Source organism: Micromonospora zamorensis (assembly GCF_900090275.1).
Lineage (GTDB): Bacteria > Actinomycetota > Actinomycetes > Mycobacteriales > Micromonosporaceae > Micromonospora > Micromonospora zamorensis.
The window spans coordinates 6,143,992-6,371,612 of record NZ_LT607755.1 but is presented as its reverse complement, the minus strand read 5'-3'; the positions used below and the strand labels follow the sequence as shown (position 1 = coordinate 6,371,612).

The following is a 227,621-nucleotide window of genomic DNA, read 5'->3' as shown; positions in this document are numbered from 1 at the left end:
CCGGTCGGGCCGAGCCTGTTGCAGTCGTCTTCCGGGGTGATCGGCGCGCGAAGGCGGGAATCGACCGGAACGAATGGGTCGCCGCCTGGGGTCACTTGACGGCCGTGGGAGTCTCGCCGCGTGCTGATCAGAGCAATCCTCGGGGCCGTCATCACCGCCATCGGGTGCGCGGGGGCGTTTGTCTTCGCCTATGCCGTGATCCTGGTCGGGGTGAAAGGCCAACGCGCCAGCGAACGGGCATGGGGGCGGGCGGCCAACCTGCCTCGAGCTGTCTTCGCTGGCTACTTCGGGGCTGCCGGTCTTGCTCTGCTGTCGACGGCGCACCTGGCCCTGTTCTACCGCGACGAAGAGTGGTTCTGGCTGATCGCGCCCCAACAGGGAGCGGTGGTGCTGTCGCTTGCGGCGGGATGGCTCGCGATGCACAGGATGGGCAGGTCGCGTCGATGATCGGAGACACCTTCACCGTGCGAAACGACCTCGACCAGATCGAAGCGGCGTTCGTCGGCACGCCCCTGGCCGGCCTGCCGATCGGGCACGGCCCGTCGGGCACTGTCCTCGTCGCCGACATCGACCCCAATCGCATGCAAGAGGCTTGGCAGGTTGCCGACGCACTGGTGTCGGTCACCGGACGCCTGCCCGTCATGGTCACCGACGACTTCGGCGACACGCTGAGGATCCGGCCCGAGCCCGAGCCCGGTCCGTCGGAGTCGGAGCTGCGCGCGTTCGCCGAGGCGGCCGAATCTTCCGACCCCTGGCTGGTCTACCGCCACTACCGCGCGGACGACGACGTCGACGAGGGCGAGGTCGAGTACTACACGCGTGGCAGGGTTGGCGCAGACCTGGACCTGACGGCCCTGGTGTCGGATGTGGCGCTGCCGACTCCGCTCCAGGAGCTGGAGCGGGCGCTGTACGATCGGCTGCTCGCCGACGCCGACCTGTACGCCCGGGTGCTTGGCAGGGTGCGGTTCGTGACGCAGACCGATTACTGGTTCACGCCTAACAGCGTCCTGCTCATGTTGCTGCCCACCAGCGATGTCCGCAGCTCGGGGTACTGGGTCGACTTCTTCGGTGCGCCCACCCGGGAGTACCGGTGGATGCTGGCCGAGGCGTTGACGCAGTGGCGTCACCGGTGGGACGCCCGCCTGGTCGCGTCTTGGGGTGGCACCATGCTGCAGTTCCAGGTGGCTCGTCGCCCGGCACCGGGTGACGAGGCGTGGACCGCGGCCGGCCAGCTCAAGGCGCTGGCACCGAACCTCGACCTGAGCCGGTGGGAGGTCGCCGTTGCCTTGCCCGCCGGTGACGCGTGGTTCGTGCACAACCGACCCTGACGACTCGACCGGGCCGTGATCCGCCGAGCTCGGCCGTCGCCTGCGGACTGAGCCGCTCCTTGAAGTCGTGGTCCCAAGGGACGTCCTCGTCGATCCCCAATAGCGTCAGGCGTCCCTTAGTCGGCCGCGGGCTGTCGCCAGCGTCCGCCCGGATCCGGTCGGCTGGGTACAGCTCACGGCCGGTTCAGGGCCGGTAGTCTGCGCGACCGGCTACCGAAGCAGGCGGCCGAACCAGCGAGCTGGTTCGGCGGCATCCGAAGGCGGAAACGACGCCGCCCGCCCGGTGACCCGGACGGGCGGCGATCACGACCGCGTCAGCAGGTGCAGTCGGGCGGGACGACGTAGAAGGCGATGTTGGTGTTGCTGCCCTCGTACCCGGCGTTGCCGGACCAGGAGAACTCGTACAGGAACTGCGGGTAGGTGTTGGCGTCCACGGTCGGCAGCGAGTCCCGCAGCGAGAAGGTGCCGTCCGCCGCGGTGGTGACGTTCGGGAGCGGGACCGAGGTGCCGTCCGGGCCGACCCGGTTGACGGTCAGCGTCACGCTTGCGCCGATCGACCCGGTACGGGTGCCGGTGACCTTGCCGTCGATGACCGCCTGCTGGCCGTTGACCAGGGTGCGGTCCGGGGACGTGACCTCGATGGACGACGGCTGCTTCTGCACGGTCACGTCGACGGTGCCGGACGACCGCCGGTGGGTCGAGTTGCCGTCCCAGGCCAGCTTGTAGGTGACCTGCCCCGTGGCCGTGATGCTGTCGTCGAAGCCGAAGGCGCACGACGCGTCGGTGGTCAGGTCCGGCAGCTTCTTCTCGTTACCGCCGTTGACGCTCCGGCTCACGTGGACCGTGGCCGGGCCCTGGCAGGCCCCAACGTCCTGGGAGATCGCTCCGGTGACCCGGAACTTCTCCCCGACGTACGCCGGGTCCGCCACCGTGCCGCTGATCTGGGAGTCCTTGGACGAGACGGTGACCTCCCGGGTGGCCGACGCCGGCGCGTACACCGGCGAGCCGGCGTCCCAGCTGACCGTGTAGACGTACCGGCCGCCCTGCGCCGGCGTGTCGAGGATCGCGAAGCCGCCAGCGCTGTCGGTGGTGACGGTCGGAAGCTGCTCGGTCACCCCGTCCACGCGGTTGTTCCAGATGGTCCTGGTAACTCCGATCTGCTGGGGATCTGTGGGCACCTTGCCGTCGAAGCCCAGCGTGCCGGAGAGCTGCAGGCGCTTGCCGTCCTCGCCGGCCGCCGCGCCGGTGAGGGTGAGCGTCGGGGCGCGCCCGGCCACCGGCACTGTCAGCGAGGCGTCGCTGCCCTGGTAGTTCGGGGTCCGGGCCCAGGAGACCTCGTAGCGGATCTCCCCGCTGACCGGCGGGGTGTCGGTGATCGTGAAGGTGCCGTCCGCCGCGGTGGTGGCCGAGAGCGCGGTGCGGCTGTCGTCCGGCAGGATCCGGGTGACGTCGAGCCGCTGCACGCCCGGGGCCGCTCCGTCGGCCAGGGTGAGCCGGCCGGTGACGGTCATCGGGTCGAGGGCGGTGGCGGACTCCGGCCCGGTCAGCGAGATCGCCGACTTGGGCAGGGTCACGTCGACCGCCCGCCAGAGGTGGTAGCGCTCGCTGTCCCGGTCGTACACCAGGCCGAAGACGTCGGTGCCGAGGAATGCCAGGCTGCCCTCCACCACCGCACCGTCCAGGCTGTCGACCTGGTTGACCGGTGCGCCACTGGCGAGGGTGTGCACGATCAGCTCCGGACTGCCGTCGCGCCCGCCGGCGAGGTAGCGGCCGTCGGGGCTGATCGTGACTGCGTCCGGCCGGCCGGGGCCGGCGCCGTAGTGGCGTACCTCGGCCAGGGTGGTGGTGTCGTAGCCGATGTGGGTGGCCGAGCTGCCGTAGGCCCCGATCACCTGGCTGCCGTCCGGGGTGACGACCAGCTCGCGAAGGTTGGCCACGATGCTGTTCATGATCGTGCCGCGCCGCGTCGCCTGCGCGCCGTCCACGGAGTAGACCTCGACCATCGCGGGGCTGAGGCCGGGAGAGCCGGTGGCCAGCACGTTGCCGGCCACCGCGACCCGTGGCGCCTGGTACATGTTGTTGGTGATGCCGACGACCGTGGGATCGGCCGCCGCGACGTCGAGCGTCAGCACGCCGCCGGTCGACTCGAACCCGCAGCCGTAGCCGACCCAGACCCGGCTTCCGGACAGGGCGAGGTTCGTCGGGCAGCGGTACCCCTCCAAGGAAATCTTCCGGACGACCTGCAGGGTGGCGGTGTCGACCTCGGCCAGTTCACCGCTGTCGCTCAGCGCGACGTAGAGGCGGTCGCGATCGGTGTCGATGGCGAGGCCGACCGCGCCGGCCATCCCCTCCAGGGTGTCGGTCACCGCGCCGGTGGCGTCGGCGACGACGACCCGGTCGACCGCGGCGACGAAGACCCGGCCGTCGCCCGCGGCGACGTCGCGGGCGCTGGTGACGCCCTCCAGGAGGGTGCTGGTGTCCGCGGCGGCGGCCGGTGCCGCGACGCCGACCGCAGCGGCGGCGGCCAGGGCCGCCGTGGCGGTCGCGCCGGCGATCCGGCGCGGCAGTGCGGCTCGGGTACGGGCGGATGGTGAGCTGCGAAGCATGGGTACTCCCCGTCTGGCGCGACACCTCGCCGCGCCGGGAGGGAGCATGGCCGCCCCCTCCGACGGGATTCCACCCCGCTCCGCCGATCGACCGGGCATCCTCAGATGGCGACAAGGGCGACATGATCATGTGACCTTTTGGGACGGCGGGGCGCTGGTTTTGGTGGTGTAGCAGCGTTTTCGCCGAGGCGGCGCGGCGAACGCGGCGCCGGCGGGCGGTGGTGGGCATCCGGGCCGTTACTTCCACGACCTCCGGCACAGCGGGAACACCCTCGCCGCTCAGACCGGGGCGAGCACCCGTGACCTGATGGCCCGGATGGGGCATGACTCATCGCAGGCCGCGTTGATCTATCAGCACGCCACGGCCGAAGCGGACCGTGCCATTGCCCAGGCGCTGCACCAGGCGTTGCGGGTGGACCGGAATGGGCCCGGTAAGTCGGTAGGCAGCGCGAGCAAGACCAAAGGCGAGCCGGGCAAGAAGTCCGGCAGCAAGAAGGGTAAGAAGGGGTCAGCGGACCGGGACGGGGCCGGGGATGACCGTGGCTAATGGCACGCTAATGGCACACGGCATGACGGCTGACCCCGGAACATCGAAGACCCCGGCGGGGACTCACGTCCTGACCAGGGCCTTCGCAGTGGAGCGGGTGACGGGAATCGAACCCGCACTGTCAGCTTGGGAAGCTGATGTTCTGCCATTGAACTACACCCGCAGGCGGCACCACTGTACCCGAGTGGTCGATCCGGTGCACCCAGGCACCCCCGCGAGCCCGCCACCCCAGGCACCCAGGAAGAAGTTTCCGGACGGCAACATATCGCCGTTCTCAAATGCTTCGATGGGTTGTAACGTCTGCCACACGTTGCCAGCCACGGCGTGACACACCCCCTGCCGCGCCGCCAGAAAGAGGTGGGCCCATGGGACCCCGTCCCAACCTGCTGACCCGGCGTGCCGCCGGTGTCGCGTCGACGACCCTCGCGCTGCTGCTCAGCACCGCTGCGGTGGGCGTCGTTCCGGCCGCTTCGGCCTTCTCCGCGGCGCCCGGCGGCGCCTGCGTGGAGCCAGCCGACAGCCACTCCAACGCCCGACTCAAGCCCGGTGCAGCGGCCAAGCACGACCCGAACGAGTTGACCGCGCAGCAGGTCCGCGAGCGGGACGCGGACCTGGCCGCCGCGTTGCGCGAGCGCGCCAACTTCCGCACCGGCGCCGGCGCGACGGCACTGGCCACGGTCACCATCCCGGTGGTGGTGCACGTGATCCAGGAGAACAGCACCCGGGCCGGCGGCAACATCCCCGACTCGTTGATCACCTCGCAGATCACCGTGCTCAACCAGGCCTACGCCGGCGCGACCGGCGGAGCGGTCACCGCGTTCGCCTTCCGACTCGACAAGATCAACCGGGTGACGAACCCGTCGTGGTACCCGATCGTGCAGGGCTCGTCGGCGGAGCGGTCGATGAAGTCCTCGTTGCGGGTGGGCGGCAAGAACACCCTCAACATCTACCTCGGTGAGCTCAGCAACGACCTGCTGGGCTGGGCGACCTTCCCGCAGCGCAACCTGAGCAGCATGGACGGCGTGGTCGCGCTGAGCGAGTCGCTGCCGGGCGGCACCGCCACCAACTACAACCAGGGCGACACCGGCACCCACGAGGTGGGCCACTGGCTGAACCTCTACCACACCTTCCAGGGCGGGTGCGGCGGCTCGGGTGACAGCGTCAGCGACACCCCGGCCGAGGCGTCGCCGGCCTACCAGTGCCCGACCGGGCGCAACACCTGCTCGGCGACCGGGCTGGACCCGATCACCAACTTCATGGACTACACCTACGACTCGTGCATGTACCAGTTCACCCCCGGGCAGGCCAGCCGGATGCTGACCGCGTGGAACGCGTACCGGGCGGCATAACTTCCCCGCGTACGACCGGTGCCGGCCCCGTCACGACGGGGCCGGCACCGGTCGTCTTTCTCCCCAGGACCAGGTCAGGCGGCCGAACACTGGACGTTGCGGCTGCGGCGGGCCGGGCGAGCCTGCGGTACGGCTGAAGGTGCGGCCGGGGCCAGCGGGTCGAGCCACACCTGCACCTCCGGCCCGCCGACGGCGACACCGAGGCCGTGCTGCTCCCGGCGGGCCAACATCGCCACGTCGACGGTGAACTCGAACAACCGCCAGTCAACCTGCGGCTCCGCCCGGGCGCCCTGCGCCAACCGTGCGACCCGGAGCGGATCCGTCACCGGACGGGCGCGACCCGCCACGTACGCCTCGTCGTCGCTCTCCTCCGGCGGGAACGAGTGCAGCGCGTAACGGCCGTCGCGTTCGAGATCGCGGCGCTTCGGAGAGTCGACGATGAAGCAGAACAAGCCCTCGTCGGTGATGACCGGGGAGACCGGATGGACCCGGGGCCCGCCGTCGGCGCGGACCGTGGCCAGGTAGCCGAAGCCTGGCCCGTACTGCTGGAGGAGAACGCGGATCCCGTCGGCGAGTCGGGGCTCGTCGGCGGCGAATTCGGACCAGGAAGCCATGTGGGCATTCTATCGAACAAATGTACGAGCAGCGACCTCGACTCGCTGGTCATCGGCACCGAATCCTGGCACTTTCGGCAACGCGGCTATGGTGGTCCGATGCTGCTCTCCGACCGCGACCTGGTCTCCGAGATCAAGGCCGGCACGCTGGGCCTGGAGCCGTTCGAGCCCACCCTGGTCCAACCCTCCAGCATCGACGTCCGACTCGACCGGCTGTTCCGGGTCTTCAACAACCACCTCTACACGCACATCGATCCGGCGATGCAGCAGGACGACCTGACCTCGGCGGTCGAGGTGCCCGACGGTGAGCCGTTCGTGCTGCACCCGGGCGAGTTCGTGCTGGCCTCGACGCTGGAGGTCATCTCGCTCGGCGACCAGCTCGCCGGCCGGCTGGAGGGCAAGAGCTCCCTGGGCCGGCTCGGGCTGCTCACGCACTCCACCGCCGGCTTCATCGATCCGGGGTTCTCCGGTCACGTGACGCTGGAGCTCTCCAACGTGGCGAACCTGCCGATCACCCTCTGGCCGGGCATGAAGATCGGGCAGCTCTGCATCTTCCGGCTCTCCTCGCCGGCCGAGCACCCGTACGGCTCGACGGTCTACGGCTCGCGCTACCAGGGCCAGCGGGGTCCGACGCCCAGCCGCGCCTGGCAGCACTGGCGCACCTGGCCCACCCGCTGACGGGCTGAGGCACCACGGTCAGACGACGAGGGCCCGCCGCGACCGATCGCGACGGGCCCTCCTGGTCACCCAGGATCAGCCTGGGCGGCCGTAGCTGTGGATCGGGCCGTCGTCGACCTTCTTCATCTTGACCGGTTGGCCGGCCTGCGAGGCGTGCACGACCCAGCCGTTGCCGACGTACATGCCGACGTGGTGGATGTCGCTGTAGTAGAAGACCAGGTCGCCGGGGCGCAGGTCAGCCTTGCTGACGTTCTTGGTGACGCGGCTCTGCTGAGCGGCGTTGTGCGGCAACGACACCCCGGCCTTCGCCCATGCGGCCAGCATCAGCCCCGAGCAGTCGTACGAGTTCGGGCCCTCGGCACCCCAGACGTAGGGCTTGCCGATCTGCGCGCAGGCGAACTTGACCGCCGTGCCCGCAGCGCCTCCGGGATAGCTGCCGGGGCAGGGCGCCGGACGCAGCGGACCGCCGCCCCCGTTGCCGTACACCTTGAGGCGCAGCTTCTGCAGCCGGTCGATCTCCTCGTTGATCTGCTTCTTCTTGGCCGCCAACTGGGCCTCGGTGCGGGCCAGCTGGGCCACCATCTCGTCCAGCGGCGCCTTCTGCGCGGCCAGCTCGTCGCGCAGGTCGGCGACCTCGCGTACGTCCTGCTGCTGGTTGTGCGCGAACCGGTCGAGCATTTCGAGCTGGCTGACCACCTCGCTGGGTGACCGGCTGCCGAGCATCGCGTTGACGGTCGAGACGGTCTCGCCCTTGTACGCGCGCACGGCCAGCGCGCTGACCTTGTCCATCGCGGCGTCGACCTGCCGCTCGAGCGGGGCGATGCGGGCGGCCAGCGCGTCCGCCTGCTTGCGCTTGACGGCGAGGTCGGCTCGGGTGGCGTTGTGCCGTTCGATGATCGGTTCGAGTGTGTTCCAGTCGGCGTCGATCTGGCGCTCGATCTCGGCGACGGACGGGTCGGCGTGGGCGGCCGTGGCGCTGCCCGTCAGGACGACGGCGACGCCGACCAGTGCGGCGAGAGCGGTGGTGAAGCGGGACCAGCGTGGGCGCGGCACGATCGACGTCGGGACGGCGAATGCCGACCGCTCGGACGACGGCCGCGGGGCATGGAGTGCCACCGGGGTTCCGTACTCCTTCTTCCTGACCGCCTACCGGGTTAGCTGACGGGTTCGGGCGGGAAGTCGGCGCCCTACCGCAGTGGCTGCGGATTCACCCCGAGGGACATGGGTCCCCGGTTCGCTCGGAAACGACTCGGCGGTGTCGGTCCGTTACCGCCCGGGATGGGCGGAGCTGCTGTCGGGCCGACAAATGACCAGAGTAGAGACGCCCGTTACCGATCCGCAACCCGTACGGCCGTGACACTCCGTACCGATCGGGTGGGGGTCACCGACCGTGTGTGAAGAATTCTTTCTCAACATGTCGATAGATGGAAAGGTATTGACGCGGACTCTCCAGCGGCGCGATGGTGACCTGACCTCTACCCGCGAGAATCTAGGGGGTTCGATGCACCATCCAACAGTGTCGGCCGGCTGGCGCGCGCTGCTCGCCACGACCGTCGTTGCCGCCGCGAGCGCGGTGCCACTCTCCACGGCCGCCACCGCCGCACCCACCGCCGATCGCCAGCAGCAGTACGCCGCCGCAGCGACCGAGTACGGCGTGCCGACGGGCGTGCTGCTCGGCGTCTCCTATCTGGAGTCCCGCTGGGACAGCAACGCCGGCACACCGAGCACGAGCGGCGGCTACGGCCCGATGCACCTGACCGACGCCCGCCACGTTGCCGCTCTACCCGGGCGCGGCCACCACGACGCCGGCGCCGAGGACCCACGCGGTGACGACTCCCGGCCCTCCCGGGTGCCCGCACCCCGACCCGTCGAGGCCCCCGCACCGACCGCCGCCGCGTTGCAGACCGTGGACGCGGCGGCCGCACTGACCGGTGCCACCCCCGAGGCGCTGCGCACCGACGCGGCGGTCAACATCCGGGGTGGGGCCGCGTTGCTCAGTGCGTACCAGCGAGAGTTGGGTGCGCCGGTCGGAGCGGACACCGACCCGGCGGCCTGGTACGGCGCGGTGGCCCGCTACGCCGGTGCGGACAGCGCCGACGCCGCCGCGGCCTTCGCCGACGAGGTCTTCACCACCATCGCCGCGGGCGAGTCCCGGATGACCGACGACGGCCAGCGGATCACCCTGCCGGCGCGCGCGGTACAGCCCGAGCGCTCCTGGTTGGACCGGCTGGGCCTGCGCCGGTTGGCCCGCCCGGACGGGCTGGAGTGCCCGCGCACCATCTCCTGCGAGTGGATCCCGGCACCCTACGAGGCGTTCGGCGACGGGGACTACGGCAACCACGACCTCTCCGACCGGCCCGCCCGGCAGAAGATCGAGTACATCGTCATCCACGACACCGAGGCGAGCTGGGCGACGACTCTGAAACTCGTCCAGGACCCGACGTACGTGAGCTGGCACTACTCGCTGCGCTCGGTCGACGGGCACATCGCCCAGCACGTCAAGACCAAGGACGTCGGCTGGCACGCGGGCAACTGGTACGTCAACGCCAAGTCGATCGGTCTCGAACACGAGGGCTTCGCCGCGCAGGGCACCTGGTACACGGAGGCGATGTACCGGACCTCGGCGAAACTGGTGCGGCACCTGGCGCTGCGGTTGGGCATCCCGCTGGACCGCCAGCACATCATCGGCCACGACAACGTGCCCGGCACCGTCGCCTCGACCGTGCGGGGGATGCACTGGGATCCGGGCCCGTACTGGGACTGGACGCACTACTTCGACCTGCTGCACGCACCTCGGCTGGACACCGGCACCCCGGCCACCGGGCTGGTCCGGATCGACCCGGACTACGCCACCAACCAGCCGGCGTTCACCGGTTGCGTCACTGCGGGCGTCCCGTGCGCGCCGCGCGGCTCCTCGTCGGTCGTGCTGCGGAGCGCACCGTCCGCGGACGCGCCGCTGGTCAACGACATCGCGCTCCGACCGGACGGCACCCCGAACACGATGGCCGTTTCGGACCACGGGGCCCGGGCGTCAGCCGGGCAGACGTACGCGCTCGCCGGACGGCAGGGCGACTGGACCGCCATCTGGTACCTCGGGCAGCGGGCCTGGTTCCACAACCCGGCGACCGCGCCGACCGCCAGTTGGACCGTCGGCGTCGTGGCCACGCCGAAGCCCGGTCGGACGACCATCCCCGTGTACGGACGGGCGTACCCGGAGGAGGCGGCGTACCCGGACGGGGTGCCCTACCAGACGATCTCGCCGTTGCAGTACACCCTGGCCGCCGGACAGCGGTACGCAGTCGGCGCGGTGCTGGCCGGCGAGTACTACCGGGCCAGCACGTTCGACGGCTCGTCGCCGGGCGACTGGACGGTGATCCGCGGCAAGAACCGCTACGCGCAGATCCAGTTCGGCCACCGCATCATGTACGTCGATCTCGCTGACGTGCAGTTGCTGCCCTCCCCGGTGGGCGCGCCCCGCTGACGAACAACGACGGCCCCCGGTCGGTGACCGGGGGCCGTCAGTGCGTGATCTGGATCAGCCAGGTCTGCGGAAACCGGCGACCGGCATGGTGTTGATGCTGGACACCTGCACCGGTTTGCCGGCACGTGGCGCGTGCACCATCTGGTTGTTACCCAGATAGAGCCCGACGTGACTCAGCCCGGAGAAGAAGAAGACCAGGTCACCGGGGCGAGCATCAGCTCGCGCAACCGCCTTGCCCTCGTTCCACTGGTCACCGGTGTGGTGGGTCAGGGAGATCCCGGCCGCCTTGTAGGCGTACTGGGTCAGCCCCGAGCAGTCGAACGAGTTCGGGCCGGTGGCACCCCAGACGTACGGCTTGCCGACCTTGCCGCAGGCGGTCTTGATCGCGGTGCGGGCGGCCTCGCTGACCACTCCGTTGATGGTCGGGCAGGCCGCGGTCTTTACCGTGGTCTTGGGCATCGACGCCTCGAGCTGCTTGATCTCGGCGTCGATCTGCTTCTTCTTGGCCGCCAGGTCGTTCTGCTGCTTGGTCTGGGTGACGATCAGCCCGTCCAGCTTCTGCTTCTCGCCGTCGTACTTGGCCCGCACGGCCAGCACGCCCTCGACCTCCTTGCGCTCCTGCGCGGCCAGCCGATCGAGCACGGTGAGCTGCTCGGCGAGCGTGTCCGGCTTGACGCTGACCAGCAGCGAGCCGATGTCGTGCGACGGTCCGGAGATGTAGTAGCGGGAGGCGAGGTCGCCGACCCGGTTGAGCGCCAGCTCGCTCTGGAGCGCCAGCGGTTCGATCTTCTTCTGCAGGTCCGCCGACTTCTGTCGATTGACCTTCAGCTGCGCCCGGACCTTGTTGTACTGCTCGATGGTGGGCTCCAGCTGCTCCCACTTCTTGTCGATCTGCGCCTCGATCTCGTCGACCGTCGGATCGGCGTGAGCCGGTGCGGCGAGCAGACCGGCGCCGACAGCGGCGGCGGCGACCAGGACGAGCAGACGGTGGACGCCGCGGCGCAGGCCACCTGGCCGAGCAGACGTGTTCAGGCCGTGACGATGAGGGGGCATGGTTGCCACCGGCATCGACTCCTTTGCAACCGACCGCCGGGCGCCTCGCGTGAGGGAAGGGCCGAGGCAGACGACCCACAGCGGTCGGTGCCTCACATTAGGGAAGCTCGGAGCGGTTATCAAGGTGAGCGCAGTAACCATCACTGTCGTGCAACCGCTTGCACACCAAGGGTATTCGCCGATTAGCCAACGATTGCGGTCAATACATCGTCGAGTGTGACCACACCGAGAGGGCGCCGGCCGTCGCTGACCAGCACCATGTGCCGCCGCTCGCGGCGCATGGCCAGCAGCAGATCGGCCAGCGTACGCTCCGGCGGCACCACCGCCAGCGGTCGGTAGACCCGGGCGGGCACCGGCGACCGGCGACCCTGCCCGGCGTACCCGAGCACATCCTTGACGTGCACGAAGCCGAGCACCCGACGGGTCGACCGCTGCACCACCGGGAACCGGGACCGTCCGGTCCGGGTCGCCAACACCTCCAGCGACGCCGGTGAGACGTCCTCGGCCACCGTGACCACCGTCGACCACGGCTGTAGCGCGTCCGCCGCCGTGCGGCTGTGCAGGGCCAGGGCGCCGGTGATCCGGGCGTGCTGCTCCTCGTCGAGCAGACCCTCCGTACGCGCCTGGGAGACGAGCCCGGCCAGTTCCTCGGCGGTGAACACCGTCTTCACCGCCTCGGACGCCTCGATGCGCCAGAACGCGAGGACCCGGCGGGCCGCCCACTTCATCGCGAGCAGCAGCGGCTTGGTGGCCACACAGAACGCCAGCATCGCCGGGCCGAGCCACAGTGCCGAGACCTCCGGACCGGCCAGCGTGATGTTCTTCGGCACCATCTCGCCGACGACGGTGTGCAGGAAGACCACCACGCCCAGTGCCAGCACGAACGCCACCGGATGCACCGCCCGCTCGGGCAGGCCGGCCGCGTGGAACGGAGGCTCCAGCAGGTGGGCCAGCGCAGGCTCGGCGATCGCGCCCAGACCCAGCGAACAGACCGTGATGCCGAGCTGCGCGCCCGCGATCATCAGCGGGATCTGGTTCATCGCGGACAACGCCCAGCGGGCCCGTTTCGATCCGGCGGCCAGCGGCTCGATCACCGTCCGGCGGGACGCGATGAGCGCGAACTCACTGCCCACGAAGAACCCGTTGCCGAGCAGCAGCAGCACTGTCACCAACAGCTCAGTCATCGTCGTCCGGCTCCGCCGGGCGCAGCACCCGGACCTGCTCGATCCGGTGCCGCTCGACCTCCACCACTGTGAACTCCCAGCCGTCCGCCTCGACCGTCTCGCCGGCCAGCGGGATGTGCCCGAGCCGAGCCATCAGGAACCCGGCCAACGTCTCGTACGGGCCCTCGGGCAGCCGGAAGCCGGTCTGCTCGGCCACCTCGTCGGAGCGGAGCACCCCGTCGACCAGCACGGTGCGCTCACCGCCGGGCACGGTCAGCTCGCCCGCGTCAGCGTCGTCCACGCTGGCCGGGTCGAACTCGTCGGCGATCTCCCCGACCAACTCCTCGACGAGGTCCTCGATCGTCACCACGCCGTCCGTCCCGCCGTACTCGTCGACCACGATGGCCAGATCGGCGCCGGCCGCCTTCAACGCGGCCAGGACGCCGTCCAGGTCGAGGCTCTCCGGCACGTACACCGGCTCGCGGGCCACCGACCCGACCATGGTCGACGCACGCTCGGCCAGCGGCACGCCCAGCGCGTCGGGCACCCCGGCCACGCCGGTCACCAGGTCCAGCGTCTCCTCGTACACCGGGAAGCGGGTCCGCCCGGTCCGCCGGGACTCCTCAAGCAGCTCGGCCACGGTGGCCGTGACGCGCAGCGCGACCACGTCCACCCGGGGGGTCATCGCCTCGGCGGCCCGCTTGTCGCCGAACCGGATCGTGCGGCGCAGCAGCATGGCGGTGTCCGTCGGCAACGCACCGGCCCGGGCCGAGATGGCCGCCAGCAGGCCCAGCTCCTCCGGTGAGCGGGCGCTGGCCAGCTCCTCCTGCGGCTCGACACCGAGCGCCCGGACCAGTCGGTTCGCCGAGCCGTTCAGCCCCCGGATCAGCCAGCCGAACGTCCGGGAGAAGGTGTGCATCGGCCCGGCCGTGGCCAGCGCCGCCGGCATGGGTCGGGCCAGCGCCGCGTTCTTCGGCACCAACTCACCGAAGAGCATGGAGATCAGCGTCGCCAGGGCCAACGCGAGGAACGGGGTGTAGCGCCCGGTGTTCTCCCCGACCAGCGGGCGCAGCAGCGGGGTGAAGAGCCGGGCCAGGGCCGGTTCGGCCAGGTAGCCGGTGAGCAGCGCGGTGATGGTGATGCCGAGCTGTGCGCCGGAGAGCTGGAAGGAGAGTTCACGCAGCGCAGCGCGTACCGTCAGGGCGGCCTGGTCGCCCGCGGCGGCCCGCCGGTCGATCTCCGCGCGGTCGACCGTGACCAGGGCGAACTCGGCCGCGACGAAGAACGCGTTGCCCGCGGTCAGGGCAACGAACCCGACCAGGGGCAGCAGCGTCGTCAAGAGTAGGCCGTCGATGTCGCCTCACCTCGGCGAGATTCTTGCACGACAACGGCGGCCCCTCGGGGGCCGCCGTCGTCGATGTTCAGATCCCAGATGTACGCGCCTCAGCCGACCGGCGCCGTCTCCTTGCCGCCCTGCGGCTGCTCCGGCTTGACCGAGCGGAGCAGCACGCTCGCCACGTCGATCACCTCGACCTGCTCGCCGGCGCCCTTGCCGTTGACGCCGTCGTTGAGCATCGTCGAGCAGAACGGGCAGCCGACGGCGACCGTCTTCGCGCCGGTGGCCATGGCCTCCTCGACCCGGTCCACGTTGATCCGCTTGCCGATCTTCTCTTCCATCCACATCCGGGCACCGCCGGCGCCGCAGCAGAAGGAACGCTCGCTGTTGCGCGGCATCTCGGTGAGGTCGCCCTCGATGGCGTCCCCGAGCACCTCGCGGGGGGCCGCGAAGACCCGGTTGTGCCGGCCCAGGTAGCAGGGGTCGTGGTAGGTGACCCCACCGTCGACCGGCTGCACCGGGGTGAGCTTGCCGGTGGACACCAGGTGGGCCAGCAACTGGGTGTGGTGGACCACCTCGAACTCGCCGCCGAGCTGGCCGTACTCGTTGCCCAGGGTGTTGAAGCAGTGCGGGCAGGTGGCCACGATCTTGCGCTTGGCCTTCTCCCGACCCTCGAACGCCTCGTTCAGCGTCTCGACGTTCTGCTGGGCGAGCATCTGGAAGACGAACTCGTTGCCGATCCGCCGTGCCGGGTCACCGGAGCAGGTCTCGCCCTCGCCCAGGATCGCGAACTTCACCCCCGCCTCGTTGAGCAGGGTGGCCACGGCCCGGGTGGTCTTCTTGGCCCGGTCCTCGAACGCGCCGGCGCAGCCGACCCAGAACAGGTACTCGAAGTCGTCCACCTCGCCGACCCGGGGCACCTCGAAGTCCAGGCCCTTGGTCCAGTCCTCGCGGGTGTTCTGCGGGGCGCCCCACGGGTTGCCCTTGTTCTCCAGGTTGCGCAGCATCACGCCGGCCTCGGAGGGGAAGCTCGACTCGATCAGCACCTGGTAACGGCGCATGTCGACGATGTGGTCGACGTGCTCGATGTCCACCGGGCACTGCTCGACGCAGGCGCCGCAGGTGGTGCAGGACCAGAGGACGTCCGGATCGATGACACCGCCCTCCTCGGCGGTGCCGATCAACGGCTTGTCGGCCTCGGCCAGGGCCAGCACGTCCAGGTGCGCGAGCTGCGCCTGGGTGGCCTTCTCCTCGCCGGTCAGGTCCTTGCCGCCACCGGCCAGCAGGTAGGGCGCCTTGGCGTAGGCGTGGTCGCGCAGGCTCAGCACGAGCAGCTTGGGCGACAGGGGCTTGCCGGTGTTCCAGGCCGGGCACTGCGACTGGCAGCGACCGCACTCGGTGCAGGTGCTGAAGTCCAGCAGACCCTTCCAGCTGAACTGCTCGACGTGGGCGACGCCGAACTGGTCCTTCTCGGGGTCGGCCTCCTCGAAGTCGAGCGGCTTGCCCTGGCTCGTCATCGGGCGCAGCGCCCCGAGGCCGGAGCCGGCCGGCCGGGCCGGCTCGCGCTTGAAGAAGATGTTGGGGAACGCCAGGAAACGGTGCCAGGCGACACCCATGGTGACGTTCAGCGAGATGACGATCAGCCAGGTCATCGAGATAATGATCTTGATGACAGCGGCGACGCTCGTACCGTCCTGCCAGTCGGGCAGCACCGCGCCGACGGCGTGGCTGACCGGAGTGGCCCAGAACGGGTACTCGAAGTGGTCGGTGGCGACCTTGAAACCGCGGATCAGCAAGCCGAAGATCAGGACCAGCAGCACGATCCACTCGACGAAGTAGCCCTGCCACATCGTCGAGCCGGTGAACCGGGAGCGACCGCCCGGCCGGTTCGGCCGGTTGCGCAGCCGGATCGCCATCAGCACCAGGATGCCGACCAGGCCCAGCACGGTGATGACCTCGGTGGCCAGGCCGAAGATCGTCCAGTGCCCGATGATCGGCAGCCCGCCGGTCGGGGTGACCACCTCGAAGTACGCCTCGAGCACCAGCAGCGACAGCACGATGAAACCGACCATCACGAACCAGTGGGCGGCACCCACCACGCCCCACTTGAGCATCCGCGTGTGGCCGGCGGTCTCCACCAGCATCGTCTTCGTGCGGGCGCCCTTGTCCGTGAACCGCTCCGGCGCGGGCTGCCCGAGCCGGATGACTGCCGTCATCTTCAGGACCGCACGCACCGCAAGCCACACCGCCACAGCGGTGATGGCGGCCGCGAGGATCGTGGTGACGATCTGGACGCTGCCCATCGAGTTGGCCTCCCCGGTCTGCTACCTGATGACCTCGCTGCGCTCGGTCATGCAGTGCAGCCTACGCGAAGGTTACCCAGCAGTAACGTGAGTCATCTCGCAGTAGGCCACGCTGCCTGCGGACACCATAGGGTGCCCCACCCGATCCTGCCGGGCAGGGGCTCGACGAGGTGATGCGAAACCGCCGGTGCGGCGACGCCGAGCCGGCTCAGCGCCAGCGGGAGAGCAGCGCCAGCGAGGCGACCATCGCGCCGAAGCCGACCGCGAGGTTCCAGTAACCCCACGCCATGACCGGGTACTCCTGCTCAGACAGGTAGTAGACGACCAGCCAGCCGATCCCGGCGACGATCAAGGCGACCGCGGTGACCGGCAACCACACCGGGCTAGGCTTGCGCGACGACGCCGTCGTCGTCGGACGGACGTCCGTCGGCGGGGTGTACACCTTCTTCTTACGGACCTGAGACTTGGGCACGGCGCTCTCCAGAGGGGTGACGACCTCGTCCGGCCTGACAACCGGGCGCCGGGGCGACGGTCCATGGCCAATAATGTTCGAGAGCTAGCGTAGTCCCGATTGCCCGCCCGGACCACGAATGGGGTCAGGCCGGTGCACGGAGTGACCGAAAGAGGCGGGACTGTTCGCATCACCGGCCCGGCCGGAGCGGACCGATCCCTGATACGCGGAAGGAACGCTCGGTGGAGTACACATCCGGCGCAACCTCCTGGCAGAAGGTCCTGCGCCGGGCCGCCGCCGGGCTGCTGCCCCGGCGACCGCGTCAACGGCGTCCGGGCTGGTCGATCGGGGTGCCCCTGATCGCCGCCGCGGCGGGGCTGCTCTTCACCACTTCCGCGACCACAGCCGACGGCACCGCCCTGCGCGAGGACCGGCGACCCCAGCTCAACCAGCTCATCGAGGAGCGGCGCGAGCAGGTGGCGGCGAGCGAGCGACGGGCCGCCACGCTGCGCGGCGAGGTCGAGCAACGCACCAACACGCTCGCCGGCTCGGACACCCCGATCAAGAGTCAGCAGAATCGTGCTCAGGGCAGCCTCCAGGCCGCCGGGTTCACCGCCCTCGCCGGCACCGGGGTGACAGTGGAGCTCAACGACGCGCCGCAGCTCGACCAGACCCAGTCGGACGCCAGCAACGACGACCTGGTGGTGCACCAGTCTGACGTGCAGGCGGTGGTCAACGCGCTCTGGGCTGGCGGAGCGGAGGCCATGTCAATCATGAATGTCCGCGTGCTCGCGACCAGCGCGGTACGCTGCGTCGGTAACACCCTGCTGCTCCATGGCCGGGTGTACTCCCCACCGTTCAAGATCGTGGCGATCGGCGATCCCGCTGCCCTCCAGCAGGCCCTCGCCAGCTCTGAGGGAGTCCGGTTGTTCAAGGACGCGGTCGACGACTACCAGCTCGGTTACAAGGAAACGACCTCCACGGTGCGGGTCCCGGCATTTGAGGACTCAACCGCCCTGCGCTCGGCTACGGTGCCCAAATGAGTGGGCCGGACGAGCGTCGCGACGGGCGACACCGGAATCAGACCGACGAGCCGACCGATTTCCTTCCCAAGGTCGACCGTCCCGAGCCGGCACCCCGGCCGACCCCGGCCGGCAACTGGCCCGAGCCGGTGCTGCCGAGCAGACCCGCTGCGCCGCGCCCGCTGACCAACCCCGACGCTCCCCGCGCCACTGAGCCTCCCCGCGTCACCGAACCTCCCCGCGTCACCGAACCTCCCCGCGTCACCGAACCTCCCCGCACCCCGGAGCCGCTGCGCGCCGCCGAGCCTCCTCGGGACGACCGGCCTGCTGTGCCCCCGCCTGGCCGCACCGACAATCCCGGACGTGTCGACCATCCGGGACGACCGGGCGCCAGCCGACCCGGCCCGGCCCCGGGTCGCCCAGGTGTCGAAGCGCCTCCGCCCTGGCCGGGCAACACGGCGCACAGGCCGAGCCCGCACGGTGCAGCCGGCCTGCCCCCTTCGGCGCCCGCCGGCCCACCGCCGACCCCGACCAACCAGGGCCCCGTTCGACCCGCTGCCCCCGGCAACGTCCCGACCCGACCTTCCTGGCCCAGTGCCTCGTCCACGCGACCGGCCGGAGCCGCCTCGACCCCGCCACCGGCGACCGGCGACCGGCCAGGTGCGGCCCCGACCAGCCCGGGCGCTGCCGGCGGGATGCCGACCCACCCGACCTCGGGCACGCCGGGCCGGCCTGCCCCGTCCGGCCCCTCGACCCCGCCGGTTGCCGACTCGCCGACCGCGTTCATACCCCAGGTCCCCGCCCGGCCCGCACGCCCCACCGGCTCGCCGGCCGCGCCGATCTCACCGGCCGCCCCCGACCGCGTGTCGGCAGTCGGGCAGGACAACTTCTTCCCGGCCGGCCCGGGCCGTGTCCCGCCGGCCGCGCCGGGTCGGGTCCCTCCGGCCGGGCCGGGTCGAGTCCCGCCGGCCGCGCCGGATCGCGCCGTCGACCCGGGCGCCACGGCGTTGATTCCGACCGTGCCCGCCACCCCCGCAGCCCGGCCGCCTGCCATGGACTCGACGGCGCTGATGGGTGCCGTGCCCCGCGCCTCGGTCCCCGACGATCAGATCGGTGGCGGCGACAACCCCGCCGAGCCTCCTCGACCCCGGCGCGGCGAACGGGTCATCCAACTCCGGCCACACCAGACCGGCGAGGGCTACAAGAGCGTCTACTCCGAGCTGACCCGGCCGTCGCTCGGCTCCCGGATCCGCACCGGCATCCGCGTCACCGGCGAGGTCCTGATCACCTTCGGGCTGGTCGTGCTGCTCTTCGCCGGCTACGAGGTCTGGGGCAAATCGGCCATCGTCGACGCCCACCAGAACGACCTCAACAGCCAACTCGCGCAGGAGTGGGGCCCGACCGACGACCCGACAGTGGCTCCATCGGTCGGCCCGAGCGTCAAACCGTCGCCACCGGTACGCGGCAAGCCGCTCGCGGGCCTCTACATCCCCAAGCTCGACAAGAACTGGGTCGTCGTCGAGGGCGTCACCCAACAGGACATCCGCTACGCCCCGGGCCACTACCCGGCCAGTGCGCTACCCGGCCAGGTGGGCAACTTCTCCGTCGCCGGCCACCGCAACCGGGCCACCTTCTGGCGACTGGACGAGCTCGACGACGGCGACGCGATCGTCGTCGAGAGCAAGACCGACTGGTACGTCTACCGGGTGTCGCAGTCCCGGATCGTCCGACCGACACAGGTGGAAGTGGTGGCACCGGTGCCCGGCGATCCGGACAAGAAGCCGACCAAGCGGATGCTCACCCTGACCACGTGCAACCCGAAGTTCGACAACTACCAGCGCCTGATCATCCACGCCGAACTGGACCGCACCCAACCCAAGTCAGCGGGTCGCCCGGCGGAGCTGGGAGGCTGATCCGATGTACGCGTTCATCTGGCGCAAGCTGCCCTTCGGCCTGGTCGGAAAGCTGACCGGCTCGGTGCTCCTGGTGGCCGCCACAGTGGCCCTGCTCTGGTATGTCGCCTTCCCGTGGGCTGAGCCCCTGCTGCCCTTCGACGACGTGCAGGTCGAGTCCGGCGTTCCCGCGGAGTCGGGCGACAACGCCCCGGTGACCGGTGACACGCCGGCCGGTGACGAGCACGAGCTGCCGTACGACACCGACCAGAACAACCCCGTGCCGTCCTCCCCGAGCAGGTGACCATGCGGGTTTTGGTGATCGACAACTACGACTCGTTCGTCTTCAACCTCGTGCAATACCTCGGCCAGCTCGGCGTGGACTGCGAGGTCCGCCGCAACGACGAGATCGACGTCGCGGAGGTGGGCAGGGTGGGCGCGGACGGCATCCTGCTCTCACCGGGGCCGGGCAGTCCCGACCGCGCCGGCATCTGCCTGGACGTCATCCGGGAGTACGCGGGCGAGCTGCCGATCTTCGGCGTCTGTCTCGGCCACCAGGCGATCGGCGAGGCGTTCGGGGCGACCGTGACCCGCGCCCCCGAGCTGCTGCACGGCAAGACCTCCGAGGTCCGGCATAACTCGGTGGGCGTCCTCGCCGGCCTGCCCGACCCGTTCACCGCCACCCGGTACCACTCACTCGCTGTGCTCCCCGAGACGCTCCCCGACGAGCTGGAGGTGACCGGCTGGACCGGCTCCGGCGTGGTGATGGCGATGCGGCACCGCACGCTGCCCATCGAGGGCGTTCAGTTCCACCCGGAGTCGGTGCTCACCGAGGGTGGCCACCTGATGCTGGCCAACTGGCTGGCCGGTTGCGGTCACCCGGAGGCGCTGGAGCGGGCACCCGCGCTCGCCGCCGAGGTCGACGCCCGTCGACTGGCCGCATTCGCCACCAGCTGAGGCTTCGCCACCCGGGTCGGGTCAGCTCCGTAGCGCGTTCTGGACCGCCGGGTCAGCGGGCGAGCGGACGGCCGGAGCGCGTCCCCGGAGCGCGTCCCACGCCGCCTTGCCACTGGCGAAGTAGTCACGGACCGACTTCTCGGCCAGCAGGGCAGGGCCGCAACCGTCGCACCGGGCGACCACCCCGTCGACATCGAGGCCAAGATGGCGACACAGCGTCACCGCCCGGGACAGGTGGTAGGACTGGGTCACGATCAGTGCCCGCTCGACGCCGTACACCTCGCGGGCCCGGGCGCAACTGTCGTAGGTGTCCAGACCGAACGGGTCGGCCACGACGCGTCGCGGGTCGACACCTCGCTCGGTGAGGTACGACGTCATCACGGCCGGCTCGTCACCTGATGTGCCGCCGCCGTCGCCCGAGACGAGGACGACAGTTGCCCGTCCGCTGGTCACCAGTGCGGCGGCGGTCTCCAGGCGACCGGCGAGCCGATCACCTGGCCGCTGCCGATCGGCCGACACCGCGGTGCCGAGGACGATCACCACGTCGGCGGACGGCGCATCCGCTTCGTCGTGCACGTGGCCGCGCGCGGCAAAGGTCGTCCACAGCCACGGAAGGCTGATGAGGATCAGCACGGCGATGCCCAGGACGACCACCCGGCGGAGGCGACGAAACCGGCCGCTCACCGGCCCGGAGGCTTCGACGTCCGTCATACCGATGACCGAGCCCGAGGGCGTCGGACTAGTCCTCGGGGAGCCGGGTCGGCGGGGGCGGGAACGGCAGACCTATGCCGCCCCCGTTGCCGGGAGTGGTCGGCGTGGCAGACGGCGTACCGGACGGCGTCACGGTAGGCGTCGGGTCGACGACCTTCTCCGGGATGCCGATCTCGATGGTCACGGTCCTGTCCTTCGCCAGCGACGTGCCGGCGTTGGGGCTCTGCTTCTGCACCCGGCCGGCCTGGCTGGCCGGCACCTCGTCGCCGTCCCGGAACTCGACCTTGTAGCCCGCCTCGCGAAGTTCCTGGGCGGCCTCGTCCCGGGTGGAGTTGACCACGTTGGGCACCTTGTTGACGTTGCCCTTCGAGACCTCGACGGTGACCTTGCTGTCCTGCGGGACGGTGGTGCCCGAGGGTGGGGTCAGCTTGAGGACGATGCCCTCCTGCGCGGGATTGTCGACATTCTTCTCGTCGACCTTCAACCCCAGGCCCTCGAGTTGGGTCTTGACGTTGTCGAACTGCGCGTTGATCAGATTCGGTGGAATCTTCACGTCGGGCTTGCCACCGCAGAGCTGGATGGTCACCGTGCTGGCCTGCTTCAGCCGAGTGCCCTGCGGGGGGTCCTGCTTGGCAACGGTGTTCTTCGTGCAGTCGTTGGTGAAGACCGACTCGCCCACCCGCGGTTGGAGGTCGGCGCCGCTGATCGCGGCGACCGCTGCGGCCTGGTCCTTGCCGACCAGGGCCGGCACCGACTTGTTGGCCTTGTCCTGCTGCTGGCTCCAGAGCAGGGCCGCGACCAAGGCGATCACCGCCAGCACGCCGACTGCGCTGAACGTCGCGATCAGCCAGGAGGACGCCTTGCGTTGGCGCGGATCGCCCACTCGTGCCATCTGCCCGGTCTGGGGCCCACCGGCGGGAGCCGGGTAGCCGCCCCGGCCCGCGGCCGGCGCCATCGCCACCGTCTCCGCCTCGGTCATGACCGGGGTGGCCAGCACGGGCCGGCCGGCGGCGGCACGGAGCAGGTCGGCCCGCATCTCGCCAGCACTCTGGTAGCGGTTGAGCGGGTTCTTCGACAGCGCCTTCAGGACGATCGCGTCGATCGCCGGGGTGACATCCGGGTTGATGTCGCTCGGCGTCGGCGGCGTCTCCCGTACGTGCTGGTAGGCGACGCTGACCGGGCTGTCCCCGACGAACGGCGGGTGCCCGCAGACCAGCTCGAAGAGCACACAGCCGGCCGCGTACACGTCGGAGCGGGCGTCGACGGCCTCGCCGCGCGCCTGCTCCGGGGACAGGTACTGCGCCGTGCCGATCACCGCGCTGGTCTGCGTCATGGTGGTCGCACCGCTGGCGAGCGCGCGGGCGATGCCGAAGTCCATCACCTTGACCTGGCCGGTCTGGGTGAGCATCACGTTGCCCGGCTTGATGTCGCGGTGGATGATGCCGTGCCGGTGGCTGAACTCCAGGGCCGCACACATGTCGGCGCAGATCTCCAACGCCCGGCGCGGCTGCAACCGCCCCTCGGCGCCGAGGACCTCCTTCAAGGTCCGCCCGTTGACGAACTCCATCACGATGAACGGCAGTGTCTCGCCGGTCGGCGCGGTCTCCTCGCCGGTGTCGTAGACCGCCACGATCGCCGGGTGGTTGAGCGAGGCGGCGTTCTGCGCCTCCCGACGGAATCGCATCTGGAACGTCGCGTCCCGGGCCAGGTCGGTACGGAGCATCTTGATCGCGACGTCCCGACCGAGCCGGAGGTCGCGACCGCGGTGCACCTCGGCCATGCCGCCGTAGCCGAGCAGCTCGCCGACCTGGTACCTGCCACCGAGCAGGCGGGCCTGCGCTGTCATCGCGTCTGTCGTCCTTCGCTCGTCGTCGTCCCGCCGTAGCCCGGCTGGAGTCGTACCTCCCGACGGTACGACGTTCGGGTCGGATCGTCGCGCCCGTCGAGTCGTAGCGCGCCGGACGTAACGGCACGTGGAGTCATCCCGGCGTGTTCACCGGCCTGCGACTGCTTCCGCAGGTTGTAGGAAATCACGCCGGAGCAGAGTAGGACCAGCACGGCCAGCAGGATGGCCAGAAGGACCATCCCGGGCCGGGACCGGCGGGGACCGGGCGACGGCACCGACGGGCCGGCCTGCCGGACGTACGCCGGTGAGTGTTCCTGGCGGGGCGGTGCCGACGGCACCGAGGCGGCGCCGCGCGGATACCCGTTCGGTGCCATCGGCGGCCGGGCGGGCTGGACTGCCGGCGCGACGGCGGTGGGGCGCGGCTGCTGCTGGGCTGGCGCGACCGCTGTCGACCTCGGCCCGGCGGCCGGTGGGCGGGCGCCTGGTGGGCGCATCTGGTGTGCCTGCGGCACCTGGGCCCGGCCGGGCGCGGCGGGCGATGCCGGCGCCACGGAGACGGGCCCGGAGTTGCCACCGGCTCTGGCCTGCTGGGAGAGCGTGACCTTGAGCTGGCGGGCGACCCCGGCGAGTGCGGCGGCGCTCGGCCACCGGGCGGCCGGGTCCTTGGCCAGCGCCCGTTCCACCACCTGGCGCACCTGCGGCGGGATGTCGGCGGGCAACGGCCGGGGCTTCTCCCGCACGTGCTGCATCGCGATGTCGAGCGGGTTGTCACCCTCGAACGGGCGCCGACCGGCCAGGCACTGGTAGGCGACAACGCCGAGCGCGTACACATCGGATGCCGGGGTCGCCACGCCGCCGGTGGCCTGCTCAGGCGAGATGTACGAGGCGGTGCCGAGCACCGAACCGGCGGCGGTGAGCTGGCCGACCATGTCGGAGCGGGCGATGCCGAAGTCGGTCAGCACCAGCGTGCCGTTCGGCCGGACCAGCAGGTTGCCCGGCTTCACGTCGCGGTGCACGATGCCCTTCTCGTGCGCCGCGTGCAACGCGTCCGCGGCCTGGGCGACGAGGGCCATCGTCCGGGCCGGGGTGAGCCGGCCGACCCGGCTCAGCGTGGACGACAGGGCGTCGCCCTCGACGTACTCCATGACCAGGAACGCGATCTGCTGGTCGTTGCCGAAGTCGTAGACGTCGACCACGCCCGGATGGTTGATGGTGGCCATGGTGCGAGCCTCACCGCGGAACCGCTCGGCGAAGTCCGGGTCGTCGAGCAGCGCGGGCAGCAGGCTCTTGACCGCGACCGTCCGGCCGAGCACCTGGTCGGTGCCGCGCCAGACGTCGCCCATGCCGCCGCTGGCGATCCGCTCGTCGAGACGGTAGCGGTTGCCGAGCTGAACGCCGGGGCTCAGCATCAGCGACCCCCGGGGTCGGCGATGGCGGCCTTCATGACCTGCCCGGCGATCCGGGCCGCCTCGGCGCTGCCGCCGGAGCCGGCCTGCTCCAACATCACGCAGACCGCGGAGACCGGAGTGCCGTTCTTGTCCAGCGCGAAGCCGATGAACCAACCGTGGTCGGGCCGGTCCGGAGCGGACTGCGCGGTGCCGGTCTTGCCACCGACCGTGTAGCCGTTGATCGCGGCCTTCCGCCCGGTGCCGTTCTCGACCACGCTGACCATCATCTCGCGCAGGTCGGTAGCGACCTGCGCGTCGACCGGCTGGCGCAGCTCACGGGCGCTGGCGGTGTAGTAGCTGGTGGTCCGGTCCGGAGCGAGCAACTGCCGCACCAGGTACGGCCGCATCTGGCTGCCGTTGTTGGCGACCGCACCGGCGATCATGGCGCCTTCGAGCGGGGTCATCCGGACGTTGTTCTGGCCGATCGAGGACTGGGCCAGCGCGGCCGGGTCGGTGCTGCCGTCGGGGTTCTGCATGTCCCCGGTCCGGCTGGCCTCCGTGCGCAGGCCCCCCTCGCCGAGCTGACCGACGGTGAGGTCCTCCTGCTCGAAGCCGAACTGCCGGGCCTTCTCCTTGAGGGTCTCGGCACCGAGCCGCACACCGAGCTGGGCGAAACCGGTGTTGCACGACTCGGTGACCGCCTCCATCAGGGTCACCTTCGGCTCCGGGCAGATCGACGCAGCGGCGTTGCGGATCGGGCTGCCCGAGGTGGGCGGGGTCCAGGTGGATCCGGCCGGGATCTGGGTGGTCTTGCTGATCCCGTTCTCCAGCGCTGCCGCAGCGACCACGATCTTGAAGGTGGAGCCCGGCGGCAGCGTCTCGGAGAGCGCGCGGTTCTTCAGCGGGCCGTCCGGGTCCTTTTCCAGCTTGTTGAACGCCGCAGTTGCCTCGCTGCCGTCGTGGCTGGCCAGCGGGTTCGGGTCGAAGCTGGGCATGGAGACCAGCGCCTGAACGGCGCCGGTACGCGGGTCGATGGCGATCACCGCGCCCTTCTTCGCCCCCACCTGGTTGTTGCGCAGTTGGTCGTACGCCGTGTCCTGAGCCCGCTTGGAGAGCGTGAGCAGCACGTTGCCGCCACCGGTGTCGTCGCCGGTGAACATGTCCTTGAACCGGTCGCCGATCAAATTGTCGCTGGTGCCGGCCAGGAAGTCGTTCTCCACGCGCTCGATGCCGGTCTCGGCGAGGTTGACCGGCTTGTAGCCGAGCACGTGTGCGTACTTCGCGCCGCCCGGGTAGGTGCGCTGGAACTTCAGCTTGCCGGTGGTCTCCTTGCTGGTGGCCAGCGCGGTGCCACCAGCCTCGATGTTGCCGCGCTTGCTCTTGTAGTCGGCGACCTGGACCCGACCGTTGTAGTCGCTGGTGCGGTATTCGTCGGCCTTCTGGAACTGAACCCAGTTGAGGTTCGCGAAGAGCAGGCCGAACAGGACCATGACGACAACGCCGACGCGGCGCAGTGGTGCGTTCACGGCTTGATCACCTCCGTGGGAGCACCGTGCAGCTGCTCGGGCCGGCCACCGGTGGGTCGGGCAGCCTTGCTGGTGCTCCCGCCCACCGGCCGGCGGGCTCCGTCGGAGACCCGCAGCAGCACCGCGATGAGCAACCAGTTGGCCATCAACGACGAGCCACCGGCGGACAGGAACGGGGTGGTCTGACCGGTCAGCGGGATGAGCTTGCTGATCCCACCGACGATCACGAAGACCTGGAGGCCGAGGGTGAACGCCAGACCGCCGGCGAGCAGCTTGCCGAACGAGTCCCGGACCGCGAGCGCGGCACGCAACCCTCGCTCCACGATCAGCAGGTAGACGACCAGCAGCGCGGAGAGGCCGAAGAGGCCGAGCTCCTCACCGAGGCCGGCGAAGATGAAGTCGTTCTGCACCTCGGGCAGGATCTCCGGCTGGCCGCCGCCCGGCCCCGCACCGAAGAGCCCGCCCGTGCCAAGGGCGAGCAGCCCCTGGACGAGTTGGTAGCCCTTGTCGGTCGGGTCGGCGAACGGGTCCAGCCAGATCTCGGCACGCACGTAGAAGTTGGCGAACGGCCCGCCGACCGTCGAACCGAGGACGTAGGCGAGATAGGCGCCGCCGAAGAAGAGGACCAGGCCGATCAGCAGCCAGCTGACCCGTTCGGTGGCGATGTAGAGCGTCACCACGAACATGCCGAAGTAGAGCAGCGAGGTGCCCAGGTCCTTCTCGAAGATCAGGACGAGGAGGCTGACCAACCAGACGCCGACCACCGGGCCGAGGTCCCGGCCACGGGGGAAGTCGATGCCGAGGAAGCGTCGACTGGCCAGCGAGAGCACCTCGCGCTTGCGGACCAGGTAGTAGGCGAAGAACACCAGCAGCGCCAGCTTGGCGAACTCACCCGGCTGGATGGAGAAACCGCCCACCCGGACCCACAGCTTCGCACCGTTGATCTCGGAGATGCTCGACGGCAGCACCGCCGGGAGCATCACCAGCACGATGCCGGCCAACCCCAGGGTGTACGCGTACCGGGAGATCGACCGGTGGTCGCGCATCAGGGCGAGCAGCCCGGCTGCGAGGATCACCGAGGCGAGCGTCCACGCGAGCTGCCGCCCCCCGATCCCGGCGAAGATGGCCAGGCTCTCGCGCTCGGGCACCGGGGCGTCGCCGAGGTCGATCCGACGCAGGAAGCCCACCCCGAGCCCGTTGAGCAGGGCCACCGCCGGCAGCAGGGCCGGGTCGGCGAACGGGGCGAGGAACCGGATGACCAGGTGCAACCCGAGGAAGACCGCACCGAGCGCGGCTGCGGGCATCCAGAAATCCGGGGTGACCGTGTCCAGCAGGTTCGCTTCGACGGTCGCCCCGTACGCGGCCACCAGCACCATCGCGAGCAGCAGCAGGGACAGCTCGGCGTTGCGGCGCGACCGCGCCAGGCGTACGCCGGACTGCTCGCCCGCGGTGGCGGGCGAGGGTGCCGGTGTGGCCGCTACGGTCACGGGTGGAGTCCTCTGGATCTCAGCCGACGCTCACTCAGGAGACCGGCAACCGGCCGGGTCGAGCGCCGGTGTGGCCGAATCGGAGGGCGTGACGTCGGGTGTGGTGGTCGGGCCGGTCGCACCGACGGCGTCGGTGGCACCGACGGTCGGGCTTGCGCTGGCAACCCCGTTGGGGGTCACCGACGCATCGGCGCTCGGGCTGCCGTTCGGGGTCGGCGTCGTGCCAGTCGACGGGGGCGTCGGAGTGCCGCCCACCGTGCCGGTCGGGTCGAGGGGACAGAGCGGCTTCAGGTTGGGGTTGCTCGGGGTGTCGCTGGTCAGCTCGGCGAGCTGACGCTCGGCGTCCGGCTCGTTCTTGGCCCGGATGCCGACCTTGACGGTGTCCTGCGCGGCGACCGTGAGGTCGTCCAGTCGGGTGCCGCTGCGCCGGTGCACGGCGGAGAGGTCCATCCCGGCGATCTGACCCTGGACGCCACGGAAGACGGCGACCTGGCCCTCGTCGGTGGCTCCCACGTAGTACTGCCGCTGGGTGTACGTCCAGCCGCCGAAGGCTGCTCCGCCCACGATGATCAGCAGGGCCAGGGCCATGGCTGCGGTCCGCACCGGGCGGCGCTTCGGCCGGTCCGATTCGTCGTCCGATGCTGCCGGCTCCTCCGGCGCGGGCGGGCGCGGCGCGGAGAGCGCCGATGCCCGTGCGGCCGGGGTCGAGTCGTCCGCGGAGGTCGCCATGCCCCGGTCGCGGGCGGCGGCGCCGCCGACGATGGGGGTCGCCTCCACGATGTCCTGATCCGTCGCGTCGGCGATGATCACCGTGATGTTGTCCGGACCGCCGCCGCGCAGCGCGAGCTGCACCAGCCGCTCGACGCACTTCTGCGGGTCGACGTATTCCCGCAGGGTCTCGCCGATGGTTTCGGCGCTGACCACACCCGAGAGGCCGTCGGAGCAGATCAGGTACCGGTCGCCGGGCAGAACCTGGCGCACCGAGTACTCCGGGTCGATGTCCCGGCCGTCCAGCGCTCGGGTGAGCAACGACCGCTGCGGGTGGCTGCTCGCCTCCTCTGCGCTGATCCGGCCTTCGTCGACGAGCATCTGGACGTAGGTGTCGTCCTTGGTGATCTGCGCGAACTCGCCGTTACGCAGCAGGTAGGCCCGCGAGTCACCGATGTGGACCATTCCCAGCTTGCTGCCGGTGAAGAGGGTCGCCGTCAGTGTGGTGCCCATCCCCTCCAACTGCGGGTTGGCGTCCACCGTGTCGCGGAGTTGTTGGTTGGCGGTGCCGACGGCCGAACGCAACGCATCGACGAGGGCGTCCCCCGGGACGTCCTCGTCGAGCGGCGCCATGGCACCGATGACGATGTTGCTGGCGACGTCACCGGCGGCCATACCGCCCATGCCGTCGGCAACGGCGAGTAGCCGCGGCCCGGCGTAGACGGAGTCTTGATTGCCGTCTCGGATCAGACCGCGGTCGCTGTGGGCCGCATAGCGCAGGGTCAGAGTCATGGCCGTAATTCGAGGGAAGTGCGGCCGATCCGGATCGGCACGCCGAGGGGGACGGGGGTTGGTCCGGTGACCTTAGCGCGATCGAGGTACGTGCCGTTAGTCGAGCCAAGGTCCTCGACGTACCACTGCCCGTCACGTGGCACGAGCCGGGCGTGTCGCGCGGAGGCGTAGTCGTCGGTGATGACCAGGGTGGAGTCCTCGGCCCGACCAATGGTGATCTGCGCTTCACCCAGAGTGATCCTGGTGCCGGCCAGTTGCCCGGCCGTCACCACCATCTGGTGCGCCGCCCTGCCCCGTTTCACCTTCGCCGGCTTCGCCCCCTGCCCGGTCGAGGCTCCCACCGCGCGTGGTGCGGCGACCAGACGACCGGACCGGGCGCCCGCGAAGAGATCCCGCCGGATCACGCCGACCACCGTGAACACGAAGATCCACAGCAGGATCAGGAACCCGAACCGGGCAACCGTGATGACCAGTTCCGGCAAGGCGGGTCAGCCGTCCACGCGGAAGGTCAGCGTCGTGGTGCCGAGCTGGACCATGTCACCGGGGTTCAGAGCGACGGCGGAGACCCGCTGCCCGTTGACCATGGTGCCGTTGGTCGACCCCAGATCGGTCAGCACGACCTGGCCCCCGTCGAAATCCAGCCGGGCGTGTCGCCGGGAGATGCCGACGTCGGGCAGGCGCAGGTTGGCCTGGTCGCCGCGACCGATCACCGTCGACCCCATCTGGAGGGGGTAGGTGCGACCGTCGCCGGAGACCAGCCGCACGTTGCGACCGCCACCGTGCCCAGGCGGGGGGCCGTAGCCACCGCCCTGGTCGTACGCGGGGTAGGCGGGCGGGCCGGCGTCGTAGCCGGGTGCCGACACCGGGGCGACCTCGCCGCCGGTGTAGACCTCGGCCGTGACACGGAACATGCCCGTGTCCAGGCCCTCGCCTCGCTCGATCTCGACGATCACGTCGCCGTAGACAGTCCAGGCCTGCTCGCCGATGAACTCCGCCTGCGACTGGGCCAACTCCTGGGCCAGCGCAGCGGCGTACGGCGCCAGCCGACTGTGGTCGAACGGCGAGAGATCGATCACGTAGCGGTTGGGCACCAACGTGCGCCCACCGGCCAGGATCGCCTTGTGCGCCTCGGCCTCCCGCTGCATGGCGTTGAGGATCTCCACGGGGTGGACCACCCCTTTGAAGACCTTGGCAAAGGCCCCTTCGACCAGGCCTTCCAGACGCTTCTCGAAGCGTTGCAGCACGCTCACCGGCTCCTCCTCGGGTCCCGAGGACATGATGGTATCCGGCCGGCGCGCGCGCAGCTCACACGCCGCTCGGCCGGCTGCTCTCGACCCGCTCGGAAGGGCCGGGACTGTCGTGCTAATCTTTCGTCCGCCACGAACGGTAACCGCTCGTGGCGAGCGCCAGGGACAGCGTAGTATTCCCGAGGCCCGCTGGAGACAGGGGGACCGGGGCGGCTACAGTGTTCCGGGTCGTGCCACGGGGATGTGGCGGAATGGCAGACGCGCACGGTTCAGGTCCGTGTGCCCGAAAGGGCGTGGGGGTTCAACTCCCCCCATCCCCACCACCGACGAGGGCTCCGCTTGATGCGGGGCCCTTCCGTCATATCGGGACGTGCCGGACGTCACGCTATGCTGCGTTGGATTCTGCCTCCGATGGACCAGGAGTGGCGTGTGAGTGTCGCGTTGGTGACAGGGTCGGGTGGCCTGATCGGCTCCGAGGCGGTCCGGCACTTCGCCGGCCTCGGCCTGGACGTCGTCGGCATCGACAACGACATGCGCCGGTATTTCTTCGGCGAGGACGGCTCCACCTCGTGGAGCCTGGAGCGGCTCGGCCGGGACCTGGGCAACTCGTACACCCATTACGCGGTGGACATCCGGGACCGGGACGGCCTGGAGCAGGTCTTCAAGAAGTACGGCTCGGACATCGCCGTGGTGATTCACAGCGCCGCGCAGCCGAGCCACGACTGGGCCGCCAAGGAGCCGTACACGGACTTCGACGTGAACGCCGGCGGCACGCTCAACATCCTGGAGAACACCCGCCAGCACGCGATCGATGCGCCGTTCATCCACTGCTCGACCAACAAGGTCTATGGCGACCGGCCCAACAGCCTGCCGCTGGTCGAGCTGGAGACGCGGTACGAGCTGCCCGAGGACCACCGCTGGCACCAGGGCATCACCGAAGAGATGTCGATCGACCACTCGCTGCACTCGGTCTTCGGCGCCTCCAAGGTCGCCGCGGACGTGATGGTCCAGGAGTACGGGCGCTACTTCGACATGAAGACCGCCTGCTTCCGGGGCGGCACGCTGACCGGCCCGGCCCACTCCGCGGCCGAGCTGCATGGATTCCTGGCCTACCTGATGCGCTGCGTCATGGAGGGCCGCACATACAACCTGTACGGCTACAAGGGCAAGATGGTCCGCGACGCGATCCACTCGCGTGACGTGCTGACCGCGTTCGAGGCGTTCTTCCGGGCTCCGCGCTCCGCCGAGGTCTACAACCTCGGCGGCGGCCGGCACTCCAACACCTCCCACATCGAGGCGTTTCGGATCGCCGAGGAGATCACCGGCCGCGAGGCACGGATCAACTACGTCGAGCAGAACCGCACCGGCGACCACCAGTGGTACGTCAGCAGCATGGCCCGGTTTGAGGAGCAGTACCCGGACTGGAAGATCACATACGACGTGCCGATGATCCTGCGCGAGATCTACGAGGCCAACGTAGGCAAATGGGTGCCCCAGTCATGACCACGCCACGGACCAAGCGCAACGTCCTCGGTGTCCTGGTCGACGCCACCGACTACGCCACGGCGACCGATGCGGTGGTGACCGCGGCGCACGAGCGGCGCCCGCTCGCGCTGACCGCGCTGGCCGTGCACGGCGTGATGACCGGAGTGCTGGACCCGGCGCACAACGCGCGGCTCAACTCCTTTGACGTGGTCACTCCGGACGGGCAGCCGGTGCGCTGGGCGCTCAACCTGCTGCACCACGCTGGGCTCACCGACCGGGTCTACGGGCCGACGCTGACACTGCACGTGCTGTCGCGCTTCGCCGACGAAGGCCTTCCGGTCTACCTGTACGGCTCGACCGAGGAGACCCTCGCCAGGTTGATCCCGGCCCTGGAGCGGATGTTCCCGGCGCTGAAGATCGCCGGGGTGGAGCCGTCGAAGTTCCGTGCCGCCCAGCCCGGTGAGGATGCCGAGATCGCCGACCGGATCCGTTCCAGCGGCGCCCGGCTGGTCCTGGTGGGGCTCGGCTGCCCGCGCCAGGAAGTCTTCGCGTACGCCATGCGACCGCTGCTCGACATGCCGCTGATGGCGGTCGGCGCGGCCTTCGACTACCACGCCGGGCTGCTCCGCCAGCCCCCGTCATGGATGCAGCGCGCCGGCCTGGAGTGGTTCTGGCGTCTGGGTCTGGAGCCGAAGAGGCTCTGGCGCCGCTACGTCATCCTCAACCCGGCCTACCTGAGCCGGCTCGCCGCCCAGAAGACCGGCCTGTGGAAGGCCCGCCCGCCGGCGCCGGCCACCGAAATGCCGGCCACCTTCTCGGTCTGACCCGATCCCGTACGGCACGAGGCCCCACCGGTCTTCCGGTGGGGCCTCGGCCGTGGGAGACCGGTCAGACGGTCAGGGTCCAGGTGTTGATGTAGCCGGTGTCGGCCGAGTAGGTGTCCCGCACCTGGAGCCGCCAGATGCCGTCGGCGGCCTCACCGGACACGTTGACCGTGTACGTGGCGTTCACGTTGTCGGCGCTGTCCGAGGTGCTGCTGTTCTTCAACCGGTACGCGCTGCCGTCCGGCGCGAGCAGGTCGATGACCAGGTCACCGCGGTAGGTGTGCACGATGTTCACCGCGACGGTGGAGGTCGACGAGGCGTTGCGTCCACAGCCGGAGATGGTGATCGAGCTGGTGACCGCGGCGCCGGCGTCCGGGATCGACACGTCGGAGCCGTTGGTGCCGGTGCAGCCGGTGGGCGGCGGCGGGGTGGTGCCGGTGCCCACGTTGAGCAACAGGTTCGGCGAACCCGAGCCGGGGTTGGAGACCACGTTGGGGGTCGCGTTGGCCACCAGTTGGTTGCGGACCTGCGCCGGGGTCCAGCCCGGGTTGGCGCTGGCCACCAGGGCCGCCGCTCCGACCACGTGGGGCGTGGCCATCGAGGTGCCGCTGATCGTGTTGGTGGCGGTATTGCTCGTGTACCAGGCCGAGGTGATCGACGAGCCGGGCGCGAAGATGTCCAGGCAGGTGCCGATGTTGGAGAACGACGACCGGGCGTCCGTGTTGGTCGTCGAGCCGACCGTGATGGCTTCCGTGGTGCGCGCCGGCGAGGTGTTGCAGGCGTTCGCGCCGCTGTCGTTGCCGGCCGCCAGGCCGTACGTCACACCCGAGGCGATCGAGTTGCGGACGGCGTTGTCCAGTGAGGTGTTCGCGCCGCCGCCGAGGCTCATGTTGGCCACGGCCGGCTTGATCGCGTTCGCGGTGACCCAGTCGACACCGCCGATCACGCCGGCGTTGGTGCCGCTGCCGGAGCAGTTCAGCACCCGTACGCCGACGAGCTGGACGGCCTTGGCCACCCCGTACGAGGAACCGCCGACGGTGCCGGCGACGTGCGTGCCGTGCCCGTTGCAGTCGTCGGCCGAGCCGCCGTCCACCGCGTCGTAGCCGGAGGTCGCCCGGCCACCGAAGTCGTTGTGGGAGAACTTGATGCCGGTGTCGATGATGTAGGCGTGCACGTTGCTCGCCGTGTTCGGGTAGGTGTAGGAGCTGTCCAGCGGCAGGTTGCGCTGATCGATCCGGTCCAGGCCCCAGGAGGGCGGGTTGGCCTGCGTTCCGGAGATCGACACGGTGTGGTTCTGCTCGACGTACGCCACCGCCGGGTCGGCCGCGATCCGCGCCGCCGCGCTCGCGCTGACCTTGACCTCGAAGCCGCGCAGCGCCGCGCCGTAGGTGCGGGCCACCGTGCCACCGTGGCGGCCGGAGAGCCGCTTCGCGGTGTCACCGACCCGGTCCCGGGCCACCGCGCTGTCCTTGAGTACGACGATGTAGCTGTCCGGCACGGCGGTGGGACCGCCCGCGGCCCGGACCGCTCCGGTGGGTTCGGCTGCCAGCGCTGGGGCGCCGACGGCCAGCATGGTCGCTGCGGCCACCCCGACCAGCACGGACCTTCGTGGAAGACCCATTTCCTACCTCCCTCCGACCGGCGGCGGAACGCGACCGCCGGTCCCCTGAATCAATCGACCATTGCCGATCCAGCTGAGGGTAGATCAGGGCACAGGCAGTTGGACATGTCGAAACGTCCATAACTCCAGGAGGATGCCCCCTACGGGCACGACGTCCGGGACGAACGGGGGACCGGCCCGGATTCGCCTCGCGTCGATCCGGGAAAGACTCTCGAACATGGAGAGTCAGCTCACCATCCTGCTTCCGGTCGCCGCCCTCTGGTTGGCCGCCGGCGTTGTTGCCGACGGCCTCCCTCGGCTGCACAACACCCGCGTGCTGCGCCGGCGTACCGGATGGTTGCTGGTGTTGACCCTGACCGGGGTGGCGCTCACCGCGGCCGTGCTCGGCGGCGGTCTGCTCAGCGCCGGCACCACGCCGGTCGACCGGGCCGCCGCCGGGCTCGGCCTGGCGGCCGGGCCGGCGCTCGTGGCCGCGGTCTGCTCGGTACGCCGGGTCCGCCGGCTGTGGGCCGGCGCGGGCGCCTTCGCCAGCGCGCCCGCGACACCTGCGCCGCACGGGCTGCGCGCCGCCGCGGCCCACCCGCTGCTCGGGCTGCCACTGCAGGTGACCGCCCTGGCCACGGTGCCTGCGGTGATCGCGGCGACCGGCACCGACCTCGGCGCCGATCCGAGTGTCACCGGGCCGGCGATCACCGTGGGCGCGCTCGCGGTGGCCGCCATCGCGGTCCGGCACGCGCTACGCCACAGCCGTCTCGCCGAGCGGGCCCAGCCCGACGTGCCACGGTCAACGCGGGCGACCAACCCCCTGCACGTATAGCAGCTCCAGGATTGCCCTGGTCGCTTCGAACCAACGGTCCAGCCACTCCTGCGGCGGCGCACTGCCCTTCGGCGGCAACTCCATCAGGAGGCCACGCAGCAACGGATGGTCGGCAAGGGACTCGGTGGACTCCATCGGCCAGCCAGTCGGCGGAAACGACGGCTCGATCAGCGGATTCGGGTCCAGCGAGGGCAGCGAGAGCGGCGGGTCCGTCGACTCGGAGGAGCCCTCCCGCCCGCTCAACTCCTGGTCCGTCGAAACCACCTCGGTCAGAACGGTGTCCCGACGGGCGCCGCGGTACTTGCCACCGAATCGTTCCGGCTTGGCCGGACCGTTGGTGAGATTGTCTGAACCGATCGTCGTCATCCGTCTCGCCTACTCGCTCGGTTGCGGGTCGGTGCGGCAGACCGTTGGCCATCGCCGTACCGACCGGTTCAACGAGACGGGCGCGTTGTGGCGACGGGATCGCCCACGGAACCTCACCCACCACCGTCACGAACCGGCCTCCCACCAGGGCTTTTCCCCGGCCGTGGCAAAGTCCCCGTCCGGAGGACCGGACGGGGACTTCGTTGACCACTCGGTCAGGCCACGCCGAACGCACCGCCCCGGGTGCCGGCGACGAAGGCGTGCCAGTCACCCGGCGCGAAGACCAGGGCTGGGCCCGCCTTGTCCTTCGAGTCCCGCACTCCGACCGCCCCCGTCACGTATGCCACCTCCACGCAGTTGTCACAGTTCGGCCCGCTCTTCGAGCTCTTGAACCATGCTGCCTGCGCCAGGTTCACGGGGAACCCCTTGGTCGCCATTTCCACAACGGCTCCTCTGCCAGTTTTGCGATGTGTGCGACGGACTCCTCCGGACGTATGGCCGCAGCGCGGATGTGATCGAAGATGAAGCTGTACTTCTGTAGTTCGTCGCTCTTCTCGAGGAAAAGCCCACCCGTGGCGTTCTCCGCGTACACAACATCCGGATCACCGGGCTCAGGGAAGCTGAGGATCGTGAAAGTGCCGTCCATGCCGGCATGCGCACCAACCTCGAACGGCAGGATCTGCAGCGTCACGTTCGGCAACTCGGCCACCTCGACCAACCGCTTGAGCTGGCCGCGCATCACCTCGTCCCCGCCCACCGGCCGACTTACCACCGCCTCATCGAGCACCACCCACAGATCGACCGGATCGTCCTGGGTCAATAACGACTGACGGCCCAGACGGACACGCACTCTCTGGTGCACCTGGTCGGGGGTGAAGTCCGGCCGAGCGGCGCGGATCATGGCGCTGGCGTACTCCTCGGTCTCCAGCAGACCCGGCACGACCTGCTGCTCGTATGCCCGGATCGAACTCGCCGCCGCCTCCAGCCCGACGTACGCGCCGACGAGCACCGTGCTGTACGGGTGCCACCAGCCCTTCTGGCGCGCCTCCCGGGCGATCTGCACGAGCTCGTCGCTCTCGGCGCCGACCACGCCGTAGATCCGCAGCATGTCCCGCACGTCGCGAGGGGTGGCTGTGGTGTGGCCGGTCTCGATCCGGGAGACCTTCGAGGCGGAGCACTCCAACTGCTCGGCGACCACCTCGATGGTGATTCCGGCGGACTCCCGCTGGCGGCGTAGCTCGGCACCGAGCCGTCGCCGTCTGATGGTGGGACTGCGCCTCTCACTCATGGCGCAACCCGTGCGCCACTGGTCTCCGCCGCTGGCTGCTCGACCCCACTCGGGCTACCTCCGGTCACGCGCCACTGGGTGACACCCGCCGGGGGCGCGACCGTCGACCGGCGAGCGTTCGCGACGAAGGGGGTGGTGCCGGTCCTCGGCCGGCCGCGACGGGCGATACCGGCCCTCAGTGTGCCGTCCGGACGCGGATGGCTTCAATAGGCCTTTCGCGCGACACGCTCACGTATCGGCAAAAGTCGACGTGCAACTTGCATGAAGCACGTCCCTGATGCAGTCTGTCCGTATGGCACGGATCACTCAGCGTCTCCGTCCGGTCCCTCGGAGTGGTTACCCCACCGAGCCGGGGAAGCCGGACACGACGCGGACCCGGCCGACGATACCCAGACCTGCTCCGGGGTGATGACCCCGCCGCTGCAAGCCGGCAAGCTGCGGCGGCGGGCGCGGTTCCCGGAAGCAGTCGGGTGGTGGTCGGGTGGCGGCACGTCACCAGCGGAGTACGGCCCGACCACCACCATCCGCACCACCGGTTCACGAGGCACGACCCCGTCGCCGGCCGAGACGTCCCCCGTTCAGGCACCGCCGGCACCACGGCCGGCCGATCCTCCCCAGGAGCCCATGTGCTTCCCCGCACCGGTGACGTACTGCACGTGACTCGCGCGGCGAGTGTCCAGTTCCTCAGGCCTATCAAGTTCCGGGTGATCCGGGTGCTCGACTGGCCCACCTATGACGGCTGGCTCTGGCTCGACGGCTACGAGTTGAACGCCGCGGGCGACGCGGTCAACCGACGCTCGATCTTCGTCCAGCGGGCCGGGCTGGAGCAGCTGCAGGCCGCCCCCGAGCCCCGTCCGCACACCGTGCGGGCCCGGCGGCCGGTCGCCCGTACCCCACTCCGGGTGGGCTGACCGACCCGATCCGCCGCCGGTGGGCGTGCCGTCGCCATAGAATCGGTACGCCCACCCCGGCACCGTTCCACCCGTACGTCCAGGACCCTGACCCTGGGATGGTCATGGTCAATCAGCCCGCCCTGCGGCGGCACCACCGCTCCCGTATCGCCTACGCATTCGGACTACTCGCCCTCCTCGGGGCGATGGCCACACTGCTGGTCCTCGTCCGCGACCCAGCGATGTCGTCCACCCGGCTGACCGCGCCGGTGCCCGCACCGGAGATCACCGTGGTCGACGTCGACCCTCCGTACGACGCAGATCCATCGGTGCGCGACGACCCCGGCTGGATCGGCGCCGACGCTCGGAGCAGTCACGCCGGAGTTGCCGACCCGACCACCCCGGCGGCCGGCCACGGTGCCGGCGGCCAGTCCGACGGGCGTCAGGAACTCACCGAAGCAGCCCCGGCCGGACACACCGCGACGGACGTCCGCCGCTCCCTGTTCTGGTCCGGAATCTTCGGCCTCACCATCTCGCTGGCCGGCCTCGGCCTGGTCGGCACCCGCCGTCGGATGTGGTGACCACCGGTCACGGCGTGTTCGTCACCGTGGGGCGCGCCGTGGTCGGGCTCGCCCCGGTCGAGGGTCGGGCCTGGGAGATCACCAACAACACCTCGTCGTCGGTCGACACCGACGTGCCCGCCTCCGGCTCGGTGCCCACCACGGTCCCCGGCGGCAGTTCCGACGGCCGGTACACCACCCGGTGGGCCAGGCCGAGCCGGTCCAGCAACCCCTCGGCGGTGGCCTGCGGCAGGCCGGTGAGTGGCGGCACCGGCACCTCCTCCGGTGCCGTGGTGGTCGCCGAACTGCTCGGCGTCTCGCTGGTCGGCGCCGCCGAGGTCGGGGACGCGCTGGTCGGCGCGGCGCTGGTCGCGCTGGCGGACGGGAGCGACGGGGTGGACCCCGGGTCGTCCCGATCGCTCTCCCGGCTGGAGAGCACCAGCCAGAGGGCGCCCCCGAGCAGGGCGACGAGCAGCAACGCGAGGACACCCCAGAGGATCGGCAGCCACCATCGCCGGCCGCCCTGTTCCTCCACGTACCACTCCCCGGCGGGTTCCGCCGACCGGGGCGGCCGCACCTCGGCCCGTCCAGACCACGACGGCGGGGTCGGCGGCGGGCTCGGCGGCTCGGCGGCAATCCGCCTCGTCTGGTCGCTCGGGGCGCCCGACGGCGTACCGGCGGAACGGTCGATCGGCATGGTCTGGTCCGGCGACAGGGCGGGACCAGCCGGCTCGGTGCGGTCGATCGGCGTGGTCTCATCCGGAGCCGCAGGCCGAGTGACCGGTGCGGTCTCATCCGGCGCGGGGGCAGGTCGAGCCGGTTGCGGTGGTTCCGGCCGGTCGGCCGGTGGCAGAGGGCGGGTCCGGTCGTCGTCGTGCTCGCCGGCGGGAGGCTCCTGGCGGTCGTCGCTCATCGCTCGTCCCTTCCCGGACCGGACGGGCGTCATGGCCCTCGGACCGTCAACCTAGCCGGCCGTAGCGCCCTCGGTGGGGATCAGCGTGTCGAGTCGCGCCGGTCGCGGCCCACCGATCCGCGGCGGGGCCGCGCAAGCCGCCGCCGAGAATCAGCTCCCACCGAGGTCAGGGCGTGGGTTTCGTGGTCGGCTGTTCGGGGGCGTCCGCCCCACACCAGATGCTGACCTCGTCGTTCCAGCGGGCAGGGCCATCCTCGGCCGGCTCCTGCCGGGTGACCTTTCCGCTGCGTCCACTGACGTAACGCGGGTAGAGGCCCTCGTCGATCAACTCGTTGACGGCCTTGTCGCAGTTGTCCCCGATCACGTCCGGCACCTCGGCCGCTGGCGCCGGCCCGGACACCTGAAGTTGCACAGTCGTACCCCGGGTGACCGGGGTGCCCACGGCGGGTGAGGTGCTCTCGACCGTACGGCCGGTGCCGCCTCCGAAGACCAACCGCCAGCCCAGCCGCTGCTTGCGCAACGCGTCCCGGGCCTGCACGAAGTCGGTGCCGATCACCGGTGGCACGGTCAGACCCGCACCCTTGGTCGCGGTGGCGGAGGTCCGGACGGTCGACGGTGTGGCCCGGCCGGTGCTCGGCCGTGAAGCGGTGGCCCGGCTGGTCGGCGAACCGGTCGTCGCGACCGCCAACGGATCCCCCGAGGATGCGCCGTCCTCGCCGGCCAGCAGCCAACCGCCCGTCGCGCCGACCGCGGCGAGCAGCACAGCGGCCAGCCCACCGCCCAGCAGCACGCTGGCCCGGCCGGCGCCGCCGCCGTCCTGACCACCGACGGCATCCTGTCGGCCCGTGTTCGTGTCCGTCATACCGCCCACCGCCTCATCACCGGCGACCGTACCGCCCGTCGCCCAACCTGTTGCGCCGGGCCGTTCATACCGGCGGGTCGTGCGACTCGCCGCGCCGACGACGGGACGTTACGCTGCCCGGCATGGCCAGACAGGGCTGGGGAGTGTCGATCGCCACGGCGATCGGGGTCGCTGCCGGCGCGGGCGCCGCCCAACTGGGCTTCGGCTACGGGTTGGGCGTCATCACCTGGACGCCCACCGATGCCGGAGCCACCGACACCGCCTGGGCGGATGGCCTCGCCTGGGCGACCTGGCTCGCTGCCAGCTCAACGGTCCTCGGCGCGGTCTGCGCGCAGCGACTGCACCAACGCACCACACCGACAACGGCCGAGCCGCAGGTGACCGAGCCCGCCACCGTGCTGGATCAGGCGTCCCAGAGTGGCGGAGTTCCACCTGCCACCGGTGCCGCCGACCCCCAGGCGAGCAAGGTGGCCGCGCCCGACGACCGTGGCGGTCTGCTGCGCCGGGTCGCCCTCGCGCTCGGCGCCGGGATCGGCGGCCTGGTGACGGTGCTGCTGATCGCCGTGCCCGCGCGGGTCGCGACCGGCGCGGACACCGGCGCACCGCAACGGACCGCCGCCGTCCAGGCGACGCTCGGCATCCTGCTGGGCGTACTCGTCGCGATCTGGGCGCTCCGCTCCCGGGCAGCCGCGGTCAACGTGACCGCGACGGCCGCCTGGCTCTGGCTGCTCGCGGTGGTCTCGGTCATTGACGGGGTACGCGTCGGGCGAGGGCTGACCGGTGCTCAACTGGGCACCTGGCAGCTCGACCCGGACCACTCGCGGTACTGGATCGGTGACCAGCTCTACTGGCCCGGCGCGCTGCTGGCACTCGTACCCGCGCTGCTGATCGGTCTGCTGGCCGCCCGGCGGGCCGCCCGCCCGGCCGGGCACCGCGTCGGCGCGGCAGCCTCCGGCGCTGCCGGCCCGGTGCTCGTCGCGCTCGCCTACCTGACCACACTGCCGCACTGGTCGACGCTGGGCCCCGCACAGTTGTCCACCCAACTGATCGCCCCGTACGCGGTGATCGCCGGGGTCGGCGGCTCGGTGCTGGCCGCCGTCCTCGCCGAGCGGGCCGACCGGCGCCGGGCGGCCCACCGCGGCGCGGCCTCGCCGGGTACGACCACCGGCCCGACCTCGACCGTTGAGCCCGAACTGACCCCGGCTACCGCCGGCGGCCCGACTCCGACCGCCCGGGTCACGCCCACTGCGGTCGCCGAAGCCGATCCCGCGCCACCGGCCCCCGACTCGTCGACCCGCACCGCAGGTCGGCGCAGCAGGGCCGACACCGCACCGCAGGCAACTGAGGCGGCCTCCCCGCCGAACGAGGGTCCGACGCCCAGGGTGCCCGCACCACGCGTGAACCCGGACGTCCCGGTTGTCGCCCCATCCCCCACCGAGGATCCGACGTCAAGCGCCCGGCGCACCCGCTCAACCCGCCGCGCCACCCGCCCCACGACGGACTGAGGACTGCCCCGCTCTGTTGACCATGAAGTTGTTGCCATCCCACGCGGCGTGTCGTGGCAACAACTTCATGATCGACGCGGGTGGGGGTGGGGGCGGGGTGCGGGGTTAGGGGACTGGCCAGGTGTGGACGGGGTTGTTGGTGCGTTGGAGTTCCGCGTAGCGCTGGACCATGTGGTGCAGCGCGTCCTTCCGGTCCATGCCGTGCCGCCGCTCCGCCGCCCAGACCGCCTCGGTCTGCCAGACGGCGCCGTTGCGGCCGGTCCGGCAGCGCTGCTCGATGATGCCGAGCAGCCGGTCCCGGTGGGCCGGGGCGACACCGAACCCGTCCAGGCCGACGGCGGCGGTGGGCAGCAACTGCTCCAGCACCAGCTTGGTGACCGGCACTTCACCGAGCCCGGGCCAGTGCAGCACGGCGTCGAGGCCACGCCGGGCGGCGGCGTGGAAGTTCTCCTCGGCGGAGCTGAAGGTGAGCTGACTCCAGATCGGGCGGTCCGACTCGGCCAGACCGCGGGCCAGCCCGAAGTAGAAGGCCGCGTTGGCGAGCATGTCCACCACCGTCGGACCGGCCGGGAGCACCCGGTTCTCCACCCGCAGGTGCGGACGGCCGTTCATGATGTCGTAGACCGGGCGGTTCCACCGGTAGACCGTGCCGTTGTGCAACCTCAACTCCCCGAGCTGCGGCACACCGCCGGCGTGCAGCACCTCCACCGGGTCCTCGTCCTCGCAGATCGGCAGCAGCGGCGGGAAATACCGGACGTTCTCCTCGAAAAGGTCGAAGATCGAGGTGATCCACCGCTCGCCGAACCACACCCGGGGCCGTACGCCCTGAGCCTTCAGTTCATCCGGACGAGTGTCGGTGGCCTGCTGGAAAAGGGCGATCCGGGTCTCGGCCCAGAGTTGGCGGCCGTACAGGAAGGGGCTGTTCGCGCCGACCGCCACCTGCACACCGGCGATGGCCTGGGACGCGTTCCAGTAGTCGGCGAAGCTGTCCGGTGCCACCTGGAGGTGGAACTGGAGGCTGGTGCAGGCGGCCTCGGGGGCGATCGAGTCGGTGTGCGTGCGGAGCTGTTCGACGCCACGGATGTCCAGCTCGATGTCCTCGCCCCGAGCGCCGACGATCTGGTCGTTGAGCACCCGGTAGCGCTCGTTGGTGGAGAGATTGTCCTCGACCAGATGCCCCTCGGTGAGGGTGGGCAGGATGCCGACCAGGACGATCTTGGCATCGGACCTGGCCGCTCGCTCGTCGGCCCGGGAGAGGCTGCCGCGCAGGTCGTGCTCGTATTCGGCGAAACCGGCACCCTCGATCAGCCGGGGCTCGGCGTTGAGTTCGAGGTTGAACTGCCCCAGCTCGGTCTGGAAGAGCGGGTCGGCGATGTCGGCGAGGATCTCCTCGTTGCGCATCGCCGGCTCGGCCGCCGAGTCGACCAGGTTGAGTTCGATCTCCAGGCCGGTCATCGGTCGGTCGGCGTCGAACCCGAAGTCGTCCAGCATCAGGGCGAAGACGTCGAGGCACCGCCGCACCTTCTGCCGGTACCGGACGCGATCATCCCGGGTGAAGGCGCCCTGCGAGACGTCCCTGCCCATGTGGTGTCCTCCCGACAACCGGCGCGGTCGGGATCCTGCCGTCCCGGAAGCGCATTGTGAACCATCACGGTAAGAGCGCCCACCTGACCGGGGCCAGAGGCCAACGGCGGTGATCCGACATCGACCCGAGCGGACGCTGCTCGTGGCGCCATCTGTACCCCGCCGCCAGCCGCCAGGACCCGATGGCGGTGAGAACAACTCGTGACAATTACCACGACCTCGGCATCGGATGTCAGAGACGACGCAGGGCCCGCGCCGACGTGCGGCGCGGGCCCTGCGTGGTTGATCCGGGAGGGATCAGGCCTGACGGACGGCCTCGCCCTCGATCTCAATCTTGATCTTGCGGCTGACCAGCACGCCCCCGGTCTCCAGGGCGACGTTCCAGGTCAGGCCGAACTCCTCGCGGTCGATCTCGGTGCTCGCCGAGAAACCGAAGATGTCCTGGCCGAAGGGGCTGCGGCCGACACCCTCGAACTCCACCTCCAGCTCGACCGGGCGGGTGACGTCCTTGATGCTCAGCTCACCGGTGAGCACGAACTCGTTGCCACGACGGGACTTGACCCCGGTGCTGCGGAACTCGAGCGTCGGGAACTTCTCGGAGTCCAGGAACTCGGGGCTGCGCAGGTGTGCGTCCCGGTCGGCCTGCGTGGTGTCGATGCTGGCCGCCTGAATGGTCGCGACGACCGACGACTGCAGCGGGTCCTCGGCGATGGTGATGGTGGCGGTCGCCTCGTTGAACTCACCGCGAACCTTGCTCACCATCATGTGCCGGGCAACGAAGCCAACCCGCTTGTGCGCCACGTCCAGCGCGTAGGTGCCGGCCGCCGGGATGGTGAGGCCGTCCCAGTCGCGGGTAACCGCATCGATGCTGCTGGTCATGCTGCTGTCCTCCAGGAGATTGTTTAGTAGCCCAACGACTGCCTGAGCAACTATAACCACTGCAATATTCCCCGTGTCAAGTACTGCTACGATGAACCGGTGACCAACGTCTTCGACGATCCCCGGATCACCGCCGTCGGCCTGCTCTTCGAGGCACACGCCGGGCTCTCAGCCCGGTTCAACGCCCAACTCGAAGAGCACGGCCTCTCCGCGGTCGAGTTCGAGGTCATCACCCGTCTGGCCCGCTCACCGGGCAACCAGCTACGCATGACCGACCTCGCCGCGCAGACCTCCCTGTCGACCAGCGGAGTGACCCGTGTGGTGGACCGGATGGAACGTGACGGGTTGCTCACCCGGCGCGCCTGTCCGAGTGACCGGCGCAGCTCGTACGCCGTGGTCACCGCCTCCGGCATGCAGCGACTGAACGAGACGCTGCCCGGGCACCTGCAGATGATCGAGCAGTGGTTCACCGGCCAACTCGACCCCGAGGCACTGGCGGCCCTTCTCGACGGGCTGCGCCGGGTCCGCGACGCCGCGCATCCGTGCGCCACCGCCGGCAGCGACGACACCAGCTTCGAGCAGCAGGCCGACGCCGCCCGGTCCTGAACACACCCGAGGGTGGGCGGGGTGGCAGCACCGGCAGAAAGACCGGCAGAACTGGCTGAGCCAAGCTGGATGATCCGGGCGAAGCCGGCTTTCTGCCGTCGCAGCGGTGGCAGGCTTCGTGCACCGGGGATCACCGGGGGGTGACGGCGCGGGCGATCAGCGAGGGGTAGCACCAAGGGGGCTCTTCGCCCGCGCCACTCTCTCGCCCCCGGTCGTCCTCGGGCGCGCCCGAGGCGGCCGACACGGTCCGGGTTACCGGGCCGCCGGCCCTTCCCAAGCGGTGGTCAACGCGTAGAGCAGTCCGGTCTCCTGCGGCAGCAGCTGGATGCCGCTCTCCTGGCAGGCCCGGGCGAGCCGGTCGAGCACTGCCGGGTCGGCAGTGCTCGCGGCCAGCCCCACCAGCGCTTCCACCACGTCCCGGCGATCCTGGCCCGCCTCGTCGGCGGCGGCGGCGAACCACTCGGCAGCCAACTCCCGGTCACCCCGGTGCAGCGCGAGATTCCCCTCGATCAGCGCGCAGAGCCCGGCGTCCGGTCCACCCCAGGGCAATGCCGCGTCACCGGAGCGCGGTCGCGGCAGGACCCGACCCGACCCGGCCGCCGCAGCCTCGGTCACCCCGGTACGCAGCTCGGTGAGCACCTCGGTCGCCTCGGCAGCACGCCCGTCCTGGGCGAGCGCCAACCCGACCGTTCCCAGCACCCGACGGCGGTGCCCGGGATCGCCCAGCTCGGAGAACCCCGCCATCGCCCGCCGACCATGGTCGACGGCGTCCGCGTACCAGCCCTCCAGGCGGGCGACCTCGGCGCGGTTGGCCCAGGCCAGCACCCGCAGCCGCTGCTCCCCACTCTCGGCGGCGAGCCGGTCCACCGCGGCGAGCCGGCGTCGGGCCGCAGCCAGGTCACCGACCCGGATCTCGTGCCAGGCCAGGCTGTTCTGGGCCACCGCCAGGTCGCGGGTCCGCCCATTGCGGGCGGCCAGCCGCAGCACCACCTCGGCCTGCTCGCGAGACTCGTCGTGCCGGCCGACGGAGATCAACAGGTTGCCGAGCACAGTGCGCGCCTCCAACTCCCCGGTGACGTCGCCGGCCTCCAGGAAGGTGTCCAACGCCGCGCGCGCCGTCGGCAGTTCCTCGGCGCTCGCGCCGTGCTCGGCCGCGAGCCGGGCAACCCCGAGCGCGGCCCAGCCACGCAGGACCGGATCGGCGTCGGCGGTACGCGGGTCGGCCAGCAGCCGGTGCAGCCACTGTCGTCCGACGACGTCTCGCCCACGGAACCGCCACCAGCGGGTCAGACAGGCCGCCAGTCGCAGCGCGGTCAACGGATCGTCGGTGGCCGCGTGGGACAGCGACGAGCTGATGTCACTGCTCATCTCGTCCAGCCGGTGCACCGCGTCGGACATTCGTGGGCCGATCAGGTCGATCGCGGTCCGTGCCACCAACCGCGCGATCACCTCCGCGTGCCGCCGCCGGATGCAGGTCAGCTCACCCTCGCCGGCCGCCTGCTCCACTGCATAGTCACGGACAGCGTCGAGCAGCCGGAACCGGAACGACCCGGTGCCGCGTACGCCCAGCAGCCCCAGCTCGACGAGACGGTCCAACAGCGGAACAGGATCGATTGCCACCGTGCCGTCCCGGTCGGCCTCGTCGGCGAGCATCTCCTCGGCCAACTCCACCGACCAGCGGTTGCCGAAAACGGCGAGCTGCCGCAGCGCCGCCCGCTCGTCCGGCGCCAGCAGTCGGTAGCTCGTCGCCACCGCGTCGCGCAGGGTGACCGTGGCCACCGCCGGGGTAGTCTCCGGGCGGCTCGACCCCGCGGTGAACGCGTCCAACGCGTCCCAACCGGGGTGGACGGGGGGATCGGCGGGAGTGGCGAGGTCGAGCACCCGGTCGCCGTACCGGTCGAGGAGCTCGGTGAGGTCGAGGAGCCGGCCCCGGGCGGCCATCAGCTCGATGGCCAGCGGCAGCCCGCCCAGGCGACGAACCAGTGCGGCAAGGGCTGGCAGCTCGTCGGGTGTGGGTGTCTCCCGGCGGACCTGAGCGAGCCGGGCGGTGAACAACGCGACCGCCGGCCACGATTCGAGCGTGGCCAGCCCGGAGCGTTCGGCGTCCGGTGGCGGCACGTCGAGCGGGGAGACCGGCCAGACCCGCTCGCCGGGTAGGCCAACCGGGTGCCGTCCGGTGACCAGCACCCGCAGCGAGGGCAGGGCCGCGAGCAGCCGGTGCAGCGTCGCGGCCACCGGCCCCGGGGCGCGTTCCACCGCGTCCATCACCAGCAGCGCCGGCTGCCCGGCGAGCCGGGCCACCAGGTCCGGTAGCCGTGCCGCGCCGAGCACCGACATCGAGGCGGCGAGCACGTCCGGCCCGTCCGAGCCCTCGCCGATCAGCACCCCGGTCACGCCGGCCGGGTGGGCCGAGGCCACCACGTGCGCCATCGACGTCGCCAGGGCGGTCTTGCCGACCCCGGCCAACCCGACCAGGCTCACCAGCCGGGGCCCGCGCTCCGCCGTCAGCATTCCGGTCAGCTCGGTGATGTCGCGGTCCCGGCCGATCAGCGTCACCGGTGGTGGGAGGTTGACCGGCCGGTCGGCGGACGTGGCTCTGCCGCTGACCGCGAGCGCCGGCGAGGTGGTGTCCGGGCGGACCAGCTCACCGGCGGAGCCGCGGGCCGCGGCCAGGAACGCCGCCCGGCCGGTGTCGGTCAACGCCAGCGCCGTGGCGAGCAGGTCCACTGTGGTGCGCTGCGGCCGGACCGCCCGACCGCGCTCCAGGTCACGCACCGTCCGCACACCCACCCCGGCCCGGGACGCCAGCTCGGCCTGGGTCAGGCCGGCGGCGCGTCGATGCTCGCGGAGCAGCTCCGACAGGGCGGTACGACCAGCCGGGCTCCGCGACCGATCATGATCCGGAGTCATGGGCACGAAGAGTACGGATCGACTCCGACGCTCGGCAGTCGAACGTCGGGCTACTGACGCCCACCCGCCGAAACCCGACAGCCGTACTGGCGGTCCACCCGGTGCGGGTGTCCGACTGGATCTCTCAGAGGCCCAGATCGCGAGCGATGATCATGCGCTGCACCTCACTGGTGCCCTCGCCGATCTCCAGGATCTTGGAGTCCCGCCAGAACCGGGCCACCGGGTACTCGTTCATGAAGCCGTACCCGCCATGGATCTGGGTGGCCTCCCGGGCGTTGTCCACGGCGATCGTGCTGGCGTGCAGCTTGGCGATGGCGGCCTGCCGCTTGAACGGCTCGCCAGCCAGCATCCGGGCGGCGGCGTCGTAGTAGGCCAGCCGGGCGGTGTGCGCCTTCAGTTCCATGTCGGCGATCTTGAACTGGATCGCCTGGTTGGCGCCGATCGGCCGGCCGAAGGCGTGCCGCTCCTTCGCGTACTTGATCGACTCGTCGACGCAGCCCTGGGCGAGGCCGACGGCCAGCGCGGCGATGGCGATCCGGCCCTCGTCGAGGATGCGCAGGAACTGGGCGAAACCCCGGCCACGCGCACCGAGCAGGTTGGCAGCCGGCACGCGACAGTCGTCGAAGGTCAGCTCGTGGGTGTCCGAGGCGGTCCATCCCACCTTGGAGTAGCCCGGCGCCACTGTGAACCCGGGCGTGCCGGTCGGCACGATGATGGTCGACAGTTCCTTGGAGCCGTCCGGGTTCGTGCCGGTCACCGCGGTGACTGTCACCATGGCCGTGATGTCGGTGCCCGAGTTGGTGATGAACGCCTTCGAACCGTTGATCACCCACTCGTCGCCGTCCAGCACCGCCCGCGTCTGGGTGCCGGCGGCGTCGGAGCCGGTGCCCGGCTCGGTGAGGCCGAAACCGGCCAGCGCCTCGCCGCTGAGCAGCTTGGGCAGCCAGGTCGCCTTCTGCTCCTCGGTGCCGAAGCGGTAGATCGGCATCGCGCCCAACGACACCGCCGCCTCGAGCGTGATGGCCACGCTGGAGTCGACCCGGGCGATCTCCTCCAGGGCCAGGCAGAGGGCGAAGTAGTCGCCGCCCATGCCGCCGTGCTCCTCGCCGAAGGGCAGGCCGAACAGGCCCATCTTGCCCATCTGCCGGATCACCTCGTACGGGAAGGTGTGCTGCTCGTAGTGCTCGGCGATGACCGGGGCGACCACCTCGCGCGCGAAGTCCCGCACGCTGTCCCGCAGCGCCGTTTGTTCGTCGGTGAGCCGGAAGTCCATCTCATCCTCCTGTAAGGACGGTCCCACCCGGCGCTCGTGACGCCGGGGCGGGTCGCTGTGGGGGGCCCGGATCGAGGATCAGACCGGGGTGACGCCGTGCCGACGGCGGGAGAAGTGCCGGTCCTTCGTACGCGCCGCCGCGAACCGACGGACCAGCTCGGTGCGCAGGTCCTGCGGCTCGACGATGGCGTCCACCACCAGCTCACTGGCGAGGCGGACGACGTCGATGTCCTGCTCGTACTCGGCCCGCTTCGCGGCGACGAAGGCGGCCCGCTCGTTCTCGTCCGCGATGGCGGCGATCTTGTTGGCGTAGACCGCGTTCACGGCGGCCTCGGCCCCCATCACCGCGATCTTCGCGGTCGGCAGCGCGATCGTGGCGTCCGGCTCGAACCCGGGACCGGCCATCGCGTAGAGGCCGGCGCCGTACGCCTTGCGGACCACCACGCAGATCTTCGGCACCGTCGCCTCGGAGATCGCGGTGATCATCTTCGCACCGTGCCGGATGATGCCCTGCTTCTCCACCACGCTGCCGACCATGAAGCCTGGTACGTCGCTGAGGAACAGCAGCGGCACGTTGAACGCGTCGCAGAGCTGCACGAACCGGGTCGCCTTGTCGGCCGAGTCGACGAAGAGCACGCCGCCCTTGAACATCGAGTTGTTGCCGATGACACCGACGACCTGGCCGTCGAGGCGGCCGAAGCCGATGGTCAGCTCCTTGGCCCAGAGGGCCTGGATCTCGAAGAAGGAACCCTCGTCGAGCAGACCCTTGACGTAGCGCCGCATGTCGAACGCCTGCCGCTCGCTGGCCGGCACGAGCGCGGCAAGGTCGGCCTTGGCCGGGGCGGCGACGGCCGGGGCGGTCGGCGGCGCCTGCGTCCAGTTCGCCGGGAGGTACGACAGGTAGGTCTTCACCACGTCGAGGGCGTCGGCCTCGGTCTTGCAGAGGAAGTGCCCGACGCCGGATTCGGCGGTGTGCACCTTGGCCCCGCCCATCGCCTCCAGGGTGGTCTTCTCGCCGGTGACCATCTCGACCATCCGGTCCGAGCCCAGATACATGCTCGCGTTGCCGTCGACCAGGGCGACCACGTCGCAGAACGCCGGAATGTAAGCCCCTCCGGCGGCGCTCGGGCCGAACAGCGCGCACACCTGCGGGATCGAGCCGGAGGCGCGCACCTGGTTCCAGAAGATCTTGCCGGCGCCACGGCGGCCGGGGAACAGGTCGACCTGGTCGGTGATCCGGGCGCCGGCCGAGTCGACCAGGTAGACCATCGGCACACCGGCGCCGTACGCCCGCTCGATGATCCGAATGATCTTCTCGACGGTGCGGGCGCCCCAGCTGCCGGCCTTGACGGTGGAGTCGTTGGCCATCAGGCAGACCTGTCGGCCGTCGATCGTGGCGGTGCCGGTGACCACCCCGTCGGCGGGCAGCCCCTCGGCCATCGTGTTGGCATAGAGGCCGTCCTCGACGAAGGAGCCCTCGTCGACCAGGAGCGCGACCCGCTCTCGCGCGAACAGCTTGCCCTTGGCCGCGTTGGCCGCGTGGTACTTGTCCGCGCCGCCGGACCGGGCCCGCTTGCGCAGCTGCTCCAGTGCCTCACCGTCGAGCGTCACGCCGACTCCCTCGCCATAACGACCTGAACGATCGTTAGGCTAGCGCATCGGCACGACCGTCGGCGACCCACGGGCGAATCAGACGGCGAAGCTTGGCGCAAGACATTGAAAAAGATGAATGCTTATCGCTAGGCTCCTGACACCCCCCTCCCAGATCGGAGTCAGCGATGACCTCACGACTCAACCGGCTCGCGGTCGCGTTCCTCGCGACGGCACTCGCCACCCTCGGCGTCACGGTCGCCAACCCGTCGCCCGCGTCCGCCGCCATGACCATCTGCTACAACACCAGCCAGGCGGGCAGCTACGCCAGCGTCGCCAACCAGGCCGCATCGATCTGGAACAACGCCACAGTGAACCTGACCCTCTCGGCGAACTGCGGCTCCAACCTCCGGATCTACCGGATCACCGGCGGCGGCTCGTACGCCCAGCGGACCAGCCTCGGCAACGGCCGGGTCTACATCGACACCCAGCAGGCCGCCCAGTACAGCGTGCTGCGGATCATGACCCACGAGATCGGGCACATCCTCGGCCTGCCGGACAACTACAACGGGAACTGCGCGCTGCTGATGTCCGGCGGCAGCGCCGGCACCAGCTGCACCAACGCCTACCCCAGCTCCGCCGAGGCGAGCAGGGTGAGCAACCTCTTCGCCGGCACGTTCAGCGCCACCGACCGCAGCGCGGACATCTTCCGCGACAGCTGGCCGAGCGCGCTCACCTCCGTGAGCTGATCGACCTGGCACGTGGAAGGGGCCGGCGCACGCGCGCCGGCCCCTTCGTCGCGTCCGAACCGCTCAGCTCGGCATCGGCGTCAGGCGGGTACGCGGGCCCGCCCGCAGCACGCCGGACGGGAGCTTCTTGCCGAGCAACTCCTCGGCCAGCTCCGCCGCCTCGATCAGGGCCGCCAGGTCGATGCCCGTGTCGATGCCCATATCGTGCAGCATGTGCACGGCCTCCTCGGTGGCCAGGTTGCCGCTCGCCCCCGGCGCGTACGGGCAGCCGCCCAGGCCACCGACGCTGGCGTCGAACTCGGTCACCCCCAGCTCCAGCGCGGTCAACAGGTTGGCCAGCGCCGTACCCCGGGTGTTGTGGAAGTGCAGCAGCACCGGCACGTGCGCGTTGCGGTCGCGTACCGCGGTCAGCAGCTCGCGGACCCGGCGTGGGGTGCCCATGCCGGTGGTGTCGCCGAACGCGACCCGGTCCGCGCCGTCGCGGACCACCCGGTCGACGATGCCGGCCACCCGCGCCGGGTCGATGTCACCCTCGTACGGGCAGCCGAAGCTGGTCGCCACGATCACCTCGACCTGCGCGGACGCGCCGTGCAGGAGGTCGATCAGCTCGGCGATGTCGTCCAGCGACTCGTCGGTCGACCGGTTGACGTTGCGCCGGTTGTGCGTGTCGCTGGCGGAGACCACCACTTCGATCTCGGTGAAGCCGGCGGCGAGGGCCCGCTGGGCGCCCCGGGTGTTCGGCACCAGCGCTGAGTACCGCACCCCGTCGGCCTTGACCGCCCGCTGCCACACCTCGTCGGCGTCGGCCATCTGCGGGATCGCCTTGGGGTGCACGAACGACACCGCCTCGATCCGGCGTACGCCGGTGCCGGAGAGGGCGTCGAGCAGCCGCACCTTGGCGTCGGTCGGGATCGGGTCCTCGTTCTGCAACCCGTCCCGCGGCCCGACCTCACGGATGGAGACGGAATCTGGCAGTTGACTCATCGGTCACCTCGCTGTGACGTCGGATCGGGACAGCATGTCGGCCCCTTTGCTCTGCTGCCCTATGTGCGACGGTTACTGTCCGTCATCCGGACAACCGCTGTCGCCTATAGGTAAGCAGAGCAAAGGGCGAACGAACCAGTCCTGCCTCCCCGCAGGGGCGACGGCCTGGCCGGTCAGCGCATTCGGGAGACGATGCCCGTGTCGTAGGCGCCGGAGAGGAACTCTTCGTTGGTCAGGAGCTCGGCGAAGAAGGGGACGTTGTTCTTCGGGCCCTCGATCTGGAAGGCGGCGACCGCGGCCTTCGCCCGCTCCAGCACCTCGTCACGGGTGGCTCCGCTGATGATGAGCTTGGCCAGCAGGCTGTCGTAGAACGGGGTGACCGTGTTGCCCTCGGTGTAACCGGAGTCGACCCGCACACCCTCGCCGGTGGGCTCCACCCAGGTCCTGATCACGCCGGGGCCGGGCAGGAAGCGCTTCGGATCCTCGGCGTTGATCCGCAGCTCGATGGCGTGACCGCTCGGCGCCAACGCGTCCGGGTCGAAGGTCGGCGCCAGCCCGGACGCCACCCGCAACTGCTCCTCGACCAGGTCGACGCCGTAGACGTACTCGGTCACCGGGTGCTCCACCTGAAGGCGCGTGTTCATCTCCAGGAAGAAGAACTCGTTCGTCTCCGGATCGAGCAAACACTCCACGGTGCCCGCGTTGCGGTAGCTGACCGCCTCACCCGCGCGCACCGCCGCCGCCAGGAGGCGAGATCGCAGCTCCGGCGACACCGCCGGGGACGGCGACTCCTCGACCAGCTTCTGGTTGCGTCGCTGCACCGAGCACTCCCGCTCGCCGAGCGCCACCACCCGGCCGTCGGCCAGGCCGAGAATCTGCACCTCGACGTGCCGCACCCGGGGGAAGTACCGCTCGATCAGCACCGAGCCGTCGCCGAACATCCGCTCGGCGAACGCGCGCACCTTGTCGTACTCGGTGCGCAGCGCGGCCTCGTCGACGGCGACGCCCATGCCCATGCCGCCGCCACCGGCCGCGGCCTTGACCATCACCGGGTAGCCGATCCCGGCGGCGGCGGTCACCGCCGCGTCCAGGTCGGCGGCCGGGTCGGTGGTGCCGGGCGCGACGGGAACGCCGGCGGCCGCCATCAGGTTCCGGGCATTGATCTTGTCGCCCATCGCGGTGATCGCGTCCGCGTCGGGCCCGACCCAGATCAGGCCGCTCGACTCGACGGTACGGGCGAACTCGGCGTTCTCCGACAGGAAGCCGTAACCGGGGTGGATGGCCTGCGCACCTGTCGCCTTCGCGGCGGCGAGGATCGCCTCGGCGTTGCGGTAGCTCTGCGCCGGGTTCGGCGGGCCGATGAGAACGGCCTCGTCCGCCTCGGCCACGAACGGGAGGTCGGCATCGGCCTCCGAGTACACAGCGATCGCGCGGATGCCGAGCCGCTTGGCGGTCCGGATGATCCGGCGGGCGATCTCGCCCCGATTGGCGACCAGCAGTGACTCGATCATGTTTCCTCCCGGCGTCCGGATGGTGGGACGGTAGTCAGGGAATCATGACCGACGGGCTTCTGACGAGTCGGGTTCAGGCGAGCGAGTCGGCCTCAGGCGAGCAGTGCGGCCAGGGTCGCGCCGCGCAGCAGCTCGGCACGGCGTCGGCGGTCCACCTCGCCACCAAGGAACGGGGTCGAGTTCATCAGACCGAACGCGGCGTGCGCGAGCACCCGAGCCTCACCGTCGGGCATGCCCGGGTGCAGCGCGGTGAGCACTGTCACCCACTCCTCGACGTAGAGCCGTTGCAGGCGACGGATCTGCCGTCGCGGCTCCTCCGGCAGGCGATCCAACTCGTGCAGGTGCAACGCGATCACCGCCGGGTTGGCCAGCGCGAACTCGACGTGGAAGTCGATCAGCGACTCCAGCACACCGCGCGGGTCGTCCGGGCGGCCGGCGGCACGTTCCCGCCCACCGGCCAGCAACCCGTCGCTGACCGGGATCAGCGCGGCGGCCAGCATGGCCTCCTTGCCGGCGAAGTGGTGGTAGAGCGCCGGACCCGTGACCCCCGCCGCCGCACCGATGTCGTCCATCGACACACCGTGGTAGCCACGGGCGGCGAACAGACCGACCGCGATCTCCAGGATCTCGTCCTTGCGGGACCTGCGCCGGCCCGCGCCCGCCGCACCCCGTGCCTGCTGCTCCACCGTCACCGGGCAAGCGTAGACCGCGACCTGACCACCGGGGGCCGCTGGTTACCCAGCGATTGGACACACCTCGGCGCGCTCAGTCATCGTCCGGATCGAGGTCGTGCTCCGTCCGCAGCGCGGTGGCCTCGGCGGGCCGGTCCAGCAGATCCAGGGCACGGGCCAGCAGCCAGGCTGTCTGGCGGACCGGCCGCGAGTCGGCCGGCAGCCCACCGAGGACACGCCGCAGCAGCGGCTCCGCCTCGGCTGGCCGGTCCAGTCGAAGCAGCAGCTCGCCGGTGAGACCCTCCACCTGGGCGGCCTCACCGAATGCCTCGATCGACCGCAGCTGGTCGGGCACCCCGGTGAGTCGCGCCAGCGCCTCGTCCAGCCGGCCGTCGGCCGTCAGCACCCGCGCCCCGGCCTCGGCCGCCATCGCCAGCTCGTACGTCACCGGTGGCTCGGCCTGTCCGGCCAGCGTCGCCGCCAACTCGTCCACCTGCTCGACGGCACGGATCGCCGCCGGCCGGTCGTCGGCCCAGAACCAGGCGTACGCCTCGCGCCGACGCGCCCGCAGCTCGTCCAGCGGCATGCCGCCGAGCCGGTACGCCGTGGCGGCTGCGGCGAACCGCTCTGCGCCGGCCGCGTCCCGGTCCGCGTCGTAGAGGATGTCGCCGGCCTCCTCCAGCACCTGCGCCCGATACGGGAGGTTGTCGGGACCATTCAGGTTGTCGGCCAACTGCTCCAGCAGGGTCAGCGCCGGATCGATCTCGCCGAGACCGGCGTACACGCCGGCCAGCAGGTGCCGGCAACGGTCCGCCTCGGCCTGGGCGCCAAGCCGGTCGAGACCGAGGACGGCCTCCTCGGCGACCTCGGCCGCCTCGCCGAGCCGACCCACCATCCGGTACGCGTTCGCCAGCTCCCACCGCAGGAACGCGTCTCCCTCGGCACCCCGCTCCACGCAGAGCGTCACGGCCTCGACGAGGTCGTCCACCGCGTCGGCGGCCCGGCCTGCGGCGAGCAACGCGCGGGCGCGGGCGACGCGAACCGGCAACTCCGCGTCCGCAGGTGCAAGCGGCAGTGCCTCGTCGCAGGCGGCCACCGCCTCGGCCGGGTCGTCCACCGTTCGGGCGTACGCCAGGCAGGCCGCCGTGACCAGCTCACCGACGCCCAGTTCACGGCCGATCCGACGGGACTCGTCGGCGGCGGCGCGTGCCTCCTCGACACGGTCCGCCTGCTCCAGCAGGTGCGCCCGGTGCAGTGCGACCCGGGCCGCCAGGTATGGATCGCCACCCGCGTCGGGCGGCACCCGGTCCAGCGCCGCGAGCGCGTCGGCCCAGCGTTCCCGGTGCAGCAGCGCCAACGCCACCCGGTCGTGGGCGGCGGCCCGCTGCCGGGCGTCGCCGTCCCGGTCCAGCACCTCGGCTGCCTTCTGGACCAACGCCAACCCCTCGTCGGCGTCGTCGTCGGACCGGGTCAGCAGCACGCCGAGCCGCCCGGCGATCACCTGGGCGGACAACTCCTCGCCCGCCGTCCGGTACGCCTCCAGTGCCGCTCGGCTCATCTCGATCGCGCCCGGAATGTCGTCCTCGTCGCCGCGCTCGGCCGCCCGCAACGCCAACCGGTGGGCGAGCGTACGCGGGGGCAGGTCGGCCGAACCGAACCGCTCGTCGTAGGCGGCCAGCACCGCTCGGAACATGGCCGGGTCGTGCCGACCCCAGCTCTGCTCGGCGAGGTTCAGCAGCTCATCCGGCCCGGCGTCGGCGGGCACCGGCACGGCGGTCGGCACGGCCATGCCGGAGCGCACCACGTCGCCGGTCGCCGCAGAGGCCTTGCTCGTGGGAGTGGTCGGCTCGCCCTCCGTCGGGCGTGGCGGGCGACGGCGGACGCTCGCGGACAGCGGCAGGTGCTCGCCGCGCGGCCGCACAGCGAGCCGGCGGGCGATCCACTCCGACTGGTGGGTGGTGCCGTTGCGGGCGTCGAAGCGCTCCGCCAGCCCGGTCGCGGTCCGTGTCAGCTCGTCGGCGAGCACCAACGCCGACACCTCGCCGGCCGGTCGGCCCTCGGCAGCCCGGCGGTACAGGGTCGCCTCACCGCTCTGACCGGCCTGGCGCAGCGCTGCGGCGGCCGTCGCAGCGAAGTGCATCGCGGCGGCCGGCGACGGTGCCCGGTCCAGCCAGTCCAGGTGCCGTTCGACCAACTCCACCGCCCGCGCCTCGTTCCCGGTCAACGTGCAGAACTCGACGTGGTCGCCGATGTCCCACAGGTCGGCGAGGTTGCCGCGCAACCGGCGGTACGCCTCCCGGTGCGCGTCCCGCGCCGACTCGGCCCGCCCGGTCCGCAGGTACGGCAGGAGCAGCGCGGTGAGGATCGCCTGCGGCTGCTCGTTGCACGTGAGCCGGCCGGCGAGCACCGGCTCGGACAACGCCACCGCCTCCGCGTCCCGCCCGGTGTCGGCGAGGTAGTTCACCTGGCTCGTCGGGTCACAGCCGGCGCAGTCGGAGAGGGCGTCGCGCGGGGTGGTCTGCCAGAGCCGGTACCAGTGCGCGGCCGCCTCGGTGTCGCCCACGTGGTTGGCGACCCGGAACCGATGCTTGTGGACGGTCTGCAGGCTGTGCCCACCGGCCCGGTAGCGGCGTTCCATGTCGTCCAGCACGGCGTACGTGCGGTCGAGTGGCACCTCTGGGAAGTTCAGCAGGCCGTTGACCATGTACTTGAAGTGCCAGAGCAGGTTGTGCAGGTGCCGCTGGTGGTATGGCTGCGGATCCTGGTCGAACTCGGACAGGCACCAGGAGAAGGTCACGAAGGACTTCGCCGGCTCGCCGCCGTAGATGTAGCCGGTGGTGGCCTGCATCCGGGTGACGAAGGCAAGGTGTCGGTCGTCGGCTGCGTCGACCCGACGCAACAGCTGCTCCAGCGCGGCGATCTGCCCCGCCCCGTACGGCATGTCGGCGATGCCGCGCAGCACCCGCCACAGATCCTCGTCGCTCACGTTCACTCCTGTCCCGGCACGGCCCGGCCGAGCAGGCCGAGGAAGGAATCGTTCAGCAGGGCCACGTCGGCCGCGCGGATCGGATGGTGCCCGAGCAGCAGCGCCTGCCCGTAGAGCGCCTCGACGGCGAGCCCCACCAGCTCCGGGTCGGCCAGCGCGGTGACGCGGCGGACCAGCGGGTTGCGGTGGTTGAGCACCAACTGCGGGCGGTCCGGTGGTGCGGTGGAGGCGAGCGCGTCGAGGACCCCGCCCCACAGTTCGTCGGCTCGGTCCCGGCTGGCCGCGAGCTGGTCGTTGAACGCCGCCGACCTGCTGACCAGGTAGAGCGCGGGCAGCGACACCGGGTCGTACGCCCGGATCACCACCTCGCAGCCGGAACGTTCGACGGCCCGCTGCGCGGCGGTGAGGAACGGCCGCAGCGCCAGCTCCACGTGCGGGTCGAGGCTGTCGAAGCGGGTCGTGAGATCGCTCGGTTCCAGACGCTCGATCAGCACCGAGCGGTCCACCGTCGGCAGCCGCTCGATCAGCTCGGTGTCGTACGTGTAGCCGCCGTTGACCACCGCCAGATCCTGTGCGGCAGCCACCGCGGCGAGCTGGCGGAACTCGTCCAGGCTCGCCGCGTAGCGGAGCACGCCGTAGCGCTCCCGGAACTCGGCGAGGGTGAGCGTGCCGACGTTGGTGTCCATCGGCCACCACCGGTCGACCAGCTGGAGCATCTCGTCGTCGTGCAGCGCCAGCGCCTTCACACCCAGGTGGTGCACCTGGAGGAACTCGGCCAGCCGGTGCGGGTCGTGCCGCGCCAGCCGGACCAGCCAGCCGCGTATCTGGTCGCCGAGCGCCTCCCGGGTCGCGGTCAGCAGGGTGTCCTCGTAGAGGGCTTCCCGGCTGGCGGTCGGGCGCAGCTCGGTGGCGTCCACGACGCAGTGCGCGAAGAACGCCCAGTCCGGCAGCAACCCGTCGGCGTGCTCGGTGAGCAGCATCCGCTTGAGGTAGACCCGGTGCCCCGCACGGGCCGCCGGGTTCACCGGGGTGGGCAGGATGACGGCGACACCGGTCAACCCGGCTTCCGGCACGGTCAACGGCAGCACGTCGAACGGGTCGACGCCGAGCGTCTCCCGGGCGTACGCGATCAGCGCCGCCCGGTCGACCGGCGCGCCCGGCGCGGTCGGCCAGGGCGGCTCACCGGTGGTGGTGACCACGTCGCCGACCCGGACGGTGACCGGCAGCAGCGAACCGAAGAGGCGGGCCAGGTCGGTGACGGTCGGTGTGGTGAACCACTGGTCGGCGTCGCGGCGGGGCACCAGCGTGACGGTGGTGCCTGGTTCGGCGCGGGCGGCCTCCGGTGGTGCCAGGCTCACCGCGTACCGGCCGTCGGCGTAGCCGGTCCAGCGGACCGTGGGGTGTTCGCCGTTGCGGGTGAGCACCTGGATCTCGTCGGCGACCAGGAAGCAGGAGAGCAGGCCGATGCCGAACTGGCCGAGGAACTCGTGCCGGGAGAAGCCGAGATCGTCCCTCTTGGAGCTGCGACCGATGGTGGCCAGCAGCTCATGCACCTGCGCCTCGGTCAGGCCGATCCCGGTGTCGTGCACCCGCAGCGTGCCGTCGCCGGTGATCTCGGGAGTTTCGATGCGGACCAGGGCTGGCGCGTCCGGCTCGGTCGAGCGTCGCGCGGTGATCGCGTCCACCGCGTTCTGCAGCAGCTCTCGGACGTAGACCCGCGGGCTGCCGTAGAGGTGATGGCTGAGCAGGTCGACCACGCCACGAAGGTCGACCTGGAAGGTGTGGTCCACGCGTGTCTTCTCCCCCGGTCCCGAAATGCCGGCGCCCACCGTACCGATGATCACCGACACGCGCGTCCCCCTTTCGCCCGGCGGCTTGACCCTCGACCCGGTCGAACCCGCACGGTCACCGGATGACCTCCTCAGCTCTGGGCCGGGACTTCCGGCTGCTCTGGTCCGCCGCCGTCTCGTCGCGGTTCGGAGACGCGCTGCGTACGCCGGCACTGGCCCTACTGGCGGCGACAGTGACCCGCGACCCGCGGGTCATCGCGGCGGTCACCGTGGCCGGTCAGTTGCCGCCGTTGATCTTCGGTCTGCTCGGCGGTGTGTACGCGGACCGCTGGGACCGTCGTCGGACGATGGCCCTGGTCGACGGCATCCGTGCCGTCGTGGTGGCGGCACTGGCCGTGACGGTCGCACTCGACCGCGTTGGTGTCCTGGTGCTGCTGGTCGCGGCGTTCCTGCTCGCCACACTGGGGACGCTCTTCGACTCGGCCTCGTTCGCGCTGCTCCCCGCGCTGGTGCCACCGGACGCGCTGCCCCGGGCGAACGGTCGACTCCAGGCGGGGTCGGCGGTTGCCGGCGGTTTCCTCGGGGCGCCGGCCGCCGGTGTCCTCTTCGCCGTCGCCCCGGCCCTCCCGTTCGCCCTCGACGCCGTCACCTTCGCCGCGGCGGCGCTGCTCGTGCTGGCCCTCACCCCCACTCCCGTCGCGAGCGTGCAGGCGCGGCCCGGCACTCGGCGCGGCTCCGTGTGGGGCGAGATCGTCGAAGGTTTGCGCTGGCTGCGTGCGCACCGGACCCTGTGGCGGGTCACTCTGCTCACCGCCGCGAGCAACCTGGCGATCAGCGGGATCATGGCGGTGCTGGTGCTCTATGCGCTGGACGTGCTGCGGGTGCCGCCAGCCGGCTACGGGCTGTTCGCCGCCGCCGCGATCGTCGGGGGCCTGGCGGGGGCGCTCGGGTCCGGTCGGCTCGCCGCCCGACTCGGCACGGTGCCGGCGCTGTGCGTGGTGCTCGCCGCGGAGACCGTGGCGCTGACCGGGTTCGCGCTGGCCCGGCATCCGGTGCCGGGCGGCTTCGCGTTGGCCGTCTTCGCCGCGGGCACGGTGGTGTGGAACAGCCTGTGGGCGTCGTACGGGCAGCGGAACGTGCCGGCAAGGCTGCTCGGCCGGGTCGGATCGGCCCAACGGATGGTCGGCCTGCTCACCGCGCCGATCGGTGCGGCGCTCGCCGGGCTGGCAGCCGCCGCGTACGGGACGGCGCCGGTGGCGGGTGCGGCGGCCGGCATCTTCGCGCTGGTCACACTGGCCGCGTGGCGGACACTGCGGCCGGCCGACCCGCGCGCGGGTGCCCAGCCGGTGCCGGTCGCGCGAGACCTGATCTCCTAGCCCGGCGTGCGTTCCCGGTGGGACAGCCCGGACAGTCGCAGCGCGATCCGTCGGCGCCACGGTGGCACGGCACCGAGCAGCCGCAGCAGCACGTCACGGGCCGGCCGGCGGGCCGGGGAGACGGTGGCCAGCCGGGTCAGCCCGGCGGCGAAGCTCAGCACGTCCTCGGCCATCGGCCGCTGCCGGGCGGTGTAGTCGTCGAGCAGCGCGTCCGGACCGCCGTCGAGCACGTCCGCCAGCGCTGTGCCGAGGGCGACCGCGTCGCAGATGCCGAGGTTCATGCCCTGCCCGCCGGCCGGGCTGTGCACGTGTCCGGCGTCTCCGGCCAACAGCACCGGCCCGGCTCGGAACGTGTCGGCGATCCGGTGATGCACCCGGAACCGGGAGCCCCAGAGCACCTCGGTCACCCGGTCGGGTCGTCGCGCCGGACCGCGCTCGTCGAGCAGCGCCTGGAGGTACGCCTCGTCCGGCTCGGCCGGGGCCGTCGCCACGGCGGCGACCAGTCGGACCACCCCGTCCGGGAGCGGGGCCCAGATCAGCGGCCCGGAGCGGGCGAGGAAGAGCGCCGCCTCGTCTCGGGGCAGGACGCTTCGCACCCGTACGTCGGCGAGCACGAAGGACTCCTCGTCGCTGGGGCCGGTGAAGTCGATGCCGACCAACTGCCGGACGGTGCTGTGCAAGCCGTCCGCGCCGACGACGAACCGGGCGCGTAGCGTCTTTCCGTCGACCTGCGCGAGCACCCCGTCACCGGTGGTGGTCAACCCGGTCAGCCGGCAGGGCCGTCGCACCTGGACGCCGAGTTCGGCCAACTGCCCGGCGAGCACCGCCTCGGTGACCGACTGGGAGACCAGCAGCGCGTAGGGGAACCGGGACGGCAGCTCGTGGAACGGCACCGACAGCAGCACGCGGTCCCGGTCGCGCACCGTGAAGCGCGGCGTCCGCACCCCCTGGGCGTCCAGCGGCGCCGCAGCGCCGATCCGGTCCAGGACCTCCAGGGTGTACGCGTGCACGACGGCCGCGCGGGAGGTGATCGGCGGTTCGGCGAGTTGGTCCAGCACTGTCACCTCGATCCCGCGCCGGGCCAGCGTCAGCGCGGTGGCGAGGCCGGTGGGACCTGCGCCCACCACCAGGACGTCGGTGCTCGTGGGCAGCATGGCCACCTCCAGAAGACCGTTGCCAACATCTGTTGGCAAACACTTGTTGGCGACGCTAGAGGCCAGTCGATTGCATGTCAACAGGTGTTGGCCTACGGTCGTTGACATGACAGCGTCTGCCCAACCGGCCTCTCCCCGTCGCTCGGACGCCACCCGGGCGGCGATCCTGCGCGCGGCCCGGGAACGGTTCGCGGCGGACGGCTACGAGCGGGCCACGATCAGGGCCATCGCCGCCGACGCCCAGATCGACCCGTCGATGGTCATGCGCTACTACGGCAGCAAGGAGGGGCTCTTCGCGGCGGCGGCCGAGTTCGACCTCCGACTGCCCGACCTGGCCGCGGTGCCACCCGAGCAGCTCGGTGAGACGCTGGTCCGGCACTTCCTCACCCGCTGGGAAGGCGACGAGACGCTCGTGGCGCTGCTGCGGGCCGCCAGCACCAATCCCGGCGCCGCCGAACGGATGCGCGGCATCTTCGCCGACCAGCTCACCGCGGCCGTGGCCACGTTCGGCACCGACCCGACCACTACCGCCCGGCGCGCCGGCCTGGTGGCCAGTCAGATCCTCGGCCTCGCCTACACCCGGTACGTCGTCCGCCTGCCGCCCATGGTGGACACCACACCACAGGACCTGGTCTCCTGGGTCGCGCCGACCCTCCAGCGCTATCTGACCGGAACGCCGGAGAGCTGACCCAACCTTTTCCCCCTTCCCGTGCGTCTGCCAGGTGACGCGCATCGCGACGGCCGGAAGGAGGGCGGATGGCAGCCACGAGAAGCGACGGACGCGACGGCTACCTCGCCTTCGTGGAAAGCCACCAACACCGGCTGCTGCGCGCGGCCTACCTGATCTGCGGCAACCGGCACCAGGCCGAAGACCTGCTCCAGGACGCCCTGCTGAAGCTCGCGCTGCGCTGGTCCTCGGTCCGTGACGGCGACCCCTCCGCGTACGTGCGGGCCATCCTCTACCGCGATGCGGTGTCGTGGTGGCGTCGCCGACGGCGGGAATGGCTCAGCGCCACACCTCCGGAGCAGGTGGCCCACGACCGGGACGGCGCGTTGCGGCTGACACTGCATGACGCGTTGGGCCTGCTGCCACCACGGCAGCGGGCCGTGCTGGTGCTGCGCTACTACGAGGATCTGACCGAGGTCGCCACCGCCGAAGCGCTCGGGGTGACCGTCGGCACGGTGAAGAGCCAGTGTCACGCGGCGCTGCGCCGACTCCGCGAGGTCGCTCCGGACCTGGCCCGGGATGCCCGACCGAGCCAGCGCCCCGCCGACCTCGCCAACGGCCTGGAGGTGAACCCGTGAACGAGCAGGACCTGCGTCAACTGCTGACCGTCAGCGTCGAGGACGTCCGGCCCAGCCACCCCGCGGTCACCGGCTGGGAACGGGCCCGGCGCACTCGGCGTACCCGCCGGGCCGTCGGCGCGGTGGCAGCGGCCGTGGTGCTGATCGGTGGCGGCACTGTCGCTGCCCTGCGACCGCCCGCCAACCCACCGCCGGACCACTCGGTGGCGCCGACCGTCGTGCCCAACCACGCCGGGCCGGTGGTGCGCGCCCCCGCCGAGCTGCCCTTCCCGCCTGATCCGCTGGCCCGACTCGGTGACCCGGCGACAGTGCCCCTCTCCGCCCGACCGGTCCAGCGGGCGCTGGCGCTGTTCCAGCCGTTGGACAGCGAGGAATACCGTGCGGACGGTCCCGTCCGGGTGCTCGGGGACGACGGTGTGGTGCGCAGTCTCGACGTGGTGACCCCGGCCCCCACCCGGGACTCGGGCGGCAACCAGGCACCCGCCCTGAAGGCGGGAGTGCTCTCGCCGGACGGCCGGTCGGCCGCGTTCGCGCAGACCAATGAGCTGATCATGGTCGACCTCACCACGGCGACCGTGCGCCGCATCCCCCTCGAGGGCTACCTGGAAATGGTGGTCTGGGCGGGCGACCGGGTGCTGGTCGGCGGCGACGGCCGGACGTACGCGGTGGACCGGGTCTCCGGCGCGGCCAGCCAGCTCGACGTCTCGCTCTGGGACCTGGTCGCGCCCGACCCGGCGGCCGGTCGCGAGGCGGCGCTCGTCGAGGTGAGCGGCATGCGGGACAACCTGACCCTGCGCAGCCGTACCGCCCGCGAGGGCACGGTTCGTTCCGAACAGAAGGTCACCGGCGGCCCGCTACCGGTGCCGTACCAGGTCAACGAGTTCTACGGCCGGGGCTGGCTGCACGGCGAACGCCTGGCCCGCTCGGCGTGGATCACCAACAGCGAGATCGACGGTGCCGAGGGGGTGGCCGTGCTGGATGCCCGGACCGGTGCGGTGGCCCACATGCTCGACCTCGGCCGCGACCGGTGGAAGGGTTGCTGCGAGGTGCTGGGCTGGGACAACCGGGGTGCCGTCCTGCTCCGCCTGCAACCGGGCGGCCTGGTGCGCTGGCACCCGGAGACCGGCGAGGTCACCGGCGTGGTCCGCGACCTGACCGGCATGGTGGCACTGGCCGGCTGAGCCCTCGTCCCCGCGCGGCCGGGTGGCCGCGCGGGGACAGGGCTGGCCAGCTTGGTCAGGCGGCGAGGCCGCCGGGCTGATCGCCCTTGACGACGGGTGCCCGGACCAGGTTGCCCCACTCGGTCCACGAGCCGTCGTAGTTGCGCACCTGCGGATAGCCCAGCAGGTGCCGCAGGACGAACCAGGTGTGGCTGGACCGCTCACCGATCCGGCAGTACGCGATCACGTCGTCGTCCGGGCTGAGCCCGAGCTGGTCCGCGTAGATCGCCCGCAGCTCGTCGGCGGACTTGAAGGTGCCGTCCTCGTTGGCGGCGGACTTCCACGGCTTGCTGACCGCACCCGGGATGTGCCCGCCACGCAGCGCGCCCTCCTGCGGGTAGTCCGGCATGTGCAGCGTCTCGCCGGTGTATTCACTCGGCGACCGGACGTCGACCAGCGGCCGGCCGGCGGCGATGTGCGCCATGACCTGCTCACGGTAGGCGCGAAGCGGCGCGTCGTCCCGCTGCGGCACCGGGTAGTCGGCGCGAGGGCGAGCCGGCTTGTCGCGGGTCACCTCGCGGCCCTCGGCGATCCACTTCTGCCGGCCGCCGTCGAGCAGTCGCACGTCGGCGTGGCCGAAGAGCGAGAACACCCAGAGGGCGTACGCGGCCCACCAGTTGAAGTTGTCGCCGTAGAAGACGACGGTGTCGCCCCGGCCGATGCCCTTCGCGGCGCACAGCTCGGCGAAGCTCTTCGCGTCCAGGTAGTCCCGGGTCACCTGGTCGTTCAGCTCCAGGTGCCAGTCGACCTTCACGGCACCTGGGATGTGGCCGGATTCGTAGAGCAGCACGTCCTCGTCGGACTCGACAACGACGAGGCCCTCGTCGCCCAGGTGCTCGGCCAGCCACTCGGTGGTGACCAGCCGCTGCGGGTCCGCGTACGACTGGAGGCGGGGATCAGGATCGCTCGGCACAGACATGATCCCCAAACTACGCCGCGACACGACCGGACGGCCCGCCATCGAGGATCGGGGGGCACAGATGTGGTGCGGGGAACGTTGACAGTGCCGTTCAGGCGCGGCGGTGGACGATTCGCCCGGCGACCACGGTCACCAGGCAGACACCGTCGACACCGTGGACCGCAAGGTCGGCGCGCCCGCCCGGAAGCAGCACCGCCGACACCGCGACGGGCAGCACCAGCAGGTCGCTCCTGTCGACGGCAGCCCGCAGCAGCGGGTCGGTCAGGTGCTCGGCCAACACCGCCGTCACTCCGTTGCGCAGCAGCGCGTGCACCCGCTCGCGTGGGGTGGGTGCCGCCGGCAGCGGGCCGTCGTGCAGCAGACCCGGCCCCAGGGTGCCGGGCCATCGGCGGACCCGAACACCCGGGTACGCCCCACTCAGCTCGGCCAACGGTCCGACGGCCTCGATCCGGTCGCCGCCCACCAGGACCGCGTGCTCCGGCTCCGTCTCGCCGACCCGGTCGCGCCACAGCAGCGGCGCGGTGTGAAGGGTGAGCACGCTCAGTCGACGATCGGCCCGAGCAGCGGGCGCTTCGCCGTCACCGTGTCACCGGACGACCGACCGGTCAGCCGCCGCCGCACCCACGGGGCGAGGTGCTGGCCGGCCCACCGCAGGTCGGCGGCACGGGCGGCCAACCACGGCGACGGGGCCGGGTGCGGCGGGACCATCAGCCACTCCTCGTCGCAACCGACCCCGAGCGCGTTCAACACCTGCCCGGCGACCCGCCGGTGGCCGGCTGGGGAGAGGTGCAACCGGTCGGTGCTCCAGAGCATCGGGTTGAGGAAGGTGTCGTCGGCGTACAGGTCGACCATGATCGCGCCGTGCCGCTCGGCGGTCTCGCCGACCGCCTGGTTGAGCAACTGCACCCGGGGGGCGACGAGGCGCTGGCCGGGCAGTCGGGCCATCACGTCGGCGAACCGGAAGAGCAGCACGTCCGCGCCGCCGGAACGCAGTTGCCGGACCACCTCGTCGAAGCGGGCCACCAGCGTGTGCGGGTCGAAGCTGCGGCGCAGTACGTCGTTGCCGCCGGCCGCGAAGCTGATCAGATCCGGCTTCATCGCCACCGCTGAGGGCACCTGCTCGGCGACCACGCTGGGGAAGAGCCGGCCGCGGATGGCCAGGTTCGCGTACCGGAAGTCGGGCCCTGCGTCGGCGGCGAGCCGGGTCGCCACCAGGTCCGCCCAACCCCGGTAGGTGCCGTCCGGGTACGCGTCATCCATGCCCTCGGTGAAACTGTCCCCGACCGCGACAAAACTGCGCCAGCCCACCCGCGTTCCCCTTACGCCGTTCGTTGCCTGCGGCGACCAGTCTGTCATCGGAGGCGCGGCGGCAAGTGCCCCGAACGGGCGACGTGGCGGAGGTCATGGACAGCCGCGCGACACCTCCGTCGGCCAATCCCTGCGGTCTGACCCGAGACTCAGCAGGGTCCACGGGCCGCTTCTTTGGGTGGTGGTGCGTGAGAGACGTGATGCCTCTCCGGACGGTTGCCGGACGGACAGGCCGTTTCCGGGATTCCGGGCAACGGCCCGCGACGCACCGGACGAATTGGGTCGCTTGGGCGCTCGGCACGGCTCTACGCTGCGCGCATGCTGCTACGCATGTCGACCCTGTTGCTGCGGACCCTGCGCGAGGATCCGGCCGACGCGGAGGTGCCGAGCCACCGGCTCCTCCTGCGCGCCGGTTACATCCGTCGCGCCGCACCGGGCGGCTACACCTGGCTGCCGTTGGGCAAGCTGGTGTTGGATCGGATCACCGACGTGGTGCGGGGCGAGTTGTTCGCGATCGGCGACCAGGAGGTGCACTTCCCGGCGTTGCTGCCGGCCGATCCCTATCGGACGAGCGGCCGCTGGGCGGAGTACGGCGACGACATCTTCACCCTCGCCGACCGGCGCGGTGCCGAGCACCTGTTGGCGCCCACCCACGAGGAGATGGCGGCGCTGCTGGTCAAGGACCTGTTCACCTCGTACCGAGACTTCCCGGTGACGCTTTTCCAGGTGCAGACGAAGTTCCGCGACGAGGCCCGGCCCCGGGCCGGTCTGTTGCGCGGCCGGGAGTTCCTGATGAAGGACGCGTACTCCTTCGACCTGGACGATGCGGGGCTGCGGGACGCGTACGCACGGCATCGCGCGGCGTACCGGCGGATCTTCGACCGGTTGGGCCTGGACTACACGGTGGTGCACGCGATGTCCGGGGCGATGGGCGGCTCCGCGTCGGAGGAGTTCCTGGCGGCGACACCGGTCGGCGAGGACACCTACGTCGGTTGCACCGCCTGCGACTACGCGGCCAACACCGAGGCGGTGGTGACCCGGGCACCGGCCACCGGCGACCCGGGCGCGCAGCCGGCCGTCGAGGTGCACGACACGCCGGAGACCCCGACGATCGCCAGCCTCGTGGAGCTGGCCAACACCCGCAGGTTGGGCGGTCGGGACGACTGGACCGCCGCCGACACACTGAAGAACGTCGTGCTCTCCGTCCGCCAGCCGGGCGCCGAGCGCTCCGAACCTCTGGTGATCGGGTTGCCGGGTGACCGGGAGGTCGACCTCAAGCGGGTCGGTGCCGCCCTGCACCCGGCGCAGGTGGCCGTCTTCGAGGAGTGGGCCGACCATCCCGAGCTGGTACGCGGGTACATCGGGCCGCAACTGCTCGACAAGCTGGGCATCCGTCTCCTGGTCGATCCGCGGGTGGTGACCGGTTCGGCCTGGTTGACCGGGGCGAACGAGCCGGGCCGTCACGCGACCGACGTGGTCTGCGGTCGGGACTTCACGCCCGACGGCACGATCGAGGCGGCCGAGGTGCGCGCCGGCGACCCCTGCCCGGACTGCGACGCGGGGGAGCTGACCATCCGGCGGGGCATCGAGATCGGGCACATCTTCCAGCTCGGCCGCCGGTTCACCGACGCTTTCGCGGTCGACGTGCTCGGTCCGGCCGGCAAACCGGTCCGGCCGACCATGGGCTGTTACGGCATCGGGGTCTCCCGGGCGGTCGCGGCGATCGCCGAGCAGCACCACGACGACCGGGGGCTGGTGTGGCCGGCGGCGATCGCGCCGTGCGACGTACACCTGGTGGTTGCGGGCAAGGGCCCGCAGCTCGACGCGGCGCTGGCGCTCGGCGAGCGCCTCGCCGCAGCCGGACTGCGGGTGCTGATCGACGACCGCACACACGTCTCGGCGGGGGTGAAGTTCACCGACGCCGAGCTGATCGGCATCCCCCGGGCCGTCGTGGTCGGCCGTCGACTCGCCGACGGGTACGTCGAGCTGCGCGAGCGGGCCGGCGACGGGCGCACCGAGCTGCCGCTGGAGGGTCTGGTGGAGCAGCTCGTCCACGAGGTACGCCAGGAACGTGCGAGCCTGGTGTAGCTGTCGCGTCACGGGGTAGTGCAGTTGGATCGGGTGGATACGTCTTCGGAGGGCTCTCATGACCGGTTACCGGGTCAGTGACGTGATGACCAAACAGGTCGTGTACCTGCCGGCCGAAACCACACTGGACGAAGCGGCCAGGGTGATGAAGGAGGCGGACATCGGCGATGTGGTGGTCACCGACGGTGCCAGCCTCGCCGGCATGCTCACCGACCGGGACATCGTGGTGCGGGCAGTGGCGGAGAACAGCTCCCCTGCGGCCACCACCATCGGCTCGATCGTCACCCGCGAGGTGGTCATGATCGAGCAGCACTGCACGGCGGGTGAGGCGGCCGCGCTCATGCGCGACCGGGGCATTCGGCGTGTGCTGGTCTGTGACAGTGATCGCAAGCTGGTCGGGATCGTCTCGCTCGGCGACCTGGCCATGCAACTCGACCCCACCAGCGCTCTCAGCGAGATCAGCGAGCAGTCGCCAACGGTGTGACGAACGGGCCGGCCAGGCGCAGCAATGCGCCGCCGGCCTGTTCGCAACTGACCGGCGGTAGCCTCGACGCATGGCTGACATGCCGGCCCGACTGGCCGAGATCGTCGACGAGTTCGCTGCCGCCCCGCGCGACCTGGTGCTGGAGATGCTCCTGGAGTACGCCGACGTCATTCCGGTGCTGCCGGAGGGCGCCGCCGCACGCGAGGGCATGGAGCAGGTGCCGGAGTGTCAGACGTCGTTCTTCCTGCGCGCCAGGGTGACCCCGGAGGGCACCGTGGAGACGGTCTTCGACTGCCCGCCGGAGGCGCCGACCACCCGGGCGTTCGCGGGGATCCTCGCCGAAGGGCTGGCGGGCGCGAGCGCCGAGCAGGTGCTGGACGTGCCGGACGACCTCTACCAGCGGATGGGCCTGGCGCAGGCGATCAGCCCGCTGCGGATCCGCGGCGGCACGGCGATCCTGGGCCGGCTCAAGCGTCAGGTGCGGGAACAACTCGGCTGACCGTGAGGTTGCCACCGATCATGGAGATCGAGATCTACGCGGACGTCATCTGCCCGTGGTGCTACATCGGCAAGCGCCGCCTGGATGAGGCCCTCGCCCGTTACGAGGGTGAGGTGACGGTCCGCTACCGACCGTTCCAGCTCGACCCGTCACCGGTGCCCCAGCCGCTTCCGCTGGTGCAGGCGCTGGCCGGCAAGTTCGGCGGCCCGGAGCGCGCCCAGCAGATGGTCGCGCACGTGACCCAGGTCGCGGCGGCTGACGGGCTCCGGCTGGACTACGACCGTGCGGTGATCGCCAACACCTTCGACGCGCACCGGCTGGTCTCCTACGCCACCGACCACGGTCGGGCGGCCGAGATGGTGGAGGCGCTCTACCAGGCGCACTTCAACGAGGGTGTCGACGTCGGCTCCCGGGAGGCGCTGGCCGCGGTGGCCGGTGGGATCGGCCTGGACGCGGCCGACGTCCGCCGCTTCCTCGACTCCGACGAGCGCGTCACCGACATCGCCGCCGAGTTGGCCGCAGCTCGGGACCTCGGCATCACCAGCGTGCCGACCTTCGTCCTGGCCGGAAAGTACGCGGTCTCCGGCGCACAGGAGGTGCAGACACTGCTCGCCGCGCTCAGCGAGGTCGAGCAGCGCGAGGCTGCGGCACACTGAGCCACCGGGGCGCCGGCATTGATGATCACGATGTTTCACGTGCAACAACATCGATGCCGATGCCTGCTCAGGCCGGTCTGGCCAGCCCTTCCACCACCTGCGCACCGGGCAGTGCGCCCAACGCCGGCCCCGGCAGTGCGATCTTGCTGTGCCGTACGCCGGACCCGATGATCACGTGCGGCGTGGCGATCACCCGCGCGTCCACCAGGATGGGCCACTGCGCCGGCAGCCCGATCGGGGTGATGCCGCCGTACTCCATGCCGGTCAGCTCGACCGCGTCGTCCATCGGTGCGAAGCTCGCCTTGCGCACGTCCAACGTGCGGCGGGCCACCCCGTTGACGTCGGCCCGGGTGGTCGCCAGGACGATGCAGGCCGCGTAGCGCACCACACCCTCACGCTTGCCAGCCACCACGACGCAGTTGGCCGACACGTCCAACCCCACCTCGTACGCCGCGCAGAACGCTGCGGTGTCGGCGAGTTCGGCGTCGATCGGCGCGACCAGCACATCGTTGACGTCCACGGGCGCGTCGGCGGGCCACTGCGCGATGGCCTCCGCCACCGGCGGGGCGAGCAGGTCGAGGCGGGCGCGGGCCGGTTCGGTCTTCAGCGTTCCCATCACGGGTGCGATCCTCGCATCCGGCATGCCGAACCGCCCGGCGGCTCCCGGGCCGTCCCGGGACACCGCCGGCCTGGGCCGGACCGAACCGGTGCTCAACTGCCGGAGAGGAAGGCGTTGTCGCGCATGAAGGAGCGGTCGCGGGCGGCCGCCAACTCCTCCTCGCGGTGGGCCTTGGCCCGTTGCAACTCCAGGTCCTCCAACGCGTGGCGGACACCCAGCCGGATCACGCCGTAGAGGAAGACGAAGCCGAAGACGTAGAGGATCACCGTGGTGACGACAGCGAACATGGCGTCACCGTAAGACGAACGTGAACCGTTGTTGCTCTCATCTCCGCCCGGTTCCCCCGTACGTGTCAGCGAGGTGGTCGGCCGGTGCTGGACGGCGACTGACGACGGGTTGTGACTCATCCCGACCGCACCAGATCCACCACGGTCAGCAGTGCGAAGAAGCCGATCAGCACCTCGTCGACTACCCAGGAGTGCCCCTCGGCCCAGTCACGCATCCGGGTCAGCGACCGCACCGCGCGCGGCCCGAGCACCAACCGAGCCAGCAGCGGAAGAGCGAGCAGAAAGACCGTGACCAGCACGAACGGCACCAGGTTCCACCACGGCAGGTCGTGCCGGGCGACGCTCGCTCCCACTGCTGCCATGGTCAGGTCGTCGCTGGGCGTCACGACGAAGAGCAGCGCGCAGAGTCGCGCGGCCCGGGCCGGACCGGCGTGGTTGAGGTCCCCCAGCCACCGCGGCTGCCCGGCCCGATTCCGGCGCAGCCACACCACCACGGCCAGGCTGGCCAGCAGGACGAGCACCACCAGGTCGATGGCCGGACCCCGGTCAATCCGGCCGGCCACGGCGCCGGCATCCATGGCCAGACCGCCCACAAGGCGGGTGACCAGCCAACTCACGGTCACTCCGGCGGCCACCACCAGCCCGCCGCCGAAGAGGAAGCCCAGCGACGCGGCCCGAGGGCGGTCCGACGAGGCGAGGAAGACCGCCACGACCACCTTGGTCCCGGCGACCATCACCACGGCCAGCGGCAGGACGGTCAGGAAACTCATCGCCCGCCATCCTCCCGGCCGACCAGCGTCGGGCGGTGCCGAATCTGCGGATCGCCAGTCCGGCTACGCGCCCCTGCCCACCACGACACGGCCGGCCAGCAGCGCCCCGAGCAGCGCCAAGCCGGAGGCCACCACCAGGGTCAGCGTGTAACTGGCCGGGCCAGGTGCGCTTCCCGCCGCCAGCACCGCCCCGGTGAGCGCCAGCACTGTCGCCGCGAAGAGGTTGTCGCCCAGTTGCAGCGACGAACTGTTGCGGCCCTGCTCACCGGGGGCGGACAGCTCCAGGGTGAGCACCGACAACGACGGGTAGAGCAGCCCCATGCCGAGGCCGGCGACCGCCCAGCCGAGCACGGCGACCATGATCGGCAACTCGGGTAGGACGGCCAGCGCCACAGTGGCGGTGCCGACCGTGATGCAGGTCAGCCCGGCACGCGGCAGGCTGGCCCGGGAGGCCGGCACCGGGATCCGGCCCTGCAACCAGGAGCCCACCGACCACGCCAGCGCGCCGACCGTCAGGACCAGCCCGGCCGCCGTGGGCGAGAGGCCCCGCTCCCGGGAGAGCATCAACGGGATGACGACCTCGGCGCCGACGAACGCCGCCGACGCCAGCCCGCGCAGCCCGACGACGGTGGGCAGCCCTCGGGCCGCCCGGAGGAACCCGGCCGGCAGCAGGCGGGGAGCGCAGACCAGCAGGCCGACCACGGCGACCGCAATCAGCACCAGGGCAGTGACGCCACGCTGCTGTCCCCCGATGTGCAGCAGTGCGGCGCTCACCGCCGCCCCGCACGCCCAACCGATCCGTGCCGCCGCACCGGCCGCCGGGCTGCTCGCCACACTCCGGCCCAGCGACCGCAGGCCCGGATGGATCAGCAACACCGCCGGCACGGCCACCGCCGGGACCGCCAGGAAGACCCACCGCCAGCCCAGGTACTGCACGATCAGACCGGCGATCGCCGGCCCGACCAGCGACGGTACGACCCACGCCGCCGCGAACGCCGCGAAGATCCGCCGGTGCAGATCCTGCGGGTACGCCTGCCCGACGATCACGTAGAGCGCCACCGAGAGCAACCCTGAGCCGAAACCCTGCACCGCCCGCCCGACGACCAGCGCACTCATCACGGGCGCGGTCCCGGCGATCAGCAGCCCGACGACGAACCACGCGACGCCGTGCCACATCGGCCCCCGAGGCCCTCGGGCGTCGCACCAGATGCCCGAAACCACCATGGCCAGCACACCCGTGGCGAACGGACCACCGAACGCGATCCCGTACAGCGCGAGCCCGTCCAGGCTGCGGGCGACGGTCGGCATCGCCGTACCGACCGCCAGCGCCTCGAAGGCGAGCAACGAGATCAACGCGACGCTGCCCACCGTCATCGCTCGCAGCCGCGGTGCGAACAGTCCCGCTGCGGCGGGTATGGCGGGGGCGACTGTGCTCGGCATGGACCGAGCATGGGACCTCAACCCGGATTCATGTCAATCGCCGGTGACCCGGCTCTCGTCAGGCGTCCTGCAGTGCCCTCCCGACCCCGCGCGCCAGTCCGGAAAAATGCTGGTCTGCCAGCAGGTGACCGGCGGTGACCACCAGAGCGATCGGCCACTCGATGACCTGCAGCGCGGCGAGCACGCCGATCCCGGCGTAGTAGATGACCTTGTCGGGTGGCGGCAGGGCCACCTCGCCCAGCATCGGTAGGTCCATCCGCCGGCTGTACATCTGCACGTTCTCCTGCGAACCGTTGAGGTGTCGCGTCAGCATGCTCATTCCGGCCTCCCCGTGTCCGGTGATGGTCGTCGGATTCCACCGCCCAACCCGTCCATGCTTCGGCGAGGGCGGAAAGTTCCACCACTCGAAGGGCATAACGGACGGCAGGTCGGGAAGCCAGGCCGCCGGACGTGAGGCGGTGGGAGGACGAGATGGCCAAGGTCAGGACCAGCAGCAACAGGGAGCCGGGCCGGCGCCCGTCCAGCCGTACGCCTCGATGACGGCGGCAGGCCGCGCTGCCGGCCGCATCCTGCCGTCCTTCGGCGTGCCGCACCTGGTCGGCGAGGCGTCCCGGACCGTCGGGTCGGCCGCGACCCGGCTGGCCCGGTCGGTCGGGCTCGCCCGGCGTCGGGTCTGGTCCCGTCCCGGTCGGCACCACATCGAGGTGCACGGCGTGTGCCAGGAGGGCGGCGACCAGCTCGCCCGGCAGGTGGAGGGCGCGCTGGAGCGGATGCCCGGCGTGGCCTGGGCCAGGGTGAACGCTCCATCCGGGCGGGTGGTGGTGGCCGTGCAGGCCCCCGAACCGGCTCTGGGTGACCTCATCGCCACGATCAGCCGGGTCGAGCGGACCTGCGACCACGAGCCCGACCCGGAAATTCCGCCCCCGCACCCGCCGGAGGAGGGCCCACACAACCCGCGCACCCTCGGCGCGCTTGCCTCGGACGCGCTGGGCCTGACCCTCTGGGCTGCCACCCGGATCCTGCCGTTCGCACCGTTGCCCGGTGAGGTGGCCGGCGTGCTGTCGGCTGTCGACCTGCAACCGAAGCTGCACGCGTTCCTCGGCAGGGCGTTGCGCTCCGACCCGCGCGCGGAGGTCCTCTTTCCCCTGGCCGAGGCCGTCGTGCAGGGACTGACCGGCCGCTGGACCGGCATCGTCCTCGACAGCGCCCAACGGCTGGTGGAGTGGGGCGAGGACCGGGCCCAGTTCTCCGCCTGGGAGAGGGCCGAACCGCGGTTGACCGGCGACCCCGAGCGTGCCGTCGCCCGATGGCCGATAGCCGACCGTCCCCGACCAAAACCGCACGGCCCGGTCGAGCGGTACATCAACCGGGCCCTCGCCGCCGGCACGGCGGCCGGCGCGGCGGCGGTGCCCTTCGCCGGGCGCAAGCGGGCCGCCGCGCTGGGCCTGTCCGCCCTGCCAAAGGCGCCCGGAAGCGGACGCGAGGGGTACGGCGCCCAACTCGGCCGGATGCTGGCCCGGCGCGGGGTGATCGCGATGGACCGCAGTGTGCTGCGGGAGTTGGACCGGATCGACACGCTCGTGCTGGACGCCGCGGTGCTCGGCTCGGACCGGGGCGTACTGGCCGACCTGGCACCCGTACCCGGTGCGGACGTCGACCAGGTGGCGGAGCGGGCCTTCGCGCTGTTCGACCCCGACGATCCGGCCGCCTCCCGGACGGCGGACGGCTGGCGTCTCGGGCCGCTGGACCAGATGCCCGCTCAGGACCCCGGCAACGTCCCGGACGGCGATCGGCTGCGTTCGGCCGGCGGCCAACTGCTCGGTCTCGCCCACGGTGACCGACTCGCCGCCCTGTTGCGGGTCGAGCCGGAACCCGCACCCGGCGTCGACGGGCTGCCGGCCGCCGCCCGGCACGCCGGTCTGCGGCTGGTCGTGGCGGGCGGCGACGAGCAGCGGTACGGCTTCGCCGATGCGATGCTGCCCGGCGGGGACCAGCTGGCCGAGTCGGTCCGCGCGTTGCAGCGCGACGGCGCGGTGGTGATGCTGGTTTCCGCGGACCGCAGGGCGCTCGGCGCGTCCGACTGTGGTCTCGGGTTCGCCCCGCCGGAGGACCTGCCGCCGTGGGGCGCGCACCTGCTGGTCGGTGCCGACCTGCGGGTGGTGGCCCTGGTGATCGAGGCGACCGGCGTGGCTCGACGCACGGCCCAGCAGAACATCCGGCTGGCCATGGCCGGCACCGGACTCGGGGCGCTGGGCGCGTTCACGGCACCGCCGACCGAGCTGCCCGGCCGGTCACTCGTCGCGGTGAACGGCGCGGCCGGACTGGCCTTCGCGAACGGGGTCTGGCAGGCCCGCCGGTTGCACGACCAGTCGGACACCCCGGCGCCGGTCACGACCCCCTGGCACCTGATGCCCGTCGGCACCGTGCTCGACCACCTGCGCACCACGCCGGACGGTCTGGCCAGCGCCGATGCGCAGCGCCGGCACCACGGCGCCGGCGGAAACGGCGATGCCGGACCGGGCAACGGAGGGCTGCTGCGTGCCTTCGTGGACGAGTTGTCCAACCCGCTCACCCCGGTGCTGGTGGCCGGGGCGGTGCTCTCCGCGTCGTTCGGATCGCTGGTCGACGCCGCGCTGGTGGGCAGCGTCGTCGGTGGGTCCGCCCTGATCGGCGCGGTGCACGAACGCAACACCGAACGGTCACTGGCCGAACTCCTGTCCCGTTCGGCGGTGACCGCACGGGTGCGTCGCGACGGCACCGAGCAGGTTCTCGCCGCCGAGGACCTGGTCCTCGGTGACGTCATCGCCCTTGAGCCGGGTGACTCGGTGCCCGCCGACTGTCGCGTCCTGGAGGCCGTGGGTCTGGAGGCGGACGAATCATCACTGACCGGTGAGTCGTTGCCGGTCGCCAAGTCCAACCGACCGGTGGTGGCCGCCGCGATCGCCGACCGGCACTCCATGTTGTACGAGGGCACCACCGTCGCCGCCGGGCATGGCACTGCCGTGGTGGTGGCGACCGGGCCGGACACCGAATCCGGGCGCAGCCTCGCCCTGGTCAAGCAGGCCCCACCCGCCAGTGGGGTGGAAGCCCGGCTCGGCTCGTTGACCAGGGCGGCCATCCCGTTGGCCGCCGGTTCGGCGGTGGCGGTGGCCGGCGCGGGCCTGCTTCGGGGCGTACCCCTGGCCGAGACGGCGGCGACCGCCGCGAACCTCGCCGTGGCGTCCGTGCCGGAGGGGTTGCCGTTTCTGGTCAGCGCGGCGCAGTTGGCCGCCGCCCGGCGGCTGGCCGAGCACGGTGCCCTGGTTCGCAACCCGCGCACCATCGAGGCGCTGGGCCGGGTGGACGTGCTCTGCTTCGACAAGACCGGCACCCTCACCGAGGGCCAGTTGCTGCTCGCCGGGGTCGGCGACAGCACCGGTGACCGGTACGCGTCGGTGGACCGACTGGACGACCGACTCCAGTTGACGCTGGCTGCGGCGCTGCGGGCCACTCCCGCCGCGACGAAGCCGGAGGAGTTGGCGTTGCAGACCGACCGGGCCGTCTGGCGGGGTGCCGGCGAGGCTGGGGTGGTGGAGCAGACCGGTGCCCCCGGTTGGCAGGCCGCCGGTGGGCTGCCGTTCGAGCCGTCCCGCGGCTACCACGCGAGCGTCGGGGAGACCGACGGCCGCCTGTTGTTGAGCGTCAAGGGCGCGCCGGAGACAGTGCTGCCGCGCTGTTCGGCCCGGCGCACGGACGGCACTCAGGAGCCGCTGGACGATGCCGGCCGCGCGGAGTTGGAGCGGATGCTCGCCGACCGGGCCGGGGCGGGCAACCGGATCCTGGCCGTCGCCGAGTGCACAGTGAACGACCCGAAGGTGACCGACGCCAGTGTTCGCGGGCTGACCTTCGTGGGGTTCCTGGCCCTCGCGGACGGGGTTCGGGAGAGTGCCGCCCCGGCGGTACGCCGGATCCGGCAGGCCGGCGTGCACACCATCATGATCACCGGCGATCACCCCGCCACCGCCGAGGCGATCGCCGCCACCATCAGCGAGCACGACGAACAGCGGGTCGTCACCGCCGGCGAACTCGACCAACTGGACGACGACGCGCTCGCCGAGCGGTTAGCCAACACCGACGTGGTGGCCCGCTGCACCCCGGCACACAAGGTGCGGATCATCCAGGCGTTGCAGAAGTGCGGGCGAACTGTGGCGATGACCGGCGACGGCGCCAACGACGCCCCGGCGATCCGGCTGGCCGACGTCGGCATCGCCCTTGGCCAACGGGGCACCCCGGCCGCTCGCGCCGCAGCCGACCTGGTGGTCACCGACGACCGGTTGGAGACCATCATCGCGACCCTGATCGAGGGACGTGCGATGTGGTCGTCGGTGCGGCACGCCCTCAGCATCCTGGTCGGCGGCAACCTCGGCGAGATCGCGTTCAGTGTGCTCACCGCCGCGGCGACCGGCCGCTCCGCGCTCACCGGACGACAACTGCTGCTGGTCAACCTGCTCACCGACCTGGCGCCGGCTCTGGCCATCGCCGTCCGACCACCAGCGTCGGACCGCACCGACGCGCTGCTGCGGGAGGGCCCGGACACGGCGCTCGGCGAGAGCCTGACCCGGGAGATCGGCCTGCGGGCGGCAGCCACCACGCTGGGCGCGACCGCCGGCTGGACGTTGGCCCGCTACACCGGGCGCCGTCAGCGAGCCGGAACGGTCGCCCTGGTCTCCTTGGTCGGCACCCAGCTCGGCCAGACCATCCTGGCCGGCGGCACCAGCCCGGCCGTGCTGGCGTCCACCGCAGCGTCGCTGGGCGTGCTTGTCGTCGTGGTGCAGACGCCGGGGGTGAGCCAGTTCTTCGGCTGCACCCCGCTCGGCCCGGTCGGCTGGACCATCGGGGCCGGGTCGGCGCTCGGCGCCACCTTCGCCAACGGCGCGCTCACCAAGCTGATGGAACACGTGCCGCAGGCCCGACCGGACAGGAACGGCGCCAGCGGTTCCGAAGGCTGAGCACCGAACCAACCCGCATGCTCAGGGCTCGCCGGGGTACCGCAGCCGGAGGAGGTGGGCAGGATGGCGGAGCAACCACAGGTGACGTTCATCGGTACCGCGACGACGGTGCTGCGGATCGGCGGGTTCACCCTGTTGACCGACCCGAACTTTCTGCACCGCGGCCAACGGGCGTACCTGGGCAAGGGTTTGTGGTCGCGCCGACGCACGGACCCGGCGCTGCGCATCGCCCAGCTCCCGGAGCTGGACGCGGTGGTCCTCTCCCACCTGCACGGAGACCACTTCGACCGGGTGGCCCGCCGGGAACTGGACCGCGACCTGACCATCGTCACGACCCCGGCGGCGGAACGCAGGCTGCGTCGCTGGGGCTTCCAGGCCGCCCAGGGCCTGCCGACCTGGTCGTCCCGGGAGCTGCACCGCGACGGTACGACGCTGCGGCTGACCTCGATGCCCGGACAGCACGGACCGGGTGCTCTGGACCGGCTGATGCCCGACGTCATGGGCACGATGATCGACGTGGAGCGCTCCGGGCGGCGCGAGTTCCGGCTCTACGTCACCGGCGACACGCTCAACCGGCCGCTGCTCACCGCCATCCCCGAGCGCTACCCGGACATCGACGCGATGCTCATCCATCTCGGCGGCACCAAGGTCGCCGGGATCCTGCTCACCATGGACGCCCGGCAGGGCGCCGACCTGGTGGAACTGGTCCGCCCGAAGCTGGCCGTGCCGATCCACTACGACGACTACCCGGTGTTCCGCTCGCCGCTGGCGCACTTCGTCGACGAGGCCCGCCGCCGCGGCTGGGTGAAGCAGGTACGCACCATCGCCCGCGGGGAGACCGCCCCGCTCACCCCGCCCTCCTGACCGCCTCCGTCGCTCTGGTCCTCCCGACCGCCGATCGGACAGAGCCCAGACACGGCGATCGCCGCCCACCCGGGGCGGCGATCGAGGAAGGGTGCGACGGTCAGCTGCGCTCGGAGATGGCCTCGATGAGGTCACCCACCGGGCGCTCCGGCAGGGAACGGGCCACGTCGGCGACAGCCACGATGCCGACCAGCTCATGCCCGTCGATCACCGGCAGCCGGCGTACCTTGTGCTGGCCGGTTGTTGTCGTTCCTCCTACCCCGGTCCGGCACGGCCATACCGCCCACCTTTTGTCACCGCGTGCCCGCGCCGTCACCGCGCGTCCCAGCACTTACTGCTCGTTCCAGCCCTCACTGCTCGTCTGGGGGGAACGGGTCCCGGGCCGGGCCCTGCTCGGTCCAGCAGAGGCCGCCGCGAAACTCCACCCCCGGGATGCCGTCGGTAAGGCGACTGATCCTCACGAGGTCCGACACGGAAGCGGCGAGGTCCGATCGAAGCTCCTCGACCGCCGTCTCCAGGTCGTCCTCCTCTGTGGACCAGTCGATGTCGGCCGCGCGCAGGTCGGCGACCGCTTGGCGGGTGATCGACGCCGGGTCGGTGACGATCACGTCGACCCGGCAGTAGATGTGCATGGTGACGGGTGCCGACTGTTGATCCATGCACGGATCATGACAAGGGCGGCTCGAAAATGGCAGGTCCCTTCGAGTAGACCTCGTCGGGAGTCACCCCCGGCTCCCGGCCTGACGGATCATGGCGTCCGTCTCGGGGTCGGGCATGAGCTCCCGGACCTCCTGCGCGCAGCGGCAGGCGGCGGCCATCTTCGCAGCCCACGCCAGCGCCTGCTCGCGCGTGGCCACGTCGACGACCGAGAACCCTCCGATGACCTCCCTGGTCTCCGGGTAGGGGCCATCGGTGACCGTCCCGTCGGTGGCCACGATGCTCGCCTGCTGCCTTTCGAGTCCGCCGCCGTACACCCACACGCCGGCGTTCACGGCCTCCTGGACCACCGTGTGCGAGGCCTTGCCCACGTCGGGCATCTCTTCGGCGGGGATGTGGTCCATCGCGCCGTCATTGAACGAGATCAGGTACTGCGTCATCCTCATGACCCCCTTGTCGCGGCGGCCTCCTCCGGCCACCTCTCGTCTGCTCTACGAACGACTCGCCTCGGATTCGACACTGTGCCAGAAGAATCTCGCAGGATCTGTCCGCTCCGCTCTCGCCGCTCGTCCGGCTTTCGCGTGAGCTGGGAGGTCTCAGGTTGCACCCCTGGTGATGGTCACCACGCTTCCTCAACTCTCCCTAATTCGCCGGCACGCTACGCGACAAGCTCGACCATCACACCGACCCAACCACCTGAGCGACCTCTGGTGACCTCGGCTTGTGGCCTGTCAACGCATCGATAGGGTGCCCACGTGGACCAGTCAAGACCGGTGGTGTATCTCCTCGTGGGGCTACCGGGCTCAGGGAAATCGACCTACGCCCGGGCGCTGGAACTCACCGGGGTGGTTCGACTGTCGGTCGATGACGTTCTGCAGGCACGACACGGTCGACTTGCGAAGGACTACCCAGCCGATCGCCACGTCTCCCTGCTGGGTCCTGTCGTCGAAGAGGTGCGGCGGCAGCTCATCGAACTGATCCGGAGCGGCCGCTCGGTCGTTCTCGATCACGGCCTCGGGCAACGCCGCGAGCGCGACGACTACAAGCAGCTTGTCGAATCGCTCGGTGCTGACTGGCGTCTGCTGCACTTCCGCGTCGATCAGGCCGAACTGAGGCGGCGCCTCGCCATCCGAAATGAGGATGCCGCGTCCGGCATCATCACGCCTGAAACGCTGGATTGGATCGCAGCCGTCTCAGAGGAGCCACGTGGCGAGGGAGAAGAGATCGTCGCCGCGACCTAGCCGATCGAGCGGGTCACCGTCGTCGGGCTGCCTCTGCGATCGAGCGTGCAGGGCCAGGAGAGGAAGGAGTAACCACTCGCTGCACTCGGGATCGAGATCAATCAGGGAAGTGCTGGTGGAGCCCAGGGGACTCGAACCCCTAACCCCTGCCTTGCAAAGGCAGTGCTCTGCCAGTTGAGCTAGGGCCCCGTGAGTGGCCGTGGCGTCGATCGCTCGTCGCCGGGCCGGATGTCAGCGCAGGTCGGGTGCGGTGGTCGCCTCGTGCCACAGGGCACGCTCGTCGTTGGCGGCCTTGACCTTGTTGAAGACGACGGCAGCCACGCCGACGACGCCGGCCAGGATCAGCAGCTTCTTGAACATGGGGCGACCCCTCGCGCTCGACTAGCGTCGGACGACAATGCGGTGGGGCTAGATGGAATCGAACCATCGACCTCAGAGTTATCAGCTCTGCGCTCTAACCGACTGAGCTATAGCCCCGCGTTGCGACGAGCAAGATTAACCCATCCACTCTGCCGGCCCCAAATCGGGGTCCGACCCTGCGAGCCGGGCCGTCGTCGCCTGCAAAACCTACCCGAGTACGGGACGCCGGAGCGACCGCATTCCGCGGTGCCCCGGCGTCCCGGTCACTCAGTCGCGCTCGGCGAGGGTCAGCTCGATCCCGCCGACCAGGTCGGCGCAGACGTTGTAGACGAACGCTCCCAGCGTGGCCAGCGCGGTGAACAGCACCACGTTGACCAGGCCGATGAGCGCCGAGCTGAGGATCACGCCCTTGGCGGTGATCTGGAACCCGCTGGTGCTCTCTCCACCACCGGCGTTGACCAGGTCACTCAGGCTGTCGTTGACGCTCTGGAACACACCCATCGCGTCCAACGCCAGGTACAGCACCGAGGTGGCGACCACCACGACGATGAAGAGCACCACCGAGACGGCGAATGCGAACTTCATCACCGACCACGGGTCGATCCGCTTCAGGTTCAGCCGGGCCCGGCGCGGTCCGCGGGAAGCGGCCGAGCTGACCGAGGTACGCGCCGCGCGTACCGCATCGCCAACGCGGGCTGCCCCGACGGCGGACGCGTTGCCGATGCCGGGCGGCAGGCCACCGCCGCTGGCCGGGCGGCCGGCAGCGGCCGTACGCGACGCGTCCGACTGCGGCTGGGTCATGCCCGGTGTGATCCGCGGCTGGGTGCCGGTGGACCCGGCAGACGCCGCCTGGCCGGGCCGGACGTTGATCGGCTGGGTTGTCGCCGGACGGGCCGAGGGTGGCGCCGCCGCACCCGAAGGTGTGGCGGCTGCCGACGTCGGCGCCTCGGCACCGGACGTCTTCTCGGTCTTGTCGGCGGCCCCAGCGTCCTCACCGGCCGGCTCCGGCGGGGGTGTCATGCCCGGAGCCCTCGTGAATTTCGGGGCAGGCGCATCGGCGGGGACCGTAGCCCGGCCCACGGCCGCGCGGCCGGTCGCTGGTGTGCCGCCCTTGGCGGCCTCCTCGTCGACCGGGTTGGCCGAGGTCCCCGTGTTCCCCGACTTCGCCTGTGTCTCCGTCATTCAACTAGTCCTGTTCGTCAGGCTCGTCGGCATTGCGAGCAATCGCCACGATAGTCACGCCGTCCGGGAGGTCCATCAGCTTGACCCCCATTGTGTTCCGGTCACGCGTACGGCGTACAGGCTTCACCGGAGTCCGAATGACACCACCATTGCTGGTGATCGCGAACAGCTCGTCGTCCGGATCGATCACCACCGCGCCGACCAGACCACCGCGCCGCTCGGTGATCTTCGCAGTCAACACGCCCTTACCTCCCCGGCCCTGCACCGGGTATTCCTCGATCGGGGTCCGCTTCGCGTATCCCCCGTTCGTGGCCACCAGAACGTCCAGGCCGTCCCGGACGACCTCCATGGCGAGCAGGACATCGTCGTCCGTGAAGCGCATACCGATCACACCCGAGGTGGCCCGGCCCATCGGCCGCAACGCCTCGTCGGAGGCGTTGAACCGGATCGCCTGTGCCTTCTTGGAGACCAGCAGCAGGTCGTTCTCCGGCGCAACCAGAGCAGCACCGACCAGCTCGTCCTCATCGCGCAGGTTGATCGCGATGATGCCGCCGGAACGGTTGGAGTCGAACTCCTCGAGCCGCGTCTTCTTCACCAGGCCGTTCTTCGTGGCCAGTACCAGATAGGGGGCTACCTGGTAGTTCGGGATCTCAATGATCTGCGCTATCTGCTCGTCGGGTAGGAAGGCGAGCAGGTTGGCCACGTGTTGGCCCTTGGCTACCCTACTGGCCTCCGGCAACTCGTATGCCTTGGCCCGGTATACGCGTCCCTTGTTCGTCAGGAACAGGATCCAGTCGTGGGTCGAGCAGACGAAGAAGTGGCTGACGATGTCGTCCTGCCGCAGCGTGGCGCCGCTGACGCCCTTACCGCCGCGCCGCTGCGAGCGGTAGAGATCGACCTTGGTGCGCTTGGCATACCCGGTGCGGGTGATCGTGACGACCACGTCCTCGCGGGCGATGAGGTCCTCCATCGAGACCTCGCCATCGAACGGGATGATCTTTGTCCGCCGTTCGTCGCCCCACTTGGCGACGATCTCGCCAAGCTCCTCCGAGATGATTCTCCGCTGCCGCTCCGGTTTGGCGAGGATGTCCTTGAGATCGGCGATCTCGATCTCGAGCTTGGCCAGGTCGTCCACGATCCGCTGCCGCTCCAGTGCGGCGAGCCGGCGCAGCTGCATGTCCAGGATCGCGGTCGCCTGGATCTCGTCGATATCCAGCAGCCGGATCAGGCCCTGTCGGGCGTCGTCCACGGTCGGCGAGCGCCGGATCAGCGCGATCACCTCGTCCAACGCGTCCAAGGCCTTACCCAGACCGCGCAGGATGTGCGCCCGCTCCTCGGCCTTCCGCAGCCGGAACGCGGTCCGCCGGCGGATCACGTCGATCTGGTGCTCGACGTAGTAGCGGATGAACTGCGCCAGGTTGAGCGTGCGCGGCACCCCGTCGACCAGGGCCAGCATGTTGGCGCCGAAGGTCTCCTGGAGCTGGGTGTGCTTGTAGAGGTTGTTCAGCACGACCTTCGCGACCGCGTCGCGCTTGAGCACCAGGACGATCCGCATACCGGTACGACCGGAGGACTCGTCGCGGATGTCGGCGATCCCGGCGAGCTTGCCCTCCTTGATCAGCTCGGCGATCCGCTCGGCGAGGTTGTCCGGGTTGACCTGGTAGGGCAGCTCGCTGACGACCAGGCAGGGGCGGCCCCGCTTGTCCTCCTCGACCTCCACCACGGCGCGCATCCGGATCGAGCCGCGACCGGTGCGGTAGGCGTCCTGGATCGCGGTGGTGCCGACGATGAGGCCGTGCGTCGGGAAGTCCGGACCCTTGACGATGCCGAGCAGGGCCTCGAGGGTGGTCTCCTCGTCCTCCTCCGGGTGCTCCAGGCACCACTGCACCGCCGCGCCGATCTCCCGCAGGTTGTGGGGCGGGATCTTGGTGGCCATGCCGACCGCGATGCCCTCGGAGCCGTTCAGCAGCAGGTTGGGGATCCGCGACGGCAGGATCGTGGGCTCCTTGGCCCGCCCGTCGTAGTTGTTCTGCAGTTCGACGGTGTCCTCGTCGATGTCCCGCAGCATCTCCATGGCGAGGGGGTCGAGCTTGCACTCGGTGTATCGCATGGCGGCAGCCGGATCATTACCCGGCGAGCCGAAGTTGCCGTTGCCGTCGACAAGCGGGTATCGCAGCGACCAGGGCTGCGCCATCCGGACCAGCGCGTCGTAGATCGACGAGTCGCCGTGCGGATGGAACTGACCCATCACGTCACCGACGACCCGGGAGCACTTCACGTAGCCGCGGTCGGGACGGTAGCCGGAGTCGAACATCGCGTAGAGGATCTTGCGGTGGACCGGCTTGAGGCCGTCCCGGACGTCCGGCAGCGCGCGACCGACGATGACGCTCATTGCGTAGTCGAGGTAGGAGCGCTGCATCTCCACCTCGAGCCCGACCGGTTCGATCCGGTCGTGCGCGACCACCGCGGCGATGGCCTCGGTGGGAACCTCGGGCTCGTTCGGTGTGGACTCGGGAGAATCGGTCACTGTATACCCTTATCAGACTCAGAGTCGTTTTCGTGCTGTGGATAACCGCTGTGGATAGCGGCCAAGCTGTGGATAACTCTGTGGATCGGTGGATCGACCGGGAAGCACCCGGCCGATCCACCGCGATCCGTCAGATGTCCAGGAACCGCACGTCCTTGGCGTTGCGCTGGATGAACGACCGGCGCGCCTCGACGTCCTCACCCATCAGCACACTGAACAACTCGTCGGCGGTCGCCGCGTCGTCGAGAGTGACCTGACGCAGGGTACGCGTCGCCGGGTTCATCGTGGTTTCCCACAGCTCGGGATAGTTCATCTCGCCGAGGCCCTTGAAGCGCTGGATGTCGTCCGGCTTGGCGTTCGGCTTCTTCTGCTGACGCAGCGCGATCAGACCGTCCCGCTCGCGGTCGGAGTACGCGTACTGGGCGTCGTCGCCCTTCTTGTTCCACTTGATCTTGTAGAGCGGCGGGGCGGCCAGGTAGACGTTGCCCATCTCCACCAGCGGACGCATGAAACGGAACAGCAGGGTGAGCAGCAGCGTCTGGATGTGCTGGCCGTCGACGTCCGCGTCGGCCATCAGCACCACCTTGTGGTACCGCAGCTTTTCCATGTCGAAGTCGTCGTGGATGCCGGTGCCCAGCGCGGTGATCAGCGCCTGGACCTCGTTGTTCTTGAGCACCCGGTCGATCCGGGCCTTCTCCACGTTGAGGATCTTGCCGCGGATCGGCAGGATCGCCTGCGTCCGCGGGTCGCGGCCCTGCTTGGCCGAGCCGCCGGCCGAGTCGCCCTCGACGATGAACACCTCGGACTCACGCGGGTCGGTGGACTGGCAGTCGGCCAGCTTGCCCGGCATCGAGCCGGACTCCAGCAGCGACTTGCGCCGGGCCAGCTTGCGCGCCTGCTGCGCGGCGATCCGGGCGCGCGCCGCCTGGGAGGCCTTCGTGATGATCATCTTGGCCTCGGCCGGGTTGCGGTCGAACCAGTCGACCAGCCGGTCGTTGCAGACCCGCTGCACGAAGCTCTTCACCGGGGTGTTGCCCAGCTTGGTCTTGGTCTGACCCTCGAACTGCGGGTTGGCCAGCTTGACCGAGATGATCGCCGCGAGCCCTTCGCGGATGTCCTCGCCGGAGAGCTTCTCGTCGCCCTTGAGCAGCTTCTTGTCGGTGCCGTACCGGTTGACCACGCTCGTCAGCGCGGAGCGGAAGCCTTCCTCGTGGGTGCCGCCCTCGTGCGTGTTGATCGTGTTGGCGAAGGTGTAGACCGACTCGCCGTACGACTCGTTCCACTGCATGGCGATCTCGAGCGACATGCCCTCCTCCTCGGCGATGAACTCGACCACGGTCTTGTGGATCGGGCTCTTCGAGGCGTTGAGGTGTCGGACGAAGTCGGCGATGCCACCCTCGTAGTAGAAGGTCACCTCGCGCTGCCGGCCGTCCTCCTCCTCGGCCACCCGCTCGTCGAGCAGGTGGATGCGCAGGGCGCGGTTGAGGAAGGCCATCTCCTGAAGGCGTCGGTAGATGGTCTGGAAGTCGAAGTCGACGGTCTCGAAGACGTCGGGGTCCGGCCAGAAGGAGACCGCCGAGCCGGTGCGGTCGGTGGCCTCGCCCTTCTCCAGCGAGCCCGGCTTGGAGTGGGTGTAGTGCTGCCGCCACACGGCGCCGGACTTGTGGATCTCGACGAACATCTTGGTGGAGAGCGCGTTCACCACGGACACGCCGACGCCGTGCAGACCGCCGGAGACCGCGTACGCCTTGCCGTCGAACTTGCCACCCGCGTGCAGGATCGTCAGCGCGACCTCGACACCCGGCTTCTTGAGCTTCGGGTGGAGGTCGACCGGGAAACCACGGCCGTTGTCGGTGACCCGCACGCCGCCGTCGGCGAGCAGCACCACGTCGATCGTGTCGCAGTATCCGGCGAGCGCCTCGTCGACAGCGTTGTCCACAACCTCCCAGACGAGGTGGTGCAGACCGCGCTCGCCGGTGGACCCGATGTACATACCGGGCCGCTTGCGGACCGCCTCCAGACCCTCAAGAACGGTGATCGACTCTGCGCCGTACTCCTGCTTGTCCTGCGCTGCCACCCTCGGCCACTTTCTCGCGTCATCCACGCCGGTAGGGCGCGTCGGGCGCGGGTTCGGCGGACAGGACGCGACGTCGGCGCGCGGACCGGTGCCGGAGACCTCCGGACAGCGGGTCGAACGCGCCGGTCGCCGCGGTTGCCCGCGGATCGCGATCGGCTCGACCCGACGTGGAGAATGAATCTGGGGCCACCGGCCCCGTCTCTCTCCCACACCGGGTCTTCGTCTCGCTGTCAATCCTACTGTGCGCGGGGGACAGAACCACCACTCGGCACCCTCAGAGAGGCGGCTGAGATGTCCGTAGCCGGCAGAACCCCGCTGCCCGCGACTCCCCCCACACGCCAGGGTCCGATCGCACGCGCCGTCCCCGAACGGGTTGACCCGCGCCCGGGCGGGTCGGGGGTCGCGGCCAAAGCATCCGTGCCGTACGTTTGCGGCGCCCCGGAACCAGCCTTGATCTTTACCGGCCGGAACCGGGACGATCGACCCGATCGACCCGACACGTGCTCTTTAAGAGGTGACAGATGGGGCTGGACAACGTCGCGGTGCACTGGCCGCGGACCGGCCGCTTCTACGACCCGGTCGCACCGGCCGAGTTCGTCGACTTCGGCGAGATCGTCGACCTGCCGCGAATCTCCGCGCCGACGGCCGCCCTGGCCGAGCTGATCGCGAAGACCGGCACCATCCGGGCGACCGCGTACACCGAGCTGGTGGATCTGCTCCTCGGCCTGGAAGGTGTGTTGTACGCCACAGACGCCGCCGCCGAGGACGAGGACCCGGTGATCGATCCGGACGGCTGCTCCTGGATCGCCAGCGGCATCGAGAGATTCGTGGCCGGGCACCGTCCCTACGGCGAGGCGGTCACCTTCGAGTCGGTGAGCACGGTGCTGCGTTCTCTGCTTGGCGACGGCAGGCTGGCCGAGCAGCAACTGCGGTGGCTGGAGACCCGGCTCGACGCGCTGCGCGACGAGCGCGGCGACCCGCCGCAGTGGAACTTCACCTGCGCGGAGCTGGGCGTGCTGGCCGCGTTCTACCGGCGCTGCGCCGAACGCGGTTTCGCCGTCTACGCCGACGCCTGAGCCGCCGCGCCGGCCCCCGGCGAGGTCGGGTCGCCGCCCGGTCGGTTGGCCGCCGCGATGACCTGTGTGAGCACCGCGTGCAGGTGTTGCAGGTCCTCGACGGGCAGCCCGAGTCGCTGCACGATCGCGGCCGGGATCAGCTCGGCCTGCCCTCGCAGTGCGGCGCCGCTGTCGGTGAGGGTGACGGCGAGGCTGCGCTCGTCGCTGGGGTCGCGCTCCCGGCGCAGGTAGCCGGCTGCTTCGAGCCGCTTGAGCAGGGGTGACAGGGTGCCCGGATCGAGCTGCAACAGGCGGCTGAGGTCGCGGCCGGACAGCGGTGCGTGCTGCCAGAGCGCCAACATGACCAGGTATTGCGGGTGGGTCAGCCCCATCGGCTCCAGGAGTGGGCGGTAGACCGCCACCACACTGCGCGCGGCCACCGAGAGGGCGAAACAGACCTGCTGCTCCAGCGCCAGCGGGTCGACGCCTTCCGGTCTCTCGCTCATCGGTTGCCCTCCTGATGCACGATAGCTATCGTACCAATCATTGGTGTACCAACCATTGGTAGGCCAACAGTTGCGGGACCACACGACGCAGGAGAGTGCGGCAGATGAGCGAGGACGGCGCGGTCACCAAGGCCCCGGGCGAGGGCGGCCGATTCCTGAGCTGGGCCTTCCGGCACCTCGCCGGCCCCGCCGAGGGGGTGAAGGGCGCGGTGCAGGGCGGCTCGGCCGAGGCCCGCGACGCGTGGAAGCGCGACCTGGCCGAGCGCAAGCGCTTCACCCGGGAACAGCGCGAACGCAAGCGGGCCGACCGCGAGGCCCAGCGGCGGAGCTGAGGCGCCCTCAGCCGTACGTGTCGCGTGGGCCCCGCCCGCGTACCCGGCGCGGCCCCTTCGCCCAGGAGGGCGCGGCCGGGCCGTGGATGTGCAGCTTGCGCACGACGTTGTGGCCGACCTCGCTGGCGATCTGCTTGAGCAACGAGCCAGCGAGCAGCCGCAGCTGGGTGGCCCAGGCCGTCGAGCGCGCCTCCACTGTCAGCTCACCGTTCTCCAGCTTGACCGGGCGACTGTTCTGGGCGACCTCCGCGCCGACGACCCGCTCCCAGGCGCCGAACACGGTGGCCTCGGCCGCCGGCTGCTGCCAACCACGCGCCTTCACCAACCGGTTCAGCACGGCACTGAGCGGCTGGGGATCGCGCGGGTCGGGGCCCGGGCCCGAGTAGCCCCGCAACCGCCGCCCTGAGCCGCCGGCAGCGTCGCCGCCTCCGCCGCCGGGGGCACGTCGGGCGCGCGCCGCCTGCTGCCGCCGGGACAGCGCAGCGTCGAGCACCGCCCGGGCCAGCTCCGGCCCGCTGGCGGCTGCCGCCGGCTCACCGCCCGTCGACTTTCCCCCGGGGGTACGCGCAGCGTCGCCCTTTCCGGCCTCGGGACTGTTGGTGCGTGGCTCATCCGACACGGCGTACCGTCCCTTCGCCAACCTGATAGCGGGTGCCCCGCAGAGCGGCTGGCACGTCGTCGTCCACCGCGCAGGTGACGAGCAGCTGACTCGCCCCACCGACCAGCTCCGCCAGCCGCTCCCGGCGGCCGGTGTCCAACTCGGCGAACACGTCGTCGAGCACCAGCACCGGCTCGATGCCGTCGGCGCGCAGCAGGTCGTAGCCGGCCAGCCGCAGCGAGAGCGCGAACGACCACGACTCGCCGTGGCTGGCGTACCCCTTGGCGGGCAGTGGCCCGAGGGTCAGCGCCAGTTCGTCGCGGTGCGGGCCGACCAGGGTGGTGCCCCGTTCGATCTCGGCGGAGCGGGACGCGGCCAGGGCGGCGGTCAGTGCCTCCGCCAACGCGGCCCGGTCGGTGGTCGGCTCGGCCAGCTCGATCGAGGGCCGGTAGGCGATGCTCGCCGCGCCCCGACCGGCGGCCACCGCGTCGTACGCCTTGGCGACGTGCGGGGTGAGCGCGGCGACGAGCTCCAGCCGACCGGCGAGCAGCTCCGCGCCGTGCTGGGCCAGGTGCGTGTCCCAGACGGCGAGGGTGCCGAGGTCACCGCCCCGGGACCCGCCGGTCTTGCGAGCCAGGTACGCGGTGCGCAGCAGGGCGTTGCGCTGCTTGACCACCCGCTCGTAGTCGGCCCGCACCCCCGCGTACCGGGGTTGGCGGTTGACCAGCAGGTCGTCCAGGTAACGGCGGCGCTCGGACGGGTCACCCCGGACCAGCTCAAGGTCCTCCGGGGCGAAGAGCACGAGTCGCAGCGCGCCGAGCACGTCCCGGGCCCGCCGTGCCGGTGACCGGCCCAGCCGGGCCCGGTTGGCCTTGCCGGGCACGATCTCCAACTCGACCAGGAGTTCCCGCCCGTCGTGGACCACCGCGCAGCGGATCACCGCCGACGCGGCGCCCATCCGGACCAGCGGCGCGTCGGTGGCGACCCGGTGCGAATCCAGGGTCGCCACGTAGCCCAGCGCCTCGACGAGATTGGTCTTGCCGACGCCGTTGGCGCCGATCAGGACGTTCGCCCCCGGCTGGAGGTCGACGGCCACCCGCTCGTACGAGCGAAAGTCGACCAGTTCCAACCGTTGGACGTACACAGGGTGTGGATACCGCTCAGCGCTTGTGGACGGCGTGGCCACCGAACTGCTGACGCAGCGCGGAGACGGCCTTCATGGCGGGCGAGTCGTCCTGCCGCGACGCGAACCGGGCGAAGAGCGAAGCGGTGATGACGTTCAGCGGCACGGCCAGCCGGACCGCCTCGTCGACCGTCCACCGGCCCTCGCCGGTGTCCTCGGTGTAGCCGCTCAACTCGGCCAGCTCCGGGTCCTCGTCCAGTGCCCGGTCCAGCAGGTCGAGCAGCCAGGAACGGACGACGGTGCCCTCCCGCCAGGACTTGATCACGCCCGGCACGTTGGTCACCAGCTCGGAGGCGGCCATCAGCTCGTAGCCCTCGGCGTAGGCGTGCATCAGGCCGTACTCGATGCCGTTGTGCACCATCTTCGAGTAGTGCCCGGCACCGACGGGGCCCGCGTGCACGAAGCCGAACTCGCCCTCCGGCTTGAGAGCGCTGAAGATCGGCATCAGCCGGTCGACGTGCTCCTGGGCGCCGCCGACCATGAGCCCGTAGCCGTTCTGCCGGCCCCAGACGCCGCCGGAGACGCCGACGTCGAGGTAGCCGATGCCCCGCTCGTTGAGCCGCTCTGCCCGGGGCGCGTCGTCGCTGAACCGCGAGTTGCCGCCGTCGATGATGATGTCGCCCTCGCCAAGCACCTCGGCCAGTTCGTCGATCGTCGCGTCGGTGACACCAGCGGGCACCATGACCCAGACCGCGCGGGGCGACTCAAGCTTCTCTGCCAGGCCCGCGAGGGTCGTCACGTCGCTGATCTGCGCGTTGTGGTCGAAACCGACAACGTCGTGACCAGCGGCGCGCAGCCGCTCCCGCATGTTGCCGCCCATACGGCCGAGTCCTACAAGGCCGAGCTGCATGTGTTTCTACCTCCGTGGATCTGGGTGTTGCTGGGCGCGATCAGCGAGAGACGCGGATCGGCATGATGAGGTACCGGTACCCCGGAATTACCTCGCCATCCTCGTCGGCGGGAGAGATCACCGCGGGCTTGAAAGCGTCGACGAACGAGAGAACGGCGGTCTGGGAGCCCAGGTTGGCCAGGCCGTCGATGAGGTACTGCGGGTTGAACCCGATGGTCAGCGCGTCGCCGGTGAAGGTGGCCTCCATCGCCTCGCTGGCCCGGGCCTCCTCGGAACCGCCGGCCTCGACCACCAGGCCGTCGGCGCTGAAGCTGAGCAGCACCGGGGTCGTGCGCTCGGCAACAAGCGCGACCCGCTTGACGACCTCGATCAGGGTGCTGACCGGCACCCGGGCCGCGGCGTTGTGGGTGGCCGGGAAGAGCGAACGCACCGGCGGGTAGTTGGCGCCGTCGAGCAGGCGGCTGGTGGTGCGTCGGGTGCCGCCGGCCAGACCGACCATGCCCTCGCCGGCAGCGCCCTGGGCGAGGGCGAGGGTGACCTCGCCGCCCAGCGGGCCGAGAGCCTTGGCGGTGTCGTTCAGGGTGCGGGCGGGCACCAGGGCGTTGATGCTCACGTCGGGGTCGTCCGGCCGCCACTGGATCTCGCGCAGCGCCAGCCGGTAACGGTCGGTGGCGAGCATCGACAGCGTGTTGCCGGACAGCTCGACGCGGACGCCGGTCATCATCGGCAGGGTCTCGTCCCGGCCGGCCGCGATGGCCACCTGGGAGACCGCCGTGGCGAACGCGGCGGCGTCGACAGTGCCGGCGCTCTGCGGCATCTCGGGCAGCGCGGGATAGTCCTCCACCGGCATGGTGGGCAGGGTGAACCGGGCGCTGCCGCAGACCAGCTCGAGGTGGGCGCCGACCGCGGCGATGTCGACCGGCTTGGCCGGCAGCGCCTTGGTGATCTCGGCGAGCAGGCGGCCGGAGACGAGAGCGGCGCCGTCGGCGTCACCCTGCACCTCGACGGTGACCTGGCTGGAGACCTCGTAGTCGAACCCGGAGACCCGCAGGTTGCCGTCGGTGACGCGGAGCATCACCCCGGCCAGCACCGGTACGGATGGCCGGTTGGGCAGGCTCTTCGCGGTCCAGGCTACGGCCTCAGCGAGCGCGTCGCGCTCTACTCGGAACTTCATCAATGCCTCCGCGTCGACGTCAGCGACAACTCTCTCATGCCGACCGCTGCCTACCGTCCCGCCCAACCGTGCGGGTACCCATCGCACCTTAGGGCGCGTAGGCATCGGCTGTGCGCCCGACCCCATGGATCGTGTCGGTGCTGACCGGCTGATCCGGCAGCGTTCGGCCCGATCCACAGAAAGCCCAACGGTGATGATTGGTTTTTGTTCTCTTAGAAGAGATAACTCATCGTCTTCATCGCACCTGTGCAAACTGTGGACAACCCGGGTCTGCGCAGCTCAGAGAGGGTATCCACAGGTGATTTAGCTGTGGAGAACCGGGGGTACAACTGGCTCGCGTGTCCACAGCCCGCTCCGGCCGGCCGGTTGTCCACCGTTGTCCACCGGTTGTCCACCGGTAATCCACCGACTTTCTCCCCAAGCCTGTGGATCACGGTGAAGATCACCATTGCCTTCATCCCCAGAACCTTCAACAGCTCATGCACAGGTGGACCGTCATCGGTGGATAACGTGACCGTTGTCCCCAGGCGTCCACAGCTCCGTACACAGGGTTTCTCCACAGCCTGTGGGTAACCGGCGAAAGACGGACCGTAGTTATCCACCGACGGTGGATGACGAGCTGTGGACAACGAGTGGGCATCGAGGCGGTCACGGCCTCAATGCTGTGGTCTGCACCATGTCGAGAGTCCAGCCGAGGACGAAAAAAAGACCGCCCGGCCGGAGATTCCGGCCGGGCGTGTCCCGAACTGAGTGCCGTCGCGACGGCTGGCGTACGCCTCAGCTGTTCTGCTTGATGCGGTTGGTCAGCTCGGCGATCTGGTTGTAGAGCGAGCGGCGCTCCGCCATCTGCTGACGGATCTTCCGGTCGGCGTGCATGACAGTGGTGTGGTCCCGGCCACCGAAGGCCTGCCCGATCCGGGGCAGTGACAGCTCGGTCAGCTCCCGACACAGGTACATGGCCACCTGGCGGGCGTTGACGAGCACCCGCGACCGGGACTGACCGCGCAGGTCCTCCAGGCTCACCCCGAAGTAGTCAGCGGTCGAGGCCATGATCTGGTCGGCGTTGATCTCCGGCCCGGCGCCGTCGGGCATGAAGTCCCGAAGCACCTCCTCGGCCAGGGACAGCTCGACGGTCGACCGGGTCAGGCTGGCGAACGCCGTCACCCGGATCAGCGCCCCCTCCAGTTCCCGGATCGAGTTCGACACCCGGGACGCGATGAACTCCAACACGTCCGGCGGGGCGTACATCCGCTCCTGCGCCGCCTTCTTCTGCAGGATCGCGATCCGCGTCTCCAGGTCCGGCGGCTGGATGTCGGCCAGCAGACCCCACTCGAACCGGGTTCGCATCCGGTCCTCAAGGGTGGCGAGCTGCCGCGGCGACCGGTCGGAGGTGATCACGATCTGCTTGTTGGCGTTGTGCAGCGTGTTGAAGGTGTGGAAGAACTCCTCCTGGGTGCGCTCGCGGTTCTCCAGGAACTGGATGTCGTCGATCAGCAGGATGTCGACGTCGCGGTAGCGCCGCTGGAACGCACTGGTCTTGTCGTCCCGGAGCGAGTTGATGAAGTCGTTGGTGAACTCCTCGGTCGAGACGTACCGGACCGAGCGGGCGTTGCCGAGCGTCGTGGCGTAGTGCCCGATGGCATGCAGCAGGTGGGTCTTGCCCAGGCCGGAGTGGCCGTAGATGAACAGCGGGTTGTACGCCTTCGCAGGCGACTCCGCCACCGCCACGCTCGCCGCGTGCGCGAACCGGTTGGACGAGCCGATGACGAACGTCTCGAACATGTACTTCGGGTTGAGCCGGTTGCCGCCGGTGTCGGCGCCGGGCAGCCGGCGGTCGTCGCGGCCACCCGCGCGATGGTCCACACCGCTGCGGCCCGGGCCGCTGTCCGTTCCGCTGTCCCGGGGCAGCGCGCGGATCACGTGCTGGTCGCGCGGCGACGCCGAGTCTTCCCGGTAGCGGGGCTCGTAGGGACGGGTGTCCGGGCCCGGCTGATCCAGGCGACCGGTCTGCTCGTCGTAGCCGCGCCGGTCCGCTCCAGGTCGGGGCGACCGCATCGGCTCCGCGAAGGAGGCACTGAACAGCGCCTCCTGCCCGTCCCTGCTGGCGGGGATCATCCCGGGACGATGCGCGTCGACGCTCGGCGCGAGCGGCGGACCCGCGGGTGCGGGTGGCGCGGCCGGCTCGGGCGTACGCGGCGCGTGTGACTGCTCAGGGATCAGGGCATCGGCATGCGTCCGAGCGCCCTGGTCGTCGTCGAAGGATGCGGCAGCCTGACCCTCGACGTCGAACGGGCTGGCTTCCGGAGCGCTGCGGTAGACAGTGCCGGCGGGTCGGCCCGTGGCGTCCTCCGCGACCCGAACGGTGACCGCCACCTGGATCGGCCGGCCGAGCCGGCGGGTCAGCGCCTCGGTGATCGCCGGGCGCAGCCGGGACTCGATCACGTCGCGGGTGAACGCGTCCGGGACGGAGAGCAGCGCGGTGTCCTCGACGATCGCCCGCAGCCGGGTCAGCCGGAGATAGGCACGCTGCTGGGCGGAGATGATCTCGTCGGCCAGCTCGTCGGTCGCCGCTAACCACACTGCGGCAAGGTCGGTCGTACCGGCCACCGTCGTGCCACCCCCTCGCCTCTGCTCCCGGCCGCCGCTGTCTGCCAGCCGGCCGTCCCGGGCCCGCCGCGTTCGCGGGTGGAACAACACCCACCTGACGGTCGACCGGTGGTCATCCACAAGTTATCCACAGCCTGTGTACCGACCGATTGTGGCCGCCCGCCGGACGCGGGTGGGACCTGCCCCTGCCTGAACGGGCGCTGAAGCGGGTTCACCGTGCCGAACGATTCACTGCCTTGTCCGGTCTTGCCTGTGCGACGACCGGAGCTTCCGACGCTCACCGCAATCGGGCACGGTAACAGCGTTGTCCCTGCGCCATCAACCGGCGACGCGGCGGCACCCTTCTCGGCATCAGCGAAAACCGCCCTTCGGCCCGGGCGCGTCCCGTTGGCCGCTCCTCGGGGTGTTTGACGGTCATTGCACCCCTGCGTAGGCTGGAACGGTTGCTTTCTCGCCCTCTGCTAGGGTGATGGGTGCTTGCTGTCCGCGGTCGCATCCCCCGCACCGCCGAGGTTCCGCTCCGCCGGACAGCACCGATCGTGGGCCACCGTCGAGGTGGCCTGGACCACCACACGACCCCGGCGATCCCGTCGCACGGGGCGCGTACGAAAACGGAGAGCCTGACGTGAGCAAGCGCACCTACCAGCCGAACAACCGCCGGCGCGCGAAGACCCACGGCTTCCGGCTGCGCATGCGCACCCGTGCCGGCCGTGCCATCCTCTCGAGCCGTCGCGCCAAGGGTCGCACCACCCTGTCGGCCTGAGCCGACCGGGCCGGTCCAGGGAACGTGGGCAGTCGTGCTGGCCGCCGCGCAGCGACTGCGGCGCAGCACTGACTTCGCCGCAGCGGTCCGTGGTGGCCGGCGCGCCGGACGTGGCGCCGTCGTGGTCCACCTGACCATGCCGGTGAGCGCCGACCCGAGCACACCGACCTCGTCGCAGCCGGTGCGGGACAACAGTGCGGAGCAGCCCTCCGCGCCGTCCCGCGCCGGCTTCGTCGTGTCCAAGGCCGTCGGCAACGCGGTGACCCGCAACAAGGTCCAGCGCCGACTACGGGAGCTGGTCCGAGAGCGGCTCGCCGCTCTGCCCGAGGGCAGCACCCTGGTCGTCCGAGCGTTGCCCGCCGCGGCCGAGGCGTCGTACCCCCGACTCGCCACCGACCTGGACGCCGCCCTCGCGGTTGCCCGGTCGTCCCGAGAGCGGCGGTCCCGATGAGTGCCGACCCGACCACCCCGCGCCCCACGTCAACCGGTGCCAGGGTGCTGATCGCACCCATCATCGCGTACCGTCGGTGGATAAGTCCGGCACTGCCGGCCCGCTGTCGGTTCTACCCGTCGTGCAGTGCGTACGCCCAGGAGGCGGTGGCCCGGCACGGTGCCCTCCGGGGAGCCGCGCTCGCGGTCCGGCGGCTGTTGCGCTGCCACCCCTTCCACCCTGGTGGACATGACCCGGTGCCGGAGCCGGGCGGTCGCCGCCGCGCCGATGTGACTGGAGCCTGAGAATTGTTCAGTCTTGACTGGATCTACTATGCGATTTCGTGGATCCTGCTGACCTGGCACTCTGCCTGGGACGCCATCGGGGTGCCGGTCGGCGCGGTCATCGGCACCAACTTCGCCTGGATCCTGTCCATCGTCTTCCTGGTGGTCACCGTCCGGGTGATCCTGTTCCCCGTCTTCGTCAAGCAGATCAAGTCGCAGCGGGCGATGCAGGCGCTCCAGCCCAAGGTCAAGGAGCTTCAGGAGAAGCACAAGGGTGACCGGGAGACGCTCCAGAAAGAAATGATGGAGCTGTACAAAAAGGAGAAGGCCAACCCGCTGATGGGTTGCCTTCCGATGTTCCTTCAGATCCCGGTCTTCCTCGGCCTCTTCCACGTGCTGCGCCGCCTCGACCCGGACAAGCAGAGCAAGACCCTCTACGGCTGGACCGTCGACCAGTTCCAGAGCGCCTCGGAGGCGAAGCTCTTCACCGCCCCGATCGCCGGCAAGTTCGGCTCCACCGCGGACGAGCTGGCCAGCCTCGGCGCCAACGGCACCACCGTGAAGATCATTGCTGGTGTCCTGGTCCTGGTCATGATCGCGACCACCTACCTGACCAGCCGTCAGATGATCCTCAAGACCGGCTGGGCTGAGGACCCGCAGCAGCGGATGATCCAGCGCCTGATGCTCTACGGCATCCCCGCGTCACTGCTGATCTCCGGCGCGATCTTCCCGATCGGTGTGATCATCTACTGGGTCACCAACAACCTCTTCACCCTCGGACAGCAGCAGTGGGTGCTGCGGAAGTTCCCGCCGCCGGTGACCGCCAAGAAGGCCGTGGCCCCCGCTGCCAGCCGTAACCCGGTGCAGCCTGCCAAGACCGGCGGCCTGTTCGGCCGTGGCAAGTCGGCTCCGCCGGCGCCGGTCAAGGCCACCGCGCCCAAGGTGGCCGGGCCGAAGCCGGGTGCCAAGCCGACGAACAACCCGAAGAAGAACCGCCCCGCCAAGCGGCAGGGCTGACCTCTGCGGGCCGCCGCCAGGTGACTGGTGGCGGCCCGTTCCGCACTGTGCAGCCGCCGCGAGGCCGGCGCCGGGCGGAACCGACCGCGCACCGCGCGGCCACGGGCGACACTGCCCGTACAGACGTGCCTGTGGGCACCGGCGACCTCCCGCCGGCCCCGGGAAACCAGTCGGACCCGACGGTCCGGCCGAGCGAGTACGGAGATGAGACCGTGACCGAGACCAGCATCCCCCGCGCCGAGCAGTCCCTGGACGAGGAGGAGACCGCAACGCTCGCGGTGAACGGCGACGACACCGAGGACGACGAGACCGAAGACGAGACCGAGGCGGACGACGACACCGACACCGCCGCCACCGGCGGTCGGACGAAGAAGGCCGTCGGCGAGGGCGACCTGTTCCGGCAGAGCGAGATCGCCGCCGACTACGTCGAGGGGCTGCTTGACATCCTCGACTACGACGGCGACATCGACGAGTTGGTCGCCGCGGGCCGCCCCATGGTCGAGGTGGTCGGCGAGCGGCTGCAAAATCTGGTCGGCCAGCGCGGGGCGACCCTGGAGGCCCTCCAGGAGCTCACCCGCCTCGCCGTCTTCCGGCAGACCGGGACGCCGAGCCGCCTGCTGCTCGACGTCGGTGGCTACCGGGCGAACCGTCGCAAGGAACTCGCCGCGGTCGCCAAGAACGCCGTCGAGAAGGTCAAGGAGCACGGCGAGCCGGTCCGGCTGGACGCGATGTCCGCGTTCGAGCGCAAGTGCGTGCACGACGTGGTCAACGCCATGTCCGGCGTGGCGAGCGAGTCCGAGGGTGTGGAGCCGAACCGGCGCATCGTCGTACGGCCGGCGGACTGACCGGGTGACCCACGACGACATCACGGCCGACACCGTGACCGGCCCGGGCGGCACGCCGCCCGGGCCGTCCGCTGTCCAGCCCGCCGACGCTGAATCGACCCGACCCGGCACCGCCCCGTCGCCAGCGGACGCGGCTCTGCCGCCCGAGCTGGCACCGGCCGCACTGACCCTCTTCGGGGACCGTCTCGACCTGGCCGCCGCGTACGCCGAACTGTTGGCCACCGACGGCGTCGTCCGCGGTCTGATCGGCCCCCGGGAGGCACCCCGGATCTGGGATCGGCACATGCTCAACTGCGCGGCGGTCGCCGAGCGGATCCCGTCCGGCGCGACCGTGCTCGACGTCGGCTCCGGCGCCGGCCTGCCGGGTCTGGTCCTCGCCATCGCCCGTCCCGACCTCACTGTCACCCTGATCGAGCCGCTCGCCCGACGAACCTCGTTCCTGATCGAGGTCGTCGAGCGACTCGGCCTGGCGAAGTCGGTGCGGGTCTTCCGGGGTCGGGCGGACGAGGCGGCCAGCGGATCGAGTGGGCGGGACCCGATCAGTGGAGACGTGGTGACCGCCCGCGCGGTCGCGCCACTGGACCGGCTGGCGGGCTGGAGCCTTCCCCTGGCGGTTCGGGGCGGCCGACTGTTGGCGCTCAAGGGGTCGTCCGCCGCAGCGGAGATCGAAGAGCACGCCGAGGTGGTGGCGCGACTCGGTGGTGGAGAGCCGACCGTGCAGCTGTGCGGCGTCGGGGTCATCGATCCGCCGACCACCGTGGTGGAGATCGTGCGCGAGCGAATGGTCGGCCCGGCTCGCCCGGCGGCCAGCAAGCGCTCGCGCGCCGGTCGCTCTCGCCGACGCTGACACTTCGCGCCATCGGGCTTCCGGCTGGTGGGTTGCCTCGTTGTACCGGTACGGATGGACGAGGAGATGACAACCCGACGTGGACCGGTCGCGCCCGTCCGCCGTAGGCTGACCGCGCGTCGATAGTGTGGAGCGAGCGGTGGACGTCGCGGGTCTCCGATCGCTCCCGAGGGCCGTACGCTCCGGGATGCGAGCGTGGTGTGGCCAAAGTTGACCGGGGCGCGGACCGACCATCCGAAGCGGGCAGGGATGACAGGTGCATGACGACGGCAGGTACGACGATCCACGCGTGACCGGGTCAACCAGCGATCCCGTTTCACGTGAAACCGACTACCCGAGCTGGTCGCCCGGCGCGACCGGGTCACCGACCAGTCCAGCGGACGGCGATGCGCCGGTAGCACCCGAGCAGTCCCCGGGCTCGGGGCAACCGGAGGGCGCGGCCGTCCCGGATCCGGCGAGTGTTCGTCGTACGCCGGAGGGGTTGAGCCGACCGGTCAACGCCGCCGAGGTGCGGTCGACCTCGGGTCGCCGCAACACCGCCGCGGCGGTTCGTTTCGAGCCCGCGGTTCCGCACCAGCCCACCGCCGCAGTCGTTCGGGATGCCGCACCTGCGGTTGCCGAAGCACCGGTGGCTTCGACCGAGTCGTTGGCCGCCGTGGCGGCCGACCCCACGTACGTTTCACGTGAAACCCCGACGCGCGAAGAGGATGACCCACCGTTGGCTATGGAGGCGATGCGCGCCGTGCAGATCCTGAATCCCAGTGGCGAGGTGACCATGCCTCGACCGGACCGGACCCGGGTCATGTGCGTCGCCAACCAGAAGGGCGGCGTGGGTAAGACCACCACCACCGTCAACCTTGCGGTGGCGCTCGCCCTGCACGGCAACCGGGTGCTCGTGGTGGACCTCGACCCGCAGGGCAATGCCTCGACCGGGCTCAACGTCCCCCACCACACCGGCATCCCGGACGTCTACGACTGCCTGATCAACAGCGTTCCGCTGGCCGAGGTGGCGCAGGCGGTCGAGGGCATCCCCAACCTCTGGTGCGTCCCCGCGACCATCGACCTGGCCGGCGCGGAGATCGAGCTGGTCTCCGTGGTCGCGCGGGAGTCGCGGTTGGACCGCGCGATCGCCGCCTACCCGGGCGAGTTCGACTACGTCTTCATCGACTGCCCACCCTCGCTCGGTCTGCTGACGGTCAACGCTCTGGTGGCCGCGCAGGAGGTGCTGATTCCGATCCAGTGCGAGTACTACGCACTGGAAGGGCTCAACCAGCTGATCAACAACATCAACCTGGTACGCCAGCACCTCAACCCGAAACTCGACGTCTCCACCATCCTGCTGACCATGTACGACCGCCGTACCCGGCTGGCCGACGCCGTCGAGCAGGACGTCCGGAACCACTTCGGCGACAAGGTCCTCCAGGCGGTCATCCCCCGCAACGTCCGCGTCTCGGAGGCGCCGAGCTACGGCCAGTCGGTGATGACCTACGATCCCGGTTCGCGGGGAGCGACGAGCTACTTCGAAGCCGCCCAGGAGATCGCGGAACGAGGCGTCAAGGAGCCGGTGGGCCGGAATGCGTAGTGCGGATGAGTCGCTGGGAGGCGTGGCATGAAGAACCGTCCTCGGGGCGGTCTGGGTAGGGGCCTGGGGGCACTGATCCCGACCGGGCCGGCGCCGGCTGCCGCTGGCACCGCGACGGCCGAACCGGAGAACGAGTACGTGGACGACACGGGCGCCGAGGTCGTCGCCGCGGCTCCCGTCGGGGCGCCGGTCCGAGAGCCGGAGCCCGTCCTCAGTCCGGTGCCGGGTGCGCGGTTCGCCGAGATCCCGGTCGACGCGATCCTGCCCAACCCGAAGCAGCCCCGCCAGGTCTTCGACGAGGAGGCTCTGGAGGAGCTCAAGACCTCGATCCTGGAGGTCGGCTTCCTCCAGCCGATCGTCGTCCGGCAGCTCGACGACGAAAAGTACGAGCTGGTCATGGGCGAGCGACGCTGGCGCGCCGCTCAGGCGGTGGGGCGGGAGAACATCCCGGCAATCGTCCGGGACACCCGGGACGACGCCATGCTCCGCGACGCCCTGCTGGAGAACATCCACCGGGCCAACCTGAACCCTCTGGAAGAGGCCGCCGCCTACCAGCAACTGCTGGAGGAGTTCGGTGCCACCCACGAGGAGCTGGCACGCCGGATCGGCCGGAGTCGCCCGCAGATCTCCAACACGATCCGACTGTTGAACCTGCCGGCGCAGGTGCAGCGCCGAGTGGCCGCAGGGATCCTGTCGGCCGGTCACGCCCGCGCCCTGCTGAGCCTCGACGGTGCAGAGGCACAGGAACAGTTGGCGTTGCGGATCGTGGCCGAGGGCCTGTCGGTCAGGGCGACCGAGGAGATCGTTGCCCTCACGCTGAACGACGGGCCGGCGAAGGGGCAGGCCGCGAAGCGCCGGCCGAAGGCGCACGCGCCGGCCCTGACCGATCTCGCCGACCGACTGTCCGACCGGTTCGACACCCGGGTGAAGGTGGACATCGGGCGGAGCAAGGGCAAGATCACGATCGAGTTCGCGACCGTGGACGACCTGGAGCGGATCGTCGGGATCATCGGAGTGCAGCAGGAGGAGAGCGAGGGCTGAGTCCTCCCTACTCGCAACGGCCGCGCTACCCCTCAGGGGTGTGCGGCCGTTCCGTATCCCGCTCGCCACGTTTCACGTGAAACGGCGGCCGTTTCACGCTTTACCGATTGGCGGCCCTACGGCGCGACTCCAACGCCTACGGCTCGCTCAGCCCGAGCGGCGCGGCGGCGCACCACCGAACCCCTGCGCCGGTCGACGTCAGCCGGTGGGCGAAGGCTTGAGGCTCTGTTTCACGTGAAACGAGAGGGGGCCGCGGATGGTCGACGCCCCGACTGCACCTGATCCGTGGGGAGCGCGGCTCGGCCACCGAGATGCGGAATCGGACGCCAGTCCTCACCCGGCCCGCTAGTAGATGCTCATGGAGTGCCCTGTACGCCGCTCAGTTGCTCGCTGCCGCGTCGTGTGCCGCAGAGGGTGGTTGTGATCGACCGGAGCGCCGGACGCTCTTCTCAGGGCACGTGAGCATCAGGAGGCGGTTGGTCGGCCTCTGTGCGTTACGACCAGGACCGCACCGGCCGGCAGCGATGGCGGGAGCCCGCAGTAAAGCGGCAGCCCACCTCACCGTCGCCCGTCGCCCGTCGTATCGCGGCCTCGGTCTGCGTCTGTCCCGCCCTGTCCACCTCGCGACGCCCCGCCCTCGTCGCGCTGCCGCCCTCGTCGTTGTGCCCGCGCCCCTCGTCGTGGTGCCCGCCCTCGCGTTGTCCGTCGACCCTGCACCGTTGGGGGCCTTGCGGTGCGACCGTCCGCTCGGCTGGCACCTCGACAGGCGGCCGTCCGACGCCCTGTTCTCGCCTCACAGCTGACTGCGCCTTGAGCGGGGTGGTCGGCGTCGCTCGGCCCGGAGTGGGGAGACCTCGCCCCTGAGGAAAACCTCTCAGGGGCGAGCCCGGTGGAAACTCCACGCGCCTGAGGCAGCGGTTCGATCCAGGACCGCTTCGGCACCCCGGCAGGCGACCTTGTCCCGCTGGGAGCGGAATCCAAAGCTCCAGCGCAACCGAGTCGAACGGCAACGCCCCGATGCCGTCTCCGAACGGTCGCCAACGCGCCCGCAGGCAGTTCGCGGACAACGACCGACGGCCCGAAAAGTTATCCACACCCTTTGTCCACAGGCACCCCCTGTTTCACGTGAAACAGCGCGTGGGAGCGGGTGCGAGCCTGTGGATGACGGCCTGTGTTGAGGATCTCGGCAGCCTGTGGATATCGCTTCACGGCGCAGCGGTGACACCGTGTACCCGGTCGACGACGGGCACTGATTCGGCAGGCCCGGACCGATCATTCAGGTAGGGACAGCGGTGCCAGACTCGGTTAGGGTCAGCGTCGTGCACGACACCCCTCCCTCAGTCCCGGACTTCACCCAGTGGCCGTCGTTCCCCTTCGAGGGCGACCTCCACGTGAAGCAACTCGATGATCCGGTCCCGGTCGAACCGCCCCGGAAGGGCGAGGGTCTCCGGGAATGCACCGCCTGCAACGCACCCGACGATGCCTACATCTGGGTCGGAGAGCGCTGGCGGGTACGCGCCATGGACCGGCCCACCGGGCTGCCCATGGTGCTCATCCTGGAATCGCGGACACACCTCGACCTCGGCGATCTGCCGAACCTGCTCGCCGCCGAGCTGGGCGTGATGACCGTTCGTCTGGAGCGGGCAATCCGGTCCCTCGACGGGGTGGCGCGAGTCCACGTCAACCGGTGGGGAGACGGCTCGGCCCACCTGCACATGTGGTTCCTCGCTCGGCCGTACGGTCGCCTCCAGCTGCGGGGCACCTTCCTGTCACTGTGGGACTCGATCCTGCCGCCGATCTCCGAGGCGCAGTGGCGGGAGAATCTGGCGCTCGTCGCCGCCTGGCTCGCCGAGTTTGGCGGTCGCCCACTCGCCGAGCCGCCCCGCATCCAGTGGCAGGCACCGTCCAGCCTCCTGGCTCAGTCCGAAGCTGCGGATGCCGCTGCCGCCGATGCCGCAGCGGCTGCTGCTGCTGCCTCGGTCATCGAGGCGGCGGAGGAGATCCCCGAACCAGCGGGCTCCACGCCCGGCGTCGATCCGACCGACGGCGACACGGCACCCTCAGCGGATCCTGTGGACGGGGACGCCGACGCCGGGTCCATGGTCGCCGACACCGCTCCGACGAGCGAAACCGCCAGCCCGGCACGAGCCGGCAACGCGGCGAGCAGCGCACCCGCCGGCACGACATCGTCCGGCGCCTCAACGTCCGGCGCCTCAACGTCCGGCACGACACCATCTGGCGTCTCGGAGTCCGGCACACCCACGTCCGGCGTCGCCGGCGCGGTGCCCGCCAACGGACCCGCGATTCTCCGGGGAGCCGCGGTCCGGAACGATCCGGAGGGCGAGGCTGCTGACAAGGCCACCGCCGGCGCGCTGGATGAGGCACCCCGCAGGGCCGCCCCGAACAGCGACGCCTAGAACATCGGCGCCCCGGGGCACAAGGTTGACGACACTCGCCCCGGCCGGAAACCGGTTGCTTGGTGACCGGCGGTTTTGAGTAGTGTTTGCGCCATGTCGAGCCCTGAGGCATCCAAGGTGAGGGCTTTCGGTCACGCCGTCAGCCCCCTGAACCACTGAGTTCATAGTCCGCTTCCCAGCAGCCTTCGCTGCATGGGGATTTGCGCGCACCCTTGGGCGCTGGCCGCGGTGACGAGACGTCTCCTCGTTCTCTCTCACCTCGGAGTTCTTGATGCCTCTGCCGCTGTACCTGCTTGCCGTGGCGGTCTTCGCCATGGGTACCTCGGAGTTCATGCTTGCCGGCCTGGTGCCGGACATCGCCGCAAGCCTCGACGTGTCGGTCGGGGCTGCCGGGCTTCTGACTTCGGCGTTTGCTCTCGGGATGATCTTCGGCGCGCCACTGATGGCGGCGCTTGCGCGCTGGTGGCCTGTCCGGGCCAGCCTGCTGTGCTTCGTGCTGGTTTTTGCCGTGGCCCACGTCGTAGGCGCTCTCACGACGAGCTTCGCGGTTCTGCTGATCACCCGGGTGATCGCCGCCCTGGCCAACGCGGGCTTCCTTGCTGTGGCACTGAGCGCGGCGGCCACGCTCGTCGCATCTGACCAGAAAGGGCGTGCGCTGGCGGTGCTGCTCTCGGTTACGACCGTGGCCACCATCGCTGGAGTTCCCGGCGGCGCGATCCTCGGCACGGTGCTCAGCTGGCGGGCAACCTTCTGGGCGATCGCACTGCTCTGCCTTCCCGCTGCCTTCGGTGTCATGAAGGGCATCCCGGCCCGTGTCGGAACGACCTCTCGGGACACTCCGGCTGGCTCGTCTCTTCGGAACGAGATCGCCCAGCTCGCGATGCCCAGGCTGGTCCTGGTCATGTTGCTCGGTGCCCTCGTCAACGCGGCCACCTTCGCCACATTCACCTTCCTGGCACCGATCGTGACTGACACCGCCGGCCTGGGCGAGCTGTGGGTCTCGGTCGTGCTGGTGCTCTTTGGTGTTGGGTCCTTCCTCGGCGTCACCCTCGCGGGACGGCTCTCCGATCAGCGTCCCGGCCTCGTGATCGCAGTCGGTGGCCCGTTGCTGTTGCTCGGCTGGTTCGCGTTGGCGACCCTGGCTGCCCAGCCGGTGGCGCTTCTGCTCCTCGTGTTCGTGCAGGGCACGCTTTCCTTCGCGTTGGGCAGCACCCTGATCGCCAGGGTCCTCTATGAGGCAGCAGGAGCCCCCACCATGGGAGGTTCGTATGCGACCGCGGCGCTCAACATCGGTGCCGCTGGCGGCCCTGCCGTTGCCGCAGCGACGCTCGGGGCCAACGCCAACGACCTTGGCCCGGCGTGGGTCAGCGGCCTCCTGGTTACGGTCGCACTGCTCATCGCCCTGCCGCTGCGGCGGTTCATCGCACCCCGCGTCGGCCAGGCGATTCGATGACCCACGCGAACGCCTCGACAGGGGGTGTCTGAGGTGAGCAGGTCAGGAAGTGGTGAGGCGAGCCGCTGCTCGGTTGACCAGCGTGCCGAGGAGTCGGCCGAAGTCCAACCCCGCCGCCTGCACGGCGAGCGGCAGCAGTGACGTCTCGGTCATGCCCGGCGAGACGTTGACCTCCAGCACGTGCGGCTGGCCCGAGGCGTCCACGATCACGTCGACGCGGGAGAGGTCCCGCAGGCCGAGTGCGGTGTGCGCGGCGAGAGCCACGTCGGCGACCGTGGCGGCCACCTCCGGGTCCAGCCGAGCCGGCGCGTGCCAGGTGGTCCGGCCGGCCGTGTAGCGGGCGGCGTAGTCGTACACGCCGTTGCGCGGCACGATCTCCACCGGCGGCAACGCCTGCGGTCCGTCGCCGAGGTCGACAACGGAGACCGCCACGTCCATGCCGGGCACGTACCGCTCGACGAGGGCCGTGGAGTCGTACGCGAAGCAGCCGACCATCGCCGCAGGCAGCGCCGCCGCGTCGCGGACCACCGCGCCACCCAGCCCCGACCCGCCCTGGGCGGGCTTGACCATCAGGGGCAGGCCCAGCCGGTCGACGATCCGGTCCAGTACGGCGACCGCGCCCAGCTCGGAGAAGCGATCGTGCGGCAGGGCCACCCAGTCCGGGGTGGGGATGCCGGCCTCGCGAAGCACGGCCTTGGCCGAGGGCTTGTCCCAGGCGACCCGGGAGGCGCGGGCATCGCAGCCGACGTACGGGATGTCGCACAGGTCCAGCACCCCGCGCAGCGAGCCGTCCTCGCCGGTGGCGCCGTGCAGTGCGATCACCACCGCGTCCGGTGGGTCGGCGGCCAGTGCGGGGAGCAGCGCCACGTCGGCGTCGCGCAGCTCGGCCTCCACCCCAACGGCGCGCAGCGCGTCGAGCACCCGGCGACCGGAGCGCAGTGACACGTCCCGCTCGTAGGAGAGCCCACCCGCGAGCACCACGACGCGTAGGTCGGGCGAGGCGACGGAATCGGTCACGAGGAGGCGCTCAACGGCGGTCGTACCCATGCCGGCATCATGCCAAGTCAGGCCCTGGCACGTCGGAGCCGGCCTGGCCGCGTCGGCCGGCGGCACCGCCCACGGCACCGAAGACGCGGCGCATCGCGATCTCCTGCTCCATCACACCGGACAGCCGGCGGACGCCCTCGCGGATCCGTTCCGGTGGCGGGAAGCTGAAGTTGAGCCGCATCGCGCCGGTGCCGGTGCCGTCGGCGTAGAAGCCGGTGCCGGGCACGTAGGCGACCCGGGCGGCGACCGCTCGCGGCATCATGGCCTTGGAGTCGAGCCCCTCGGGCAGGGTGGCCCACACGAAGAGACCGCCGGCCGGCGTGGTCCAGCTGGTGCCCTCGGGCATCAGGTCGGTCATCGCGTCGAGCAGGGCGTCCCGGCGCTCCCGGTAGACCTCGCGGTAGACCTTGAGCTGCTGCCGCCAGGGCATCGTGCCCAGGTAGGTGGAGACGGCGGCCTGGGCGAAACCGCTGGGGCAGAGGATCTGCGCCTCGCTGGCGATGACCAGCTTGTCGCGGACCGCGTGCGGCGCCAGGATCCAACCGACCCGCAGCCCGGGCGCGAAGGTCTTGGAGAAGGTGCTGAGGTAGAAGACCCCGTCCCGGCGGCGGGCCCGCAGGGGCGCGGGGGCCTCACCCTCGAAACCCAACTGACCGTACGGGTCGTCCTCGACGACGAGCAGGCCGGCGCGCTCACAGATGTCGAGGACCCGTTCCCGGCGTTCCTCGCTGAGCGTCACGCCGGTCGGGTTCTGGTAGGTGGGGATCGTGTAGAGGAACTTCACCCGACGCCCGGCGCGGGCGAGGTCGGCGATGGCCGCCTCCAGCGCCTCCGGGACGAGCCCGTCCTCATCCATCGGTACGTGCACGACCTGCGCCTGGGCGGCCTGGAAGACGCCGAGCGCACCGACGTACGTCGGACCCTCGGCCAGCACCACGTCACCGGGGTCGAGGAAGAGCCGGGCCACCAGGTCCAGGGCCTGCTGCCCGCCCACGGTGACGACGACGTCCTCCGGAGAGGCGCCGCACGCGGCGTCGATCCCGGAGAGCGACATCACCTCGCAGATGCGCTCGCGCAGCTCGAGGGTGCCCTGACCGATGCCGTATTGGAGGGTGGTCACGCCGTGCTCCGAGCCGAGCCGGCCGAGCATCTCACCGACAGCGTCCAGCGGAAGGGCGGCGATGTACGGTGCGCCGCCAGCGAGCGAGACGACCTCGGGACGGCTGGCGACCGCGAACAGTGCTCGGATCTCCGAGGCGGTCATCCCGCGTACCCGCCGGGCGTACCGGTCGGTGTAGTCGTCGAGTGTCGTGCCGGTCATGACCTCACCTCGATCGCTGCTCGGGTGGCTCCCGCCCCGGGTACCCCACAAGCCGCTGACCATGGCGGTGGGACACCGATTGTCGATCCTAGTCCGCCGAAGCCGCCCCGCGACCGTGCCGAGACGGATCGACCACATCGCGGACCGTGCCCGGCGTCCCCCGGTGTGGTGGGCATCTGCGCGTCCCCTCCCGCATCTCCGATCGGCGGCGTACGATCGCTCGTCGGGGGCAGGAAGGCGGCGCTGTCGTTCCATGCCGGTCTCACCACCGAGCCTATTGTGGGGATGCTCCATATGTCGCGACGTCTGGTCAGCCTGACCCTCGACACGTTGGAAGACCTCCCGCGCCCGTGCCGGCAGTGCGTCTACTGGGAGCTCGATCCGGTCTCCGCGGAGCGCGCCTGCGCCGCTGGCGATCCGGGCCTGGAGAAGGAGGCGTGGGTCTCCCAGACGCTGCTGGAGTGGGGCTCCTGCGGCAAGCTCGCGTACGTCGACGGCATGCCGGCCGGCTTCGTGATGTACGCCCCACCCGCCTACGTGCCCCGCTCGATGGCGTTCCCGACCTCGCCGGTCTCCGCCGACGCGGCACTGCTGATGACGGCCAACGTGGTCGCCGCGTTCGCCGGTGGCGGCCTGGGCCGGATGTTGGTGCAGGGCGTCGCCCGGGACCTGACCAAGCGGGGGATCAAGGCAATCGAGGCGTTCGGCGACGCCAAGTTCGGCGACGCGGACGACCCCTCGGGTGGCTGCGTGGCGCCGGTCGACTTCTTCCTCTCGGTGGGGTTCAAGACCGTACGTCCGCATCCGCGTTTCCCCCGGCTGCGCCTCGAGCTGCGTACGGCGCTGAGCTGGAAGTCCGACGTCGAGTACGCGCTGGAGAAGTTGCTCGGCTCGATGAGCCCGGAGACGCTGCTCCGCCCGGTCCGTCCCGCCCCGGCCACCCGTTCCACCAACGGCTGACCGCCGGGCTCGCGCGCGGCGACCGCACTCAGGCGGAGGGTCAGTCGACCACGGTGCCGGCGGCCACGACGGCCCGCAGTTCGCTGACGTCCAGCGAGCCGGTCGGAACGTCCCGTTCGATCGGGTAGTACATCCGCTGCACGGCAGCCACGATCGCCTCCACCACACGGTCCCGGAACCGGGGGTCGACCAGTTGGGCGCGGTCCGTGGGCGAGGTGAGGTAGCCGACCTCGACCCGGACGGCGGGCATCCGGGTCAGTCGCAGCAGGTCCCACGTCTTGGCGTGGGTACGGCAGTCCCGCAGGCCGGCCCGGGCGACGATCTCCCGCTGCACGAGCCCGGCCAGACGCTCACCGGTCGCCGAGGTCACCCCGTTGTCGGTGCCGTAGTGGTAGGTCGCGACGCCCTCCGCATCCGGGTTGGCGTGGCCGTCCAGGTGCAGCGAGATGAACACGTCGGCGCCGAGCGAATTGGCCAGCTCGGCCCGGTCGGTGTCCGGCAGACAACGGTCCGGCGACGGCCCCCGGGTGAGCTGCACCCGCACCCCGGACGCGGCGAGCCGCCCTTCCAACCGGCTCGCGAGGTCGTGCACCAGGTCGGCCTCCGTCCAGCGCAGCGGCCCGTCGGGCACCACCATCCCGGGGTCGGTGCCACCGTGCCCCGGGTCGATGACCACCGTCTTGCCGACCAGCGCCGGCCCGGACTGCCGGATCGCATCAGACTCGCGTAGCCACTGCGGGCGGCCACCGACCACCTTGCGGCCGATCCGGCGCAGCGCGTTCATGGTGTGTGGGCCGCAGGAGCCGTCGGGGGTGAGACCGACCTCGCGCTGGAACTGGGCCACCGCGCGGGACGTCCGGACGCCGTAGATGGCGTCCGCGCGGCCCACGTCGTACCCCATCTCCAGCAGTCGCTCCTGCAGTGACCGGACGTCCTCGCCGGTGAGCGGCTCGGGGACCGCGTGGTAGAGGGTGCGGGCGCCGAGCCGCCAGCGGGCGGCGTCCAGGGCGCGCCAGGTCTCCGCTCCGACCCGGCCGTCCACGCTGAGCCCTCGGGACTGCTGGAACGCCCGGACGGCCCGCTCGGTGTCCAGGTCGAACTCGTCGGCGTGCGGCCCGGCTGCGGCGAGCAGGTCGAGGCCGATCAGGATGGTACGAATCTCCGTGACCGCGGGTCCCCGGTCACCGGGTCGGATCGGACGCACGCACGACCCCCTCTGCACGACGCTGGCTGGCCGGGCGGCCCAGGCTTGAGGCTATGCGTTCCGGGGCGGTGAGGTGGCTGGGGCCAGGAAAAACGTCGCCGATGCGGCCCGGAGACAACGAAACCCCGCACCCGGCGAGCGGGTACGGGGTCCGGTTGGTGTTTCTGCTGGTCAGAGGGCCGATTCGATGAGCTTGACCAGCTCACCCTTCGGCTTGGCGCCCGCGATCGACTGCACCGGCTGGCCGTTCTTGAAGACGGTGAGCGTCGGCACCGACATCACGCGGTAGGCCCGCGCGGTCTCCGGGTTCTCGTCGATGTTGAGCTTGACGATGGTGACCTGGTCACCCATCTCGCCGGCGATCTCCTCGAGCAGCGGCGAAACCTTGCGGCAGGGGCCGCACCACTCGGCCCAGAAGTCCACCAGAACCGGCTTGTCAGCCTGCAGCACGTCGGCGACGAAACTCGCGTCCGTGACCGCCTTGGTCTTTCCCACTATGGCCCCTCCTCAGATGTGTTCGGTTGCTTCAGCTGAGCGTCGCGATGAACCGCTCGGCGTCGAGCGCGGCGGCACAGCCGGTGCCGGCCGCGGTGATCGCCTGGCGGTAGGTGTGGTCGACGAGGTCGCCGGCGGCGAAGACACCCGGCACGTTGGTGCGGGTGCCGGGGGCCTGGACCTTGACGTAGCCCTCGTCGTCCATCTCGACCTGACCACGGAACAGCTCGCTACGGGGGTCGTGACCGATGGCCACGAACACGCCGGTCACGTCCAGCACCTTGGTCTCGCCGGTGTGCACGTTGCGGACCCGTACGCCGGTGACCTTGCCGTCGTCGCCGAGGATCTCCTCGACGGTGCTGTTCCACTCGACCTTGATCTTCTCGTTGCTCAGCGCCCGGTCGGCCATGATCTTGCTGGCCCGGAACGAGTCACGCCGGTGGATGATGGTGACCGACTCGGCGAAGCGGGTGAGGAAGCTGGCCTCCTCCATCGCCGAGTCGCCGCCGCCGACGACCACGATGTGCTGCTTGCGGAAGAAGAAGCCGTCGCAGGTGGCACAGGAGGAGACGCCGTGGCCCAGGTATTCCTGCTCGCCGGGCACGCCCAGCGGCCGCCACGCCGAACCGGTGGAGAGGATGATGGATCGGGCCCGGTAGGCGGTCTCGCCGACCCAGACGGTGCTCACCGCGCCGGAGCCGGCGTCGCCGGTGTCCACCAGCTCGACACGGGTCACGTCGTCGGTGAGGAACTCGGCACCGAACCGCTCGGCCTGCTTGCGCATGTTGTCCATCAGCTCGGGGCCGAGGATGCCGTCAGCGAAGCCGGGGAAGTTTTCCACCTCGGTCGTGGTCATCAGCGCACCACCCGACTGCACGCCCTCAATGATCAGCGGCTTCAGGTTGGCGCGTGCGGCGTAGACCGCCGCCGTGTAGCCGGCCGGCCCGGAGCCGATGATGATCAGGTTGCGGACCTCGTCCACTGCCGTCTCCCGAGTTGTGTGTGTTCGGCGTCGGCGCGAGCACCGATGCCGATCCGAGTTGCCGACGCCTGGGTGGGGCCGGCAGCTGACTTCCAGAACGTCATCGTACGAACCGGGGATTCCCGAGCCGGGCATCCGGTGGGTCAGGTCACGTGGGCGGTCTTTGTGCCGTTGACCGTGGATTCACCCTACCCGCGCCGAATACCGGCTGTCCGAGCCGGACCCGGGCACCCCGCACTCCGGGCCGCTCACCCAGGCCCAGCGAGCTCCGGTCGCGTCGGTGAAGCGGATGACCAGGGCCTGCTTGCCCTGGAACCGCGCGTAGTCGAGCATCTCGACCGTCAGTGGGGCGTTGCCGTGCTCGGCCGCCACGTCGGCCAGGCAGGTCGCCAGCGCGGCCTCGTCGGTCAGCCGGGCCAACTGGGTCAGCCCGTCGCCGGCGGGACGCCGGCCTTCCTCGTCGTCCACCTCCGGCTGGGTGCCGGGGGTGTTGCCGGTCACTCGGCTGGGAGTCGGTGTGCTCAGCGTGCCGACACCCGGCTCGTTGCCGAGGCTCTGCGGGGTGTAGTCCGTACCGCTGCGAAGGGCGGGCCCTGTGGTGCGGACCGCGCCGGCCGCCGCGGCGTCGTCGGGTGCACTGGCCGGCCGGTCCTGGGCGCTGGTGGCACCGGTGTCGTCCGAGACGCCCGTCGCCAACTGGTTGAGGCCCAGCGCGACCGCGACGACGGCGACCGTGGCGGCGGCCACCGGTGCGCCACGGCGGGCCCATTCACGCCAGCGGCGACCAGGGCCGGTGGATGCCCGGCGTCCCGACCTGGACGAGGCGGGGGTGGTGGGCCGGCGACCGGCCCCGCCCTGCACCGGTACGACCAGCGGCGACCCGGTGTCGGCGGCCGGGTCGACCCCGGGCGCGGTCTGCTCGGCGGAGGGGTCGTCCGACGTCGGCTCCGCGGCGGCCAGCGCGGCGGAGAGGCGGTCGACGATCGCCTGCGGCATCTCCGGTGACGGCTCAGCCAAGCGGATCAGGCTCGCACTGACCTCCGTCAACGCGGGAGCCAGCAGTGCGTACGCCTCGGCCCAGGCCGGGTCCGCGGACACCAGCTGGGCGACCTCCTCCTGCTGCGGGGTGCCGTCCAACGCCCCGCCGAGGTAGTCAGCGAGGAGGTCGTCGTCGACCTCCCGGAACCCCTCGGTCGTCACGTGTCCTCCTGGTTGGCGTCCCGCCGGTATCGGCTCGACCCCGATCCGACGCCCTCGGCCGGGCCTGGGTTCCCCGGCGTGACGCCCGGCACGTCACCGACCATCCCGGCCGGGTCCGATCGTGTCGAGGGCGTTGCGGCCACGGCGGGGCGGAGGTGCCCGAGCAGCACCGCCAGACGGGCCCGGCCCCGGGCACACCGGCTCTTCACCGTCCCCTCGGCGACGCCGAGGATGCGGGCGACCTCGGCGACCGGGTAGCCCTGCACGTCGACCAGCACCAGCGCGGCGCGTTGTTCGAGGGGTAGCGCGGCGAGTGCCTCGCGGACGACCAGCACGGTGTCGTGGTCCTGTGCCACGGCGGCCGGCTCGATCCCGCCGGTGCCCGAGCCGTCCTCGGCACGGTTGCCGTCCGGCAGCGGCACTGTCGGGTGTGCCTGCCGGCGACGGATCCGGTCCAGACAGGCGTTCACCACGATGCGGTGCAGCCAGGTGGTGACGGCGGAGTCACCGCGGAACCGGGAGGCCGCCCGGTGCGCGGAGAGCAGGGCGTCCTGGAGTGCGTCGGCTGCCTCCTCGCGGTCACCGAGGGTCCGCAGGGCGACCGCCCAGAGCCGGTCGCGGTGCCGGCGGAACAACTCGGCGAAAGCGTGCCGGTCGCCATCGACATGGGCACGCAACAGCTCCAGATCGGTAGCTGTGGCGTGCCCGTCCATCACCACGTCCGGTGGAAGCAGTGCCACGGAGGAGGTGCCGGGCTCACGATCCCTGGACCGTGATCTCCTGGACGTCGACCTGGAAGCCCCGCTCACTGGCCGGCAACTCGGTGATCCAGAACAGCAGGTACTGGTATTTCTGGTCGACGTCGAACCCGTTGAACGTCATGGTGGTGCCGTCGTGGTCCTCGAACGGCTGCCCGATGGTGGTGCCCGGGGTCTTGTAGGCCTGGACCATCTGCTTGTCGCCGTTGGAGGACGACGGCGGCGAGGTGGTGCCGGTGAGGAGCTCGGCGGACGCGCCGGTCGCGGAGAGCACCGCCTGCACCGACTTGACGCTGTGCGGCTCGCCGAGGTCGAGCCAGACCCCCATGCCGGACTTCTGGTTGCCGAACTTGGCCGCCGTGTACGTGTCGGTGCCCCAGCCCTTGTCCGCGTCGCCGTCGATGATTTTGTCGGCGCCGCCCAGCTCGTCGCGCTTCTGGCTGTCCGGATCGACGATCCGGACGCCCTTGACGGCCAGCTTGCGGACCGCGGTGGCGGCCGGGGTGGCATCGCCGGCCGGGGCGCTGGAGGTGGGAGCGGGAGGCTGGTTGGCCTGCGGGTCCTTGTCGCCGTCGCCCAGCGTGCTGATCCCGATCAGCAGACCGACCAGGGCGACCGCCAGCAAGCCGGCGATGCCCACGGCGACCTTGCGACCACCGGCAGCGGCCAGTGGCGACGGCTCTTCCTCGGTGTCGGCGGCGAACCGCAGCGGCCCACTGTTGTCGAGGTAGTGCTCCTCCTCGGCCGGCACATCCAGTCGGGCCAGCTCGGCGGCGAGCACATCGGACGACGGCGGCGCGATCTCGGCGTCGAGCAGATCCATGGTCAGGTCGTCCAGGTATGCGGGAACACCCGCCCGGACCTGGCGAGGTGCCGCGATGGCGCCCCCGGCGTCGCGAACGGCGTCCGGGATGGCGGCCCGGCCGTGGCCGGCGGTGGCGCCGCGCAGCGGTGCCTCGGCGTGCGGCCAGTAACCGGTCAGGGCGAAGTAGAGGACACCGCCGACCGCCCGGATGTCGTTCTCCTGGCTGTCGTCGCCATCGGTGCGGGCGTCCGCCAGGACCACGCGGCCCTCGTCACTGATCATGACGGTGCCAGGGTGGACGTTGCCGTGCACCATGCCGGTGGCGTGCACTGCGGCGAGAGCGCTCGCGACGGCGTTGCCGATGGCGGTGGCCCGGGCCGGGTCCAGTGGACCGTCGGCCGCCAGGTCCCGCAGGGACTGCCCGTCGACCCACTCGCGCACCACGTACGCGCGGTCGGCCTCGTCGATCGCGTCGTAGACGCCGACCAGGTTGGGGTGGATGACCCGGCTGGCCGCGACGGCCGCCTGAAGCATCTCGGTGGCGGAGTCGCCACCCGGGTAGCGCAGCACCACCGCGACGGGACGACGCAGGATGACGTCGACCCCGCGCCAGACCAGCCGACCCGCGCTGTCGTTGTTGATGTGCTCAACCAGCTCGTACCGCTCGGCGAGGACTTCACCGGCCGTGGGAGCACCGAAGGTCATGACCGGAGGAGCGCTTTCGTCCGCCTCCTGACCCTCGCCGACCTGGGTCACCCGTCCTCCCTCGGTGATCGTGTCGATCGATGGACCCGCACTGCTGGGCATGTGGCTTCCCGCTCTGCCGTTGAAGGAACCGGCCGACCGGTGTCGACGCGCAGCGTCGGCCCCTGCCGTACCCGTCGAGAGCGACCTTACCTGGGTTGCCCGTCTCCTCGACATGTCATCTTCCCGCCGTACCCGGCGGGTTCCCGGCAGTCGAAGAGCTCGTCCGGTTACGACCGTTGTCAGCCACGTTGCTGGCACATGTACTAGCTAATCTACGGCTTCACCGCAAGTGACCGACGCCGGGGCTGGGCTGATGCGACCCCTCCCTACAACTGGCATGTTCCCACCGATTGGCCCGGCACGCTCAGCCGTACGGTTGGTTATCCACAGGCCGATGCGGTGGTTGACCGGCGAATCGCGGAGTTATCCACAGGCGCATCCCCAGCCTGGTGATCCGCGGTCACGGTCCGTGCGTGCAGAAACTTTTTGTGATCGGGTGCTGACGGTCAGCGACCCAGGCGGCGGCGGACCATCCCGACCACCTCGGTGATCTCACTGATCCGCAGCAGCATGGCCAGACCAAGGTAGGTCCCGCCGATGACCGCCCCGCCGATCACGAGCTGCACGATCGCTTCCAGTCGGCTCGGTGTGTCGTCACCGGGCAGCAGCTTGACCACCAGCAGACCGACCAGTGCCGATCCCAGTGCGGCGACGCTGATCCGTCCTAGGGTGCGCATGATCCCACCAAGGCCGATTCTGCCGACCCGTGGGCGGAGCAGCCAGGCCGAGGCTACGGCGGCCGCGAGGTAGGAGACCGCGTTGCCAATCATCATGCCGGAGGCCGCGAAGCTTGCCGAGAAGGCGGCGAAGAGCACGATCTGGACCCCGGCCCGCAGAGCCACCACCGGGATGTTGACCAACGCCGGAGTGCGGGTGTCTGGCAGGGCGTAGAAGGCGAAGGTGAAGAGCTGACTGACCGCGAACGGCACCAGGGCTACGGCGGCGAAGAACAGCACCGGAGCCGTCGACCGGGCGTCCTCGTCGCTGAACGCTCCGTACCGGAAGAGGGTGAAGGCGATCGGCGTGGCCAGCACCGCGTAGCAGACCGCGATGGGTGCGAGCACCGCCGAGACGGTGCGGGTGCCCCGGGACAGGTCGGCGGCCAGGTCCGCGTACCGGCCGTCGGCGGCAGCCGCGCTCATCCGGGGCATCAGCGCCGTGATGATCGAGACGGCGATGATGCCGTGCGCCATCATCAGCAGTAGGAAAACGTTGTTGTAGATCAGAGCGCCGGCAGCGTTCTTCCCGACCCGGCTGAGGAGGTTGAAGACCACGATCAGACCAAGTTGGCTGACCGCCACGTAGCAGAACATCCAGGCGCCAAGGCGGCCGAGCTCACCGAGACCCAGCGCGCGGAAGTCGAACCGCAGCCGCCAGCGGAAGCCCACCTTGCGCAGCGCGGGCAGCAGGCCGCAGGCCTGCACCGCGACGCCGAGCAGGGTGCCGCCGCCGATCAGCAGGATCTGCCCGGTGGTGAATTGCCCCGGGTCGAGGATCTTCGTTCCGTAGACCGCGATGTACAGGCCGGCGGTGGCGATCACCACGATGTTGTTCAGGATCGGCGCCCACATCGGAGCGGCGAAGTGCCCCCTGGTGTTGAGCACCGCGCTGATCAATGCGCTGAGGCCGGTGAAGAAGATCATCGGCAGCATGAGCCGGGCCAGGGCGGTGACCAGCTTTTGATAATCCGTGCTCGACTCGTCGCTGGCGTACAGCCAGGTGAGTACCGGTGCGAGGATCACCGCCAGCACCGCGGCCGCGCCGAGGGTGAGCAGCGCGAGGGTCAACAGCCGCTGGGTGTACGCCTGGCCACCGTCGCCGTCGAACTTCCGCCGGCGTACCAGCACGGGGATCAGCACGCTGGTGAGGATGCCTCCGAGCAGGAACTCATAGACCATCCCGGGCAGGATCTGCGCGGTGGTGTAGGCGTTGCCGACCGCCGAACCGAGTGCAGCGGTGAGGACCAGGGTGCGCAGGAAGCCGGTGCCGCGGCTGACCAGGCTGCCGACGGCCATCACCGCGCTGTTCGTCGCCGCGCTCGCCTCGCCCACCTGCTCCTGCGGTGGCGCGGTCGACTCCAGGGCCGGCTGGTTCAGGGGCTCGGCGGAGATGAAGGTGGCGCCGTCGCCGGGACGTCCGCCGGCCCCGGGCCCGCCGTCCGGCGTGGCGTTGGCGCTGCGGTAGAGCCCGCCGCTCATCTCCAGCCTCCCAGGGGTACGTCGAGCCGGACACCGACCCGCACGCCACAGACCATAGTCAACCCCCACCCGTTACCCGCGCCCGGCGGATCGGATCACACCCTGGCCCGATAAGCTGGCGATCCCATGTCCGAAGCTTCCGCTCCTCACGCCGCCGACCGCCGCGAACTCACCGCCGCGCAGCGCAACGCCGTCGCCGAACTGCTCCGCGTTTCTCCGGTCGCCGACGAGTTGGGCCGCCGCTTCGTCCGCGCCGGTCACGAGTTGCACCTGGTGGGCGGTTCGGTGCGGGATGCCCTGCTCGGCCGACTCGGGGACGACCTCGACTTCTGCACCGACGCGCACCCCGACGAGACGCTGCGGGTCCTCAAGGGCTGGGCCGAGTCGATCTGGGAGACCGGTCGGGAGTTCGGCACCATCGGCGCCCAGCGCGACGGCCTCCGGCTGGAGATCACCACGTTCCGCGCGGAGTCGTACGACCAGGTCAGCCGCAACCCGGTGGTGGTCTACGGCACCAGCCTCGACGAGGACCTGAAGCGGCGCGACTTCACCATCAACGCGATGGCGGTCAGCCTGCCGGAGCACCGGTTCACCGACCCGCACGGCGGGTTGGACGACATCTCGGCCAGGATGATCCGTACCCCGAGCACCCCCGGGGAGTCGTTCGGCGACGACCCGTTGCGGATGCTGCGGGCCGCACGGTTCGCCGCCCAGTTGCGCTTCGCCGTGCACCCGGACGTGCACCGGGCGATGAGCGAGATGTCCGCCGACCTGGACCGGATCACCGCCGAGCGGATCCGCGACGAGTTCACGAAGCTGCTCTGCGGTGCTGACCCGATCACCGGGCTGCGGCTGCTGGTCGACACCGGGCTGGCCGAACGGTTCCTGCCGGAGCTGACCGGGTTGAAGCTGGAGATCGACGAGCACGCGCAGCACAAGGACGTCTACGAGCACACCCTGACGGTCGTCGAGAACGCGGTCTCCTACGAGGAGGAGGGCTGTGACTTCATCCTGCGGATGGCCGCCCTCATGCATGACGTGGGCAAGCCGGCGACGAAGGCAGCGGCCCCCGACGGTCGGGTCAGCTTCCACCATCACGAGGTGGTCGGCGCACGGCTGACCAAGGCCCGGATGAAGGCGATGCGCTACCCGAAGGAGGTCATCGCCAAGGTGACCGCGCTGGTCGCGCTGCACCTGCGCTTCTACGGGTACGGGCGGGGCGAGTGGACGGACTCGGCGGTGCGCCGGTATGTCGCCGACGCCGGTGACCTGTTGCCCCGGCTGCACAAGCTGACCCGCTCGGACTGCACGACCCGCAACCGGCGCAAGGCGGCCCAGCTCGCCGCCGACTACGACGCGCTGGAGGATCGGATCGCCCGGATCGCGGCCGAGGAGGACCTGGCCCGGGTCCGTCCCGACCTGGACGGCAACGCGATCATGGAGTTGCTCGGCGTACCGCCGGGGCCGGTGGTCGGGCGGGCCTGGAAGCACCTCAAGGAACAGCGCCTTGAGCACGGCCCTCTGGACCGTGACGCCGCGGAGGTCGAGCTGCTGCGCTGGGCCCGCGCCGAGGGCCTCGTCGAGTAGCCCTCGCACCGAACCCGAGTGGAACTGACGGGCGCCACCCCCGAACCGGGAGCGGCGCCCGTCTGTGGACGTCGTCAGCGGGTCTCGACGGCGGTCCCGTCCACGGCCGGGGCGCTCTTGCCGGTGGGGGTGCCGTTGCCGGCCGCGGACGCTGAGCCGAGCCGGGACAGCAGACCGGCCAGGTCGATCCCGGTCAGGTCGCTGCCGAGCTGGAGCCCTTGGGCCACGTTGCCGGCCACCGACTTCGTCAGCGACGACGCGCCGTCGGTGGAGATGACGGTCATCTTGTCGATCGCCCCGATCGGCGCGCTCGCCGCCTCGACCACCTGCGGCAGCACCTTGACCAGCAGGTCCAGCACCGCCGCCTCCCCGTAGGCGGCGAACGCCTCGGCCTTGCGCGCCATCGCGTCCGCCTCGGCCTCACCCTTGGCCAGGATGGCCGCGGCCTCTGCCTGACCCTCCCGCTCCACGGCCTCGGCGATGGCGGAGCGCCGACGCTGCTCGGCCTCACCTTCCTTGGCGCCCTCGATCGCGTTCGCCTCGGCGAGCGCGGCACGCCGGGCCCGCTCGCCCTCACCGGTGAGCCGCGCCTGTTCGGCGGAGGCCTGCGCGGCCGCGATGACCGACTGCCGCTGTGCGTCCGCGTGCAGCACCGCCGCGGCGCGGGAGGCCTCGGCCTCCTGCTCCACCTTGTACCGGGCCGCGTCGGCGGGCTTGCGCACCTCGGTGTCCAGTTGGCGCTGCTTGAGTTCGGCGTTGCGCTCGGCGACCTTCTGCTGCTCGGAGAGGATCGCCTGGTCCCGTTCGGCCTGGGCCAGCGGGCCGGCGGCGGCGGACTTCGCCTTCGCCGCGTCGATCTCGGCCTGGATGCCGGCCTGCTTGAGAGACAGGTTCCGGTTCGCCTCCGCGATGGCCTCTTCGGCGAGCAGCCGCTCCTGCTCGGCCTGCTGCCGGGCCCGTGCCTCGGCGATGGCCGCGTCCTTGAGCACCCGGGCGGCCTCGGGCCGGCCCAGGTCCTGCAGGTAGGACCCTTCGGCGAGGATGTCCTGAAGTTGGAAGGTGTCCAGCACGAGACCCTGGTTGGTCATCGAGTGCTCGGCCTCCTCGGCCACCGCGCTGGCGAACGCCGCCCGGTCCCGGATGACCTCCTCGACGGTGAGCCGGCCGACGATCGAGCGCAGCGCTCCGGCGAGCACCTCCCGGGTGAAGTTGTCGATTTCGTCCTGTTGGTGCAGGAACCGCTGGGCAGCGGCTCGGATCGCGTCCTCGGTGCCGCCGACCTTGACGATCGCCACACCGTGCAGGTCGGCGCGGATGCCCTGCTTGCTCACCGCCCCCCGGATGCCGACGTCGATCCGTCGGCTGGACAGGTCGAGCGACTGGAGCTTCTGCACCACCGGCAGCACGAAGACCGAGGCACCGAGCACGACCTTCTGCCCGGAGTTGTCGGTCGAGCGCCCGCCGTCGGCGGTCTGGGTGGTGCGACCCTTGCGACCGGTGACGATGAACGCCTCGTTCGGTCCGGCCACCTTGATCCGGGAGAGCACGAAGAGCACCAGGATGAGCACGAGGAGGACCGCGCCACCGATGGCGATTAGCAGGGCCATATAAAGGAGTCCTGTCTACGAGGGGAAGTCAGTAGGTTTCGACCTGCACGCTGGTCTCGCTGAGCGCCTGCACCACGAAGACCTGGGCGCCGACCGGTATCGGCTGGTCCGCACGGGCGCTGAGCTTGACCGGTTGACCGGCGAGACGAATCCGTACCTCGCCGTAGCCGCCAACCGGCACCGGGGTGACGACCAGGCCGAGCGCACCGACCAGATCGTCGCGGGTGGGGGTGGGGTCGGTGCGCATGTTCCGCGCCGCCCGGCTGAGTCGGGACGCCAACCAGGCGGTGGGCACGGCCGCGAGCACGCCGCCGACCGCCGCGCCGACCACCATGCCAGGGGTACGCGCACCGAGCAGTTCGTTGACGATGGCCGCGCCGAAGCCGAACGCGCCGGCGAAGCCGGCGACCGTCTCGACCGAGATCGGCCCGTCGACGTCTGCGTGCCCGAACTGGAACAGCTCGGTGCCGAGCAGGGCGAGCGCGAGCACACCGATGCCCGCCCCGCCGATGATCAGAAAGATGAGCGTCCCCATTGCCACGACCTGCACGGTATCGATGCCGCGCAAGGTCTGACAGCCCCTGCGGGACACAAGATGATCTACCGATGTGGGTCGTCGGTGCTGACCAAAAAGGGGCAGTGCTGACGGATCTTGGCGAGCTATCTTCTGCCGCCGGCCGATCGTTCCGGTCAAGTCAGAACGAGAGGACCGCCCATGCTCGTCGTGATCATCATCTACGTCTTCGGTCTGGTGCTGACCGCCGCTATCCTGTTGGGCGTCGCGGCCACCTCCTTCGCCACCACATCGCGAGTCGATCGGGTGCTGGCCGGTATCGGTGCCGCGCTTGCCGGCTACTACGCCTACTTCCTGCTGAGCACCGGCGGCGGCGGACACATCACGGTCTTCTACGCGGCGCTGCTTCTCCCCTTCTTCGCCGGTCGCAAGCTCTACCTGGGCTTCCGGGACCGCGATCGGACCCGCGCCGAACGGGCCGCTGCGGCGGAGGCGATCCGGGCTGCCGAGGAGTGGCGTTCGGCCCGCCGCTGGTAGCCGGGCGGGCCAGGAAGTCCGAGACAGGGAGAATGGGTGGATGCGCTGGACCGTGCTCGACTCACCGATCGGCGAGTTCTCCGTCGCCACCGACGGCACGAGCGTCTGCGGCGCCCATTTCGGGCGGGTCGAGGCGGCGGCGGACGATCCTGACCACGAGGTGTCCCGGCAGGCCGTCGCCGAGCTGCGGGCGTACTTCGCCGGCGAGCTGACCGCGTTCACCGTGCCGGTGTCGATGCCGCGCGGCTCCGACTTCGAACGGGCCGTGTGGCGGGAGATGACACGCATCCCGTACGGGGAGACGCTGACGTACGGCGATGTGGCGCGTCTGGTCGGCGATCCCGGAGCGGCACGGGCGGTGGGAGTGGCCTGCAACCGCAACCCGGTCCCGGTGATCGTGCCGTGTCACCGGATCGTCGGCGCGGGCGGCAAGCTGGTCGGTTTTGGCGGGGGCCTGCCTCGCAAGGTCAAGCTGCTGGAGCTGGAGGCCGGTGTCGCCCTACGACACACATGGTCGGGAGGTTGACGCCGGTCAACCAGAGTTATACAGCTTCGGTATGGCCTTCACCCTGACCCTCAAGCCCGAAGTCGAAAAGCGCCTCAAGGAGCTTGCCGAGGCTGAGCAGCGGTCGATGCACAAGACCGTGGAGGTGGCCATTCAGGCCTACCTGGATCGCCAGGTCTATCCGACCGCGCTCGACAAGTCGGCAGCGCTCCTGCATGGCCTGATGATGTGGCGACCACTCGACGTCTGGAACGCCGGACTCGGCTGGGCGGCAATGCGGGTGTTCCTGGCCCGGGCCGGCTTCGTTCTCGACATGCCCGCGAAGGAGCGGATGGCGTTGACCGACGCGCTGGCCAGCGGCGAGGTCGACTCGGTTGACGAGTTGGCGCTGCGGCTGTCGCCGTATCTGGAGATGTCGAGCTGAACGCGGCGAGGGCCGGGTCCGTTTCGGACCCGGCCCTCGCCGGTGCTTGCTGTTTCAGCGGGTCAGCGCGCGACCTCGCCGGCGATGAACTCCTCGACGGCCTGGTGGGCGTCGTGGTCGGCGTACTGCACCGGCGGGGACTTCATGAAGTACGACGAGGCCGACAGGATCGGGCCGCCGATCTTCCGGTCCAGCGCGATCTTCGCGGCCCGGACGGCGTCGATGATGACGCCGGCCGAGTTCGGAGAGTCCCACACCTCGAGCTTGAGCTCGGCGTTGAGCGGGGTGTCACCGAACGAGCGACCCTCCAGGCGGATGTACGCCCACTTGCGGTCGTCCAGCCACGGCACGTGGTCCGACGGGCCGATGTGCACGTCGCTCTTGCTCATCTCGTGCGGGATCTGCGAGGTGACCGACTGGGTCTTCGAGATCTTCTTCGAGACCAGCCGCTTGCGCTCCAGCATGTTCATGAAGTCCATGTTGCCGCCGAAGTTGAGCTGGTACGTGCGCAGCAGCTCGACGCCGCGGTCCTCGAAGAGCTTCGCGAGTGCGCGGTGCACGATGGTGGCACCGACCTGGCTCTTGATGTCGTCACCGACGATCGGCAGGCCAGCGTCGGTGAACTTCTGGGCCCACTCCGGGTCGGAGGCGATGAAGACCGGCAGGGCGTTGACGAACGCGCAGCCGGCGTCGATCGCGGCCTGGGCGTAGAACTTGGCGGCCTGCTCGGAGCCGACCGGGAGGTAGCAGACGACGACGTCGACCTGCGCGTCACGCAGCGCCTGCGCCACGTCGACGGGGGTGGCGTCGGACTCCTCGACGATCTCGCGGTAGTACTCGCCCAGACCGTCGAAGGTCGGACCGCGCTGCACGCTGATGCCGGTCGGCGGCACGTCGCAGAGCTTGATGGTGTTGTTCTCGCTGGCGACGATCGCCTCCGCGAGGTCCATGCCCACCTTCTTGGCGTCCACGTCGAACGCCGCGACGAACTCCACAGCGTTGACGTGGTAGTCGCCGAAGGCGACGTGCATGAGACCCGGGACGCGGTCGTTCGGGTTGGCGTTCCGGTAGTACTCGACGCCCTGAACCAGGGACGAGGCGCAGTTACCCACACCGACGATGGCGACGCGGACGGAGCCCATAGCGTCTGCCTCCTTCTTTTCTGTCACGGCCGCTCATTCCTGGTCTCTCCAGGCGGAGGCGGGCTGTTGTCTTCTCGTCGGCCGCCGGCTGTCCCGATGTTCGGGACCGTCGGGGCTCGGCCGGAGCGCTCGTTGGCGATGAGCTCCTCCAGCCAGCGGACCTCGCGCTCACAGGCATCAAGGCCGTGGCGCTGCAGTTCCAGCGTGTAAGCGTCGAGGCGCTCGGCCGCCCGGCCCAGCACGTCGCGAAGCCCTTCGCGACGCTCCTCGATCTTGCGGCGGCGACCCTCCAGAATGCGCAGGCGGGTCGCCTGGTCGGTCCGGGCGAAGAACGCGAAGTGCACCCCGAAGCCCGTGTCGTCGTACGTCTCGGGCCCGGCCTGTGCGATCAGTTGGGCGAAGCGTTCCTTGCCCTCCGCGGTGATTTTGTAGACCACCCGACCTCGTCGGCTGGTCAGCGCGGGGACCTCCTCGGCAGTGGCGGGCGTCTCATCAGCTTCGGTGATCCATCCCGCCGCCTGCAGCCTGCGTAGCGTGGGATAGAGCGAGCCGTAGCTGATCGCCGCCCGGATCGCGCCGAGTTTGGCGGTCAGCTCCTTGCGCAGCTCATAGCCGTGCATCGGAGACTCCTGCAGGAGGCCGAGGATGGCGAACTCAAGCACTGGCCACCCTCTCTTTACCCTCCGGCGTGGAGCGGTAACCGCCGCGATGTATCGGACCGATACATCGCACGTTAGCGGGTCGCGCGTGCCAGGGCAAACCCCCGCTCCGAGACGGTGTCGTCACGGATTGTGAGCGTGGTCGCCTGCTCGGGCCGGACCGCGTACCCTTCTTCGCATGCGTACGCAGCGCCAGGTCGTCGACTACTCGCTTCAGAAGCGAGCAGTGCTGCGTGAGCTCCTGGCCGGCCGGGTCGGCACGTACGACGTGTGCGACGCATCGCCGTACCTGAAGAACGCCGCCCGGTTCCACGGTGAGCCGACCGACCGACGCTGCCCGATCTGTCGCAGCGAGAACTTGACTCTCGTCCACTACATTTATGGCGACGAGCTCAAGCAGTCCGCCGGGCAGGCCCGGACACTGACCGAGTTGCCTGTCCTGGCGATGACGCTGCGTGAGTTTCAGGTCTTCGTGGTGGAGGTGTGCCTCGGTTGTGACTGGAACCATCTGGTCGAGCAGTACCTGCTCGGCCGGGACGGTCTGGCCGGCGACAGCGACGGCACCGGCGAGCAGGACGTGGCGGCCGCCGAAGGTGCGGGTCGGCGGAGGCGAGAGGCGCAACGGTGATCACAGCTGGTTGGACCGGCCCCGGGGCCGTAGACGAAACCCGGGACGGTCAACCGCTCGTTGGTCCGATTAGCCCTATTAATACGGCAAGTCCCCCGGTGAAACGGCACCCCCGTGCCGGTGTCCAGGGTGAAGCAACTCACGGCAACCCGGTGGCGGCGCAGTCGCGCCCCACCGCGACCGGCAGGGTGTGAGGAATGAACTCGTACGGCGATCCCAGTTCTACGCGTGGACGGGCCCAGCACTCGGGCCCCGAGGGCGACCCCGGGCCGGTCGCGGACGACGCGTACCGCCGCCCCGGCGGTGACTCCCGCGGGAATGGCTGGTCGGCTCCGGAGGGTGGCACGGCGACCCCGGGCCGCGCTTCGGTGACCCCACGGGCCGCCGGTGGGCGGGCCACGGTGGGCGGATCGGCCTCGGTGCCGCCGCGCGGCGCTGCTGCGGCTGGTTCCGCCTCGGTGGGCTCGGCAACCCCCGGCCGCGCAGGGCGGGCGTCGGTGCCGGTGTCGCCGGCACCGGGTGTGGCCGCCGGACGCGCCGGTGCGGGCCGGGCCTCGGTGCCCGTGTCCCCGGCGCCGGGCGCACCGGCAGGCCGAGCCGTGGTCGGCGCCGCCGCCGTCGGTGCCGCCGCCCCGGCGGGGCGAGCCAGCGTCGGTTCCGCGTCGGTGGGTGGCCGTGCCGCCGTCGCCCGGGCGAGCGTCTCGCCGGTCTCCGGTGGGCCGGGCGGTCCCGGTGGTCCAGGTGGACCGAACGGTCCGGGCAGGGGCGGCCGTGGTGCGGGTGACCCGGGCGCCGCCCGACGGGCGAAGAAGCGCAAGCGGATGAACCTGTTGATCGCCGGTGTCGCGGTCTTCATCATGCTCGCGGGTGTCGGCGTGGTCGGGTTCACCTACTACTCGACCAACGTGGTGCTGCCCGACGAGATCACCCCGCCGCAGGCGACCACCCTGTACGCCTTCGACAACAAGACGATCATCGCCAAGGTAGGCGATCAGAACCGCACGCTGGTCACCATCGACCAGATCCCGCAGTGGGTGCAGGACGCGGTGGCCGCAGCCGAGGACCGGAACTTCTACCGACACTCCGGTGTGGACTACAAGGGCATCGCGCGGGCTGGCTGGAACAACCTCTCCGGCGGTGACAAGCAGGGTGCCTCCACCATCACCCAGCAGTACGCGCGCAACGCCTACGACAACCTGAAGGACGACACGTACGCGCGGAAGGTGAAAGAGGCGATCCTCGCCTCCAAGCTCAACGACGAGTACACGAAGCCGCAGATCATGCAGCACTACCTCAACGTGATCTACTTCGGCCGGGGTGCCTACGGCATTGAGGCGGCGGCGCAGACCTACTTCGGTAAGTCGGTGAAGACGCTCAATCCGGCCGAGGGTGCCGTCCTCGCGGCTCTGATCAAGCAGCCAGAACCCAGCTCCACCCACCAGGGGTACGACCCGGCGATCAACCCGACCGCGGCCCAGGATCGCTGGAACTACGTGATCGAGGGCATGGTCAAGGAGGGCTGGCTCGGTGTGCCCGGCAAGAAGGACCGGCCTACCGAGTACCCGACGAAGACCCTCAAGGCCCCGAAGAAGGGCGGCATTGGCGTCGACTTCGGCGTCGACACCCCGTACGGCAACGTGATCAACTACGTCCGGGAAGAGATGCGGGACCGAGGCATCTGCGTCGAGAAGGACGAGCAGGCTACGGAGGCCAAGCCTCTGTGTTCCCAGGCGCTCATGGCTGGCGGTTACCGGATCCGCACGACCGTCGACAAAAATATTCAGGCTGCGGCGGTCGAGACGGCCCAGCGCAAGTCCAAGGGCTCCGAGTTGGCCGACCAACCGAGCAACCTAATGGCTGCGGTGGTCGCGATCGACCCCACCAACGGTCGGGTGGTCGCGTACTACGGCGGTGACAACGGGACCGGCACCGACTACGCCGGCAAGAACACCGACTCCACCGGGGCAGTCAGCGGCGGTCACTCGCCCGGCTCAAGCTTCAAGATCTACACGCTGGCGGCCGCGCTCAAGGAGAAGAAGGCACTCGAGTCTCGGTGGAAGGGCAAGGCCTTCACCCCGGACGGCACCAAGTTCAAGGTCAGCAACGCGGGAGACGACAACCCCGACTGCGGTAACTCCTGCACGCTTCGGGTGTCCACCCTCAAGTCGCTGAACGTGCCGTTCTACTACGTCACTCAGGAGATCGGCGCGGACAAGGTCGTGGACATGGCCAAGCAGGCTGGCGTGACCACCATGTGGCGCACTGACACCAATCCCGCGAAGGCCTACGACCTGACCAAGAGCGACCCGAAGGACATCACGCCGGAGCCGTTCTTCAACGTGGTTGGCTATGGCCAATACCCGATCACGGTGCTGGACCACGCCAACGGCGTGGCCACCTTTGCCAACGGGGGCGTCTACAACAAGGCGCACTTCCTGTACTCGGTGGAGAAGCAAAACCCGAACACCGGCAAGTGGGACAAGGTCTACAGCGAGAAGCTCGACTCGAAGCGGAGAATCGACAAGGGCGTGGTGGACGATGTCACGTCGGTGTTGAAGGATTATCCGGCAGCGGTCAACCACCGGCTCGATGACGGCCGCAAGGCGGCCTCCAAGACTGGCACCTGGGAACTCAAGGGTGACAGCAAGGACAACGGCGACGCCTGGATGATTGGCTATACGCCCCAATTGGCCACTGCGGTGTGGGTGGGCAACGTGAAGGACCGGAAGCCACTCATCCTCAAGGACAAGCGGAAGGTCAGCGGTGGCAACCTCCCCGGCGACATCTGGGAGCGGTTCATGGACGAGGCATTGAAGGGCAAACCGAAGGTCGACTTCCCGCCGGCCGCAAACGTCGGTGACCCGAACTCCGGGAACGGCGAAGCGCCGCCACCGCCACCGCCACCGACGGGTCTGCCGGGTCTGCCGGGCGGCCCGACCTGTGATCCGCTGACCGACCCGTTCTGCCCGCGTGTCGGCGGCACCCCGGGCGGCAACCCCGGGGGTAACCCGGGCGGCAACCCCGGAGGCAACCCGGGCGGCAACCCAGGAGGCGGCGGAGGCGGCGGTGGCGGACTGCTGCCCGGTCTACCACCCGAGCGAAACTGACCCGCACCGCTTTATGACGCCGCCGCCGGCCGGACGACCTGTCCCGGCCGGCGGCGGCGTTTTCATACCCGGATGTCCGCGCCGGGACGGGACGGACACCCCCGTCGTACGGCAGGATGCCTCTTCATGAGCACCCAGTCGACGCCCGGCATCGACGACGCCGGTACCACCGACCACCCGTCCCGCTCCGACGGGTTCGTCCGCGGCATGTCCAGCGCGATCGGCGGCCCGCTGGGCGACCACGCGACCGCACTGGACCGGCCGGCAGGCCAGGAACGTCGCTTCTGGACCGCGGTCCGGATCGTGCTGGCGCTGGCGTGTCTCACGCTCGCGCTGCACTGGGTGCAGAAGTCCCCCTGCCAGGACGGCGCCTGGCAGAACAACGTCCAGTACACCCGGTTCTGCTACACCGACGTCCTCGCCCTCTACTACGCCGAGGGGCTCAACGAGGGCAAGGTGCCCTACCGTGACCACCCGGTCGAGTACCCGGTGCTGACCGGCTACTTCATGGGGGCGCTGGGCCTGCCGGTGCACGCGATCGGCGAGGGCGACCCGAGCATCAACCAGGCCCAGTGGTTCTACAACCTCAACGCGTTGGTGCTGGGCGCCCTCGCGGTGGCCACCGTGGCGGTGATCCTGGCCCTGCGCCGCCGACGACCCTGGGACGCCGCGTTGTTCGCGCTGGCCCCGGCGCTGCTGCTCACGGCCACCGTCAACTGGGACCTGCTCGCCATCGGGCTGGCCGCCTTCGGTCTGCTGGCCTGGGCTCGGAAACGACCAGCGGTGGCCGGCGTGCTGCTCGGGCTCGCCGGTGCGGCGAAGCTGTGGCCGCTGTTCCTGCTCGGGCCGCTCCTCGTCCTGGCGCTGCGGGCCGACCGGATCCGCGCCGCGCTCATCGCCACCGGCACGGCGATCGCCGCGTTGGTGCTGGTGAACCTGCCGGCCGCCCGGGCATACCCGGAGAACTGGGACCGGTTCTTCGAGCTGAACACCACCCGGCCCATCGACTGGGGCACGCTCTGGTACATCGGCCGCTACCTGGACGGCAAGGTCGGCAACGACCCCGCCCAACTCGGGCCGTTCGAGTGGCTGAACGCCAACATCCCCACCCTCAACACCATCTCGTACGCGCTGTTCGGGTTGGCCTGTCTCGGTGTGGCCGCGTTGACGCTGCGGGCACCGCGTCGCCCGCGGCTGGCGCAGGTCGCCTTCCTGGTGGTCGCCGCGTTCCTCATCTTCAGCAAGGTCTGGTCTCAGCAGTTCGTGCTGTGGCTGCTGCCGCTGGTGGTGCTGGCCCGACCCAAGTGGGGTGCCTTCCTGGCCTGGCAGATCGCCGAGGTCTGCTACTTCGTCGCCTTCTACGGAGAGCTGCTCGGGGCGGCGACCAGCCGTCCGGTCTTCCCGGAGGGGGTGTTCGTGCTGGCCTCGACGTTCCGGCTGACCACCGTGGTGGTGCTCTGCGTGCTGGTCGTCAAGGAGATCCTGCACCCCGAGCGTGACGCGGTCCGGGCGACCTATCCGGACGACCCGGACGGTGGCGTGCTCGACGGCGCACGAGATGCCCCCTGGGTAGACCGCTGGCGCCGGCCCGCCGACAGCGAACCCTCTCGCGAACCCGTCACCACCACCACCTGACCCAAGCTTGACCGCAGCCCGACCACGTCAGGATTTGCGGGGAGCCCGCCCGGCGCAGGGATCAAGCCTGACCGCCCGGAGCCGGGTGGGCTCCCCGCAAATCCGCCTTAGAGATCAGCCACGTCTCAGAGCCGATAAACGACCGCGTCGCCGACGTCCTGCCGAGTGATGCCCAGCGAATCGACCGGCGCGTCGATGGTGATCTCCCACGGAGTGCCCACCACCTGCCCGCGCAGCAACACCACGGAGCGGACCCCGAGCGTGCGCAGGTAGTCGACGCTGGTCTGGTCGGGGAACGACTGGCTCACCCGACGGACGTCATCGAGCTGGCGCGGAGTGAAGCCGCTGCCGCCATTGACCACGTCGGGGAAACCGCTCGTCGACCACAGCATCACGTGCTGGTCCAGGCTCTGGTTGCTCGGCAGCACCAGAAGCGGCCCCTCGGTGGAACGCATCGCTGCCGGTTGGGTCGGCACCACCGGATGCGGCGTGGTGTTCAGGCCCTCGACGGCGACCAGCAGCAGCGGCAGCAGGGTGGCCGTCCGCAGCCACGGCCCCGGCCACGACGGGATCCGCTGCGCGGTCAACTCACGGACCCGGTCGGTGAGCGCGGTGACCGCGCCCGCCGCGAGCAGACCCAGCAGCAGCGTGGTCCACAACATCAACCGACCGGGGGTACGCAGTCCGTTCCAGCCCGGCAGGTGCTCGAAGAGCGGCACGTAGGTGAAGGTGCCGTCGAAGAAGCGGGTGCCCATCGCGAAGGCCATCGTCACCAGCACTCCGGCGAGCAGCAGCAGTCGGTGCCGCAGCCGCCAGACCGAGAAGAACAGCCCACCCGCGGCCAGCGCGTAGAGCACGAACCCGGGCAGCAGGGTCATCTCCGGGTGCCACGGCAGCGCTGCGCGTGCCCCCTCGTGCAATCCACCCCAGATCCGCGACTCGGCCGGTGCCGTCACGAAACCCGACGCCGGCGGCGAGAAGATGCTGATGTCGTCGATGGTCCGCTCGGCGTACGGGTGCAGCTCGGTCACCTTGAAGAACGGGAACGCCATCAGCAGACCCACACCGGCGAAGAACAACCCGCCGAGCAGGTCCGCGAGGAACAACCGGCGACCGAAGGGCACCGCCTGGCCGGTGCGCAGCCGCCGCGCGTAGTAGAGGACGGCGGTGACGATCACCGCGCAGGCCAGGAAGTACGCGAACGGCAACCCGATACCGAAACCGAGGCTGAGCTGCCAGGCCGCCACCAGCCAACCGGCGTACACCCATCCGTCGTGTCGGCGCTCGGGCCGGTAACCGTGCCGCAGTGACCAGCCGTGCCCGCGCGCCAACATCGCCAGCGCCAACGGGATCCCGCCGTTGGAGAGCACGTGCAGGTGCCCGGCCTGGGCCAGCAGCCACGGCGCGTACGCGTAACTGACGCCGGCGACGGCGGCGCCGATTCGGCCAGCCCCGAGCTGCCGGGCCAGCGCGTACGCCCCGAGCGTGGCGAGCGCGTGCGCCAGCACGAACATGATGTTGTAGCGCAGCACCGCGTCCTCGGGGCCGCTGCCGAGCATCCCGGCCGGGGCGTACCCGAGCAGGGTGTCGGAGAACGCGAAGCTCCACAGCTCGGGGAAGAACGTGTTGGACTGCCACAGGCGCGCCGGTTCAGCCAGCAGGATGTGCCCGGACCAGGCCATCTGCCAGGCCTGCAGGCTCGGGTCCCAGTAGTCCTGCGGGAGTGTGTAGCGGGGATAGCGCAACGTCGGCCACGTCATCAGCACAGCCAGTGCCAACGCGCCGAGGGTGGCCAGGGTCCACTCGTGGATCAGGAACCGGCCGACGGCTCCGCCCGCCCGGGTGACGATGGAGGGCCGCGGCTCCGGAGCGGAGGCGAACGCCTCCCAACGATCGGGGTTGTCCGGCTTGGCCTCATCGGTCTTGGTGTCACCGTCGGGTTTTGCCTGACCGTCGGTCCTGCCCGCTCGCCTGCCCCTACTCCACCACCTGCCCTTGCCCGATCCTGTGCCCTTGACCGGGACGTCTTCCGAGCCGCCGTCCGTGCCGTCCTTGGCCGGGGCGCCGTCTTTGCCCGCGTTGATCGTGCTGTCGGCCTTGTCGGCGTTGGCGGTATCGCTGTCCTTGGCGGTGCCGTCCTTGGCCGGACTGCCGTCCTTGGCGGTGCTGTCGCTGGTTGCGGTGCCATCCTCGGTGCCGCCCGTGGCCGCGCTGCCCTTCCGGCCGTCGCCCTCACCGGTGGCGGCGTCCCCAGCGGGTTCCTCCTTGGCACCGCCACCCTTCGAGGGCTGCGGGTCGCCGCTCGTGGTGGCTCCGGTCGTGCCGCCGTCGCTCGACCGCGGCCGGTCGGCGACGGCCCCCGCGATCGGCGCAGTGGTCTCGGCGGTCGGCGCGGAAGTCTTGCCGGAGACGGCGTCGGAGGTGCGATCCGGCTGTGCCGGGGTGCCCGAGGCGGAGGCGGATCGGGTCTCGGCGTCCGTCCCGGTGGGGGTGGGCCGGGCCTTCCCGGTCCCGGGCTGTCCGGTCGTCATGCTGCCGGGCTCGCCGTCCCGAGCTGCTGGCGGAGGAAACCGATGTCCGCTGTCTGGCCCTCCACGCCACCCGGTGTCTCGACGACCACCGGGGCCCCGGCGGCCCGGATCACCGCCACGACCAGCTCCGGGTCGATCGTGCCACCGCCCAGGTTGTCGTGGCGGTCCTGGCCGGAGTTGAACGCGCCCTTGGAGTTGTTGGCGTGCACCAGGTCGATCCTTCCGGTGATCGCCTTGACCCGGTCGACGAGGCCGAGCAGTTCCTCGCCGCCCGCGTACGCGTGGCAGGTGTCCAGGCAGAAGCCGACCTCGTAGTCGCCGATGGCGTCCCAGAGTCGGGCGAGCGCGTCGAGTCGCCGGGCGCACGCGTTGTCGCCGCCGGCGGTGTTCTCGATCAGGACCGGCACGCCGAAGCCGCCGGAGTCGGCCGCGTACGCGAAGGTCTTGCGCCAGTTGTCGAAGCCGACGGCCAGATCGTCCCCGGCGTTGACGTGTCCACCGTGGACGATCAGACCCTTGGCGCCGATGGCGGTGGCCGCGTTGGCGTGCCCGAGCAGCAGCTTTCGGCTGGGAATCCGGATGCGGTTGTTGAGGGTGGCCACGTTGATGACGTACGGCGCGTGCACGTACAGGTCAACCTCGGCCGTGCGCAGCTGCTCGGCGTCCTCCCGGGGCTTGGGTGCCTTCCATCCCTGTGGGTCGGCGAGGAAGAATTGCACGGTGTCGGCGGACCGGGCGGCCGCCTCCGCCAGCGGGTCGGTCGAATCGACGTGGGCTCCGATACGCATGCGAGCGAGCCTACGTCGCGACCCCGACTGGCGGGGTGACGGCCGGGGCGGTGTCGCGTGCGGTCGCGTCACCGGACGGACCGACGATCGTTGATGGAATTGAACCGGCGACCAGCACCCGGTGCCGCCAGCGACGCAAGCCCGCAGATGGCGACCGGAGGTCGACGGCCGACAGCGAGGTCACCTCCGCCGTGCGGCCCGGCGTGGCGGAGGGGACCCCTCGCACAGCGATCGCCCACCGATGAAGAATCTCGGCAATTTGTGCTTTTTCCTCCAACAAGGTACGAGTGCCGTTGTATCGTCAGGTAACAACACGATAAAGCTCCGCGGGGCGTCTTCGGTCCAACCTCATCGGTGTGGTCGTTCCTCCCCAGGTCCCACCCAAGGAATGCGGACCAGACGCCCCGCGGCCTCGTAGACGGGGGTCCACCATCGGCCGGATGACGGTCGAATGGGGGCCCCCGTCATCCTGTCCGGGCGCTGACCCGACCACCCCGGGCATGATCGTTCGGACCGGGTATCCTGGTCAGGTTGTCCGCGTCCGGTCGGGTTCCCTCGGCACGTGCGGGCAGCGACACAAGACCTCCTGCCACGGAAGGACCGTGGCCGCTTAGCCCACAGGAGGTGAGCACGTCTTGCGTCACTACGAACTAATGGTCATCCTCGACTCCAGCCTCGAGGAGCGCACCGTCGCACCGTCGCTCGACACGTACCTGAACGTGATTCGGACCGCGGGTGGCTCGGTTGAGAAGACCGACGTGTGGGGCCGCCGGCGCCTCGCGTACGAGATCAACAAAAAGGCCGAAGGCATCTACGCCGTCATCGACCTGCAGGCCACGCCTGCTGCGGTGGCCGAGCTGGACCGTCAGCTCCGGCTCAACGAGTCCGTGCTGCGCACCAAGGTCATCCGACCGGAAATGCGCTAGAGCATCCAACCCCGGTTCGTCCGGATCAGCCTCCGCGACTCTGTCGTACGGCTCTGCGAGCCTGTACGACGAGACGCTGAGTGCGCGAGGAGATGGTCATGGCAGGAGACACCACCATCACGGTCATCGGCAATCTGACCGATGACCCCGAGTTGCGGTTCACCCCCTCCGGGGCTGCGGTCGCCAAGTTCCGAGTCGCTTCGACGCCCCGTTTCATGGACAAGGCGTCGAACGAATGGAAGGACGGCGAGCCGCTGTTCCTCGCATGCACCGTCTGGCGGCAGGCCGCCGAGCACGTCGCCGAGTCGCTGCAGCGCGGCGCTCGGGTGATCGTGTCGGGCCGGCTGCGTCAGCGGTCGTACGAGACCCGCGAGGGTGAGAAGCGCACTGTCATCGAGCTTGAGGTCGACGAGATCGGCCCGTCGCTGCGCTACGCCACGGCGAAGGTGCAGAAGATGTCCCGCTCCGGCGGCGGTGGCGGCGGCTTCGGTGGCGGCGGTGGCGGTGGCAACCAGGGTGGCGGCGGAGGCAACTTCGACGACCCCTGGGCTTCGGCTGCTCCCTCTCCCTCTCCCGCGCGTGCCGGTTCGGGCACCAATTTTGACGAGGAGCCACCGTTCTAATGGCGCCTAGCGCTCGCGATCGCAAACCAGGAGCACGTGCAACGGCCAAGGCTGCGGCACTGCGCAAGCCCAAGAAGAAGGTGAACCCGCTCGACAAGGACGGGATCGCCTACATCGATTACAAGGACACCGCGCTGCTGCGCAAGTTCATCTCCGATCGCGGCAAGATCCGCGCTCGTCGGGTGACCGGCGTGACCTCGCAGCAGCAGCGGCAGATCGCCCGTGCGGTCAAGAACGCCCGTGAGATGGCGCTCCTGCCGTACACGGCCACCACCCGCTGAGAGGAGGCACCGATATGAAGATCATCCTGACTCAGGAAGTGTCCGGCCTCGGTGCCCCGGGCGACATCGTCGAGGTTAAGGACGGCTTCGGCCGTAACTACCTGCTGCCGCAGGGCTTCGCGATCGCCTGGACCAAGGGCGCGGAAAAGCAGGTCACGGTCATCAAGCGGGCCCGTGGGGCCCGCGAGATCCGCGACCTCGACCACGCCAACGAGGTCAAGGCTCAGCTCGAGGGTCTCAAGGTCAACATGAAGGTCCGCGCCGGCGACGGCGGACGGCTCTTCGGCTCGGTCACTCCGGCCGAGATCGTCGACGCCGTCAAGGCGGCCAGCGGCCCGGTCCTCGACCGGCGTCGGCTGGAGGTGCCCGGTCACATCAAGTCGACCGGCACCTACCCGGTGAAGATCAAGCTGCACCCCGAGGTGACCGCGTCGTTCAACCTGAACGTCGTTCAGGGCTGACGTCCGCAACACCAACACGAAGGCCCGCACCGAGCGATCGGTGCGGGCCTTCGTGCGTACGTCATCTGAGCCCGACCCGGCCCCGGTCGGTGCCCCCTGACCTGCCGGGCAGGTCAGGCGGACGCCCGGTCGGTCCCGCCCTCCCTCGCAGGGCAGGTCACCCGATCGGCTGGCCGGTCACCGCGCTGATCAACACCGTGGAGAGGCCGCCGCCCACCACCGCCGCGGCGAGCGCGATGGTCGCCGAGCGCCACGTCGTACCCACCCGACGCAGCAGCGCTGCCACCACCAGACTGCTCACCAGCGCCAGACCGAAGCGCGGCGAGCCCGCGAGCAGCGACTCCAACGCGCGCGACCGGGCCGATTCGCAGCCACCCCCGCTGATGTCCGTCACACAACCAGCCGGCGCCTGGCTGTCCAACGTCAACAACCAACCGAAGATCAGCATCGCCGGCACCAGGTAACAGGCCGCAGTGAACAGCAATGGCCGGAAGGGCCCGCCCGGATCCGGGTCGAGCAGATCGTCCTCCAGGCGCCGCGAGAAGGCACCGTTGGCCGCCGACTCGACCCGCTGACGCACCGACGCCGCCCCGACCGCAGGCCGGTCCGGCCGACGCCGTGGCGCTCCGCCACGCGGCACCGGCGCACTGCGCGGTCGCGGAGCGGTGTAACCCACCACCGGCGACCTGGGCGCCGACGTCGCCGGATCCATCCACCGGGGGTCGTCATCGGCCAGCCGCGTGCCGGGCCAGAACCCGTCGTCCCGTGCCGGCCAACCCTCCGCGGCCACGGACCGGTCCGAGCGCGGCGGCAGCGTACGGTCCCACTGGTCGTCCTCGATCGCGGACCGCTCCCACTGGCCGGTGCGGTCGGACCGCTCCCAGCCACCGACGCTCTCCACGGCCGACCACTGCCCGCTCAGATCCGTGCCGTCCGCCCCGGCGGCCGGCGGCCACGCGTGCACACCCGAGGCATCCCAGGGATCCACAGCGGGCGGGTACGACGGCTCGGGCTCAGCCACCCGGTCGGACCCGCGCACCCACGGGTCGGCCGCCGGACGGGACCAGGACTCCTCCGCCGCACGGCGGCTACGCCGGGTGGGGCGGCTCACGTCCGGTTCAGGCGCGGGCTCGCTCGGGGCGGACTCCAGATCCCCGCCCGACCAGATCACCTGAGGACGGCCAGCGGGGGCGCGGCGGGGGCGACGGTCCTGGATCGCACCGGAGACCGGCTCGTCCTCCCCGGCGTCGGCGCGTCGACGGCCGGCGTACCCCTGGTCCTGCGGGCGGTCGAGCGTCCACTCCCGAGTGTGGTCGGAGTCCGGGCCGGCACCGATCGCCGCCTGTTCGCGCCAACCCGCCTCGCTGCGCCGACCGCGGCCGCTCGGCGCCTCGGCAGAGCGTCGGCCAGGACCGGAGGTGGGCCGCTCGCGTTCGTCCTCGTCCGGTGCCGCGTGACGCCCGCCGCCGTCAGCGTGCCGGACACCCGACTCCAACGCCCACCGGGGCAGGTAGGCGTCGACGGGCTCGTCCTGGCCCCGGTCCAGTGCACGCCGCCGACTGGAGGTGCGGTATCGCCCATCCTCGTCGTACGGGTCGACCGGAACGGACGCCGCGCGTTCACCCCACGAGGCGGTCGGCTGGCGCTCGCGCGGGCTGCCATCCCCGCGTCCCCAGTCCCGGTAACTCACGGCCGGAGTGTGACCCTTCTGAACCGAAAGCGGAATCCGCTGTCCAGGTGTAGCCGTTCGCTGGAGATAGTACGGGACGATCGTGTCACAGGCCCGACCGAAATATCTTCCTCCACAGGCTGGGGAGCACGTTTCCGCAGGTCAACGAGTTATGGCGAAGAATTCCCCAACAGTTTTCCACAGGCTGTGCACACACCGCGCACATGCTGTCCCCCGGCATCCACAGGTTGTCCCAAGGATCGTCCACCGGCGTTGTTGAGTCTCTGACCTCGGGGTCCGTATGGTTGGCCCTCGACCGCCGGCGCGATGGCCCCCGATCGACCGGCCCGGTCGGACGGAAGTGTCGCACCCCAGCGGTAGAGCTGGAATCAGATCCGGCGCAGTGGAGGGGGGACCCGTGTCGGTCACCGACGACATGCGGGCAGAGTCACGCTCCGGCGGAGGCCAGCCACCTGCGCCGCGGGACGGCCATTTCGACAAGACTCCGCCCCAGGACGTTGCCGCCGAGCAGTGCGTCCTCGGCGGCATGCTGCTCTCCAAGGACGCCATCGCCGACGTCGTCGAGATCCTCAAGACCAACGACTTCTACCGGCCGGTGCACGCCACCATCTTCGACATCATCCTGGACATCTACGGCCGGGGTGAGCCGGCCGACTCGATCACCGTCGCGGCGGCGCTCGCCGACTCCGGCGATCTCGTCCGCATCGGTGGCGCGCCCTACCTGCACACCCTCATCGCCAGCGTGCCCACCGCCGCGAACGCGGCCTACTACGCGCGGATCGTCAGCGAACGGGCGGTGCTGCGCCGCCTGGTCGAGGCCGGCACCAAGATCGTGCAGCTGGGCTACGGCACCGCCAGCGGCGGCAGCCGCGACGTGGACGACGTCGTGGACCTCGCCCAGCAGGCCGTCTACGACGTCACCGAACGCCGGGTCAGCGAGGACTTCGCGATCCTGGCCGACATGTTGCAGCCCACGCTGGACGAGATCGAGGCGGTGGGGGCGACCGGCGGCATGATGACCGGCGTGCCGACCGGCTTCAGCGACCTGGATCGACTGCTCAACGGCCTGCACGCCGGCCAATTGATCATCGTGGCAGGCAGGCCGGGTTTGGGCAAATCGACCGCTAGTATGGACTTTGCCCGACATGCTGCGATTCGTGCCAACCAGGCCGCCGCGATCTTCTCGCTGGAAATGAGCAAGGTCGAGATCGTCATGCGACTGCTCTCCGCCGAGGCGCGGGTGCCGCTGCACGTGTTGCGCAGCGGGCAACTCTCCGATGACGACTGGACCAAGCTGGCCCGGTGCATGGGCGAGATCAGCGAGGCGCCCCTCTTCGTCGACGACACGCCGAGCATGAACCTGATGGAGATCCGGGCCAAGGCTCGACGGCTCAAGCAGCGGCACGACCTCAAGATGATCGTGGTCGACTATCTCCAGCTGATGACGTCGCCGAAGCGCACCGAGAGCCGCCAGCAGGAGGTCGCGGACCTGTCCCGTGGCCTGAAGCTGTTGGCCAAGGAGGTCGAGTGCCCGGTCATCGCGGTCAGTCAGCTGAACCGTGGCCCCGAGCAGCGCACGGACAAGCGACCTCAGCTGTCCGATTTGCGGGAGTCTGGCTGCCTCACGGCCGAGACCCGAGTGGTTCGAGCGGATGACAATACGGAGATCACGCTCGGTGAACTGTTATCCAACAACGCTAGGGACATCCCGGTCTGGGCGTTGGACGAGAGCCTTCGCTACACGCCCCGCACCATGACCCACGTCTTCCCAAGCGGCACCCGCGAGGTGTTCCGGCTGACCCTCGCATCAGGCAAGCAGATCGACGCCACGGCGAACCATCCCTTCCTCGCGTTCACTGGATGGGTGCCGCTCGGTGAGCTGTCGCCCGGAGATCGCATCGCCACGCCACGTCACCTACCTCCGCCAATGGCCACCCGCCCGTGGGCCGACGCGGAGGTCGTGATGTTGGCGCACCTGTTGGGCGACGGATCCTTCGTGCGGCGCCAACCCATCCGATACGCGAGCTGTGATGAGCTGAACCTTCAGGCCGTGTCGGAAGCGGCGAAGCACTTTGGGATCTCTGCTGTCCGTGACGACTACGCAGCCGCGAGGGTGACGACCCTTCGGCTGCCTGCGCCCTATCGGCTGGCACGCGGCCGGCGAAACCCCATCGCGGCTTGGCTGGACGACTTGGGTCTCTTCGGCCTGAAATCACACGAGAAGTTCCTTCCGTCGACCATTTTCAGCCTGCCCAAGGAGCAGATCACCACCTTCCTGCAGCACCTGTGGGCCACGGACGGCTCAGTGACCGTGAACAGCTCGGGTCGCGGGGGGCGTGTCTATTTCGCATCCACTAGTCGACGCCTACTTGAGGACATCTCTCGGCTGCTCCTGAGGTACGGGATTACGGCGCGGCTGAGGGTTGTACCAGTCGTGGGGCACCGCCCTCAGTACACGCTCGACATCTCCGGGCGTGACGACCAGTTGAGGTTCCTGCGCGAGATCGGCGTCTACGGGCAGCGGTCGGAGGGCTGCGCTGCTCTGCTTACCGCGTTGGAGTCGACGGAGAGCAACACCAACGTCGACACTGTGCCGCGAGAGGTGTGGACCAGAGTCAAGGAGATTCTGGTGGAGCAGGGCATGACTCACCGTGAGTTCGCGAAGGCCATCGGCACCCAGTTCTGCGGCAGCACCCTCTGGAAGCATGCGCCCAGCCGCTCCCGGCTGGCGGCGATCGCCACCGTCCTCGACGCGGCCGACCTGGACCTGCACGCGACCAACGACATCTTCTGGGACTCGATCGTCACTATCGAGTCGATCGGTGAGCAGGAGGTGTTCGACGCGACCGTCTTGGGGACGCACAACTTCATCGCCAATGGCATTGCGACCCACAACTCGATCGAGCAGGACGCCGACGTTGTGATCCTGCTGCACCGTGACGACTACTACGACAAGGAGTCGCCGCGAGCCGGCGAGGCGGATTTCATTGTTGCCAAGCATCGAAATGGACCAACCGACACCGTGACGGTGGCAGCGCAGCTGCACCTGTCCCGTTTCGTGGACATGGCCATCGGCTGACCGGTGCGACGACCCGCCGTCGGTCAGCCGAGCAGTGGAAACCAGCCCGCCGACTCGCCCAACTCCAGCCGGTCCCGTTCGGTGAGGGGCACGCGCCCGGTGGCCTTCAGCAGGAAGTCGTGGTCGTCCCAGGCGGTGGGGCGGACGGTGTCGTCACTGAGCAGACCGTCCATGGTCGCCACCGCGACTCGTACCGCCACTGGGCCGGGCGGGGGCGCGCCGGGCAGGTCCACGGTCAGGTCCAGGTGATGCACGACGGCCTCGGTGGTCAGGGTCGCGAGGAAATCCGGTACGCGCAGCACGTGCCCCTGCGTGGTCACGTACCCCTCGGGGTCGGCTGACGCGGCGGCGCGGACCGCCGCCGGGGCGGTCTCCTGCCAGAGCCGGACGATCCCGGTGGGACGGTCGAAGGCGGCGGCCGATCGGCGGACCCACCAGGCGTGCCGGGTGGCGTTGTCATCACCGCCGGGAAAGTCGCGCCAGTAGCTCACGTCGTCGACGTCGGCGGGGCCGTCGACGGGGCTGGCCAGTGCGACCAGTGCCCGTTGGGCGTCGCCGAGCACGTGCAGCAGCAGGTCCGCGATGAGCCAACCCTGGCAGCGGGTGGTTCGTTGCAGGCCGGCGTCGTCCAAGCCGTCGACGGCAGCGGTGATCCCGTCGTACGCCTGGGCCAGCGCCTCGTCCGGTCGGATCACGGTCATGCGAATCACCCTGGCATGGACGATCGCGCCCCGCCAACCATCGATGGGGTGAGCGGTGTGCCCGGGCCGACACGTCGATCGACCCGGGCGGAATGTCGGCTCTGGGATCAGCCGAACATGTCGTCGAGGAAGCCCTTGCGCTTCTTCTGCCGGTAGTGCCCGTGGTAGCCGTGGTGCTGTTGCTGCTGGTGGCCGTACGCCGGCTGCGGCGGATAGCCGTGGGCGGGCGGGGGCGGCGGGACGGCACCGTAACCGGGCGGGGGCGGCGGGGGCGGGTAGCCGGCCGGCTGCTGGGCAGGCTGCGGCGGCGCACCGGCGCTCTGTTGGCGGCTCCAGTTGGCCTCCGCCTCGAACAGCTTCTCCAGCTCGCCGCGGTCCAGGAAGATGCCTCGGCACTCCCCGCACTGGTCGATGACGACACCGCTGCGCTCGTATTGGCGCATTTCTCCGTGACACTTGGGACAGGTGAGACTACTCATCGCCCGACGGTACCTGGTGGACCTAGGCAGTTGCTGTGAGCGCCTCGGTGACTTCCTCGTCGGACACCTCGTGGAAGTCGTCGTAGTAGACGCTCACCGCGCCGAAATCCGCTGGGCGTTGGGCGCAGATGACCTGGTCTGCCTCCGCGGCGAGTAGTTCGTAGGCTTCCTGCGCGCCGACCGGGACCGCGACCACGACGCGGTGTGCCCCGAGTTGGCGGACGACCTCCACGGCGGCGCGGGCGGTCGCGCCGGTGGCCAGGCCGTCGTCGACGATCACCGCGGTACGCCCGGTGAGTTCCAATTGCGCGCGACCGCCCCGGTAGAGGCGTTCCCGGCGTTCGAGTTCGGCTTGTTCTCGACGGCTGACCTCGGCGATGTCGTCGCTGCTGAGTCGGCTGGCGACCGCGTCGTTGAGCACCTGGACGCCTCCCGGCCCGAGCGCGCCGAAGGCGACCTCCCGGGCCCACGGCATGCCGAGCTTGCGGACGACCAGCACGTCCAGTGGTGCGCCGAGTCGTTCGGCGACGACCCGGGCGACGGGCACGCCGCCGCGGACGAGGCCGAGGACGACGACGTCGGGTTCGCCGATGAGCGCGGTGAGCCGGTCGGAGAGCACCCGGCCGGCGTCGGCCCGGTCGCGGTACGTCGTCATGTCTTCAGGTCTACGCCCTGACGCGACGTTTCGCCCGCCAGTTACGCGGAAGTGGCCCGACCGGGCAGGTGGTCGGGGACCGGGGTCGGCGGTGTGTCGACCGGGCGGTGCAGGGCAGGTGCCCAGGTGAGCAGGGCGAGCGGGTAGAGCAGGTAGCCGAAGCGGGTCGAGGGCATCAGGGCGATGGCGACGAGCAGCCCGTACCCGCAGATGAGCGCGGCGGCGACGGCGGTGCGGGGCGGGCGGCGGGCGAGTCGGACGGCGATGGCCACTCCCGCCGCGACCAGCAGTGCGGCGGCGATCAGCCGGCCGGCGGGCAGTGCGGTGGCGATCAGGTAGCCGGGGAACGGGGACTGTGCGGGGCTGGTGACCAGGCCGTGGCCGAGGGGGAAGCGCAGCACGTTCTCGGTCAGCGCGTCCCGGTCGACCAGCATGGCGGGCAGGAGGGCGGCGACGGGCAGGCCGATCGCGCCCGCGGCGACCCGGGTGCCGGCACGCCGGGTCAGACCCCAGACGATCAAAACCAGGGCGACCGGCCAGGCGAACAGCTTCAGTGCGCCGGCCAGGCCGACCGCGAGGCCGGCCCGGCCGGGTCGGTCGGTGGCGGCGAGTGCGAGGGCCAGCAGGCAGAGCGCGAGTACGGGCAGGTCGTCGCCGCCGGTGGCGAGGGTGAGGGCGCAGATCGGCAGTACGGTGGCGGCCTGCACGCCGCGCAGCAACGCGGCGTCCCGGCGGTGGTGCGTGTCGACCTGGTCGGTGGCGGTCGGTGTTCTGCGCAGGGCGGCCACGGCCAGGGCGAGCGCGAGTGCGGTGCCCACCGCGAACCAGACCCGGGAGTCGGTCCACCAGGTGTCGGCCAGGGCTCTGGGCAGGCCGAACATCGCCATGCCGGGCTGGTACGGGGTGTAGCCCATGAGTTGTTCGCCGGGTGGCAGGGCGGCTATCGCGTCGGGCCCGAGGTACGGCGTGCCGTGCTCCAGGAGGCGGGTGCCGGCCTGTTCCACGACCAGCACCTCCTCCTGGGCCCGGTCGGTGCGTCCGCCGGCCCGGTCGATGCTCTGCCAGAGCAGGGGCAGCAGTGCGGTGCCCGCCCAGGCGAGACCGGTGACCGCCCAGCGGGCTGGCAGCCCGACCAGGGGTGAGGTTGGGGAGCGCCGACGCAGCAGGAGTTGGACGAGCGCCACCAGCGTTGCGACCAGGTATCCGACGGCGGCGACGGCGCCCCACGCCCGGTGCGGCAGCAGGGTCGACGTGACCGCGGTGATCGCGGCGAAGGCGGCCGAGGCTGCGTAGAGGCCCAGGTCGAGGGCGAGTCCGCCGCCAGCGGCGTCGAGCGTTCGCCAGTGCCAGCGACGGCGGCGGGCGGTCGGGTCGTCGGCGGTCACGGCGCCAGTCTGGCAGACCGGCCTGCGTCGGCACCTGGCCGATGCTGGGTCAGGCGGGCAGGTGCGGGAGGCGGTCGGGGCGGGAACGGCCGGCCTGGCGGCGGTTCTGGCTCAGCCGGATCACCGCGCCGGCGTCGTGCAGTGGCGCGGCCAGGGTGCCGGGTCGGCCGCCCGAACCGCGCTGCATCGCCGCGAGCAGGGTGCCGGCCGGCATCGGCCGGGCGAACAGGTGGCCCTGGCCGGCGACGCAGCCCAACTCCCACAGGGCCCGCCGCTGCGGTTCGCTCTCCACGCCCTCGGCTACGACGTCCAGGTTGAGGCTGCGGCCCAGGTCGAGGGTGGAGCGGATGACGGCGGCGGCCTCCGCCGAGCTCTCCATCGTCGTCACGAAGCTCCGGTCGATCTTCAACTCGTGCACGGGGATGCGGGAGAGCAGCGAGAGTGACGAGTAGCCGGTGCCGAAGTCGTCCAGCGCCAGCCGGACACCCTCGTCGCGGAGCCGGCTGAGCACCCGGTCGACGACGTCGAGCTGGCTGAGGGTCAGCGTCTCGGTCAGCTCCAGCACCAGCCGGTCCGGCGGCAGGTCGTGGGCGCGCAGGCGGGCCAGCACCGAGCCTGGGAACCGCGCGTCGAGCAGGCTGCGCGGGGACACGTTGACCGCGACGGGTACGTCGAAGCCGGCGTCGCGCCAGTTGGCCGCCGCGATCAGCGCCTGGTCGAGGATCGCCTCGGCGAAGGCCGGCAGCAGGCCCGAACGCTCCACGGCCTCCAGGAAACGCAGCGGGTCGATCATGCCGTGGGTGGGGTGGTGCCAGCGGGCCAGCGCCTCGGCACTGGTCACCTCGCCGGTGCCCAGGTCGACGATCGGTTGGAAGTTGACGACGAATTCGTGGTCGGCGACCGCCCGGGGCAGGTCGCCACCGAGGGTGAGGCGGCCAAGGTCGGCGGTGTCCCGGGTCGGTGCGTACGTGGCGATCCGCTGCCCGGCCCGCTTGGCCTGGTACATGGCGACGTCGGCGCGGCGCAGCAGCTCGGCCATGCCACCGCTGGACGGGGCGACGGAGATTCCGCCGCTGGCCTCGACGCTGATCCGCATGCCGTCCAGCTCGAACGGCTCGTGCAGGGCGGCGAGCAGGGACTCGGCCCGGTGTGCAGCGACCGCCGGGGCCGGCAGACCTCGCAGGAGTACGGCGAACTCGTCGCCGCCGAGGCGGGCCACCAGGTCACTCGCCTGGGCCGCACCGCGCAACCGGTCGGCGACCTGCACCAGCACCTGGTCGCCGGCGGCGTGCCCCAGCGTGTCGTTGACCTCCTTGAAGTGGTTGAGGTCGATCAGCACCAGCGCGGTCACCCCGTCGGCGTGCCGGGTGCTCAACTGCTCGGTGCCCTCGTCGAGGAGGTGTCGGCGGTTGGCCAGGCCGGTCAGCGCGTCGTGCGAGGCCGCGTACGCGTGTTCGTCGGCCACCCGGGCCAGTTCGGCGTACGCCTGGGCGTTGCGAACGGCGGTGCAGAGCGCGGAGGCGAAGGTGCGCAGGGTGTACTGCTCCCGCTCGGAGAGTTGCACCGGACCGCGGAAACGCAGTCGAAGTATGCCGACGTCGACGGTGCGGTCGTGTCCTTCCAGCGGTGCGGGGACGATGGTGCCGTCCACCTCGGCGGGCGTGCCGATCGGGCCGTCGAAGGTGATGCCGCCGGTGCCACCGCGGACGGTGCGGCCGCCGAGGCGCAGCTCGATCTCGACCTCGTCGGCGGAGAACAACTCGGCGGCCTGGGTGACGGCGGTGGTGAGGACGGTGTCCAGGTCGACCACGTTGAGCGCGTCGGTGGTGCGGGCGAGCCGCTGCCACGCCTGCTGTTCGGTCCTGGAACGGATTCTCGTGGAGTAGCCCAGGTGCAGGCTGAGAACCAGGGGCGGAATGACCAACAGGAGTTTGAAGTTCGCGTCGAGGATCAGCAGCGTGCAGACCGCCACGACGAACCGTACGGCGAAGCCGGCGAGTCGGAGGTCGAGGTTGGTCCGGAACTGCTTCGCGATCTTGGTGCCGGATGCCAGCGCGATGACCGGGATGGCCAGCAGGTCGTCCAGCAGTGCCGCAACCAGGTATGAGGCAGCTACCGGCACGATCAGTGCGACGGTGTTCTCGGGTGGCCAGGTCCAGGTCGTCATTGCCAGCGTGATGCCGGCACCCCAGGCCACGATGACGTTCTTGCCCACACTGAAGGCCATCTTGATCGGCGGCAGCCGGAGCGAGGCGAAGGTGATGCCCACTGCGGTGCAGAGGACCACCGACTGGGCCGGAGCGATGGCGAGGCCAATGATGATCGCGGCCTCGGTCCAACTGATCGAGTGGGTGGTGGACCGGATTCGCACCCTTGCTTTGACCAGAGTTCCCAGGGCGATTGCGACGGTGAGTACGACGAGGACCGCGATGTCGGTCGGTGTTGCGGTCACCGCCGACCGCGCTGCGACCGGTAGTGAAGTGGCCGTGATGAGGGTTGCTACAACGACGACGAGACCGACGAGCAGCCGTAGCCGCTGATCGGTCTCAATCTCTCGTCGCTGAGGAAGGGTCATGCCACTCCCGAAGGACTGCCTCTGCCGTGCTCGTAGCCTACCGTCCGGGGCTCGTGCACGTCCCCACTCGAGGGGTCAGTTCCACTCGCTGCCGCGCATCGCGTTGCCCCCTTCTCGCTGAGCCAATTCGAGGACCTACCCAAAGTGGAGGTCTTCCTTGGAATGGCAGCTTAAGAGAAGGATCGGCGGGTTAGAAGAATTAAATGTCGGTATGCGCAACATTAGCCAAGTTGGAGGTTTTTTGTGACGTTCTGTCCATCGCTACTGAACGGAGTGCGGTCGAACTGGCCCGATGCTGGATTCGTGGGACAGGCGCCAACTGCAGACGGTATCCGACGAGGTAATGGTCGCGTTATTCGCTAGGTCTGCGGCACCCCAGGAGTTGCCTCATCCGGAGTTTGGAGAGGCATCAACGCGGCAGGGGCAGAGTTGACGCGTTCGAGGTGCCAGGCTGACGGGGTAAAGGCGTCAGTCTTCGAGTGGCTCGAGGGCCACGACGCGGAACCGCTGGTGCCGATGCAACTTGCTGTCGACATGGTGCGGCTGCGGATAGGGCAATCAAGCGACCCTCCTCACGGTAATCCTGAGGTCACCAACGGCCATCCCCCTTCGCCCCGTGAGCAGTGCGTCACCGAAGAGGGTCGTAGACTTCGCTGCGTGATCGACTGAATACCTGGCACGGCTGGAACAGGGGACCGGTGGAGATTCAGGTTCTGGGCGGTCTTTCGGTGCAACTGTCTACCCGCATGCTGCGCCTCGGTACGCCCAAACAGCAGGCAATCTTCGCGATGCTCGCAGTGCAGCCCGGTCGGCTGGTGACACTGGATGACCTCGTCGATGAGTTATGGGTCGATTGCCCACCGCGATCAGCCGTGGCTAATGTGCGGACCTATGCGGCCAATCTGCGCCGGACTTTCGAGGCTGTCCCGGCCGGTTACGGTGCCATCGAACGTCAACGCAACGGCTATCGACTCGTTGTGGACCCGGAACGGGTCGACGTCTTTTGTTTCGAGCTGGAACGGAACGCGGGTCGCGAAGCACTGACGGCCGGGCGCCTGGACCGTGCTCGCGAGCTGCTGGAACGCGCATTGGCTCGGTGGCGGGGTCCGATGCTCGCCGGCGTCCCGCTCGGGCCCGTCCTCACCTCCCGAACCGTCGTCGCCGAAGAGGAACGGCTGTTGACCGTGGAGATTCTCGCCGACGTCCAGCTGAGGTCAGGGCGAAACCACCACTCGGTGATACCGCTGCTGCGGGAGGTCGTTGTTCGTCATCCCCTCCGGGAACCGGCGTACGCCCTCCTCATGCGGGCGTTGTACGAGCGCGGCGATCACGCAGGAGCTCTCGTCGTGTATGACGCGGTTCGGACGACGTTCACCAAGGAGTTGGGCGTCGAACCGGGACCAGACATCCAAGGCCTGCACTCGAAGATCATCACCGAGGCTTCAGCAGGCGAGTCGGCGATCAGCGTCTCACCCCGTCCGACCTCAGCGCGTTGGCTCGCTGCAGACGCGCCCGCCCCGACCGATGAACGGCATCGGCGTGCGCCTGTTGATCACCTTCCTCGAGCGGTGACTGACTTCGTCGGTCGCGAGGAGGTGGTGTCGCGGCTGCTGGCAGAGACCCGCCGAGTCGAGGATCGAATCTCGGCGGTGCATCTGATCGACGGCATGGCAGGCAGCGGAAAGACGACCCTGGCCATCCATCTAGCTCGCCGTCTGTCGAAGCGATACCCGGACGCACGCTTGTTCATCGACCTGTGCGGGGACAGCGAGACGACCCGAATCGGGCCGTCGGCGGCACTGGTCACACTGCTCCGACAGTTGGGAGTTCCGGCGGAGCGCATACCGGTCGAGTTCGACGCCAAGGCGGAGCTGTGGCGCCGCGAACTCGAAAGCCGGAGATCGGTCGTCGTGTTCGACAACGCGGGGGGCAGTGACCAGGTCCTCCCTCTCCTGCCCGCGTCGCCGGGCACGGTCGTCCTGGTGACTTCTCGTCGACGATTGGCTGACCTGGACGTCGGCCCACCGGAGTCGTTGCCCCTGATGACTCTCGACGAAGGGCTGAAACTGCTTGCGCAGACTGCCGGCGTCGAGCGAATCGGCCAGGAGCCGGCGGCGGCCGCAGAGGTCGTCCGTCGCTGCGGGCACCTCCCGTTGGCGATCCGGCTCGCTGGGTCACGTCTTGCCCATCGACCCGCACGCAAGGTCGCGGATCTGGCGGCTCTCCTGACGGCCGATTCTCCAGCGTTGAATCAGCTCAAAGTCGGTGACCGGACGCTGGCACGGGCCTTCGCCACGTCGTACGGGCCCTTGCCTGTCCCCGCCCAACGGGCCTTCCGGATGTTGAGTCTTCATCGCGGTGAGCACAGCGTGGAGATGGTCGCGGCCCTGCTCGACCTTCCGCTCGATGTCGTCGCCAGGCTGCTCGATGATCTGATGGACCTGCACCTGGTCGACGAGGTTGAGGGAGGTCGGTACCGACTTCATGACCTCCTGCGGCAGTACTCGCGAGCACAGTGCCTGGTTTCGGAGACGCCCGAAGCCATGATGGCGGCCGTGACGCGTCTACTGGACTTCGCTCTGCACGCCACTTTGCAGGCCGCCTCGGAGCTGCACCAGTCCGTTGACGTCCGTAAAGAGGTCGGTGCCGGTCCGCCGCCGCGTCCCGACCTGATCGGCCCAGAGACTGTGTCCGGGGTTGACTGGCTTGAGCGGGAGCGCACGAATCTGGGCATGTTGGTGGGCCTCGGTGTGGAGCACGGACTCCACCACCAGGTGTGGAAGCTCGCCCGGACCCTGTGGCGCTTTCTTCACGTGCGGGGACATTTCGACGACATTCTTGCCATCCATCGCGCGGGTCTCGCCTCGGCGATAGCGCTCCAACACCAACCCGCCATCGTCTCGATGCACAACTATCTCGCATCAGCCCTGGTGAAGACAGGCTCTCACCGTCTTGCGTCAACTCATCTCGGCGCGGCCATATCGCTCTGCCGTGAGTCTGGCGACTGGCGGCAGTTGGCCCGGCTTCGTTCGAATCTGATCGTCGTCCACCTGCTCAGCGGGGACCTTGAGCTGGCTGTCGCGATGGGACGGCAGAGCCTGGCCGAGCGCCGCCTCTACGACAACCGCGTGCCGTTGGCCCTGCCGAATCTGGGTATCGCGCTGGCATTGCTGGGCCGATGGGACGAGGCGCTCAAGATTCACCGACAGCACCTGTTCCAGGCACGGCTCAATCAGGATTACTACCACCTGGCAAATGCTCTGAGCCATCTCGCGGCGGTGCGCGTTCGCCTCGGGCAGTACAGGCAGAGCGCGGCGTTGCTGAATTCCTCGCTGTCATTGTTCCGCCGCACCGGTCACCGGTACGGCGAGGCCGAGGCCCGCAACGTCCTGGGAGTCGCGTATCGGGGACTCAACAAGCTGAACCTTGCCAGACGACAGCACCTGGATGCCTTCGAGTTGGCCGTTGAGTCGGGCGAGCGGCATGCGCAGTGTATCGCCCTTAACGATCTTGGCACGACCCTGTTGGCGAGCGGGGATGGGCCGGCATCCCTTGAGGCTCACCGCCAGGGCTTGCAGCTTGCCGAACGCGTCTCTGACCCGTACGAGCAGGGACGCGCTCTGGCCGGGCTTGCTGAACACTTCGTCCGCGTCGACCCGGTCGAGGCCCGGAGGCACTGGGAGCGGGCGCTGGCGATCTTCCGGCGGATGGGCGTTCCGGAGCGCTTCGAGGTCGAAGGCCGTCTCGCCGAGTTGGCTGACGCGAACCCGGCCGCAGAGCGCTGACCTGCCTGAACACAGCGTTTATCGATTTCTTATCGCCACACCCGGTAGCTTCTCGGCCGTATCGACGAACGGGGGAGGTTCTGCCCCTGGGCAGAACCGGGTCGTCGACACGTACCCGCTGCCAGGTCCCCCCAGCGACCTCGGCGGCGGGTCGGCGAGGAAGGAGCGGCGTCCGACCGGTGCGCCGTCAGCACCCGGCGCGGCGGTCAGCGCGACGCCGCTCCTTCCGAACGCCGTCGTACCGCACCGATAGGCTCACGACCGTGACCGAACCCGCACAGCTCAGCCACGTCGATCGTGCTGGCGCGGCCCGCATGGTCGATGTCTCCGCCAAGGCGGTGACGGGCCGGATGGCCGTGGCCGCCGGCCGTCTGCGGACCACACCCGAGGTCATCGACCTGCTGCATCGTGACGGGTTGCCCAAGGGTGACGCGTTGGCGGTCGGTCGGCTGGCCGGGATCATGGGGGCGAAACGCACTCCCGATCTGATCCCGCTGTGCCACCCGATCGCCCTGCACGGCGTCACTGTCGACCTGCAGTTGACCGCCGACACCGTGGAGATCACGGCCACCGCCCGCACGGCGGACCGCACGGGGGTGGAGATGGAGGCGCTGACGGCGGTTGCCGTCGCCGGCCTCGCTCTGATCGACATGGTCAAGGCAGTCGACCCGGCGGCCTCGGTGGAGGCAGTCCGGGTGCTGCGTAAGGAGGGCGGCAAGACCGGCGAGTGGGTCCGGCCGGAGGACCGGCCGTGATCCGGGCGCGGGTGATCGTCGCGTCCAACCGGGCCGCGGCCGGTGTCTACGCCGACACCAGCGGTCCACTGCTCGTCGCCGGCCTGCGCGAGCTGGGGTGCGAGGTCGACGAGCCGGTGGTGGTGCCCGACGGTGAGCCGGTTGGTGCCGCCTTGCAGGCCGCCCGCGCCGACGGTGTCGATGTGGTGGTGACCAGTGGTGGCACCGGGGTGACCCCGTCGGATCGCACACCGGATGTGACTCGGGGTCTACTCGACTACGAGATCCCCGGCATCGCCGAGGCGATCCGCGCGCACAGCCGCGACCGGGTGCCCACGTCGGTGCTGTCCCGGGGTCTGGCCGGGGTGGCTGGTCGGATGCTCGTGGTCAACCTGCCCGGCTCGACCGGCGGCGCCCGGGACGGCCTGGCCGTGCTCGGGCCGATCCTCGGGCACACCGTCGACCAGTTGCGCGGCGGCGACCACTGAGGTTCGCGGCTGCGCCCGCCGACCTGTCCACGCCAGGCCCCGCCGGGTGTCGGTCCGTGCCGATAGGCTCGGTCGGTGAGCACGGAAACCGCACCCACCGCGGATCGGGTCGTCGCACCTCCACCAGCCGGCTGGGAGGAAGCGCGGTCGCGGGTCTACGCGGTCGGTCTGGCCGCCGCGCTGCCCGCCGTCGCCCGACCGTTGGCCGACATCGACGGGTCCACCCTTGCTGAGCCGTTGACCACCCGCACCGACCTGCCCGCCTTCCCGACCTCCAGCGTGGACGGCTGGGCGGTGCGCGGCACCGGCCCGTGGCGGGTCGTCGGCCGGGTGCTGGCGGGCAGCACCCCCGCGCCGCTCACCGAGGACGGCACGACCGTCGAGATCGCTACCGGTGCCATGGTGCCCGAGGGTGCCAGCGCCGTTCTGCGCGTGGAGGAGTCCACGACCGTCGACGGTCTGGTCCGCGGCACTCCCCGGGAGACGCCCGAGTGGCGGCAACCCGGGGAGGAGGCGTACGCCGATGAGGAGCTGTTGCCGGTCGGCACGCCGGTCGACCCGGCGGTGATCGGCCTGGCGGCCTCCTGTGGGCACGACACACTGCGGGTTCGACGAGCGCCGCGCGCCGCGCTGCTCGTCTTCGGTGACGAGCTGCTGACCGCCGGCCCGCCGGCAGCCGGTCGTGTCCGGGACGCGCTGGGCCCGGCGGTGCCCGGGTGGCTGCGGCGGTACGGCTGCCAGATCCGCCCGTCCGACGTGGTCGGCCCGGTGGCCGACACGCTGCCCGCGCACGTGGCGGCCCTGCGCTCGGCGTTGGCCGGCGCCGACCTGGTGTGCACCACCGGGGGCACGATGAACGGCCCGGTCGACCACCTGCACCCGACCCTGGAGGCGCTGGGCGCCGACTACGTGGTCAACACGGTCGCGGTCCGGCCGGGTTTCCCCATGCTCCTGGCCCGGCTGGCCGGGCACGACGGGCGGATCCGCTTCGTGGCGGGGCTGCCGGGCAACCCGCAGTCCGCCATCGTCGCGCTGGTGTCGCTGGTGGCGCCGCTGCTCGCCGGTCTGCAGGGCCGCTCGATGCCGGTGTTGCCGCAGGTCACCCTGGCCGAGGCGGTGCCTGGTCGCGGTGACCACACCCACCTGGCGCTGGTCCGACTGGACCGGGCCGCCGGCACCGCGACTCCGGTGCGACACGTCGGTTCGGCGATGCTGCGTGGCCTGGCCGGCGCGGACGGGTTCGCCGTCATCAGGCCCGGCACCAGCGGCGAGCCGGGTGACCGGGTGCCCATCGTGCCACTGCCGCTGCTTCCTGGGGAGCGTGTTTCATGACCGCACCGGCGATCACCTTCGGCGAGGTCACCGACCAGCCGCTCGACCTCGCCACCCACGAGGCGGCGGTCGCCGACCGTCGGGCCGGCGCCGTGGTCTCCTTCCAGGGCGTGGTCCGCGACCACGACCACGGGCGTCAGGTCACGAGCCTGGAGTACGAGGGGCACCCGAGCGCCGCGCAGGTGCTGCGCGAGGTGGCCGCCGAGATCGCCGCGGAGCCCGACGTCTACGCGGTGGCGGTCTCGCACCGGGTCGGCCCGCTGGCGATCGGTGACGTGGCGCTGGTCGCCGCGGTGAGCACCGCCCACCGGGCGGCGGCCTTCGCGGCCTGCGCCCGGCTGGTCGACGAGGTCAAGGCGCGCCTGCCCATCTGGAAGCGGCAGGTCTTCACCGATGGCACCGATGAATGGGTCAACTGCCCCTGATCGTTCAGCGGCGGCCGTTGACCAGCACGGCCCTGGTGATCCGGTCGCCGTAGAACGCCGGCTCCGCACCGGGCCGCCAGGGCAGCGCGGCGACGAGCACGATCAGCGCGACCGCGAGCGAGTTTTCCATCAGCGCTCCGAAGAGACCGTCCTGGTAGTGCGACATCTCCGGTAGCTGGTGCTCGTACGGCCAGATCGGGGAGATCAGGAAGAGCAGATAGAGCCCGATCGCGGCGACCCCGTGACGGAGCCCGGTCAGAGTGGGATACCAGATCGGTGGGCGGAGCCCGTTGACCCCGGGCAGCCCGCCGAACACCGTCCCCTGGCCGGTGCGCTGGGGCATCCCCCGACTGGCCTCCCGGCGGCGCACGGCGGCGTCGGCCAGCACGATGATCGCCGGGATCACCCAGACCAGGTGGTGGGTCCAGGAGATCGGGCTGATCACGTTCGCGGTCAGGCCGACCAGCGTGAACGCGGTCAGCTCGTCACCGTCGGCACGGGAACTCGCCGCCCGGGACAGGCCCAGCGCCAGGATCAGCACCGAGAAGGCGAACCAGAGCAGCCCGGGGGTTTCGATCGAGTCGTACAGCCGGGCGAGCAGACCGGCGAGGGACTGGTTGGGTGTCATGTCCGCCGCGCCGACCCGTTCGGTCTGCCAGAGCACACTGCCGAAGTACGCCCGCGACTCGTCGCCGACGATCGCGAAGCTCGCCACCGTCACGCCGATCGTGGTGCCGATGGCGGTGGCTGCCACCCGCCACTGGCGGGTGATCAGCAGGTAGGCGATGAACAGTGCCGGGGTGAGCTTGACCGCGGTGGCCAGGCCGATGCCCGCGCCAGCCCAGGCGCCGCCGTAGAGGAAGCGCAGCAGGGGACCGTCGGTCGCGGAGTAGTGGGTGCCCCGGCGGGAGCGCCAGCGCAGGCCGATCAGGTCCGCCATGATCAACGCGAACAGCAGGATGTTGACCTGGCCGTAGCCGAGGGTCTCCCGGGCCGGCTCGATGGCGACCGCGAGCGGCACCGCCAGGGCCACGACGAACCACAGTGGCCACGCCAGCCGATCCACGATGGGGCGGAGCAAACCGGCCAGCACCAGCGCCAACGCGGCGATGCTGGCGGCGGCGTTGACCATGCCGGCCATGCCGATCGGGAGCTGCGCCATCGGCAGCATGACCAGGCCGGCGAAGGGCGGGTAGGTGAAACCGAGTGTGGTTCCGGGCGCGATGAACTCATAGAGCTCATGACCGCTCGCCCACCACACCACGGCACCGTGATAGATCTTCATGTCGAAGAAGTTGTACGGCCGCCCGAAGGTGCCGATGGCAAGCCATGCGGCGTAGGCGACGGCGGCCACGATGGCGCCCCGTACGACGTTCCTGCGATCGATCCCACGCGTCACGCGTTGGATTGGGGCGAGGCGGTCCGCCCGTCTACCGACAGCCGTCGGCATGGCGTGGCCACCCCCATACCAAGGTCGTCCTACCCGTCCAGGTCCTGCACGGAGCCTAGAACGGCGCCTCACGTCAGTGCCTCCCGCGTTATGCGACCGTGTCCGATCCCACACATGTTTTTGACATTTCCACCGCGTTAACGCCTACCGGGTGGTTCAGGTAATTCGCGGCCTTAGCGGGGGGTGGGGGTGGCACGGAGACGGATCGACGCAGGTCAGCCGGGGAGGCGACGTGCGGTGGAGGCGGATCGGACGGCGATCCGGGCCTCGCGCCGGGCCGTACGGACGGCGCGCTGCATGGAACGTCGAGAATGGCCGATGCGGTGGCCGGTGCGCCAACGCAGACCCGGCTTGCCCTCGGTGTCGGCCGCGGCCAGCAGCAGACCCCCGAGGAGACCGAGGTTCTTCAGGAAGTGGACCTTGTTCGTGTCACGGGTGACCGGGTCGTCGTCGTTCCAGAAGGGATGCCCGGCGATGGTCGTCGGCACAATCGTGCCGGCGAGGACCAGTGCGGCGGGCCGGGTGAGCCGTCCGGTGGCGAGCATCAGCCCGGCGCCGAGCTGCACCGCCGAGTTGAGCCGGATCAGCTGCACGGTGTCGGTGGGGATGCGGGGGTTCAACTTCTGCAGTGTCGGGGCAACCCGGTCGGTCACTGGCGCGGCCTTCTTGGCCAGCCGCTCCGGGGAACGGAGGTTGCGGTAACCGCTGACCACGAAAATGCCGCTCAGCATGACTCGGGCGAGGGAGCGTACGGGCGTCATGGATCAGTCATACCCCTTCGCGACGTTTGCTACCCCGCCAACGGCCGGATCGGATCGGTGCTCGTACACGTGCGCCACGCCGATTCGAGCGACCGTCACGGATGGACCGGCTGCGGAGGGTAACGTCGCGCGGGTGACCACGCTGCGGCTACGCCCCGAGGACCCGGCCGACGCCGGCCCGGTACGCCGCGTGCTGGCCGCCGCCTTCGCCCGCCCCGACGTGGCAACGCCGCCGGAGGTGATCCTGGTCAACGAGTTGCGCGGCACCCCCGCCTGGCTGCCGCAGCTGGCCATGGTCGCCGAGTACGGCGGCGAGGTGGTCGGGTACGCGCTGCTCACCCGGGTGCGTGTGCGGCCGGAGCGAGGCTCGGACGTGCCCGTGCTGGCCCTCGGCCCGGTGGCGGTCGCACCGCACCGGCAGCGCGTCGGGCACGGCACGGCGGTCGTGCAGGCCGCACTGGACGCCTCCACCGAGCTGGGCGAGCGGCTGGTCGTGGTCCTCGGTGACCCGGCCTTCTACCGCCGGTTCGGCTTCAGCCCGGCAACGGAGCTGGGCCTGACGGGCCCGTGGGCTGGTCTCGGTGAGCCCTGGCAGGCGTTGGTGCTGCCGCCGTCCACCAGCGAGGAGGGCCCCCCGCCCCGCGGCGAGGTGCTCTTTCCGACGCCCTGGTCGAAGGTCTGACCCTGTCGCCCCGGTCGGCGGTCAGGCCGGTTGGGTGCGCAGGTACCTGCCGAAGTGCGGCACGGTGAAGGCAACAGTGCCCCGCTCACCGGAGTAGATGAGCCCCTTCTTGATCAGCGCGTCCCGCGCCGGCGAGAGGCTGGCGGGCTTGCGGCCGAGGGCCCGGGCGATCTCGGCGGTGGGCACGGCCGCATCCATGTCGTCGCGGACCACCGCTCCGGACTCGCCCTCGACCGCGGACATCGTGGCCATCGCCCGCATGTACTCGCGTTCGGCGGGGGTGGCCCGTTCGAACCGGGAGCCGAAGAACCCGACCGCCAGCTCGGCCTCCGCCTCGGGCGCGGCGACCCGTACGTCGGCGGCGGTGATCGGCGAGCGCGGGGCGTGATCCCAGGTTGCCTTGCCGTACGCCTGGACGAAGTAGGGATAGCCGCCGGACTTCTCGTAGAGCAGGTCGAGTGCCTTCTGCTCGTACTCGACCTCCTCGCGTTCGGCGGGCGCGCAGAGCGCCTGGTCGGCGGCGATACGGTCGAGCCGGTCGATGCGCTGGTAGCGGAACAACCGTTCGGAGTAGGACTTGGCGGCGCTGAGCACCGCCGGCAGGTGCGGCAGGCCGGCGCCGACGACGATCAGCGGCGCGCCGAGCTGGGACAGCTCGTGACAGGCGGCGCAGAGCGCCGACACGTCCTCCGGGCCGAGATCCTGCATCTCGTCGATGAAGATGGCGATGCCGGTGCCCACGTCACTGGCCACTGCGGCGGCGTCGCTGAGCAACTCGACCAGGTCGATCTCGATGTCGCCGGAGTCGGCGCGGCCGCTGGCCGCCGGCACGTCGATGCCGGGTTGCCACCGGTCGCGCAGCTTCGGGGCGACACCGGCCCGGCCGGTCGGGGCGGATCGTTGGGCGAAGGCCTTGAGGACGCCGAGGAACGCGTCGATCCGATCGGGCGCGCGGTGTCGGGGGGCGAGCTCCCGGACCGCCATGTGCAGCGCGGCGGCGACCGGGCGACGCAACGACTGGTCCGGACGTGCCTCGATCTTGCCGCTGCCCCAGAGGCGGTTGATCGCCTGCGACCGGAGCGTGTTGAGCAGGACCGTCTTGCCGACGCCACGCAGCCCGGTGAGCATCAGGCTGCGTTCGGGGCGCCCCCGTGCGATGCGTTCCAGCACGATGTCGAAGACGTCCAGCTCCCGCCCCCGCCCGGCGAGTTCGGGCGGGCGCTGGCCGGCGCCCGGCGCGTACGGATTGCGGACGGGATCCACGCATCGGAGAGTATCGGGCCATCTAGCTGCGGGGCTAGACATGGATAGATGGGGCTACCGGCGTGTCGACACCGTCGAGACAAAACTAGGGCTGTCTAGCTTGGACGCTAGACAGCCCTAGTTTCGGCAATCGTGAGCTACCGCTTCTTCAGACAGAGCACGTAGTCGAACAGGTCGACCGAGTTGTCGTGCACGTAGTTCGCGGTCGCCTGCGGCGCGAGCGTCTCGCACCGGTCCCCGTCGGTGGTCGCCGGAATCCGCAGCAGCACCTGGTAGGTGTTCGGACCGCACGGCACCTTGCGCAGCTCCGCGTTTTCCTCGGTGCCCTCGTTCACCACGCAGTCGCCCCTGGCGAACTCCCGGGCCGGGGTCGGTGCCGCCGACGGCGGTGCGTCGCTGGGCAGGGCGGGTGGAAAGACCGGCGCGCTCGACGACGGCCTGGGCGCGACGTCGTCGCTGGCGTCGGCGATCTTCCAGACCGCCCAACCGGCCAGGCCGAGGCACGGGCAGAGCACGAGCAGCACCACCAGCGTGACGATGAGGGCGATCCTGCCGCCGGTCTTCTTCACCGGTGCGGCGGGCGGCATCCCGTAGCCGCCGGGAGGCGGTTGACCCCACGGCGTGGGCTGCTGACCCGGCATCGGACCGGCGGGCGGGAACGGACCGGGCGGTGGATAGCCCGGGCCGGAGGTGGGCGGGGGCGCCCACATCGGCGCGGTCGGCGGCTCCGGGTTGGCGGTCGGCGGTGCCCACATCGGCGCGGTGGGCGGCTCCCCACTGCTCGGTGCCGGGCCCCACTCCTGCCGGGTCGGATCCTCGGCGGGCGGCGGCGGGCCCCACTGGGGCACTGTCGGATCGACCGGTGGCGAGCCGTCGGACCCGGTGGGTGGGCGTTGGTAAGGGTCGTCCGGCTGACCGGAGCCCGCTGGTCCGTAGGTCGTCATGTCATCCCCGGGTGGTCTCAGCGTTGCTTGAGGCAGAGGACGAAGTCGAGGGTGTCCAGCTCGCTGTCGAAGAAGTACCAGTTCGTGTAGCCCTCGACCTTGCCGCACTTGGCCTCGGCGTCCCGCTCGCCGCTGGTGGCGCCGTCGATCCGGCTCAGCACCTCGTACGACTTCGCGGCGCAACCGCTGATCACCAACTTGGGCTTGCCGCCTGCGGCGCCCTCGTTACGGACGCACTGGCCGACCTTGGCGAAGCGGGGATCGGCCGACGACTCCGGCGCTGCGGCACTCGGCGCCGGCTCGGCAGCGTCCGTGCCCGCGCTGGGGTCACCGGCGACGGCCGAACCGGACGGCGCGGCCACCGGCGCCGCGTCGTCGCCCTGCCCGCGCAGGAACCAGAACGCACCGCCGGCCACCACCACCAGCAGCAGTACGACGGCCAGCACCGCGATCAGCGGCCCTCGACCGCGCCGGCGCGGTGCCGGAGCCGGATCACCACCGTAGGGATCGCCGCCGTACGGATCGCCCTCCGGCCGGTACGGCTGCCCGCCGTACGTCGGGTTCACCCCTGTCGACCCGTACGAGCCGCCGTAGGGCGCACCGGGTTCGCGACCGTAGGGCGTCTCGGCCCCGCCGTAGGGGGCACCCTGCTCACGGCCGTAGGGCGGCTGCGCTCCGCCACCGTAAGGTGCGGCGGGTGGGCCGTTGTACGGCCCGGGATGCCCCTGGGGTGCGTGCGGGTAGGACGGGACCGCCGGCGGGTAGGGCTCCGCTGCTGGCGGGTACGGCTGCTGCACCGGCCGTCCGGGCGTCTCGTCGGGTCGTTGTCCACGCCACGGTCCCGGGTTGCCGCCACCCGGTGGTCCGTAGTTCGTCATGCCGCCCTCCTGCACGAGTGGTGAGAGGCCGGCCACCAATGCGGGACGCCGACTCCGAGGTCACCGTAGCGTGGTCCACTGATGAGCTCACCTCCACCGAGCGCCGCAGCCCTCGCCGGCCGCCGCGCCGGCGCCACGCCGACCCTGATCTGGACCGCGTTGATCGTGGTCTACCTGCTCTGGGGTTCCACCTATCTGGCCATCCGCATCACAGTGGAGACGCTGCCACCGCTGCTGTCGGCCGCACTGCGGTTCGCCGTGGCCGGACTGATCCTGGCGGCGGTGCTGCGGCTCCGCCGAGGACCCGGCGCACTGCGGGTGGACCGCCGGCAACTCGGCTCCGCCGCGCTGGTCGGGGTGCTCCTGCTCGCCGGCGGCAACGGACTGGTGGTGCTCGCCGAATCCGGACCGCCCGGGGTGGCGGTGCCCTCCGGCATCGCCGCGCTGCTGGTCGCGACCGTCCCGCTGCTCGTGGTGCTGTTGCGCTCCGCCAACGGGGACCGGCCGCCGCTCTGGACGTTCGCCGGGGTCACAGTGGGTTTCGCCGGTCTGGTCCTGCTGGTGCTGCCCGCCGGCAGCTCGGACGCCGTACCGCTGGTGGGGGCGTTGACCGTGGTGGCAGCGGCCACCTCCTGGTCGGTCGGGTCGTTCCTGTCCGGACGGATCCGGATGCCGGCCGACCCCTTCGTGGCCACGGTGTACGAGATGGTGGCCGGCGCGCTGGTGTTGGCCGTCGTCGCCGCCGGTCGGGGCGAGTTGGGGGACTTCCACCCGGCCGCGGTCAGCACCCGATCCTGGCTGGCGTTGGGCTACCTCATGGTGGCCGGCTCGCTGGTCGCGTTCACCGCCTACGTCTGGCTGCTGCACAACGCGCCCATCTCGCTGGTGTCGACGTACGCCTACGTCAACCCGGCGGTCGCGGTGGCCCTCGGCGCGCTGCTGGTCGCCGAGCCGATCACCCCGCAGGTGCTGCTCGGCGGTGCGGTCATCGTCGCTGGGGTGGCCCTGGTGGTGAGCACCGAACGCCCCCGTCGGGTGAGCGCGGAAGCGCGATCGGGGACCGCGCCGACGGGCGACCACAGCTAACGTCCGGCTCATGCCGACCGCTGCACTGGTCGGGGTGGCGTTGCTCGGCGGGCTGGTCGGTCTCGTCGTACCCTCGCTGGCCCGGCGTTTCGCGACCCCGCCGACCCGGCCGCGACCTGTGCGCGGTGCCTGGGTCCTGCTCGGCCCGACGGTGGCGGCCGTCGTGTACGGCAGCCTCGCCGTCGCTCGGGGTGACGACCCGGCGCTGCCGGTGTTCCTCGCGTTGGCGGCGGTGGGGCTGGTGCTGGCTGCGGTCGACCTGGCCTGCCTGCGGCTGCCCAACCCGCTCGTCCTCGCCGCCGGGTTGCTGGCCCTCGCCGGCCTGGCCGGCGTGGCGGTGCTGGCCGACGACCCGGACCGGCTGCTCGGCGCGCTGGCCGGCTCGGTCGTCGCCGGGGCGGCGCACGTGCTGCTGGCCTTGCTCCCCGGCTCCCGGCTGGGCTTCGGGGACGTGAAACTCGCTGCCGTCCTCGGCCTGCCGCTTGGCTGCCTGGGCCGGGACGCCCTGCTCACCGGGCTGATCCTGGCGCATGTGCTGCATGGTGCTCTGGTGCTCGGTCTGCTCGCGGCGCGGCGGGTACGTCGGGACACGCTGCTGCCGCTCGGGCCGGCTCTGCTCGCTGGCGCGTGGCTCGGCGTGCTCGTCGGCTGACCGGCGTTCCTCAGGGTGATGCCCCGGCGCCCCACCGGACCGATCGCCGGCACCGTGGCCGGGACGGCGTGGCGATCGTCAGATCAACCGGAGCTGGCGGTCCTTCGGACGGCGCGGCTCGGCCTCACCGAACCGCTCGAACAGGCCGGGGTCGATGACGCCGAGGAACGGTGACGGGGCGCAGTCCCGCTCCACACCGTGCCGGGTCCGGCGGGCCGCGTGCGTGACGTACAGCCGGTCCTGGGCGCGGGTCAGGCCGACGAAGAAGAGCCGCCGCTCCTCTGCGACCGCGTCCTCGTCGGGCGTGGAGCCCGGCCAGCGCAGCGGCAGCAACCCGTCCTCGACGCCGACCAGGAAGACCACCGGGAACTCCAGGCCCTTCGCGGCGTGCAGGGTGAGCAGCGTGACCGCCTCCGCGCGCGGATCGAGCGCGTCCACCTCCGCTCCGGTGGCCAGTTGCGACAGGAACGTCTCCAGGTCGTCGCCGCAGCGCCGGGCCAGCGGGGTCAGCAGGTCCACGGCCGAGCGGACGTCATCCGGACGGACCGTGCTGGCGGCGCCGTCCAGGGTGGGCACGGCGAACCGCTCGGCGACCACCTGGCCGGCCAGCCGCACCCGGGCGGCCAGCGAGCCGGCCAGCCCGTCGGCGTGCCGCAGCTCGCGGGCGATGGCCGCCACCCCGGGCCGGTCCCGCAGCCGGTCGTGTGACCGCTTCTGCACCGGGATGTTGGCCCGGGTCAGGGCGTCGACGACCGGCGCGGCCTGCGCGTCGGTGCGGTACAGCACGGCGATGTCGGAGAAGGACAACGAGGTGGACCGGCCGTCGATCCGACCCGAGTCCAGCGAGCGGTGGGACAGCCCGCCGACCAGTTCGTCGACGGTACGGACCACGAAGTCGGCCTCCTCGGCCACCGACGCCGCCGGGTAGCGCCCGACCAACGGGGCCTCCGGGTCGAGCCGGGCCGGGTCCAGTCGCCGGCCACGAACCAGCGAGGACGGTGCGATGGCCTGCACGGCGGCGGCCAGGATCGGCGCCGATGAGCGGTAGTTGCGGTTGAGCCGCACCAACCGCGCGTCCGTGAAGTCCGCGGAGAAGCGCAGGAAGTAGCCGACGTCGGCGCCCCGGAACGAGTAGATCGCCTGATCCGGGTCGCCGATCGCGCACAGGTTGCCGTCCGCCGGGCTGAGCAGCCGCAGCAGCTCGTACTGCGTCGCGTCCACGTCCTGGTACTCGTCGACGAAGATCCACTGCCAGCGGTCCCGGTAGCGCGCGACCAGCTTCCGATCGGCCCGCAGCAACTCCACCGGCAGGCTCACCAGCTCGTCCAGGTCGACCAGGTCCTGCTTGCGCAGCAGCGCCGCGTAGCTGGCGTTGTCGTCGCCCGCCTCCGCGCGGGCGGCCGCGCGCTCGGCGTCGTCGGCGATGCGGAAGTCGGCCGGCAGGCCGGCCGCGTCCGCGTTCTCCCGCAGGATGGTCAACCCCAGCGCGTGGAACGTACCGACGGTGACGTCCTCGGCGACCGGGCCGAGCAGGGCGTCGAGGCGGTGCCGCAGCTCCTCGGCGGCCCGGCGGGTGAACGTGATCGCCAGGCAGTGCTCGGGGAAGACGTTCAGCTCCGCGCAGAGATAGGCGATCCGGTGGGTGAGCGTCCGGGTCTTGCCGGTGCCCGGACCAGCCACGATGAGCAGCGGACCACCGGGTGCGGAGGCGGCCACCCGCTGCATCGCGTCCAGCCGGTCCAGCAGGCCGGTGCCGACCTCCTCCATCCCGGAGAGCATCGGCTCGAACGGTTCGTGGGGAGACGGCGGCGACGCGATCGGCGGTGCCGGCGCCGGCTTGCGCTTCGGCTCCGCCCTGGCCGCCGCCGGGCGCTTGGCCGTGGCCTTGGCCGCCGGCTCCGCGGGTCGCCGCTGCGCCGGCACGGGTACGTCGAACAGGGTCTCCTGTGCCGTGCCCGCGTGGGCGCCCAGCTCGGCCGGGTCGAAGAGGGTGATCACCCCGTATTCGCCGTCGTAACCCGGCACCCGGCGGACGTCGCCGCGCCGCAACCGCCCGATGCCCTCCGCGAGCAGCTCGCCACCCGCCTGCGCGATGTCGCTCAGTGGCGTCGTCGTCAGGATCTCCAGCTCAGGGCCGAGCGCGGCGAGAAGCTCGTTGAACCGCCCCTCGACCTTCTTCGACCGGGCACCCACCTTGTTGATCTCGCCGAGGATCTCGGCCAGCGGCACCAGGTGGGTGACGTCCCGGGCGTGCGCCGGCCGGTGCCCCTGCGGTCGGTCGGCCAGCTCCTCGATGCGGCTGAGGACGCCGACGGTGAGCGGCTTGCCGCACTCGGGGCAGCGCCCGCCAGCCGCGCGAGTGCGCTCCGGGGACCAGTTGACCCCACACAGCCGGTGCCCGTCCGCGTGGTACTTGCCCTCCTCCGGGAAGAACTCGATCGTGCCGGCCAGGCCGTCGCCCGTCCGCAGCGCCTCCCGGACGGCGAAGTAGTCCCGCTCGGCGGTCAGCACCGTCGCCTCCCGCCCCAGGGCCGGCGGGGAGTGCGCGTCCGAGTTGGACACCAGTTGGTAGCCGTCCAGGCTGCCGACCCGCCAGTTCATCGCCGGATCGGAGGAGAGACCGGTCTCCACGGCGAAGATGTGCTCGGCCAGGTCGGCGTAGCAGTCCGCGATCGCGTCGAAGCCAGACTTCGAGCCCAGCGCGGAGAACCACGGCGTCCAGATGTGCGCCGGCACCAGGTAGCCGTCCGGGCTGGCCTCCAGGGTGATCTCCAGCAGGTCGCGGGAGTCCAGGCCGAGGATCGGCCGGCCGTCCGAGCCGAGGTTGCCGATCCGGCCAAGCGCGGTGTTGAACCGCGCCACCGCGTCCAGGTCCGGCAGGTAGATCAGGTGGTGCACCTTGCGGGTCCGGTCGTCCCGCTTGTAGATGGTGGAGATCTCCACGCTCAGCATGAACCGGACCGGGTCCGCCTCCGCCGTCCCGGCGAGCCGCGGCGGCAGCCGGCGGGCGATGTCCCGTTCCGACTCGGCGTCCAGCCGGTACAACCCCGGCTCCGCCGGGCGCAGGGTCTCCCGTAGGTGGTCGTACCAGGCGGGGTGGGTGAAGTCGCCGGTGCCGAGCAGACCGATGCCCTTACGCCGGGCCCACCACGCGAGATTCGGCAGCGTGAGGTCGCGGCTGCACGCGCGCGAGTATTTCGAGTGGATGTGCAGGTCCGCGACGAATGGCGGGAGGCCACCGGGGGGTACGGCGCTGAACGGAGGCACGCCGCATCCTGTCACGCCCGCCGCGCCGGCCGCCCGCCGCCACGCGCGGACGTGACCTCCGCTATGCCGAGCGCAACTCGACCAGACTGATCTGCGGCTCGGCGCCGACCCGGACGGGTGGCCCCCAGAAACCGGCGCCGTTGGTCACGTAGACCTTGGTGCCGTCGACCTCGCCGAGCCCGCTGACCACCGGCTGCTCCAGCCGCACGGCCAGGTTGAACGGCACCATCTGCCCACCGTGGGTGTGCCCGGACAGTTGCAGGTCGACGCCGTACCGGGCCGCCTCAACCGCGGCCAGCGGCTGGTGGGCGAGCAGCACCACCGGGCGACTCGGATCACGGTCACCGAGCGCGGCGGCGAAGTCCGGCCCGGCCGCCAGGCCGCTGTCTCCCGTGGCGTCCAGGTCGTTCACGCCGGCCAGGTCCAGCACGCCACCCCGGGCCTGGATCTCCTGACGCCGGTTCTGCAGGACCCGCAGGCCCAGACGGTCGACCTCCTGGACCCACTCCTCCACCCCCGAGTAGTACTCGTGGTTGCCGGTGACGAAGAAGCTGCCGTAACGGGAGCGCAGGTCGCGCAGCGGCGCCGCGGCCGAGCCGAGTTCGGCGACCGAGCCGTCGACCAGGTCCCCGACGACCGCGACCAGGTCCGCGTCGAGGCGGTTGATCGCGGCGACGATCCGCTCGGTGTGCGCGCGGCCGCGCAGCGGACCGAGGTGGATGTCGGAGACGGTGGCGATGCGCAGGCCGTCCATGCTGCGGGGGAGCTTGGCGAGCGGGATCTGCACCCGGTCGAGTCGTGGTGGGCCGAGGGCGGTGCGGACGCCGTACCCCACGGTGCCGGCGGCGGTGAGGCCGGCGAAGATGGCCGCCCCACGGGCCAGCAGCAGCCGGCGGCCCGGGTCGTGATCCGGTGCCGCGACGGCGCCGGCGGCCGGCGGGTCGGTCGGCCCGGCGGCACCGACCAGCACCGGCTCGGGCGCGGCGGCGGTCGGCTCCGCGGCGACCACCCGGCGACGCAGCACCAGCCGGGTGACCAGCATCGGCACTTCGAGCACGATCAGCACCACGAGCAGGTAGAACATCAGCGCGAGCCACACGTAGCCCGGCCAGGCGAGCCAGTAGAGCCCGGCCTGCGTCCCGGCGAGGGTGACCGGCACGAGCAGCGCCAGCACCAGGGCGGCGATCGCGCCGATCCGGCGCCAGCGGCCCGGTGTGGTGGTGTCCCGAACGAGCCGCTTCCACAGGTAGAGGTGGATCAAGCCGGTGATCAGGGCCAGGACGGCCACGAACCCCAGAACCGCCAACATGCGTGCGCCTCCCTCAGCCGCCCGCGAACGGGGGCAGGACATCGATCGTGGCCCCGGCCGGCAGGGGTGCCTGACGATCATGACAGGTGACGCCGTTTACCAGGAAACTCGCCACTCGTAGCACTGCGGCGAGCCGGTCGCCGTGGCGTCGCACCAGTTCGGCCGTGAGGTCGTCGAGGGATCGGCTGGCGGGCAGGACCTCCTCGGTCTGGCCGGCGGCGGCGCGGGCGCCCGCGAAGTAGCGGACGGTCAGCGGGCCCGGGGTCACGGCTCAGCCCCCGATCGCGGACATCGGCCGGGTCGGCTGGAGGAAGGTGGGGTCGTCGATGCCGTGCCCGGCGCGCTTGCCCCACATCGCGGTGCGCCAGCGTCGGGCCAGCTCGTCGTCGTCCACGCCGGTGCGCAGGGCGGCACGCAGGTCGGACTCCTCGGTGGCGAAGAGACAGGCGCGGACCTGGCCGTCCGCGGTCAACCGGGTGCGGTCGCAGTCTCCGCAGAAGGGGCGGGTGACACTGGCGATCACACCGACCCGGGCGGGGCCGCCGTCGACCAGCCAGGTCTCCGCAGGTGCCGCGCCCCGCTCCGCCGGGTCGGGACCGAGGTCGAAGGCGGTCCGCAGGGAGGTCAGGATCTCCTCCGCGGTGACCATCGTGCTGCGGTCCCAGCCGTGCTGGGCGTCCAACGGCATCTGCTCGATGATTCGCAGTTGATAGTCGTGGTCGAGGGCGAAGCGCAGCAGGGCCGGCGCCTCGTCGTCGTTGACACCGCGCATCAGCACAGAATTGATCTTCACGGGACTGAGCCCGGCGGCCGCCGCACCGGCGAGGCCCGCCAGCACCGCGTCGAGGCGGGGACGGCGCGTGAGCCGGGTGAACCGGTCCGCGTCCAGAGTGTCCAGTGAGACGTTCACCCGGTCGAGGCCGGCGGCGCTCAGCGCCGGGGCCAGCCGGTCCAGCCCGATGCCGTTGGTGGTCAGCGAGATCCGAGGGCGGGGCTGCAACGCGGCGACCGCGGTCACGATGCCGACCAGCCCGGGCCGGATCAGCGGTTCACCGCCGGTGAACCGCACCTCGGTCACACCGAGCCGCTCGACGGCCACCCGGACCAGCCGGACGATCTCCTCGTCGGTCAGCAACTCGGGGCCGGCCAGCCAGGGCAGACCTTCGGCCGGCATGCAGTAGGTGCAGCGCAGGTTGCACTTGTCGGTGAGGGACACGCGCAGGTCCCGGGCGACGCGGCCGTACCGGTCGACGAGGACCCCGTTGGTCCCCGGGGCGGCGCTCACCTGTCGACCGTAGCGCGCTCGGCGCCGCCCAGGGCGGCACGGGCGGTCTGGACCACCACATCTCGGTAACTGCCGCCGAACAGGGCGGTGTGCACGAGCAGCAGATGCAGTTGATGCAGTGGCACCCGCTCGCGCCAGCCGTCCGGCAACGGCCAGCTCTCCTGATAGGCGGCCAGCACCCGATCCAGGTGGGGGATGCCGCCGAAGAGGGCGAGCTGGGCAAGATCCGTTTCCCGGTGCCCGCCATGCGCCGCCGGATCGACGAGCCAGGCCCGGTCGTCGGCGCCCCACAGCACGTTGCCCGGCCACAGGTCGCCGTGGATGCGGGCGGGTGGCTCGTCGCCGCCGAGCCCGCCGACCCGCTCGATCACCCGCTCGATCACTGTGACGTCGGCGCTGGTCAGCGCAGCGGCGTCGACCGAGCGCCGCAGGTAGGGGGTGAGGCGTCGCTCGGCGAACCACGTCGACCAGGGCCCGTCGGTCGGGGTGTTGTCCTGGGGAAGTGACCCGATGAAACCGGACCACGCGGCGCCGAAGGTGGCCGCACCCGCCCGGTGCAGCTCGGCCAACTCACGGCCGAAGCGGTCCGCGGCCTCCGGCGTCGGCTCGCCGGGCTCCACCCAGTCGAGCGCCAGCAGGTCCGGCAATGCCACGACCACCTCGGGTACGCCGACAGCGCCGGCCTCCCGCAGCCAGCGCAGGCCGGCCGCCTCGGCGGCGAAGAAGCCCTCCGGCGCCGGTCGGTCGGCCCCCTCCGGCCAGGACTTGGCGAAGACGGAGTGGCCGTCGTCCAGGGTGAGCCGGGCGGCAGCACAGATGTTTCCGCCGGCCACCGGCGTCTCCCGGAGCCGCTGATGGGTCCGGAAGGTCGGCAGGTGTGCCGGGTGCGCGCGCAGGTACGCCAGGTCCATCAGCGCACCGTAACCGCTCCCCACGACAGCACGGTCCCGCCCGAGGACACCGACACCGTTCCGACAACCCGTAGGTGCGGGCTGAACAGGTAAAACACTCTGAGTAGCTGTGGATAAGCCGCGTGTCATCCACAGGGTCTGTCGAGCCGCGCGGACCCGCCGCACGCTTCCGTCATGACCTCGACCGACCGCCCCCAGCTCGCCGTCCGCTCACCCGCCGACCTGATCGCCGCGGTGCCGTACCTGCTCGGCTTTCATCCCACCGACAGCGTGGTCGCCGTGGCGTTGCTCGGTCGGCAGATCATCTTCGCCGCTCGTGCGGACCTGCCCGACCCGTCGACCGACCAGGTCGAGCGGGCCCGGCACCTGGCCGGTGTGATCCGCCGGCAGGGCGCGGAGGCCGCCACCGTGGTCGGCTACGGGCAACCCGATCGGGTGACGCCGGCCGTGGACGCGGTGCGCGCCGCACTGAGCGCCGGCGGGATGGACGTGCTCGACGCGCTGCGGGTGACCGACGGCCGGTGGTGGTCCTATCTCTGCACCGAGCCCGACTGCTGCCCACCCGAGGGCCGGCGCTACGACCCCGACGCCAACCCGTTGACCGCATCCGCTGTCTTCGCCGGCCAGGTCGCGCTCCCCGACCGGGCCGCCCTCGTGGCGCAGGTGTCACCCGTGGACGGCTCGGCCCGGGAGGATGCGCGCGCGGCGACCGCTCGGGCCCGGCTGAGGCTGGCCGAGCTGATCGAGCAGGCGCCCGAGAGCGATCTGCTCGGCGGTCGTGCGGTGCGTTCCGCAGGGGTGACGGCGGTCCGCGAGGCCCAGCGCCGGCAGCGACGTGGTGAGCGGCTCGACGACGACGAGGTGGCCTGGTTGAGCCTGCTGATGACCCACCTGCCGGTCCGCGACCACGCCTGGGAACGCACCGACGGTCGGGACCGGGACATCGCCCTCTGGACCGACGTGCTGCGTCGGGTCGAGCCGGAGTTGGTTGCCGCCCCGGGCGCGCTGCTGGCGTTCGCGGCGTGGCGAGCGGGGCAGGGGGCGTTGGCGGCGGTCGCACTGGAACGCACGTTGAGCCTGCACCCGGACTACTCGCTCGCCGTGCTGCTGGACGACCTGCTCCGCCGCGGCGTGCCCCCGTCCGAGCTGGATGGCTGGCCGTCGGTCGGAATGCCGGGCGTGGTCCGTCCCCGCAGACGGGGCCGACGTGGCCGCCGCTGACCAGCGTGGTAATACCGTGGGTGCTACCACAGTGGGTAGGCTGCCGGGCATGACCGTGAAGCGCTCCGTGAGCCTCCCCGACGACGTCGCGGAGTGGCTCGACCAGCAGCCCAACGTCTCGGCCGCGATCACCGCTGCGGTGCGCGCCCAGATGGCCGCCGGGCATCTTCACGAGGTGCTGCGGCGAGCCGGCATTGAGCCGACCGAGGCGGGCCGGGCGCGGTGGCGGGCGCGACTGGCCACACCGATTCCGGCGGACGCACTGGCGGAGGGCCGCCGGATGCTGGGACGGGCCGGATGAGCGATCAGATCGCGGCCGTGTTCGACGCGTCGGCGTTGACGGCCTACATCGAGGGCAACGTCTCGGTAGGGGAGCTGATGCTGGAGGTCGCCGACGAGGGCAGGCAGGTTGCCGTCCCGGCCGCCTGTCTGGCGGCCGCCATCGCGGGCGCGGGCGACGAGGTCGGCGCGGCGCTGCTGGCCCTGATGATGAGCGCGCCGGTGATCTGTCTGCTGCCGCTCGACGCAGCCGAGGTGCGGGACACCGGCACGTTGGCCCGTGCCGTTGATGGAGACATCTCGCTGGGTCAGGCCGCCAGTGCGGCACTCACCCACGAGGCGCACTACGCGACAGTGCAGCCCAAGCTGGCGGCGAAGGTGCTGCCGACCAACTGGAGCATCCTCGACCTGGCCTGACCTGGCCTGACCAGGCGACCCGGCGGCGAGGCCATCGGCGTGCGGCGTCCAAGTGGGCGGCGGGCCGGCTTAATCGACTCGGGCTTGATCGACTCCGCTTTCCGGAACTCGGGGTGTCCCCGCTGCTGCGATACCCCGATTTCAACGAACCCGAGTCGATCACAGATCCGTGCGCGAAGGTCCAGGGCATCCGTCGAAGGATGTAGGCGGTGCTCCTGTCCACGGCCGACGCGGCAGCGCCACAACCACCGGAGAATGATCTCGTGACCCCCGAATTGCTGCTGTCGCTGGCCGGGCTGGCGTTGATCGACAGCACCAGCATCGGCACCCTCTTCATCCCGATCTGGCTGCTGCTCGCGCCCGGCACGGTCAACGCGCGGCGGATCCTCGTCTACCTGGGCACCATCGCCCTCTTCTACTTCGCCGTCGGGCTGCTGCTCGCCGTGGGTGGCAGCCAGCTGGCCGACGTCCTCGGCGGGGCGATGGACAACCGGCCGGTGCTCTGGGCGCAGCTCGTTCTCGGCGTTGGGCTGTTCGCTCTCAGCTTCCGGTACGACGGGAAACGCCGGCCACGCGGCGGCGGGGTGCTGCGGTGGCGGGACCGGGTCACCGCCGGTGACTCCTCGATGCGCTGGCTGGTGGGGCTGGCGCTACTCGCCGCGCTCGCGGAGGTGGCGACGATGCTGCCGTACCTCGGTGCGGTCGGTCTGCTGACCACCTCCGGGATCGGTGCTGCGGAGATCGTGGGGTTGCTCGCTGCCTACTGCGTGGTCATGGTCCTGCCTGCGGTGCTGCTGCTCGGGGCGCGAATGGCGTGGCCGAGGCTGGTCGAGCCGGTGCTGGTGCGGCTCAACGGCTGGATCGCACGCCACTCCGGCGGCATGCTCGGCTGGGTCCTCGGCATCGCCGGTTTCCTGGTTGCCCGCGATGCCGTGATCCGGCTGGGGCTGCTCGACGAGCTGGTGATCAGACTGTGACCCGTTCGGGACGGGCGTAGACGTTCATGGTGTTGCCGCGCAGGAAGCCGACCAGCGTCATGCCGGCCTCCTCGGCCAACTCGGCGGCGAGGGTGCTCGGCGCGGACACAGCGGCCAGCAGCGGCAACCCCGCCATCCACGCCTTCTGGGTCAGCTCGAAGCTGGCCCGTCCGGAGACCAGCAACAGGTGCCCGGCCAGCGGCAGCCGCCGTTCCCGCACCGCCCAGCCGATCACCTTGTCCACGGCGTTGTGCCGGCCCACGTCCTCCCGGAGCACCACCAGCTCACCGTCCGGGGTGAACAGCCCCGCCGCGTGGAGTCCGCCGGTCCGATCGAAGCCGCGCTGGGCGGCGCGCAGCCGGTCCGGCAGTTCGGTGAGGAGGGCGGCCGGCACGCTGAGCGGATCCTCCGAGACCGGGAACAGCGACCGGGTGCGGACCGCGTCGATGCTGGCCTTGCCGCAGACCCCGCAGGAACTGGTCGTGTAGAAGTTCCGGGACGGATCGGTGGTCGGTTCCGGCACACCGGGCGCGAGCACCACGTCCACCACGTTGTACGTGTTCGGCGTTTCCGCGCCGGCGCAGAGCTGTGCGGTCAACACGTCATCCGTCGACCGGATCAGCCCCTCGGTCAGCAGGAACCCGATGGCCAGGTCCAGGTCGTCGCCCGGGGTGCGCATCGTGACGGCGAGCGGTCGCCGGCGGCCGGGACCGGCCGCACCGACCCGGATCTCCAGCGGCTCCTCCACCGCGAGCGTGTCCGGTCGGCGGACCGACCCGCGTCCGTCAGCCGCCGCGTCCAGGTCGATCCGGAGTACGCCCCGTCGATCAGTTGCCCGTCCCATCCCGCCATCCTCCACCCCAGGCCGGCACGCCCGCACGGCCACCGGCCACCAGGCACCGGCAGCGAGCGCGTCTGGGCATCCACACGGCCAGCGCCGTCTGGGCATCCACACGGCCAGCGCCGTCGGGGCGTCCACACGGCTACGGTGGCCGGATGGGGACGTACGCCGCCGTGGTGCTCGCGGGTGGGGCCGCCCGACGGATGGGCGGAGTCGACAAACCCGCGCTTCCGGTCGGTGGCCGGCCGATGCGAGACCGGGTGCTGGCCGCCGTCAGCGATGCCACGCTCCGGGTGCTGGTCGGTTCGGCCGACGCCGTCCCCGCAGGCGTGCGGGTCATCCGGGAGGAGCCACCCGGCGGCGGACCGGTCGCCGCAGCGGCTGCCGGCCTGGCGCTGCTGGATCCCGACACGGCACTTGTCGCGCTGCTCGCCGCCGACCTGCCGCTGCTCACCCGCTCCGCGATCGGAAAGTTGCTGGGTCACGTCGCCGAGGAGGCCGCGGCAGGCGGTGGCGAGCGACGGCCCGACGGGGCCTGCTTCGTCGACGGGGACGGGCGGCGGCAGTCGCTCTGCGGTGTCTGGCGCGTCGCCGCGCTGCGCGCCGGGCTGGACCGGCTGGCGGTCGAGCGCGGCGGCAGCCTGAGCGGGGCGCCGGTCCGGGCGTTGCTGGCCGGGCTCGTCGTACGGGAGGTGCCCTGGTCCGGCGACGGCCCGCCGCCCTGGTTCGACTGCGACACTGACGAGGACGTACGCCGGGCGGAGGAGTGGGCGCGATGACGGTGATGGACGACTGGGTCACGGCGGTGTGCACGGAGTTGGATCTGGATCCGGCCGGTGTGCCCGTGCCGGCGGTGCTGGATCTGGCCCGGGACGTCGCCCACCAGGTGCTGCGGCCCGGGGCGCCGGTCACCGCGTACCTCCTGGGGTTGGCGGTTGGTCGAGGGGCGGACCCGGCCGATGCCGCGGCCCGGGTCAGCGCGCTGGCGGGCACCTGGCCCGTCGAGCTGGGCGCCGACCCTGCGGACCCGACGGCGCCCTGACCGCCGTTGTCCGATCCCGGTCCGGGCTGATTCGGCCCACGGGCGGCGTGGGTAGGGTGATCGTGACGGACGGAGGCGATCATGACGGCTGACCACCCCTCGGCGCCGCACGATGAGCTGCCTGGCGCTACGGCTGAGCCGGTGGAATCGATCCTGCTCGACGAGCCCAGCACCACCGACCTGCGGGCGAAGGTGACCGAGGCGTGGCAGGAGTTCGCTCGCGCGCTCGCCGTGCGACTGCGGGACCTTCCGGTGGGGGCGCATCTCGACGTGACGCTGGACCCGACCGCCTCCGGCACCGGAGACGCCGTCTACTCGATCAGCGTCGACGTGGATGCCGACGGCGTGCTGTCCGCCCGTGCGGTGGGAAACGCCGCCCTGCCGGCGGGCTACCGACTGGACCGGGGCGCGGTGGCGGACATGGTCGCGCTCGGTTGGTCCCCGCCGGGGGTGGTCCCCGGCTCCGGTGGTTCCTTCGGGCTGAACGCCACGACGGGCGAGTCGACCAGGGTCGCCACGCTGCTCTCCCGCACGCTGCGCGACGTCTACGGTGCTCCGCACCCGGCCTTCCTGGTCTATCTGGTGCACGACGCCGAGGGCGAACCGCTGTCCTCGGAACCGCTCGGCACCGCGCGCAGCGAGTTCGGCCCGGACGCCGATGTCGAGGCGGACCTGGAGGAGGCGCTCGCCGAGGCGGCCGCCTCGCAGGTCGATCGGGACGACGTGCTCGACCTGGCGGACCGGGTCCGTACCGTGGTCTCCACGATGTTGAAGTCGGACACCGACCGGTTGCAGATCGACTCGGACGGCGACATCACCATCCGCGCCGGCTCGGCGATGGTCTTCGTGCGGGTGCGGGACAATCCACCTCTGGTGGACGTCTTCTCCCCGGTTCTCACCGAGGTGGAGCCGACCGAACGCCTCTACGTCAAGCTCTCCGAGTTGACCAACCGGATGCCGATCGGCCGCCTCTACTGCGCCGACGACACGGTCTGGGCGTCGATCCCGGTCTTCGGCCGCAACTTCCAGGCCACCCACCTGATGCTGGCGGTGCAGGTGATGACGGGTCTCGCCGACGAGCTGGACGACCGTCTGCACGGCGAGTTCGGCGGCAAGCGGTTCTTCGGTGAGGGCGACAAGCCGGTCCGACGCGACGACTCGGAGCACCGCACCGGCATGTATCTCTAGGACACGTCCAGCAGGGTCTTGCCGACCGTCGCGCGCGCCTCGATGGCGGCGTGCGCGTCGGCGGCGCGGTCCAGCGGGAATCGCTGGCCGATCAGCGGTCGCAGGCGGCCGGCCGCCGCGTCCGCCAGGGCCTGCTCGGTGTACGCCCGCAGCCGCGCGGGCGGCACGTCCGGCCGGATCAGTGTGACCTGCCGTGCCGTGGCGGCCTCCCCGGAGACCGGCGACCACTCCCCGCTGGCCAATCCGAAGCTGACCATGCGGCCACCCGGGTCCAGCAGCTCGAATGCCGCTCGGGCCACCGCCCCGCCGACCCCGTCGAGCACCACGTCGACCCCACCCGTCGCAGCTCGGACGCGGTCGGCCCAGTCGGGCAGGCGGTAGTCGACGGCCAGGTCGGCGCCCAGGCCGGTCAGCAGCTCCACCTTGCGGGGCCCGCCGGCGACGCCGATCACCCGGGCGCCGGCCCGGGACGCGAGCTGCACGAGGAGGCTGCCCACGCCGCCAGCGGCGGCCTCCACCAGCACCCGGTCACCGGGTTGTACGCCCACCGCCTCGATCAGCATGGTGGCGGTACGCCCGTCGGCCAGTAGTGCCACCGCGTCGTCCAGCGCCAACCCGGCAGGCACCTCGATCGGTGCGGACACGTCCACCACCGCGCGTTCGGCGTAGGCGCCGGAGCCGCCGGTGGCGCTGACCACCCGTCGCCCGATCAATGCCGGATCGACGTCCGCCCCAACGGTGGTGATCGTCCCGCCGACGCCGTTGCCGGGGATCAGCGGTGGGGTGACCTGGAACGGCCCGGAGCGACCGGAGCGCTGCTGCGTCTCGACGAAGGTGATGTTCACGTGCGCGACGTCGATCAGCACCTGCCCGGGGCCGGGCGTCGGGTCGGGGGCGGTGCCCGGCACCAGCACGTCGGGCCCGCCGAACTCCCGCAACCAGATCGCCCGCATGTGGTCCCCCTCGGCCTCGGCGGGCCTCGTGCCACGCCACGACCATTGCACCTGTTGAAGCGGGCTTGAGGTCAAGGTCGGGTGGAGGGACCCACGCCCGGGGATTCGACCAGCCGGGAAAGCACGATGGTGCTGCGGGTGGAGGTCACGAAGGACTCGGCGCGCAGCCGCTCCAGCGCCGCCTCCAGGTGGGCGATGTCGGCGGCGCGCAGGTGCACGAGGGCGTCCGCCTCCCCGGAGACCGTGTACGCGCCGACCACCTCCGGGTGTCGGCGTGCGGCCACCCCGATTTGTGCGGGGGTGGTCCGGCCCGCGCAGAACAGCTCGACGAACGCCTCCGTGGTCCACCCGACGGCGGCCGGATCCACGACGGCGGTGAATCCCCTGATCACGCCGGTGGCCCGCAGCCGGTCGACGCGACGCTTGACTGCCGGGGCGGAGAGTGACACCCGCGTGCCGATGTCGGCGTACGACGCACGGGCGTCGGCGACGAGTAACGCAATGATCCGCTGGTCTACCGCGTCTATCTGCAACGTTCCGCCTCTGGGAAGCAACGGTTGTGGCTGTTACCAAAGTTCAACGGTACCTACTCTTGGTGACCGTGAACCAGCACCGAGTCCCGCGAAAGCGGACATATCTCTTGTGCTCGCCGGAGCACTTCGCGGTTGAGTACGCGATCAACCCGTGGATGGACGTGACCACCCCGGTCGACAGGGACCTGGCCGTCAAACAGTGGGACCGGCTGCGCGAGACGCTGGTCGGCCTCGGTCACGAGGTGCACCTGCTCACCCCCGAGCAGGGCCTGCCCGACATGGTCTACGCCGCCAACGGCGGCTTCACCGTGGACGGCAGCGTGTACGGCGCTCGGTTCAAGCACGAGCAGCGGGCCGCCGAGGCCGCCGTTCACCACGCCTTCTACGAGTCGCAGGGCTGGCGGTTCATCGCACCGAGCGAGACCAACGAGGGCGAGGGCGACTTCGCGTACGTGCCGGAGGCGCACGGCGGGCTCATCCTGGCCGGGCACGGCTTCCGCACCGAGCTTCCGGCGCACGGCGAGGCGCAGGAGGCGTTGGGTCGGCCGGTGGTGTCGCTGCGCCTGATCGACCCTCGCTTCTATCACCTGGACGTGGCGCTCGCGGCCATCGACGACTCGAACGTCGTCTACTTCCCGGGCGCGTTCTCCGCGGCCAGCCAGCGGGTGCTCACCCAACTCTTCCCGGACGCGGTGATCGCCGACGACGAGGACGCGATGGCCTTCGGGCTCAACCTGGTCAGCGACGGCGCCAACGTGGTGCTCAACAGCGAGGCCACCCGGCTGGCCGGCAAGCTGAAGGCCGCCGGATACAACCCGGTGGCGGTCGACCTGGCCGAGCTGAAGAAGGGCGGCGGCAGCGTGAAGTGCTGCATCGCCGAGCTGCGGCACTGACCCGCGGACGTCTCGGGGCCGGCCTCCCACTGGGAGACCGGCCCCGAATCGTGCTCCGGGTGGGCGGTCAGCCCAGCGTGGCCAGCTCGTTGATCAGCACGTTCGACATGACCTGACCGTCGCGCTGCACCTCCCGCAGATACCACTTCTGCTGGGGCGTGCGCGGCTGGTTGAACTGCCAGATGCCGCGCGGGCTGTCGATCTGGCCGATCTTGCCGAGGGCCAGGTTGACCTGCTGCGGCGTGGGCTTCCCGCCGGTCAGCTGGATGGCCTGGTCGAGGACCTGCGCGGCGTCGTACGACGCCATCGCGTAGGTGGTGGGGGTGACCTGGTACTTCTTGCGGTAGGCCGAGGCGAAGACCCGGTTGGACGTGTTGTTCAGGTCGGCCGAGTAGTTCAGCGCGGTCTGGATGCCCAGTGCGTTGTCCTTCAGGTTCTCCAGCACGGAGCCCTCGGTGAGGAAGCCGGGTGCGTAGACCGGGCCGGCGAACTTCTCCCGAAGCTGCTTGATGAACTCCACAGCGGCAGCCCCGGCGAAGAAGCAGAAGACGGCCGTGGGCTTCTTGGCCAGTGCCTTGGTGATGTCCGAGGCGTACGTCGTCTTGCCCGGGTTGGGGTTGGCGCTCGTGTAGGTCACCGGGTCGGAGATGCGCGGGTCGGTCGCGCCGAACTCCTGCCGGAAGCCGCGCACCACGTCCGGGCTGCCGACGTTCTCCGGCATGATGATCGCGACGCGGCCGTTCGCCGGCAGCTGGTCGCGCAGGTAGCGGCCCAGCGCCCGGCCGGCCTCGTCCAGCACGTACGACGTCCGCCAGATGTAGAAGACGCTCTGCAGGCTGCTCGGTGAGGCGTTGGAGCCGATCAGCGGGACGCGGGCTTCCTCGACGGTGTCGCGGATGCCGACCATCACCGCCGAGTTGACCACGCCGGTGAGCGCCAGCACGCCCTGCTTGAGCAGGCCTTCGACGGCGGCCTTGCCGGTCTTGGCGGTGTCACCCTCGTCGGCGGTCAGCAGGTTGACGGGGTGGCCGCCCAGCCGCTGGTCGTGCAGGTCGAGGAAGACCTGGAAGCCGTTGGTGATGTCGTCGCCGATGCTCTTGAACCCGCCGCCCTGCGGCGTGATCAACCCGATCTTGACCGGGCTGCGGTCGGCGGCCGGCTGGGCGTCGGTGTCGGAGCCACACCCGGCGACGAACCCGGTGGTACCGAGCGCGGCCAACAGTTGGAGCGCCCGCCTGCGATTCATCTGCGACACCGAGTTCCTTCCAAGGAGCGTTGCAGGGCCGAACACCGCCCCTCCGGCGTTCTACCTGGTCCGCGACGCTGCGTCAATGGCTATAGATCATCGTGCAGGGCCCGCAAAGCGTCGAGAACCTGAGGCCAGGCGGACGACTCAGGGTCGATCAGCCCGAAATGCTCGCATCCGGGCAGTTCAACAAGGGAGATATCGGATCCTGCGCCACGGGCTGCTGTGACAAACTCGCGGCTCATCTCCGCCGGAACCTGTTGATCCTCCGAGCCGTGAATGACTACGGTGTGTGTTCGAATGGGTACCAACATTCGTGGATCCGCCGCCGCGTACCGGTCCGGCACCTCCGCCGGGCCGCCGCCGAGCAACGCCGCCACCGCGCCCGCGTCCAGGTCCCGCCGGTACGCCTCGCCCAGGTCGGCGACCGGGGCCAGGGCGAGCACCCCGGCCACCGTCGCCGGGGCGCTGGCCGCCACGTACATCGCCAGGTGGCCGCCGGCAGAGTGCCCGAGCAGGGTCGGCGCGGCCCGGGTCACCCGGCCGGGCAGCGCCTCGGCGGCCAGCGCCGGCAGCTCGGCCACGCCGGTCAGCACGTCGGTCAACGTGCCCGGCCAACCGCCTCCCGGCTGCCCGGTCCGCCGGTATTCCAGCTGCGCCACCGGGTAGCCGCAGGCAGCGAGAGCGGCCGCGAGCGGGCCGGTGTGCCGCCGGTCGTACTCGGCCCGCCAGAAACCGCCGTGCACCACGACGACCAGCGGTCGCGCGGGGCCGGTCCCTGCCGGGAAGCGCAGGTCGGCCACCTGATCCGGGTGGTCGCCGTACGCGACGGTCCGGTCGGGTTCCGGCGCGGGTCGGGTCAGCACGGCGCGCGGGTCGACAGGCATGGCGCGACGGTAGCGCGCCCCGCCCGGGTGTTTCGGCCCCGGGAGTAGGTCCCGGGCGGCATGGGTCGCGCTCGCTGGGTAAAGATGGACCCCATGACCGAAGCGCGCTCCGCTGGACAAGACGACGAGCCCGGCCCCGACGATTCCGGCCACTCCGGCACCGTTGTGGTGGTCGGCCCGGACGGCCGGCCGATCGGCACGATGCAGACCGACGAGGGCCAGGGCGAGGACCCGACCCGACTGGTCGAACAGCCGGCCAAGGTGATGCGGATCGGCAGCATGATCAAGCAGTTGCTGGAGGAGGTGAAGGCCGCACCCCTGGACGACGCCAGCCGCAACCGGATGCGGGAGATCCACGAGCGGTCGATCGTCGAGCTGAAGGAGGGCCTCGCCCCCGAGCTGCGCGACGAGCTGGAGCGCATCTCGCTGCCCTTCGCCGAGGACAAGGCCCCCAGTGAGGGCGAGCTGCGGATCGCGCACGCCCAGCTCGTCGGCTGGCTGGAGGGCCTGTTCCACGGCATCCAGGCGGCCCTGGTGGCCCAGCAGATGGCCGCCCGGGTCCAGTTGGAGCAGATGCGTGGCGGCCGGCAGGCGCTGCCCAGCGGCCCCGGCGGGATGGTCCCCGGGATGCCGGGCATCGCTCAGCCGGGCGGCGGTGAGGGCCACAACACCGGTCAGTACCTCTGACCGGTCGCGGCCCGCTCAGTCCAGACCGAAGACCTTCTCCAGGTACGCCGCCACGCCGTCCTCGGTGTTCGCCGTCGTCACGTCGTCGGCGACCGCCAGGACGGCGCGGTGCGCGTTGGCGACCGCCACGCCCCGCCCCGCCCAGGTGAGCATCGGCACGTCGTTGGGCATGTCGCCGAAGGCCAGCACGTCGGCGGCGCTCACCCCGAGTCGATCGCAGTACCAGTCCAGGCCGGCAGCCTTGGTCACCCCAGCGGCGGAGATCTCCACCAGGCCGGACGACGACGAGTGCGTGGCCTCCGCCAGCCCCACCACCGCTGCCGCGATCAGCTCGGCGAACGCGTCCGGGTCCTGCTCGCCGGCCCGGGCCAGCAGCTTCACCGCCGGGGCCGAGAGTAGTTCCTCGGGCGTCTCGACCGGTCGGATGCCGGCGGCGTCGGCGTCCCAGCGCAGCGGGTAGTGCGCCTCGTGTCGCATCTCCCGGCTGTTGAGGATCTCGACTGCGAAGCTGATGCCGGGCACCTCGGCGCGCAGCCTCCGGGCCACCTCGGCCAGGTGCTGCGGCGCCAGCGGGTCAGCCCGCAGCACCTCGTCGGAGAACGGGTCGTAGACCACGGCCCCGTTGGCGCAGACGGCCGGCAGAGGCTCGGCCAGTTGGTCGTACACCATCTTTAGCCAGCGGACCGGACGGCCGGTGACCAGGACGACCGGCGTGCCCTGCGCGGAGATCCGCGCGAGCACGTCGGCGGTGCGTGGGCTGACGGTGTGGTCGTCGCGGATCAGCGTGCCGTCGATGTCGGTGGCGATCAGGCGGGGTGTCTCTTGCATCACCGGGACAGTAGCCGGTCGAGGTACACCGCCACTCCGTCGTCGTCGTTGCGCAGGGTCACCTCGTCGGCGGCGGCCCGGACGTCCGGGTGCGCGTTGGCCACCGCCACCCGCGCCCAGCCTGCCCACTCGAACATCGGCAGGTCGTTGGGCATGTCACCGAAGACCAGCACGTCGGCCGGGTCGACCCCGAGGGTCTGCGCCACCACGGTCAGCCCACTCGCCTTGTCCACGCCGGGCGGGCAGATCTCGATGAAGCCGAGCCCGGCCTGGGTGAGCGTGGCGACCTGCGGTGAGACGATCCGGCGGGCCACCGCCAGCAGCTCGTCCACGTGGTGGTCGGCGGTCCGGGCGAACGCCTTGATCACATCGCAGGAGAGGCACTCCGCGCGGGTCCGCGCCTCGAACCGGTCCTGGTAGGGCCAGCTCTCGTGGTAGTCACCCCAGAGCGGCGCGTCATGCTCGTCGGACGCCTCGACCATCACGGTCAGCGGGCCGACAGCGGCTTCCAGGTCGGCGAGCAGCCGGGCCAGCACCTCGGCGGGCAGCCGCTCGTCGCGCAGCACCAGCGGGCCGGAGGGGTCACTCTGGTCGACCACCCGTCCGCCGCCGGCCATCACCAGGAAGTCGGCGGCGCGGATGTCGTTACGGGTCAGTTCGGTCAGCCGGGGGCCGCGACCGGTCGCGCCGACCACCGGAATTCCGGCGGCCCGCACCCGGTCGAGCACCCCATGGGTGTACGCGGAGACGGTCTCGTCGCCGCGGACCAGTGTCCCGTCGAGGTCGGTTGCGATCAGCTTGGGTAGTCCCGGGCGGGTCATGGTTCCTCCTTCGCCCGCCGCCGTCGCAGCCTGCCGTGCGGTCGGAAAAGCCGAGGCCCGGCGTAACGGCGGGCAGCAACCGTACCTCGCGGAACGGGTCGCATCCATGGCTTCCAGGCGAATCGGACGCCAACGGGCGGCACCCCTCCGGTGTCCGTCGAACGCGGCGCGGCGAGGACAGTCGTTGCCGGGATCCGCGCAGCTCAGGACGGGGTGTCGGGGCGCGCGAAAGGCGCGGCGGGGGTGACCGTGAGGTCGGCCGGTGCGGGCAGGCCGTCCTCCTGCACCGGGTCGCGGTCCCGGCGACGGCGCCAGGCACGGGCCGCCGGCGCGTCCCCGGGCTGGTCGTCCTCCGGCGTCCCGGCCGGGGCCAGCCGCAGGGCAGCACCGAGCAGCACACAGGCGGCGAAGGCCATGATCAGGCCCCGACCGTACTCGGCCTTGAAGCCGTCCTGTGCCGAGTAGAAAAAGGTGCGCTGACCGGAATCGTTGAGGGTGGCCGTGGCGGCGACCAGCAACGCCAGCAGGGCACCGGCCAGCGTGAGGCCGGTCAGCCGGGCATTCGACCGCACGGACGCGGTGCCGCGAAGCGCCAACACCACGGTGCAGACCAGTGCGAGAAGCCCCACCAGATAGCCGATTCCGAAGCCGCCGACCTCGGACACCCCGGCGGGCACCTCGATCGTGGCGTCCCCCTCGGGCCCGCCGTTCGGCAGGCTCATCACCAGCCACTCACCGACCATCGAGGCGACCCCGGCCACCGCGCCCAGACCGGCGAGCAGCAGGGGCACCCTGGGGTCCTGGGTGAGCCCGGCCAGGGACCAACCGAACCGGCGGCGCGGGGCCGGGTCGTCGTCGGCACCCCACTCGATCACGGCCAGACCGTCGGAGCGGTCGCCCTGCCGTGGGATGGGAAGCTCCTCGGACATCGGTCATCCTTCCGTCCGGTCACGGACCTGGGTCGCATCATGGCACAGCCAGCTGTGCGTGACGGGGATCGCAGGGCGGGCGTCCGCCCCGGTCGGTCGCTCGGCGGTCACCTTTCCGCTAGCGTTCTCCCCATGCCTATCCGTACCGCTTCAGCACAATGGCAGGGCAATCTCACCGAGGGCGCCGGCACCGTCCGCACCGGTAAGGGCGGCCTGTCGGGCAACTACTCGTTCAAGTCGCGCTTCGAGGAGGGCGAGGGCACCAACCCCGAGGAGCTGATCGCCGCCGCGCACGCCGGCTGCTTCTCGATGGCGTTCTCGAAGGCCCTCGCCGACGCGGGCTCGACGGCCACCTCGGTCGAGACCACCGCCAAGGTCCACCTGGACAAGACCGACGCCGGGATGACCGTGACCCGGATCGACCTGGAGACCGTCGGCCAGGTCCCGGGCATCGACGACGCGGAGTTCCAGAAGCTCGCCGAGGCCGCCAAGGCCAACTGCCCGATCTCCCGCCTGCTCTCGCCCGGCGCCGAGATCACCCTCAACGCCCGCCTGGCTTCCTGAGCCGGTCGACCCACGAACCGCTCGACCACGGAGAGAGTCCTCGCCCACCTCGGGAATCACTCTCTCCGTGGCCCCGCGGATCCCTGCGGTGCTCCAACTGACCGGGCCGGGCGCACCCCGCATCGGGCAGAATGGGTGAGGTGCCGGTGGAGATGACCCGCGAGCGCTTCGAGGAACTCGTCGGCGATGCCCTCGACGAGGTGCCCGAGGAACTGCTCGGCCTGATGAGCAACGTGGTGATCCTCGTCGAGGACGACCCGCCGCCGGGCGAGGCCGACCTGCTCGGTCTCTACGAGGGTCACGCCCTCACCAGCCGCGGCTGGGACTACTCCGGCGTCCTGCCGGACCGGATCTTCATCTACCGACACCCGATCCTGCGGATCTGCGACAACGACGACGACGTCATCGACGAGGTGGCGGTGACCGTGGTGCACGAGATCGCCCACCACTTCGGCATCGACGACGAGCGGCTGCACGCGCTGGGCTGGGGCTGAGCGCCACCGGTCAGCGGCAGCCGGCCCTCGCCGCGCGGCCGCTGGCACGTGGTTGCCCGGGTCGCCTACCTTCGGTGCAGCGACCGCAACCCTGTCAGGAGGCACCCTTTCATGCGCAGCGAGCTGTTCTCCTCGGAGAATCTGGAAAAGGAGTCCGCACAGCCCGGCATGCGGCTGCAAAACTCCAAGATGTTGAAGATCGAGCTCAACGGTGAGGCGATGGCCCGGGTCGGGTCGATGGTCGCCTACCAGGGAAATGTGCAGTTCCAGGCGTTGGGCTCGGGTGGGCTCGGCAAGTTCCTCAAGCAGAAGCTCACCGGCGAGGGCGTCCCGCTGATGAAGGTCTCCGGCCAGGGTGACGTCTTCCTCGCCGAGCTGGCCAAGGACGTGCACATCATCGACCTGGAGCCGGGCGACGCCCTCTCCATCAATGGCTCCAGCGTGCTCGCCTTCGACTCGACCCTGCAGTACGACATCAGGATGGTCGGCGGCGCCGGGATGGCCTCGTCGTCCGGCCTGTTCAACTGTGTGTTCAGCGGCTACGGCCGGATCGCCATCACCACCAAGGGCACGCCGGTCGTGCTCAACGTGGACGCCCCGACGTACGTCGACCCGCAGGCTGCGGTCTGCTGGTCGGCAAACCTCCAGACCGGCTACCACCGGGCCGAGCAGATGGGCCTCGGCACGCTGCTGGGCCGACGCACCGGTGAGTCGTTCACGATGAGCTTCGCCGGCCAGGGCTTCGTGGTGGTGCAGCCGTCCGAGGAGCCGCCGGTCCTGGGCAGTGGCCAGCAGCAGCAGGAGGGCGGTCTGCTCGGCGGTCTGCTGAGCTGACGCAGCGGTGCGGGCGCTCCCGAGTTTTGGGAGCGTCCCGCCCGGTCAGGTCAGCTCGCCGGTGCGCAGTCGGGCCAGCCAGGCCGCCGCGTCGGCGTAGTCGACGTCGGAGAGGCCGGCCGGTGCGGGCACCGGCCGCTCGCCCGCCGACTCGGCCCACCGGTGCCGGGGATACGAGCCCAGGAACCGGACGTCGGCGCAGACCCGGCGGAGCCCCTGCAACGCCTCGCCCAGGCGTACGTCGGCCACGTGACCGGCGCAGTCCAGGAAGAAGACGTACCGGCCCAGCGCCTCCCCGGTCGGGCGGGACTCGATGCGGGTCAGGTTGACTCCGCGGACGGCCAGCTCCATCAGCACCGACAGCAGCGCGCCGACACGGTCGTGGGCGATGTAGACCGCGAGCGAGGTGAGGTCGTCGCCGGTCGGCGGCGGGGGCGGCCCCGGGCGGGACACCAGCACGAACCGGGTCACCGCGTCGGGATGATCCGCGATCTTGTCGGCGAGTATCGCGAGCCGGTGCCGGGTCGCCCCGATCGGTGCGCAGATCGCCGCGTCGTACTCGCCGGCACCGGCACCGGCGGCAGCCGCGCCGTTGGACAGCACGTCGACCACGACGGTGTCGGGCAGGTGGTCGCGCAGCCAGCCCCGGCACTGGATGGACGCCTGCGGGTGGGCCGCCACCGTCCGGATCGAGGTCAGTGACGTGCCGGGTCGGGCGCCGAGCACGAACTCCACCGGCAGGATCACCTCCCGGGTGATCACCAGCGGCTCGCCCTCGGCCATCTCGTCCAGCGTGACGCCGACCGCGCCGCCGATCGAGTTTTCCAGCGGCACCAGCGCGGCATCGGCGTCGGAGTCACGGACGCTGTCCAGTGCCTCACCGACGCTGCGGGCGGGCGTACGGGTGCCGCGCTCGGCGGCGGGGACGGAACGCAGGGCCTGCTCGGCGAAGGTGCCCTCCGGCCCGAGGTAGACGAAACGTGTCGGCGGTGTTCCCGGCATGCCGATCAGCCTACGCACCCGGGCCGGCGGCCGGACCGGCCTCACAGGCGAGGGCACGGATCCCGGCGGGGCCGGTGGCGCGTACCTCGATGGTGCAGACGTCCGTGCCGGCCGTGACCAGCGTCGGTGCGGCCGCCTGGCCCCGGGTTACCACCTGGAGCTCCTCGTGGCCGGTCACCTCCAGCACGGTGAACTGCCAGTCGGCGGCGCAGAGTGGGCCGGTGCGGACCTGGACCCGGACGCTGGCCGGGAGGACTCCCGCCCGCCCGCGCAACAGCTGCACCACCCGCTGCCCGGTCGGCCCGTTGCGGCAGGCGGTCGCGACCAGACCGGCGTCGGCGGTGGGCGTGACCGCGACGGGCGGCGGTGCGGTCACCTGCGGGGTGGCGGGAGCGGTGCTCGCGCCAGGTGGCGTCGGTGCCGCGGTGTGGGTGGGCAGGGCGGTCGGCTCACTCAGCTCGGGTGGGGCGCCACAGCCGGCCAGCACCGTGACGACGAACATCGCGAATGCGGCCGGCAGGACCCGGGCGATGGTCCGCACGGGGACGCGACCGGTCGACCGGCCACGAGTCGCCGGTGAGATGTGGATCGTCGCCCGCGATGGGGGAGACGCGGGGCGGGGTGGGGTGAACGGCACGGGCCGATCCTCGGGACATCGGAGAATTCGTCGCGGCCGGGGTGGCCGAGCCCATCGTAGGGTGAGCGGCCGGTGGGGGTGAAGCTCAGCCGGTGACGCGGTGCCCGGCGCGCTGTAGCGCGGCAGTGCCCTCGGTCAGCCGGACGGCCGGCACCAGCAGATAGTCGGTGTCGAAGGTGGAGAACGTGACCACGCTGACCCGTGCCTCGGCCAGCGGGTCGACCAGCGCGGCCAGGCTGCCGATGGCGGCCATCCCCACCGGGGCGGTGACCCGCAGACAGCGCCACACGGTTTCCACCACGGCCTGTGCCGGAGCCCGGTCGGTCGGGCAGATCACGGAGATCCCGTCGGAGGTCCAGCTCACCGTGACCACGTCGGTGTTGCGAAGCCCGCTGGACAACGCGTACGGCAGGGTGGTGCCGGCGGCCAGGCGGCACACGGCGTAGTCCCCCGGCAGCAGCGCGATATCAAGCATGAGGGCACCCTACGGCCTGCGCGCGGGCTCATCCCAGCAACGCCGCGTGCGGTGAACAACACACTCCGCCGCAGGTCAGACCTCGGAGAAGAAGGTGAGCGAACCGGCGACGGTGCCGTCGGTGAGCACCGGAGTGGAGATCGCGTCGACGGTCGCGTCGGAGTTGTCGGCCGAGGCGGCCTGCACCCGGAGCAGCCCACGAGCGAGTCGGCCGGAGGAGAGCGCCAGCAGGGGCGGGATCTTGTCGGCCTCGGCCTCGGTCAGCTCGCCCCGGTTGGCGGTGAAATCGAGCAGGCGCAGCCCTCCGTCGAGCAGCGGTCGCCCGATCAGAGCGCCCGGCTCGCCCAGACAGAGCAGCTCGCAGCCGGCCGTGGAGATCGCCACCACCCTCGTGTCGGCGTCGATCAGCAGGCACGGCTCGTCGGCCCGGGACACTGTCGAGGACCATTGGCCGACATTGTCGGACTCCGGCTCTGTCGAGGCCCGCGCCGCCGGCACGAACGCTTCCGAGAGCGAAAGTTCGACGTGGGCCACCGCGCCTCCTATGTGCACCGATCGACTGTCCACGCTAGCGGGTCGCCGACGAATCACCGAGCGCACCTGGTCACCCTGGCCGCACAGCCTGAACCGAGGCGGCCGGTGACGGCGCGGGAAGCCGGTGAGGTGGACGGGGGACCGGAGCCGCGTGGCGTCGCCGGTGACGTTACCGGCGACTGGCCGGCTTGTCAGCGGCCGTTCGGCCCTCGTCATACCACCGGTAGTCGGCAGCTGGACGGTACGTGCCGTTCAGCCAGGTGCCAGGGTGCTGTGCGACCCGGGACAGCTTCTCGGCCGTGGCAGGGCTGATCCGACTGCCACCGGCCACGAGAAGCCGATCCAGCTCGCGGTGGGTGGCCATCAGACAGTCCTTCGGAAGGCCGTAGACACTGATAACGCCGGAGCCGACGAAGGTCAGCACCGGCGTCACCGGGACGGGCAGCCCCACCGCGTCGGAGAGGGCCTTGCTGGCCCGCTTGGCGTCCCGGCGGGACTCGGCCACGTACGGCGGTCGCTTGCCGTTGATCTGCACGACGTCCCCGGCGACGAGCACTCTGGCCCGGCCGTGGTCGGCGATGGTCACGGCGAAGAGGCCGCTCGGCCCGATGGCGAGGAACCCGGCGCGCTCGTCCTGACCGCGGTCGAGGATGTCTGTCACGTCGGTGCGCGGCCACTCGATCACGTGCCAGGCGGGCCCGAGGTGATCGAGTTGGCCCAGCGCCCGCGCCCCGGCCGCCTCCAGGCGGCGCGCCCCTCGCTCGGCCCGACGGCGGCGGGCCCATTCGAGCGGTGTCGGACGGACTGGTTCGAGAACCCCCGTCGACTCGGCACGGGGGTGTGGCACCGCGACGGGCGGCAGTGCCCGAGCGGACGGTACGGCTCGTCGTGCGGGAAAGACAGTCATCGTCGTCGACCTCCGGCAAAAGGTCCCTCGAAGTTATGTCCCCACTACCCTACGTTGCCACTACCGGGGTTCGGCAAGCCGGAGCGCCGGAATGACTGTGGATGAATGCCATATTCATCCACAGTTCTTTTCTCGGATGCCGCCAAACCCTGCCCTACGCTGCGGGAGTGACCCACTACGTCGACAGTGAAGTCGGGCGGCTCGGCACCGTACTGCTGCACCGGCCCGGCCCCGAACTGGCCCGGCTCACCCCACGCAACAACGACTCGCTCCTGTTCGACGCGATCCCCTGGGTCGGGCGGGCCCAGGAGGAGCACGACGCGTTCGCCGCCGCCCTGCGCGAGCGCGGGGTGGAGGTGCTCTACCTGGCCACCCTGCTGGCCGAGACGCTTGCCGTCGCGGACGCCCGCGCCGAGCTCACCGAACAGGTGCTGCGCTCCCGACGGCTCGGCGACACCCTGCGGGCCCGCGTCGCCGACCACCTCTCCTACCTGGACCCGGCGGCACTGGCCGACGTGCTGACCGCCGGGCTGGCCCACGAGGAACTGCGGATCAGCTCGGAGCGGCCCGGCGGGCTGGTCTACACCCTGATGGATCGGCACGACTTCGTCATCGACCCGCTGCCCAACCTGCTGTTCACCCGAGACTCGTCGCTCTGGATCGGCGACCGGGTCGGCGTCACCAGCCTGGCCATGCCCGCCCGCCGCCGCGAGACCACGCTGACCGACGCCATCTACCGGCACCACCCGCGCTTCGCCGGCACCGAGTTCGTCTACCGCCCCAACCTCGAACACCTCGAGGGTGGGGACGTGCTGCTGCTCGCGCCCGGGGTGCTGGCGGTCGGGGTGGGCGAACGGACCACACCGGCCGGTGCCGAACGCCTCGGTCGGCAGGTCTTCGCCGCCGGCCTGGCCCACACCATCCTGGTGGTGCCGATCGCCCAGAAGCGCGCCACCATGCACCTCGACACCGTCTGCACGATGGTCGACGTGGACGCCGTGCTGATGTACCCCAACATCGCGAGCACGCTGTCGGCGTACACCGTCATCGCCGGCGCGGACGGTGAGGACCCGCGGGTGGACGGGCCGGCGCCGTTCCTGCGGGCCGCCGCCGACGCGATGGACCTCGACCTGCTCCGGGTCATCGACACCGGGCTGGACCCGGTCACCGCGGAACGCGAGCAGTGGGACGACGGCAACAACACCCTCGCGCTGGCGCCCCGGCTCTGCGTGGGCTACGAGCGCAACACCGAGACGAACGCACAGTTGGAGCGAGCCGGCATCGAGGTGATCCCGATCGCCGGCTCCGAGCTGGGGTCCGGCCGGGGAGGGCCGCGCTGTATGTCCTGCCCGATCACCCGCGAGCCGTTGCCGGCCGGAACGGGCCGGGCCGGGCTCAGCGGAGGGTGAGCTGGCGGCCGAGCAGCCCCTGACGGGCGCGTCGGCCGGCGGCGTCCAGCGGGTCGGTTGCGGCGAGCGCCTCCGCGTACCGCTTCGCGAACTGCGCCACCGGGTCCTCCCAGTCGGCGGCCGGAGTCTCCTCCGGAAGGTCCCAGACCGGCACCAGACGGCCGTGCGCGCGGAACATGCCGGCGAACTTGGTCTGCTCGCCGAGCGTCAGCGAACCGGCCGCGCCGAGGCGGGCCAGCGCGTCCAGGGCGGCGTCCTCGTCCTCGGGCAACACCCAGCGCACGTGTGCCTTCTCCGGGACCTGACACCAGTACGCGGCCTTCGCGGCGGTCAACCGCACGGTCGGGTAGATGGCCGCGTTGGCCCGCTCCAGAGACGCCTGGACGGTCGGATCATCGCCGGCCCCGGGGTCGAGCCAGAACTCGAAACCCTCGTGCATCGTGATGTCCAGTGGACCGTCCGCGAGGATGTCCTGGAGGCGTGGGCCGGGGCCGGGCAGCGGCGGCACGGCCACCTGGCCACCCGGCTCGGTCCGCAGTGCGCAGAGCAGCGCCTCGGCCAGGTCCCGGGAGACGTCACCGGACTGCTGGTGGCGCTGGAGGCCGATGAGCACCCGACCGTCCGGCTTGCTGATCGCCGGGGCGGCCATCGGCAGCACCGTGGCGAGCGTCGCCGACCGGTCGCCGAACTCCTCGACCAGGGCGGGTGCCAGTCGCAGCGGCGCGGAGGCGGCCGGCACCAACTCGCGCAGGGCGATCCACTCGGGTTCGTCGACCAGCCCGTCGAACGGACGCGGCACGAAGATGTCCCGCACCTTCTCCCGGCGGGGGGCGGTGTCGGCTGCGGTGCGCTGGCTCTTTCGACGCTTGCTCACGGCGTCACAGCCTAGAGCCCCGACCGGCTTTCCGTGGGCGGGACCCACCCATCCCGAGCCTGTCGAGCACCGGTCGCACCGACGAGGTCAGGATCAAGGACGGTCAGCGTGCCGGCACCAGGTCGGGTCGGGGTGCCGGCACCGGGTCGAACTCGGCCCAGACGCGCTGGCCCATGCCGTCGCGCTCGACTCCCCAACGCGTGGCCAGACCGGCCACGATGTGCAGCCCTCGCCCGTCCGCCGCGTCGAGGCTGGCTGTCCGGATCCGCGGCCCGGTGCTCGCACCGCCGTCGGTGACCCGCAACTGGATCAGAGCGCCCTCGGCCGAGGGGCGTAGGTGCCAGGCCACCCGGATGACTCCGCCGGGCAGCGGCCGGGCGTGCCGCACGGCGTTACCCACCAGCTCCGCCAGCACCGCGATCAGATCCGCGAGAAGCGTCGGGGGTACGACGTCCGCCAACTCGCCGGCGAGCCGGTGCCGGGCCAGCCGTGCCCCGACCGGGTGGTGGGGAACCACCACGCACCACGCCCGCTCTCTCGTTGCCGCTGCCACCGTCGCCTCCACGTCGCGCCACCTCGGTCAACCGCGTGGTAGCCGCACCTCTGCGACCGTACCGCCGCCGGTCCTCGGACGTAGGGATACCCATCCATTCTGTTGTTCAACGATCCGGCGGACGAGATAGAGGCCGAGCCCTGCCCCCGGATAGCCGCGCCGGTCGCCGGACTCGCCCTGCCAGAACCGGTCGAAGGCCCGCTCCACGTGCTCCGGTCGGATGCCGATGCCCCGGTCGCTGACCCGGAACGCCACCAGTTGACCGTCCACGGAGGCGGTGATCTCGATCGGGGAGTCCGGTGCCGAGTACTTGCCGGCGTTGGTCGTCAGCTCGGTCAACACCGTGGCCAGGCTGGGCCGGTGGCCGAGCGCCTTGGGCAGGTCGGTCGGGAGGAGCAGCACCAGCCGGCGACGCAGGTCCGCCGGCAGGTCCCCGACGGCGGAGCGCAGCGCCTCGCCGAGGTCGAAGGGGGTCGCGGGGTCGTCCCCCGGCCCGGTCTCGGCGGCCGAGGAGAGGAGACGGTCGACCAACCGGGCCAACTCGTTGGCACGCTGCCCGATCACCCGGGCAGCCTGCCGCCGGTCCACCTCGGTGAGCGACTCCCAGTGGTCGGTGAGGGTGTCCGCGTACCCCTTGATGACGGTGACCGGGGTGCGCAGCTCGTGGCTGGTCACCGCGACGAACAGTTCCCGGTCGTGGTCGCGGCGCTGCTGGTCGGTGATGTCGCGGAAGGTGACCACCCGCAACGTGCCCGGGCCGGGCAGCTCGCCGGAGGTGATCCGCAGCCAGCGGCCGTCCGGCATCCGGTGGTCCCGGACCTGGCCGGAGGGGGGCAGCGGGAACGGCAACGGCGTGCTCAGCGCCTGCTCGACCGACCGCCCGGTGACCTGGGCGGCGGCCGGGTTCCAGAGTCGGACGTGCCCGTCCCGGTCGACGACGGCCAGCCCGTCGGCGAGTGCCGCCACCACCGGGCCGTCGCCGTGCACCGGCAGGCCGCTCTGGTCGCCGTACATGTGCGCGACGCAGGAGGCGAGGTAGCCGATCACCGCCTGCTGGTCCGGGCCCGGCTCGTCGTCGTCCGAGTAGAGCGCGTGCATGCTCCCGACGATGTGGCCGCCGATCTCCGCCCGGGAGACCACCATCCAGTGCAGGTCGCTGCCGCCCAGCTCGCCGGCCAGCTTGCCGTTGAGGTGGTCCACCCGTACCTGGCGTACCCGTGGGCCGGCGAGCAGACAGACGGTGTCCGGGTCGTCGGCGGCCAGCGGACGACCGAGGGCCCATTCCGCCGCGCCGGTCGCGGAGATCACGCGACCACCGGTCGGACCGAACTCGACGAACGCCATACCGGTCGCGCCGAGTGCCGGCTGGGCCACCCGGAGGAGCTGGGTGAGGACCGGCAGGCCGGCGTCCCCAGAATTGATCATCTCGATCACGACGGTGTGGCCGGCGAGGAGAGCGGGGAAGTCAATACGCTCCGGCATGGGGGCGAGTCTGCCCCGTCGACCCGGATTTGGGCACCCCCGCCCGTCAGCGGCCCAGCCGCGCGAGGGCGTACGCCGGCCGGTCGGTGATGATCCCGTCCACCCCGGCGGACAGCACCAGTTCCAGGTCGGTGGGCTCGTTGACCGTCCAGACGTACACCTCGTTGCCGGCCGCTTGGAGCGCGGGCAGCAGCTGCGGACGGCCCCGGACCAGGCCGATGCCCGGCCCGGCGATGCGGGAGCCGAACGGCAGCCGGCCCAACCGCAGCCAGGGCGGCAACACCTCCAGCAACAGCACGGTGGGCAGCGTCGGGGCGAGTTCGCGCACCCGGCGGACCGCCAGCGGGGAGAACGACATCACGGTGACCTGCACGGGGTCGTCCGGCGCCGGGTCGGCCAGCCCGTAGCGGCGCAGCAGGCTGACCAGTCGGCGTTCCACGTTCGAGCCGTAGCGGGACGGGTGCTTCGTCTCGACCAGCAGCCGGACCGGCCGGCCGGCGTCGAGCACCGCGTCCAGCAGTCGGGCCAGGGTGAGCAGCCGGGTGTGCGAGTCGTCCGGCGGCAGGTCGCCGCCCGGTGCGCTGCCCGGATGCCACGAGCCGAAGTCCAGTGCGTCCAGCTCGGCGAGCGTACGCGCGCTGACCAGACCGCGACCGTTGCTGGTGCGGTCGAGTCGACGGTCGTGTACGCAGACCAGGTGCCCGTCCCGGGTCAGCCGGACGTCGCACTCCAGGCCGTCGGCGCCCTCGTCGAGAGCGCGAAGGTACGCGGCGAGGGTGTGCTCGGGAAGGTCGTACGAGGCGCCGCGGTGCGCGAAGACCAGTGGCCCGCCCATCCCGTCCGCCTCAGATGACCTGGCCGGGCTGCCCGTTCGCGTCGACCACCGGTCGGCCGACGGCAGCCCACTGGCGCATCCCGCCGTCGGCGTTACGCACCTGCTCCCAGCCGTTGTTGATCAGGTAGGCGACGACCTGGGCGGAGCGCCCGCCGGAACGGCAGACGACCGCCACCTCCCGGTCGGTGGGCACCTCGGCCAGCCGTGCCGGCAACTCCATCATCGGCAGGTGGTGAGCGGTGGGGGCGTGGCCGGCCGCCCACTCGTCGTCCTCCCGCACATCCAGCAGGTAGGTCTCGTCGGCGATCTCGGTCACGGGCACGGTGGGAACCTGGGGTCCGAACACAGGAAGCAACACTAGATCCTTGTCGGCCGGTTCGGCACCGACCCGGCCGTCGACACCGTCACAACCGGGTCACCCAGCGGGGGTTGACCTGCGCCCAGGCCGGCACCCGGGTGCCACGAACCGCCTCGAACAGCCCGTTGCCCCCGTTGTCCAGCACCACGTACGAGACCTCGTCGATGGTCTGCGGTGACGAGGGCACCTGGACGCCGCGCATTCCGTCGGGCGGCAGCGCGCGCAGCGCGAGGAGCAGGTCCTCCAGGGGTACGCCGTTGGTGTCGACGGTCAACGACCCGCCGACCGCCCGGAGCACCTGGTCGAGCTTGATCGGGTTGCTGCGGAGGTCCGCCCTGCCGGCGCTGTCCAGCATCGCCCGAAGCAACTGTTGCTGGTGGTGCTGCCGGTCGTAGTCGCCGCCGGGCAGGTCGTAGCGCTGCCGGACGTAGTCCAGTGCCTGTGCCCCGTCCATCTGCTGACAGCCGACGGGAAAGACCCGGTTGGTGTGGATCGAGCGGACCTCGGTGTCCACGCACATCTGCACCCCGCCGAGCAGGTCGATGACCTTGCGGAAGCCGGAGAAGTCGATCAGTGCGGCACCGTCGAACCGGATGCCGGTGAGTCGGGTCAGCGTGGCGGAGAGCAGTTGGGCGCCGGCCTGCCCGCCGCCGCCGTGCTCGTACGCCGCATTGATCTTGTCCTGGCCGCCGCCGAAGCCGTTCCCGGCAGGGATGGCGACCAGCAGGTCACGGGGAATGGAGACGAGGTACGCCTCCCGCTGGCCGGCGGGTACGTGCACGATGAGGATGGTGTCCGAGCGTTGGTCCGGCCCGCTGCCTCCGGGGCGGCGGTCGGAGCCGACCAGGAGGTAGTTGAGCGGCCCGTCCAGGTCGGTGCGGTCGGTGCGGGAGTCGGCGTCGAGCAACTGCTCCTTGGTCACCGTTCGCTCGTACCGGTTGCTCAGCGTCCTGATCCCGGCCACGGCGAGCCCGGCCAGCAGGACGAGGACCAGGCCGACGCCGAGCATGATCCGCGACCCGCGGGCGCGTGCTCGGGCCGACGGGGCCGCTCTGGCCCGGCCCGCCGCGTTCCGTCCCCACCTGGACGTGACCGCCTCCCCGCAGCCGATACGTGAAACCTGTTCACGTCAGGCTACGGGCGGTGACGATGCCGTCGCTGGGTTTTCGCGACTCCCGGCCGTCACTTGCGGTTGGAGATCACCTCGGGGTGGGTGAAGACGAACTCGGCGAGCTTGTCCTGCTTGACCGCCCGGAACATCTCCTTGGTCTCCTCGTTCAGACCCTCGGTGTTGTTGCCGTTGGCGTGGAAGGTGCCGTTGTTGGTCTTGAGCATGGTCAGCTCGTTGCCGGTGACCCCGCGCATGGTGAAGATGAAGTCCTCGATCGGCACGCCGCCGGTGTCCAGCACGGACGCCTCGCCGGCCGCCTTGATCAACTGCTTGATCTTGGCCGGGTTGGTCAGCATCCCGCGGTCGGTGGCCTTCTTGGCCATTGCCTTGATCAGCTGCTGCTGGTTCTGCTGGCGGTCGTAGTCGCCGTTGCGGAGGGTCTTGCGCTGCCGGGAGTAGTCCAGTGCAGCCCAGCCCTCCATCTCCTGGCAGCCCTTCTTGTGCACCACCGGGGTGCGCGGCTTGCCGGTCTTCTTGGCGTCGGCGTTCCACATCGGCTTGCCGTCGACGTACGACATGTGCAGCGACTTGACTTCCTGGCTGACGCAGATGCGCACCGTGCCCAGGGTGTCGATGACGTTCTTGAAGCCACCGAAGTTGATGATCGCCGCGCCGTCGAAGCTGATCCCGGTGAGGCGCTTGATCGTCTGCGCCATCAGCTGCGCTCCACCCTCCCAGCCACCACCGTTGCGGGCACCCGCCTGGAACGCGGCGTTGATCTTGTCGGTGCCGCCGGTGAAGCCGCTCTTCGGGAACGCCGGGATCTGCGCCTCGGTGTCCCGGGGGATGGAGATCAGGTACGCCTGGTCGTGCGTGGCCGGGATGTGCAGGATGATGATGCTGTCCGAGCGGACGTCGTCGGCGGCCCAGCGCTCCCGGGCGTCCACGCCCAGCAGCAGCATGTCGATCGGCCCCTCCAGGCTCGCCCCGCCCTCGGCGTCGGACTTGCCGGCCTCCCCCAGCAGGTTGCGCTGGGCGATGCCGCCGGTCGCCTGCCCGATCACCACCTTGCTGCCGACGATGGCCGCCCCGCTGCTGAGCATCAGCACCGCCCCGAACACCACTGTCAGCCGGGCCCAGAGGGGGTCCTTGCGCTTGGTCCGCTTCTTCGCCGACCCACCGCCACCCGCGCCGCCGCCACCCGAACTGCCGCCGTCGCCGCCGCCGGGCGGACGACCGCCCGGTCCGCCGCCCGAGGGGCGTGACTGCACTGGTATGGCCGCAGAGATCCGGCCGCTGGGCGCGGCAGACCCGGAGGAGGAAGGGCGACGACTGGCCTGAACCGGCATTCGTGCTCCAGCTCGTGATCAGGAGGGGGCGGCACCACTGTACGGACATGAAAACGAGTTGGCGAGTTCATCTCGGATCAATCGGATGTCGATCTTCCCGGATTCAGTCGATCGTCGCCACTCGATGACCCGAACGGCGGGTTCGCCGTCGGGCCGTCGGCAGCGGGGTGCCCGCCTCGGTCAGCCGCCGGCGTTGCCCTTCGGCGGGTTGGCCTTGACCCAGTCCGCCATGGTGTCCGCCGACATGGCCTTGTACATGGCAAGCGCCTTCTCCCGGTCCGAGACGACCACCGACTCGCCGTTTCTCGTCTCGCTGCCCGAGTTCGGGCTGGTCACAAAGGTGAGGTTCTGGCCGCGCAGGTTGCGGAACTGCAGCGCCATGTCTGTAACCGAGAAACCCTGGTCAACGGTTACGGCCGCGGTCACCGACTGGAGGAAATCGTTGAGCTTCTTCGGGTTCGCCAGCGTGCCGCTGCTCGCCGCCTTGTCCATCAGCGCCCGAAGGAACTCTTGCTGGTGCCGCATCCGGGCGAAGTCCCCATCCGGGAACTGCTTACGCTGCCGGATCCAGTCCAGAGCCTCCGCGCCGTCCATGTGGTTGGTGCCCTTGGTGAACGTCCGGTACGGCTTGTGGATCGAGGTGACCGTCCGCTCCACCTTCAGGTCCACCCCGCCGAGGGCGTCGGTGACCTCCTTGAACCCGCCGAAGTCGATCGCCATCACATGGTCGATCCGCACGTCGGTGAAGCACTCCACGGTGCGTACCGCCAGCGGCAGCCCGCCGAACGCGAACGCCGCGTTGATCTTCGCGCGCTCACCGGAGTCGCAGTCCGCGCCGGCGCTCTCCGGGATCGGCACGTAGAGGTCACGCGGAATGGAGACCAGGTAGGCCTCCTGGTGGTCGGCCGGGATGTGCATCACGATGACCGTGTCGGCGCGCCACTCACTCCTGGTGTCGACAGGTGCGTCCGGGTCCCGTGAGTCGCTGCCGACCAGCAGGATGTTCAGCGCGCCGTCGACGGTCTTGACCGGCCGGCCACCGGTGATCTCCGCGAACGGGTCGGTGCGGGCCAGGTCGTTGTTGAGGTTGCGGGCGTAGAGCCAGGCCCCCACGCTGCCGAGCAACGCCAGCACCAGCACCGCGACCCCGGCCACCAGGGCGATCCGACCCCAGCGCGGTCGCGGGCCACGCCGCCCGGACCCGCCGGCACCACCCGGGCCGCCGGGCCCGCGTGGCCCCGCCGGGCCGCCGGGCCTGGGCTCCTCCTCGTCGTACGACGGGTAGAAGCGTGCCTCGGTCGGACGGGCACGCCCGGAGGCGCCCCGATCGGGGCCGGGCACCGACGCGCGCCCGGCGCTGCGGTGCAGGTACGGATGCGGGACGCCGGCAGACGAAGTCGCGGACATGTAACTCAGGGTACGTAGCGGGAGCCACCGCCGCCTTCAGGCGACACTCAGCGGCAGGCGGTACGCGGTGAACTGGTTACCCTAGCCGTGCCCGGAAGTGCTCAATCGTGCGCCGCAGGCCAACTTCGGGCGCGACCGTCGGCTCGTATCCGAGCAGTTCACGGGCGAGCGTGAGATCGGGGCGGCGCATCTCCGGGTCGTCCGAGCTGCGGGTGACGAAGGTCACCTCGGAGCTGCTGTCGGAGAGCGACACGATCAACTCGGCGAGTTGCCGCATGGTCAGCTCGTGCTCGGTGCCGCAGTTGACCGGGCCGGTCTCGGTCGAGTCGAGCAGCAGCAGGATGCCCCGCACCAGGTCCTCGACGAAGCAGATCGAACGGGTCTGGTTGCCGGTGCCGTGCACGGTGATCGGCTCGCCGCGCAGCGCCTGGGAGATGAACGTGGGGATGGCGCGGCCGTCGTCCGGGCGCATCCGCGGGCCGTACGTGTTGAAGATCCGGACGATCGCCCCGTCGAGCCCGCGGTAGCGGTGGTACGCCATCGTCGCGGCCTCGGAGAAGCGCTTGGCCTCGTCGTAGACGCTGCGGACCCCGATCGGGTTGACGTTGCCCCAGTAGGTCTCGCGCTGCGGGTGCTCCTTCGGGTCCCCGTACGCCTCGGAGGTGGAGGCCATCAGGAACCGGGCGCCGTCGGCGACCGCGCGCTCCAGCAGGTGCAGGGTGCCCACCGAGCCGACCCGGAGGATCTCCACCGGCAGTTGCGCGAAGTCGGTGGGGCTGGCCGGCGAGGCCATGTGCAGGATCGCGTCGAACCGCTCGGCCAGCGCCGGGTGGTCGGTCGGCAGGCCGTCGGAGAGGTCCGCCTCGACGAGCGTGAAGGTGGGCCGGTCCAGCAGGTGGGCGACGTTCTCCTTGGAGCCGGTCACGAAGTTGTCCAGCGCCACCACCGTGCAGCCCCGGGCGATCAGGGAATCCACCAGGTGCGACGGGACGAAACCGGCACCGCCGGTGACGAGAACGCGGTGACCGGAACCGAAGCGCTCAGCAACCTTCATGCCGGTCAGCCTACCGACCCCCATTTGCACGAAGAGACCCCCTGTTGAGCACAGGGGGCCTCTCGCGACGAGCGCTCGGATCAGTGGGCGCCGGAGCCCGTGAGGGCCCGCACCTCCAGCTCCGCGTACTTGTCCTCGTCGTGCTCCTTGGAGATGACGGTGCCGATCCACCCGCACAGGAAACCGAACGGGATGGAGAGGATGCCCGGGTTGGACAGCGGGAACCACTGCCAGTCGTGGTCCGGGAACATCGACGTCGCCGCGCCGGAGACCACCGGCGAGAAGAACACCAGCAGCACGGCCGAGATCAGACCGCCGTAGATCGCCCACACCGCGCCGGAGGTGTTGAACCGCCGCCAGAAGAGGCTGTAGAGGATCGCCGGCAGGTTGCCCGAGGCGGCGACCGCGAAGGCCAGCGCCACCAGGAACGCCACGTTGAGGTTCTGTGCGTAGATCGACAGGGCGATCGACACCGCGCCGATCACCAGGGCGGAGATCCGGGCGACGCGTACCTCCTGCCGCTCCGACGTGTCACCCCGCTTGATGACGTTGGCGTAGAAGTCGTGCGCCAGGCTGGACGACGAGGCCAACGTCAACCCGGCGACCACCGCCAGGATGGTGGCGAAGGCGACCGCCGCGATGATCGCCAGCAGCGCCGCACCACCCAGTTCGCCGCCGAAGAAGTCGATTCCGAGCGCTTCGGCCAGCTGGGGCGCCGCGGTGTTGCCGGCCTTGTCCTGCGCGGTGATCGCCGCGCTGCCCACCAATGCCGCCGCACCGAAGCCGAGGGCCAGGGTGAGCAGGTAGAAGGTGCCGATGATGCCGATCGCCCAGAGCACGCTCTTACGGGCCGCCTTCGCGGTCGGCACCGTGTAGAAGCGGATCAGGATGTGCGGCAGACCGGCGGTGCCGAGCACCAGGGCGATACCCAGCGACAGCAGGTCCACCTTGTTGTAGAAGGTCTGCGTCGAGTTGCCGGCGACCTCGACCCCGTACCGCAACCCGGGTTCGAGGAACGCGCTGCCCTTGCCGGACGCCTCGGCGGCCTGGCCCAGGAGCGCCGACAGGTTGAAGTTGAACTTCGCCAGCACCAGGATCGTCATCAGCAGCGCGCCGCCCATGAGCAGGAACGCCTTGACGATCTGCACGTAGGTGGTGCCCTTCATGCCACCCACGGTGACGTAGATGATCATCAGAGCGCCGACCATGATGATGGTGGCGATCTTCGCGGTGGAGGCGTCCATGCCGAGGAAGGTCGTGCCCGGCTTGATGCCGAGCAGCAGCGCGACCAGCGCGCCGGCGCCCACCATCTGCGCGAGCAGATAGAAGATCGACACCGTGATGGTGGAGACCGCCGCCGCCGTACGCACCGGACGCTGGCGCATCCGGAAGGCCAGCACGTCGGCCATCGTGTACCGGCCCGAGTTGCGCAGCAGCTCCGCGACCAGCAGGAGGGCCACCAGCCAGGCGACCAGGAAGCCGATCGAGTAGAGGAAGCCGTCGTAGCCGTAGAGCGCGATGATGCCGGCGATGCCGAGGAACGACGCGGCCGACATGTAGTCGCCGCCGATCGCCATGCCGTTCTGGAAGCCGGAGAAGGACCGGCCGCCCGCGTAGAAGTCGGTTGCCGTCTTCGTCTGCCGGCTGGCCCAGATCGTGATGGCCAGGGTCACCGCCACGAAGACCAGGAACAGCGTGATGGTCAGGTTGCGGGCGGTGTGATTGCCCGCCTCAGCCGCGAGGAACGTCTCAACCGCGTGAACCGTCTTCACGGGTCACCTCCCCGATCTCGGCGCGGATCCGGTCGGCGATGGGGTCGATCTTCCGGTCCGCATACCGGGAGTAGAGCCAGGCGATCAGGAACGTGGAGACGAACTGGAGCAGGCCGAAGACCAGCGCGACGTTGATGTTGCTGCCGAACAGCTTCGTGCCCATGAAGTCCCGGGCGTACGCGGAGAGAATGACGTAGAGCGCATACCACAGGAAGAACGCGACGGTCATCGGGAAGACGAAGCCGCGCAGCGCACGCCGCAGCCCGGCGAACTCGTCCGACCGTTGTACGGCCAGGTACTTGTCCGACTGGGAAGCAGCCGGAGCGGGTGTGTCCGTGGACATCTGTGGATCACCACCTTCACAGGCGTCAGAGGGAGTTTCGCGCACCGTAAAGAGCGCGCTCCCCGACGGGGAAGGCCGAGATCGACGTCGGTCGTCGAGTGCGCCGAGCGGTTGCCTGGCTGCGCCGAGTGACCCAGATCACCCCGGTGACCGGTCGGTCCTCGGGGGCCGTCCGTTCAGCTCGGCAGCTCGTGGTACCGACCGCGATAGTGCAGCAGCGGAGCGGCCTCCTCGGCCAGGTCGACAGCCTCGATGGTGGCCTCCACCAGCAGGCCCCAGCCGTACTCCCGGGCGGTGTCCAGCCGGCAGGCGGCCCAACCGCCCGCGTCCGCCGGCACCGGCCCGTAGGGCGTCTCGATCCACGTGCCCGCGGCGAAGAGCCCACCCGGAGAGGGGAACAGGCCGGCGAACCGGTCGGCGAGCTGCCGGTGCGGCGGGCCGAGCGGCGTGACAGCGAACCGGCCCGCCTCCTCGGCTGCCGCCCAGAAGTCGGACTCCGCGTCGATCAGCCCGACCAGCCGGTCCGGCTCCCCCTCGGCGACCAGGGTGGACGACACCGTGAGCCCGGCCGGGCCGGGGGCCGTCCAGAGGGTCACCGGCGCGGCGAGCCGGCCGCGCAGTCGACGTACCGGCGATCGCTGCCCGCTCGGCACCGCGAACGGGTCGGTGGAATGGATCTCGGCGCCCGGCTCATGATTCACGTGAAACATTGTGCCGCCCCGGGCCCTCGCCCAACCAAGGAAGCGCTCGTGCAGGTCGGCGGGGCGCCCATTGAGGCGGGCGAGTTGATCGCCCGCCTCCGCCATCGCCGAGCCCAGGTAGACCAGCAGCCCGACGCGGTCGTGCCGGTACTCGGCGAGCAGCGCCAGCCGCGCCGGCTGGCACGGCCAGAGCACGCCGCAGCCCCGACACCGCCACAGCGGCCGCATCGGCAGGTGCGGGCGGCTCACCGGTGACGCTCCACGTCACGCTCCAAGATCCGAGCAACTTCCCGGTTGTTGGTGCCTCCGACACGCGGGAGGCACCAACAACCCTGATGTTGCGCGGATCTTGGCCACGAGCACTTGGCGCGGGCGGCCGCGCCGGTGGCACGACGCTTCCGGTACGACCACCGTGCCCCGTTCCTGCCACGGATGAACCCGAACATGGCTGATCTCCTCCCGGTCGACGAGGGCCGCCCCGATCGGGGGGATGACCAGGGCGGCCCGAACGCAGGACCGGACGCCGGGACATCGCCTCCACCGGCCGGGCCGCGTGTCATCCACCCTGGACTGAGGGGCGCGGAGAGGGGAGGATGCCAGGGCTTACTACGCAGCGGGGTCACGTACTTACCGGAGAGGTAAGGATGAACGTCGAGATTTGGGTACGGGCGTTGAAGGCCGCCCGAGCCGGTGCCGAGGTTTCCCAGGAGGCTCTGGCTTCGCTGACCAAGTGGAGTCCGTCCACGGTGGCCGCCATCGAGACCGGGCGGCGTCGGCCGACAATGGAATTCGCGGTCGCCGCCGACGAGGCCCTCGCCACCGGCGGCCTCCTCGCCGAACTGTTGCGGGCCGCTGATCGGCAGCGGCTGCCGACGTGGTTCGTGCCGTGGCGCAACCATGAGGAGCAGGCGATCCGGCTCTGCGAATTCGAGCCGTGCCTGATTCCGGGACTCCTGCAAACCGAGGACTATGCCCGCGCGGTCATTTCCGCCGGTGGCCTGAATCCGACCAGGGTGGTGGACGAGCTGGTCACGGTTCGGATGGATCGACAGCAGTTGTGGCAGCGGGCAGAGTCGCCGCAATGCGTCTTCGTCCTGGACGAGACGGCTCTACGCCGCCCGATCGGTGGACCGGCGGTACTGGACGCTCAGCTTGGTCGGCTGATGGAACTCGCCGTCATGCCCAGCGTCAGACTGCACGTCGTGCCGCTTGACGCCGGAGCCCACGTCGGGTTGACGGGCGGGTTTCTGCTCGCTGAACTGCCCGACGGTGAACGGGTCACCTATGTCGAAGACGTTGCTCGTGGACACGTCATCGACGACCCGGACGTCGTGCGTCTGATTGGTCGGAAATGGGATAGCCTGCTCGGCGAAGCACTCTCCACAAGCGCCTCGCTGGATCTGATCCGGAAGCTGAAGGTGACGCCATGACCGATCCTCAACCCCGCTGGCGGACGTCGACCAGGTCCGGCGACACGGGTGGTGCCTGCGTCGAGGTGGCGGACAATCTGCCCGGCGTGGTGCTGGTTCGGGACAGCAAGGACCGCTCGGGCCCGACCCTCACCTTCGCTCCGGCCGCTTGGCGTGGCTTCGTCGCCGACGCTGCCCTGGCCCCCAGCCGGCAGACCGGCTAGCGGCGTGGGGTGACCGTGGCCAGCAGTTCCGGTTGGCGTCGGTCCAGGACGTCACCGGCCAGGTACGCGCCCAGCAGCGCCGCCCCCAGCCCGTAGGCCGCACCCACCGGCAGGGCCAGCCAGAGCCACGCGTCACCGAGCAGCGCGGCGGCCACCACCATCGGCACCGCCGCGACCGCCGAGGCGAGCATGGCCAGCAGGGTGAGCAGCCCCTTCGCCATACCCGCGCCGCTGTTCATGGCGAACGGGTTGCTCGTCTCCGGCAGTGAGTACGCCCCGAGCACCGAGATCAGGCTGTTCACCGCCAGCCCGGCACCGTAGGTGGCGACCAGGCCGCCGATGGTGAGCCCGATCCAACCTGGCCGGCCGAGCACGATCGACAGCACCACCGCGACGAACGCCAGCATCGGCAGGACGTACAGCGAGAAGGCCGTCATCCGCGCGCCCAGCTCGACCCGACCGGGCACCCCGGCCACCACGTTCACGGCGTACGCGCTGCCGTCGAAGCCGAACTGGTTGGCCAGGGTGACCGCGGCGACCACACCCACGAAGAGCATGGAGATGGTGACCAGGACCGGTGAGCTGTTGGCGGCACTCGTCGTCGAATCGGGCCCGTCCCCGGCCACGAAACCCGCGCCACCCAGGTTGATCATCACGGGCACGAAGATGCCGACCACCGCGATCGTGATCAGGTTGGCCCGGCGGCGGGCGTCCCGCCACCAGTAACGGGCCTCCCGGGCGACCAGTGCGCCGAACCGGTCCCGACGGGCCCAGCCGGCGACCTTGGGGAAGAGCTGGGCGATCGCGCCGCCGGTGACACCGCGTTGCGCCGGAGCCTTACCGGCGCTCGCCGCACCCACCATCGCCGACTCCAGCGACCGCGACCACCAGGCCAGCAGGGCACCGAGCGCCACCACCGTGATCAGCAACTTGACCGGGGCCGCCCACACCCGCCCCTGGGCGACGTCGATGCCGGCGGTCCACGGCGCGCCGAAAGGGGTCCAACCGATCACCGTCGCCACGCCGGTCAACCGGGTCCAGTCGGCCTCCCGCAGCGCGGCGAGACCGAACACCTGCAACGGACCGAGCAGCGCGGCGGTCACCGCCAGCAGCACGGCCGCCAGGTCGCGGACCCGACGGGACCGCAACATGGTCGCGAAGGCGCTCGTCACCGCCCGGCTGGCGGCCACGCAGAGCAGAAGCCCGGCGATCACACCGACCACCGCCACCAGCCCCGCCGACCAACCGCCCAACGACCAGGCGGTGAGCACCAGCCCGAACGACGCGATCAGCACCGCCAGCACCGGCACGCTCACCAGAGCCGCCGCGAACAGGCCGGTCACCAGAGTGCGGCGGGGCAGCGGCAGTAGCGCGAACCGGGCCGGGTCCAGTGTCTCGTCCACACCGAAGAACACCAGCGGCAGGAGCAGCCAACCAAGCACCAGCAGCCCACCGCCGGCCGCCGCGACCAGCACCGCGTACTGCCCATCGCCCGTCAGGCCGGGCAGGGCAAAGAGGAAGAAGCCGCTGGCGGCGAACCAGAGGCCGAGGAACACGCCACCGATGAACATCGCGATCCGCCAGCCCTGGCCACGGAAGTTGTTGCCCATCACCCGCAGCTTGAGCCGTACGAAGTGCCGGGCGGAGACCGTGCGTACGGGCGCGGCGTCCGTGCTCACCGGGACAGCCACGACAGCTCCTCGCCCGTCGCGGTGCGCCCGCCGACCACCTCGACGAAGACCTGCTCCAGCGAGCGGTCACCACGGACCTCGCCGATCGTCCCGACCCGCTTGATGGTGCCGCTGGCCAGGATCGCCACGTGCGAGCAGAGCCGCTCGACGACCTCCATCACGTGACTGGAGAAGACCACGGTGCCGCCGCCGGCCGCGTACCTGGTGAGGATGTCCCGGATCAGCGCGGCGGAGACCGGGTCGACCGCCTCGAACGGCTCGTCCAACACCAGCACCCGAGGGCCGTGCAGCAGCGCGCAGGCCAAGCCGATCTTCTTCTTCATGCCCGCCGAGTAGTCCACCACCAGCGTCCGACCGGCGTCGCCGAGCGCCAGCACGTCCAGCAGCTCCGCGGCCCGCTGGTCGACCACCGCCGGGTCCATCCCCCGCAACAAACCGTTGTACGCCAGCAGCTCCGCCCCGGTCAGCCGGTCGAACAGGCGCACACCGTCGGGCATCACGCCGAGCAGCCGCTTGGCGGCCACCGGGTCCTGCCAGACGTCCTGCCCGAGCACCCGGGCCGAGCCGGCGTCCGGGCGTAACAGCCCGACCGCCATCGACAGGGTCGTCGTCTTCCCGGCGCCGTTCGGGCCGAGAAGGCCGTAGAAGGAGCCGGCGGGGACGTCCAGGTCGACGCCGGCCACCGCGATCGTGCCGTCGAACCGCTTGGCCAGGCCACGCAGTGCGAGCGCGGGGTGCTCAACAGTCATGCGCCGACGTTATCCGCCGATCGCCAGCTCCGTCGTCCCGCGACGGGCGGACCCGAGATCATCCCCGAGGTGGACAGGCCCCTCAGAGCGCTCTACATCCGGAGGGCTTCCGGGGTGTGCAGGCGGAGCATGGTGGCCGCGACGTCGGCGGGGGCACGGCGACGGGTGGCCATGGACACCGCGACCATCACGGTGAAGGCCAACGGCACCGTCCAGGCGGCCGGCTGGGTGGTGAGCGTGGCCGGCCAGCCGGACAGCGGCGGGCCCAGCACCGTCACCAGCACCGCGCCGATCGCCGCCCCGCCGCCGACCAGCACACCGGCGGCGGCGCCCAGGTCGGTCAGGCCACGCCACCAGATGCCGAGCACCAGCAGCGGGCAGAAGCTCGACGCGGCGACCGCGAAGGCCAGCCCGACCACCTGCGACACGTCCAGTCCGGAGACGTGCAGCGCCAGCACCGTCGGCACCGCTCCGGCGATCACCGTGGCCAGACGGAAGCCGCGTACCGAGCCTCGGCCGAGCACATCCGTCGAGATCACCCCGGCGACGCTGGTCAGCAGCCCGGACGACGTGGAGAGGAAGGCCGCGAACGCGCCCGCCGAGACCAGCGCGGTGAGCAGCCGCCCGACCGTCCCGTCGCCGAGGGCCGCGCCGGGCAGCAGCACCACCACCGCGTCGGTCTGCCCGCTGACCAGCAACTGCGGGGTGTAGATCCGGCCGAGCACCCCGTACAGGGTGGGCAGCAGATAGAAGGCACCGACCAGGGCCAGCACGACCAGGGTTGTCCGGCGGGCCGCCGCGCCGTCGGGGTTGGTGTAGAAGCGAACCAGCACGTGCGGGAGGCCCATGGTGCCCAGGAACGTGGCAAGGATCAGCGAGTACGTCCCGAAGAGCCCTCGGTCGTCGTCACCCGCGGCGCTGGGCAGCAACCAGTCGCTGGCGTCGGCGGCCACCCCGGACACGTCCGGCACCGGGTCGCCGGCGGCGAAGGTCAGCTCGTCGCCGGGGCGTACCTCCCGGATCTCGCCGTCGGGCAGGGTGAGGGTCGCGCGGTGCTCGACCACGACGGTGGTCTCGACCCGGAACGTCGGCCCGTCGGGCGGGGTCACCGCCGGGCGGCCGTCGGCCTGCCACTGCAACGCCAGGAAGATCACCGGTACGGCGAGCGCGGTCAGCTTGAGCCAGTACTGAAACGCCTGCACGAAGGTGATCGCCCGCATCCCGCCCAGCGCCACGTTCGCGGTGACCACGGCGGCCACCAGCAGGGCGCCCACCGGGTACGGGGAGCCGGCCACCGTTGCCAGCGTCAGCCCGGCGCCCTGGAGCTGCGGCACCAGGTACAGCCAACCGATGAAGATCACGAAGGCGGTGGCCAGGATGCGCAGCCGGCGGGACCCCAGCCGCAGCTCGCAGAAGTCGGGCAGGGTGAACGCCCCGGAGCGGCGCAGCGGTGCCGCCACGAAGAGCAGCAGGGCGAGGTAGCCGGCGGCGAACCCCACCGGGTACCAGAGCACGTCCACGCCGTCCTTGAGGACCAGGCCGGCGATGCCAAGGAAGCTCGCCGCGGACAGGTACTCCCCGCCGATCGCGGCCGCGTTCCACGTTGGGCTGATCGCCCGCGACGCGACCAGGAAGTCCGACGTGGTCCGGGCCAGCCGCAGCCCGTAGAAGCCGATCCCGACGGTGACCAGGGTGACCGCCACGATGGCCGGAACCACGAAATCGTTGCTCACCTCAGCGCTCCGGCCGCTGCACCAGGTCGCTGAAGTCCTGCTCGTTGCGCTCGGCCAGCCGCACGTACGCCCAGCCCACCCCGATCAGGAACGGGAAGGAGGCAACCCCGAGCAGCAGCCACGGCAGGTTGACGCCGGCGATGGTGGTCCGGCCCAGCGACGGCGCGATGGCGAACAGCCACGGCAGCCCACCCAACCCGATGACCACCACCAGCGAGAGCCGCAACGCCAGCGCGAGTTGGGCCCGGACCAGGCCGCGGACCAGCGCCTCACCGACCTGGGTCTGCTGGGCCAGCTCGGCGCGGGTCCGTTCGGCGCGGGTGTCCTGCCGGGTGATCTCGGCCAGCACGATCCGAGCCCGCCGGGGCGGCGGTACCGCACCGCCCGACCCCACGTCAGGGAGTTGCTTGGCCACCCCGGCAGTCTCGCCCGCCGGGCGGGATTGTCAAGCCGCTCCGGTCACCAGGACCGGCCACCGTTGCAGTCGGCCCGCGCGGTCAGCGGGATGCTGCTGAGTTCACGCCGCGCCCGATCCCGGCCGAGGTTCGTCCCCCACAGGCCGTCCGAGGGCAGCTCGGCGGCGATCTGCCCCAACGCGCAGACGCGCATCGGCTCGGGCAGCCGGGCCAGTGCCGGTACGGCGTCCGCCGACAGCCCGGACAGGTAGGTGACGTCCAGCCGGCCGGTCTGCAGGTATCGGTCGACGTTCCGGTCGGCGATCAACCGGTCCGGGTTCACCAGGGCCAGTCCGAGCAGGGCCAGCACCGCCGTGCCGATCACCAACCGGGGCAGCCAGTCGGCCCGCAACCGCACCACCGCCACCCCGACCAGCACGAAGAGCAGCCCGAGCCAGAGTTCGATGGTGGCCACCACGAGCCGTAGCCGGGTGGCGCCGTAGGCGTCCGCATAGACCTGCATCCGGTACAGCGCCGAGGCGACGATCACCAGGGTGAGCCCGGTGAGCGTGCCGAGCAGGACGCGCACCAGCAGGCGGTCCGCCCGGGTGGCCTTCGGTGCCCGGCGGGCGGCGATCGCGATCACCAGCAGGGTGAGTGCGGTGACGGCGAGCAGCTGCCAGAACCCGCCGCGGGCGTACTGGGCGTAGGTGAGCCCGGCCGTGCGCAGGACGTGCCCCGCGCCGCCGAACAACACCGTCAGCTGGACCAGCACGAACACGCTGAACAGGGCGACCAGCAACACCAGCGGGAGGGTCCACTCCAACCGGTGAGCCGGTCGGGGTGGTGTCGGGCGCAGACCCTCCAGATCGGGTGGACGGCTGACCAGGAACGCGCCACCGAGCAGGGCTCCGCCGATCAGCGCCAGCCGCGCCAGCCAGCCGAGCACTCCGACCGACGAGACGTCCGGCAGCAGGCCGGTGACCAGGTTCTCGAAGACCGCGTCGGCGGAGGAGAAGAGCAGACCGAACAGCAGCAGCAGGCCGGCCGAGATCGCCAGGCTGGTCAGGATGCGCCCGACCGCGATACCCGAGGTGGCCGGCTGTCCGAACCGCAGCCCGCGTACCGCCCAGGGGAGCGCCCGTACCGTCGCGGCGGGCGGCAGCGTCGCGGCGACCAGCATCCCGAGCGGGCTTCGCCCACCGGTCACCGCGAGCGTCCCGGTCACCGCGGCCGCGAGCAGGCAGAGGGCGAATAGCCAGCCGGCGGCCCGGACCGTGCCGACGGCGACCAACGCGACCGTCGCGGCAGCCCAGGCGACCTGTGCCGCCCGCCCCGGTGCCACGGGGGCACCGGGACGGGCGGTGGTCGCCGCGGCTGGCGGAGCAGGCGTGGCGGTCGGTGTTGCGGCGACCGTTCCGGGGCTCGTCGGCCCGGATGGTGCCGCGGTCGTGGGGGTGTTCGTCGGAGGCTTGGCGGTGGTGTTCAGCGCGGCGGTGACGAGGGCGGCGGTGCTGGCCAGCGCGGCCACCAGCCAGCCGAGACCGGGACGAACCATCGTGAGCGTGGACGCGCCGACGACGGTCGCCGCCGTCAAGGCTGCCAGGACCAGAGGTCGGGCGGAGCCGGACGGCCCTGGCCAGCGGCGCGCGATCAGTGACGGCGGCCTGGGCAGGGCCGGCGTGACCGGCCACGGTTGGGGCCGACCGGTGGCCGCCGGGGCAACCGTGCCGGGTCTGCCGGGTGGGGGATCTGCGCTCCGGTCGGCCCGGTGGCCGGAACGGGAACGCTGCCAGGGCTGGTCATGCGGCCTCTTTTCGGTGTGGCCCGTCGATCGGGATGGTGACCTGGATGCGACAGCCGGGCTGGTCTCCCCGGTGCGGTCCGACCGGATCGAGGACCCGGATCTGGCCGCCGTGCAACTCGACGACCCATCGCGCGATCGCCAGACCGAGACCCGTCCCGCCGCCGGCCGCCCGGTCGCCGCGGGTGAACCGCTCGAAGACCCGGGAACGCTCGTCCGCCGGAATGCCCTGGCCCTCGTCGCTCACCTCGAACCGGAGCTGGTCACCGTGTTCCTCGGCGCTGACCCGCACGACGCCGCCGGGTGGGCTGTGCCGCGCCGCGTTGTCGAGCAGGTTCGCGAACACCTGGTGCAACCGCCACGGGTCCGCGTTGACCGCCAGCGGTGTCAGCAACTCGCGAAGCTCGAAGTGCACGTCCATGCCAGCGCCGGACGCGCTGGCCGTCGCGTGCTCAACCGCCTCGTCGAGGAAGTCCCACACGTCCATCCGTACCCGGCGCAGCGGCACCACCCCGGCGTCGAGGCGGGACAGGTCGAGCAGGTCGGCGACGAGGTGTCCGAGCCGTTCGGTCTGGGCCAGCGCCGAGCGCAGCGCCGCAGGCTCGGGATCGGCCACCCCGTCCACCATGTTCTCCAACACACCCTGCAACGCGGTGATCGGCGTACGCAGCTCGTGTGAGACGTTGGCGATCAGCTCACGCCGGCGCTGGTCTGCGGCATGGAGGTCGGCGGCCATCTTGTTGAACGCCTGGGCCAGCTCACCGACCTCGTCGCGGGAGGTGGCGCGGACCCGTCGTGTGTAGTCGCCCCGGGCCATCGCGCCGGCCGCCGCCGTCATCTCCCGCAGCGGCGACGTCATCCCGTGGGCGAGGACCTGGGAGGTGAGCAGGGCGACGGCGATGGCGGTCGCCGAGGTCACCGGTGGTGGCCAGCCGATGCCGTACGAGAAGTACCCGAGGCCGGCCGCACCGGAGACGACCAGCAGCACGCCCAGTTTCAGCTTGATCGAGCGCACCGGATCCAGCGGGCGGGGCAGCAGTTCCAGCACCCGGTCCAGGCGGGTGGGCAGGGCGGCGGTCACGACGGCAGCTCCAGGGCGTAGCCGACCCCGTGCACGGTGCGGATGAGATCGGCGCCCAGCTTGCGGCGTAGGGCCTTGATGTGGCTGTCCACAGTGCGGGTGCCGCTCCCGTCGACCCATCCCCAGACATCGGCGAGCAGCCGTTCCCGGGGAAGCACCGTGCGGGGCCGCCCGGCGAGGTGGACCAGCAGGTCGAACTCCGTCGGCGTGAGGTGCACGTCCGCGCCGTCCCGGCGGACCCGCCGCTCGGCCTCGTTGATCTCGATGTCGCCGAGGCGGATGGCTGGCGGCGCGGGGGTGGCGGCCCGATCCACCCGGCGCAGCAGGACGTGCACCCGCGCGGCCAGCTCCCGCATCGAGAAAGGCTTGGTGAGGTAGTCGTCCGCACCGACCGCGAGCCCCACCAACAGGTCCGTCTCGTCGTCGCGGGCGGTGAGCATCAGCACCGGCACCGCACGGTCGGCCTGGATCCGCCGGCACACCTCCAGGCCGTCGAAGCCGGGCAGCATCACGTCCAGGACGACGAGGTCCGGCTGGCCGCTGCGAAACTGCTCGACCGCGCTGGGCCCGTCCGCCGCGATCTCCACGCTGAAGCCCTCGGCGCGGAGGCGGGCGGCAATGGATTCGGCGATGGTCCGTTCGTCCTCGACCACCAGTACCCGGCGTTGCGTCATGGGTCTCGACTGTAGGGAGCCGCCGTGGAGATCAGTGGGTGGCGTTGTGAATAACCTGTGGAGAACGGTTCACGGCTGTGGATAACTCCGCCACCATGCCGGCTGGCCGCTGCCAGAACCGGCCTTCCCGGGCACGGAGCGGGGCCGGTGGCACGCGCCACCGGCCCCGCCACGTCGAACCGTCAGCTGGTCGGTACGACCAGGTCCACGGACATGCTGCCGCTGGCCGGGACGGTGAAAAGCCCCAGCTTGCGGGTGCCGTCCGGCTGGGTGACCAGGTAGCGACCGTCGAACTGCTTCTCACCGAGCGATGTGTTGTAGGTGAAGAAGATCCGCTGCGGTCCCTTGAGGTGCAGTCTGAACTGCCCGTCGGTGAACCACACGTTGCCCGCGACGTCACCGGTGTCGGCACTGCGGGCGATGATGAAACCGCTGGTGAAGGGCGTGCCGTCCGGCGCACGGAAGGTGCCGGTCAGCTCGACGCCCTGGTCGAGTTGAACGTTGTGGGTGGCGGCCGCCCCGGCGGTCACCGTCACCGGGGTGGCGGTGAACCGGCTGGTCTTGTCGCCGGACCACTCACTGGCGTACGGGTTGGCGGCGACCACCAGCGGCCACGCGTACGGGCCAAGCCGCTTGAGCGTGTAGACGCCGTGCTCGTCGGTGGTGGCGTCCTCGGCGCCGACACCGGGGTGAGCGGTCAACACCGACACGCCCGCGTTCGGCACCGGCTGCCCCGTCGGATCGGTGACCGTGCCGGTGATCGTGCCGGCCCGGTCCATCTTGACCTGCGGCCCGGTGACGACCTGGCCAGCGGTCGCGGTGACCGCCACTGCCTGCCGCTCGTCGCCGGTGCCGCCGTCGGCACCGACCCACTGGCGGCCGTAGGTGTCGTTACGCGGCACCGCGAGGAGCTTGTAGTTGCCGGCGGCGAGTGGTCCCACCTGGATCTTGCCGTTGCGGTCACTGCAGTCGCCGTAGCCGTCCCCGAGCGACGCCTGCTTCGGCAGGAAGGTGTCCAGGCAGATGTCCGCCACCGGTGCGCCGCTCTGCCGATCCACGATGGTGGTGCTGATGACCGCGCCGGGCCGCATCTTCACGGTCAGCTTGGTGTCGCCGTTCGCCTTCACCCGCACCCCGGTCACCTCGCGGTTGAAGTGGAGCCGGTCCGGTGCGTCCAGGTAGAGGGTGTGGCGACCCTGCGGCAGGTCGGTGACGGTCACCGTGCCCGTGCCGTTGCTGCACACCGACTCGGCGCAGAAGTCGGCGATGGGCGCCCCGGTGACCGAGTCGACCGCCTGCAGCGTGACCGAGCCGGTGCCCAGCAGTGAGTCCGTGATCGTCGTCTGCTGACCGCCCCGCACCTCGACGTGGTCGGCTTCCTCGGACGTCAACTTGCCGCGGTAGTACTGCTGCCGGTCACCGGCGAACAGGCCGACGATGTAGGAGCCTGGGAGCAGTTGCGCGCTGAACTCGCCGTTCGCGTCGGTCTGCAGGTAGGCGCCGCTGGAACCGGTGGTGGTGCTGACGATGACCTGGGCGTCGGTGAGCGGAGCACCGGCGGCAGTGGTGAAGCGGCCGCTGAGGCCGCCCGCCGGCAACGCCGTCTCGTTCACCACCGTGGTCTCGTCCGCCTTCACCTCGAAGACGCTGGCGCTCTCCCGGTCGGTCGTTCCGGGCACGTACTGCGCCTGGTCGGAGCCCTGGATCGGCTGGAGGCTCAGGATGTAGCGGCCCGGCCGCGTGACGAAGGTGAACCGTCCCTGGTCGTCCGTGCGACCCCCGGCCCAGGCGTCCGTGTCGACCTCTCGGGCGTCGATGGACAGGTCCGGCAACGGGTCACCTGCGGCGTTGACGATCTGGCCGCTGATCGTGCCGGTGCCGAAGAGCTGATCGTCGGCCCTTGTGGTGCCACCGGCGGTGACGGTCACCGGGGTGGCGTCCCAGATCGTCGGATGCTGGCGGTAATACTGCTCAGGTTGCTCGAGCGGGAAGTAGCCCACCAGGTACGAGCCTGCGGGCAACCCGGAGACGGTGTAGTTGCCGTCGGCGCTGGTGCTGGCGTTGTCGACGTAGTTGTAGCTCTCAGTCTCGTAGACCTGCACGAGGACCTCTGCGGCGGGTGTGCCGGTGCTGGTGGTCAGTCGTCCGCTGATGGCACCCGTTGCCGCGGCCTGTGCCGGTGTGGCACCGGGCAGCACGAGTGCCGCCACGATGGCACCGGCCAGCAGGGCACGGCGGGCTGGGAACAGCTTCATGGATTTCCCCACGTGAGGGTGGCGGGGCGGCCTGAGCAGGCTCCGCCCACACCGACCCTGCGCCCCGTAACGGAATCGGCACTCGGAGAATAGGCCATCGGCTATGTCAGCCGGGAGGGCCGGTCAGGCGAAACCGCGCGGCCGGTCATCCCTCCTCAGCGGACGGTCACTCCAGGCCGACTCGCTCGGGCCGAGCCGACGCGGAGCCGAGCCAGGTGTGCGGGTTGCCGTACCAGCACCAGCCCAGTTTCGGCGCGCCCTGGCTGATCCAGAGCGCAGGCACCCGCTTGTCGCCGCATCGGGACCCGACGAGCGAGAAGCACCGGTTGCTCGCCAGCGCGGCCGGGTGCAGCGTGACGAAGGCCAGACCTTCGTCGATGGTGAGCGGCAGCCGACCCTGGGCGGTGATCCCCTCCATGGCGGTGGCCGGGGCCAGGTTGCGGAACTCCTCGCCCCGGTCGACGTCGAAGAGCAGGTACGCCGGTCCGCCCGGCACCTCCAGCTCCTTGATCGGGTCGAAGCGCGGCAGGTCGTCTTCGGCGTAGTGGCGGTCCAGGACGCCGGGCTTGCGTTTGCCGGCCAGCGTGGTGAGCTCCAGTCGTTCCTGCACGCCGACCAGGTCGCGGGTGATGACCAGCAGGAAGGGCACCCGGGCGTCGGTGGGGGCGGACAGCCCGTCGGCACCCTCGATCGCCCTCGCGCGCAGCGGCGCTACGAGGTCGCGGAAGGCGCGCTCGGGCAGCCCGGCGAGGGCGGGGTAGCCGAGCTGGACCAGACGGTCGACCTGACGGTCGAACTCGGTCTCGGCGTCGAACGGGGAATCAGTCACGGCAGCCTCCGGAAGTCGTACGGACTAGCGTACAACGTACGGCAGCTGTCGTCTCATTCCCGGATCACCGACTCCAGTCCTGCTTCGCGGCCCTGACCAGCTTGTCCTTCAGCTCCCGGGTGTGCCGCCGGCTCACCGGCAGCTCGGTGGAGTCGATCACCACGACGTAGCCGGAGTTGACCAGCCGCAGCTCTGCGATCAACTTCAACTGCACCAGGTACGACCGGTGTACCCGGACGAAACCGGCATCCGCCCAACGCTCCGCCAGTGTGGCCAGCGAGACCCGCACCAGGTGCGACCCCTCGGCGGTGTGCAACCGGGCGTAGTCACCCTGCGCCTCCACCCACCGCACCGCCGAGCGGGGCAGCATCCGGGTGGTGCCGGCCAACTCGATGGGGATGGTCGGGTCCTCCTCGGCGCGGGCCAGCGCCGCCGGGTGCGACGGCACCACCCGCGACCCGATCACCCGACGCAGTGACTCGGCCAGCCGGTCGGCGCGAACGGGTTTGCGCACGTAGTCGGTGGCACCCAGGTCGAAGGCGTCCACCGCGCCGTCGTCGTACGCGGTGACGAAGACGATCGCCGGCGGCCGGGCGAACCGGCGCAGCACCCGGGCCAGCTCCATCCCGTCCAGCCCGGGCATCCGGATGTCCAGGAAGACCACGTCCACGTCACCGTCCCGGAGCAGCCGCAGCGCCTCCGTCGCGTCACCGGCCGTGTGCAGCCGGGCCACCCGGGGGTCGGCCCGCAGGTGGTACGCCAGCTCGTCGAGTGCGGGCGGCTCGTCGTCCACCGCCAGCACCCGCAGAAAACCGGACGCGTTCACCGCACCCGTCCCGCTTCGCTCGCTCACGACCCTGCCCGTACGCCGGGGTGGAACTTCGGCACCCGCATGCTCACCTTCGTGCCCGAGCCCAGCCCGGTCTCCACGACCAGGCCGAACCGGTCCCCGAAGACCGACCGCAGCCGCTCGTCGACGTTGGAAAGACCGACGTGCTGGCCCGTGTCGTCGCCCGGGTCGCCAGTGCCGCGGGCCAGCTCGGCGATGCCGGCGGTCAGCGTGGTCGGATCCATTCCCACTCCGTCGTCCTCCACCGTGATGTGGCATTCGGCGCCCGCGTCCCGGGCCTCGATGCTCACCATGCCCGTGCCCGGCTTGCGGGACAACCCGTGGCGAACAGCGTTCTCCACCAGCGGTTGCAGGCAGAGGAACGGCAACGTCACCGGCAGCACCTCCGGGGCGATCTGCAACCGCACCTGCAACCGGTCGCCGAATCGAGCCCGCTCGATGGTGAGGTACCGGTCGATCGAGCGCAGCTCCTCGGCGAGAGTGGTGAACTCCCCGTGCGCCCGGAAGGAGTACCGGGTGAACTCCGCGAACTCCAGGATCAACTCGCGGGCCCGCTCCGGGTCGGTGCGGACGAACGACCCGATCGCGGTCAGCGCGTTGTAGATGAAGTGCGGGCTGATCTGCGCCCGCAACGCGCGGATCTCGGCGCGGGCCAGCCGCTCGCGGGACGAATCCAGCTCGGCCAGGGCGAGCTGGTTACCGGCCCAGTGCGCCGTCTCCAGGGTGGCCTGCACCAACCCCGGTGGTGGTGGGCTGTCGGCGATGGCCACCAACGCGCCGACCACCCGGCCGTCCGCCCCCTGCAACGGCGCGACCACCGCCCCTCGGATCGGGCAGTCGACCCGGTCGCAGTGCAGCTCCTGCTCACCGAGCACCGTCGAGCGGCCGGTGTCCACCGTCCGCTGGGCCGCCGCGAGCAGTTGCTCGCCGTGGTGCGTGCCGCGCCCGTCGAGGGCCAGCAGCCGGTCGGCGTTGGCGAGCGCCAGCCCGGCCGCGCCCACCAGAGCCCGCAGATGGCGTACGGCCTTCGCGGCGCCCGCCTCGCTCAGCCCCGCTCGCAATGGCTCGGCGGCCAGACCGGCGGTGTGCAGCACCTCGTAGGTGGCCCGTTGGGTGGCGGTGGCGATGCCCCGGCGAGCCCGTAGACGCAGCACCGCCAACAGGGCGGCGGTCAGCGCGGTGACGAGCGAGACGACGCCGACCACGGCGGAGAGGTTGGCAGCCACGCAGCGATCCTTGCCCCTGCGGGCCTGCGCGCCAAGCCCCTAGTACGCGCCCTTGCGAGCGAGCACCACGCCGACGGTGCGCCACAGGATGCTGAGGTCGTACGCCAGCGACCAGTTGTCGACGTAGTAGAGGTCCAGTCGGACCGACTCGTCCCAGGACAGGTCGGAGCGGCCGGAGACCTGCCACAGCCCGGTCATGCCGGGGCGGACCAGCAGGCGGCGGCGCACGTCGCCCAGGAAGTCGCCGTCGTCGGCCGGCAGCGGGCGGGGCCCGACCAGCGACATCTCACCCCAGAGCACGTTGATCAGCTGCGGCAGCTCGTCCAGCGACGTGGCCCGCAGGAAGCGACCGACCGGGAAGACCCGCGGGTCCTGCTTCATCTTGAACAGCATGCCGTCGGTCTCGTTCCGGTCGACAAGGCTGGCCAGCCGGTCCTCGGCGTCGACGTACATGGTCCGGAACTTCCACACCCGGAACGTGCGCCCCTCGTGCCCCACCCGGGGCTGGCGGAAGAAGACCGGCCCCCGGTCGGAGATCGTGATAGCAACGGCGATGCCCACGAAGAGCGGGATCAGCAGCAGTAGGCCGAGACCGGCGGCGACCCGGTCCATCAGGTTCTTGGCCAGTAGCGCCGGCCCGGAGAGGGTCGGTTCCTCGACGTGCAGCAGCGGCAGACCCTCGATCGGCCGGATGTGCACCCGGGGGCCGGCGATGTCGGTCAACTGCGGTGCGACCACCAGGTCGACGCCCGAGCCCTCCAACTGCCAGGCCAGCCGGCGCAGCTCGCCCGGCTCGGCGCTGGCCGACCCACAGACGGCGATCGTGTCGCCACCGACCTCCCGGACCAGGGCGAGAACGTCGCGACCGGCGTAGATCGGAACCGGGGTCGGCATGCCCCGGGCCGCCGCATAGCCGTCGGTGATGTGGATGGCGACGGGCACCAGCCCGGCGTTCGGGTTGCGGGTGACCGCCGCGTAGACCTCCAGGCACTCCGGCAGGGTGCCGACCAGCACCATCCGATGCGCGGCCTGACCGGCCCGCCGCCGGATGTAGTGCAGCGCCCAACGGGCTACGAACCGGCCCCACAGGATCAACAGCAGTGCCCCGAGCAGGGCCGTGCCGACCGTCCAACGGGACAACTCGGTCTTGGTGGCGAAGGCGAGGAACGAGACACTCGCGGCGACCGTCACCCCAGCCCGGATCACCCGCTTGAACTCGTCCGGGCCCAACCCCAGGTAGCGCCGGTCGTACGCCCGGTTGCTCCAGAGGATGACCACCCAGCCGAGCGGGAGCAGCAGGTAGGAGATCGTGTGGAACCAGGTCGGGTCCTGCTTGGTGCCGGAGAATCCGGAGGCGGCCTGGTCGAAGAGCTGGATCGCGATCCAGCTGGCGAATGCCGCCGCGCCGAAGTCGAGCAGCAGCAGGATCGCGATGTAGGGGCGGTGCCAACGGGAGACACGACGTCGCGCCCTGGTCCACGCCGATCGGGGGACGCCGTTGTGTGACGACGGCGTCGGCGGCTGGATCTCGAAGCTGTCGACGTGCCGCACGAGTTTGCTCCGGCCTTCGTTGGATACCGGGCGCTGGAGGCTTGCCGTCACCTCACCCATGTCCTCCCGCATGACACGGGCCGCTCACTCGCAGTGAGGGCCCGGGTCGCCCACCGTCCCAGTCTCCCACGCGGGCTCCGACCGGTCGCCGCCCCGAAGGAGATTGGCGACCGATGGTGCCGGCGGGATCTGGCCGGCTCCGCACCATTTCAGAAGCCGGGGACCGGGCCACTATACCGATGGATGCGCGCGTGGCCAGAATGGCGGACCGGAGCTTCCGCTCAGTAAGGGCGATTCCGCTCCGTAGTCGCCGAGTGGGGCTACTCACCGTACGAGACGAGACAACCGTCGGTCAGCGAGCGGCTTGCCGCCGGTCTGGCACGTCGCGCAGTACTGAAGGCTCGAATCGGCGAACGACACCTCACGCACGGTGTCCCCGCACACCGGGCAGGGCAGCCCGGTGCGGGCGTGCACCTTCAACCCGGACCGCTTCTCGCCCTTCAGCTCCGCCGCCCGCTGACCGAGGGACCGCTCGACCGCGTCACCGAGGACCTGCCGGGTGGCCGCGTGCAGGGTGGCGATCTGGTCGTCGGTGAGCCGGTTGGTGATGGCGAACGGGGACAGCTTCGCGGCGTGCAGGATCTCGTCGGAGTATGCGTTGCCCACCCCGGACAGCACCGACTGGTCGGTCAGCACCCCCTTGACCTGCCCCCGCCGGCTCCGCAGCCGCTCGGCGAAGGTGGGCAGGTCCGCGGAGAGCGCGTCCGGGCCCAACTTGGCCACCCCGGGCACCGTCGCCAGGTCGTTGACCAGGTACGCGGCCAGCTTCTTCTGGGTGCCGGCCTCGGTCAGGTCGAAGCCGGACCCGTCGTCGAGGCGTACGCGCACCGCGATCGGGCCCTTGCCGGGACGCAACGGGGTGGTGGACGGGAACGCCTCCCGGTAGTGCAGCCAGCCAGCCCGTGCCAGGTGCACCACCAGGTGCAGGTCGCCCTCGAAGAGCACGTCGAGGAACTTGCCGTGCCGGCTGGCATCGACCACCGCTCGACCGGCAACCGCTGTCGGTGCCGGTTCGTACGTTTTCAGGGCGCTGATCGCGGCGATCTCCAGCCGGTCGACACGCCGGCCCACCGCGCGCTGTCGCAGGTAACCCGCGAGCGCCTCAACCTCCGGTAGCTCGGGCACGACACAACGGTAGCCTTCTTTCCGGTGAGCGTGCGGAATCAGCTCGCGAGTCCCTGTCGCGAGCGCGAGGCGTGAGCCTGCAAGCCCGCAGACGTGATCTAGCGAGCCTTCGCGCAGGCGGGGGGCAGAAGCCGGCACGGCCGGGAACGAAAGGCAAGGCTCCGTGAAAATCGTGGTGGCGCACAACCGGTACCGGGAAGCACAGCCCTCCGGCGAGAACACGATCGTCGACTCGGAGATCGCTCAGCTGACCGCCGCCGGCGTCGAGGTGCTGCCGTTCATCCGCAGTTCGGACGAGATCCCGTCGATGTCGAAGGTGGCGAAGGCGCTGCTGCCGATCTCGCCGATCTGGGCGCCGCGCGCCCAGCACGACCTGAGCCGACTGCTCACCGAGCACCGACCGGACGTTCTGCACCTGCACAACCCGTACCCCCTGCTGTCGCCGTGGGTGGTGCGGACCGCGCACCGCCACGGCGTGCCGGTGGTGCAGACGGTGCACAACTACCGGCAGGTCTGCTCCTCGGGGATCTACTTCCGCGACGGCGTGATCTGCCAGGACTGCAAGGGCCGGGCGCTGGGTGTGCCGGCGATCAAGCACCGCTGCTACCGCGACTCGGCGGCCCAGAGCGCGTTGATGGCGACCACCCTTGCCGTGCACCGGGGCACCTGGCGCTCCGTCGACCGGTACGTCGCGCTCACCTCGGCGATCGCCGATCACCTCCGTGACTACGGCATACCGGACGAACGGATCGTGGTGAAGCCGAACTCGGTGCCCGACCCGGGCCGGCCGACGCCGCTCGGTGACGGGTTCCTCTACATGGCCCGGCTCTCCCCGGAGAAGGGCGTCGACCTGCTGCTGGACGCCTGGCGCCGGCACCCGGTGGGTGCGCTGGGCACGCTGCGCATAGCGGGCGACGGCGAGCTGCGCCCGCTCGTGGAGGCAGCCGCCGCTGAGCGGGCCGACGTCGTCTACCTCGGTCAACTCGACCGTGCCGGGGTGCGGGCCGCCGTCGAGGCGAGCGCGGTGGTGATCGCCGCTTCCATGTGGCACGACGTACTGCCGACCGTGATCATCGAGGCGTTGGCCAGCGGCCGGCCGGTGCTCGGCACGGCGTTGGGCGGCATCCCCTACCTGGTCGGAGCCGACGCCCCGCACGAGCCCGCCGGCACCGGCCCGGCGCAGGTCGCCTCCGCCGTCGCTGGCGGTGGTGGTGGGTCGCCGATGCCGGACGGGATCGGTCTGGGCGATGCCGGCTGGGTCGTCGCACCGGAGCCCGCCGCGCTCGCCGCCGCCCTGCCCATCGCTCGGGCCGGCGCCCCCGGGCTGGCGCTGACCGCCCGCGCTCGCTACGAGCGCACCTTCCACCCCGACGTGGTCACCAAGCAGCTCATCGACATCTACGCGGGCGTAGCCCGCAACCCCAACCACGTCTGAACCGCCGCACCTGACGCTCCTGCACCTGACGCTTCCGCACGATCTTGGGTACCGCGCCGGGTCGCACCCGCGCCGCACCGCAGAAGCGGACGAGCGGATCTGCCGGCAAGATCCGCGCCACATCAGGGATGTTGGGGTCTCCCGCGACCCCGAGGCAGCAACTTCGGGGAAGTTGGGTGGATCTTGCGGGCGTGCGGCGTGCGGCGTGCGGCGTGCGGCGTGCGGGCGTGCGGCGTGAGGGCGAGCGGGCCAACGGCGCGAGCGGCGCGGGTGGCGCGTGCGGACGCGTTCTGGGCAGTGGCGGTCAGCGCAGGGAGGCGCGGGCGGAGAAGGCGATGCTGGCGAGCAGGAAGCCGCCGTTGACGATGGTGAACGCGACCATCACCCAGAGGACCAGCGCGGGGGCCACGGCCAGCACCAGGGCGGCCACGAAGATCACCGCGCCGTAGTCGCGGATCAGCTTCACCACGCGGACCGGCAGCGAGGTCGAGGTGACCATGCTGGCGGCGTTCGGGCCGGCCTGCATCACCGAGGTGACCAGGTTGACCATCCAGGTGCCCGCGAAGGTCGCCACCAGCCAGGTCGGGGTGGAGGGTTCCTGCGCCACGGCGGTCGCGGCGAGCGCGGCCACCAGGGCGATCTGCGCGGCCACGTCGCAGAGGATGTCGATCCGGGCGCCGGCCGCGCTGCCCTGGCCGGTCACCCGGGCCAGCTGTCCGTCGGCGCAGTCCAGGGAGTACGCCACCTGCCAGCCGATCAGGGCGAGCAGGCCGACCGCCCAGGCCGGTACGTCGCCGTCGGCGACCGGGCCGGCTAGCGCCACGACGGTGACCGAGGTGGCCAGCCCGAGCACCAGGTTGCTGATGGTCAACGCGGTGGGGCGCAACCCGAGCCGCTGGGCGACCAACGCGAAGACGGCCCCCAGCCACTGGCTGATCGACTCGCTGAACAGGCCGCCGCCCCGGTTCACCCGGTGGAAGTCGGCGACGGTGGGACGGGGGTCAGCCAAGCTGGTCGCGGATTGCACCGGCGTAGTCTGCCAGCCGCTCCCGCGTCTCGGTAGGCGACAGCGCCAGGTGCTCCAGGATGGTGTAGCGGTCCGGCCGGGTACGCGGCGCGAACTGCACCGCCTCGACGAACTGGTCGTCGGTGAGCGCCACCTCGGCGGGGAGCCGGGGCAGACCATGTCGGGCGAGGCAGGCCGACATCTCCCCGAACCGGCGCAGGTCTCCGCGCAGCCAGGTGCAGAACAGCGCGCCCATCCCGGCCAGCTCGCCGTGTGAGGCGGTGCCGGGGAAGAGCGAGTCGACCGCGTGCATGATCTCGTGGCAACCGCCGCTGCACGGACGGCTGGTGCCGTCGACAGCCATCGCCAGGCCGCTGGAGATCAACGCCTCGGCGAGGACGATCACGAAGGCGTCGTCGCTCATGTCGCCCGGGTGGTTGAGCACCGCCTCGGCGCCCGCTCGGGAGAGCGAGGCGGCCAGCCCGTCGACCGGTTCACCGCGTACCTGCCGGGACAGCTCCCAGTCGGCCAGCGCGCTGATGTTGCTGATCACGTCGCCGATGCCGGCCCGGTTGTGCCGGTCCGGGCCGCTCTCCACGAAGTCCAGGTCGACGATCACCCCGATCGGGATGTGGACCCCGTAGGAGCCCTTGATCCCGTCGGTGATCAGGCTGGCCACCGGGGAGGCGATCCCGTCGTTGGCGAGGCTGGTCGCCACCGACACCATCGGTAGCCCTCGACGGGTCGCCGCGTACTTGGCCACGTCGATGGTCTTGCCGCCGCCGATGCCGACGACCGCGTCGTACGACCGGGCGCGGAGTTTGCCGCCCAGGTCGTCGGCGGCGTCCAGCGTCCCGCCGGAGACGGTGAAGACGTCCGCGGAGCGCAGCGACGGTCGGATCAACTCCGCGATCTGGGCGCCCTGACCGGGGCCGACCACCACCGCGACGTCGCCCCCGGAGGAGATCCGCCCGTCGGCCAGGATCGCGCCCAGGTCGGCGACCGCCCCGCGTCGCACGTCGATGTGCAGCGGGGTGAGGATGCTCCGAGCTAGTAGCGGCACGCGATCTCCCGCGCGCGGGCCAGGTCGGCGTGGTTGTCGACCTCGACCCAGGGGACGTCACCGATCGGCGCCGCCCGCACCTCCCCGCCCCGGTCGGAGAACTCCTGGTAGCCGTCCTCGTAGTAGAGGTTCGGGTCCCGTCGCCAGGTCGCCTCCAGCGCGTCGGCGAGGGCGTCGGCGACCTGCGGCTCGATGAGCGTGGCGCCGATGTACTCGCCGTACGCCTCGCCCGGGTCCATGATCTTGGTGATACGGGTGAGCTGACCGGCGGCGTCGAAGGTGGTCTTCATCTCCTCCTCGGCCAGCGGCTTGAGGGTGTCCACTGCGAGCAGGATGCCCGGGCCACGCTCGGCGAGCAGGGTCTTCTCCACGCTCACCGGGTGCACGGTGTCCCCGTTGACCAGCAGCACCCCGCGCGCGAAGTACTCCCGGGCCAGCCAGAGCGAGTAGGCGTTGTTCCACTCCTCGGCCTTGTCGTTGTGCACCAGGGTGATCGTCACCCCGTACCGCTTCTCCAGGTCGGCCTGCCGCTCACGGACCGCGTCCGCCGCGTAGCCGACCACGATCACGACGTCGGTGAGCCCGACCTCGGCGAGGTTGCCCAGCGCGATGTCCAGGATCGTGGTCTCGCCGTCCACCGGCACCAACGCCTTGGGCAGGGTGTCGGTGTACGGGCGCAGCCGGCGTCCCGCTCCGGCCGCGAGCACCATTCCGATCATCGCGACATCCTCCCTCGTCCTGCTCCCCGTCATCGCTGGAGGATAGCGCCGCTTGGTCGAGCCGCTCTGGTCAACCGGGTCAGCCGGGCAACGCCGCCAGGTCGGCGAGCATCGTCAGTCGCTCCTCCGCGCCGAGAGCGGCGTACGGGCCGGCCGCCCGTCGGTCGGTCTCCAGCTCGATGGCGGTCCGCTCGGGGCCGGCCGGCAGGGCGGCGACGCTCGATGCGGTGTGCCCGGCGGCTTCCCAGGCTGCGGCGTGCGCGTCGGCCCGGTGGTATCGCAGCGTGCCGAGCCGGTTGAGCAGCAGCACGCCCGACGGGATGCCGTCCGGCTCGTGCGGGGGTGCCATCGCGGCGAAGGCGGAGCCGCCGCGATCGCCGGCCTCGTCGGCCAGCACCAGGGCGTACGACAGCAGCCGGCCGAGGGCTGCCACCAGCCGTGACACCCGCTCGCCGTGCCCGGCCCACAGTTCCTCGGTGACCTCGGCGTGCACCTGGTACAGCTCGGTGAGGAAGGCCGCTCCCCGTTCGGTGGCGGAGAGTGTGCCGTCCGGGCCGCGGTGGAGCATCCCGTACGCCACCTGCTTGTCCACCGTCCGCCGGCAGACGACCGGGTCCTGGTAACGGGTGATCGCCGCGAACCCGGGCCCGTCGACAGTGCCACCGGGTGCCGCCAGTCGGGTGCGCAGGTCGACCAGGAAGCCGGTCGCCGCCACTCCTCCGTACCGCTGGGACAGAACGGCCCCGCCACCGTCGCGGCCGGCCAGCATGCCGGCGCGGAAGGCCCGGTCCACGGCCGGGGCGAGCAGCCCGGCGAACCGGTGCGGCGCCAGCTCGACGGTGTTCACAGACCGATCGACCGCAGGACGGCGAAGCCCTCTTCCGCGATCCGCCGGATCAGCCCGTCGTTGACGTGGCGGTGCTCGTCCAGCACTGTCACCTCGTCCTCAGCCAGCCAGCGGTATTCGGTGTGCTTGCCGGCCTCCAACCTCGGGCGGTCGAGGTCGCCGTCGACACGGACCAGGAAGTCGTACTCGATGCGGGCCAGGCCGTCGTCGCCGACGTAGCGGTACTCGCCCACCTGGCCGAGGACGTGCGAGAGGACCCAGCCCGTCTCCTCGGTGATCTCCCGGCGCAGCGCCTCGTCGATGTCCTCGCCGGGGTCCAGGTGGCCGCCGACGATGTCCCAGCAGTTGGGGAAGAGGCGCCGTTGGGGTGAGCGGCGCTGAAAGAAGATGCGGCCGTCGTGGTCGACGATCAGCGCGCCGGCGCAGCGCAGGGGCTCGGTGGACACCGCTCGACAGTAGCGAGCGTCCGCTGTTGCGCCGAGGCTCGGTCTTGTCCCGGAAACATCCACGGACGACCATGTCGGTACCGAATGCCACCGTCCCAAGGGAGTGATGTGTGATGCAGGTACGGGATGCAATGTCCAGCCAGGTCCTCGTCGTCGGTCCGGAGCACACGCTCCGCCAGGCGGCCCGGATGATGTCGGCCCGCGGTGTCGGGTCGGCGGTCGTGATCGATCCGGACTCCGAGGGCGTCGGGATCATGACCGAACGCGACGTGTTGAAGGCAATCGGCGCCGGCCTGGACTGTGACGTGGAACGCACCGGTGCCCACCTGACCTGGGACGTGGTCTACGCGGGGCCGGAGTGGACGGTGGCCGAGGCCGCCGCGGCGATGGCCCGGGGCGGGTTCCGGCACCTGGTGGTGCTGGACGGTCGGGAGGTGGCCGGGGTGATCTCCGTGCGGGACATCATGCGGGTGTGGGCGGAGGATCAGGCCGCCGTCTCCACGACCTGACCCGGCCGGGGCCGGAATCTCGGCCCGCGCAGGTGTGCGTGCCCGGATAGACGGGTAGGGATTCCTCGCGGGCGCGGAGATGCCGTGGCCCGCGGGGGAGGTCCCGATGCGCGACGCGGAGCGGCTGGTCGAGCAGCAGTACGCCATGCTCCTGCGCCGGGACGTGGCCCGTCTACCGGATCTCTACGCCCCGGAGGCGTTCTACTCCATGCCGGGCGTGACGGTCCGTCCCATCGAGCTGCCCGCACTCCTGCGCACCTGGACGGGCGCCTTCGGAGACCTGCGGGTCGACCCGCTGGGCACGGTTCGCACCGGCGGTGGCGCCGCCGTCGAGCTGCGTCTGACCGGCACCCACACCGGCACGCTGCATTCGCCGTACGGCACCGTCGCTCCCACCGGCCGGCTGGTGAGCTGGGAGGTGGCCGACGTGGTCCGGGCCCGCAAGGGTCGGATCACCGCCTGGCGCTCCTACTTCGACTGGAGCCAGCTCCTCGACGCGCTCGGCGTGCAGTTGGAGGGACTTTCCCGGGCGGCGCACCACGACGCGCTCGCCCTTCCGGTCTGATCTGTCGCCGACCGGTGGAGTCGGGTCACCCGTCCCGGTGGCTCAGGATGCGGACATCGCCGTGCCGTCCGCGCGTCCCCCATCGCCGCCCGTACGCTCAACATCCATGACCGCCGAGCAGTTGATCTCCTTTGCCCGTGGGGCTCCCTCGCTGGACATCGTCGATGTCGAGGGGCTCAAGGCCGCCGCCGTCCGCGCCTTCGACGCCGACCCTGCGGGGGTCACGGCGTACGGCACCTCCGTCGGCTACCTTCCGCTGCGAAAGTGGATCGCCGAGAAGCACGGGGTGGAAGCCAACCAGGTGCTGGTCACCAACGGATCGCTTCAGGCCGACGCGTTCCTCTTCGACCACCTGGTCCGCCCGGGCGACGCGGTGGTGGTGGAACGCCCGACGTACGACCGGACGCTGCTCAACCTCCAGCGGATGGGCAGCGAGCTGCACGGCATCTCGGTCCAGCCGGACGGCCTGGACACTGCCGAGCTGCGCAAGCTGCTGGAGTCGGGGGTCCGACCCCGGCTCGCGCACGTGATCCCGAACTACCAGAACCCGGCCGGCATGACGCTCTCGGAGGGGAAGCGTCGGGAGTTGCTCGACCTGGCCGCCGAGTACGAGTTCACGATCTTCGAGGACGACCCGTACGCGGACATCCGCTTCCGTGGCGAGGCGCTGCCGTCGATGCTCTCGCTGGACACCCGCAACGTGGTGGTGCACGCGTCGAGCTTCACCAAGACGGTCTGCCCGGGTGTCCGGGTCGGTTATCTGGTCGGCCCGGCGGACCTGATCGCCGACATCGCCAAGAACGCGACCAGCCTCTACATCTCGCCCGGCATGGTGTCGCAGGCGATCGTGCACCAGTTCTGCGTCTCCGGTGACATCGACCGCTCGATCGAGACGGTCCGCGCGGCGCTGGGTGAGCGGGCCCAGGTGCTCGCCGAGTCGTTGCGTCGGCACCTGCCGCAGGCGCGCTTCGTGGAGCCCGACGGCGGCTACTTCCTCTGGGTGGAGTTCCCGGAGGACGTGCTGGTCGACCGGCTCGCTCCGGCTGCCGCCGAGCGTGGGGTCGCCGTGGTCAAGGGCAGTGACTTCGTGCTGGACGGTGGGCAGCACGCCCTCCGGTTGGCCTTCTCGGCGGTGACCGCCGACCGGATCGACGAGGGTGTCCGTCGCCTCGCGGAGGCCGTCGAGGCCGTCCGCGCCTGAGTCAACTGTCGGGTTCCTGACAGAACGACGATGCTGGCCGTCCCGGGACTCCCGTCCGGGGCGGCCGGCGGCCCACAATGCTGCGAGCGTCGCCCGTGATGTAGCGGAGATCACCGCCCGGCCTCCGGGCCGGCCCCCCATCTCGGACGATGCGGCAGCACAACCTCCCGCCCCCACCGGTGCCGGGTGGGCCGTGTCGTCCCCGCACACCCCCCGATGCGGCCCGGCCCACCCGGCACCACCCCCACGCGACCGCCGTCACACATGTCCTCGACCGCAGTCGGCGTAGCCTGCAAGCCGCAGCCGAGCGTGGGAGGTGACGCGATGACGGATCGCACAGAGCGGGACCGGACGGCGTCGTCCACCCCCGGTCGGGTGTTGCGACCTCGGGCCTGGCCCTCCCCGGTCCGGGCGATGACCCGGATCCTCAACGCCGACGGCTCGCCGCCCGTGCCGACCCCGACCGGCACCGACCGCAGCTCGGTGGTCGACTGCGCGCTGTACGTCGACGGCAAGCGGCAACCCGGCGAGTGGACGTACGCGGACGCCCTGGCGGCGGCCCGCCGCGAGGAGCACGGCTTCGTCTGGCTCGGTCTGCACCAACCGGAGCTGGCCGAGATGACCGCCATCGCGGAGACCTACGGTCTGCACGAACTCGCCGTCGAGGACGCCGTCAAGGCGGAGCAGCGCCCCAAGCTGGAGCGGTTCGGCGATGTCGTCTTCCTGGTGCTGCGTACCGCGAGGTACTGCGAGCACGCCGAGCTGACCGAGAACTCCGAGGTCGTGGAGACCGGGCAGGTGATGCTCTTCATCGGCCCGAACTTCGTGATCAGCGTCCGGCACGGCGACGCCTGCCGGCTCGCCCCGATCCGCGCTGACCTGGAGACCAAGGAGGATCTGCTGCTCCAGGGCCCGTGGGCGGTGGCGTACGGGGTGACCGACCGGGTGGTCGACCTCTACCTGGAGGTGGCCGACCAACTCGAGGACGACCTGGACATGCTGGAGGCCGAGGTCTTCGACCGCCACAGCCATGGGCGGATCCAGCGGATCTATCAGATGAAGCGGGAGCTGGTGGAGTTCAAGCGGGCGGTGGTGCCGTTGCAGCGGCCGCTGATGACGCTGACCTCCCAGGTCAACCGGGACGTGCCCAAGGAGATCCGCCGCTACTTCCGGGATGTGCAGGACCACCTGAGCCGCACCGTGGAGCAGGTCAACTCCTACGACGACCTGCTGAACTCGATCCTCCAGGCGCGGCTCGCCCAGGTCACCGTCGACCAGAACAACGACATGCGCAAGATCGCCGCCTGGGCCGGTATCGCCGCGGTGTGGACCGCCATCGCCGGTATCTACGGGATGAACTTCAACAACATGCCCGAGCTGAAGATGACATACGGCTACCCGGTGGTCCTGGCCATCATGCTCGGCATCTCGCTGGCCCTCTACCGCTGGTTCCGCCGCAACGGCTGGCTCTGACCGACCGCCGCTGACGCGGAGCGAACGCCGAGCGCTGGCACGCGACAGCGCCGGCGAGCGGGGGTGACCCCGCTGCGCCGGCGCTCGATGCGTTGTCGCTGGGTCAGCGACGGCCGTTGGTGCGGGCCGTGTCCTTGCCCAGTGCCTTGGTGAGGTCGTCGGTCGGCCGGCCGGAGACGTCCGTGGCACCCTCGGCGACCGAGGGGACCTTGTCGGTCGGCCGGACGCTGGTCTGCTTGGCCGTGCCGGTGGTGCTGGCGCTGCTGCCGCCGGCCACCGCCGAGCTGCCGGCACCCGTCATCCCCGCCGCACCCGTCATCCCCGCCGTACCGGTCATGGCGGACCCGCCGGTCATCGCGGACCCGTCGCTCCCCTTGGTGGCGGACGGCGTGCGCACCTCGATCGAGTCGACCTCGTCGCGCATCGGGTCCAAGGTGCGGGTCGGGTCGTACTCGGCCCACTCCTGCTGCTCGCGGCGACGGCGCATGGCCACCGCGCCGGCCACGCCGGCGACGACACCCGCTGCCAACAGGCCGGTCATCATCGAGCCGCGACGACGCGG

The 227,621-nt window shown here is 70.8% G+C and carries 210 protein-coding genes, 4 tRNA genes, 1 pseudogene and 1 riboswitch (1 of these 216 running past the window's edge); of the genes and pseudogenes, 83 read left to right on the top strand and 132 right to left on the bottom strand.

Going from position 1 to position 227,621, the window contains the following annotated elements; all coding sequences use genetic code 11:
* The first annotated feature begins 120 nt into the window (after window positions 1-120).
* Window positions 121-447, top strand: a complete 327-nt coding sequence (locus GA0070619_RS28520; protein WP_088950872.1) for a hypothetical protein — start codon at window positions 121-123, stop codon at window positions 445-447.
* On the top strand, window positions 444-1,328 hold the full coding sequence (locus tag GA0070619_RS28515) for a hypothetical protein (protein ID WP_088950871.1): 885 nt from the start codon (window positions 444-446) through the stop codon (window positions 1,326-1,328). Before GA0070619_RS28520 ends, GA0070619_RS28515 begins: the two co-directional genes overlap by 4 nt.
* A 314-nt stretch (window positions 1,329-1,642) precedes the next feature.
* Here the strand turns inward: GA0070619_RS28515 and GA0070619_RS28510 are convergent, their stop codons facing one another.
* Window positions 1,643-3,934: a hypothetical protein gene (locus tag GA0070619_RS28510; RefSeq protein ID WP_088950870.1), complete on the bottom strand. Its 2,292-nt coding sequence runs from the start codon at window positions 3,932-3,934 to the stop codon at window positions 1,643-1,645.
* Between the two features lie 223 nt (window positions 3,935-4,157).
* Between GA0070619_RS28510 and GA0070619_RS28505 the strand changes: the two are divergent.
* Window positions 4,158-4,481 (top strand): annotated as a pseudogene (locus GA0070619_RS28505) (hypothetical protein); the annotation flags it as partial.
* Window positions 4,482-4,570: 89 nt separating this feature from the next.
* Here the strand turns inward: GA0070619_RS28505 and GA0070619_RS28500 are convergent.
* Window positions 4,571-4,644 (bottom strand) — tRNA-Gly (locus tag GA0070619_RS28500).
* 202 nt (window positions 4,645-4,846) lie between these two features.
* Here GA0070619_RS28500 and GA0070619_RS28495 point away from each other — a divergent pair.
* Complete coding sequence (locus GA0070619_RS28495; RefSeq protein WP_088950869.1) at window positions 4,847-5,830, top strand: zinc metalloprotease; 984 nt, start codon at window positions 4,847-4,849, stop codon at window positions 5,828-5,830.
* Window positions 5,831-5,904: 74 nt separating this feature from the next.
* On the opposite strand, the gene GA0070619_RS28490 is transcribed toward GA0070619_RS28495, so the two are convergent.
* Window positions 5,905-6,444, bottom strand: coding sequence for a pyridoxamine 5'-phosphate oxidase family protein (locus tag GA0070619_RS28490; protein WP_088950868.1), 540 nt, complete (start codon window positions 6,442-6,444; stop codon window positions 5,905-5,907).
* 99 nt (window positions 6,445-6,543) lie between these two features.
* On the opposite strand from GA0070619_RS28490, the gene dcd reads away from it, so the two are divergent.
* Window positions 6,544-7,122 carry a dCTP deaminase gene (dcd, locus tag GA0070619_RS28485; protein ID WP_088950867.1) on the top strand — a complete coding sequence of 193 codons (579 nt, stop codon included), beginning with the start codon at window positions 6,544-6,546 and terminating at the stop codon, window positions 7,120-7,122.
* A 75-nt stretch (window positions 7,123-7,197) separates the two neighbouring features.
* Here the strand turns inward: dcd and GA0070619_RS28480 are convergent, their stop codons facing one another.
* Window positions 7,198-8,238: a C40 family peptidase gene (locus GA0070619_RS28480; protein WP_088950866.1), complete on the bottom strand. Its 1,041-nt coding sequence runs from the start codon at window positions 8,236-8,238 to the stop codon at window positions 7,198-7,200.
* Between the two features lie 13 nt (window positions 8,239-8,251).
* A riboswitch (cyclic di-AMP (ydaO/yuaA leader) is annotated at window positions 8,252-8,387 on the bottom strand.
* Between the two features lie 251 nt (window positions 8,388-8,638).
* On the opposite strand from GA0070619_RS28480, the gene GA0070619_RS28475 reads away from it, so the two are divergent.
* On the top strand, window positions 8,639-10,603 hold the full coding sequence (locus tag GA0070619_RS28475; RefSeq protein ID WP_231927179.1) for an N-acetylmuramoyl-L-alanine amidase: 1,965 nt from the start codon (window positions 8,639-8,641) through the stop codon (window positions 10,601-10,603).
* A gap of 54 nt (window positions 10,604-10,657) precedes the next feature.
* Here the strand turns inward: GA0070619_RS28475 and GA0070619_RS28470 are convergent, their stop codons facing one another.
* The 5 genes from GA0070619_RS28470 to GA0070619_RS28450 all read right to left on the bottom strand — a co-directional run bounded on the left by GA0070619_RS28470 (window position 10,658) and on the right by GA0070619_RS28450 (window position 16,930).
* Window positions 10,658-11,671, bottom strand: a complete 1,014-nt coding sequence (locus tag GA0070619_RS28470) for a C40 family peptidase (protein WP_088950864.1) — start codon at window positions 11,669-11,671, stop codon at window positions 10,658-10,660.
* Between the two features lie 167 nt (window positions 11,672-11,838).
* Window positions 11,839-12,840 carry a hemolysin family protein gene (locus GA0070619_RS28465; protein ID WP_088950863.1) on the bottom strand — a complete coding sequence of 334 codons (1,002 nt, stop codon included), beginning with the start codon at window positions 12,838-12,840 and terminating at the stop codon, window positions 11,839-11,841.
* Complete coding sequence (locus tag GA0070619_RS28460) at window positions 12,833-14,158, bottom strand: hemolysin family protein (RefSeq protein ID WP_231927178.1); 1,326 nt, start codon at window positions 14,156-14,158, stop codon at window positions 12,833-12,835. Before GA0070619_RS28460 ends, GA0070619_RS28465 begins: the two co-directional genes overlap by 8 nt.
* Before the next feature lie 104 nt (window positions 14,159-14,262).
* On the bottom strand, window positions 14,263-16,458 hold the full coding sequence (locus GA0070619_RS28455) for a (Fe-S)-binding protein (protein WP_088950862.1): 2,196 nt from the start codon (window positions 16,456-16,458) through the stop codon (window positions 14,263-14,265).
* Between the two features lie 208 nt (window positions 16,459-16,666).
* Window positions 16,667-16,930, bottom strand: a complete 264-nt coding sequence (locus GA0070619_RS28450) for a cell division protein CrgA (protein ID WP_088950861.1) — start codon at window positions 16,928-16,930, stop codon at window positions 16,667-16,669.
* Between the two features lie 221 nt (window positions 16,931-17,151).
* Here GA0070619_RS28450 and GA0070619_RS28445 point away from each other — a divergent pair, with 221 nt between their 5' ends.
* The 4 genes from GA0070619_RS28445 to GA0070619_RS28430 all read left to right on the top strand — a co-directional run bounded on the left by GA0070619_RS28445 (window position 17,152) and on the right by GA0070619_RS28430 (window position 20,780).
* Window positions 17,152-17,952, top strand: coding sequence for a DUF881 domain-containing protein (locus GA0070619_RS28445; RefSeq protein ID WP_088950860.1), 801 nt, complete (start codon window positions 17,152-17,154; stop codon window positions 17,950-17,952).
* Window positions 17,953-18,221: 269 nt separating this feature from the next.
* Entirely contained in the window at window positions 18,222-19,844 is a 1,623-nt protein-coding gene (locus GA0070619_RS28440) for a class E sortase (RefSeq protein WP_414855647.1), read from the top strand.
* A 4-nt stretch (window positions 19,845-19,848) separates the two neighbouring features.
* Complete coding sequence (locus tag GA0070619_RS28435) at window positions 19,849-20,127, top strand: hypothetical protein (RefSeq protein ID WP_088950858.1); 279 nt, start codon at window positions 19,849-19,851, stop codon at window positions 20,125-20,127.
* 2 nt (window positions 20,128-20,129) lie between these two features.
* Entirely contained in the window at window positions 20,130-20,780 is a 651-nt protein-coding gene (locus GA0070619_RS28430; protein WP_088952112.1) for an aminodeoxychorismate/anthranilate synthase component II, read from the top strand.
* A gap of 21 nt (window positions 20,781-20,801) precedes the next feature.
* Here the strand turns inward: GA0070619_RS28430 and GA0070619_RS28425 are convergent, their stop codons facing one another.
* Genes GA0070619_RS28425 through GA0070619_RS28390 form a run of 8 tightly spaced genes read right to left on the bottom strand, consistent with a single transcriptional unit; the run spans window position 20,802 to window position 30,515 of the window.
* Window positions 20,802-21,491, bottom strand: a complete 690-nt coding sequence (locus GA0070619_RS28425) for a SanA/YdcF family protein (RefSeq protein ID WP_088950857.1) — start codon at window positions 21,489-21,491, stop codon at window positions 20,802-20,804.
* 28 nt (window positions 21,492-21,519) lie between these two features.
* A complete protein-coding gene (gene pknB, locus GA0070619_RS28420; protein ID WP_088950856.1) occupies window positions 21,520-23,337 on the bottom strand; it encodes a Stk1 family PASTA domain-containing Ser/Thr kinase in 1,818 nt (605 codons plus the stop codon).
* Complete coding sequence (locus GA0070619_RS28415) at window positions 23,334-24,746, bottom strand: serine/threonine-protein kinase (RefSeq protein ID WP_088950855.1); 1,413 nt, start codon at window positions 24,744-24,746, stop codon at window positions 23,334-23,336. Before GA0070619_RS28415 ends, pknB begins: the two co-directional genes overlap by 4 nt.
* Window positions 24,746-26,251: a peptidoglycan D,D-transpeptidase FtsI family protein gene (locus GA0070619_RS28410; protein ID WP_088950854.1), complete on the bottom strand. Its 1,506-nt coding sequence runs from the start codon at window positions 26,249-26,251 to the stop codon at window positions 24,746-24,748. The genes GA0070619_RS28415 and GA0070619_RS28410 overlap by 1 nt, the downstream gene beginning before the upstream one ends.
* Complete coding sequence (locus tag GA0070619_RS28405; RefSeq protein ID WP_088950853.1) at window positions 26,248-27,738, bottom strand: FtsW/RodA/SpoVE family cell cycle protein; 1,491 nt, start codon at window positions 27,736-27,738, stop codon at window positions 26,248-26,250. The genes GA0070619_RS28410 and GA0070619_RS28405 overlap by 4 nt, the downstream gene beginning before the upstream one ends.
* Before the next feature lie 30 nt (window positions 27,739-27,768).
* Window positions 27,769-29,238 carry a PP2C family protein-serine/threonine phosphatase gene (locus GA0070619_RS28400; protein WP_088950852.1) on the bottom strand — a complete coding sequence of 490 codons (1,470 nt, stop codon included), beginning with the start codon at window positions 29,236-29,238 and terminating at the stop codon, window positions 27,769-27,771.
* Entirely contained in the window at window positions 29,235-29,720 is a 486-nt protein-coding gene (locus GA0070619_RS28395) for an FHA domain-containing protein FhaB/FipA (protein ID WP_088950851.1), read from the bottom strand. The genes GA0070619_RS28400 and GA0070619_RS28395 overlap by 4 nt, the downstream gene beginning before the upstream one ends.
* Before the next feature lie 6 nt (window positions 29,721-29,726).
* A complete protein-coding gene (locus GA0070619_RS28390) occupies window positions 29,727-30,515 on the bottom strand; it encodes an FhaA domain-containing protein (RefSeq protein ID WP_007454122.1) in 789 nt (262 codons plus the stop codon).
* 207 nt (window positions 30,516-30,722) lie between these two features.
* On the opposite strand from GA0070619_RS28390, the gene GA0070619_RS28385 reads away from it, so the two are divergent.
* From GA0070619_RS28385 to GA0070619_RS28375, 3 genes are all read left to right on the top strand, one after another.
* A tRNA-Leu gene (locus GA0070619_RS28385) sits at window positions 30,723-30,808 on the top strand.
* Between the two features lie 64 nt (window positions 30,809-30,872).
* Window positions 30,873-31,988: an NAD-dependent epimerase/dehydratase family protein gene (locus GA0070619_RS28380; RefSeq protein WP_172862135.1), complete on the top strand. Its 1,116-nt coding sequence runs from the start codon at window positions 30,873-30,875 to the stop codon at window positions 31,986-31,988.
* Window positions 31,985-32,794 (top strand): WecB/TagA/CpsF family glycosyltransferase, encoded by an 810-nt coding sequence (locus GA0070619_RS28375; RefSeq protein ID WP_371408168.1) that lies wholly within the window; start codon window positions 31,985-31,987, stop codon window positions 32,792-32,794. The genes GA0070619_RS28380 and GA0070619_RS28375 overlap by 4 nt, the downstream gene beginning before the upstream one ends.
* A gap of 64 nt (window positions 32,795-32,858) precedes the next feature.
* On the opposite strand, the gene GA0070619_RS28370 is transcribed toward GA0070619_RS28375, so the two are convergent.
* Window positions 32,859-34,415, bottom strand: coding sequence for a S8 family peptidase (locus tag GA0070619_RS28370; protein WP_088950849.1), 1,557 nt, complete (start codon window positions 34,413-34,415; stop codon window positions 32,859-32,861).
* 217 nt (window positions 34,416-34,632) lie between these two features.
* On the opposite strand from GA0070619_RS28370, the gene GA0070619_RS28365 reads away from it, so the two are divergent.
* The gene (locus GA0070619_RS28365) at window positions 34,633-35,232 is read left to right on the top strand and encodes a hypothetical protein (protein ID WP_088950848.1); all 600 of its coding nucleotides are present in this window, start codon (window positions 34,633-34,635) and stop codon (window positions 35,230-35,232) included.
* On the opposite strand, the gene GA0070619_RS28360 is transcribed toward GA0070619_RS28365, so the two are convergent.
* The 3 genes from GA0070619_RS28360 to GA0070619_RS28350 form a co-directional block, all read right to left on the bottom strand.
* Window positions 35,200-35,598 (bottom strand): hypothetical protein, encoded by a 399-nt coding sequence (locus GA0070619_RS28360; protein ID WP_088950847.1) that lies wholly within the window; start codon window positions 35,596-35,598, stop codon window positions 35,200-35,202. The two genes, GA0070619_RS28365 and GA0070619_RS28360, sit on opposite strands and share 33 nt — an antisense overlap.
* A 215-nt stretch (window positions 35,599-35,813) precedes the next feature.
* Entirely contained in the window at window positions 35,814-36,035 is a 222-nt protein-coding gene (locus tag GA0070619_RS28355) for a DUF397 domain-containing protein (RefSeq protein ID WP_088950846.1), read from the bottom strand.
* Complete coding sequence (locus tag GA0070619_RS28350) at window positions 36,011-36,886, bottom strand: helix-turn-helix domain-containing protein (protein WP_088950845.1); 876 nt, start codon at window positions 36,884-36,886, stop codon at window positions 36,011-36,013. The genes GA0070619_RS28355 and GA0070619_RS28350 overlap by 25 nt, the downstream gene beginning before the upstream one ends.
* Window positions 36,887-37,512: 626 nt before the next feature.
* Here GA0070619_RS28350 and GA0070619_RS28345 point away from each other — a divergent pair.
* Both GA0070619_RS28345 and GA0070619_RS28340 read left to right on the top strand, forming a co-directional pair.
* Window positions 37,513-37,797 carry a hypothetical protein gene (locus tag GA0070619_RS28345; protein ID WP_088950844.1) on the top strand — a complete coding sequence of 95 codons (285 nt, stop codon included), beginning with the start codon at window positions 37,513-37,515 and terminating at the stop codon, window positions 37,795-37,797.
* 98 nt (window positions 37,798-37,895) lie between these two features.
* Window positions 37,896-38,357 carry a hypothetical protein gene (locus GA0070619_RS28340; protein WP_088950843.1) on the top strand — a complete coding sequence of 154 codons (462 nt, stop codon included), beginning with the start codon at window positions 37,896-37,898 and terminating at the stop codon, window positions 38,355-38,357.
* Window positions 38,358-38,364: 7 nt separating this feature from the next.
* Here the strand turns inward: GA0070619_RS28340 and GA0070619_RS28335 are convergent, their stop codons facing one another.
* Together GA0070619_RS28335 and GA0070619_RS28330 are read right to left on the bottom strand one after the other, a co-directional pair.
* Window positions 38,365-39,249 carry a PASTA domain-containing protein gene (locus GA0070619_RS28335; protein ID WP_088950842.1) on the bottom strand — a complete coding sequence of 295 codons (885 nt, stop codon included), beginning with the start codon at window positions 39,247-39,249 and terminating at the stop codon, window positions 38,365-38,367.
* A 166-nt stretch (window positions 39,250-39,415) separates the two neighbouring features.
* Window positions 39,416-40,111: a PASTA domain-containing protein gene (locus GA0070619_RS28330; RefSeq protein ID WP_088950841.1), complete on the bottom strand. Its 696-nt coding sequence runs from the start codon at window positions 40,109-40,111 to the stop codon at window positions 39,416-39,418.
* Between the two features lie 122 nt (window positions 40,112-40,233).
* Between GA0070619_RS28330 and GA0070619_RS28325 the strand changes: the two genes are divergently transcribed.
* Complete coding sequence (locus tag GA0070619_RS28325) at window positions 40,234-41,616, top strand: hypothetical protein (protein ID WP_088950840.1); 1,383 nt, start codon at window positions 40,234-40,236, stop codon at window positions 41,614-41,616.
* Window positions 41,617-41,721: 105 nt separating this feature from the next.
* Here the strand turns inward: GA0070619_RS28325 and GA0070619_RS28320 are convergent, their stop codons facing one another.
* Together GA0070619_RS28320 and GA0070619_RS28315 are read right to left on the bottom strand one after the other, a co-directional pair.
* Window positions 41,722-43,200, bottom strand: a complete 1,479-nt coding sequence (locus tag GA0070619_RS28320; RefSeq protein ID WP_088950839.1) for a glutamate--cysteine ligase family protein — start codon at window positions 43,198-43,200, stop codon at window positions 41,722-41,724.
* Window positions 43,201-43,497: 297 nt separating this feature from the next.
* Window positions 43,498-44,079: a YceI family protein gene (locus GA0070619_RS28315; RefSeq protein ID WP_088950838.1), complete on the bottom strand. Its 582-nt coding sequence runs from the start codon at window positions 44,077-44,079 to the stop codon at window positions 43,498-43,500.
* A 99-nt stretch (window positions 44,080-44,178) separates the two neighbouring features.
* Here GA0070619_RS28315 and GA0070619_RS28310 point away from each other — a divergent pair, with 99 nt between their 5' ends.
* Window positions 44,179-44,685, top strand: coding sequence for a MarR family winged helix-turn-helix transcriptional regulator (locus GA0070619_RS28310; RefSeq protein ID WP_088950837.1), 507 nt, complete (start codon window positions 44,179-44,181; stop codon window positions 44,683-44,685).
* A gap of 252 nt (window positions 44,686-44,937) precedes the next feature.
* Here GA0070619_RS28310 and GA0070619_RS28305 read toward each other — a convergent pair whose 3' ends face one another.
* The 3 genes from GA0070619_RS28305 to GA0070619_RS28295 all read right to left on the bottom strand — a co-directional run bounded on the left by GA0070619_RS28305 (window position 44,938) and on the right by GA0070619_RS28295 (window position 50,479).
* A complete protein-coding gene (locus GA0070619_RS28305) occupies window positions 44,938-47,595 on the bottom strand; it encodes an ATP-binding protein (RefSeq protein ID WP_088950836.1) in 2,658 nt (885 codons plus the stop codon).
* Window positions 47,596-47,719: 124 nt separating this feature from the next.
* Window positions 47,720-48,868 (bottom strand): acyl-CoA dehydrogenase family protein, encoded by a 1,149-nt coding sequence (locus GA0070619_RS28300; protein ID WP_088950835.1) that lies wholly within the window; start codon window positions 48,866-48,868, stop codon window positions 47,720-47,722.
* Window positions 48,869-48,946: 78 nt separating this feature from the next.
* Window positions 48,947-50,479 carry an acyl-CoA carboxylase subunit beta gene (locus GA0070619_RS28295; protein WP_088950834.1) on the bottom strand — a complete coding sequence of 511 codons (1,533 nt, stop codon included), beginning with the start codon at window positions 50,477-50,479 and terminating at the stop codon, window positions 48,947-48,949.
* Window positions 50,480-50,646: 167 nt separating this feature from the next.
* Here GA0070619_RS28295 and GA0070619_RS28290 point away from each other — a divergent pair, with 167 nt between their 5' ends.
* Window positions 50,647-51,207, top strand: coding sequence for a snapalysin family zinc-dependent metalloprotease (locus GA0070619_RS28290; protein WP_088950833.1), 561 nt, complete (start codon window positions 50,647-50,649; stop codon window positions 51,205-51,207).
* Window positions 51,208-51,270: 63 nt separating this feature from the next.
* Here GA0070619_RS28290 and GA0070619_RS28285 read toward each other — a convergent pair whose 3' ends face one another.
* From GA0070619_RS28285 to GA0070619_RS28265, 5 genes are all read right to left on the bottom strand, one after another.
* A complete protein-coding gene (locus tag GA0070619_RS28285; protein WP_172862251.1) occupies window positions 51,271-52,182 on the bottom strand; it encodes a hydroxymethylglutaryl-CoA lyase in 912 nt (303 codons plus the stop codon).
* Between the two features lie 182 nt (window positions 52,183-52,364).
* Complete coding sequence (locus tag GA0070619_RS28280; RefSeq protein ID WP_088950831.1) at window positions 52,365-53,702, bottom strand: acetyl-CoA carboxylase biotin carboxylase subunit; 1,338 nt, start codon at window positions 53,700-53,702, stop codon at window positions 52,365-52,367.
* Window positions 53,703-53,794: 92 nt separating this feature from the next.
* Window positions 53,795-54,394 (bottom strand): TetR/AcrR family transcriptional regulator, encoded by a 600-nt coding sequence (locus tag GA0070619_RS28275; protein ID WP_088950830.1) that lies wholly within the window; start codon window positions 54,392-54,394, stop codon window positions 53,795-53,797.
* A 73-nt stretch (window positions 54,395-54,467) separates the two neighbouring features.
* Window positions 54,468-57,359 carry a hypothetical protein gene (locus GA0070619_RS28270; RefSeq protein WP_088950829.1) on the bottom strand — a complete coding sequence of 964 codons (2,892 nt, stop codon included), beginning with the start codon at window positions 57,357-57,359 and terminating at the stop codon, window positions 54,468-54,470.
* Between the two features lie 2 nt (window positions 57,360-57,361).
* On the bottom strand, window positions 57,362-59,149 hold the full coding sequence (locus GA0070619_RS28265) for an HSP90 family protein (RefSeq protein ID WP_088952110.1): 1,788 nt from the start codon (window positions 59,147-59,149) through the stop codon (window positions 57,362-57,364).
* A gap of 122 nt (window positions 59,150-59,271) precedes the next feature.
* On the opposite strand from GA0070619_RS28265, the gene GA0070619_RS28260 reads away from it, so the two are divergent.
* Window positions 59,272-60,525 (top strand): MFS transporter, encoded by a 1,254-nt coding sequence (locus GA0070619_RS28260; protein ID WP_088950828.1) that lies wholly within the window; start codon window positions 59,272-59,274, stop codon window positions 60,523-60,525.
* Here the strand turns inward: GA0070619_RS28260 and GA0070619_RS28255 are convergent.
* Window positions 60,522-61,679: an FAD-dependent oxidoreductase gene (locus GA0070619_RS28255; protein WP_088952109.1), complete on the bottom strand. Its 1,158-nt coding sequence runs from the start codon at window positions 61,677-61,679 to the stop codon at window positions 60,522-60,524. The two genes, GA0070619_RS28260 and GA0070619_RS28255, sit on opposite strands and share 4 nt — an antisense overlap.
* A gap of 106 nt (window positions 61,680-61,785) precedes the next feature.
* Here GA0070619_RS28255 and GA0070619_RS28250 point away from each other — a divergent pair, with 106 nt between their 5' ends.
* From GA0070619_RS28250 to GA0070619_RS28240, 3 genes are all read left to right on the top strand, one after another.
* Window positions 61,786-62,367, top strand: coding sequence for a TetR/AcrR family transcriptional regulator (locus GA0070619_RS28250; RefSeq protein ID WP_157744093.1), 582 nt, complete (start codon window positions 61,786-61,788; stop codon window positions 62,365-62,367).
* A 68-nt stretch (window positions 62,368-62,435) separates the two neighbouring features.
* Window positions 62,436-62,984 (top strand): SigE family RNA polymerase sigma factor, encoded by a 549-nt coding sequence (locus GA0070619_RS28245; protein ID WP_088950827.1) that lies wholly within the window; start codon window positions 62,436-62,438, stop codon window positions 62,982-62,984.
* Window positions 62,981-64,165, top strand: a complete 1,185-nt coding sequence (locus GA0070619_RS28240) for a hypothetical protein (protein ID WP_088950826.1) — start codon at window positions 62,981-62,983, stop codon at window positions 64,163-64,165. Before GA0070619_RS28245 ends, GA0070619_RS28240 begins: the two co-directional genes overlap by 4 nt.
* A 55-nt stretch (window positions 64,166-64,220) precedes the next feature.
* Here the strand turns inward: GA0070619_RS28240 and GA0070619_RS28235 are convergent, their stop codons facing one another.
* The 3 genes from GA0070619_RS28235 to GA0070619_RS28225 all read right to left on the bottom strand — a co-directional run bounded on the left by GA0070619_RS28235 (window position 64,221) and on the right by GA0070619_RS28225 (window position 66,431).
* Complete coding sequence (locus GA0070619_RS28235; RefSeq protein ID WP_088950825.1) at window positions 64,221-65,123, bottom strand: sulfurtransferase; 903 nt, start codon at window positions 65,121-65,123, stop codon at window positions 64,221-64,223.
* 91 nt (window positions 65,124-65,214) lie between these two features.
* Window positions 65,215-65,661: an imidazolonepropionase-like domain-containing protein gene (locus GA0070619_RS28230; RefSeq protein WP_088950824.1), complete on the bottom strand. Its 447-nt coding sequence runs from the start codon at window positions 65,659-65,661 to the stop codon at window positions 65,215-65,217.
* A 2-nt stretch (window positions 65,662-65,663) separates the two neighbouring features.
* Window positions 65,664-66,431 carry an SGNH/GDSL hydrolase family protein gene (locus tag GA0070619_RS28225; RefSeq protein ID WP_088950823.1) on the bottom strand — a complete coding sequence of 256 codons (768 nt, stop codon included), beginning with the start codon at window positions 66,429-66,431 and terminating at the stop codon, window positions 65,664-65,666.
* A gap of 318 nt (window positions 66,432-66,749) precedes the next feature.
* On the opposite strand from GA0070619_RS28225, the gene GA0070619_RS28220 reads away from it, so the two are divergent.
* The 4 genes from GA0070619_RS28220 to GA0070619_RS28205 all read left to right on the top strand — a co-directional run bounded on the left by GA0070619_RS28220 (window position 66,750) and on the right by GA0070619_RS28205 (window position 70,158).
* Window positions 66,750-68,519, top strand: coding sequence for a proline--tRNA ligase (locus GA0070619_RS28220; protein WP_088950822.1), 1,770 nt, complete (start codon window positions 66,750-66,752; stop codon window positions 68,517-68,519).
* Window positions 68,520-68,577: 58 nt separating this feature from the next.
* A complete protein-coding gene (locus GA0070619_RS28215; RefSeq protein ID WP_030487636.1) occupies window positions 68,578-69,003 on the top strand; it encodes a CBS domain-containing protein in 426 nt (141 codons plus the stop codon).
* Between the two features lie 70 nt (window positions 69,004-69,073).
* Complete coding sequence (locus GA0070619_RS28210) at window positions 69,074-69,502, top strand: SufE family protein (protein ID WP_088950821.1); 429 nt, start codon at window positions 69,074-69,076, stop codon at window positions 69,500-69,502.
* A gap of 20 nt (window positions 69,503-69,522) precedes the next feature.
* Window positions 69,523-70,158, top strand: a complete 636-nt coding sequence (locus GA0070619_RS28205; RefSeq protein WP_088950820.1) for a DsbA family oxidoreductase — start codon at window positions 69,523-69,525, stop codon at window positions 70,156-70,158.
* 67 nt (window positions 70,159-70,225) lie between these two features.
* On the opposite strand, the gene GA0070619_RS28200 is transcribed toward GA0070619_RS28205, so the two are convergent.
* From GA0070619_RS28200 to GA0070619_RS28180, 5 genes are all read right to left on the bottom strand, one after another.
* Window positions 70,226-70,774: a YbaK/EbsC family protein gene (locus GA0070619_RS28200; protein ID WP_088950819.1), complete on the bottom strand. Its 549-nt coding sequence runs from the start codon at window positions 70,772-70,774 to the stop codon at window positions 70,226-70,228.
* 95 nt (window positions 70,775-70,869) lie between these two features.
* Complete coding sequence (locus GA0070619_RS28195) at window positions 70,870-71,064, bottom strand: hypothetical protein (protein WP_088950818.1); 195 nt, start codon at window positions 71,062-71,064, stop codon at window positions 70,870-70,872.
* Between the two features lie 116 nt (window positions 71,065-71,180).
* A complete protein-coding gene (locus GA0070619_RS28190) occupies window positions 71,181-71,834 on the bottom strand; it encodes a GAP family protein (RefSeq protein ID WP_088950817.1) in 654 nt (217 codons plus the stop codon).
* Between the two features lie 63 nt (window positions 71,835-71,897).
* Complete coding sequence (locus GA0070619_RS28185; protein ID WP_088950816.1) at window positions 71,898-73,274, bottom strand: MFS transporter; 1,377 nt, start codon at window positions 73,272-73,274, stop codon at window positions 71,898-71,900.
* 58 nt (window positions 73,275-73,332) lie between these two features.
* Window positions 73,333-73,593: a hypothetical protein gene (locus GA0070619_RS28180; RefSeq protein WP_088950815.1), complete on the bottom strand. Its 261-nt coding sequence runs from the start codon at window positions 73,591-73,593 to the stop codon at window positions 73,333-73,335.
* A 217-nt stretch (window positions 73,594-73,810) separates the two neighbouring features.
* On the opposite strand from GA0070619_RS28180, the gene GA0070619_RS28175 reads away from it, so the two are divergent.
* Both GA0070619_RS28175 and GA0070619_RS28170 read left to right on the top strand, forming a co-directional pair.
* Window positions 73,811-78,262: a cation-translocating P-type ATPase gene (locus GA0070619_RS28175; protein WP_088950814.1), complete on the top strand. Its 4,452-nt coding sequence runs from the start codon at window positions 73,811-73,813 to the stop codon at window positions 78,260-78,262.
* A 63-nt stretch (window positions 78,263-78,325) separates the two neighbouring features.
* The gene (locus tag GA0070619_RS28170) at window positions 78,326-79,126 is read left to right on the top strand and encodes an MBL fold metallo-hydrolase (RefSeq protein ID WP_088950813.1); all 801 of its coding nucleotides are present in this window, start codon (window positions 78,326-78,328) and stop codon (window positions 79,124-79,126) included.
* 350 nt (window positions 79,127-79,476) lie between these two features.
* Here GA0070619_RS28170 and GA0070619_RS28160 read toward each other — a convergent pair whose 3' ends face one another.
* Window positions 79,477-79,785 carry a hypothetical protein gene (locus GA0070619_RS28160; protein ID WP_231927177.1) on the bottom strand — a complete coding sequence of 103 codons (309 nt, stop codon included), beginning with the start codon at window positions 79,783-79,785 and terminating at the stop codon, window positions 79,477-79,479.
* A gap of 63 nt (window positions 79,786-79,848) precedes the next feature.
* The gene (locus GA0070619_RS28155; RefSeq protein WP_088952107.1) at window positions 79,849-80,223 is read right to left on the bottom strand and encodes a YciI family protein; all 375 of its coding nucleotides are present in this window, start codon (window positions 80,221-80,223) and stop codon (window positions 79,849-79,851) included.
* A 315-nt stretch (window positions 80,224-80,538) separates the two neighbouring features.
* Here GA0070619_RS28155 and GA0070619_RS28150 point away from each other — a divergent pair, with 315 nt between their 5' ends.
* Complete coding sequence (locus GA0070619_RS28150; RefSeq protein WP_172862134.1) at window positions 80,539-81,024, top strand: P-loop nucleotide/nucleoside kinase family protein; 486 nt, start codon at window positions 80,539-80,541, stop codon at window positions 81,022-81,024.
* A gap of 113 nt (window positions 81,025-81,137) precedes the next feature.
* On the opposite strand, the gene GA0070619_RS28145 is transcribed toward GA0070619_RS28150, so the two are convergent.
* From GA0070619_RS28145 to gyrB, 6 genes are all read right to left on the bottom strand, one after another.
* Window positions 81,138-81,213, bottom strand: a tRNA-Ala gene (locus GA0070619_RS28145).
* Window positions 81,214-81,255: 42 nt separating this feature from the next.
* Window positions 81,256-81,384: a DLW-39 family protein gene (locus GA0070619_RS33635; protein ID WP_007453934.1), complete on the bottom strand. Its 129-nt coding sequence runs from the start codon at window positions 81,382-81,384 to the stop codon at window positions 81,256-81,258.
* Between the two features lie 43 nt (window positions 81,385-81,427).
* A tRNA-Ile gene (locus tag GA0070619_RS28140) sits at window positions 81,428-81,501 on the bottom strand.
* A gap of 150 nt (window positions 81,502-81,651) precedes the next feature.
* Window positions 81,652-82,566, bottom strand: a complete 915-nt coding sequence (locus tag GA0070619_RS28135) for a DUF3566 domain-containing protein (RefSeq protein WP_088950811.1) — start codon at window positions 82,564-82,566, stop codon at window positions 81,652-81,654.
* A gap of 4 nt (window positions 82,567-82,570) precedes the next feature.
* Window positions 82,571-85,093: a DNA gyrase subunit A gene (gyrA, locus tag GA0070619_RS28130; protein WP_088950810.1), complete on the bottom strand. Its 2,523-nt coding sequence runs from the start codon at window positions 85,091-85,093 to the stop codon at window positions 82,571-82,573.
* A gap of 130 nt (window positions 85,094-85,223) precedes the next feature.
* On the bottom strand, window positions 85,224-87,170 hold the full coding sequence (gene gyrB, locus GA0070619_RS28125) for a DNA topoisomerase (ATP-hydrolyzing) subunit B (RefSeq protein ID WP_088950809.1): 1,947 nt from the start codon (window positions 87,168-87,170) through the stop codon (window positions 85,224-85,226).
* A gap of 521 nt (window positions 87,171-87,691) precedes the next feature.
* Between gyrB and GA0070619_RS28120 the strand changes: the two genes are divergently transcribed.
* On the top strand, window positions 87,692-88,246 hold the full coding sequence (locus GA0070619_RS28120) for a hypothetical protein (protein ID WP_088950808.1): 555 nt from the start codon (window positions 87,692-87,694) through the stop codon (window positions 88,244-88,246).
* Here the strand turns inward: GA0070619_RS28120 and GA0070619_RS28115 are convergent.
* Window positions 88,231-88,731, bottom strand: coding sequence for a MarR family winged helix-turn-helix transcriptional regulator (locus GA0070619_RS28115; protein ID WP_088950807.1), 501 nt, complete (start codon window positions 88,729-88,731; stop codon window positions 88,231-88,233). The two genes, GA0070619_RS28120 and GA0070619_RS28115, sit on opposite strands and share 16 nt — an antisense overlap.
* Before the next feature lie 104 nt (window positions 88,732-88,835).
* Between GA0070619_RS28115 and GA0070619_RS28110 the strand changes: the two genes are divergently transcribed.
* Window positions 88,836-89,063 (top strand): hypothetical protein, encoded by a 228-nt coding sequence (locus GA0070619_RS28110; RefSeq protein WP_088952106.1) that lies wholly within the window; start codon window positions 88,836-88,838, stop codon window positions 89,061-89,063.
* A gap of 7 nt (window positions 89,064-89,070) precedes the next feature.
* Here the strand turns inward: GA0070619_RS28110 and GA0070619_RS28105 are convergent, their stop codons facing one another.
* The 5 genes from GA0070619_RS28105 to dnaA all read right to left on the bottom strand — a co-directional run bounded on the left by GA0070619_RS28105 (window position 89,071) and on the right by dnaA (window position 95,448).
* Entirely contained in the window at window positions 89,071-89,682 is a 612-nt protein-coding gene (locus GA0070619_RS28105; protein WP_088950806.1) for a DciA family protein, read from the bottom strand.
* Window positions 89,672-90,805 (bottom strand): DNA replication/repair protein RecF, encoded by a 1,134-nt coding sequence (gene recF, locus GA0070619_RS28100; RefSeq protein WP_088950805.1) that lies wholly within the window; start codon window positions 90,803-90,805, stop codon window positions 89,672-89,674. Before recF ends, GA0070619_RS28105 begins: the two co-directional genes overlap by 11 nt.
* A gap of 16 nt (window positions 90,806-90,821) precedes the next feature.
* Entirely contained in the window at window positions 90,822-91,694 is an 873-nt protein-coding gene (gene gnd / locus GA0070619_RS28095) for a phosphogluconate dehydrogenase (NAD(+)-dependent, decarboxylating) (protein WP_088950804.1), read from the bottom strand.
* A 40-nt stretch (window positions 91,695-91,734) separates the two neighbouring features.
* Window positions 91,735-92,868 carry a DNA polymerase III subunit beta gene (gene dnaN / locus GA0070619_RS28090; RefSeq protein ID WP_088950803.1) on the bottom strand — a complete coding sequence of 378 codons (1,134 nt, stop codon included), beginning with the start codon at window positions 92,866-92,868 and terminating at the stop codon, window positions 91,735-91,737.
* 777 nt (window positions 92,869-93,645) lie between these two features.
* A complete protein-coding gene (dnaA, locus tag GA0070619_RS28085) occupies window positions 93,646-95,448 on the bottom strand; it encodes a chromosomal replication initiator protein DnaA (RefSeq protein WP_371409959.1) in 1,803 nt (600 codons plus the stop codon).
* Between the two features lie 652 nt (window positions 95,449-96,100).
* Between dnaA and rpmH the strand changes: the two genes are divergently transcribed.
* The 10 genes from rpmH to GA0070619_RS28035 all read left to right on the top strand — a co-directional run bounded on the left by rpmH (window position 96,101) and on the right by GA0070619_RS28035 (window position 106,154).
* Window positions 96,101-96,238, top strand: coding sequence for a 50S ribosomal protein L34 (gene rpmH / locus GA0070619_RS28080; RefSeq protein ID WP_007453904.1), 138 nt, complete (start codon window positions 96,101-96,103; stop codon window positions 96,236-96,238).
* A 34-nt stretch (window positions 96,239-96,272) separates the two neighbouring features.
* On the top strand, window positions 96,273-96,689 hold the full coding sequence (gene rnpA, locus GA0070619_RS28075; RefSeq protein ID WP_088950802.1) for a ribonuclease P protein component: 417 nt from the start codon (window positions 96,273-96,275) through the stop codon (window positions 96,687-96,689).
* On the top strand, window positions 96,686-96,973 hold the full coding sequence (yidD, locus tag GA0070619_RS28070; RefSeq protein ID WP_088950801.1) for a membrane protein insertion efficiency factor YidD: 288 nt from the start codon (window positions 96,686-96,688) through the stop codon (window positions 96,971-96,973). The genes rnpA and yidD overlap by 4 nt, the downstream gene beginning before the upstream one ends.
* A 3-nt stretch (window positions 96,974-96,976) precedes the next feature.
* Complete coding sequence (yidC, locus tag GA0070619_RS28065) at window positions 96,977-97,969, top strand: membrane protein insertase YidC (RefSeq protein WP_088950800.1); 993 nt, start codon at window positions 96,977-96,979, stop codon at window positions 97,967-97,969.
* Window positions 97,970-98,181: 212 nt separating this feature from the next.
* A complete protein-coding gene (locus GA0070619_RS28060) occupies window positions 98,182-98,814 on the top strand; it encodes a Jag family protein (RefSeq protein ID WP_088952104.1) in 633 nt (210 codons plus the stop codon).
* 4 nt (window positions 98,815-98,818) lie between these two features.
* The gene (gene rsmG, locus GA0070619_RS28055) at window positions 98,819-99,661 is read left to right on the top strand and encodes a 16S rRNA (guanine(527)-N(7))-methyltransferase RsmG (RefSeq protein ID WP_088950799.1); all 843 of its coding nucleotides are present in this window, start codon (window positions 98,819-98,821) and stop codon (window positions 99,659-99,661) included.
* A gap of 256 nt (window positions 99,662-99,917) precedes the next feature.
* On the top strand, window positions 99,918-101,243 hold the full coding sequence (locus GA0070619_RS32910) for a ParA family protein (RefSeq protein ID WP_088950798.1): 1,326 nt from the start codon (window positions 99,918-99,920) through the stop codon (window positions 101,241-101,243).
* A 27-nt stretch (window positions 101,244-101,270) separates the two neighbouring features.
* Complete coding sequence (locus tag GA0070619_RS28045) at window positions 101,271-102,284, top strand: ParB/RepB/Spo0J family partition protein (RefSeq protein WP_088950797.1); 1,014 nt, start codon at window positions 101,271-101,273, stop codon at window positions 102,282-102,284.
* A gap of 1,544 nt (window positions 102,285-103,828) precedes the next feature.
* Window positions 103,829-104,701, top strand: a complete 873-nt coding sequence (locus GA0070619_RS28040) for a hypothetical protein (RefSeq protein ID WP_414855646.1) — start codon at window positions 103,829-103,831, stop codon at window positions 104,699-104,701.
* A 271-nt stretch (window positions 104,702-104,972) separates the two neighbouring features.
* The gene (locus GA0070619_RS28035; protein WP_088950795.1) at window positions 104,973-106,154 is read left to right on the top strand and encodes a Cmx/CmrA family chloramphenicol efflux MFS transporter; all 1,182 of its coding nucleotides are present in this window, start codon (window positions 104,973-104,975) and stop codon (window positions 106,152-106,154) included.
* 42 nt (window positions 106,155-106,196) lie between these two features.
* On the opposite strand, the gene GA0070619_RS28030 is transcribed toward GA0070619_RS28035, so the two are convergent.
* The gene (locus GA0070619_RS28030; RefSeq protein WP_088950794.1) at window positions 106,197-107,201 is read right to left on the bottom strand and encodes a D-alanine--D-alanine ligase family protein; all 1,005 of its coding nucleotides are present in this window, start codon (window positions 107,199-107,201) and stop codon (window positions 106,197-106,199) included.
* A 7-nt stretch (window positions 107,202-107,208) separates the two neighbouring features.
* Window positions 107,209-108,522, bottom strand: a complete 1,314-nt coding sequence (locus GA0070619_RS28025; protein ID WP_088950793.1) for an aminotransferase-like domain-containing protein — start codon at window positions 108,520-108,522, stop codon at window positions 107,209-107,211.
* A gap of 294 nt (window positions 108,523-108,816) precedes the next feature.
* On the opposite strand from GA0070619_RS28025, the gene GA0070619_RS28020 reads away from it, so the two are divergent.
* Window positions 108,817-109,482, top strand: a complete 666-nt coding sequence (locus tag GA0070619_RS28020; RefSeq protein WP_088950792.1) for a GNAT family N-acetyltransferase — start codon at window positions 108,817-108,819, stop codon at window positions 109,480-109,482.
* Window positions 109,483-109,522: 40 nt separating this feature from the next.
* Here the strand turns inward: GA0070619_RS28020 and GA0070619_RS28015 are convergent, their stop codons facing one another.
* The 7 genes from GA0070619_RS28015 to murJ form a co-directional block, all read right to left on the bottom strand.
* Window positions 109,523-110,686 carry an N-acetylmuramoyl-L-alanine amidase gene (locus tag GA0070619_RS28015; RefSeq protein ID WP_088950791.1) on the bottom strand — a complete coding sequence of 388 codons (1,164 nt, stop codon included), beginning with the start codon at window positions 110,684-110,686 and terminating at the stop codon, window positions 109,523-109,525.
* 171 nt (window positions 110,687-110,857) lie between these two features.
* A complete protein-coding gene (trxA, locus tag GA0070619_RS28010; RefSeq protein ID WP_088950790.1) occupies window positions 110,858-111,181 on the bottom strand; it encodes a thioredoxin in 324 nt (107 codons plus the stop codon).
* A 31-nt stretch (window positions 111,182-111,212) separates the two neighbouring features.
* The gene (gene trxB, locus GA0070619_RS28005; protein ID WP_088950789.1) at window positions 111,213-112,163 is read right to left on the bottom strand and encodes a thioredoxin-disulfide reductase; all 951 of its coding nucleotides are present in this window, start codon (window positions 112,161-112,163) and stop codon (window positions 111,213-111,215) included.
* A gap of 183 nt (window positions 112,164-112,346) precedes the next feature.
* A complete protein-coding gene (locus GA0070619_RS28000; protein ID WP_088950788.1) occupies window positions 112,347-113,363 on the bottom strand; it encodes a hypothetical protein in 1,017 nt (338 codons plus the stop codon).
* Window positions 113,360-114,076 (bottom strand): RNA polymerase sigma factor SigM, encoded by a 717-nt coding sequence (gene sigM / locus GA0070619_RS27995; RefSeq protein WP_088952103.1) that lies wholly within the window; start codon window positions 114,074-114,076, stop codon window positions 113,360-113,362. The genes GA0070619_RS28000 and sigM overlap by 4 nt, the downstream gene beginning before the upstream one ends.
* A 43-nt stretch (window positions 114,077-114,119) precedes the next feature.
* Window positions 114,120-115,733, bottom strand: coding sequence for a protein kinase family protein (locus GA0070619_RS27990; protein ID WP_088950787.1), 1,614 nt, complete (start codon window positions 115,731-115,733; stop codon window positions 114,120-114,122).
* A gap of 446 nt (window positions 115,734-116,179) precedes the next feature.
* On the bottom strand, window positions 116,180-117,931 hold the full coding sequence (gene murJ / locus GA0070619_RS27985) for a murein biosynthesis integral membrane protein MurJ (protein WP_088950786.1): 1,752 nt from the start codon (window positions 117,929-117,931) through the stop codon (window positions 116,180-116,182).
* A gap of 126 nt (window positions 117,932-118,057) precedes the next feature.
* On the opposite strand from murJ, the gene GA0070619_RS27980 reads away from it, so the two are divergent.
* Entirely contained in the window at window positions 118,058-119,518 is a 1,461-nt protein-coding gene (locus GA0070619_RS27980; RefSeq protein WP_088950785.1) for a CCA tRNA nucleotidyltransferase, read from the top strand.
* Window positions 119,519-119,592: 74 nt separating this feature from the next.
* On the opposite strand, the gene GA0070619_RS27975 is transcribed toward GA0070619_RS27980, so the two are convergent.
* Together GA0070619_RS27975 and GA0070619_RS27970 are read right to left on the bottom strand one after the other, a co-directional pair.
* Window positions 119,593-121,125: a flotillin family protein gene (locus GA0070619_RS27975; RefSeq protein ID WP_088950784.1), complete on the bottom strand. Its 1,533-nt coding sequence runs from the start codon at window positions 121,123-121,125 to the stop codon at window positions 119,593-119,595.
* A 28-nt stretch (window positions 121,126-121,153) separates the two neighbouring features.
* Entirely contained in the window at window positions 121,154-121,660 is a 507-nt protein-coding gene (locus tag GA0070619_RS27970; protein ID WP_088950783.1) for an NfeD family protein, read from the bottom strand.
* A gap of 180 nt (window positions 121,661-121,840) precedes the next feature.
* Here GA0070619_RS27970 and GA0070619_RS27965 point away from each other — a divergent pair, with 180 nt between their 5' ends.
* Genes GA0070619_RS27965 through GA0070619_RS27955 form a run of 3 tightly spaced genes read left to right on the top strand, consistent with a single transcriptional unit; the run spans window position 121,841 to window position 123,105 of the window.
* Complete coding sequence (locus GA0070619_RS27965; protein ID WP_088950782.1) at window positions 121,841-122,176, top strand: hypothetical protein; 336 nt, start codon at window positions 121,841-121,843, stop codon at window positions 122,174-122,176.
* Between the two features lie 40 nt (window positions 122,177-122,216).
* A complete protein-coding gene (locus tag GA0070619_RS27960; RefSeq protein ID WP_088950781.1) occupies window positions 122,217-122,702 on the top strand; it encodes a methylated-DNA--[protein]-cysteine S-methyltransferase in 486 nt (161 codons plus the stop codon).
* A 31-nt stretch (window positions 122,703-122,733) separates the two neighbouring features.
* On the top strand, window positions 122,734-123,105 hold the full coding sequence (locus GA0070619_RS27955) for a ribbon-helix-helix protein, CopG family (RefSeq protein ID WP_088950780.1): 372 nt from the start codon (window positions 122,734-122,736) through the stop codon (window positions 123,103-123,105).
* A gap of 62 nt (window positions 123,106-123,167) precedes the next feature.
* Here GA0070619_RS27955 and GA0070619_RS27950 read toward each other — a convergent pair whose 3' ends face one another.
* Together GA0070619_RS27950 and GA0070619_RS27945 are read right to left on the bottom strand one after the other, a co-directional pair.
* Window positions 123,168-124,247 carry an inositol-3-phosphate synthase gene (locus tag GA0070619_RS27950; RefSeq protein ID WP_088950779.1) on the bottom strand — a complete coding sequence of 360 codons (1,080 nt, stop codon included), beginning with the start codon at window positions 124,245-124,247 and terminating at the stop codon, window positions 123,168-123,170.
* A 23-nt stretch (window positions 124,248-124,270) separates the two neighbouring features.
* A complete protein-coding gene (locus GA0070619_RS27945; RefSeq protein WP_088950778.1) occupies window positions 124,271-124,909 on the bottom strand; it encodes a PadR family transcriptional regulator in 639 nt (212 codons plus the stop codon).
* A gap of 175 nt (window positions 124,910-125,084) precedes the next feature.
* On the opposite strand from GA0070619_RS27945, the gene GA0070619_RS27940 reads away from it, so the two are divergent.
* Window positions 125,085-125,534, top strand: coding sequence for a DUF5318 domain-containing protein (locus GA0070619_RS27940; protein ID WP_088950777.1), 450 nt, complete (start codon window positions 125,085-125,087; stop codon window positions 125,532-125,534).
* Window positions 125,535-125,673: 139 nt separating this feature from the next.
* Here GA0070619_RS27940 and GA0070619_RS34190 read toward each other — a convergent pair whose 3' ends face one another.
* Window positions 125,674-126,393, bottom strand: a complete 720-nt coding sequence (locus GA0070619_RS34190; protein WP_414855618.1) for a hypothetical protein — start codon at window positions 126,391-126,393, stop codon at window positions 125,674-125,676.
* Between GA0070619_RS34190 and GA0070619_RS27935 the strand changes: the two genes are divergently transcribed.
* Window positions 126,356-128,641: a transglycosylase domain-containing protein gene (locus GA0070619_RS27935; RefSeq protein ID WP_414855617.1), complete on the top strand. Its 2,286-nt coding sequence runs from the start codon at window positions 126,356-126,358 to the stop codon at window positions 128,639-128,641. The genes GA0070619_RS34190 and GA0070619_RS27935 overlap by 38 nt on opposite strands.
* A gap of 126 nt (window positions 128,642-128,767) precedes the next feature.
* The gene (locus GA0070619_RS27930; RefSeq protein WP_088950775.1) at window positions 128,768-130,276 is read left to right on the top strand and encodes a glycosyltransferase family 87 protein; all 1,509 of its coding nucleotides are present in this window, start codon (window positions 128,768-128,770) and stop codon (window positions 130,274-130,276) included.
* 125 nt (window positions 130,277-130,401) lie between these two features.
* On the opposite strand, the gene GA0070619_RS27925 is transcribed toward GA0070619_RS27930, so the two are convergent.
* Together GA0070619_RS27925 and GA0070619_RS27920 are read right to left on the bottom strand one after the other, a co-directional pair.
* Complete coding sequence (locus GA0070619_RS27925) at window positions 130,402-132,807, bottom strand: hypothetical protein (RefSeq protein ID WP_088950774.1); 2,406 nt, start codon at window positions 132,805-132,807, stop codon at window positions 130,402-130,404.
* The gene (locus GA0070619_RS27920; protein ID WP_088950773.1) at window positions 132,804-133,595 is read right to left on the bottom strand and encodes a deoxyribonuclease IV; all 792 of its coding nucleotides are present in this window, start codon (window positions 133,593-133,595) and stop codon (window positions 132,804-132,806) included. The genes GA0070619_RS27925 and GA0070619_RS27920 overlap by 4 nt, the downstream gene beginning before the upstream one ends.
* 635 nt (window positions 133,596-134,230) lie before the next feature.
* Between GA0070619_RS27920 and rpsF the strand changes: the two genes are divergently transcribed.
* The 4 genes from rpsF (at window position 134,231) to rplI (ending at window position 135,886) form a co-directional block, all read left to right on the top strand.
* Complete coding sequence (rpsF, locus tag GA0070619_RS27915) at window positions 134,231-134,521, top strand: 30S ribosomal protein S6 (protein ID WP_036391391.1); 291 nt, start codon at window positions 134,231-134,233, stop codon at window positions 134,519-134,521.
* An 80-nt stretch (window positions 134,522-134,601) separates the two neighbouring features.
* Entirely contained in the window at window positions 134,602-135,144 is a 543-nt protein-coding gene (locus GA0070619_RS27910; protein ID WP_172862133.1) for a single-stranded DNA-binding protein, read from the top strand.
* Complete coding sequence (rpsR, locus tag GA0070619_RS27905; protein ID WP_051723758.1) at window positions 135,144-135,425, top strand: 30S ribosomal protein S18; 282 nt, start codon at window positions 135,144-135,146, stop codon at window positions 135,423-135,425. Before GA0070619_RS27910 ends, rpsR begins: the two co-directional genes overlap by 1 nt.
* Before the next feature lie 14 nt (window positions 135,426-135,439).
* On the top strand, window positions 135,440-135,886 hold the full coding sequence (gene rplI, locus GA0070619_RS27900) for a 50S ribosomal protein L9 (protein WP_088950772.1): 447 nt from the start codon (window positions 135,440-135,442) through the stop codon (window positions 135,884-135,886).
* Between the two features lie 157 nt (window positions 135,887-136,043).
* On the opposite strand, the gene GA0070619_RS27895 is transcribed toward rplI, so the two are convergent.
* Complete coding sequence (locus GA0070619_RS27895) at window positions 136,044-137,576, bottom strand: hypothetical protein (protein ID WP_088950771.1); 1,533 nt, start codon at window positions 137,574-137,576, stop codon at window positions 136,044-136,046.
* Window positions 137,577-137,958: 382 nt separating this feature from the next.
* Between GA0070619_RS27895 and GA0070619_RS27890 the strand changes: the two genes are divergently transcribed.
* Window positions 137,959-140,655 (top strand): replicative DNA helicase, encoded by a 2,697-nt coding sequence (locus GA0070619_RS27890; protein WP_088950770.1) that lies wholly within the window; start codon window positions 137,959-137,961, stop codon window positions 140,653-140,655.
* Window positions 140,656-140,678: 23 nt separating this feature from the next.
* Here GA0070619_RS27890 and GA0070619_RS27885 read toward each other — a convergent pair whose 3' ends face one another.
* The 5 genes from GA0070619_RS27885 to GA0070619_RS27865 form a co-directional block, all read right to left on the bottom strand.
* Window positions 140,679-141,356 carry a maleylpyruvate isomerase N-terminal domain-containing protein gene (locus tag GA0070619_RS27885; RefSeq protein WP_088950769.1) on the bottom strand — a complete coding sequence of 226 codons (678 nt, stop codon included), beginning with the start codon at window positions 141,354-141,356 and terminating at the stop codon, window positions 140,679-140,681.
* Window positions 141,357-141,463: 107 nt separating this feature from the next.
* On the bottom strand, window positions 141,464-141,835 hold the full coding sequence (locus GA0070619_RS27880; protein WP_088950768.1) for a TFIIB-type zinc ribbon-containing protein: 372 nt from the start codon (window positions 141,833-141,835) through the stop codon (window positions 141,464-141,466).
* Between the two features lie 22 nt (window positions 141,836-141,857).
* On the bottom strand, window positions 141,858-142,490 hold the full coding sequence (locus tag GA0070619_RS27875; protein ID WP_088950767.1) for a phosphoribosyltransferase: 633 nt from the start codon (window positions 142,488-142,490) through the stop codon (window positions 141,858-141,860).
* A 41-nt stretch (window positions 142,491-142,531) separates the two neighbouring features.
* Window positions 142,532-143,875 (bottom strand): glycosyltransferase family 87 protein, encoded by a 1,344-nt coding sequence (locus GA0070619_RS27870; RefSeq protein WP_088950766.1) that lies wholly within the window; start codon window positions 143,873-143,875, stop codon window positions 142,532-142,534.
* Window positions 143,876-143,924: 49 nt separating this feature from the next.
* The gene (locus tag GA0070619_RS27865) at window positions 143,925-146,450 is read right to left on the bottom strand and encodes a putative bifunctional diguanylate cyclase/phosphodiesterase (RefSeq protein ID WP_088950765.1); all 2,526 of its coding nucleotides are present in this window, start codon (window positions 146,448-146,450) and stop codon (window positions 143,925-143,927) included.
* 698 nt (window positions 146,451-147,148) lie between these two features.
* Between GA0070619_RS27865 and GA0070619_RS27860 the strand changes: the two genes are divergently transcribed.
* The 5 genes from GA0070619_RS27860 to GA0070619_RS27840 all read left to right on the top strand — a co-directional run bounded on the left by GA0070619_RS27860 (window position 147,149) and on the right by GA0070619_RS27840 (window position 153,214).
* Complete coding sequence (locus GA0070619_RS27860; RefSeq protein ID WP_088950764.1) at window positions 147,149-150,235, top strand: AfsR/SARP family transcriptional regulator; 3,087 nt, start codon at window positions 147,149-147,151, stop codon at window positions 150,233-150,235.
* Between the two features lie 263 nt (window positions 150,236-150,498).
* Window positions 150,499-150,990 carry a cyclic pyranopterin monophosphate synthase MoaC gene (gene moaC, locus GA0070619_RS27855; protein WP_088950763.1) on the top strand — a complete coding sequence of 164 codons (492 nt, stop codon included), beginning with the start codon at window positions 150,499-150,501 and terminating at the stop codon, window positions 150,988-150,990.
* Entirely contained in the window at window positions 150,987-151,457 is a 471-nt protein-coding gene (locus GA0070619_RS27850) for a MogA/MoaB family molybdenum cofactor biosynthesis protein (protein WP_088952101.1), read from the top strand. Before moaC ends, GA0070619_RS27850 begins: the two co-directional genes overlap by 4 nt.
* A gap of 75 nt (window positions 151,458-151,532) precedes the next feature.
* Window positions 151,533-152,789, top strand: coding sequence for a molybdopterin molybdotransferase MoeA (locus GA0070619_RS27845; protein ID WP_088950762.1), 1,257 nt, complete (start codon window positions 151,533-151,535; stop codon window positions 152,787-152,789).
* On the top strand, window positions 152,786-153,214 hold the full coding sequence (locus tag GA0070619_RS27840) for a molybdenum cofactor biosynthesis protein MoaE (RefSeq protein WP_088950761.1): 429 nt from the start codon (window positions 152,786-152,788) through the stop codon (window positions 153,212-153,214). Before GA0070619_RS27845 ends, GA0070619_RS27840 begins: the two co-directional genes overlap by 4 nt.
* A gap of 4 nt (window positions 153,215-153,218) precedes the next feature.
* On the opposite strand, the gene GA0070619_RS27835 is transcribed toward GA0070619_RS27840, so the two are convergent.
* Both GA0070619_RS27835 and GA0070619_RS27830 read right to left on the bottom strand, forming a co-directional pair.
* Complete coding sequence (locus GA0070619_RS27835) at window positions 153,219-154,664, bottom strand: glycosyltransferase 87 family protein (RefSeq protein WP_088950760.1); 1,446 nt, start codon at window positions 154,662-154,664, stop codon at window positions 153,219-153,221.
* 215 nt (window positions 154,665-154,879) lie between these two features.
* On the bottom strand, window positions 154,880-155,425 hold the full coding sequence (locus GA0070619_RS27830; protein WP_088950759.1) for a DoxX family protein: 546 nt from the start codon (window positions 155,423-155,425) through the stop codon (window positions 154,880-154,882).
* 133 nt (window positions 155,426-155,558) lie between these two features.
* Here GA0070619_RS27830 and GA0070619_RS27825 point away from each other — a divergent pair, with 133 nt between their 5' ends.
* The gene (locus GA0070619_RS27825) at window positions 155,559-156,107 is read left to right on the top strand and encodes a GNAT family N-acetyltransferase (RefSeq protein WP_088950758.1); all 549 of its coding nucleotides are present in this window, start codon (window positions 155,559-155,561) and stop codon (window positions 156,105-156,107) included.
* A gap of 21 nt (window positions 156,108-156,128) precedes the next feature.
* Here GA0070619_RS27825 and GA0070619_RS27820 read toward each other — a convergent pair whose 3' ends face one another.
* The 3 genes from GA0070619_RS27820 to GA0070619_RS32905 form a co-directional block, all read right to left on the bottom strand.
* A complete protein-coding gene (locus tag GA0070619_RS27820; RefSeq protein WP_088950757.1) occupies window positions 156,129-157,370 on the bottom strand; it encodes an ATP-binding protein in 1,242 nt (413 codons plus the stop codon).
* A gap of 137 nt (window positions 157,371-157,507) precedes the next feature.
* The gene (locus GA0070619_RS33985; protein ID WP_088952100.1) at window positions 157,508-157,957 is read right to left on the bottom strand and encodes an LppU/SCO3897 family protein; all 450 of its coding nucleotides are present in this window, start codon (window positions 157,955-157,957) and stop codon (window positions 157,508-157,510) included.
* Between the two features lie 374 nt (window positions 157,958-158,331).
* The gene (locus GA0070619_RS32905; protein WP_172862249.1) at window positions 158,332-158,880 is read right to left on the bottom strand and encodes an LppU/SCO3897 family protein; all 549 of its coding nucleotides are present in this window, start codon (window positions 158,878-158,880) and stop codon (window positions 158,332-158,334) included.
* Between the two features lie 393 nt (window positions 158,881-159,273).
* Here GA0070619_RS32905 and GA0070619_RS27805 point away from each other — a divergent pair, with 393 nt between their 5' ends.
* On the top strand, window positions 159,274-160,278 hold the full coding sequence (locus GA0070619_RS27805) for an EamA family transporter (protein WP_172862131.1): 1,005 nt from the start codon (window positions 159,274-159,276) through the stop codon (window positions 160,276-160,278).
* Between the two features lie 10 nt (window positions 160,279-160,288).
* Window positions 160,289-160,930, top strand: a complete 642-nt coding sequence (locus tag GA0070619_RS27800) for an A24 family peptidase (protein WP_088950756.1) — start codon at window positions 160,289-160,291, stop codon at window positions 160,928-160,930.
* A gap of 78 nt (window positions 160,931-161,008) precedes the next feature.
* On the opposite strand, the gene GA0070619_RS27795 is transcribed toward GA0070619_RS27800, so the two are convergent.
* From GA0070619_RS27795 to GA0070619_RS27775, 5 genes are all read right to left on the bottom strand, one after another.
* The gene (locus tag GA0070619_RS27795; RefSeq protein ID WP_088950755.1) at window positions 161,009-164,197 is read right to left on the bottom strand and encodes a UvrD-helicase domain-containing protein; all 3,189 of its coding nucleotides are present in this window, start codon (window positions 164,195-164,197) and stop codon (window positions 161,009-161,011) included.
* A 61-nt stretch (window positions 164,198-164,258) separates the two neighbouring features.
* Window positions 164,259-165,506: a metallophosphoesterase gene (locus GA0070619_RS27790; RefSeq protein ID WP_088950754.1), complete on the bottom strand. Its 1,248-nt coding sequence runs from the start codon at window positions 165,504-165,506 to the stop codon at window positions 164,259-164,261.
* A gap of 13 nt (window positions 165,507-165,519) precedes the next feature.
* A complete protein-coding gene (locus GA0070619_RS27785; RefSeq protein ID WP_088950753.1) occupies window positions 165,520-165,774 on the bottom strand; it encodes a MoaD/ThiS family protein in 255 nt (84 codons plus the stop codon).
* A 3-nt stretch (window positions 165,775-165,777) separates the two neighbouring features.
* Window positions 165,778-166,791 carry a GTP 3',8-cyclase MoaA gene (moaA, locus tag GA0070619_RS27780; RefSeq protein ID WP_088950752.1) on the bottom strand — a complete coding sequence of 338 codons (1,014 nt, stop codon included), beginning with the start codon at window positions 166,789-166,791 and terminating at the stop codon, window positions 165,778-165,780.
* Window positions 166,788-167,702 (bottom strand): fructosamine kinase family protein, encoded by a 915-nt coding sequence (locus GA0070619_RS27775; RefSeq protein WP_088952097.1) that lies wholly within the window; start codon window positions 167,700-167,702, stop codon window positions 166,788-166,790. The genes moaA and GA0070619_RS27775 overlap by 4 nt, the downstream gene beginning before the upstream one ends.
* A 174-nt stretch (window positions 167,703-167,876) precedes the next feature.
* Between GA0070619_RS27775 and GA0070619_RS27770 the strand changes: the two genes are divergently transcribed.
* The 4 genes from GA0070619_RS27770 (at window position 167,877) to GA0070619_RS27755 (ending at window position 170,596) form a co-directional block, all read left to right on the top strand.
* A complete protein-coding gene (locus tag GA0070619_RS27770; protein ID WP_088950751.1) occupies window positions 167,877-168,923 on the top strand; it encodes a DUF4192 domain-containing protein in 1,047 nt (348 codons plus the stop codon).
* A gap of 49 nt (window positions 168,924-168,972) precedes the next feature.
* Window positions 168,973-169,224 (top strand): hypothetical protein, encoded by a 252-nt coding sequence (locus GA0070619_RS27765; RefSeq protein ID WP_088950750.1) that lies wholly within the window; start codon window positions 168,973-168,975, stop codon window positions 169,222-169,224.
* Window positions 169,221-169,619, top strand: a complete 399-nt coding sequence (locus tag GA0070619_RS27760) for a hypothetical protein (RefSeq protein ID WP_088950749.1) — start codon at window positions 169,221-169,223, stop codon at window positions 169,617-169,619. The genes GA0070619_RS27765 and GA0070619_RS27760 overlap by 4 nt, the downstream gene beginning before the upstream one ends.
* A gap of 263 nt (window positions 169,620-169,882) precedes the next feature.
* Window positions 169,883-170,596 carry a GAP family protein gene (locus GA0070619_RS27755; protein ID WP_088950748.1) on the top strand — a complete coding sequence of 238 codons (714 nt, stop codon included), beginning with the start codon at window positions 169,883-169,885 and terminating at the stop codon, window positions 170,594-170,596.
* Here the strand turns inward: GA0070619_RS27755 and fdhD are convergent.
* On the bottom strand, window positions 170,586-171,440 hold the full coding sequence (gene fdhD / locus GA0070619_RS27750) for a formate dehydrogenase accessory sulfurtransferase FdhD (protein WP_088950747.1): 855 nt from the start codon (window positions 171,438-171,440) through the stop codon (window positions 170,586-170,588). The genes GA0070619_RS27755 and fdhD overlap by 11 nt on opposite strands.
* Before the next feature lie 152 nt (window positions 171,441-171,592).
* Between fdhD and mobA the strand changes: the two genes are divergently transcribed.
* From mobA to GA0070619_RS27735, 3 genes are all read left to right on the top strand, one after another.
* The gene (gene mobA / locus GA0070619_RS27745) at window positions 171,593-172,216 is read left to right on the top strand and encodes a molybdenum cofactor guanylyltransferase (RefSeq protein WP_088950746.1); all 624 of its coding nucleotides are present in this window, start codon (window positions 171,593-171,595) and stop codon (window positions 172,214-172,216) included.
* Entirely contained in the window at window positions 172,213-172,479 is a 267-nt protein-coding gene (locus GA0070619_RS27740) for a DUF6457 domain-containing protein (protein ID WP_088952096.1), read from the top strand. The genes mobA and GA0070619_RS27740 overlap by 4 nt, the downstream gene beginning before the upstream one ends.
* 81 nt (window positions 172,480-172,560) lie before the next feature.
* The gene (locus tag GA0070619_RS27735; protein WP_088950745.1) at window positions 172,561-173,667 is read left to right on the top strand and encodes a T3SS (YopN, CesT) and YbjN peptide-binding chaperone 1; all 1,107 of its coding nucleotides are present in this window, start codon (window positions 172,561-172,563) and stop codon (window positions 173,665-173,667) included.
* Here the strand turns inward: GA0070619_RS27735 and GA0070619_RS27730 are convergent.
* Both GA0070619_RS27730 and GA0070619_RS27725 read right to left on the bottom strand, forming a co-directional pair.
* Window positions 173,664-174,620, bottom strand: coding sequence for a zinc-binding dehydrogenase (locus tag GA0070619_RS27730; RefSeq protein WP_088950744.1), 957 nt, complete (start codon window positions 174,618-174,620; stop codon window positions 173,664-173,666). The two genes, GA0070619_RS27735 and GA0070619_RS27730, sit on opposite strands and share 4 nt — an antisense overlap.
* 71 nt (window positions 174,621-174,691) lie before the next feature.
* Entirely contained in the window at window positions 174,692-175,153 is a 462-nt protein-coding gene (locus GA0070619_RS27725) for an Lrp/AsnC family transcriptional regulator (protein WP_088950743.1), read from the bottom strand.
* A 59-nt stretch (window positions 175,154-175,212) separates the two neighbouring features.
* Between GA0070619_RS27725 and ddaH the strand changes: the two genes are divergently transcribed.
* Entirely contained in the window at window positions 175,213-176,046 is an 834-nt protein-coding gene (gene ddaH / locus GA0070619_RS27720; RefSeq protein ID WP_197699576.1) for a dimethylargininase, read from the top strand.
* A 67-nt stretch (window positions 176,047-176,113) separates the two neighbouring features.
* Here the strand turns inward: ddaH and GA0070619_RS27715 are convergent, their stop codons facing one another.
* Window positions 176,114-177,301 carry an ABC transporter substrate-binding protein gene (locus GA0070619_RS27715; RefSeq protein ID WP_088950741.1) on the bottom strand — a complete coding sequence of 396 codons (1,188 nt, stop codon included), beginning with the start codon at window positions 177,299-177,301 and terminating at the stop codon, window positions 176,114-176,116.
* Between the two features lie 80 nt (window positions 177,302-177,381).
* Window positions 177,382-178,179 (bottom strand): alpha/beta hydrolase family protein, encoded by a 798-nt coding sequence (locus GA0070619_RS27710; RefSeq protein WP_088950740.1) that lies wholly within the window; start codon window positions 178,177-178,179, stop codon window positions 177,382-177,384.
* A gap of 84 nt (window positions 178,180-178,263) precedes the next feature.
* Here GA0070619_RS27710 and GA0070619_RS27705 point away from each other — a divergent pair, with 84 nt between their 5' ends.
* A complete protein-coding gene (locus GA0070619_RS27705) occupies window positions 178,264-178,866 on the top strand; it encodes a bacterial proteasome activator family protein (RefSeq protein WP_088950739.1) in 603 nt (200 codons plus the stop codon).
* A gap of 15 nt (window positions 178,867-178,881) precedes the next feature.
* Here the strand turns inward: GA0070619_RS27705 and GA0070619_RS27700 are convergent, their stop codons facing one another.
* The 3 genes from GA0070619_RS27700 to GA0070619_RS27690 all read right to left on the bottom strand — a co-directional run bounded on the left by GA0070619_RS27700 (window position 178,882) and on the right by GA0070619_RS27690 (window position 181,444).
* On the bottom strand, window positions 178,882-179,694 hold the full coding sequence (locus GA0070619_RS27700) for an HAD family hydrolase (protein WP_088950738.1): 813 nt from the start codon (window positions 179,692-179,694) through the stop codon (window positions 178,882-178,884).
* On the bottom strand, window positions 179,694-180,515 hold the full coding sequence (locus GA0070619_RS27695) for an HAD family hydrolase (protein WP_088950737.1): 822 nt from the start codon (window positions 180,513-180,515) through the stop codon (window positions 179,694-179,696). The genes GA0070619_RS27700 and GA0070619_RS27695 overlap by 1 nt, the downstream gene beginning before the upstream one ends.
* A 203-nt stretch (window positions 180,516-180,718) precedes the next feature.
* Window positions 180,719-181,444 carry a hypothetical protein gene (locus GA0070619_RS27690; RefSeq protein WP_088950736.1) on the bottom strand — a complete coding sequence of 242 codons (726 nt, stop codon included), beginning with the start codon at window positions 181,442-181,444 and terminating at the stop codon, window positions 180,719-180,721.
* 132 nt (window positions 181,445-181,576) lie between these two features.
* On the opposite strand from GA0070619_RS27690, the gene GA0070619_RS27685 reads away from it, so the two are divergent.
* The 3 genes from GA0070619_RS27685 (at window position 181,577) to GA0070619_RS27675 (ending at window position 183,336) form a co-directional block, all read left to right on the top strand.
* Entirely contained in the window at window positions 181,577-182,008 is a 432-nt protein-coding gene (locus tag GA0070619_RS27685; RefSeq protein WP_088950735.1) for an OsmC family protein, read from the top strand.
* A gap of 146 nt (window positions 182,009-182,154) precedes the next feature.
* Window positions 182,155-182,502, top strand: a complete 348-nt coding sequence (locus GA0070619_RS27680) for a metallopeptidase family protein (protein WP_172862248.1) — start codon at window positions 182,155-182,157, stop codon at window positions 182,500-182,502.
* Between the two features lie 111 nt (window positions 182,503-182,613).
* Window positions 182,614-183,336, top strand: a complete 723-nt coding sequence (locus GA0070619_RS27675; RefSeq protein WP_088950734.1) for an AIM24 family protein — start codon at window positions 182,614-182,616, stop codon at window positions 183,334-183,336.
* A gap of 45 nt (window positions 183,337-183,381) precedes the next feature.
* Here GA0070619_RS27675 and pheA read toward each other — a convergent pair whose 3' ends face one another.
* From pheA to GA0070619_RS27650, 5 genes are all read right to left on the bottom strand, one after another.
* On the bottom strand, window positions 183,382-184,338 hold the full coding sequence (gene pheA / locus GA0070619_RS27670; RefSeq protein WP_088952094.1) for a prephenate dehydratase: 957 nt from the start codon (window positions 184,336-184,338) through the stop codon (window positions 183,382-183,384).
* Between the two features lie 10 nt (window positions 184,339-184,348).
* Window positions 184,349-184,840 (bottom strand): hypothetical protein, encoded by a 492-nt coding sequence (locus GA0070619_RS27665; protein WP_172862247.1) that lies wholly within the window; start codon window positions 184,838-184,840, stop codon window positions 184,349-184,351.
* Window positions 184,841-185,060: 220 nt separating this feature from the next.
* Window positions 185,061-185,450: an ACT domain-containing protein gene (locus tag GA0070619_RS27660; protein ID WP_088950733.1), complete on the bottom strand. Its 390-nt coding sequence runs from the start codon at window positions 185,448-185,450 to the stop codon at window positions 185,061-185,063.
* Window positions 185,451-185,525: 75 nt separating this feature from the next.
* Window positions 185,526-185,984, bottom strand: a complete 459-nt coding sequence (locus GA0070619_RS27655; RefSeq protein ID WP_088950732.1) for a hypothetical protein — start codon at window positions 185,982-185,984, stop codon at window positions 185,526-185,528.
* 169 nt (window positions 185,985-186,153) lie between these two features.
* Window positions 186,154-186,891, bottom strand: coding sequence for a hypothetical protein (locus GA0070619_RS27650; RefSeq protein WP_088950731.1), 738 nt, complete (start codon window positions 186,889-186,891; stop codon window positions 186,154-186,156).
* 167 nt (window positions 186,892-187,058) lie between these two features.
* Between GA0070619_RS27650 and GA0070619_RS27645 the strand changes: the two genes are divergently transcribed.
* Window positions 187,059-188,300 (top strand): arginine deiminase, encoded by a 1,242-nt coding sequence (locus tag GA0070619_RS27645; protein ID WP_088950730.1) that lies wholly within the window; start codon window positions 187,059-187,061, stop codon window positions 188,298-188,300.
* On the opposite strand, the gene GA0070619_RS27640 is transcribed toward GA0070619_RS27645, so the two are convergent.
* The 12 genes from GA0070619_RS27640 to GA0070619_RS27585 form a co-directional block, all read right to left on the bottom strand.
* Window positions 188,287-189,174: a DUF5926 family protein gene (locus tag GA0070619_RS27640; protein ID WP_088950729.1), complete on the bottom strand. Its 888-nt coding sequence runs from the start codon at window positions 189,172-189,174 to the stop codon at window positions 188,287-188,289. The two genes, GA0070619_RS27645 and GA0070619_RS27640, sit on opposite strands and share 14 nt — an antisense overlap.
* A 103-nt stretch (window positions 189,175-189,277) precedes the next feature.
* On the bottom strand, window positions 189,278-189,694 hold the full coding sequence (locus tag GA0070619_RS27635) for an ATP-binding protein (RefSeq protein ID WP_088950728.1): 417 nt from the start codon (window positions 189,692-189,694) through the stop codon (window positions 189,278-189,280).
* 60 nt (window positions 189,695-189,754) lie between these two features.
* Window positions 189,755-191,209 (bottom strand): PAS domain-containing sensor histidine kinase, encoded by a 1,455-nt coding sequence (locus tag GA0070619_RS27630; protein WP_088950727.1) that lies wholly within the window; start codon window positions 191,207-191,209, stop codon window positions 189,755-189,757.
* 46 nt (window positions 191,210-191,255) lie between these two features.
* A complete protein-coding gene (locus tag GA0070619_RS27625) occupies window positions 191,256-192,044 on the bottom strand; it encodes a glycerophosphodiester phosphodiesterase (protein ID WP_088950726.1) in 789 nt (262 codons plus the stop codon).
* A gap of 10 nt (window positions 192,045-192,054) precedes the next feature.
* Window positions 192,055-192,390 carry a rhodanese-like domain-containing protein gene (locus GA0070619_RS27620; protein ID WP_030487745.1) on the bottom strand — a complete coding sequence of 112 codons (336 nt, stop codon included), beginning with the start codon at window positions 192,388-192,390 and terminating at the stop codon, window positions 192,055-192,057.
* 58 nt (window positions 192,391-192,448) lie between these two features.
* A complete protein-coding gene (locus GA0070619_RS27615) occupies window positions 192,449-193,411 on the bottom strand; it encodes an LCP family protein (RefSeq protein ID WP_088950725.1) in 963 nt (320 codons plus the stop codon).
* A gap of 173 nt (window positions 193,412-193,584) precedes the next feature.
* On the bottom strand, window positions 193,585-194,862 hold the full coding sequence (locus GA0070619_RS27610; RefSeq protein ID WP_088950724.1) for an LCP family protein: 1,278 nt from the start codon (window positions 194,860-194,862) through the stop codon (window positions 193,585-193,587).
* Between the two features lie 180 nt (window positions 194,863-195,042).
* The gene (locus GA0070619_RS27605) at window positions 195,043-196,269 is read right to left on the bottom strand and encodes an LCP family protein (RefSeq protein ID WP_088950723.1); all 1,227 of its coding nucleotides are present in this window, start codon (window positions 196,267-196,269) and stop codon (window positions 195,043-195,045) included.
* Window positions 196,270-196,345: 76 nt separating this feature from the next.
* On the bottom strand, window positions 196,346-197,323 hold the full coding sequence (locus tag GA0070619_RS27600) for an NAD-dependent epimerase/dehydratase family protein (RefSeq protein WP_088950722.1): 978 nt from the start codon (window positions 197,321-197,323) through the stop codon (window positions 196,346-196,348).
* Between the two features lie 80 nt (window positions 197,324-197,403).
* Window positions 197,404-199,095 carry a solute symporter family protein gene (locus GA0070619_RS27595; protein ID WP_088950721.1) on the bottom strand — a complete coding sequence of 564 codons (1,692 nt, stop codon included), beginning with the start codon at window positions 199,093-199,095 and terminating at the stop codon, window positions 197,404-197,406.
* Entirely contained in the window at window positions 199,073-199,438 is a 366-nt protein-coding gene (locus GA0070619_RS27590) for a DUF485 domain-containing protein (protein WP_088950720.1), read from the bottom strand. Before GA0070619_RS27590 ends, GA0070619_RS27595 begins: the two co-directional genes overlap by 23 nt.
* A gap of 176 nt (window positions 199,439-199,614) precedes the next feature.
* On the bottom strand, window positions 199,615-200,367 hold the full coding sequence (locus GA0070619_RS27585) for a flavin reductase family protein (protein ID WP_088952093.1): 753 nt from the start codon (window positions 200,365-200,367) through the stop codon (window positions 199,615-199,617).
* Between the two features lie 416 nt (window positions 200,368-200,783).
* Between GA0070619_RS27585 and GA0070619_RS27580 the strand changes: the two genes are divergently transcribed.
* Together GA0070619_RS27580 and GA0070619_RS27575 are read left to right on the top strand one after the other, a co-directional pair.
* On the top strand, window positions 200,784-201,569 hold the full coding sequence (locus tag GA0070619_RS27580) for a helix-turn-helix domain-containing protein (protein ID WP_088950719.1): 786 nt from the start codon (window positions 200,784-200,786) through the stop codon (window positions 201,567-201,569).
* Complete coding sequence (locus GA0070619_RS27575; RefSeq protein WP_088950718.1) at window positions 201,566-201,772, top strand: DUF397 domain-containing protein; 207 nt, start codon at window positions 201,566-201,568, stop codon at window positions 201,770-201,772. The genes GA0070619_RS27580 and GA0070619_RS27575 overlap by 4 nt, the downstream gene beginning before the upstream one ends.
* Here GA0070619_RS27575 and GA0070619_RS27570 read toward each other — a convergent pair.
* The 13 genes from GA0070619_RS27570 to GA0070619_RS27510 all read right to left on the bottom strand — a co-directional run bounded on the left by GA0070619_RS27570 (window position 201,769) and on the right by GA0070619_RS27510 (window position 217,795).
* The gene (locus tag GA0070619_RS27570) at window positions 201,769-203,463 is read right to left on the bottom strand and encodes an ABC transporter permease (RefSeq protein ID WP_088950717.1); all 1,695 of its coding nucleotides are present in this window, start codon (window positions 203,461-203,463) and stop codon (window positions 201,769-201,771) included. The genes GA0070619_RS27575 and GA0070619_RS27570 overlap by 4 nt on opposite strands.
* On the bottom strand, window positions 203,448-204,212 hold the full coding sequence (locus GA0070619_RS27565; protein WP_088950716.1) for an ABC transporter ATP-binding protein: 765 nt from the start codon (window positions 204,210-204,212) through the stop codon (window positions 203,448-203,450). Before GA0070619_RS27565 ends, GA0070619_RS27570 begins: the two co-directional genes overlap by 16 nt.
* Before the next feature lie 92 nt (window positions 204,213-204,304).
* Window positions 204,305-205,945, bottom strand: coding sequence for a sodium/solute symporter (locus tag GA0070619_RS27560; protein WP_088950715.1), 1,641 nt, complete (start codon window positions 205,943-205,945; stop codon window positions 204,305-204,307).
* Window position 205,946: 1 nt separating this feature from the next.
* Entirely contained in the window at window positions 205,947-206,360 is a 414-nt protein-coding gene (locus tag GA0070619_RS27555; RefSeq protein ID WP_231927173.1) for a DUF485 domain-containing protein, read from the bottom strand.
* Window positions 206,361-206,404: 44 nt separating this feature from the next.
* Window positions 206,405-207,898: a DUF4153 domain-containing protein gene (locus tag GA0070619_RS27550; RefSeq protein ID WP_088952091.1), complete on the bottom strand. Its 1,494-nt coding sequence runs from the start codon at window positions 207,896-207,898 to the stop codon at window positions 206,405-206,407.
* 244 nt (window positions 207,899-208,142) lie between these two features.
* Window positions 208,143-209,225, bottom strand: a complete 1,083-nt coding sequence (locus GA0070619_RS27545; protein WP_197699702.1) for a sensor histidine kinase — start codon at window positions 209,223-209,225, stop codon at window positions 208,143-208,145.
* On the bottom strand, window positions 209,222-209,899 hold the full coding sequence (locus tag GA0070619_RS27540) for a response regulator transcription factor (protein WP_088950714.1): 678 nt from the start codon (window positions 209,897-209,899) through the stop codon (window positions 209,222-209,224). Before GA0070619_RS27540 ends, GA0070619_RS27545 begins: the two co-directional genes overlap by 4 nt.
* A gap of 182 nt (window positions 209,900-210,081) precedes the next feature.
* Window positions 210,082-212,154, bottom strand: a complete 2,073-nt coding sequence (locus GA0070619_RS27535) for a carboxypeptidase-like regulatory domain-containing protein (RefSeq protein WP_088950713.1) — start codon at window positions 212,152-212,154, stop codon at window positions 210,082-210,084.
* A 166-nt stretch (window positions 212,155-212,320) separates the two neighbouring features.
* Window positions 212,321-212,983: a DUF5701 family protein gene (locus GA0070619_RS27530; protein WP_088950712.1), complete on the bottom strand. Its 663-nt coding sequence runs from the start codon at window positions 212,981-212,983 to the stop codon at window positions 212,321-212,323.
* 64 nt (window positions 212,984-213,047) lie between these two features.
* A complete protein-coding gene (locus tag GA0070619_RS27525) occupies window positions 213,048-213,809 on the bottom strand; it encodes a LytR/AlgR family response regulator transcription factor (protein WP_088950711.1) in 762 nt (253 codons plus the stop codon).
* 23 nt (window positions 213,810-213,832) lie between these two features.
* A complete protein-coding gene (locus tag GA0070619_RS27520; protein WP_088950710.1) occupies window positions 213,833-215,059 on the bottom strand; it encodes a sensor histidine kinase in 1,227 nt (408 codons plus the stop codon).
* A 39-nt stretch (window positions 215,060-215,098) separates the two neighbouring features.
* Window positions 215,099-216,670 (bottom strand): sugar transferase, encoded by a 1,572-nt coding sequence (locus GA0070619_RS27515; protein ID WP_172862246.1) that lies wholly within the window; start codon window positions 216,668-216,670, stop codon window positions 215,099-215,101.
* Between the two features lie 264 nt (window positions 216,671-216,934).
* Window positions 216,935-217,795, bottom strand: coding sequence for an Fpg/Nei family DNA glycosylase (locus GA0070619_RS27510; protein ID WP_088950708.1), 861 nt, complete (start codon window positions 217,793-217,795; stop codon window positions 216,935-216,937).
* A gap of 163 nt (window positions 217,796-217,958) precedes the next feature.
* Here GA0070619_RS27510 and GA0070619_RS27505 point away from each other — a divergent pair, with 163 nt between their 5' ends.
* Window positions 217,959-219,230: a glycosyltransferase gene (locus GA0070619_RS27505; RefSeq protein WP_088950707.1), complete on the top strand. Its 1,272-nt coding sequence runs from the start codon at window positions 217,959-217,961 to the stop codon at window positions 219,228-219,230.
* Between the two features lie 304 nt (window positions 219,231-219,534).
* Here the strand turns inward: GA0070619_RS27505 and GA0070619_RS27500 are convergent, their stop codons facing one another.
* The 5 genes from GA0070619_RS27500 to GA0070619_RS27480 form a co-directional block, all read right to left on the bottom strand.
* Window positions 219,535-220,257 carry a CDP-alcohol phosphatidyltransferase family protein gene (locus GA0070619_RS27500; RefSeq protein ID WP_088950706.1) on the bottom strand — a complete coding sequence of 241 codons (723 nt, stop codon included), beginning with the start codon at window positions 220,255-220,257 and terminating at the stop codon, window positions 219,535-219,537.
* Window positions 220,232-221,299: an iron-containing alcohol dehydrogenase family protein gene (locus tag GA0070619_RS27495; protein ID WP_088950705.1), complete on the bottom strand. Its 1,068-nt coding sequence runs from the start codon at window positions 221,297-221,299 to the stop codon at window positions 220,232-220,234. The genes GA0070619_RS27500 and GA0070619_RS27495 overlap by 26 nt, the downstream gene beginning before the upstream one ends.
* A complete protein-coding gene (locus GA0070619_RS27490; protein WP_088950704.1) occupies window positions 221,287-222,018 on the bottom strand; it encodes a phosphocholine cytidylyltransferase family protein in 732 nt (243 codons plus the stop codon). Before GA0070619_RS27490 ends, GA0070619_RS27495 begins: the two co-directional genes overlap by 13 nt.
* A 79-nt stretch (window positions 222,019-222,097) precedes the next feature.
* Complete coding sequence (locus GA0070619_RS27485) at window positions 222,098-222,865, bottom strand: hypothetical protein (RefSeq protein WP_088950703.1); 768 nt, start codon at window positions 222,863-222,865, stop codon at window positions 222,098-222,100.
* Window positions 222,862-223,311, bottom strand: coding sequence for an NUDIX hydrolase (locus GA0070619_RS27480; protein WP_172862130.1), 450 nt, complete (start codon window positions 223,309-223,311; stop codon window positions 222,862-222,864). Before GA0070619_RS27480 ends, GA0070619_RS27485 begins: the two co-directional genes overlap by 4 nt.
* A gap of 113 nt (window positions 223,312-223,424) precedes the next feature.
* Between GA0070619_RS27480 and GA0070619_RS27475 the strand changes: the two genes are divergently transcribed.
* From GA0070619_RS27475 to corA, 4 genes are all read left to right on the top strand, one after another.
* Window positions 223,425-223,820, top strand: a complete 396-nt coding sequence (locus GA0070619_RS27475; protein ID WP_088950701.1) for a CBS domain-containing protein — start codon at window positions 223,425-223,427, stop codon at window positions 223,818-223,820.
* A 106-nt stretch (window positions 223,821-223,926) separates the two neighbouring features.
* Window positions 223,927-224,385 carry an ester cyclase gene (locus GA0070619_RS27470; protein WP_088952089.1) on the top strand — a complete coding sequence of 153 codons (459 nt, stop codon included), beginning with the start codon at window positions 223,927-223,929 and terminating at the stop codon, window positions 224,383-224,385.
* A 106-nt stretch (window positions 224,386-224,491) separates the two neighbouring features.
* Window positions 224,492-225,586 (top strand): aminotransferase-like domain-containing protein, encoded by a 1,095-nt coding sequence (locus tag GA0070619_RS27465; protein ID WP_088950700.1) that lies wholly within the window; start codon window positions 224,492-224,494, stop codon window positions 225,584-225,586.
* 324 nt (window positions 225,587-225,910) lie between these two features.
* A complete protein-coding gene (corA, locus tag GA0070619_RS27460) occupies window positions 225,911-227,059 on the top strand; it encodes a magnesium/cobalt transporter CorA (protein WP_088950699.1) in 1,149 nt (382 codons plus the stop codon).
* 103 nt (window positions 227,060-227,162) lie between these two features.
* Here the strand turns inward: corA and GA0070619_RS27455 are convergent, their stop codons facing one another.
* Window positions 227,163-227,621: the 3' portion of a hypothetical protein gene (locus GA0070619_RS27455; RefSeq protein ID WP_088950698.1), read on the bottom strand. 354 nt of this gene lie beyond the right edge of the window; only the last 459 of its 813 coding nucleotides appear in the window; its start codon lies off the right edge, out of view; the stop codon is at window positions 227,163-227,165.

Coding starts and splice junctions, on each gene's coding strand:
- GA0070619_RS28515 (WP_088950871.1), top strand. CDS start 444: ATGATCGGAGACACCTTCACCGTGCGAAACGACCTCGACCAGATCGAA.
- GA0070619_RS28510 (WP_088950870.1), bottom strand. CDS start 3,934: ATGCTTCGCAGCTCACCATCCGCCCGTACCCGAGCCGCACTGCCGCGC.
- GA0070619_RS28495 (WP_088950869.1), top strand. CDS start 4,847: ATGGGACCCCGTCCCAACCTGCTGACCCGGCGTGCCGCCGGTGTCGCG.
- GA0070619_RS28490 (WP_088950868.1), bottom strand. CDS start 6,444: ATGGCTTCCTGGTCCGAATTCGCCGCCGACGAGCCCCGACTCGCCGAC.
- dcd (WP_088950867.1), top strand. CDS start 6,544: ATGCTGCTCTCCGACCGCGACCTGGTCTCCGAGATCAAGGCCGGCACG.
- GA0070619_RS28470 (WP_088950864.1), bottom strand. CDS start 11,671: ATGCCGGTGGCAACCATGCCCCCTCATCGTCACGGCCTGAACACGTCT.
- GA0070619_RS28465 (WP_088950863.1), bottom strand. CDS start 12,840: ATGACTGAGCTGTTGGTGACAGTGCTGCTGCTGCTCGGCAACGGGTTC.
- GA0070619_RS28455 (WP_088950862.1), bottom strand. CDS start 16,458: ATGGGCAGCGTCCAGATCGTCACCACGATCCTCGCGGCCGCCATCACC.
- GA0070619_RS28435 (WP_088950858.1), top strand. CDS start 19,849: ATGTACGCGTTCATCTGGCGCAAGCTGCCCTTCGGCCTGGTCGGAAAG.
- GA0070619_RS28430 (WP_088952112.1), top strand. CDS start 20,130: ATGCGGGTTTTGGTGATCGACAACTACGACTCGTTCGTCTTCAACCTC.
- GA0070619_RS28425 (WP_088950857.1), bottom strand. CDS start 21,491: ATGACGGACGTCGAAGCCTCCGGGCCGGTGAGCGGCCGGTTTCGTCGC.
- pknB (WP_088950856.1), bottom strand. CDS start 23,337: ATGACAGCGCAGGCCCGCCTGCTCGGTGGCAGGTACCAGGTCGGCGAG.
- GA0070619_RS28415 (WP_088950855.1), bottom strand. CDS start 24,746: ATGCTGAGCCCCGGCGTTCAGCTCGGCAACCGCTACCGTCTCGACGAG.
- GA0070619_RS28400 (WP_088950852.1), bottom strand. CDS start 29,238: ATGACTCTGACCCTGCGCTATGCGGCCCACAGCGACCGCGGTCTGATC.
- GA0070619_RS28390 (WP_007454122.1), bottom strand. CDS start 30,515: ATGTCCTCGGGACCCGAGGAGGAGCCGGTGAGCGTGCTGCAACGCTTC.
- GA0070619_RS28380 (WP_172862135.1), top strand. CDS start 30,873: ATGCTGCGTTGGATTCTGCCTCCGATGGACCAGGAGTGGCGTGTGAGT.
- GA0070619_RS28375 (WP_371408168.1), top strand. CDS start 31,985: ATGACCACGCCACGGACCAAGCGCAACGTCCTCGGTGTCCTGGTCGAC.
- GA0070619_RS28370 (WP_088950849.1), bottom strand. CDS start 34,415: ATGGGTCTTCCACGAAGGTCCGTGCTGGTCGGGGTGGCCGCAGCGACC.
- GA0070619_RS28365 (WP_088950848.1), top strand. CDS start 34,633: ATGGAGAGTCAGCTCACCATCCTGCTTCCGGTCGCCGCCCTCTGGTTG.
- GA0070619_RS28360 (WP_088950847.1), bottom strand. CDS start 35,598: ATGACGACGATCGGTTCAGACAATCTCACCAACGGTCCGGCCAAGCCG.
- GA0070619_RS28355 (WP_088950846.1), bottom strand. CDS start 36,035: ATGGCGACCAAGGGGTTCCCCGTGAACCTGGCGCAGGCAGCATGGTTC.
- GA0070619_RS28350 (WP_088950845.1), bottom strand. CDS start 36,886: ATGAGTGAGAGGCGCAGTCCCACCATCAGACGGCGACGGCTCGGTGCC.
- GA0070619_RS28340 (WP_088950843.1), top strand. CDS start 37,896: ATGGTCATGGTCAATCAGCCCGCCCTGCGGCGGCACCACCGCTCCCGT.
- GA0070619_RS28335 (WP_088950842.1), bottom strand. CDS start 39,249: ATGAGCGACGACCGCCAGGAGCCTCCCGCCGGCGAGCACGACGACGAC.
- GA0070619_RS28330 (WP_088950841.1), bottom strand. CDS start 40,111: ATGACGGACACGAACACGGGCCGACAGGATGCCGTCGGTGGTCAGGAC.
- GA0070619_RS28325 (WP_088950840.1), top strand. CDS start 40,234: ATGGCCAGACAGGGCTGGGGAGTGTCGATCGCCACGGCGATCGGGGTC.
- GA0070619_RS28320 (WP_088950839.1), bottom strand. CDS start 43,200: ATGGGCAGGGACGTCTCGCAGGGCGCCTTCACCCGGGATGATCGCGTC.
- GA0070619_RS28315 (WP_088950838.1), bottom strand. CDS start 44,079: ATGACCAGCAGCATCGATGCGGTTACCCGCGACTGGGACGGCCTCACC.
- GA0070619_RS28305 (WP_088950836.1), bottom strand. CDS start 47,595: ATGACTCCGGATCATGATCGGTCGCGGAGCCCGGCTGGTCGTACCGCC.
- GA0070619_RS28300 (WP_088950835.1), bottom strand. CDS start 48,868: ATGGACTTCCGGCTCACCGACGAACAAACGGCGCTGCGGGACAGCGTG.
- GA0070619_RS28290 (WP_088950833.1), top strand. CDS start 50,647: ATGACCTCACGACTCAACCGGCTCGCGGTCGCGTTCCTCGCGACGGCA.
- GA0070619_RS28280 (WP_088950831.1), bottom strand. CDS start 53,702: ATGATCGAGTCACTGCTGGTCGCCAATCGGGGCGAGATCGCCCGCCGG.
- GA0070619_RS28260 (WP_088950828.1), top strand. CDS start 59,272: ATGACCTCCTCAGCTCTGGGCCGGGACTTCCGGCTGCTCTGGTCCGCC.
- GA0070619_RS28255 (WP_088952109.1), bottom strand. CDS start 61,679: ATGCTGCCCACGAGCACCGACGTCCTGGTGGTGGGCGCAGGTCCCACC.
- GA0070619_RS28250 (WP_157744093.1), top strand. CDS start 61,786: ATGACAGCGTCTGCCCAACCGGCCTCTCCCCGTCGCTCGGACGCCACC.
- GA0070619_RS28245 (WP_088950827.1), top strand. CDS start 62,436: ATGGCAGCCACGAGAAGCGACGGACGCGACGGCTACCTCGCCTTCGTG.
- GA0070619_RS28235 (WP_088950825.1), bottom strand. CDS start 65,123: ATGTCTGTGCCGAGCGATCCTGATCCCCGCCTCCAGTCGTACGCGGAC.
- GA0070619_RS28220 (WP_088950822.1), top strand. CDS start 66,750: ATGCTGCTACGCATGTCGACCCTGTTGCTGCGGACCCTGCGCGAGGAT.
- GA0070619_RS28215 (WP_030487636.1), top strand. CDS start 68,578: ATGACCGGTTACCGGGTCAGTGACGTGATGACCAAACAGGTCGTGTAC.
- GA0070619_RS28210 (WP_088950821.1), top strand. CDS start 69,074: ATGGCTGACATGCCGGCCCGACTGGCCGAGATCGTCGACGAGTTCGCT.
- GA0070619_RS28205 (WP_088950820.1), top strand. CDS start 69,523: ATGGAGATCGAGATCTACGCGGACGTCATCTGCCCGTGGTGCTACATC.
- GA0070619_RS28200 (WP_088950819.1), bottom strand. CDS start 70,774: ATGGGAACGCTGAAGACCGAACCGGCCCGCGCCCGCCTCGACCTGCTC.
- GA0070619_RS28195 (WP_088950818.1), bottom strand. CDS start 71,064: ATGTTCGCTGTCGTCACCACGGTGATCCTCTACGTCTTCGGCTTCGTC.
- GA0070619_RS28190 (WP_088950817.1), bottom strand. CDS start 71,834: ATGAGTTTCCTGACCGTCCTGCCGCTGGCCGTGGTGATGGTCGCCGGG.
- GA0070619_RS28185 (WP_088950816.1), bottom strand. CDS start 73,274: ATGCCGAGCACAGTCGCCCCCGCCATACCCGCCGCAGCGGGACTGTTC.
- GA0070619_RS28180 (WP_088950815.1), bottom strand. CDS start 73,593: ATGAGCATGCTGACGCGACACCTCAACGGTTCGCAGGAGAACGTGCAG.
- GA0070619_RS28175 (WP_088950814.1), top strand. CDS start 73,811: ATGACGGCGGCAGGCCGCGCTGCCGGCCGCATCCTGCCGTCCTTCGGC.
- GA0070619_RS28170 (WP_088950813.1), top strand. CDS start 78,326: ATGGCGGAGCAACCACAGGTGACGTTCATCGGTACCGCGACGACGGTG.
- GA0070619_RS28160 (WP_231927177.1), bottom strand. CDS start 79,785: ATGGATCAACAGTCGGCACCCGTCACCATGCACATCTACTGCCGGGTC.
- GA0070619_RS28155 (WP_088952107.1), bottom strand. CDS start 80,223: ATGACGCAGTACCTGATCTCGTTCAATGACGGCGCGATGGACCACATC.
- GA0070619_RS33635 (WP_007453934.1), bottom strand. CDS start 81,384: ATGTTCAAGAAGCTGCTGATCCTGGCCGGCGTCGTCGGCGTGGCTGCC.
- GA0070619_RS28135 (WP_088950811.1), bottom strand. CDS start 82,566: ATGACGGAGACACAGGCGAAGTCGGGGAACACGGGGACCTCGGCCAAC.
- GA0070619_RS28120 (WP_088950808.1), top strand. CDS start 87,692: ATGGGGCTGGACAACGTCGCGGTGCACTGGCCGCGGACCGGCCGCTTC.
- GA0070619_RS28115 (WP_088950807.1), bottom strand. CDS start 88,731: ATGAGCGAGAGACCGGAAGGCGTCGACCCGCTGGCGCTGGAGCAGCAG.
- GA0070619_RS28110 (WP_088952106.1), top strand. CDS start 88,836: ATGAGCGAGGACGGCGCGGTCACCAAGGCCCCGGGCGAGGGCGGCCGA.
- gnd (WP_088950804.1), bottom strand. CDS start 91,694: ATGCAGCTCGGCCTTGTAGGACTCGGCCGTATGGGCGGCAACATGCGG.
- dnaN (WP_088950803.1), bottom strand. CDS start 92,868: ATGAAGTTCCGAGTAGAGCGCGACGCGCTCGCTGAGGCCGTAGCCTGG.
- yidD (WP_088950801.1), top strand. CDS start 96,686: ATGAGTGCCGACCCGACCACCCCGCGCCCCACGTCAACCGGTGCCAGG.
- GA0070619_RS28045 (WP_088950797.1), top strand. CDS start 101,271: ATGAAGAACCGTCCTCGGGGCGGTCTGGGTAGGGGCCTGGGGGCACTG.
- GA0070619_RS28040 (WP_414855646.1), top strand. CDS start 103,829: ATGGTGCTCATCCTGGAATCGCGGACACACCTCGACCTCGGCGATCTG.
- GA0070619_RS28035 (WP_088950795.1), top strand. CDS start 104,973: ATGCCTCTGCCGCTGTACCTGCTTGCCGTGGCGGTCTTCGCCATGGGT.
- GA0070619_RS28030 (WP_088950794.1), bottom strand. CDS start 107,201: ATGGGTACGACCGCCGTTGAGCGCCTCCTCGTGACCGATTCCGTCGCC.
- GA0070619_RS28025 (WP_088950793.1), bottom strand. CDS start 108,522: ATGACCGGCACGACACTCGACGACTACACCGACCGGTACGCCCGGCGG.
- GA0070619_RS28020 (WP_088950792.1), top strand. CDS start 108,817: ATGTCGCGACGTCTGGTCAGCCTGACCCTCGACACGTTGGAAGACCTC.
- sigM (WP_088952103.1), bottom strand. CDS start 114,076: ATGGACGGGCACGCCACAGCTACCGATCTGGAGCTGTTGCGTGCCCAT.
- GA0070619_RS27990 (WP_088950787.1), bottom strand. CDS start 115,733: ATGCCCAGCAGTGCGGGTCCATCGATCGACACGATCACCGAGGGAGGA.
- murJ (WP_088950786.1), bottom strand. CDS start 117,931: ATGAGCGGCGGGCTCTACCGCAGCGCCAACGCCACGCCGGACGGCGGG.
- GA0070619_RS27980 (WP_088950785.1), top strand. CDS start 118,058: ATGTCCGAAGCTTCCGCTCCTCACGCCGCCGACCGCCGCGAACTCACC.
- GA0070619_RS27975 (WP_088950784.1), bottom strand. CDS start 121,125: ATGGCCCTGCTAATCGCCATCGGTGGCGCGGTCCTCCTCGTGCTCATC.
- GA0070619_RS27970 (WP_088950783.1), bottom strand. CDS start 121,660: ATGGGGACGCTCATCTTTCTGATCATCGGCGGGGCGGGCATCGGTGTG.
- GA0070619_RS27965 (WP_088950782.1), top strand. CDS start 121,841: ATGCTCGTCGTGATCATCATCTACGTCTTCGGTCTGGTGCTGACCGCC.
- GA0070619_RS27960 (WP_088950781.1), top strand. CDS start 122,217: ATGCGCTGGACCGTGCTCGACTCACCGATCGGCGAGTTCTCCGTCGCC.
- GA0070619_RS27955 (WP_088950780.1), top strand. CDS start 122,734: ATGGCCTTCACCCTGACCCTCAAGCCCGAAGTCGAAAAGCGCCTCAAG.
- GA0070619_RS27950 (WP_088950779.1), bottom strand. CDS start 124,247: ATGGGCTCCGTCCGCGTCGCCATCGTCGGTGTGGGTAACTGCGCCTCG.
- GA0070619_RS27940 (WP_088950777.1), top strand. CDS start 125,085: ATGCGTACGCAGCGCCAGGTCGTCGACTACTCGCTTCAGAAGCGAGCA.
- GA0070619_RS27935 (WP_414855617.1), top strand. CDS start 126,356: ATGAACCTGTTGATCGCCGGTGTCGCGGTCTTCATCATGCTCGCGGGT.
- GA0070619_RS34190 (WP_414855618.1), bottom strand. CDS start 126,393: ATGATGAAGACCGCGACACCGGCGATCAACAGGTTCATCCGCTTGCGC.
- GA0070619_RS27930 (WP_088950775.1), top strand. CDS start 128,768: ATGAGCACCCAGTCGACGCCCGGCATCGACGACGCCGGTACCACCGAC.
- GA0070619_RS27925 (WP_088950774.1), bottom strand. CDS start 132,807: ATGACGACCGGACAGCCCGGGACCGGGAAGGCCCGGCCCACCCCCACC.
- GA0070619_RS27920 (WP_088950773.1), bottom strand. CDS start 133,595: ATGCGTATCGGAGCCCACGTCGATTCGACCGACCCGCTGGCGGAGGCG.
- rpsR (WP_051723758.1), top strand. CDS start 135,144: ATGGCGCCTAGCGCTCGCGATCGCAAACCAGGAGCACGTGCAACGGCC.
- rplI (WP_088950772.1), top strand. CDS start 135,440: ATGAAGATCATCCTGACTCAGGAAGTGTCCGGCCTCGGTGCCCCGGGC.
- GA0070619_RS27885 (WP_088950769.1), bottom strand. CDS start 141,356: ATGACCGTGATCCGACCGGACGAGGCGCTGGCCCAGGCGTACGACGGG.
- GA0070619_RS27880 (WP_088950768.1), bottom strand. CDS start 141,835: ATGAGTAGTCTCACCTGTCCCAAGTGTCACGGAGAAATGCGCCAATAC.
- GA0070619_RS27875 (WP_088950767.1), bottom strand. CDS start 142,490: ATGACGACGTACCGCGACCGGGCCGACGCCGGCCGGGTGCTCTCCGAC.
- GA0070619_RS27865 (WP_088950765.1), bottom strand. CDS start 146,450: ATGACCCTTCCTCAGCGACGAGAGATTGAGACCGATCAGCGGCTACGG.
- GA0070619_RS27840 (WP_088950761.1), top strand. CDS start 152,786: ATGACCGCACCGGCGATCACCTTCGGCGAGGTCACCGACCAGCCGCTC.
- GA0070619_RS27835 (WP_088950760.1), bottom strand. CDS start 154,664: ATGCCGACGGCTGTCGGTAGACGGGCGGACCGCCTCGCCCCAATCCAA.
- GA0070619_RS27830 (WP_088950759.1), bottom strand. CDS start 155,425: ATGACGCCCGTACGCTCCCTCGCCCGAGTCATGCTGAGCGGCATTTTC.
- GA0070619_RS33985 (WP_088952100.1), bottom strand. CDS start 157,957: ATGCCGCCCGCCGCACCGGTGAAGAAGACCGGCGGCAGGATCGCCCTC.
- GA0070619_RS27805 (WP_172862131.1), top strand. CDS start 159,274: ATGAGCTCACCTCCACCGAGCGCCGCAGCCCTCGCCGGCCGCCGCGCC.
- GA0070619_RS27800 (WP_088950756.1), top strand. CDS start 160,289: ATGCCGACCGCTGCACTGGTCGGGGTGGCGTTGCTCGGCGGGCTGGTC.
- GA0070619_RS27790 (WP_088950754.1), bottom strand. CDS start 165,506: ATGTTGGCGGTTCTGGGGTTCGTGGCCGTCCTGGCCCTGATCACCGGC.
- GA0070619_RS27775 (WP_088952097.1), bottom strand. CDS start 167,702: ATGGACCTGGCGTACCTGCGCGCGCACCCGGCACACCTGCCGACCTTC.
- GA0070619_RS27770 (WP_088950751.1), top strand. CDS start 167,877: ATGACCTCGACCGACCGCCCCCAGCTCGCCGTCCGCTCACCCGCCGAC.
- GA0070619_RS27765 (WP_088950750.1), top strand. CDS start 168,973: ATGACCGTGAAGCGCTCCGTGAGCCTCCCCGACGACGTCGCGGAGTGG.
- GA0070619_RS27760 (WP_088950749.1), top strand. CDS start 169,221: ATGAGCGATCAGATCGCGGCCGTGTTCGACGCGTCGGCGTTGACGGCC.
- fdhD (WP_088950747.1), bottom strand. CDS start 171,440: ATGGGACGGGCAACTGATCGACGGGGCGTACTCCGGATCGACCTGGAC.
- mobA (WP_088950746.1), top strand. CDS start 171,593: ATGGGGACGTACGCCGCCGTGGTGCTCGCGGGTGGGGCCGCCCGACGG.
- GA0070619_RS27740 (WP_088952096.1), top strand. CDS start 172,213: ATGACGGTGATGGACGACTGGGTCACGGCGGTGTGCACGGAGTTGGAT.
- GA0070619_RS27735 (WP_088950745.1), top strand. CDS start 172,561: ATGACGGCTGACCACCCCTCGGCGCCGCACGATGAGCTGCCTGGCGCT.
- GA0070619_RS27730 (WP_088950744.1), bottom strand. CDS start 174,620: ATGCGGGCGATCTGGTTGCGGGAGTTCGGCGGGCCCGACGTGCTGGTG.
- GA0070619_RS27710 (WP_088950740.1), bottom strand. CDS start 178,179: ATGCCTGTCGACCCGCGCGCCGTGCTGACCCGACCCGCGCCGGAACCC.
- GA0070619_RS27705 (WP_088950739.1), top strand. CDS start 178,264: ATGGACCCCATGACCGAAGCGCGCTCCGCTGGACAAGACGACGAGCCC.
- GA0070619_RS27700 (WP_088950738.1), bottom strand. CDS start 179,694: ATGCAAGAGACACCCCGCCTGATCGCCACCGACATCGACGGCACGCTG.
- GA0070619_RS27695 (WP_088950737.1), bottom strand. CDS start 180,515: ATGACCCGCCCGGGACTACCCAAGCTGATCGCAACCGACCTCGACGGG.
- GA0070619_RS27690 (WP_088950736.1), bottom strand. CDS start 181,444: ATGTCCGAGGAGCTTCCCATCCCACGGCAGGGCGACCGCTCCGACGGT.
- GA0070619_RS27685 (WP_088950735.1), top strand. CDS start 181,577: ATGCCTATCCGTACCGCTTCAGCACAATGGCAGGGCAATCTCACCGAG.
- GA0070619_RS27675 (WP_088950734.1), top strand. CDS start 182,614: ATGCGCAGCGAGCTGTTCTCCTCGGAGAATCTGGAAAAGGAGTCCGCA.
- pheA (WP_088952094.1), bottom strand. CDS start 184,338: ATGCCGGGAACACCGCCGACACGTTTCGTCTACCTCGGGCCGGAGGGC.
- GA0070619_RS27665 (WP_172862247.1), bottom strand. CDS start 184,840: ATGTTCGTCGTCACGGTGCTGGCCGGCTGTGGCGCCCCACCCGAGCTG.
- GA0070619_RS27660 (WP_088950733.1), bottom strand. CDS start 185,450: ATGCTTGATATCGCGCTGCTGCCGGGGGACTACGCCGTGTGCCGCCTG.
- GA0070619_RS27650 (WP_088950731.1), bottom strand. CDS start 186,891: ATGACTGTCTTTCCCGCACGACGAGCCGTACCGTCCGCTCGGGCACTG.
- GA0070619_RS27630 (WP_088950727.1), bottom strand. CDS start 191,209: ATGCCGGAGCGTATTGACTTCCCCGCTCTCCTCGCCGGCCACACCGTC.
- GA0070619_RS27625 (WP_088950726.1), bottom strand. CDS start 192,044: ATGGGCGGGCCACTGGTCTTCGCGCACCGCGGCGCCTCGTACGACCTT.
- GA0070619_RS27615 (WP_088950725.1), bottom strand. CDS start 193,411: ATGCTCGGCGTCGGCCTGGTCCTCGTCCTGCTGGCCGGGCTCGCCGTG.
- GA0070619_RS27610 (WP_088950724.1), bottom strand. CDS start 194,862: ATGCCGGTTCAGGCCAGTCGTCGCCCTTCCTCCTCCGGGTCTGCCGCG.
- GA0070619_RS27605 (WP_088950723.1), bottom strand. CDS start 196,269: ATGTCCGCGACTTCGTCTGCCGGCGTCCCGCATCCGTACCTGCACCGC.
- GA0070619_RS27600 (WP_088950722.1), bottom strand. CDS start 197,323: ATGAAGGTTGCTGAGCGCTTCGGTTCCGGTCACCGCGTTCTCGTCACC.
- GA0070619_RS27590 (WP_088950720.1), bottom strand. CDS start 199,438: ATGTCCACGGACACACCCGCTCCGGCTGCTTCCCAGTCGGACAAGTAC.
- GA0070619_RS27585 (WP_088952093.1), bottom strand. CDS start 200,367: ATGCGGCCGCTGTGGCGGTGTCGGGGCTGCGGCGTGCTCTGGCCGTGC.
- GA0070619_RS27580 (WP_088950719.1), top strand. CDS start 200,784: ATGAACGTCGAGATTTGGGTACGGGCGTTGAAGGCCGCCCGAGCCGGT.
- GA0070619_RS27575 (WP_088950718.1), top strand. CDS start 201,566: ATGACCGATCCTCAACCCCGCTGGCGGACGTCGACCAGGTCCGGCGAC.
- GA0070619_RS27565 (WP_088950716.1), bottom strand. CDS start 204,212: ATGACTGTTGAGCACCCCGCGCTCGCACTGCGTGGCCTGGCCAAGCGG.
- GA0070619_RS27550 (WP_088952091.1), bottom strand. CDS start 207,898: ATGGTTCGTCCCGGTCTCGGCTGGCTGGTGGCCGCGCTGGCCAGCACC.
- GA0070619_RS27540 (WP_088950714.1), bottom strand. CDS start 209,899: ATGACGCAACGCCGGGTACTGGTGGTCGAGGACGAACGGACCATCGCC.
- GA0070619_RS27535 (WP_088950713.1), bottom strand. CDS start 212,154: ATGAAGCTGTTCCCAGCCCGCCGTGCCCTGCTGGCCGGTGCCATCGTG.
- GA0070619_RS27515 (WP_172862246.1), bottom strand. CDS start 216,670: ATGGGTGAGGTGACGGCAAGCCTCCAGCGCCCGGTATCCAACGAAGGC.
- GA0070619_RS27490 (WP_088950704.1), bottom strand. CDS start 222,018: ATGATCGGAATGGTGCTCGCGGCCGGAGCGGGACGCCGGCTGCGCCCG.
- GA0070619_RS27475 (WP_088950701.1), top strand. CDS start 223,425: ATGCAGGTACGGGATGCAATGTCCAGCCAGGTCCTCGTCGTCGGTCCG.
- GA0070619_RS27470 (WP_088952089.1), top strand. CDS start 223,927: ATGCGCGACGCGGAGCGGCTGGTCGAGCAGCAGTACGCCATGCTCCTG.
- GA0070619_RS27465 (WP_088950700.1), top strand. CDS start 224,492: ATGACCGCCGAGCAGTTGATCTCCTTTGCCCGTGGGGCTCCCTCGCTG.
- corA (WP_088950699.1), top strand. CDS start 225,911: ATGACGGATCGCACAGAGCGGGACCGGACGGCGTCGTCCACCCCCGGT.